This is a genomic window from Yoonia maricola (genome assembly GCF_002797915.1).
GTDB lineage: Bacteria > Pseudomonadota > Alphaproteobacteria > Rhodobacterales > Rhodobacteraceae > Yoonia > Yoonia maricola.
Genome location: NZ_PGTY01000001.1, coordinates 1,136,695 through 1,360,210, shown reverse-complemented (window position 1 = coordinate 1,360,210; position 223,516 = coordinate 1,136,695). Strand labels below are relative to the sequence as shown.

The 223,516-nt window shown below is 56.2% G+C and carries 242 protein-coding genes, 4 tRNA genes, 2 pseudogenes and 1 riboswitch (2 of these 249 running past the window's edge); of the genes and pseudogenes, 145 read left to right on the top strand and 103 right to left on the bottom strand.

The window, feature by feature from the left end; all coding sequences use genetic code 11:
• Both BC777_RS06990 and rimO read right to left on the bottom strand, forming a co-directional pair.
• Positions 1-138, bottom strand: partial view of a hypothetical protein gene (locus BC777_RS06990; protein ID WP_133122526.1) — the 5' portion only. The gene continues 1,017 nt to the left of window position 1, outside the view; only the first 138 of its 1,155 coding nucleotides appear in the window; its start codon is at positions 136-138; its stop codon lies beyond the left edge, outside the window.
• Positions 139-156: 18 nt separating this feature from the next.
• Positions 157-1,551, bottom strand: a complete 1,395-nt coding sequence (gene rimO, locus BC777_RS06985) for a 30S ribosomal protein S12 methylthiotransferase RimO (RefSeq protein WP_100368039.1) — start codon at positions 1,549-1,551, stop codon at positions 157-159.
• 140 nt (positions 1,552-1,691) lie between these two features.
• On the opposite strand from rimO, the gene BC777_RS06980 reads away from it, so the two are divergent.
• The 3 genes from BC777_RS06980 (at position 1,692) to BC777_RS06970 (ending at position 4,150) form a co-directional block, all read left to right on the top strand.
• The gene (locus BC777_RS06980; RefSeq protein ID WP_100367375.1) at positions 1,692-2,234 is read left to right on the top strand and encodes a TetR/AcrR family transcriptional regulator; all 543 of its coding nucleotides are present in this window, start codon (positions 1,692-1,694) and stop codon (positions 2,232-2,234) included.
• Positions 2,231-3,223 (top strand): SDR family oxidoreductase, encoded by a 993-nt coding sequence (locus tag BC777_RS06975; protein ID WP_100367374.1) that lies wholly within the window; start codon positions 2,231-2,233, stop codon positions 3,221-3,223. The genes BC777_RS06980 and BC777_RS06975 overlap by 4 nt, the downstream gene beginning before the upstream one ends.
• A 69-nt stretch (positions 3,224-3,292) precedes the next feature.
• Complete coding sequence (locus BC777_RS06970) at positions 3,293-4,150, top strand: SDR family oxidoreductase (protein ID WP_100368038.1); 858 nt, start codon at positions 3,293-3,295, stop codon at positions 4,148-4,150.
• A gap of 58 nt (positions 4,151-4,208) precedes the next feature.
• On the opposite strand, the gene BC777_RS06965 is transcribed toward BC777_RS06970, so the two are convergent.
• The gene (locus BC777_RS06965; protein ID WP_100367373.1) at positions 4,209-4,799 is read right to left on the bottom strand and encodes a GcrA family cell cycle regulator; all 591 of its coding nucleotides are present in this window, start codon (positions 4,797-4,799) and stop codon (positions 4,209-4,211) included.
• A gap of 257 nt (positions 4,800-5,056) precedes the next feature.
• Between BC777_RS06965 and BC777_RS06960 the strand changes: the two genes are divergently transcribed.
• Positions 5,057-5,860: an ABC transporter permease gene (locus BC777_RS06960; protein WP_100367372.1), complete on the top strand. Its 804-nt coding sequence runs from the start codon at positions 5,057-5,059 to the stop codon at positions 5,858-5,860.
• Here BC777_RS06960 and BC777_RS06955 read toward each other — a convergent pair.
• Both BC777_RS06955 and BC777_RS06950 read right to left on the bottom strand, forming a co-directional pair.
• Positions 5,857-6,270: a hypothetical protein gene (locus BC777_RS06955; protein WP_100367371.1), complete on the bottom strand. Its 414-nt coding sequence runs from the start codon at positions 6,268-6,270 to the stop codon at positions 5,857-5,859. The two genes, BC777_RS06960 and BC777_RS06955, sit on opposite strands and share 4 nt — an antisense overlap.
• Before the next feature lie 68 nt (positions 6,271-6,338).
• Positions 6,339-7,217: a DMT family transporter gene (locus BC777_RS06950; protein ID WP_100367370.1), complete on the bottom strand. Its 879-nt coding sequence runs from the start codon at positions 7,215-7,217 to the stop codon at positions 6,339-6,341.
• A gap of 267 nt (positions 7,218-7,484) precedes the next feature.
• Here BC777_RS06950 and BC777_RS06945 point away from each other — a divergent pair, with 267 nt between their 5' ends.
• From BC777_RS06945 to argF, 3 genes are read left to right on the top strand one after another with little or no spacing between them, the layout of a single operon-like run.
• The gene (locus BC777_RS06945) at positions 7,485-8,666 is read left to right on the top strand and encodes an aspartate aminotransferase family protein (protein WP_100367369.1); all 1,182 of its coding nucleotides are present in this window, start codon (positions 7,485-7,487) and stop codon (positions 8,664-8,666) included.
• On the top strand, positions 8,659-9,141 hold the full coding sequence (locus BC777_RS06940) for a GNAT family N-acetyltransferase (RefSeq protein WP_100367368.1): 483 nt from the start codon (positions 8,659-8,661) through the stop codon (positions 9,139-9,141). The genes BC777_RS06945 and BC777_RS06940 overlap by 8 nt, the downstream gene beginning before the upstream one ends.
• Before the next feature lie 38 nt (positions 9,142-9,179).
• A complete protein-coding gene (argF, locus tag BC777_RS06935) occupies positions 9,180-10,085 on the top strand; it encodes an ornithine carbamoyltransferase (protein ID WP_100367367.1) in 906 nt (301 codons plus the stop codon).
• A 66-nt stretch (positions 10,086-10,151) separates the two neighbouring features.
• On the opposite strand, the gene BC777_RS06930 is transcribed toward argF, so the two are convergent.
• The 4 genes from BC777_RS06930 to BC777_RS06915 form a co-directional block, all read right to left on the bottom strand.
• Positions 10,152-10,901, bottom strand: coding sequence for a YebC/PmpR family DNA-binding transcriptional regulator (locus tag BC777_RS06930; protein ID WP_100368037.1), 750 nt, complete (start codon positions 10,899-10,901; stop codon positions 10,152-10,154).
• Positions 10,902-10,975: 74 nt separating this feature from the next.
• Positions 10,976-12,757 carry an SLC13 family permease gene (locus BC777_RS06925; RefSeq protein ID WP_100367366.1) on the bottom strand — a complete coding sequence of 594 codons (1,782 nt, stop codon included), beginning with the start codon at positions 12,755-12,757 and terminating at the stop codon, positions 10,976-10,978.
• Positions 12,750-13,670 (bottom strand): DMT family transporter, encoded by a 921-nt coding sequence (locus BC777_RS06920; protein WP_100367365.1) that lies wholly within the window; start codon positions 13,668-13,670, stop codon positions 12,750-12,752. Before BC777_RS06920 ends, BC777_RS06925 begins: the two co-directional genes overlap by 8 nt.
• The gene (locus BC777_RS06915) at positions 13,667-14,482 is read right to left on the bottom strand and encodes a TIGR00282 family metallophosphoesterase (protein ID WP_100368036.1); all 816 of its coding nucleotides are present in this window, start codon (positions 14,480-14,482) and stop codon (positions 13,667-13,669) included. Before BC777_RS06915 ends, BC777_RS06920 begins: the two co-directional genes overlap by 4 nt.
• An 86-nt stretch (positions 14,483-14,568) precedes the next feature.
• Here BC777_RS06915 and BC777_RS06910 point away from each other — a divergent pair, with 86 nt between their 5' ends.
• Complete coding sequence (locus tag BC777_RS06910; protein WP_100367364.1) at positions 14,569-15,471, top strand: DMT family transporter; 903 nt, start codon at positions 14,569-14,571, stop codon at positions 15,469-15,471.
• Between the two features lie 96 nt (positions 15,472-15,567).
• On the opposite strand, the gene choV is transcribed toward BC777_RS06910, so the two are convergent.
• From choV to choX, 4 genes are read right to left on the bottom strand one after another with little or no spacing between them, the layout of a single operon-like run.
• A complete protein-coding gene (gene choV / locus BC777_RS06905) occupies positions 15,568-16,575 on the bottom strand; it encodes a choline ABC transporter ATP-binding protein (protein WP_100367363.1) in 1,008 nt (335 codons plus the stop codon).
• Positions 16,572-16,979 (bottom strand): GFA family protein, encoded by a 408-nt coding sequence (locus BC777_RS06900; RefSeq protein ID WP_211095359.1) that lies wholly within the window; start codon positions 16,977-16,979, stop codon positions 16,572-16,574. Before BC777_RS06900 ends, choV begins: the two co-directional genes overlap by 4 nt.
• Before the next feature lie 5 nt (positions 16,980-16,984).
• A complete protein-coding gene (gene choW, locus BC777_RS06895) occupies positions 16,985-17,818 on the bottom strand; it encodes a choline ABC transporter permease subunit (protein WP_100368035.1) in 834 nt (277 codons plus the stop codon).
• Positions 17,819-17,874: 56 nt separating this feature from the next.
• The gene (gene choX / locus BC777_RS06890; protein WP_100367361.1) at positions 17,875-18,798 is read right to left on the bottom strand and encodes a choline ABC transporter substrate-binding protein; all 924 of its coding nucleotides are present in this window, start codon (positions 18,796-18,798) and stop codon (positions 17,875-17,877) included.
• Positions 18,799-18,879: 81 nt separating this feature from the next.
• Here choX and betI point away from each other — a divergent pair, with 81 nt between their 5' ends.
• The 5 genes from betI (at position 18,880) to BC777_RS06865 (ending at position 23,752) form a co-directional block, all read left to right on the top strand.
• Positions 18,880-19,464, top strand: coding sequence for a choline-binding transcriptional repressor BetI (gene betI, locus BC777_RS06885; protein ID WP_168769131.1), 585 nt, complete (start codon positions 18,880-18,882; stop codon positions 19,462-19,464).
• Positions 19,461-20,969, top strand: a complete 1,509-nt coding sequence (gene betC / locus BC777_RS06880; protein ID WP_100367360.1) for a choline-sulfatase — start codon at positions 19,461-19,463, stop codon at positions 20,967-20,969. Before betI ends, betC begins: the two co-directional genes overlap by 4 nt.
• A gap of 77 nt (positions 20,970-21,046) precedes the next feature.
• Entirely contained in the window at positions 21,047-22,705 is a 1,659-nt protein-coding gene (gene betA, locus BC777_RS06875; protein ID WP_100367359.1) for a choline dehydrogenase, read from the top strand.
• Positions 22,706-22,788: 83 nt separating this feature from the next.
• Entirely contained in the window at positions 22,789-23,433 is a 645-nt protein-coding gene (locus BC777_RS06870) for a thermonuclease family protein (RefSeq protein WP_100367358.1), read from the top strand.
• Between the two features lie 82 nt (positions 23,434-23,515).
• A complete protein-coding gene (locus BC777_RS06865) occupies positions 23,516-23,752 on the top strand; it encodes an HP1242/YdcH family protein (protein ID WP_100367357.1) in 237 nt (78 codons plus the stop codon).
• On the opposite strand, the gene BC777_RS06860 is transcribed toward BC777_RS06865, so the two are convergent.
• Both BC777_RS06860 and BC777_RS06855 read right to left on the bottom strand, forming a co-directional pair.
• Positions 23,749-25,149 carry a helix-turn-helix domain-containing protein gene (locus BC777_RS06860; protein ID WP_100367356.1) on the bottom strand — a complete coding sequence of 467 codons (1,401 nt, stop codon included), beginning with the start codon at positions 25,147-25,149 and terminating at the stop codon, positions 23,749-23,751. The genes BC777_RS06865 and BC777_RS06860 overlap by 4 nt on opposite strands.
• A gap of 51 nt (positions 25,150-25,200) precedes the next feature.
• Positions 25,201-26,412, bottom strand: coding sequence for a multidrug effflux MFS transporter (locus BC777_RS06855; protein ID WP_100367355.1), 1,212 nt, complete (start codon positions 26,410-26,412; stop codon positions 25,201-25,203).
• A 166-nt stretch (positions 26,413-26,578) separates the two neighbouring features.
• On the opposite strand from BC777_RS06855, the gene BC777_RS06850 reads away from it, so the two are divergent.
• The 6 genes from BC777_RS06850 to BC777_RS06830 all read left to right on the top strand — a co-directional run bounded on the left by BC777_RS06850 (position 26,579) and on the right by BC777_RS06830 (position 32,183).
• Complete coding sequence (locus tag BC777_RS06850; protein ID WP_100367354.1) at positions 26,579-28,108, top strand: acyl-CoA carboxylase subunit beta; 1,530 nt, start codon at positions 26,579-26,581, stop codon at positions 28,106-28,108.
• 319 nt (positions 28,109-28,427) lie between these two features.
• A complete protein-coding gene (locus BC777_RS19355) occupies positions 28,428-28,571 on the top strand; it encodes a hypothetical protein (RefSeq protein ID WP_168769094.1) in 144 nt (47 codons plus the stop codon).
• 83 nt (positions 28,572-28,654) lie between these two features.
• The gene (locus BC777_RS06845) at positions 28,655-29,005 is read left to right on the top strand and encodes a hypothetical protein (protein WP_211095358.1); all 351 of its coding nucleotides are present in this window, start codon (positions 28,655-28,657) and stop codon (positions 29,003-29,005) included.
• A 328-nt stretch (positions 29,006-29,333) separates the two neighbouring features.
• Positions 29,334-29,540 (top strand): hypothetical protein, encoded by a 207-nt coding sequence (locus tag BC777_RS06840; RefSeq protein ID WP_100367352.1) that lies wholly within the window; start codon positions 29,334-29,336, stop codon positions 29,538-29,540.
• Between the two features lie 99 nt (positions 29,541-29,639).
• Entirely contained in the window at positions 29,640-31,637 is a 1,998-nt protein-coding gene (locus BC777_RS06835) for an acetyl-CoA carboxylase biotin carboxylase subunit (protein ID WP_100367351.1), read from the top strand.
• A complete protein-coding gene (locus tag BC777_RS06830) occupies positions 31,638-32,183 on the top strand; it encodes a hypothetical protein (protein ID WP_133122525.1) in 546 nt (181 codons plus the stop codon).
• 10 nt (positions 32,184-32,193) lie between these two features.
• Here BC777_RS06830 and BC777_RS06825 read toward each other — a convergent pair whose 3' ends face one another.
• Positions 32,194-32,655, bottom strand: coding sequence for a DUF4174 domain-containing protein (locus BC777_RS06825; protein WP_100367349.1), 462 nt, complete (start codon positions 32,653-32,655; stop codon positions 32,194-32,196).
• A 101-nt stretch (positions 32,656-32,756) separates the two neighbouring features.
• Here BC777_RS06825 and scpA point away from each other — a divergent pair, with 101 nt between their 5' ends.
• From scpA to BC777_RS06800, 6 genes are read left to right on the top strand one after another with little or no spacing between them, the layout of a single operon-like run.
• On the top strand, positions 32,757-34,883 hold the full coding sequence (gene scpA, locus BC777_RS06820) for a methylmalonyl-CoA mutase (RefSeq protein ID WP_100367348.1): 2,127 nt from the start codon (positions 32,757-32,759) through the stop codon (positions 34,881-34,883).
• A gap of 7 nt (positions 34,884-34,890) precedes the next feature.
• Entirely contained in the window at positions 34,891-35,514 is a 624-nt protein-coding gene (locus BC777_RS06815; RefSeq protein ID WP_100367347.1) for a VOC family protein, read from the top strand.
• Positions 35,511-35,978, top strand: a complete 468-nt coding sequence (locus BC777_RS19510) for a GNAT family N-acetyltransferase (protein WP_245834186.1) — start codon at positions 35,511-35,513, stop codon at positions 35,976-35,978. The genes BC777_RS06815 and BC777_RS19510 overlap by 4 nt, the downstream gene beginning before the upstream one ends.
• 12 nt (positions 35,979-35,990) lie before the next feature.
• The gene (locus BC777_RS19505; protein ID WP_245834185.1) at positions 35,991-36,671 is read left to right on the top strand and encodes a molecular chaperone DjiA; all 681 of its coding nucleotides are present in this window, start codon (positions 35,991-35,993) and stop codon (positions 36,669-36,671) included.
• Positions 36,668-37,666 (top strand): endonuclease/exonuclease/phosphatase family protein, encoded by a 999-nt coding sequence (locus tag BC777_RS06805; protein ID WP_100367346.1) that lies wholly within the window; start codon positions 36,668-36,670, stop codon positions 37,664-37,666. The genes BC777_RS19505 and BC777_RS06805 overlap by 4 nt, the downstream gene beginning before the upstream one ends.
• 50 nt (positions 37,667-37,716) lie before the next feature.
• Entirely contained in the window at positions 37,717-38,094 is a 378-nt protein-coding gene (locus BC777_RS06800) for an AAA+ family ATPase (protein ID WP_100367345.1), read from the top strand.
• A gap of 38 nt (positions 38,095-38,132) precedes the next feature.
• Here BC777_RS06800 and BC777_RS06795 read toward each other — a convergent pair whose 3' ends face one another.
• Both BC777_RS06795 and BC777_RS06790 read right to left on the bottom strand, forming a co-directional pair.
• Positions 38,133-39,194, bottom strand: coding sequence for a PP2C family protein-serine/threonine phosphatase (locus tag BC777_RS06795; RefSeq protein WP_245834183.1), 1,062 nt, complete (start codon positions 39,192-39,194; stop codon positions 38,133-38,135).
• Positions 39,195-39,573: 379 nt separating this feature from the next.
• A complete protein-coding gene (locus BC777_RS06790) occupies positions 39,574-41,160 on the bottom strand; it encodes a Ppx/GppA family phosphatase (RefSeq protein WP_100367344.1) in 1,587 nt (528 codons plus the stop codon).
• A 290-nt stretch (positions 41,161-41,450) separates the two neighbouring features.
• On the opposite strand from BC777_RS06790, the gene BC777_RS06785 reads away from it, so the two are divergent.
• Positions 41,451-42,473, top strand: coding sequence for a glycosyltransferase family 2 protein (locus BC777_RS06785; protein WP_168769093.1), 1,023 nt, complete (start codon positions 41,451-41,453; stop codon positions 42,471-42,473).
• Here BC777_RS06785 and BC777_RS06780 read toward each other — a convergent pair.
• The 4 genes from BC777_RS06780 to BC777_RS06765 all read right to left on the bottom strand — a co-directional run bounded on the left by BC777_RS06780 (position 42,470) and on the right by BC777_RS06765 (position 47,109).
• A complete protein-coding gene (locus tag BC777_RS06780; RefSeq protein ID WP_100367342.1) occupies positions 42,470-44,638 on the bottom strand; it encodes an RNA degradosome polyphosphate kinase in 2,169 nt (722 codons plus the stop codon). The two genes, BC777_RS06785 and BC777_RS06780, sit on opposite strands and share 4 nt — an antisense overlap.
• Before the next feature lie 49 nt (positions 44,639-44,687).
• The gene (locus BC777_RS06775) at positions 44,688-45,347 is read right to left on the bottom strand and encodes a P-loop NTPase family protein (protein ID WP_100367341.1); all 660 of its coding nucleotides are present in this window, start codon (positions 45,345-45,347) and stop codon (positions 44,688-44,690) included.
• Positions 45,348-46,451, bottom strand: coding sequence for an AI-2E family transporter (locus BC777_RS06770; protein ID WP_100367340.1), 1,104 nt, complete (start codon positions 46,449-46,451; stop codon positions 45,348-45,350).
• Between the two features lie 70 nt (positions 46,452-46,521).
• Positions 46,522-47,109 carry a YceI family protein gene (locus BC777_RS06765; protein ID WP_100367339.1) on the bottom strand — a complete coding sequence of 196 codons (588 nt, stop codon included), beginning with the start codon at positions 47,107-47,109 and terminating at the stop codon, positions 46,522-46,524.
• A 163-nt stretch (positions 47,110-47,272) separates the two neighbouring features.
• Here BC777_RS06765 and proS point away from each other — a divergent pair, with 163 nt between their 5' ends.
• From proS to BC777_RS06735, 6 genes are all read left to right on the top strand, one after another.
• Positions 47,273-48,613: a proline--tRNA ligase gene (proS, locus tag BC777_RS06760; RefSeq protein WP_100367338.1), complete on the top strand. Its 1,341-nt coding sequence runs from the start codon at positions 47,273-47,275 to the stop codon at positions 48,611-48,613.
• Entirely contained in the window at positions 48,610-49,182 is a 573-nt protein-coding gene (locus BC777_RS06755; protein WP_100367337.1) for a peroxiredoxin, read from the top strand. The genes proS and BC777_RS06755 overlap by 4 nt, the downstream gene beginning before the upstream one ends.
• A 103-nt stretch (positions 49,183-49,285) precedes the next feature.
• Complete coding sequence (locus BC777_RS06750) at positions 49,286-49,894, top strand: DUF2937 family protein (protein WP_100367336.1); 609 nt, start codon at positions 49,286-49,288, stop codon at positions 49,892-49,894.
• A gap of 125 nt (positions 49,895-50,019) precedes the next feature.
• A complete protein-coding gene (locus tag BC777_RS06745) occupies positions 50,020-51,285 on the top strand; it encodes an ABC transporter permease (RefSeq protein ID WP_100367335.1) in 1,266 nt (421 codons plus the stop codon).
• Positions 51,278-51,961 carry an ABC transporter ATP-binding protein gene (locus BC777_RS06740; protein WP_100367334.1) on the top strand — a complete coding sequence of 228 codons (684 nt, stop codon included), beginning with the start codon at positions 51,278-51,280 and terminating at the stop codon, positions 51,959-51,961. The genes BC777_RS06745 and BC777_RS06740 overlap by 8 nt, the downstream gene beginning before the upstream one ends.
• Positions 51,958-52,932 (top strand): Ldh family oxidoreductase, encoded by a 975-nt coding sequence (locus BC777_RS06735; RefSeq protein ID WP_100367333.1) that lies wholly within the window; start codon positions 51,958-51,960, stop codon positions 52,930-52,932. Before BC777_RS06740 ends, BC777_RS06735 begins: the two co-directional genes overlap by 4 nt.
• Here the strand turns inward: BC777_RS06735 and BC777_RS06730 are convergent.
• Positions 52,916-53,350, bottom strand: coding sequence for a DMT family transporter (locus tag BC777_RS06730; protein WP_100367332.1), 435 nt, complete (start codon positions 53,348-53,350; stop codon positions 52,916-52,918). The two genes, BC777_RS06735 and BC777_RS06730, sit on opposite strands and share 17 nt — an antisense overlap.
• A gap of 106 nt (positions 53,351-53,456) precedes the next feature.
• Here BC777_RS06730 and BC777_RS06725 point away from each other — a divergent pair, with 106 nt between their 5' ends.
• Positions 53,457-53,840, top strand: coding sequence for a c-type cytochrome (locus BC777_RS06725; protein WP_100367331.1), 384 nt, complete (start codon positions 53,457-53,459; stop codon positions 53,838-53,840).
• Positions 53,841-53,938: 98 nt separating this feature from the next.
• Positions 53,939-54,580 (top strand): DUF3047 domain-containing protein, encoded by a 642-nt coding sequence (locus BC777_RS06720; protein ID WP_100367330.1) that lies wholly within the window; start codon positions 53,939-53,941, stop codon positions 54,578-54,580.
• A 53-nt stretch (positions 54,581-54,633) separates the two neighbouring features.
• On the opposite strand, the gene BC777_RS06715 is transcribed toward BC777_RS06720, so the two are convergent.
• The 5 genes from BC777_RS06715 to BC777_RS19350 all read right to left on the bottom strand — a co-directional run bounded on the left by BC777_RS06715 (position 54,634) and on the right by BC777_RS19350 (position 59,398).
• Positions 54,634-55,350, bottom strand: coding sequence for a class I SAM-dependent methyltransferase (locus BC777_RS06715; RefSeq protein ID WP_245834181.1), 717 nt, complete (start codon positions 55,348-55,350; stop codon positions 54,634-54,636).
• Between the two features lie 174 nt (positions 55,351-55,524).
• A complete protein-coding gene (locus tag BC777_RS06710; RefSeq protein WP_100367328.1) occupies positions 55,525-56,259 on the bottom strand; it encodes a DUF1194 domain-containing protein in 735 nt (244 codons plus the stop codon).
• A 320-nt stretch (positions 56,260-56,579) separates the two neighbouring features.
• Positions 56,580-57,266 (bottom strand): hypothetical protein, encoded by a 687-nt coding sequence (locus tag BC777_RS06705; RefSeq protein ID WP_133122523.1) that lies wholly within the window; start codon positions 57,264-57,266, stop codon positions 56,580-56,582.
• A gap of 14 nt (positions 57,267-57,280) precedes the next feature.
• Entirely contained in the window at positions 57,281-59,239 is a 1,959-nt protein-coding gene (parE, locus tag BC777_RS06700; RefSeq protein WP_100367326.1) for a DNA topoisomerase IV subunit B, read from the bottom strand.
• A 12-nt stretch (positions 59,240-59,251) separates the two neighbouring features.
• Positions 59,252-59,398 (bottom strand): hypothetical protein, encoded by a 147-nt coding sequence (locus BC777_RS19350; protein ID WP_168769092.1) that lies wholly within the window; start codon positions 59,396-59,398, stop codon positions 59,252-59,254.
• A 217-nt stretch (positions 59,399-59,615) separates the two neighbouring features.
• Between BC777_RS19350 and BC777_RS06695 the strand changes: the two genes are divergently transcribed.
• Positions 59,616-60,590, top strand: a complete 975-nt coding sequence (locus BC777_RS06695; RefSeq protein WP_100367325.1) for a nuclear transport factor 2 family protein — start codon at positions 59,616-59,618, stop codon at positions 60,588-60,590.
• Between the two features lie 6 nt (positions 60,591-60,596).
• On the opposite strand, the gene BC777_RS06690 is transcribed toward BC777_RS06695, so the two are convergent.
• Entirely contained in the window at positions 60,597-61,880 is a 1,284-nt protein-coding gene (locus tag BC777_RS06690; protein ID WP_100367324.1) for an alpha/beta hydrolase family protein, read from the bottom strand.
• Between the two features lie 117 nt (positions 61,881-61,997).
• On the opposite strand from BC777_RS06690, the gene BC777_RS06685 reads away from it, so the two are divergent.
• The 7 genes from BC777_RS06685 (at position 61,998) to BC777_RS06655 (ending at position 68,826) form a co-directional block, all read left to right on the top strand.
• On the top strand, positions 61,998-62,882 hold the full coding sequence (locus tag BC777_RS06685) for an NAD-dependent epimerase/dehydratase family protein (RefSeq protein ID WP_100367323.1): 885 nt from the start codon (positions 61,998-62,000) through the stop codon (positions 62,880-62,882).
• Entirely contained in the window at positions 62,879-63,814 is a 936-nt protein-coding gene (locus BC777_RS06680) for an isopenicillin N synthase family dioxygenase (protein WP_100367322.1), read from the top strand. The genes BC777_RS06685 and BC777_RS06680 overlap by 4 nt, the downstream gene beginning before the upstream one ends.
• A gap of 1 nt (position 63,815) precedes the next feature.
• Positions 63,816-64,223 (top strand): thiol-disulfide oxidoreductase DCC family protein, encoded by a 408-nt coding sequence (locus BC777_RS06675; protein WP_100367321.1) that lies wholly within the window; start codon positions 63,816-63,818, stop codon positions 64,221-64,223.
• Entirely contained in the window at positions 64,220-65,830 is a 1,611-nt protein-coding gene (locus BC777_RS06670) for a saccharopine dehydrogenase family protein (RefSeq protein ID WP_100367320.1), read from the top strand. The genes BC777_RS06675 and BC777_RS06670 overlap by 4 nt, the downstream gene beginning before the upstream one ends.
• A gap of 63 nt (positions 65,831-65,893) precedes the next feature.
• Entirely contained in the window at positions 65,894-66,544 is a 651-nt protein-coding gene (locus tag BC777_RS06665; protein ID WP_100367319.1) for a DUF1007 family protein, read from the top strand.
• The gene (locus BC777_RS06660; RefSeq protein WP_100367318.1) at positions 66,526-67,407 is read left to right on the top strand and encodes a nickel/cobalt transporter; all 882 of its coding nucleotides are present in this window, start codon (positions 66,526-66,528) and stop codon (positions 67,405-67,407) included. The genes BC777_RS06665 and BC777_RS06660 overlap by 19 nt, the downstream gene beginning before the upstream one ends.
• A 42-nt stretch (positions 67,408-67,449) precedes the next feature.
• Positions 67,450-68,826, top strand: coding sequence for an MATE family efflux transporter (locus tag BC777_RS06655; RefSeq protein ID WP_100367317.1), 1,377 nt, complete (start codon positions 67,450-67,452; stop codon positions 68,824-68,826).
• On the opposite strand, the gene BC777_RS06650 is transcribed toward BC777_RS06655, so the two are convergent.
• The 5 genes from BC777_RS06650 to lgt form a co-directional block, all read right to left on the bottom strand.
• Complete coding sequence (locus BC777_RS06650) at positions 68,809-69,597, bottom strand: Hint domain-containing protein (RefSeq protein WP_100367316.1); 789 nt, start codon at positions 69,595-69,597, stop codon at positions 68,809-68,811. The two genes, BC777_RS06655 and BC777_RS06650, sit on opposite strands and share 18 nt — an antisense overlap.
• A 211-nt stretch (positions 69,598-69,808) precedes the next feature.
• Positions 69,809-69,970, bottom strand: coding sequence for a hypothetical protein (locus BC777_RS19345; RefSeq protein WP_168769091.1), 162 nt, complete (start codon positions 69,968-69,970; stop codon positions 69,809-69,811).
• Positions 69,971-70,208: 238 nt separating this feature from the next.
• Entirely contained in the window at positions 70,209-70,964 is a 756-nt protein-coding gene (pgeF, locus tag BC777_RS06645) for a peptidoglycan editing factor PgeF (RefSeq protein ID WP_100367315.1), read from the bottom strand.
• Positions 70,961-72,019 (bottom strand): class I SAM-dependent methyltransferase, encoded by a 1,059-nt coding sequence (locus BC777_RS06640; protein ID WP_100367314.1) that lies wholly within the window; start codon positions 72,017-72,019, stop codon positions 70,961-70,963. Before BC777_RS06640 ends, pgeF begins: the two co-directional genes overlap by 4 nt.
• Positions 72,016-72,894 carry a prolipoprotein diacylglyceryl transferase gene (gene lgt, locus BC777_RS06635; protein ID WP_100367313.1) on the bottom strand — a complete coding sequence of 293 codons (879 nt, stop codon included), beginning with the start codon at positions 72,892-72,894 and terminating at the stop codon, positions 72,016-72,018. The genes BC777_RS06640 and lgt overlap by 4 nt, the downstream gene beginning before the upstream one ends.
• 105 nt (positions 72,895-72,999) lie before the next feature.
• Between lgt and BC777_RS06630 the strand changes: the two genes are divergently transcribed.
• From BC777_RS06630 to BC777_RS06615, 3 genes are all read left to right on the top strand, one after another.
• On the top strand, positions 73,000-73,242 hold the full coding sequence (locus BC777_RS06630) for an accessory factor UbiK family protein (protein ID WP_100367312.1): 243 nt from the start codon (positions 73,000-73,002) through the stop codon (positions 73,240-73,242).
• A gap of 70 nt (positions 73,243-73,312) precedes the next feature.
• Positions 73,313-73,546, top strand: coding sequence for a hypothetical protein (locus BC777_RS06625; RefSeq protein ID WP_100367311.1), 234 nt, complete (start codon positions 73,313-73,315; stop codon positions 73,544-73,546).
• A 313-nt stretch (positions 73,547-73,859) separates the two neighbouring features.
• Positions 73,860-74,390: a hypothetical protein gene (locus BC777_RS06615; RefSeq protein ID WP_100367309.1), complete on the top strand. Its 531-nt coding sequence runs from the start codon at positions 73,860-73,862 to the stop codon at positions 74,388-74,390.
• Positions 74,391-74,468: 78 nt separating this feature from the next.
• On the opposite strand, the gene BC777_RS06610 is transcribed toward BC777_RS06615, so the two are convergent.
• Together BC777_RS06610 and BC777_RS19340 are read right to left on the bottom strand one after the other, a co-directional pair.
• Positions 74,469-75,500 (bottom strand): M42 family metallopeptidase, encoded by a 1,032-nt coding sequence (locus BC777_RS06610; RefSeq protein ID WP_100367308.1) that lies wholly within the window; start codon positions 75,498-75,500, stop codon positions 74,469-74,471.
• 128 nt (positions 75,501-75,628) lie between these two features.
• Complete coding sequence (locus BC777_RS19340) at positions 75,629-76,084, bottom strand: hypothetical protein (protein ID WP_100367307.1); 456 nt, start codon at positions 76,082-76,084, stop codon at positions 75,629-75,631.
• Between the two features lies 1 nt (position 76,085).
• On the opposite strand from BC777_RS19340, the gene BC777_RS06600 reads away from it, so the two are divergent.
• From BC777_RS06600 to BC777_RS06575, 6 genes are all read left to right on the top strand, one after another.
• Positions 76,086-76,457 carry a hypothetical protein gene (locus BC777_RS06600; RefSeq protein WP_100367306.1) on the top strand — a complete coding sequence of 124 codons (372 nt, stop codon included), beginning with the start codon at positions 76,086-76,088 and terminating at the stop codon, positions 76,455-76,457.
• 148 nt (positions 76,458-76,605) lie between these two features.
• Positions 76,606-77,442, top strand: coding sequence for a DUF5131 family protein (locus BC777_RS06595; protein WP_100367305.1), 837 nt, complete (start codon positions 76,606-76,608; stop codon positions 77,440-77,442).
• Between the two features lie 32 nt (positions 77,443-77,474).
• Entirely contained in the window at positions 77,475-78,614 is a 1,140-nt protein-coding gene (gene tcmP, locus BC777_RS06590; protein WP_100367304.1) for a three-Cys-motif partner protein TcmP, read from the top strand.
• 337 nt (positions 78,615-78,951) lie between these two features.
• Positions 78,952-79,455: a type III secretion system chaperone family protein gene (locus tag BC777_RS06585; protein ID WP_100368032.1), complete on the top strand. Its 504-nt coding sequence runs from the start codon at positions 78,952-78,954 to the stop codon at positions 79,453-79,455.
• 36 nt (positions 79,456-79,491) lie between these two features.
• A complete protein-coding gene (locus tag BC777_RS06580; RefSeq protein ID WP_311135472.1) occupies positions 79,492-80,253 on the top strand; it encodes a helix-turn-helix domain-containing protein in 762 nt (253 codons plus the stop codon).
• A 48-nt stretch (positions 80,254-80,301) separates the two neighbouring features.
• On the top strand, positions 80,302-80,697 hold the full coding sequence (locus tag BC777_RS06575; protein WP_100367302.1) for a VOC family protein: 396 nt from the start codon (positions 80,302-80,304) through the stop codon (positions 80,695-80,697).
• 105 nt (positions 80,698-80,802) lie between these two features.
• Here the strand turns inward: BC777_RS06575 and BC777_RS06570 are convergent, their stop codons facing one another.
• Positions 80,803-81,720, bottom strand: coding sequence for a type IV pili methyl-accepting chemotaxis transducer N-terminal domain-containing protein (locus BC777_RS06570; protein WP_168769089.1), 918 nt, complete (start codon positions 81,718-81,720; stop codon positions 80,803-80,805).
• Positions 81,721-82,050: 330 nt separating this feature from the next.
• Here BC777_RS06570 and proC point away from each other — a divergent pair, with 330 nt between their 5' ends.
• The 6 genes from proC to BC777_RS06540 all read left to right on the top strand — a co-directional run bounded on the left by proC (position 82,051) and on the right by BC777_RS06540 (position 85,975).
• Positions 82,051-82,866: a pyrroline-5-carboxylate reductase gene (gene proC / locus BC777_RS06565; protein ID WP_100367300.1), complete on the top strand. Its 816-nt coding sequence runs from the start codon at positions 82,051-82,053 to the stop codon at positions 82,864-82,866.
• A complete protein-coding gene (locus tag BC777_RS06560; protein WP_100367299.1) occupies positions 82,859-83,197 on the top strand; it encodes a tRNA-binding protein in 339 nt (112 codons plus the stop codon). The genes proC and BC777_RS06560 overlap by 8 nt, the downstream gene beginning before the upstream one ends.
• Complete coding sequence (locus BC777_RS06555; protein WP_100367298.1) at positions 83,194-84,141, top strand: 2-hydroxyacid dehydrogenase; 948 nt, start codon at positions 83,194-83,196, stop codon at positions 84,139-84,141. Before BC777_RS06560 ends, BC777_RS06555 begins: the two co-directional genes overlap by 4 nt.
• Before the next feature lie 97 nt (positions 84,142-84,238).
• A complete protein-coding gene (locus BC777_RS06550) occupies positions 84,239-84,979 on the top strand; it encodes a leishmanolysin-related zinc metalloendopeptidase (RefSeq protein WP_100367297.1) in 741 nt (246 codons plus the stop codon).
• 72 nt (positions 84,980-85,051) lie between these two features.
• On the top strand, positions 85,052-85,414 hold the full coding sequence (locus BC777_RS06545) for a hypothetical protein (protein WP_100367296.1): 363 nt from the start codon (positions 85,052-85,054) through the stop codon (positions 85,412-85,414).
• 63 nt (positions 85,415-85,477) lie between these two features.
• Positions 85,478-85,975 (top strand): copper chaperone PCu(A)C, encoded by a 498-nt coding sequence (locus tag BC777_RS06540; protein ID WP_100367295.1) that lies wholly within the window; start codon positions 85,478-85,480, stop codon positions 85,973-85,975.
• Between the two features lie 59 nt (positions 85,976-86,034).
• Here the strand turns inward: BC777_RS06540 and BC777_RS06535 are convergent, their stop codons facing one another.
• Positions 86,035-86,433 carry a hypothetical protein gene (locus tag BC777_RS06535; protein ID WP_100367294.1) on the bottom strand — a complete coding sequence of 133 codons (399 nt, stop codon included), beginning with the start codon at positions 86,431-86,433 and terminating at the stop codon, positions 86,035-86,037.
• Positions 86,430-87,632, bottom strand: a complete 1,203-nt coding sequence (locus BC777_RS06530) for a pyridoxal phosphate-dependent aminotransferase (protein ID WP_100367293.1) — start codon at positions 87,630-87,632, stop codon at positions 86,430-86,432. The genes BC777_RS06535 and BC777_RS06530 overlap by 4 nt, the downstream gene beginning before the upstream one ends.
• A gap of 82 nt (positions 87,633-87,714) precedes the next feature.
• Here BC777_RS06530 and BC777_RS06525 point away from each other — a divergent pair, with 82 nt between their 5' ends.
• The 3 genes from BC777_RS06525 (at position 87,715) to BC777_RS06515 (ending at position 88,980) form a co-directional block, all read left to right on the top strand.
• Positions 87,715-88,101: a helix-turn-helix domain-containing protein gene (locus BC777_RS06525; RefSeq protein WP_100367292.1), complete on the top strand. Its 387-nt coding sequence runs from the start codon at positions 87,715-87,717 to the stop codon at positions 88,099-88,101.
• 1 nt (position 88,102) lies between these two features.
• The gene (locus tag BC777_RS06520; protein ID WP_100367291.1) at positions 88,103-88,375 is read left to right on the top strand and encodes a succinate dehydrogenase assembly factor 2; all 273 of its coding nucleotides are present in this window, start codon (positions 88,103-88,105) and stop codon (positions 88,373-88,375) included.
• A gap of 83 nt (positions 88,376-88,458) precedes the next feature.
• Positions 88,459-88,980, top strand: coding sequence for a MarR family winged helix-turn-helix transcriptional regulator (locus BC777_RS06515; RefSeq protein ID WP_100367290.1), 522 nt, complete (start codon positions 88,459-88,461; stop codon positions 88,978-88,980).
• A gap of 267 nt (positions 88,981-89,247) precedes the next feature.
• Here the strand turns inward: BC777_RS06515 and BC777_RS06510 are convergent, their stop codons facing one another.
• The 8 genes from BC777_RS06510 to BC777_RS06475 all read right to left on the bottom strand — a co-directional run bounded on the left by BC777_RS06510 (position 89,248) and on the right by BC777_RS06475 (position 95,791).
• The gene (locus BC777_RS06510; protein WP_100367289.1) at positions 89,248-89,973 is read right to left on the bottom strand and encodes a DUF1194 domain-containing protein; all 726 of its coding nucleotides are present in this window, start codon (positions 89,971-89,973) and stop codon (positions 89,248-89,250) included.
• Positions 89,970-90,599, bottom strand: a complete 630-nt coding sequence (locus BC777_RS06505; protein ID WP_100368031.1) for a DUF1194 domain-containing protein — start codon at positions 90,597-90,599, stop codon at positions 89,970-89,972. The genes BC777_RS06510 and BC777_RS06505 overlap by 4 nt, the downstream gene beginning before the upstream one ends.
• 56 nt (positions 90,600-90,655) lie before the next feature.
• Positions 90,656-91,084, bottom strand: coding sequence for a VOC family protein (locus BC777_RS06500; RefSeq protein WP_100367288.1), 429 nt, complete (start codon positions 91,082-91,084; stop codon positions 90,656-90,658).
• Positions 91,085-91,184: 100 nt separating this feature from the next.
• Positions 91,185-91,259, bottom strand: a tRNA-Glu gene (locus BC777_RS06495).
• Between the two features lie 74 nt (positions 91,260-91,333).
• Positions 91,334-93,097 (bottom strand): single-stranded-DNA-specific exonuclease RecJ, encoded by a 1,764-nt coding sequence (recJ, locus tag BC777_RS06490; RefSeq protein WP_100367287.1) that lies wholly within the window; start codon positions 93,095-93,097, stop codon positions 91,334-91,336.
• A gap of 86 nt (positions 93,098-93,183) precedes the next feature.
• A complete protein-coding gene (gene glpX, locus BC777_RS06485; protein WP_100367286.1) occupies positions 93,184-94,149 on the bottom strand; it encodes a class II fructose-bisphosphatase in 966 nt (321 codons plus the stop codon).
• Positions 94,150-94,219: 70 nt separating this feature from the next.
• Complete coding sequence (locus BC777_RS06480) at positions 94,220-95,506, bottom strand: homoserine dehydrogenase (RefSeq protein WP_100367285.1); 1,287 nt, start codon at positions 95,504-95,506, stop codon at positions 94,220-94,222.
• A 54-nt stretch (positions 95,507-95,560) separates the two neighbouring features.
• Positions 95,561-95,791 carry a hypothetical protein gene (locus tag BC777_RS06475; RefSeq protein WP_100367284.1) on the bottom strand — a complete coding sequence of 77 codons (231 nt, stop codon included), beginning with the start codon at positions 95,789-95,791 and terminating at the stop codon, positions 95,561-95,563.
• 85 nt (positions 95,792-95,876) lie between these two features.
• Here BC777_RS06475 and BC777_RS06470 point away from each other — a divergent pair, with 85 nt between their 5' ends.
• Positions 95,877-96,464, top strand: coding sequence for a TetR/AcrR family transcriptional regulator (locus tag BC777_RS06470; RefSeq protein ID WP_100367283.1), 588 nt, complete (start codon positions 95,877-95,879; stop codon positions 96,462-96,464).
• A 49-nt stretch (positions 96,465-96,513) separates the two neighbouring features.
• Entirely contained in the window at positions 96,514-96,990 is a 477-nt protein-coding gene (locus BC777_RS06465) for a hypothetical protein (protein ID WP_100367282.1), read from the top strand.
• Here the strand turns inward: BC777_RS06465 and BC777_RS06460 are convergent.
• From BC777_RS06460 to BC777_RS06450, 3 genes are read right to left on the bottom strand one after another with little or no spacing between them, the layout of a single operon-like run.
• Positions 96,987-97,580, bottom strand: a complete 594-nt coding sequence (locus BC777_RS06460) for a TadE/TadG family type IV pilus assembly protein (RefSeq protein ID WP_100367281.1) — start codon at positions 97,578-97,580, stop codon at positions 96,987-96,989. The genes BC777_RS06465 and BC777_RS06460 overlap by 4 nt on opposite strands.
• Positions 97,577-98,149, bottom strand: a complete 573-nt coding sequence (locus BC777_RS06455; RefSeq protein ID WP_100367280.1) for a TadE/TadG family type IV pilus assembly protein — start codon at positions 98,147-98,149, stop codon at positions 97,577-97,579. The genes BC777_RS06460 and BC777_RS06455 overlap by 4 nt, the downstream gene beginning before the upstream one ends.
• Before the next feature lie 16 nt (positions 98,150-98,165).
• Positions 98,166-99,962, bottom strand: coding sequence for a TadE/TadG family type IV pilus assembly protein (locus tag BC777_RS06450; protein ID WP_100367279.1), 1,797 nt, complete (start codon positions 99,960-99,962; stop codon positions 98,166-98,168).
• Positions 99,963-100,458: 496 nt separating this feature from the next.
• Between BC777_RS06450 and BC777_RS06440 the strand changes: the two genes are divergently transcribed.
• The 6 genes from BC777_RS06440 (at position 100,459) to rpoD (ending at position 109,604) form a co-directional block, all read left to right on the top strand.
• Positions 100,459-101,712 carry a sarcosine oxidase subunit beta family protein gene (locus BC777_RS06440; protein ID WP_100367277.1) on the top strand — a complete coding sequence of 418 codons (1,254 nt, stop codon included), beginning with the start codon at positions 100,459-100,461 and terminating at the stop codon, positions 101,710-101,712.
• A gap of 49 nt (positions 101,713-101,761) precedes the next feature.
• Entirely contained in the window at positions 101,762-102,025 is a 264-nt protein-coding gene (locus tag BC777_RS06435) for a sarcosine oxidase subunit delta (protein WP_100367276.1), read from the top strand.
• Positions 102,022-104,919 carry a sarcosine oxidase subunit alpha family protein gene (locus BC777_RS06430; RefSeq protein WP_100367275.1) on the top strand — a complete coding sequence of 966 codons (2,898 nt, stop codon included), beginning with the start codon at positions 102,022-102,024 and terminating at the stop codon, positions 104,917-104,919. Before BC777_RS06435 ends, BC777_RS06430 begins: the two co-directional genes overlap by 4 nt.
• On the top strand, positions 104,912-105,433 hold the full coding sequence (locus tag BC777_RS06425) for a sarcosine oxidase subunit gamma (protein ID WP_100368030.1): 522 nt from the start codon (positions 104,912-104,914) through the stop codon (positions 105,431-105,433). Before BC777_RS06430 ends, BC777_RS06425 begins: the two co-directional genes overlap by 8 nt.
• Before the next feature lie 90 nt (positions 105,434-105,523).
• Positions 105,524-107,488, top strand: coding sequence for a DNA primase (gene dnaG, locus BC777_RS06420; protein ID WP_100367274.1), 1,965 nt, complete (start codon positions 105,524-105,526; stop codon positions 107,486-107,488).
• Between the two features lie 130 nt (positions 107,489-107,618).
• Positions 107,619-109,604: an RNA polymerase sigma factor RpoD gene (rpoD, locus tag BC777_RS06415; RefSeq protein ID WP_100367273.1), complete on the top strand. Its 1,986-nt coding sequence runs from the start codon at positions 107,619-107,621 to the stop codon at positions 109,602-109,604.
• 50 nt (positions 109,605-109,654) lie between these two features.
• On the opposite strand, the gene BC777_RS06410 is transcribed toward rpoD, so the two are convergent.
• Positions 109,655-110,083, bottom strand: coding sequence for a hypothetical protein (locus BC777_RS06410; RefSeq protein WP_133122519.1), 429 nt, complete (start codon positions 110,081-110,083; stop codon positions 109,655-109,657).
• 186 nt (positions 110,084-110,269) lie between these two features.
• On the opposite strand from BC777_RS06410, the gene BC777_RS06405 reads away from it, so the two are divergent.
• The 5 genes from BC777_RS06405 (at position 110,270) to ribD (ending at position 113,085) form a co-directional block, all read left to right on the top strand.
• Positions 110,270-110,530, top strand: coding sequence for an HlyU family transcriptional regulator (locus BC777_RS06405; protein ID WP_100367271.1), 261 nt, complete (start codon positions 110,270-110,272; stop codon positions 110,528-110,530).
• Positions 110,531-110,651: 121 nt separating this feature from the next.
• Positions 110,652-110,906, top strand: coding sequence for a hypothetical protein (locus BC777_RS06400; RefSeq protein ID WP_100367270.1), 255 nt, complete (start codon positions 110,652-110,654; stop codon positions 110,904-110,906).
• A gap of 55 nt (positions 110,907-110,961) precedes the next feature.
• The gene (locus BC777_RS06395; protein WP_100367269.1) at positions 110,962-111,366 is read left to right on the top strand and encodes a secondary thiamine-phosphate synthase enzyme YjbQ; all 405 of its coding nucleotides are present in this window, start codon (positions 110,962-110,964) and stop codon (positions 111,364-111,366) included.
• Between the two features lie 154 nt (positions 111,367-111,520).
• Positions 111,521-111,994, top strand: coding sequence for a transcriptional regulator NrdR (gene nrdR, locus BC777_RS06390; protein ID WP_100367268.1), 474 nt, complete (start codon positions 111,521-111,523; stop codon positions 111,992-111,994).
• Positions 111,991-113,085, top strand: a complete 1,095-nt coding sequence (ribD, locus tag BC777_RS06385) for a bifunctional diaminohydroxyphosphoribosylaminopyrimidine deaminase/5-amino-6-(5-phosphoribosylamino)uracil reductase RibD (RefSeq protein ID WP_100367267.1) — start codon at positions 111,991-111,993, stop codon at positions 113,083-113,085. The genes nrdR and ribD overlap by 4 nt, the downstream gene beginning before the upstream one ends.
• Here ribD and BC777_RS06380 read toward each other — a convergent pair whose 3' ends face one another.
• Both BC777_RS06380 and BC777_RS06375 read right to left on the bottom strand, forming a co-directional pair.
• A complete protein-coding gene (locus BC777_RS06380) occupies positions 113,086-115,080 on the bottom strand; it encodes a capsule polysaccharide biogenesis protein (protein WP_100367266.1) in 1,995 nt (664 codons plus the stop codon).
• A gap of 9 nt (positions 115,081-115,089) precedes the next feature.
• Positions 115,090-116,385 carry a capsule polysaccharide biogenesis protein gene (locus tag BC777_RS06375; protein WP_100367265.1) on the bottom strand — a complete coding sequence of 432 codons (1,296 nt, stop codon included), beginning with the start codon at positions 116,383-116,385 and terminating at the stop codon, positions 115,090-115,092.
• A gap of 124 nt (positions 116,386-116,509) precedes the next feature.
• Here BC777_RS06375 and BC777_RS06370 point away from each other — a divergent pair, with 124 nt between their 5' ends.
• From BC777_RS06370 to BC777_RS06345, 6 genes are all read left to right on the top strand, one after another.
• The gene (locus tag BC777_RS06370; protein WP_100367264.1) at positions 116,510-117,106 is read left to right on the top strand and encodes a riboflavin synthase; all 597 of its coding nucleotides are present in this window, start codon (positions 116,510-116,512) and stop codon (positions 117,104-117,106) included.
• Between the two features lie 61 nt (positions 117,107-117,167).
• A complete protein-coding gene (locus tag BC777_RS06365) occupies positions 117,168-117,728 on the top strand; it encodes a hypothetical protein (RefSeq protein ID WP_311135470.1) in 561 nt (186 codons plus the stop codon).
• Positions 117,729-117,829: 101 nt separating this feature from the next.
• Entirely contained in the window at positions 117,830-118,960 is a 1,131-nt protein-coding gene (gene ribB / locus BC777_RS06360) for a 3,4-dihydroxy-2-butanone-4-phosphate synthase (protein WP_100367262.1), read from the top strand.
• On the top strand, positions 118,960-119,499 hold the full coding sequence (locus BC777_RS06355) for a 6,7-dimethyl-8-ribityllumazine synthase (RefSeq protein WP_100367261.1): 540 nt from the start codon (positions 118,960-118,962) through the stop codon (positions 119,497-119,499). Before ribB ends, BC777_RS06355 begins: the two co-directional genes overlap by 1 nt.
• The gene (nusB, locus tag BC777_RS06350) at positions 119,496-119,969 is read left to right on the top strand and encodes a transcription antitermination factor NusB (RefSeq protein WP_100367260.1); all 474 of its coding nucleotides are present in this window, start codon (positions 119,496-119,498) and stop codon (positions 119,967-119,969) included. Before BC777_RS06355 ends, nusB begins: the two co-directional genes overlap by 4 nt.
• A gap of 41 nt (positions 119,970-120,010) precedes the next feature.
• On the top strand, positions 120,011-120,334 hold the full coding sequence (locus tag BC777_RS06345; RefSeq protein ID WP_100367259.1) for a hypothetical protein: 324 nt from the start codon (positions 120,011-120,013) through the stop codon (positions 120,332-120,334).
• 10 nt (positions 120,335-120,344) lie between these two features.
• Here the strand turns inward: BC777_RS06345 and BC777_RS06340 are convergent, their stop codons facing one another.
• Both BC777_RS06340 and BC777_RS19335 read right to left on the bottom strand, forming a co-directional pair.
• Positions 120,345-120,848, bottom strand: a complete 504-nt coding sequence (locus BC777_RS06340; protein WP_100367258.1) for an aggregation factor core — start codon at positions 120,846-120,848, stop codon at positions 120,345-120,347.
• 260 nt (positions 120,849-121,108) lie between these two features.
• On the bottom strand, positions 121,109-121,255 hold the full coding sequence (locus BC777_RS19335; protein WP_168769088.1) for a hypothetical protein: 147 nt from the start codon (positions 121,253-121,255) through the stop codon (positions 121,109-121,111).
• Between the two features lie 320 nt (positions 121,256-121,575).
• On the opposite strand from BC777_RS19335, the gene BC777_RS06335 reads away from it, so the two are divergent.
• The 3 genes from BC777_RS06335 to BC777_RS06325 are packed head-to-tail and all read left to right on the top strand — an operon-like array spanning position 121,576 to position 122,779.
• Complete coding sequence (locus BC777_RS06335; RefSeq protein WP_100367257.1) at positions 121,576-122,040, top strand: MmcB family DNA repair protein; 465 nt, start codon at positions 121,576-121,578, stop codon at positions 122,038-122,040.
• 59 nt (positions 122,041-122,099) lie between these two features.
• A complete protein-coding gene (locus tag BC777_RS06330; RefSeq protein WP_211095332.1) occupies positions 122,100-122,558 on the top strand; it encodes a hypothetical protein in 459 nt (152 codons plus the stop codon).
• Positions 122,555-122,779, top strand: coding sequence for a hypothetical protein (locus tag BC777_RS06325; RefSeq protein WP_100367256.1), 225 nt, complete (start codon positions 122,555-122,557; stop codon positions 122,777-122,779). The genes BC777_RS06330 and BC777_RS06325 overlap by 4 nt, the downstream gene beginning before the upstream one ends.
• Here the strand turns inward: BC777_RS06325 and BC777_RS06320 are convergent.
• Positions 122,776-122,967 (bottom strand): DUF6324 family protein, encoded by a 192-nt coding sequence (locus BC777_RS06320; protein ID WP_100367255.1) that lies wholly within the window; start codon positions 122,965-122,967, stop codon positions 122,776-122,778. The two genes, BC777_RS06325 and BC777_RS06320, sit on opposite strands and share 4 nt — an antisense overlap.
• Before the next feature lie 80 nt (positions 122,968-123,047).
• Between BC777_RS06320 and BC777_RS06315 the strand changes: the two genes are divergently transcribed.
• The 6 genes from BC777_RS06315 (at position 123,048) to BC777_RS06290 (ending at position 127,206) form a co-directional block, all read left to right on the top strand.
• Positions 123,048-123,527 carry a GNAT family N-acetyltransferase gene (locus BC777_RS06315; RefSeq protein ID WP_100367254.1) on the top strand — a complete coding sequence of 160 codons (480 nt, stop codon included), beginning with the start codon at positions 123,048-123,050 and terminating at the stop codon, positions 123,525-123,527.
• A 43-nt stretch (positions 123,528-123,570) separates the two neighbouring features.
• A tRNA-His gene (locus tag BC777_RS06310) sits at positions 123,571-123,647 on the top strand.
• Positions 123,648-123,726: 79 nt separating this feature from the next.
• Positions 123,727-124,755, top strand: a complete 1,029-nt coding sequence (locus tag BC777_RS06305) for an RluA family pseudouridine synthase (protein ID WP_100367253.1) — start codon at positions 123,727-123,729, stop codon at positions 124,753-124,755.
• 162 nt (positions 124,756-124,917) lie between these two features.
• A complete protein-coding gene (gene rpoH / locus BC777_RS06300; protein ID WP_100367252.1) occupies positions 124,918-125,814 on the top strand; it encodes an RNA polymerase sigma factor RpoH in 897 nt (298 codons plus the stop codon).
• Positions 125,815-125,934: 120 nt separating this feature from the next.
• Positions 125,935-126,909 (top strand): Gfo/Idh/MocA family protein, encoded by a 975-nt coding sequence (locus BC777_RS06295; protein WP_100367251.1) that lies wholly within the window; start codon positions 125,935-125,937, stop codon positions 126,907-126,909.
• Positions 126,910-126,918: 9 nt separating this feature from the next.
• A complete protein-coding gene (locus BC777_RS06290; protein ID WP_100367250.1) occupies positions 126,919-127,206 on the top strand; it encodes a DUF4389 domain-containing protein in 288 nt (95 codons plus the stop codon).
• A gap of 91 nt (positions 127,207-127,297) precedes the next feature.
• On the opposite strand, the gene BC777_RS06285 is transcribed toward BC777_RS06290, so the two are convergent.
• From BC777_RS06285 to BC777_RS06270, 4 genes are all read right to left on the bottom strand, one after another.
• Positions 127,298-127,798, bottom strand: a complete 501-nt coding sequence (locus BC777_RS06285) for a GNAT family N-acetyltransferase (RefSeq protein WP_168769087.1) — start codon at positions 127,796-127,798, stop codon at positions 127,298-127,300.
• Entirely contained in the window at positions 127,795-129,612 is a 1,818-nt protein-coding gene (locus tag BC777_RS06280) for a M3 family oligoendopeptidase (protein ID WP_100367248.1), read from the bottom strand. Before BC777_RS06280 ends, BC777_RS06285 begins: the two co-directional genes overlap by 4 nt.
• Positions 129,613-129,676: 64 nt before the next feature.
• The gene (locus BC777_RS06275; RefSeq protein WP_100367247.1) at positions 129,677-131,266 is read right to left on the bottom strand and encodes an ATP-dependent DNA ligase; all 1,590 of its coding nucleotides are present in this window, start codon (positions 131,264-131,266) and stop codon (positions 129,677-129,679) included.
• Positions 131,263-132,276, bottom strand: a complete 1,014-nt coding sequence (locus BC777_RS06270) for a ligase-associated DNA damage response exonuclease (RefSeq protein WP_100367246.1) — start codon at positions 132,274-132,276, stop codon at positions 131,263-131,265. Before BC777_RS06270 ends, BC777_RS06275 begins: the two co-directional genes overlap by 4 nt.
• Positions 132,277-132,379: 103 nt before the next feature.
• On the opposite strand from BC777_RS06270, the gene BC777_RS06265 reads away from it, so the two are divergent.
• Positions 132,380-133,594 carry a threonine ammonia-lyase gene (locus tag BC777_RS06265; RefSeq protein ID WP_100367245.1) on the top strand — a complete coding sequence of 405 codons (1,215 nt, stop codon included), beginning with the start codon at positions 132,380-132,382 and terminating at the stop codon, positions 133,592-133,594.
• On the opposite strand, the gene BC777_RS06260 is transcribed toward BC777_RS06265, so the two are convergent.
• Positions 133,591-134,541 carry an alpha/beta hydrolase gene (locus BC777_RS06260; protein ID WP_100367244.1) on the bottom strand — a complete coding sequence of 317 codons (951 nt, stop codon included), beginning with the start codon at positions 134,539-134,541 and terminating at the stop codon, positions 133,591-133,593. The two genes, BC777_RS06265 and BC777_RS06260, sit on opposite strands and share 4 nt — an antisense overlap.
• Positions 134,541-134,831, bottom strand: a complete 291-nt coding sequence (locus tag BC777_RS06255) for an SCP2 sterol-binding domain-containing protein (protein ID WP_100367243.1) — start codon at positions 134,829-134,831, stop codon at positions 134,541-134,543. Before BC777_RS06255 ends, BC777_RS06260 begins: the two co-directional genes overlap by 1 nt.
• Positions 134,832-134,910: 79 nt before the next feature.
• Here BC777_RS06255 and BC777_RS06250 point away from each other — a divergent pair, with 79 nt between their 5' ends.
• Genes BC777_RS06250 through BC777_RS06240 form a run of 3 tightly spaced genes read left to right on the top strand, consistent with a single transcriptional unit; the run spans position 134,911 to position 138,660 of the window.
• Entirely contained in the window at positions 134,911-135,465 is a 555-nt protein-coding gene (locus BC777_RS06250; protein WP_311135469.1) for a tetratricopeptide repeat protein, read from the top strand.
• A gap of 31 nt (positions 135,466-135,496) precedes the next feature.
• Positions 135,497-138,292, top strand: coding sequence for a helicase-related protein (locus tag BC777_RS06245; protein ID WP_100367241.1), 2,796 nt, complete (start codon positions 135,497-135,499; stop codon positions 138,290-138,292).
• A complete protein-coding gene (locus BC777_RS06240; protein WP_100367240.1) occupies positions 138,289-138,660 on the top strand; it encodes an Hsp15 family ribosome-associated heat shock protein in 372 nt (123 codons plus the stop codon). Before BC777_RS06245 ends, BC777_RS06240 begins: the two co-directional genes overlap by 4 nt.
• Here BC777_RS06240 and BC777_RS06235 read toward each other — a convergent pair.
• Positions 138,652-139,686 (bottom strand): permease, encoded by a 1,035-nt coding sequence (locus tag BC777_RS06235; protein ID WP_100367239.1) that lies wholly within the window; start codon positions 139,684-139,686, stop codon positions 138,652-138,654. The genes BC777_RS06240 and BC777_RS06235 overlap by 9 nt on opposite strands.
• Positions 139,679-139,981, bottom strand: coding sequence for an ArsR/SmtB family transcription factor (locus BC777_RS06230; RefSeq protein WP_100367238.1), 303 nt, complete (start codon positions 139,979-139,981; stop codon positions 139,679-139,681). The genes BC777_RS06235 and BC777_RS06230 overlap by 8 nt, the downstream gene beginning before the upstream one ends.
• A 183-nt stretch (positions 139,982-140,164) precedes the next feature.
• Between BC777_RS06230 and fdxA the strand changes: the two genes are divergently transcribed.
• From fdxA to BC777_RS06210, 4 genes are all read left to right on the top strand, one after another.
• The gene (fdxA, locus tag BC777_RS06225) at positions 140,165-140,500 is read left to right on the top strand and encodes a ferredoxin FdxA (protein ID WP_100367237.1); all 336 of its coding nucleotides are present in this window, start codon (positions 140,165-140,167) and stop codon (positions 140,498-140,500) included.
• A 212-nt stretch (positions 140,501-140,712) separates the two neighbouring features.
• On the top strand, positions 140,713-141,219 hold the full coding sequence (locus BC777_RS06220) for a CarD family transcriptional regulator (protein ID WP_100367236.1): 507 nt from the start codon (positions 140,713-140,715) through the stop codon (positions 141,217-141,219).
• 121 nt (positions 141,220-141,340) lie between these two features.
• Positions 141,341-141,925, top strand: coding sequence for a TetR/AcrR family transcriptional regulator (locus BC777_RS06215; protein ID WP_100367235.1), 585 nt, complete (start codon positions 141,341-141,343; stop codon positions 141,923-141,925).
• Positions 141,918-142,544, top strand: coding sequence for a hypothetical protein (locus BC777_RS06210; RefSeq protein WP_100367234.1), 627 nt, complete (start codon positions 141,918-141,920; stop codon positions 142,542-142,544). Before BC777_RS06215 ends, BC777_RS06210 begins: the two co-directional genes overlap by 8 nt.
• On the opposite strand, the gene purD is transcribed toward BC777_RS06210, so the two are convergent.
• Positions 142,541-143,803 carry a phosphoribosylamine--glycine ligase gene (gene purD, locus BC777_RS06205; protein WP_100368028.1) on the bottom strand — a complete coding sequence of 421 codons (1,263 nt, stop codon included), beginning with the start codon at positions 143,801-143,803 and terminating at the stop codon, positions 142,541-142,543. The two genes, BC777_RS06210 and purD, sit on opposite strands and share 4 nt — an antisense overlap.
• Before the next feature lie 160 nt (positions 143,804-143,963).
• Here purD and BC777_RS06200 point away from each other — a divergent pair, with 160 nt between their 5' ends.
• Positions 143,964-144,557 (top strand): glycine-rich domain-containing protein, encoded by a 594-nt coding sequence (locus tag BC777_RS06200; protein ID WP_100367233.1) that lies wholly within the window; start codon positions 143,964-143,966, stop codon positions 144,555-144,557.
• Entirely contained in the window at positions 144,554-146,041 is a 1,488-nt protein-coding gene (xseA, locus tag BC777_RS06195) for an exodeoxyribonuclease VII large subunit (RefSeq protein WP_100367232.1), read from the top strand. Before BC777_RS06200 ends, xseA begins: the two co-directional genes overlap by 4 nt.
• On the opposite strand, the gene BC777_RS06190 is transcribed toward xseA, so the two are convergent.
• Together BC777_RS06190 and BC777_RS06185 are read right to left on the bottom strand one after the other, a co-directional pair.
• Positions 146,038-146,424, bottom strand: coding sequence for a hypothetical protein (locus BC777_RS06190; protein ID WP_100367231.1), 387 nt, complete (start codon positions 146,422-146,424; stop codon positions 146,038-146,040). The two genes, xseA and BC777_RS06190, sit on opposite strands and share 4 nt — an antisense overlap.
• Complete coding sequence (locus BC777_RS06185) at positions 146,417-147,433, bottom strand: alkane 1-monooxygenase (protein ID WP_100367230.1); 1,017 nt, start codon at positions 147,431-147,433, stop codon at positions 146,417-146,419. Before BC777_RS06185 ends, BC777_RS06190 begins: the two co-directional genes overlap by 8 nt.
• A 141-nt stretch (positions 147,434-147,574) precedes the next feature.
• Here BC777_RS06185 and BC777_RS06180 point away from each other — a divergent pair, with 141 nt between their 5' ends.
• The 5 genes from BC777_RS06180 (at position 147,575) to BC777_RS06160 (ending at position 152,984) form a co-directional block, all read left to right on the top strand.
• Positions 147,575-149,266: an NAD(P)H-dependent oxidoreductase subunit E gene (locus BC777_RS06180; RefSeq protein WP_100368027.1), complete on the top strand. Its 1,692-nt coding sequence runs from the start codon at positions 147,575-147,577 to the stop codon at positions 149,264-149,266.
• 70 nt (positions 149,267-149,336) lie between these two features.
• A complete protein-coding gene (ftsY, locus tag BC777_RS06175; protein WP_100367229.1) occupies positions 149,337-150,644 on the top strand; it encodes a signal recognition particle-docking protein FtsY in 1,308 nt (435 codons plus the stop codon).
• Complete coding sequence (locus BC777_RS06170) at positions 150,641-151,453, top strand: hypothetical protein (protein ID WP_100367228.1); 813 nt, start codon at positions 150,641-150,643, stop codon at positions 151,451-151,453. The genes ftsY and BC777_RS06170 overlap by 4 nt, the downstream gene beginning before the upstream one ends.
• A gap of 5 nt (positions 151,454-151,458) precedes the next feature.
• On the top strand, positions 151,459-152,361 hold the full coding sequence (locus tag BC777_RS06165; protein ID WP_168769129.1) for an EamA family transporter: 903 nt from the start codon (positions 151,459-151,461) through the stop codon (positions 152,359-152,361).
• A gap of 11 nt (positions 152,362-152,372) precedes the next feature.
• On the top strand, positions 152,373-152,984 hold the full coding sequence (locus tag BC777_RS06160) for an inner membrane-spanning protein YciB (protein ID WP_100367227.1): 612 nt from the start codon (positions 152,373-152,375) through the stop codon (positions 152,982-152,984).
• Positions 152,985-152,997: 13 nt separating this feature from the next.
• Here the strand turns inward: BC777_RS06160 and BC777_RS19690 are convergent, their stop codons facing one another.
• Both BC777_RS19690 and BC777_RS06150 read right to left on the bottom strand, forming a co-directional pair.
• Positions 152,998-153,324, bottom strand: coding sequence for a PilZ domain-containing protein (locus BC777_RS19690; protein ID WP_100367226.1), 327 nt, complete (start codon positions 153,322-153,324; stop codon positions 152,998-153,000).
• A gap of 57 nt (positions 153,325-153,381) precedes the next feature.
• On the bottom strand, positions 153,382-154,089 hold the full coding sequence (locus BC777_RS06150) for a glutathione S-transferase N-terminal domain-containing protein (RefSeq protein ID WP_100367225.1): 708 nt from the start codon (positions 154,087-154,089) through the stop codon (positions 153,382-153,384).
• Positions 154,090-154,179: 90 nt separating this feature from the next.
• Positions 154,180-154,257: riboswitch (SAM riboswitch) on the top strand.
• Between the two features lie 88 nt (positions 154,258-154,345).
• Here BC777_RS06150 and metZ point away from each other — a divergent pair.
• Together metZ and folE2 are read left to right on the top strand one after the other, a co-directional pair.
• Complete coding sequence (metZ, locus tag BC777_RS06145; protein ID WP_100367224.1) at positions 154,346-155,521, top strand: O-succinylhomoserine sulfhydrylase; 1,176 nt, start codon at positions 154,346-154,348, stop codon at positions 155,519-155,521.
• Positions 155,522-155,695: 174 nt separating this feature from the next.
• Entirely contained in the window at positions 155,696-156,799 is a 1,104-nt protein-coding gene (gene folE2 / locus BC777_RS06140; RefSeq protein WP_100368025.1) for a GTP cyclohydrolase FolE2, read from the top strand.
• Here folE2 and BC777_RS06135 read toward each other — a convergent pair.
• The 3 genes from BC777_RS06135 to BC777_RS06125 form a co-directional block, all read right to left on the bottom strand.
• Complete coding sequence (locus BC777_RS06135; protein ID WP_100367223.1) at positions 156,796-157,569, bottom strand: fumarylacetoacetate hydrolase family protein; 774 nt, start codon at positions 157,567-157,569, stop codon at positions 156,796-156,798. The two genes, folE2 and BC777_RS06135, sit on opposite strands and share 4 nt — an antisense overlap.
• 76 nt (positions 157,570-157,645) lie before the next feature.
• The gene (locus BC777_RS06130) at positions 157,646-158,101 is read right to left on the bottom strand and encodes an SRPBCC family protein (protein WP_168769086.1); all 456 of its coding nucleotides are present in this window, start codon (positions 158,099-158,101) and stop codon (positions 157,646-157,648) included.
• Complete coding sequence (locus BC777_RS06125) at positions 158,094-158,414, bottom strand: ArsR/SmtB family transcription factor (RefSeq protein WP_100367221.1); 321 nt, start codon at positions 158,412-158,414, stop codon at positions 158,094-158,096. The genes BC777_RS06130 and BC777_RS06125 overlap by 8 nt, the downstream gene beginning before the upstream one ends.
• A gap of 131 nt (positions 158,415-158,545) precedes the next feature.
• Here BC777_RS06125 and BC777_RS06120 point away from each other — a divergent pair, with 131 nt between their 5' ends.
• The 5 genes from BC777_RS06120 (at position 158,546) to BC777_RS19640 (ending at position 161,977) form a co-directional block, all read left to right on the top strand.
• Positions 158,546-159,166 carry an ATP-dependent Clp protease proteolytic subunit gene (locus BC777_RS06120; protein WP_100367220.1) on the top strand — a complete coding sequence of 207 codons (621 nt, stop codon included), beginning with the start codon at positions 158,546-158,548 and terminating at the stop codon, positions 159,164-159,166.
• 223 nt (positions 159,167-159,389) lie between these two features.
• Positions 159,390-160,655: an ATP-dependent Clp protease ATP-binding subunit ClpX gene (clpX, locus tag BC777_RS06115; protein ID WP_100367219.1), complete on the top strand. Its 1,266-nt coding sequence runs from the start codon at positions 159,390-159,392 to the stop codon at positions 160,653-160,655.
• 4 nt (positions 160,656-160,659) lie between these two features.
• Complete coding sequence (locus BC777_RS06110; RefSeq protein WP_100367218.1) at positions 160,660-161,043, top strand: RidA family protein; 384 nt, start codon at positions 160,660-160,662, stop codon at positions 161,041-161,043.
• A gap of 61 nt (positions 161,044-161,104) precedes the next feature.
• Positions 161,105-161,488: an NADH:ubiquinone oxidoreductase subunit NDUFA12 gene (locus BC777_RS06105; protein WP_100367217.1), complete on the top strand. Its 384-nt coding sequence runs from the start codon at positions 161,105-161,107 to the stop codon at positions 161,486-161,488.
• A gap of 12 nt (positions 161,489-161,500) precedes the next feature.
• A complete protein-coding gene (locus BC777_RS19640) occupies positions 161,501-161,977 on the top strand; it encodes a DUF2155 domain-containing protein (RefSeq protein WP_311135468.1) in 477 nt (158 codons plus the stop codon).
• Here the strand turns inward: BC777_RS19640 and aat are convergent.
• The 10 genes and pseudogenes from aat to BC777_RS06055 form a co-directional block, all read right to left on the bottom strand.
• The gene (aat, locus tag BC777_RS06095) at positions 161,941-162,591 is read right to left on the bottom strand and encodes a leucyl/phenylalanyl-tRNA--protein transferase (RefSeq protein ID WP_100367216.1); all 651 of its coding nucleotides are present in this window, start codon (positions 162,589-162,591) and stop codon (positions 161,941-161,943) included. The genes BC777_RS19640 and aat overlap by 37 nt on opposite strands.
• Positions 162,592-162,595: 4 nt before the next feature.
• Positions 162,596-163,942 carry an acetyl-CoA carboxylase biotin carboxylase subunit gene (gene accC / locus BC777_RS06090; protein WP_100367215.1) on the bottom strand — a complete coding sequence of 449 codons (1,347 nt, stop codon included), beginning with the start codon at positions 163,940-163,942 and terminating at the stop codon, positions 162,596-162,598.
• Positions 163,943-163,952: 10 nt separating this feature from the next.
• A complete protein-coding gene (accB, locus tag BC777_RS06085; RefSeq protein WP_100367214.1) occupies positions 163,953-164,450 on the bottom strand; it encodes an acetyl-CoA carboxylase biotin carboxyl carrier protein in 498 nt (165 codons plus the stop codon).
• Positions 164,451-164,568: 118 nt separating this feature from the next.
• The gene (locus tag BC777_RS06080; RefSeq protein ID WP_211095330.1) at positions 164,569-164,904 is read right to left on the bottom strand and encodes a hypothetical protein; all 336 of its coding nucleotides are present in this window, start codon (positions 164,902-164,904) and stop codon (positions 164,569-164,571) included.
• A 115-nt stretch (positions 164,905-165,019) separates the two neighbouring features.
• Positions 165,020-165,769: an ABC transporter ATP-binding protein gene (locus BC777_RS06075; RefSeq protein WP_100367213.1), complete on the bottom strand. Its 750-nt coding sequence runs from the start codon at positions 165,767-165,769 to the stop codon at positions 165,020-165,022.
• 11 nt (positions 165,770-165,780) lie between these two features.
• On the bottom strand, positions 165,781-165,915 hold the full coding sequence (locus tag BC777_RS19750) for an ABC transporter ATP-binding protein C-terminal domain-containing protein (protein ID WP_373412707.1): 135 nt from the start codon (positions 165,913-165,915) through the stop codon (positions 165,781-165,783).
• A gap of 105 nt (positions 165,916-166,020) precedes the next feature.
• A pseudogene (locus BC777_RS06070) lies at positions 166,021-166,539 on the bottom strand (ABC transporter ATP-binding protein); the annotation flags it as partial.
• A gap of 12 nt (positions 166,540-166,551) precedes the next feature.
• A complete protein-coding gene (locus tag BC777_RS06065; protein ID WP_100367211.1) occupies positions 166,552-167,751 on the bottom strand; it encodes a branched-chain amino acid ABC transporter permease in 1,200 nt (399 codons plus the stop codon).
• A 4-nt stretch (positions 167,752-167,755) separates the two neighbouring features.
• Positions 167,756-168,787 (bottom strand): branched-chain amino acid ABC transporter permease, encoded by a 1,032-nt coding sequence (locus BC777_RS06060; RefSeq protein WP_100368023.1) that lies wholly within the window; start codon positions 168,785-168,787, stop codon positions 167,756-167,758.
• A 257-nt stretch (positions 168,788-169,044) separates the two neighbouring features.
• The gene (locus BC777_RS06055) at positions 169,045-170,388 is read right to left on the bottom strand and encodes a substrate-binding protein (RefSeq protein ID WP_100367210.1); all 1,344 of its coding nucleotides are present in this window, start codon (positions 170,386-170,388) and stop codon (positions 169,045-169,047) included.
• Positions 170,389-170,539: 151 nt separating this feature from the next.
• Here BC777_RS06055 and BC777_RS06050 point away from each other — a divergent pair, with 151 nt between their 5' ends.
• The 5 genes from BC777_RS06050 to BC777_RS06030 all read left to right on the top strand — a co-directional run bounded on the left by BC777_RS06050 (position 170,540) and on the right by BC777_RS06030 (position 176,489).
• A complete protein-coding gene (locus tag BC777_RS06050) occupies positions 170,540-171,907 on the top strand; it encodes a short-chain fatty acyl-CoA regulator family protein (protein WP_375342414.1) in 1,368 nt (455 codons plus the stop codon).
• A gap of 79 nt (positions 171,908-171,986) precedes the next feature.
• Positions 171,987-172,355 carry a response regulator transcription factor gene (locus BC777_RS06045; RefSeq protein ID WP_100367208.1) on the top strand — a complete coding sequence of 123 codons (369 nt, stop codon included), beginning with the start codon at positions 171,987-171,989 and terminating at the stop codon, positions 172,353-172,355.
• On the top strand, positions 172,352-172,627 hold the full coding sequence (locus BC777_RS06040) for a hypothetical protein (protein WP_100367207.1): 276 nt from the start codon (positions 172,352-172,354) through the stop codon (positions 172,625-172,627). The genes BC777_RS06045 and BC777_RS06040 overlap by 4 nt, the downstream gene beginning before the upstream one ends.
• The gene (locus tag BC777_RS06035; RefSeq protein ID WP_100367206.1) at positions 172,624-175,320 is read left to right on the top strand and encodes a sensor histidine kinase; all 2,697 of its coding nucleotides are present in this window, start codon (positions 172,624-172,626) and stop codon (positions 175,318-175,320) included. Before BC777_RS06040 ends, BC777_RS06035 begins: the two co-directional genes overlap by 4 nt.
• A gap of 44 nt (positions 175,321-175,364) precedes the next feature.
• Positions 175,365-176,489 (top strand): FliM/FliN family flagellar motor switch protein, encoded by a 1,125-nt coding sequence (locus BC777_RS06030; protein ID WP_100367205.1) that lies wholly within the window; start codon positions 175,365-175,367, stop codon positions 176,487-176,489.
• On the opposite strand, the gene BC777_RS06025 is transcribed toward BC777_RS06030, so the two are convergent.
• Genes BC777_RS06025 through BC777_RS06010 form a run of 4 tightly spaced genes read right to left on the bottom strand, consistent with a single transcriptional unit; the run spans position 176,486 to position 178,655 of the window.
• Positions 176,486-176,911 carry a protein tyrosine phosphatase family protein gene (locus tag BC777_RS06025; RefSeq protein ID WP_100367204.1) on the bottom strand — a complete coding sequence of 142 codons (426 nt, stop codon included), beginning with the start codon at positions 176,909-176,911 and terminating at the stop codon, positions 176,486-176,488. The genes BC777_RS06030 and BC777_RS06025 overlap by 4 nt on opposite strands.
• 8 nt (positions 176,912-176,919) lie before the next feature.
• On the bottom strand, positions 176,920-177,351 hold the full coding sequence (locus BC777_RS06020; RefSeq protein WP_100367203.1) for a DUF6691 family protein: 432 nt from the start codon (positions 177,349-177,351) through the stop codon (positions 176,920-176,922).
• Positions 177,351-177,776 carry a YeeE/YedE family protein gene (locus BC777_RS06015; protein ID WP_100367202.1) on the bottom strand — a complete coding sequence of 142 codons (426 nt, stop codon included), beginning with the start codon at positions 177,774-177,776 and terminating at the stop codon, positions 177,351-177,353. The genes BC777_RS06020 and BC777_RS06015 overlap by 1 nt, the downstream gene beginning before the upstream one ends.
• A gap of 15 nt (positions 177,777-177,791) precedes the next feature.
• Positions 177,792-178,655 (bottom strand): MBL fold metallo-hydrolase, encoded by an 864-nt coding sequence (locus BC777_RS06010; RefSeq protein ID WP_100367201.1) that lies wholly within the window; start codon positions 178,653-178,655, stop codon positions 177,792-177,794.
• Between the two features lie 86 nt (positions 178,656-178,741).
• On the opposite strand from BC777_RS06010, the gene BC777_RS06005 reads away from it, so the two are divergent.
• Positions 178,742-179,059 (top strand): ArsR/SmtB family transcription factor, encoded by a 318-nt coding sequence (locus BC777_RS06005; protein ID WP_100367200.1) that lies wholly within the window; start codon positions 178,742-178,744, stop codon positions 179,057-179,059.
• On the opposite strand, the gene BC777_RS06000 is transcribed toward BC777_RS06005, so the two are convergent.
• Positions 179,032-180,261, bottom strand: a complete 1,230-nt coding sequence (locus BC777_RS06000) for an acyl-CoA dehydrogenase family protein (RefSeq protein WP_100367199.1) — start codon at positions 180,259-180,261, stop codon at positions 179,032-179,034. The two genes, BC777_RS06005 and BC777_RS06000, sit on opposite strands and share 28 nt — an antisense overlap.
• 97 nt (positions 180,262-180,358) lie before the next feature.
• Between BC777_RS06000 and BC777_RS05995 the strand changes: the two genes are divergently transcribed.
• Positions 180,359-181,408 carry a phosphotransferase family protein gene (locus BC777_RS05995; RefSeq protein ID WP_100367198.1) on the top strand — a complete coding sequence of 350 codons (1,050 nt, stop codon included), beginning with the start codon at positions 180,359-180,361 and terminating at the stop codon, positions 181,406-181,408.
• On the opposite strand, the gene BC777_RS05990 is transcribed toward BC777_RS05995, so the two are convergent.
• The gene (locus BC777_RS05990) at positions 181,405-181,620 is read right to left on the bottom strand and encodes a hypothetical protein (RefSeq protein ID WP_100367197.1); all 216 of its coding nucleotides are present in this window, start codon (positions 181,618-181,620) and stop codon (positions 181,405-181,407) included. The two genes, BC777_RS05995 and BC777_RS05990, sit on opposite strands and share 4 nt — an antisense overlap.
• 107 nt (positions 181,621-181,727) lie before the next feature.
• On the opposite strand from BC777_RS05990, the gene BC777_RS05985 reads away from it, so the two are divergent.
• On the top strand, positions 181,728-181,985 hold the full coding sequence (locus BC777_RS05985; protein ID WP_100367196.1) for a DUF2312 domain-containing protein: 258 nt from the start codon (positions 181,728-181,730) through the stop codon (positions 181,983-181,985).
• A gap of 4 nt (positions 181,986-181,989) precedes the next feature.
• Here BC777_RS05985 and BC777_RS05980 read toward each other — a convergent pair whose 3' ends face one another.
• Positions 181,990-182,871 (bottom strand): alpha/beta hydrolase, encoded by an 882-nt coding sequence (locus tag BC777_RS05980; RefSeq protein WP_100367195.1) that lies wholly within the window; start codon positions 182,869-182,871, stop codon positions 181,990-181,992.
• Between the two features lie 208 nt (positions 182,872-183,079).
• Here BC777_RS05980 and BC777_RS05975 point away from each other — a divergent pair.
• The 11 genes from BC777_RS05975 to BC777_RS05920 all read left to right on the top strand — a co-directional run bounded on the left by BC777_RS05975 (position 183,080) and on the right by BC777_RS05920 (position 194,589).
• Positions 183,080-183,155: transfer RNA gene (locus BC777_RS05975), tRNA-Thr, on the top strand.
• 146 nt (positions 183,156-183,301) lie between these two features.
• A complete protein-coding gene (locus tag BC777_RS05970; RefSeq protein WP_100367194.1) occupies positions 183,302-186,172 on the top strand; it encodes a monovalent cation/H+ antiporter subunit A in 2,871 nt (956 codons plus the stop codon).
• A gap of 1 nt (position 186,173) precedes the next feature.
• On the top strand, positions 186,174-186,530 hold the full coding sequence (locus BC777_RS05965; protein ID WP_100367193.1) for a Na+/H+ antiporter subunit C: 357 nt from the start codon (positions 186,174-186,176) through the stop codon (positions 186,528-186,530).
• Positions 186,527-188,071, top strand: coding sequence for a monovalent cation/H+ antiporter subunit D (locus BC777_RS05960; protein ID WP_100367192.1), 1,545 nt, complete (start codon positions 186,527-186,529; stop codon positions 188,069-188,071). Before BC777_RS05965 ends, BC777_RS05960 begins: the two co-directional genes overlap by 4 nt.
• Before the next feature lies 1 nt (position 188,072).
• Positions 188,073-188,573, top strand: a complete 501-nt coding sequence (locus BC777_RS05955; protein WP_100367191.1) for a Na+/H+ antiporter subunit E — start codon at positions 188,073-188,075, stop codon at positions 188,571-188,573.
• Positions 188,570-188,857 carry a K+/H+ antiporter subunit F gene (locus BC777_RS05950; protein ID WP_100367190.1) on the top strand — a complete coding sequence of 96 codons (288 nt, stop codon included), beginning with the start codon at positions 188,570-188,572 and terminating at the stop codon, positions 188,855-188,857. The genes BC777_RS05955 and BC777_RS05950 overlap by 4 nt, the downstream gene beginning before the upstream one ends.
• Positions 188,854-189,225: a monovalent cation/H(+) antiporter subunit G gene (gene mnhG, locus BC777_RS05945; protein ID WP_100367189.1), complete on the top strand. Its 372-nt coding sequence runs from the start codon at positions 188,854-188,856 to the stop codon at positions 189,223-189,225. Before BC777_RS05950 ends, mnhG begins: the two co-directional genes overlap by 4 nt.
• A 188-nt stretch (positions 189,226-189,413) precedes the next feature.
• The gene (locus tag BC777_RS05935) at positions 189,414-191,153 is read left to right on the top strand and encodes a type I secretion system permease/ATPase (RefSeq protein WP_100367187.1); all 1,740 of its coding nucleotides are present in this window, start codon (positions 189,414-189,416) and stop codon (positions 191,151-191,153) included.
• A complete protein-coding gene (locus tag BC777_RS05930; RefSeq protein ID WP_100367186.1) occupies positions 191,150-192,454 on the top strand; it encodes an HlyD family type I secretion periplasmic adaptor subunit in 1,305 nt (434 codons plus the stop codon). Before BC777_RS05935 ends, BC777_RS05930 begins: the two co-directional genes overlap by 4 nt.
• A 118-nt stretch (positions 192,455-192,572) precedes the next feature.
• Positions 192,573-193,376: an HAD-IIB family hydrolase gene (locus tag BC777_RS05925; RefSeq protein ID WP_168769085.1), complete on the top strand. Its 804-nt coding sequence runs from the start codon at positions 192,573-192,575 to the stop codon at positions 193,374-193,376.
• Positions 193,369-194,589, top strand: coding sequence for a glycosyltransferase family protein (locus BC777_RS05920; RefSeq protein ID WP_100367185.1), 1,221 nt, complete (start codon positions 193,369-193,371; stop codon positions 194,587-194,589). The genes BC777_RS05925 and BC777_RS05920 overlap by 8 nt, the downstream gene beginning before the upstream one ends.
• On the opposite strand, the gene BC777_RS05915 is transcribed toward BC777_RS05920, so the two are convergent.
• The 6 genes from BC777_RS05915 to urtA form a co-directional block, all read right to left on the bottom strand.
• Positions 194,590-196,335, bottom strand: coding sequence for a sugar phosphorylase (locus BC777_RS05915; RefSeq protein ID WP_100367184.1), 1,746 nt, complete (start codon positions 196,333-196,335; stop codon positions 194,590-194,592).
• A 68-nt stretch (positions 196,336-196,403) separates the two neighbouring features.
• A complete protein-coding gene (gene urtE, locus BC777_RS05910; protein ID WP_100368021.1) occupies positions 196,404-197,099 on the bottom strand; it encodes an urea ABC transporter ATP-binding subunit UrtE in 696 nt (231 codons plus the stop codon).
• On the bottom strand, positions 197,092-197,841 hold the full coding sequence (urtD, locus tag BC777_RS05905) for an urea ABC transporter ATP-binding protein UrtD (protein WP_100367183.1): 750 nt from the start codon (positions 197,839-197,841) through the stop codon (positions 197,092-197,094). The genes urtE and urtD overlap by 8 nt, the downstream gene beginning before the upstream one ends.
• Complete coding sequence (gene urtC, locus BC777_RS05900) at positions 197,838-199,004, bottom strand: urea ABC transporter permease subunit UrtC (protein WP_100367182.1); 1,167 nt, start codon at positions 199,002-199,004, stop codon at positions 197,838-197,840. The genes urtD and urtC overlap by 4 nt, the downstream gene beginning before the upstream one ends.
• A 3-nt stretch (positions 199,005-199,007) precedes the next feature.
• Positions 199,008-200,948: an urea ABC transporter permease subunit UrtB gene (gene urtB / locus BC777_RS05895; RefSeq protein WP_100367181.1), complete on the bottom strand. Its 1,941-nt coding sequence runs from the start codon at positions 200,946-200,948 to the stop codon at positions 199,008-199,010.
• A gap of 71 nt (positions 200,949-201,019) precedes the next feature.
• Positions 201,020-202,300, bottom strand: coding sequence for an urea ABC transporter substrate-binding protein (gene urtA / locus BC777_RS05890; RefSeq protein ID WP_100367180.1), 1,281 nt, complete (start codon positions 202,298-202,300; stop codon positions 201,020-201,022).
• A gap of 653 nt (positions 202,301-202,953) precedes the next feature.
• On the opposite strand from urtA, the gene BC777_RS05885 reads away from it, so the two are divergent.
• Positions 202,954-203,595: a hypothetical protein gene (locus BC777_RS05885; RefSeq protein WP_100367179.1), complete on the top strand. Its 642-nt coding sequence runs from the start codon at positions 202,954-202,956 to the stop codon at positions 203,593-203,595.
• Between the two features lie 327 nt (positions 203,596-203,922).
• Here BC777_RS05885 and BC777_RS05875 read toward each other — a convergent pair whose 3' ends face one another.
• The 5 genes from BC777_RS05875 to BC777_RS05855 all read right to left on the bottom strand — a co-directional run bounded on the left by BC777_RS05875 (position 203,923) and on the right by BC777_RS05855 (position 208,911).
• Positions 203,923-205,287, bottom strand: coding sequence for a mannitol dehydrogenase family protein (locus BC777_RS05875; protein ID WP_100367178.1), 1,365 nt, complete (start codon positions 205,285-205,287; stop codon positions 203,923-203,925).
• Positions 205,284-206,111: a 5-dehydro-4-deoxy-D-glucuronate isomerase gene (gene kduI, locus BC777_RS05870; RefSeq protein WP_100367177.1), complete on the bottom strand. Its 828-nt coding sequence runs from the start codon at positions 206,109-206,111 to the stop codon at positions 205,284-205,286. Before kduI ends, BC777_RS05875 begins: the two co-directional genes overlap by 4 nt.
• Before the next feature lie 49 nt (positions 206,112-206,160).
• The gene (gene uxaC / locus BC777_RS05865) at positions 206,161-207,567 is read right to left on the bottom strand and encodes a glucuronate isomerase (RefSeq protein WP_100367176.1); all 1,407 of its coding nucleotides are present in this window, start codon (positions 207,565-207,567) and stop codon (positions 206,161-206,163) included.
• A 109-nt stretch (positions 207,568-207,676) separates the two neighbouring features.
• Complete coding sequence (locus BC777_RS05860) at positions 207,677-208,195, bottom strand: redoxin domain-containing protein (protein WP_100367175.1); 519 nt, start codon at positions 208,193-208,195, stop codon at positions 207,677-207,679.
• 35 nt (positions 208,196-208,230) lie between these two features.
• Positions 208,231-208,911, bottom strand: coding sequence for a GntR family transcriptional regulator (locus BC777_RS05855; RefSeq protein WP_168769084.1), 681 nt, complete (start codon positions 208,909-208,911; stop codon positions 208,231-208,233).
• 249 nt (positions 208,912-209,160) lie between these two features.
• On the opposite strand from BC777_RS05855, the gene BC777_RS05850 reads away from it, so the two are divergent.
• The 4 genes and pseudogenes from BC777_RS05850 to BC777_RS19745 form a co-directional block, all read left to right on the top strand.
• Complete coding sequence (locus BC777_RS05850) at positions 209,161-210,144, top strand: TRAP transporter substrate-binding protein (RefSeq protein ID WP_100367173.1); 984 nt, start codon at positions 209,161-209,163, stop codon at positions 210,142-210,144.
• 72 nt (positions 210,145-210,216) lie between these two features.
• Complete coding sequence (locus BC777_RS05845) at positions 210,217-210,744, top strand: TRAP transporter small permease (RefSeq protein WP_100367172.1); 528 nt, start codon at positions 210,217-210,219, stop codon at positions 210,742-210,744.
• Positions 210,745-210,754: 10 nt separating this feature from the next.
• Positions 210,755-212,038: a TRAP transporter large permease gene (locus BC777_RS05840; RefSeq protein ID WP_100367171.1), complete on the top strand. Its 1,284-nt coding sequence runs from the start codon at positions 210,755-210,757 to the stop codon at positions 212,036-212,038.
• A gap of 92 nt (positions 212,039-212,130) precedes the next feature.
• Positions 212,131-212,227, top strand: a pseudogene (locus BC777_RS19745) (IS6 family transposase); the annotation flags it as partial.
• A gap of 115 nt (positions 212,228-212,342) precedes the next feature.
• Here the strand turns inward: BC777_RS19745 and BC777_RS05830 are convergent.
• A tRNA-Ser gene (locus BC777_RS05830) sits at positions 212,343-212,432 on the bottom strand.
• Between the two features lie 249 nt (positions 212,433-212,681).
• Here BC777_RS05830 and BC777_RS05825 point away from each other — a divergent pair.
• From BC777_RS05825 to BC777_RS05795, 7 genes are read left to right on the top strand one after another with little or no spacing between them, the layout of a single operon-like run.
• Positions 212,682-213,632: an SPOR domain-containing protein gene (locus BC777_RS05825; protein ID WP_100367170.1), complete on the top strand. Its 951-nt coding sequence runs from the start codon at positions 212,682-212,684 to the stop codon at positions 213,630-213,632.
• Positions 213,633-213,657: 25 nt separating this feature from the next.
• Positions 213,658-214,842, top strand: coding sequence for a D-alanyl-D-alanine carboxypeptidase family protein (locus BC777_RS05820; RefSeq protein WP_100367169.1), 1,185 nt, complete (start codon positions 213,658-213,660; stop codon positions 214,840-214,842).
• The gene (tmk, locus tag BC777_RS05815; RefSeq protein WP_100367168.1) at positions 214,839-215,447 is read left to right on the top strand and encodes a dTMP kinase; all 609 of its coding nucleotides are present in this window, start codon (positions 214,839-214,841) and stop codon (positions 215,445-215,447) included. The genes BC777_RS05820 and tmk overlap by 4 nt, the downstream gene beginning before the upstream one ends.
• The gene (locus BC777_RS05810) at positions 215,444-216,550 is read left to right on the top strand and encodes a DNA polymerase III subunit delta' (protein ID WP_100367167.1); all 1,107 of its coding nucleotides are present in this window, start codon (positions 215,444-215,446) and stop codon (positions 216,548-216,550) included. The genes tmk and BC777_RS05810 overlap by 4 nt, the downstream gene beginning before the upstream one ends.
• 10 nt (positions 216,551-216,560) lie before the next feature.
• Positions 216,561-217,349 carry a TatD family hydrolase gene (locus BC777_RS05805; protein WP_100367166.1) on the top strand — a complete coding sequence of 263 codons (789 nt, stop codon included), beginning with the start codon at positions 216,561-216,563 and terminating at the stop codon, positions 217,347-217,349.
• On the top strand, positions 217,346-218,149 hold the full coding sequence (locus BC777_RS05800; RefSeq protein ID WP_100367165.1) for an MBL fold metallo-hydrolase: 804 nt from the start codon (positions 217,346-217,348) through the stop codon (positions 218,147-218,149). The genes BC777_RS05805 and BC777_RS05800 overlap by 4 nt, the downstream gene beginning before the upstream one ends.
• 19 nt (positions 218,150-218,168) lie before the next feature.
• Positions 218,169-219,098 (top strand): AEC family transporter, encoded by a 930-nt coding sequence (locus BC777_RS05795; protein ID WP_100367164.1) that lies wholly within the window; start codon positions 218,169-218,171, stop codon positions 219,096-219,098.
• Here BC777_RS05795 and BC777_RS05790 read toward each other — a convergent pair.
• Positions 219,095-219,382 carry a DUF1330 domain-containing protein gene (locus BC777_RS05790; RefSeq protein WP_100367163.1) on the bottom strand — a complete coding sequence of 96 codons (288 nt, stop codon included), beginning with the start codon at positions 219,380-219,382 and terminating at the stop codon, positions 219,095-219,097. The genes BC777_RS05795 and BC777_RS05790 overlap by 4 nt on opposite strands.
• A 253-nt stretch (positions 219,383-219,635) precedes the next feature.
• Between BC777_RS05790 and BC777_RS05785 the strand changes: the two genes are divergently transcribed.
• From BC777_RS05785 to BC777_RS05770, 4 genes are read left to right on the top strand one after another with little or no spacing between them, the layout of a single operon-like run.
• Complete coding sequence (locus BC777_RS05785) at positions 219,636-220,526, top strand: metal ABC transporter substrate-binding protein (RefSeq protein ID WP_211095329.1); 891 nt, start codon at positions 219,636-219,638, stop codon at positions 220,524-220,526.
• Positions 220,523-221,383, top strand: a complete 861-nt coding sequence (locus tag BC777_RS05780; protein WP_100367162.1) for a manganese/iron ABC transporter ATP-binding protein — start codon at positions 220,523-220,525, stop codon at positions 221,381-221,383. Before BC777_RS05785 ends, BC777_RS05780 begins: the two co-directional genes overlap by 4 nt.
• Complete coding sequence (locus BC777_RS05775) at positions 221,383-222,237, top strand: metal ABC transporter permease (protein WP_100367161.1); 855 nt, start codon at positions 221,383-221,385, stop codon at positions 222,235-222,237. The genes BC777_RS05780 and BC777_RS05775 overlap by 1 nt, the downstream gene beginning before the upstream one ends.
• Complete coding sequence (locus BC777_RS05770) at positions 222,234-223,058, top strand: metal ABC transporter permease (RefSeq protein WP_281251772.1); 825 nt, start codon at positions 222,234-222,236, stop codon at positions 223,056-223,058. Before BC777_RS05775 ends, BC777_RS05770 begins: the two co-directional genes overlap by 4 nt.
• Here the strand turns inward: BC777_RS05770 and BC777_RS05765 are convergent.
• A protein-coding gene (locus BC777_RS05765) for a PqiC family protein (protein WP_100367159.1) crosses the window boundary here: on the bottom strand, positions 223,055-223,516 show its 3' portion. Its footprint extends 96 nt past the window's final position; the window shows 462 of its 558 coding nt (coding positions 97-558); its start codon lies off the right edge, out of view; its stop codon occupies positions 223,055-223,057. The genes BC777_RS05770 and BC777_RS05765 overlap by 4 nt on opposite strands.

Genomic DNA, 223,516 nt, shown 5'->3' with positions numbered 1-223,516 from the left:
GCGGTGACTAACCCCCCAAACTGTCTGTGGGTATAATACGCCATGCTCCAGAAGCGCCTCTCGCGAGCGGTGAAACGTTCTTTGCAACGAAGAGCTTCCTGCTTTCGGTTGACCTATATGTAGGATGAGTTCTTTCATCTTGGTGCTACCCTGGTTTTATACGCATAATGCGCCCCACATATCATATTCACCAGCTTCTTCCACGTCGACGTTTACAACGTCGCCGACGACTAATCCCTTAGCACCTTCATCAATAAACAAATTCCCGTCAATTTCCGGCGCGTCCGCCCATGTCCTGCAAGTGGCGATCCCATCTTCATCAATGTCGTCCACGATCACCTCAAGGGTCTGCCCGACCTTGGCGGCTAGCTTCGCCTCTGAGATCGCTTGCGCTTTGGCCATGAACCTGTCCCAACGCTCTTGTTTGGCCTCGGCTGCAACATGATCGGGCAGCGCGTTTGATCGCGCCCCGGCCACGTTTTCATATTGAAAACAACCGACCCGGTCCAACTGCGCCTCATCCAGCCAGTCCAGCAGGTGCTGGAACTCAGCCTCTGTTTCGCCGGGGTAGCCTACGATGAAAGTCGACCGCAGGGTGATATCGGGGCATTGGGCGCGCCACGCGGCGATTTCATCCAGCGTTTTCGCCCCCGGAGCAGGCCGCGCCATACGCCGTAGCACATCAGGGTGGCTATGTTGGAACGGGATATCAAGGTAGGGCAGCACGCCATTGGCAGGGTCCGCCATGATCGGGATCAGGTCGCGCACATGAGGGTAGGGGTAGACGTAGTGCAGGCGCACCCAAGCGCCCAAGCTGCCCAGTTCGCGTGTCAGATCGGTGATGTGGCTGCGTACGTCGCCATCTTTCCACGGGTTCAGATCATATTTGCGGTCGAGCCCGTAGGCGGAGGTGTCCTGACTGATGACTAACAGTTCTTTCACGCCGGCCTGCACCAGTTTTTCCGCCTCGCGCAGGACCGCGTGTGCGGGGCGGGATACAAGGCGCCCGCGCATGTCAGGGATGATGCAAAACTTACATTTGTGGTTACAGCCCTCCGAGATTTTCAGATAGCTGTAATGGCGGGGTGTCAGGCTGACGCCGCTGGCAGGCAGCAGGTCGATAAACGGGTCAGGAGCAGGGGGCACGTTGGCATGGACGGCATCCAGCACCTGTTCGTATTGGTGCGGGCCCGTCACGGCAAGAATCTGAGGGTGATGTTCGCGGATGTAATCAGGCTCTGCCCCCAAACAGCCTGTGACGATAACCTTGCCGTTTTCCTGCAAAGCTTCGCCAATGGCATCAAGGCTTTCGGCTTTGGCACTGTCCAGAAACCCGCAGGTGTTGACGATCACTGCTTCAGCCCCCGCATAATCGGGCGAGATCGCGTAGCCCTCGGCGCGCAACCGCGTCAGGATACGCTCGCTATCAACCAGCGCTTTGGGGCATCCAAGGCTGACCATGCCGATGGTCGGCTGGCCGTCGCGCGGCGCGTCAGAGATTTTCGCCGCAGGGGCGAGGTCAGGGCGAAGGCTGGGCGGGTTTTGCGTCATGGCGCGCGTATAGCGTGATGCTGCGGCGTTTGGAATGGGTTTGCGGCGTTTCCAGGTCGTCTGCAGATTTGAATGCCCTCGAAGACAAAATAAACCCATTCACGTATTGACTGACTAGTCACTCTAATTATGTATTCCTTATGAATGACAGACAACTGCAAATCATTGATGCCGCAACCGTGTTGTTCCTCTCTGAAGGGGTTGGGGTTTCGACGGCGCGTATTGCCAAAGCAGCGGGCGTGTCGAATGGGACGCTCTTCAATGCATTTTCAACCAAGCAGGCGTTGATCGACGCGATTTATCAGCATGCCAAACTGGGCATGTTTGCCGCGATGCCCCATGCAGGTGATGCGCGTTTTGACCGCGCAAATCTGTATGAAAACTGGCAAGGGTATCTCGCGCGGGCCCGGGCGCATCCGCAAGAGCGTGAGATCATGCATCTGCTTTTGGACGCAGGGCTAGCCAGCGAACAGATGCAGGCAGAGATCGAGCAGCACCTCGCACCTTATGCGGTTTGGATTCAGAACGCCTTGGATCACAACATGATCAAGGGCCCAAATGCAGCATTCATCGGCCGGTTGATCCTGTTCCAGATCGACCTTGTCATCACCGAAAACCTGCACAGCAGCGACGCGGATCTGGCGTTTGATATGCTGTGCAAAGCCATAGGATTAACACAATGACCAAAGTTTTCGTCACCGGCGCGTCCGGTTTCATCGCCAAACACATCCTGCGAGAGCTGTTTGAGAAAGGTTATGACGTGCGGGCCTCGATCCGGTCGGAGGCGCGCAAAGTGGAGTTGGAGGCGCTTTTTCCTGATGCCGCGTTAGAGTTTGCCTATCTTGATCTGAGCAAGGATGAGGGCTGGGAGGATGCGATGCAAGGCTGCGATGTTCTGATGCATACCGCGTCACCTTTTCCGCTTGCAGAACCCAAGGACCCGCAAGAACTTATTCGCCCCGCTGTTGACGGAACGCTGCGCGCGATGAAAGCGGCCAAGTCTGCGGGCATCAAACGCGTAATCCTGACGTCGTCTTGTGTGGCTATCTATAAACAGGCCGACAAGCCGCCGATGCAGCCTTCTGATGAAACCAATTGGACAACAGCTGATGCGCCTTTTGTCGGTGCCTATGAGGCGTCCAAGACCCTTGCGGAAAGGGCAGCATGGGATTTCGTTGCCGATAACCCCGACATAACGCTGACCACAATTAATCCCGGTGCTGTCTTTGGCCCGCCGATGGATGCACGCTATGGCGCCTCGCTTGAGATTGTTGAGCAATTGATGGAAGGCAAGATTCCACTGGCGCCGCCGCTGGACCTGATCTTTGTCGATGTGCGTGATGTGGCGATGATGCATGTCGCTGCGATTGATCTGGAGGCCGCGAAGGGTGAACGCTTTGCCGCCGTTGCTGAAACCCTGCAATTCATCGATATTGCGCGCATGCTGAAGCAATGGGACCCCAGCACCAAGGCGCCGACACGCAAGGCACCGGTGTGGCTGATCAAACTGCTGGCTTTGTTTATGGCTGATATGAAAGCGATCCGCGGGAACCTTGGCCGGACCACAGCGGTATCTGGGGCCAAAGCCGAGAAAACATTTGGTTTCAAATTCATCCCTGCCCGCGATGCGCTTATCGCCTCGGCAGAGGCGGTAAAGTCATACCGATCGTGACCCGTTAAGGCGCTTGTGTCGAAACAAGTGCTGCTAAATCTGACGACACGCAAAGAAGAGGTTATCTCAATGTCGAAAGTTATCCTGATCACCGGGTGTTCGTCCGGTCTTGGTATCAGCCTTGCCGTCCAAAGCGCGCGCGCCGGGCATCGGGTCTACGCAACAATGCGGAACCTTGCCAAACGTGATGCGCTTGATACTGCGGCGTCGGATGCGGGTGTGAGCATTGATGTGCTGCAACTGGATGTCCAAGACACCGTTTCGGTTGACGTTTGCGTTGATGCGGTCCTGAACGATGCGGGGCGTATTGATGTTCTGATCAATAATGCGGGCGCTGGTTTTGTGCGCTCGACTGAACAGGCCAGCGAAGCGGATGTTCAGTGGGTCATGGATGTGAATTTCATGGGTGTGGTGCGTTGTGTGAAAGCGGTGATCCCGCATTTCCGAAAGCAACGCAGTGGGCATGTTGTGTCTATCTCGTCGGTTGGTGGCCTTGTCGGGCAGCCCTTTAACGAAATCTATTGCGGCGCAAAGTTTGCCGTTGAAGGCTATATGGAGGCCATGGCGTCCTATATCTCACCCTCCTTCGGGATCAACTTCACGGTGGTCGAACCTGGTGGCATCACGTCAGAGTTCGCATCAAGCGTCCTGAAACAAGTCGAAGAGACCGGAGGGATGCTTGAAGATGAATATCTGCCGATCTTGCAAAAGTATGTTGGCGGCTCGCAAAATCGTCAGAGTGGTGGTGATATCTATCAAACCGCTGATGAAGTTGCGCAAGTTGTGATGGGCTGCATTGCATCAGACACGCCGCCCATCCGCACACGCACGTCCCAATGGGGTGAGGCGTTTTGCGGTCTTAAGACCGATCTTGATCCTGATGGCAAGAAACTGCAGCACCACGTGATTGCACAATTTCTGAGCTGAGTGTGCGGGGCGAAGAGTAAGGTGGATCATGATCCACCTTACATGCCGGGGTAACCGGTTAGCGCCGCCGGTCGCGCCGCGATGACATTGGCTGGAATGCCACGCCCACATGCGCCTCGCAGTAGGGTTTTCCTTGTTGCACGGCCAGACCGCAGAACCAGAAATCATCCGTCGCCGGATCACCGACCGGCCATTTGCAGGTCTTTTCGGTCAATTCCATCAGGCTGATCCGTTTTGCGCTCTTTTCCACTTCGCTGACTTTCGCCAGCGCCTCTGGGCTGATTTCATTGGCCGAGGGCTGCGGGGGCAAGGGCTGACCGGCAGGAATAATCGCCCGGCGTGCTGCCGAAATCGGGATGCCGTTCTCGTCCAGCTCCTGCTCTTCCTTTGGTGGGGTAGAGGCGGGTGCGGCTTTTGGCTTGGGTGCAACTTTCACGGCAGGCTTCGCAGCAGCGGCCGGCTTTTCCTTGGGTGTCGCTTTTGCTGCAGATCCACCAGACCCAGCCCGGTTCGAAAGCCCCAAACGGTGCACTTTGCCGATCACTGCGTTACGAGTGACACCACCCAGCTCCTTGGCGATCTGGCTTGCCGATTGGCCTTCGCCCCACATCTTTTTGAGCGTCTCAACGCGCTCGTCTGTCCAGGACATATGAATTCCTTTGATTTTCTGGCCGGATCCGGTTTTCCAGGGATCGGGTCATTTTGTGCAAGTCCCCGGCATACTAATCACTGCGGCTGCTGATGTGAAGGTGGGCAAGGCGGTTTTACGCATCTTTTGGCGAACTGTCGCATGCAGCCCACCTTGTTGCATGGGCCGGATCAGGTCAGCCCCGCATCTGGCAAGGCGGGGGCTGGCCATTTCAGTTCAATCCGCTATGTCCGAACGTCTGAAAAGGGGATACCGCGATGACCAAGGCAAATCAGATGGGTGTGCGCCGTTTTGGCCGGGTCAACTGGCTGGGCACATGGACGTTGATCCGCCGTGAGGTCAAGCGTTTCATGAATGTCTGGTCGCAGACGGTTTTGGCCCCGCTGATCAATGCCGGCCTGTTTCTGTTGATCTTTACCATCGCCATCGGGTCCCAGCGCGGTGATGTGATGGGCGTGCCGTTCATGGTGTTTCTGGCCCCCGGCATTTTGACAATGACGGTGATCCAGAATGCCTTTGCCAATACGTCATCCAGCTTGGCCTCGGCCAAGGTGCAGGGCAATATTGTCGATACTTTGATGCCGCCCTTATCGGCGGCAGAGCTGGTTGTGGGCTATATCGGCGGTGCTGTCGCGCGCGGCGCTTTGGTGGCGGTCGTTATCGCAATCGGGTCTACCTTGTTTTTGGGTGTCGGGATGCAGGCCCCGTTGTGGGTGATGGTCTTTGTTTTGCTGGGCTCTGTCTTGATGGGTGGTTTGGGCATGATTGCAGGCATCTTTGCCAATAAGTTCGATCAGCTTTCAGCCATTTCAAACTTTCTGGTGACGCCATTGGCTTTCCTGTCAGGCACATTCTATTCGATTGAAGCATTGCCACCTGTCATGCAGGGTCTCAGCCATGCCAATCCATTCTTCTATATTATTGATGGGGTTCGTTTCGGGATGATCGGTGTCAGCGACAGCAGCCCGTGGATCGGCATGTTGGTGGTCAGTGCGGCTTGTGTGGTTGTTTTGGCCATCTGCTGGCGCTGGATGCATACAGGCTATCGATTGAAATCCTAGCTGACGTCGCGCACCGGGATGCCCCGGTTTGCCAGCACCGCAATCAACGTATCGATATCAGGCAGATCGCTGGCAAAGACCTCTTCCTGATCGCCGTCGCGGTAGACAATCGTGACCGTGTTTTCGATCCCGCTTTCCCAGATCCGCAGATGGGCAATGTCATCCAGCGCAATCGGGCGCGGTTTGCGCCATGCTGCCAAAACCAGATGGGTGTGGTCGATCCGGACGCCTGACACAAGACGTGGCAGCGGCATCCATGCGATTGTCACGGCTATGGCCGTCCATGTCAGCCACGCAAGCTGCGTTGCATCATAATACACCACGCCGATAAGCAGCATGATGGCCCCCATCAGGGCAAGCCAGAAAGGTCCGCGACTTGGCGCGCGCCGGTACTCGTAAACATCACTCATAAATTCTACCTAAAGTAGAAAAGGGGCAAGATTTTGGCCGCATAAGGTAAAGAGCCGGCTATCGCTCGTCAGGCATGTATACGGCGTTCGCGCCATGCCAAAAGTGATGCACCACTCAGAATAGTGATAGCGCCGATAATGCTGATCCCATCAGGCCAGACATCAAAGATCAGCAAATCATAGAGCGTTGCAAAAATCAGCGTCACATAGCTGAATGGGGTGACAAAACTCGCATCTGCCCGCGCCATGGCATTTACGAAACAAGCCTGCGCTGTGGCCATGAGTAAACCCAAACCCGCCAACGCGCCCCATTGTGCAGGGGTGGGCATGCTCCATACCGGCAAGACGGCCAGCGTGGCGATACACAGGCCGATGGCATTATTGATCAGCAGGATCTGGAACGCTGCTTCGCGGTTGGCCAGTTTTTTGATAAAGATCAACTCCATCCCCATGGTGACCGCCGCACCCAAGGCCAGCAACCCCGCAAGTTGAAAACTCTCTGGTCCGGGGCGCAGCAGGATGAGCGCGCCAAGCAAGGCCATGAAGGCTGCAAACCAGCGCCAGCGTCCGACACGTTCCCCCAAAAGCGGGATGGCAAGCAGCATCCCGAACACCGGGTTAAGAAAGCTGATCGCTGTGGCATCCGAGAGTGGAATAAACGATACGGCGGCGAACATCAGCGTAACGCCACCCCATCCAAAGAGGGTCCGTCCGATATGTAACCCAAGGTGGGGTTGTGCGATCTTCGGTCGTATCACCACTGCGGCTGAGGCAATGGCCAGAAAGGCGAATAGAAACCGCCCATGGCTGATTTGCAGCGGATGGAGTGGCGGCCCAAGCGCATCGGTGCCCAGCGATTTTGCCATCACCATGGTCCCTGCAATGAATGCAGTCGCTGTCAGCATAAAAGCAACGGCGAGGGGCGGGTTGGCGGTGCGCAGGGTCATGCGCCATCAGTGGACCTATCGGATTGGGCTTTCAAGCGCCGATGTCGAAGGCCAAAAGTGGTGCCTCATATGGTCGGTGCTTTCTGGGGGTTCCCTGCGTCATAAAACTGCGTTAACACGTCCCTATGATGAATTGTGCAACAATTGAAAGCCGACGCCGACGCTAATTCGCGCCGCCTTTTGCCACGTCCATCTTAAACCTCTATCATTATTGACACACAGCCGTTGGTCCTGCACCAATCGAGCCTACGTTTAAGGAAGATCGCTATGATCGCATCTATTCTGCCGACCTATTCACGTGCCCCCCTGACCTTTGTGTCGGGCGAAGGGTCCTGGTTGACGGAAGCCGACGGGCGACGTTTTCTTGATCTGGGGGCCGGGATCGCGGTGAACGCGCTGGGCCATGCGCATCCTGCATTGGTTGAGGCTTTGTCGGGACAGGCAAATGCGCTTTGGCATGTGTCCAATCTGTATAATATTCCTGCGCAACAGCAGTTGGCAGATGCTTTGGTTGATAAGACCTTTGCCGATACCGTGTTCTTCACCAACTCAGGCACCGAAGCCTGCGAACTGGCGATAAAGATGGCGCGCAAATACTGGTATGACAAAGAGCAGCCCGCGCGGACCGAGATCATTACTTTTTCAGGTTCATTTCATGGGCGCTCCAGCGCGGGCATTGCTGCCGCCGGGTCCGAGAAGATGACGAAAGGGTTCGGCCCGTTGTTGCCCGGTTTCACCCATCTGGAGTTTGGTGATCATGACGCGCTGCAAGCAGCCGTGTCTGACACCACTGCGGCGATCATGGTGGAGCCTGTACAGGGTGAGGGCGGTATCCGCCCGCTTCCTGATGCTTGCTTGAAAGGCTTGCGCGATCTGTGCGACCAACACGGCATCCTGATGATCCTTGATGAAGTACAATGCGGCATGGGCCGTACTGGCAAGCTTTTTGCCCATGAATGGGCAGGGATCACACCAGATATCATGATGGTCGCAAAGGGCATTGGCGGGGGCTTTCCTTTGGGGGCTGTGCTGGCCACTGAAAATGCGGCTTCTGGCATGACCACCGGTACGCATGGTTCAACCTATGGCGGCAATCCGTTGGCTTGTGCCGTTGGTGCAAAAGTGATGGAAATTGTCAGCGATGATGCATTCTTGGCTGAAGTGAACCGCAAGGCAGGCCTGATGCGGCAAAAGCTGGAAGGGGTTGTTGCGGCACACTCGGACGTTTTTGAGGCGGTACGCGGCTCTGGCCTGATGCTGGGTCTCAAATGCAAGGCGGCGAATACCGATGTGGTCAACGCAGGCTTTGCAGAAGGTGTGCTGACGGTGCCTGCCGCTGATAACGTCGTGCGGCTGCTGCCTGCACTGAACATCCCGGATGAGGATATCGGACTTGCCGCACAGAGGCTTGATGCCGCGGCGTCCCATGTGATGGGGGCCAATGCGTAACTACACGTTTCGTCCGGTAACCGAGGCTGACCTGCCCTTGATGCGCCGCTGGCTTGATACAGCGCATGTCAAGGTCTGGTGGCCCGATGCGGACAAGCAGATTACGTTGATTGAAAACGATATGGATAATCCAAAGATAAATATGCAGGTGGTCAGCCTGATCGGCCAGCCCTTTGCCTATCTCTATGATCATGACGTACGCGCCTTTAATCTTCCGCAATTCGCTGACCTGCCGCATGGCACGCGCGCCATGGGAACCTTTGTCGGAGATAATGACTTCGTGGGGCAGGGCCATTCGGTGGCATATATCGAAGCATACGTGCGCAACCTGCGGGTCAAACACCCCATGGTCGCCGCAGGGCCCGGCACCACAGACACCCGCACCATCACTATATACCGCCAAGCCCGTTTCATGAACAGGCGTCTGGCAACCACCCGCGAAGGACGCCTTGTCCAAGTGATGACTCACCTTTGATTTGACCGGCCCTTTGCGGCCCCCGAAAAGCGAAACACATGACCCATTTTCTTGATATTCACACCACCCCTACAGATGCGCTACGTGACATCATCGATAACGCGCAGGCGATGAAAATCGCGCGCGCGGGCAAGCCCAAGGGCACGCCTGATGCCGAACAACCCTTGGCGAACCATATGGTTGCACTGATCTTTGAAAAGCCATCGACCCGGACACGCGTATCTTTTGATGTGGGTGTACGCCAAATGGGCGGTCAGACCATGGTGCTGTCCGGGGCGGATATGCAGTTAGGCCATGGTGAAACGATTGCAGATACCGCGCGCGTGCTGTCGCGTTACGTCGATTTGATCATGATCCGAACCTTCGAAGAACAAACGCTGCTGGATATGGCAGAATACGCGACCGTCCCCGTCATAAACGGGCTGACAAACCGCACACATCCTTGCCAAATCATGGCCGATATCATGACGTTTGAAGAACACAACGGTCCCATCAAAGGCAAAAAGGTCGTTTGGTCCGGTGACGGTAACAACGTTTTTGCCAGCTTTGCCCATGCGGCCAAGCAGTTTGATTTTGATCTGGTCTTTACCGGTCCGCCACCATTGGACCCGGAGCCTGCGCTTGAAGGGCTTTACACTACCGTGCGCGATCCCGATGAGGCGGTCCGAGGTGCTGATTTGGTTGTCACCGATACATGGGTCAGCATGCATGACCCGCAATCCGCAAGGGAGAGGCGGCATAATCAGCTGCGTGGCTATCAGGTGAATGACGCGCTGATGGCAAAGGCCAAGGATGACGCGCTTTTCATGCATTGCCTGCCGGCGCACCGGGACGATGAGGCGACCAGCAGTGTGATGGACGGCCCACATTCGGTGATCTTTGACGAGGCCGAAAACCGGCTGCACGCGCAAAAGGCAATCATGCGGCATTGTTTAGGGGTATGAACGGCCTGACTTAACGCAGAACCGACACGCGATTATATCTCTGACCCAGCGTCAGAGATATCACTACTACCCTTCCGCAAAGGCCGCCATCACTTCGTCCGACGCTTCAAAGTTTGATGTCACGCGCTGGACGTCGTCATCTTCTTCGAGCGTATCCAGCAATTTCATCAATTTGGTCAGCCCATCGACATCCAGTTCGGTTGTCATGTTGGGCTTCCAAATCAGCTTGGTCGATTCAGATTCGCCCAATTCCGCCTCAAGCGCATTTGACACATCGTTAAGGTCGGTATCCGCGCAATAGATGACATGGTTCTCATCATCGCTTTGCACATCTTCGGCACCGGCCTCAATCGCGGCCATCATCACGGTATCCGCGTCGGCAACATCAGCTGGATAAACCACCTCGCCTTTGCGATCGAACATGAAGCCGACAGAACCTGTTTCGCCAAGGTTTCCGCCATTTTTTGAAAACGTCGACCGTACGGTTGACGCTGTCCGGTTCCGGTTATCCGTCATCGCCTCGACGATCACGGCCACACCATTGGGACCATAGCCTTCATAGCGGATTTCATCATAATTCTCTGCGTCGCCGCCCTGCGATTTCTTGATGGCGCGGTCGATGACATCCTTGGGGACAGAGTTTGATTTCGCTTCCTTCACCGCCAGACGCAAACGGGGGTTTTTATCAGGGTCGGGGTCGCCCATTTTTGCGGCGACCGTAATTTCCTTGGCCAGCTTGGAAAACAGTTTGGAGCGCAGCTTGTCCTGCCGCCCTTTGCGGTGCTGAATATTCGCCCATTTGGAGTGGCCAGCCATGGCAAAAACCTCGTCTTGTGTCGCCTCAATCTGCGTCTCTATACGGCAAGCCACCCGACCCCCGCAACCCCGGCCTAAAGCGGCCAGATAAAGGGGATCACAAAGGAAACGATGGGCGCAAGCGACAGGTTCAGCGGAACGCCGAACTTCAAAAAATCCGAGAAGCGATACCCCCCCGGACCATAGACCAGCGTATTGGTTTGATAACCGATGGGCGTGGCAAAACTGGCACTCGCCGCGATCATCACAGCCACCACCAAGGGGCGCGGGTCAACACCCAATGCAGACGCTAGCCCTATGGCAATCGGGGTCATGACGACCGCGACCGCGTTGTTTGAGATTAACTCGGTCAGGATGCTGGACAGGAGATAGACAGCCAGCACGACAAAGAAGGGCGGTAGTACCAGCATGACTGGCGACAGTGTATCGGCAATGATCCCGACCGCCCCCGAGGATTGCAATGCAGACCCCACCCCCAGCATGGCGAAAATCAATGCGAGCAGGCGGCCGTCGACGTAAGAAAACGCCTCTTCCGCATCAATGCATTTTGTCATCAGTACGATCGTTACGCCAATCATCGCCAGCATCAGGATTGGAGCCACACCCAAGGCTGCCAAAGTCACAACACCCAATAACACGCCAACCGCCACGGGTGCGTGGCCGCGTCTGTAAGCGCGCTGTGATGGCTCGGATACATCGCCAAGGTTCATATCTTCGGCCAGACGCTGGATATCTTCAGGTGCGCCTTCCAGTAGCAGCGTGTCGCCGACCTTCACGACGATATCATCGATCTGTGCGCTGATATTCGCATCGCGCCTGTGCACCGCCAACGGGTAAACCGCGTAGCGCCGCCGCAACCGCATTGACCCCATACGCCGCTCCACCATCCGGCAATTGGGCGTAATCAGCACCTCGACGGTTGTGGTCTCGACCGCCGATACCTGATCGACCCTGCGTAGTTCCTTGTTGGATTGCAAAGACAACAGTTCTGTCATCTCGGTGCGCAGGATCACCCTGTCACCCACTTGCAATGTCACATCTTTCATGGCGCGGCGCAGCGAGGTATCGCCGCGGACCACATCAATCAGGCGTACGCCGTCGCGCTTGAACAGCTGCACCCCTGTCACCTCGCGCCCAATCAGGTTGCTGTCGGGGGGAATGAGGGCCTCGGAGAAGAATTTTTTCTTTGATCTGTCCGACAACATCGTCGCCATACTTTGCCTGTCAGGTAGCAGGCGCGGCGCCATGAAATAGAGGTAGGTAAAGGTCCACAGGACCACCACAACGCCAATAGGAAAAATCTCAAGAATACCAAAGGGCTCCAACCCTGAGGCGCGCGCCACGCCATCGACGAGCAAGTTGGTCGAGGTGCCCAAAAGTGTCATTGTCCCACCCACAATCGCGGCATAACTCAGCGGGATCAACAGCTTGGATGCTGAAGTCCCCAGTGTCCGCGCTAATTGCACGAAGACCGGGATCATCACGACCACCAAGGGCGTATTGTTCATGATCGCACTTGCAAACGCCACAAACACCAACCCGCCCCCGATCGCCCGCGCAGGGCTGACTTTGGCTTGTCGCTCGGCAATCTGGGTCATGGCGTTGAGCGCGCCGGTCCGCACCAAAGCACCTACGATGATGAACATCGCGGCAATCGTCCAAGGGGCAGGATTGGCCAGCGCCATCACTGCGGCCTCATAGGGCAGCACGCCGGTGGCCAGCAAGATCGAGACGCCGATCATTGCCACCACCTCAGTCGGATAGACCTCGCGCAGGAACATCACGAACATGCCCAACACGACCGCCATGGTCAGGATCGCACTCTGCGTCTGGCTCAGGAAAAGATAATTACCCATGGGTTTGAGTTTCGCCCAGCGGTTCAGATTGGGCAAGCCGTGGTTGCACAAGGCTCAGCCCGGCCGCTAGGCAGACAAGTGCGGCCCATATCCACAGGCTATAGGTCTCACCCAACAGTAGCATCGCCCAAAACACGCCTGACCCTGTAACAATATAGCTGACTTGGCCTGCAAAAACCGACCCCGCCCGCGCGATCAGCCAGACATAACCGGAGTAGACGAGGACATGGATGATGGAACTCAGCAGCATCGTGGCGTCTGCAAGAATGAAGGGTGACTGCGGTACAAAGAACTGCCCAGTGCCAAGGGCCAGCGATAGCGCAATGATCGTTCCGATGGCGGATGCCCCAAAAAGCACCTGAAACGGATCCAGCCCCGCGGTGCCCCAGCGCGCTACGATATTTCCTTCGCAGGCATAGCAAAATGGCGCAATCAGCGCCAGAGGCAGAAAGGCGATCATGGCGCGTTCCAGCAAGCTAGCCTCGGGCAGGGCGATCAGGGCGACACCAATCATACCAAGGCAAAGTCCGCCTAAACGACGCAGCGAAAACCGGTCATTACCCAATGCCAAGGCAATCGGAAAGGCCATCATCGGGATTGTCGCGATGACAATTGACATGATGCCAGAGGGCAGATGAAAGGCCGCGCGAAAACTCGTGTAGCCAGGGATCAGCGTGCCAATGGTCGCGATCATCAGCCACACGCCCAGCGTTTTGATGGTGAACGGCATCCGCCCCATCTGTCGCCAGCGCAAAACGCCCAGCAACACAGCCCCAATCAACATTTGCCAAAAGACGATGCCAAACGGCTGATACCCTGCCGTCACCGTGATCTTGATCAGAGGCTGTGTCAGCCCCCAACCACATCCCAGCAGCAACAAAAACCCTGTCAGCTGCATCCGCACAGAGATCATACAGGCCCCGCTTGGGACAACCGGCCACCTTGGCGGATCATCGCGACCTTGGTCGCTTTGCCTGTCAGATTGTCAGTCTCGACATAGAGGCCGGACAAGGTTGCCTCCTCGGATGCAGGGGTAAAACGTGCCTTCGGCATGCCGGTGATGAAACGGCGCATTGGTTCTGCCTTCTCCATCCCGATGACTGAGTTGTAATCGCCGCACATGCCCGCGTCGGTCATATAGGCAGTGCCACCGGACAGTATCATCGCGTCGCCTGTTGGCACATGGGTATGGGTGCCGACGACGATACTTGCACGTCCGTCGCAGAAATGGCCGGTGGCCATTTTTTCGGACGTGGCTTCGCAATGGATATCAATAAGGCTGGCGGCGACTTGGCCGCCCATCGGGTATTGGCGCAGGACAGCATCGAGTGCTGAGAAAGGATCATCGAAGGGGCGCTTCATAAAGACCTGACCCAAAACCTGCGCCACCAAAACCTTGCGTCCGCCGGGTGCGTTGAACACGCGCGCGCCGACACCGGGGGCGGCCTTGGAATAGTTCATCGGACGAATGATGCGCTGTTCTTTCTCGATGAAGGTCAGCATATCCTTCTGATCAAACGCGTGGTCGCCAAGGGTGACGACATCAGCCCCTGCGTCCAGCAGAATGTTGGCGTGATCACCCGACAACCCCATCCCAGAGGTCGCGTTTTCGCCGTTCACAACGACAAAATCGAGCTTCCATTCAGCACGCAGCCGGGGAAGGTGGGTGGTAATCGCAGCACGTCCCGCGCGGCCCATGACGTCGCCAAGAAAGAGTATCTTCATGTTTGCGTTGTTACGGGCATCGTTGCCATTCATCCAGCGGTTTTTGTGCGCTTGTACTCAGGGGCGCTTGGTGTAACGGATAGGGCATGGAAGCCCAATCGCTATCGCGCCCAATCGTTGGCATCTTCTGGATGCTGTTTACCGGACTGATGTTTGTGGCCGTGACAGCGGTTGTCAAACATGTGGGCGATGACGTGCCGGCGGCGCAAGCTGCGTTCTTGCGCTACTTGCTGGGGCTGGTGTTTCTGTTGCCGATGATCAAGCCAATCATGGCAGCACATCTGACGGGGCGGCAGAAAAAGCTCTTTTGGGCGCGCGGGTTGGTGCATACGCTGGCGGTGATCCTGTGGTTTTTTGCGATGGCGCGGATACCTCTCGCAGAGGTAACGGCGATGAACTACCTCTCGCCGGTTTATGTGTCACTTGGTGCGGCCTTGTTCTTGGGCGAACGCTTGCCCCCACGCCGTTTGGCGGCGGTGATCATGGCGTTGACCGGGGCGATGATCATCCTTCGCCCCGGCGTGAAAGAAGTTGAACTGGGGCATATCGCGATGCTTGTTACGGCCGTTTGCTTTGCTGCCGGGTATTTGATTGCGAAGCAACTGTCGGGTGAGGTGTCGGCCCCTGTGGTGGTCGGCATGCTGTCGATTACGGTGACGGTTGGGCTGGCGCCATTTGCCTGGGCTGTGTGGGTGACACCCACCCTACCGCAGTTGGGGTGGTTGTTTTTGGTCGCCTGCTTTGCGACCGCCGGGCATTACTCCATGACGCTGGCCTTTGCCGCCGCACCGCTGACCGTAACGCAGCCGGTGACATTTTTGCAGCTGGTCTGGGCCGTGCTGCTGGGCGCCGTGGTCTTTGGCGAGGCGGTCGATGGTTGGGTGATCTTCGGTGGGGCGGTGATCATGGCGTCCGTCAGCTTTATCACATGGCGCGAAGCCGTCGCACGGCGCAAGATAATGCCAGCGGTGCCTGCAACAAAGGTTTGATACCTCCGGCGGACGTCGAAATGAAAAAGAAAAGCTTTGGGAGAGCTTTTCCATTAAGAACGGGTGAAGCCCGATTGGACGAAGAAAGATGAGGGGTTAACTGGGGCTGAGCCGTGCGAGCAGCGAGGCTTGCGTGACCACGCCGATGGCTTGGCCGTTTTCGGTGACTTGCAGGCCGGTGCCGTCGATGCTGTGGATGATATCTTGCACAGGTGTTTCGGCGTCGATTGTGGGGCCGTCTGATGCGCCGTTGGTCATCACATCGCGCGCAGTTAGGACACCCAGCGGGTTCATGTGCGCGACAAAATCTGCCACATAGTCGTTCGCCGGGTTTGTAAAGATATCGCGCGGCGTGCCGCATTGGACGATGCGTCCGCCCTCCATAATCGCGATGCGGTTGCCCAGTTTGAAAGCTTCGTCCAGGTCGTGGCTGACAAAGATAATCGTACGTCCGCGTTCCTTTTGCAGTTCCAGCAGCTCGTCTTGCAGCCGTGTACGGATAAGAGGATCGAGGGCTGAGAAAGGCTCATCCATTAACAGGATCGGCGCATCTGTGGCAAAGGCGCGCGCAAGACCTACGCGCTGTTGCATGCCGCCGGAAAGCTCGCCAACCAAGGCATCCGCGCGGTCGGCAAGGCCGACCATCTCCAATTCCTGATCCACACGTTTGATCCGCGCGGCCTTGTCCATCCCGCCCAGTTCCAGACCAAGCCCGACATTGTCGCGCACCGACCGCCATGGCAGCAGACCAAATTGCTGAAAAACCATCGAGACGCATTCGCGTCGTACCCGGCGCAGATCATTGGCCGAACTTTTGCCCACGCTGCACGACCAACCGCCGTCGTGGATACGCACTTCGCCACGGATCACTGGGTTCAGCCCGTTGACAGCCCGCAGCAGCGTGGATTTTCCGGAGCCTGAAAGGCCCATCAGCACAAGGATTTCGCCGACCTCGACGTTCAGTGAGCAGTTGTGCACGCCCAATATCTGGTCGGTCTTCTCGCGGATTTCAGGGCGCTCCAACCCTTCATCCATCAAGGGCAGCGCGGTTTTCGGTTTGCTTCCAAAGACAATTGAGACGTTATCAAATTCAACGGCGTTCATGTGTCGTCTTTCATTGGGGTAAAGCGCAAAATACCCGCATCACGGGCTTCGCCAATGTCATTGGGGTGGTTTTGGCCATCATGCACGAGGACTTCGGCCAGAAATGGGGTTTGCGCTTCAAGGCAGGCGAGGTTGACGCCGATTTCATCGGGGTCAGAACGGCGGCGGTGGTGCGTGTATATCCCACAGATCTTGCAAAAATAGTGCTCCGCGACCTTGGTATTGAACTGATATAGCGTCAGGCTCTCGCGCCCCGCCGTATAGGTGATGTCGTCTTTTGCAGCTGACACGGCCACCGCCCCGCGCCGCGCGCAAAGCGAACAATCGCAACGGCGTGCAGATGCGACCCCCTCTGACAAGGTCACTGTAAATTGCACCGTGCCGCAATGGCAGCTTCCACGCATCACAGTCATTTCTGTTTCACCCGCAGCATCCGGTCCAGCATGATGGCGACGGCCACGATGACCATTCCGGATTCAAACCCTAGCCCGGGATCGTTGCGTCCAAGCGCCTGTACAACGGGTTTGCCCAACCCATTTGCCCCCACATAGGCCGAGATCACGACCATCGACAGTGACAGCATGATGACCTGGTTCAGGCCCGCCATAATTTGCGGCACGGCATAAGGCAATTCGACTTTCCAAAGGCGTTGCGTGGGGGTCGCGCCAAAGGCGTCGGCGGCTTCAAGCAATGAGGTCGGCGTGTTGGATACCCCCAGATAGGTCAGTCTGATCGGCGCTGGCAGCACAAAAATCACCGTCGCGAATAAGCCGGGTACCATGCCAAGCCCGAAAAAGACGATCGCAGGAATAAGATACACGAAGGCAGGCAGGGTTTGCATAAGGTCAAGTACGGGACTGACGGCTTGATATGCGCGCGGACGATGCGCCAGAAAAATGCCAATGGGCACGCCAAGCCCCATGCATACGACGCAGGATGACAGAACCAACGCCAAGCTATCGGTTGTCTCATCCCAATACCCTTGGTTAAGGACAAACAAGAGGCAGGCAAAGACAAGCAAACAGACTTTCCATGAATTTTGCAAAAACCATGTGAGCAAGACAAAGGCTATGATGACCACAAGCTCTGGCGGCGTTTGCAGGCACCAGACGATGCCATCAATCATGAAATCCAATCCGTCGCTCACCGCATCAAAGGCTGGGCGGCCATTATCCTTCAACCAGTCAACGGCATTCTCGGACCAGTCACCGACTGGAATTTTATTGTCTGTCAGCCAACTCATACCCGTCCCCATCGCGCATAAAAAGAAGAGCGCAAGCTGCGCTCTTCCTTCATGGTTTACTCTGCCAACGCAGTGGTGACGGCTGCAACGGCATCACCGCCGTCTATAGTCGTCACACCGTCAAGCCAAGCAGTCCATGCCGTCGGATTGGCTGCGAGCCAAGCCTTCGCTGCGTCCTCAGGATCAACATCATCGTTCAGGATCGCGCCCATGATCTCGTTCTCCATCGCAAGAGAAAATTCAAGATTTTGCAAAAGCTTGCCTGTATTTGTGCATTCATCGACATAGCCTGCACGCGTGTTCGTCGCGACGGTTGCACCGCCAAGGTCCGGGCCAAAATAGTCATCGCCGCCGGGCAGGTAAGTCATATCAAAGTTGGCATTCATCGGATGCGGTTCCCAACCCAGAAAAACAATCGCCTCGTCGCGATCATCTGACCGTTCAACCTGCGCCAGCATGCCTTGCTCAGAGCTTTCGACCACCTCAAACCCGCTGAGGCCAAACGCATCGGCGTCGATCATGTCTTGGATCAGGCGGTTGCCGTCATTTCCAGCTTCGATGCCATAAATCTTGCCGTCCAAGGCGTCCGTCGCTCCGGCGATTGATGCAAAGTCAGTTATGCCAGCGGCAACACCGGCAGCATTGGTGGCAAGCGTGTATTTCGCGCCTTCAAGGTTCATGCGGACCGTATCGACGGTGCCCGCGTCGCGGTAGCTGGCAATGTCACCTTCCATCGTAGGCATCCAGTTGCCAAGGAATACATCGATGTTGCCCTCGGCCATTGACGCATAAGTGACGGGCACAGACAAAATGTCGGTTGTCGTTTCATATCCCAGCGCCTCCAGCACGATCGATGTCGCGGCAGTCGTCGCGGTGATATCCGTCCAGCCCACGTCAGAGAAGCGAACCGTGTCGCAGTCAGCAAAGGCAGGCACCGCGGCGCAAATGGCCAGGACGGATAGCGTTGATTTCAATTTCATTTCTTTCTCCCTGATTTTTCTTGATTGACGGATCAATAAAGAACGATTTATGTGCTCGAGACACCCCAGATTGAGGAAAACATGCCCAAGCTTGGAATGGAGCCTATCCGTCGCGCCGCATTAGTAAAAGCCACGATTGATGAAATCGGGGCCGTCGGCAATCTTGATGTAACTGTCAGCAATATAGCCAAGCGTGCGGGCATGTCGTCAGCGTTGGCGCATCACTACTTTGGCGGTAAGGAACAGATATTTCTGGCAGCGATGCGGCACACCCTTGCACTTTATGCGCAAGACGTGCGCACAGCACTCAAAGAGGCAAGTGGCCGTAAGGCCCGGTTGGAAGCCATTATCCGGGCCGGCTTTATCTCTTCCAATTTTCAGCCAGAGGTTATTGCGGCTTGGCTGAACTTTTACGTGCTGGCGCAAACCTCGACCGCGGCGCATGATCTGCTGCGCATCTACCAACGCCGCTTGCACAGCAACCTGATGTACGATCTGCGTCCTCTGATTGGCACGCGGGCCGAAGGTGCTGCGGCACGTATTGCGGCCCTGATTGACGGGCTCTATCTGCGCCAAGGGTTGTCGCGCGCCAGTTCCGACCAGTCGGATGCAACCACACAGACGCTGGCCTTGCTTCACATAGAGCTTGAAGGGCGGACCCAATGAAAAAGCCCAATATCCTGATCATCATGGTTGACCAGTTGAACGGCACGTTGTTCCCCGATGGTCCAGCAGACTGGCTGCATGCGCCAAACCTTAAAAAGCTGGCCGCGAAGTCGACACGTTTCGCCAACAGCTACACCGCATCCCCGCTTTGCGCACCGGGGCGGGCATCGTTTATGTCTGGCTTGCTGCCTTCCCGTACAGGTGTCTACGATAACGCTGCCGAATTCGCCTCATCCATCCCCACCTATGCGCACCATCTCCGCCGCGCAGGCTATCAAACCTGCCTTTCCGGCAAGATGCACTTTGTCGGCCCCGACCAGTTGCATGGGTTCGAAGAACGGCTGACCACCGACATCTATCCCCCCGATTTCGGCTGGACTCCTGATTACCGCAAACCGGGCGAGCGCATCGACTGGTGGTATCACAACATGGGGTCCGTGACCGGGGCAGGGGTAGCCGAGATCACAAACCAAATGGAGTATGATGACGAGGTTTGCTACAACGCCACACGCAAGCTGTACGACCTCTCACGCGGACACGATAACCGACCATGGTGTCTGACGGTCAGCTTCACGCATCCACATGACCCCTACGTGGCGCGCAAGAAGTACTGGGACCTCTATGAGGACTGCGAACATCTGATGCCTGAGGTCGGACCGATTCCATACGAAGATCAGGACTCCCATTCCCAACGCATCCTTGATGCCAACGACCGTGACAACTTCAACATCACGGACGATCACATCAAACGGGCCCGCCGCGCCTATTTTGCGAATATCTCCTACCTCGACGATAAAATCGGCGAAGTGCTGCAAACGTTGAAAGATACCCGGCAAGAGGCGACGGTCCTCTTCGTCTCTGACCACGGCGACATGCTGGGAGAACGCGGGCTTTGGTTCAAAATGTCTTTCTATGAAGGCTCCGCGCGCGTGCCATTGATGATCGCCAGCCCCACCATGGAACCCGGTCTCAACACGACCCCAGTGAGCAACATTGACGTCGCGCCCACGCTTTGCGATCTGGCCGGCATCGACATGTCCGAAGTGGCCCCATGGACGACCGGCGAAAGCCTTGTCCACCTCGGCCAGGGCGGTACCCGCGACACTCCCGTCGCGATGGAATATGCAGCCGAAGGCAGCTATGCCCCGCTGGTTTCACTGCGCTACGGCAAATGGAAATACAACCGCTGCGCGCTTGATCCCGACCAGCTCTTCGATCTCGAAGCTGACCCGCACGAGCTCAAAAACCTCGCCGCAGAACCGGCCCACCAAGGCACGCTCACCCAGCTGCGCGCCAAGTCAGAGGCCCGCTGGGACCTCGAAGGCTTCGACGCCGCTGTGCGCCAATCGCAGGCCTGCCGCTGGGTGGTGTATGAGGCGCTGCGCAACGGCAACTACTTCCCATGGGACTACCAACCGCTGCAAAAAGCATCCGAACGCTACATGCGCAACCACATGGATCTGAACGTCCTCGAAGCAAACCAACGCTTCCCCCGAGGCGAATAGTTGCTCCTTCATCTTGGCCCAAAAACTCCTGCCGGAGGCTCCGACCCCGGCCCGCAACCTCGAAAGCCGCAAGTAGAATGCAATCAGATTACGTCATCATAGGTGCCGGCTCTGCCGGTTGCGCTATCGCCTATCGTCTGGCTGAGGCCGGCAAACAAGTGCTGGTCATCGAACATGGCGGTACAGATGCCGGGCCGTTCATCCAAATGCCCGCAGCGCTGTCCTATCCAATGAACATGAAGCGTTATGATTGGGGCATGAAGTCCGAACCCGAACCACACCTTGGCGGGCGCGAGATGGTCACGCCACGCGGCAAAGTGATTGGCGGATCATCCTCAATCAACGGCATGATCTACGTGCGTGGCCACGCCTGCGACTACGACTATTGGGCCGAAAGTGGCGCGCACGGCTGGTCCTATGCCGATGTACTGCCCTACTTCAAACGGATGGAGCATTGGCACGATGGCGGCCATGGCGGGAACCCCGATTGGCGCGGCAAAGACGGCCCACTGCATGTCACACGCGGGCCTCGTAAAAACCCGCTGACGCGTGCCTTTGTCGAAGCAGGGCGTCAGGCAGGTTACCCCGTCACCGGCGATTATAATGGCGAGCAGCAAGAGGGCTTCGGCCCCTTTGACGCTACGATCTACAAAGGCAAACGCTGGTCTGCTGCGACCGCCTATTTGCGATCCGCGCTCAAGCGGCCCAACTGCACGATCACCCGCGCGCTGGCCCGTCGCATCGTGATTGAAGACGGACGGGCCACGGGCGTTGAGGTCAGCCGTGGCAACAAGATCGAGGTGATCACCGCCAATAAGGAGGTCATTGTTGCAGCCTCGTCGCTGAACTCACCCAAGCTTCTTATGCTTTCCGGCATTGGCCCTGCTGCCCACCTACAAGAACATGGGATCGACGTCATCGCCGACCGTCCCGGTGTTGGCCAAAACCTGCAAGACCACCTCGAACTTTACATCCAGCAATCGGCCACCAAACCGGTATCGCTTTTCTCGTATTGGAACATCCGCGGCAAAGCTAAAATCGGGCTTGAATGGCTGTTGTGGAAAACCGGCCTTGGCACTTCCAACCAATTCGAAAGTGCTGGCTTCATCCGGTCTAAGGCTGGCATCAAATACCCCGACATCCAATATCACTTCCTGCCCATTGCGGTCAGCTATGATGGCAAGATCATCCCGGAGGGCCACGGCTATCAAGCCCACGTCGGCCCTATGCGGTCTCAGTCGCGTGGCCAAGTCACGCTACGCTCTGCCGACCCCGAAGATCACCCTAAGATCGCATTCAACTATATGTCTCATCCGCAAGATTGGGAGGATTTCCGTACCTGCATTCGCTTGACCCGTGAAATCTTTGCCCAACCCGCCTTTGATGAGTTCCGGGGCAAGGAAATCCAACCCGGTGATGCGGCCCAAAGCGATGAAGAGCTTGATGCGGTGATCCGTGAACATGCCGAGAGCGCATATCACCCCTGTGGCACCTGCAAGATGGGCGACCCAAACGATCCGATGGCGGTGGTTGACCCTGAAACTCGCGTGATTGGCGTCGAAGGGCTGCGGGTCGCCGATAGCTCCATCTTCCCGCGGGTGACCAATGGCAATACAAACGGTCCGTCCATCATGGTGGGGGAAAAGGCGGCTGACCATATCCTGCAACGCAATCCGCTTGCGCCATCAAATGATGCGCCATGGATACATCCGGAATGGAAGACCAAACAACGCTAGGCCCTGTGACCCGGTTAACACTTTCTTAACCTTTATGAACGAATTGCCTTGAAGGTACCGGAGGCACGCCCCTACCTCAGGGCATGTTTCGTGCCATCGCTCTTTTCTTGATGTTCATCGCAGGGCCCGTATTCGCGGCGCCAAATGGCACCGTCCGGGTCATCGACGCCGACACAATAGATGTCGGCGGGACCCGTGTGCGGCTCTTCGGGATCGATGCACCCGAAATGGGTCAACCTTGCCGCGCAGACGGGCGCGAATGGGATTGTGGCGCGTGGACCCGGGACGCCGTGCGCAACCGTTTCGAAGGCAGCTACGCGCGATGCGAAAGTCGCGACACCGATCGGTATGGCCGGGTCGTCGCGCAATGTAGCGTGGATGGGCAGGACATGGGGCAGTTGATCGTCTATTCCGGCATGGCTTGGGCCTTCCGCCGCTATTCCGAGAGCTATGATCTGGATGAAAAAGCGGCAGCCGTCGCCGGGCGCGGGTTATGGGCTGTTGACGTGCAGATGCCGTCAGACTTTCGCGCGGCGCAAGTCGCAGACGACCCCGCCCCGGACCGAAATTGCGCGATCAAGGGCAATATCTCTTCTGGCGGGCGCATCTATCATGTACCGGGGCAGGAACACTACACCCGCACCCGGATCAACCCCGCAAATGGCGAACGCTGGTTCTGTTCGCGGGCCGAGGCCGAAGCTGCCGGATGGCGCGCGGCGCGGCGATAAGGCCCGCAATTTGATCCGTATCAATGTGTGGTCGCCAGTCGCGCGCTAGCTTTCTGAGAACAAACAGCAAAGGATCAATGTGATGTCGCATACGCCCCACGAACTGGCAGAAGAATTCCCCGATAAAGTTGATGCCATGCACGCCATGAAAGAAAGCGACGCCCATTTCGCGCGGTTGTTTGATGAGTATCACGAGATCAACCGCGCCGTTCACCGGGCCGAGACGGATGTAGAGCCAACGGATGATCTGCACATGAGCGAGATGCGCAAGCAACGGATGCGCCTGAAAGATCAGATCGCCGCGATGCTGAATAGCTAGTCCAACTGATAAGGAAGAATACCCCGACGGTCCGGGTCCACCCGCAGTTGCCGTTCAAGCGGTGGAACGGACCGTTGGTGACAGTTGCGTCGCTCGCAAATCCGGCAAGAGATGCCGATGGGGGCGTAGGCGTCTGCCGCGCCCAGATCCATGTGGTCTGCGTAAACCAGGGCGGGGGCGTGTTTCACCTCGCAGCCCAACCCGATCGCATAGCGGCGGGTTGGTACATTGTAGGCACCACCTGATTTGCTGACATCTCGCGCCAGGCAGAAATACCGCGCGCCGTCGGGCGTTTCGGCCAGTTGACGCAAGAATTGCCCCGGCAATTCGAAGGCCTGATGCACATTCCACAGCGGGCAGGCACCGCCATAACGCGCGAATTGAAGGGTCGTCGCCGAATGGCGTTTAGTAATCGTGCCTGCCTGATCCACGCGGACAAAGAAGAACGGAATACCCTTGGCACCGGGGCGTTGCAGCGTAGACAGACGATGCGCGACTTGTTCCAGCGAAGCACCAAAGCGGGCTGAAAGTACCTCCAGATCATGCCGGGTGGCTTGCGCCGCTGAAAGAAACGCGGCGTAAGGCATGAGTGCCGCACCGGCAAAGTAGTTAGCAAGGCCGACCTCGGCGATGCTGCGCGCCTCATCTGATTGAAAGCGGGCGAGGTCAAGGGTCGCTTCCAGCAACGGTTCCTGTCCGATCAGTGCCAGCTGCAACAAAAGCTGAAAGGTCTGTGTCGCGCTGCTGGCAAATTGCGAAATCACCAAGGTCTTACTGTCTGCATCGTAGCGGCGCACGTCCGCCGCATCCTTGAACACCACTTTGATTCCGTGACTGTCCAGCATGCGGACGGCGGCATCTGCCATCGCCTCTCCGGGGTTTGTGCGGCTGGCAAACCGCTCTGCTGAGCGATCCACGGCATCGATGTAGTTGTCGCAGTAGTGAAAGAAATCACGCACCTCTTCCCATGGGCTGGGCTGAAGGCGGGCGTCTTCGCGGCCCAAGGCTTCGTCCAGTGACGCCAGCCGTTCGTGCGTTTGGCGGTAGGCGGCGTGCAGATCAAGGAAGGCGCGGGCAAGGGCAGGGGCGTTTGCGGCAGCAAGGCGCATATCGGCCAGTGCCGGGGCAGGGCCGGTAAAAACCGGATCGGCAAGCGCTTCGCGCATGTCGCCGACCAATCGGGCCTCATCACCCGATTGCAACTCGGTCACGTCAAAGCCGAATTCCTGCGCGAGGCCCAGAACCACCGCTGTCGAAACGGGCCGGTTATTATTCTCCATTTGGTTGAGGTAAGGCAGCGACACCCCCAGCTTTTCGGCAAAGGCTTTTTGGGTCAGTTCGAGCCGCCCGCGCAATTCGCGCAGCTTCGCCCCGGCATAGAGTTTTTGAACAGCCATATCGCACCTTTGCAGATTTGCTAGCGCACATTAGCTACTGCAAAATAGGCGTCAAGCGATCCGCTTTTCCCGCCAGACAACGAAAAGCACTGCAAAAAGGGCAAGGATGGATGTGCCCAGCATGATCAATTGCAGTGGCAGTGTCCCTGTCTCGACCGTCAAAATGCCGCCAGCAAACTGCGATAATGCCGCCCCACCACCAATCATGATCGCCCCGCTCAGCCCGCTGGCCGTACCCGCAAGATGAGGGCGCACGGAAATAGAGCCCGCCATCACATTGGGCAGCATGACCCCATTGCCTAATCCCAAGAACACGCAAAATCCAAAGAAATTCAGTGGATGATCGACGCCTGCAAGGGTTAGCGCCGCCGAAAGGCCCAAGCCAAGAATAGTAATTGAGGTTCCGATGATTGCCATGCGGTTGACGCCAAGTTTGACCGAGAAGCGCCCGGACAGATAATTGCCAAACGCATAGCCGATCGCAGGCGCGCCGAGGGCGATGCCGCTCCATAAGGGCGAGAGCCCGAAGATATCGCTGGCAACAAAAGACGTGCCACCCAGAAGCGCGAAGAACCCGCCTGAGCCGAAGGCGGCGCAGAGGGCGTAGCCCCAGAAACGCGGTGAGCGGAATAATTCGGGATATGTCCGAAGCTGATCGCGAAAGCTGGTGCCTTCGCCTTTAACTGTTTCGCCAAGGTCAAGATAGACCAGAGCAAGCGTCGCAAGCCCCGCTGCCGATAGGAACACAAACGTTGCCTGCCAGCCGAACGCCTGTTCCAACCCGCCGCCGATCATCGGGCCGACCATGGGTACCAGCGCCATACCCATTGTCACGTAGCCAATCATAGACGCCGCTTCGTCTTGCGGCACGATATCGCGGACAATCGCACGCCCTAACGCCATAGAGGTCGCAACGGCGGCTTGCATGATGCGAAAAAACAGAAACACCTCAACTGTGGTTGCGAAAAGCGCCCCGATTGATGCCACGACAAAGATGGTGAGCGACCCAAGCACCATGACCCGCCGCCCATAGCGGTCAGAGATCGGTCCAATGAACACCTGCAACACCGCAGTCGCTGCCAGATAACCCGACAACGCAATCTGCATAATCGCATATTCAGTGTCGAAATACGTCGTCATGGCCGATAGCGACGGCAAAAAGATCGACATGCTGAGCGCGGACATGCCGGTGATCAACACGAGGGTCAGGATATGTGGTGGTGTGGTGCGATCCAGAAAACGGATCGTGGGGAGGGTAGCCATTACCCCGGTTTATGCCTCTGACAGGGGCTTGTCCATGCTTGTGTTATTTGCAGATTTGCAAAATTGATTATGTGCTAACTGAGATATTTGCAAATATTCCTATTGACCCTTCTCGCCAGATGCTGTGCGCGGTATGTATATCCGAAAGAATACGGGGGGTGATCCGATGGATGTATTACAGGAACTCGAAACGCGGCGGCAGGCGGCCCGCTTGGGTGGCGGTGAAAAGCGGATTGCTTCACAGCATAGCAAGGGCAAGCTGACCGCGCGCGAGCGGATTGAACTGCTGCTGGATGATGGATCGTTCGAAGAATTCGATATGTTCGTCGCCCATCGCTGCACTGACTTCGGGATGGAGAAAGATCGGCCTGCCGGTGACGGTGTCGTCACAGGATGGGGGACGATCAACGGGCGCTTGATCTATGTATTCAGTCAGGATTTTACCGTCATGGGTGGGTCCGTCTCTGAAACCCACGGTCAGAAAATCTGCAAGATCATGGATATGGCTGTGCAGAACGGCGCGCCGATCATTGGGATCAACGATTCCGGTGGTGCGCGCATTCAGGAAGGCGTCGCCAGCCTCGCTGCCTATGGTGAGGTGTTTCAGCGCAATATCACGGCCTCTGGTGTTGTCCCGCAGATCAGCCTGATCATGGGGCCGACAGCGGGTGGTGCGGTCTATTCGCCTGCAATGACCGATTTTATCTTCATGGTCAAAGACAGCTCTTATATGTTTGTCACCGGGCCCGACGTGGTCAAAACCGTGACAAATGAACAGGTCACAGCCGAGGAACTGGGAGGTGCGGGGACGCATACCAGAAAATCCTCGGTCGCCGATGCAGCCTTTGAAAACGATGTAGAGGCAATTGCAGAGGTGCGTCGCCTTGTGGATTTCCTGCCGCTGCATAACCGCGAAAAACCCCCGGTGCGTCCTTTCTTCGATGATGTGAATCGCGCCGAGGAAAGCCTGGATACGCTGATCCCTGATAACCCCAACATGCCTTACGACATGAAAGAGTTGATCACGAAGCTTGCGGATGAAGGTGATTTTTACGAAATTCAGGAAGAATTCGCCAAGAATATCCTGACCGGTTTCATCCGGCTTGAGGGGTCTACCGTTGGTGTTGTGGCCAACCAGCCCATGGTGTTGGCAGGATGTCTGGACATTGATGCTTCGCGCAAGGCGGCCCGTTTCGTGCGGTTCTGCGATGCCTTTGATATTCCGCTGCTGACATTGGTGGATGTGCCCGGTTTTCTGCCCGGCACCAGTCAGGAATACGGTGGGGTGATCAAACACGGGGCAAAGCTGCTTTATGCTTACGGTGAGGCGACGGTGCCCAAGGTGACTGTCATCACGCGTAAAGCCTATGGCGGCGCTTATGTGGTGATGGCATCCAAGCACCTGAATGGTGACTTCAACTATGCCTGGCCCACATCCGAAATTGCGGTCATGGGCGCCAAGGGCGCGACAGAGATTATTCACCGCGCGGACCTGAATGATCCTGAGAAGCTGGCCAAGCACACACAGGACTACGAAGACCGCTTTGCCAACCCATTTGTGGCGGCAGAAAAAGGCGTGATTGACGAAGTGATCATGCCGCAATCGACGCGCAAACGGGTATGTCGTGCATTTGCATCGTTGCGCACCAAGCAAGTATACATCCCTTGGAAAAAGCACGACAACATCCCGCTATGATCTGTGTCAGCTATCACAATCACGTATGTAACGTCGCTTTGCGTAGTGTCAGTGGCAAGATTGCGCTGCCAATCATTTCACAAATGGCACTATATTTGGCACCCATTCTCACATTTACACAAAATATAGGCAGGGTATCACGACGGTGGACGAAACCTGAGTCTTTGCGGCAACATCACGCGCAGTTCACCCCGGAGGTCTTTGAGAACAAAGGATTTTTAGATATTGTACCGTTACGCGAAGTGGATATCGCGCTCTCGTGGGGTCAAGGTGGCGAAGATCACCGGACACCCTGCACAAACAGAGGCAGGCAAATAAAATGGTACAAGGACTTATGGCTTTCACGGTTGCGGCGCTTATGGCGCTTGTTGCTGTGTCTGGTAGCCAAGACCGTCCGCCGCTGCATGTCACATCGGATGCAGCAGCACAGCAGCAGGTCGACTACGACCAGTTGGTTTACTAGCGCTTATTGTTTTGGGCGGGCTTTCAGGCCCGTCCAACCCGCCCTCCCACCGCGTGGAGGCGCATATGGCTAACCTTCCTTACATGGATAAACATCGCGGGTTTCCGGGCAGATTGCCGGGGACGGATTTTCAGTTCACGCTACGGCGCGCCAATAAAGCTGGTGCAACGCCGCTGACCGAACGGATCCGCTATCCAGATCGTCGCGCACCGGACAAACGTGCGGACGCCGGTTTCATGCAGGCCTTGTGGGAACATTTTGGAGATGAGCCCTTCGTACGCGGTAATCTGGATGCCGGGCGGCTTAGCTGGTTTTTCGGGCGCGAAGTGATCCCGGCAGAAGACCCGTTCGATCCAGCAAGTTATGAGGCGATGTTGCGTATCGATGTGAAGCTCGCCCAACAGTCATTCCCTGAAATTCTGGGAGGCAGCTAAAAGTGAGCGATCTGACAGCGAAACAATCTAAGCGAGAATTCGCTTATTTGGGACGATCTGCGCAACAATGCTATTCAGAGCGTTTTTCTTTCTACACAGTCAAAAGTGTAGTGGGATACTCCAGTTTTTGTTCTGCTGCAAATTCTCAATACCGTTACCCTTCCCCTGATCGGCCTGCTTACTCACCAAGCAGGCCGATAACGGAAATCCGCTTGCGCACGGCCAAAATGACGGGTGATATTGGATATCACGATGAAATTGCTATTCATCGTAGCGCAGATTGCACCAATTGTGGGGCGATCGACATAACAATGATAGGTTTAAGATTATGCAAAAGACATCCATCATCCTTGCGACAGTGGCAGTATTCGGTTTGGCAGGTTGCCTTGAAGGCGACGTGGAACGTGGCGTCGCGGGCGCTGCAGGTGGCCTCGTGGCCGCAGAAGTGCTGGGCACAGACCCAACAGGCACGGCAATTGCAGGTGCTGCCGCTGGCGTGCTTTGCGATGACGCAGGCATTAACGCCTGTAAATAACTCAGCTACCGGCGCCCAGATCGGGCGCACAACATATTCAGGCCGTCGTCGGGGTAATTCCCCGGCGGCGGTCTTTTCGTTTTTGGGGACGTAAAGACCATGTTCAAGAAAATCCTGATCGCCAACCGTGGTGAAATCGCGTGCCGAGTGATCAAGACCGCGCGCAAGATGGGCATTAAAACGGTCGCCATCTATTCGGATGCGGACCGCAATGCGCTGCATGTAAAGATGGCCGATGAGGCCGTGCATATTGGCCCGCCCCCAGCAAACCAGTCCTATATTGTCATCGACAAGGTGATGGATGCGATCAAGCAGACCGGCGCCGAAGCCGTACATCCCGGTTACGGTTTTCTGTCGGAAAATCCCAAATTCGCTGCCGCGCTAGATGCCGCTGGCGTCGCTTTTATTGGCCCCTTGAAAGGTGCGATTGAAAAGATGGGTGACAAAATCACCTCGAAGAAGATCGCGCAAGAGGCCAATGTTTCCACTGTCCCCGGATACATGGGGCTGATCGAGGATGCCGAAGAGGCTGTGAAAATATCGAACGAAGTTGGGTACCCTGTGATGATCAAAGCCTCTGCGGGTGGTGGCGGTAAGGGCATGCGCATTGCTTGGAACGACACCGAGGCGCGAGAGGGCTTCCAATCGTCTAAGAATGAGGCCGCCAACAGCTTTGGTGATGATCGCATATTTATCGAGAAATTCGTCACCCAGCCGCGTCACATTGAAATTCAGGTGCTCTGCGATGAGCACGGTAATGCTGTTTATTTGCACGAGCGGGAATGCTCGATCCAGCGCCGGAACCAGAAGGTTATTGAAGAAGCCCCAAGTCCCTTTTTGGATGAAACAACCCGCGAGGCGATGGGCGAACAGTCCGTCGCGCTGGCGAAGGCCGTTAGTTACAATAGTGCAGGCACAGTAGAATTTATCGTCGATGGTGACCGCAATTTTTATTTCCTAGAAATGAACACCCGTTTGCAGGTCGAACACCCTGTGACCGAATTGATCACCGGGATCGATCTCGTCGAACAAATGATCCGTGTGGCGGCTGGTGAAGAGCTGTCGATTACACAGGATGACCTCAAAATTAACGGCTGGGCCATGGAAAGCCGCCTTTACGCTGAAGACCCGTATCGCAACTTCCTGCCCTCCATCGGGCGTCTGACCCGGTATCGCCCACCAGCGGAAGAGGCGACCGAGACACGTGCCGTACGCAATGACACCGGCGTCTATGAAGGCGGCGAGATTAGCATGTATTACGATCCAATGATCGCCAAGCTATGTACTTGGGCACCCGACCGCGCGACCGCGATTGAAGAAATGCGTTTGGCGTTGGACGGGTTTGAGCTGGAAGGGATCGGGCATAACCTGCCGTTCTTGGCTGCCGTCTATGACCATCCTAAATTTACCAGCGGCAATATGACGACCGCCTTTATCGAGGAAGAATACCCCGATGGGTTTGAAGGTGTAACCTTAGACGACGAAACCTGCGAACGCATCGCCGCTGCCGCCGCTGCCATGCACCGTGTTGCCGAAATCCGGCGCACCCGCATTTCGGGTCGTATGGACAATCACGAGCGCCACGTTGGCAAGGATTGGGTGGTGAACCTGCAAGGTCATGCCCATGAGGTGAAGATCAACGCGGATAAAACAGGGGCTGACGTCGAAATTGCTGAGCGAACTTTGCGGGTCGAAAGCAATTGGACACCGGGCGATCCATTGGCGCGGCTGACTGTGGACGGGGCACCGCTGGTGTTGAAAATTGGCAAAATTTCGGGCGGCTTCCGTGTGCGCTATCGCGGTGCGGATGTGAAAGTACATGTGCGCACGCCGCGTCAGGCGGAGCTGGCAGCACTTATGCCTGAAAAACTGCCGCCTGATACATCGAAATATCTGCTTTGTCCGATGCCCGGCCTGATCGTGAAGGTCGATGTGACCGAGGGCGACGAGGTGCAGGAAGGTCAGGCGCTTTGCACGATTGAGGCGATGAAGATGGAGAACATCCTGCGCGCCGAAAAGAAGGGCATAGTGAAGAGGATCAATTCCGGCGCGGGCGATAGCCTTGCCGTTGATGAAGTGATCATGGAATTTGAATAGATGGGTCGCTCTTGCACCATAATGGCCTGTGCCGACGCGCATAAGGATACTTTTCTGCAAGCCGCTGGGCTGACCAATACAGGGCAACCTGACCCGGATCACAATGCAGAGTTTACGGGTGCCTCTGATGGCAGGCACTTTTTTCTATGGCGTAACCCGTTGGAAGGAAAACTGCTTCGGCGACTTGATCTTAAGAAGGTGTCGCAGGCCGTACCATTTTACCACATTGAGATCGTTGCAAGTGTGGATGGCGCTGCAACGCGACGCTTTGAAGATGGTCGGTGTGTCTGGTGGATCGAGGGCGGAAAAACAGGTTACGCAGAAATTGGCAAACCGCCATTCAGCAAAGATGAACTGATTGCGAGTTGGGAACGTCACGAGCAATCCTCAGGTTTGGTGTCAGAGGGCGAACCTGATGCATTCACGCTTGCTGCAGAAGCGTTTGTATTGGCAACAGGGTTGCGCCATGAAGAAGATGACGCACTGAACTTTACCTCGTTTGAGGGGCAGTTTCCCTATGCCAAACCATTTTGGAAGTTTTGGTAATGCGCCGTCTTTATTCGCTCACGCTCCGCCTGTCAGAAATCTCTTGCTGGCGCAGCGGCATCTTGTCGATGGAGCGTGACAACTCGCGGACGCTGTATGGGCTTGGCTTGCGCAGGGCCACGCGTCCGTCCTTGCCGATCAGCGCCATCATGTATCCGCGTGGGCGTAGCGTGGTGCGCAAGTCGGTCATGGCCGTGCGATCCGTATCCGTGATCACGATGACATCGCGCACCGCAAGCTGTTCCATATCGGCCAGCAACAAATCCATCTGCTGTTGGAAGCGCGGGTCGTTGGGCGTATCTGCGAAAACGACCAAAGGCCGGGCAACCCAGTTGAGCTCATCCAGCGTAATCTCGGCCCCGTCAAAGACCTGTGTGCGGTCTTCTTCCCAGCGTTCCAGAACGGTTTGTTCTTGTGCGACGGCGGGGAATGCGATGAGGGCAGCGAGTGCTATGTTCGTCAATAACTTCATGAAATTAGATATAGAGGCGCTTGCGCCAAAAGCTAAGGGTCAGATGCATTTTGCAGCAAACAAATGCGCGTTACCCCATCCAATACACGCCGGAGGCACCAATGTCTGATAAGAAAACATGGGAAGAGATCGCGCGCAAAGAGCTGCGTGGCAAGCCTTTGGAGGCGCTGACGTGGGATACGCTGGAGGGTATCCCCGTCCAGCCGCTGTATACTGCGGATGATACGGACGGATTGCCGCATATGGGCGGTATCCCCGGTGAGGCCCCGTTCACGCGCGGTGTGAAGGCCACGATGTATGCAGGCCGTCCTTGGACGATCCGCCAATATGCTGGGTTTTCGACCGCTGAAGAGTCCAATGCGTTCTATCGCAAAGCGCTTGAAGCCGGTCAGCAGGGCGTGTCTGTCGCTTTTGATCTGGCGACGCACCGCGGCTATGACAGTGATCACCCCCGTGTTGAGGGCGACGTTGGTAAGGCTGGTGTAGCCATCGATAGTGTTGAGGATATGAAGATCCTCTTTGATGGGATTCCACTCGATAAGGTGTCGGTTTCCATGACGATGAACGGCGCAGTTATTCCGATCCTCGCCAATTTCATCGTGGCCGGGGAAGAGCAGGGGCATCCCCGTAATGTGCTCTCAGGTACTATTCAGAACGATATTTTGAAGGAATTCATGGTGCGCAACACCTATGTGTATCCGCCGGAGCCGTCGATGCGTATCATTGCGGATATCATTGAATATACGACGAATGAGATGCCGAAGTTCAACTCCATCTCAATCTCTGGCTACCACATGCAAGAGGCAGGCGCGAACCTCGTCCAAGAACTGGCCTATACGCTGGCCGATGGGCGTGAATACGTGCGCACGGCGATTGCACGGGGCATGGATGTGGACCAGTTTGCGGGGCGTCTGTCATTCTTCTTTGCCATTGGTATGAATTTCTTCATGGAGGCCGCCAAGCTGCGCGCCGCCCGCCTGCTGTGGTCGCGGATCATGGCAGAGTTCGCACCGAAGAACCCCAAGTCGTCGATGCTGCGGACCCACTGCCAGACCTCTGGCGTGTCACTGCAGGAGCAGGACCCTTACAACAACGTCATTCGCACGGCCTATGAAGCTATGAGCGCGGTTTTGGGCGGCACACAGTCGCTGCACACCAATGCGCTGGATGAGGCGATTGCCCTGCCGACTGAGTTCAGTGCGCGCATCGCCCGAAATACCCAGTTGATCTTGCAGGAAGAGACCGGCGTGACCAATGTGGTCGATCCGCTGGCGGGCTCTTACTACGTCGAGAACCTGACGCATGAATTGGCTGAGGCGGCATGGAAGCTGATCGAAGAAGTCGAAGAAATGGGTGGGATGACGAAGGCCGTCGCTTCTGGCATGCCCAAGCTGCGGATCGAGGAAACGGCGGCCAAGCGCCAGGCGGGGATTGATCGCGGGACCGAAGTTGTTGTCGGGGTGAATAAATACCGCAAGGACAACGAAGACCCGATCGACATTCTGGACATTGACAATGATGCGGTGCGCTTGTCGCAAATCGCACGGATTGAGGCCACGAAGGCGGCCCGCGACGACGCCGCTTGCGAGGCGGCTCTGACCGAACTCACCCGCCGCGCAAACGAAGGCGGTAACCTGTTAGAGGCGGCGGTCGAGGCATCTCGCGCCCGCGCCACAGTCGGAGAGATCAGCATGGCAATGGAAAAAACATTCGGACGGCACCGCGCCGAGGTGAAGACTTTGGCGGGCGTTTACGGTGCGGCCTATGAGGGCGACGAAGGGTTCGTTGCCATCCAATCCTCGGTCGAGAAGTTCGCCGAAGATGAGGGCCGCCGCCCGCGTATGCTGGTGGTCAAGATGGGGCAGGATGGTCATGACCGGGGCGCGAAAGTGATCGCAACGGCTTTTGCCGATATCGGCTTTGACGTTGATGTCGGGCCGCTGTTCCAGACGCCTGCTGAGGCCGCACAGGATGCAATTGATAACGATGTACATGTGATCGGGATCAGCAGTCAGGCGGCGGGGCATAAGACGCTGGCCCCGAAACTGGTAGCGGCGCTGAAGGATGCAGGTGCCGAGGATATCATTGTGATCTGCGGTGGGGTTATTCCCCAACAGGACTATCAATTCCTTTATGATAGCGGCGTGAAGGCGATCTTTGGGCCTGGGACGAATATACCAAAGGCGGCGCAGGATATTCTGGGCATTATCCGCGAGACGCGAGGGTAGGGCGCACATGAATGCACGCCCGACAAAACTTGACCACCTCGCGGTCGCCTGTAGCAACCTCGCCGAAGGGACGGCATGGGTTGAGGCGCAACTGGGCGTACGGTTGCAACCGGGCGGACAACATGCGCGCTATGGGACGCATAACACGTTGTTAGGGCTGGCCGATGGGTTGTATTTCGAAGTGATTGCGAAAGACCCGGATGCTATACCAGAGGCGGGGCATGCTTGGTTTGGGTTGGATGACTTTGCCGGGCCGCCACGTTTGGCGAATTGGATTTGCCAGACCGATGATATCGCGCAAGCCGTGGCGAAGGCACCGCCTGAAGTTGGTGCGCCACGGGCCCTGACCCGCGCTGATCTGGCGTGGCATATCACGGTGCCCGACGATGGCTCTTTACCCTATCAAGGCGCGTTTCCGACGTTGATTGAATGGGCCAAGGGCACGTATCATCCGGCGGACAGGTTGCCCGATAGCGGGTGCCGATTGGTGCAGTTTCAGGTCTTGCACCCGCAGGCAGAGGCTATCAGCCAAATGCTGGATTTGGCCGATGATCGGGTGCGTTTGACCAAGGGGGCCTTTGCGATGAAAGCGACTTTTGAAACACCTGGTGGGATCAGAACATTGGCATGATCCGTGCGGCTGTTCCCACTGATGCCACACAGATTGCTGCGATCTGGAATAAGGTTATCCGTGAAACGACGATTACCTTCAATCCAGTTGAAAAATCAGACGAAGAGGTGGTCGGTCTAACCTCTAAGGATTGCCTTGTTTGGGAAGATGCCGGTCAGATCCTTGGCTTTGCACGTTATTTTCCTTTCCGCGGTGGTGAAGGGTATCGTTTCACTGTTGAACACACGATCATGCTGCATACAGATGGACGCGGGCAAGGCGGTGGTCGGCGGTTGATTGAGGCACTGTGCGCTCACGCAAAGGCCGCAGGCAAACATGTCATGATTGCCGGCTGCAGTGCGGAAATCACCGGTGCGATTGCGTTTCACGCCCGCCTTGGCTTTCAAGAGGTTGCAACGCTCCCCGAAGTGGGGTTCAAGTTTGGGCGTTGGATCGATCTCGTTTTGATGCAGAAACGCCTTTAAAGGACATATTTCATGTCGATTTGGTCACGCATGGCCGAAGCTATCGCCGCCCTTGCCAAAGGCGAGGGGCTATCGGCTGTCTTTGACAAGCTACGCGCATCCCCTGACAGAACCGTGGCCTTTGCCATTGCGGTTATTGCGCTAGGCGCGAAAATGGCCAAGGCCGATGGGCTGGTGACCAAGGATGAGGTCGTGGCTTTTCGCGAGGTGTTCCTGATCCCGCCTGATGAAGAGGCGAATGCGGCGCGGGTCTTTAACCTTGCCCGTCAGGATGTTGCGGGTTTTGATGTCTACGCCCGCCGCATCAAGGCGATGTATGGCGCGGATGACCGCCCTCTTTGTGATCTGCTGGAAGGGCTTTTCCATATTGCTGTGGCTGATGGGGTGTACCATCCCAAAGAAGATGATTTTTTGCATGCGGTCGCAGATATTTTCGGGTTCGACGAACGCCGCTTTCGCGGCATCCGTGCACAGTTTGTGGCCGAGGCTGATCGTGACCCTCACGATGTGCTGGGGGTCGACCCGGATGCCCCCATGGACGAGGTGCGCGCGGCTTGGCGCAAACTTGTCCGCGAAACGCACCCTGATCAGATGATGGCGCGTGGCGTCCCCGAAGAAGCGGTCAAACTGGCCGAGCGGCGCATGGTCGCCATCAACCGCGCCTGGGAAGAAATCCAAGGCACCCGCGCATGAGGATCGCCACCTATAATGTGGAATGGTTCAATAGTCTTTTTGATAATGACGGTGCGCTGATTGACGATGACAGTTGGTCATCGCGCTGGGATGTGACCAAGGCGCAGCAAACGGCAGGCCTGGGCGTTGTCTTTGAGGCCATGGACGCCGATGCGGTGATGGTCATTGAAGCCCCCGACACCAGCCCACACCGCAATACGCGGACAGCATTGGAAGCGTTTGCCGCGCGCTTTGGTCTGCGGGCGCGTGAGGTTGTGACAGGCTTTACCAACGAAACGCAGCAAGAGATCGCATTGCTTTATGATCCGGATGTGCTGGACGCGCATCATGATCCGCAGGGTGATACAGCGGCCCCACAGTTTGATGCCCAATTTCGTATGGATATTGACGTCGATGCGCATCCTGATCCGATCGTCTGGTCCAAACCACCGCTTGAGGTGGCACTGACAACGGGCAGCGGCCCGCTGCGCCTGATCGGGGTACACGCCAAATCGAAGGCACCCCATGGGGCGAGCAATGCGGCAGAGGCAACGCGCATTTCAATCCAGAACCGGCGCAAACAGTTGGCTCAATGTGTCTGGTTGCGCAAGCGGGTTGAACAGCATCTGGCCGCTGGCGAAGACCTGATTGTCTTGGGTGATTTCAACGATGGTCCGGGTCTGGACGAATATGAAAAGCTGTTTGGTCGGTCTGGGGTCGAGATTGTTTTGGGTGAAGGCACGCAAGAACGCTTGTTTGATCCACATGCGCATATGGTGCTGTCGCGCAGGATTGGTGCGACCCCTGTAACGGCGCGGTTTAAACGCAAGGGTCAGCCCTATCTGCAAGCCTTGCTCGACTATCTTATGGTGTCGCCGGGTCTGCGCGCAAAGTCACCCAAGTGGCAGATCTGGCATCCCTTTGATCATCCGGCATGCTATCGCGATCCTGTCTTGCGTGCGGGGCTTTTGGCCGCCTCTGATCACTTCCCTGTCGTGTTGGACATTGATGTGTGATTTGCGATTTGTGATTTGAAATTGCGTCCGGGCCTTCCTACATTTCGAATATGAGACTGATCATTTCACTCGCATTGGCCGCGAGCCTTTCATGGACGTCGGCGATGGCGCAAGACGGCCCTGACCCTCAGACGGAAGAAGGTTTCGACCTGATGGAGGAAGGGGCGCGAATGCTGATGCGCGGGTTGATGAATGAGATGGAACCAACCATCGACGCCTTGCGCGACAGTTTTCAAGAGATGGGACCGGCCTTTGCGGAATTCGCGCAATCGGTCGGCCCTGCTTTTGCAGAACTGCTCGATCAGATTGACGATCTAAGCAACTATGATGCGCCCGAACTTCTGCCAAACGGCGATATCATCATGCGCCGCCGCCCTGATGCACCTGTTTGGGAGCCAGAGTTTGATGGCTCGGAAATCGAACTTTAGCGTCATACAGTCGGTTCCTGACAAAGCGTGCAGGGTGCCTATTTGTTCTGCGACTGTACCTTTTTGACCGTTGGCACGTCTTGTTCGTCCTTCAGGGCAGGCTGATCAAAGCTAAGTGCTTGTGATGTTACAAGACGGATGATCCGCTTGGTCGGAATGTCAATTGGTTCGGGCGTGTTAACGGCCTCGGCTATCTGTTCTTCTACGCGGGCAGCAGGCAGTTCAGCATCTGTTGACAGGTTAAACTCGGAATCCGTAGGCAACTCGACAAGTACAGGTGCCGCGTCAACGGGTGTTGGCAGCGCTACGTTCCGACGCGCGCCCAGTTTAATGACCGTGAATGCGGTATTGTCCTGATCGGGATCGTCAAGATCGGCAATGGCGGACAACAAGGCCTCTGTAATCTCTGAACTGGATGCATTTTGCGTCTGTTGCAGAATTGCAGTGATCATGTCGTTTGATAGGAACTGTAATCCATCGCTGGCGGCAATCACGATATCGCACTCCAACACGGACATTGGCGTCTCAGGGCAATCAATCTTGGCGACATCTGCACCGGCAATTGCAGATGTGAGCGTATTGCGGTCCGGATGGTTCCGTCCGACTTCTGGGTCCATCGCACCAACTTTGACCATCATGTCAATTTGTGGGGCCAGAGAGTGATCTTGGTTCAGCTGGCGCAACGCGCCGTCACGGAACAAAAACAACGGCGAGTCACCAACGGACACCCAATAAAGATCATCATCGCGAATAATGCAGGCCAATAGGGTCGCACCCATGCCGTAGCTGTCTGGCCTTTCTGCAATATGCTGGGTCACGCCGGTGTTTGCGACCATCGCGGCGTTGTATAAAAACGCGGAGATGTCGGTGTATTTCGTGTTCAGCAGCATCTCTTTGCGTTTGATTTGGCTGAACACCTCGGACATTACGATGGCACTTGCCACATCACCTGACAGATGCCCGCCCATGCCGTCGGCCACTATCGTAAAACCTGTTTCTTGTCCCTGAGGGAAGCTGGCGACCAGACTATCCTCTTGATAGTCACGTCCACCTTTGATTGCTGCTGTCGCAACATCGAACCTTACTGCTTGTCTCAACACGTCCACCTTGAATTTAATCAGCACCCCAAAGGGCGAAACCGCATGCACATAACACCGATGCGGCGCGGACAACTTGTCTTAGAAAGAAACAAAAAGCGAGCCAAATGAGGCAAAAACCCGACTTTTTAGCGGCACAAAGTGAAAATATTCACCTTTGGTTCATTCTGGTGCCATTTTTGACGTAATTTTAGGAAACAGATATCACTATTGCGGGTCATTGTTGATCTATATGGAACTGCATTCACATTGCGCATTGGTCGTCAGTAAGGGTTTGCTTGCGACCAAACCTTCCTCGCATCGGGTCCATTGATAAAATGTCCCGTTGATTGGGGTAATTGGATGCGTGAAAAAGAGTATAACTTTGCGGCAAGGTGTTCTTCTACGCAGAGTCAACTTTTTCGGTAACGTTGCTTTTACGCATTTTCGTGAACTTAACCGTTCCGCTTGCATCCATTGCGGCAACAAGCCCGTCAAACCTGGATTGCGCGACCTCACCAAAAAGCGGACGCGCATGTTCATTCAGCTTTAAAGTCAGTTCGCGCTTTTGTGGTTTCCAGCGGAGCGTGCCCGGCTCCTCATCTGCGGTAAGCCACAGCATCGCGCCCAGACGCATCGCTTTGCCCAGCACCTCTGCCTCTTTGATCTGGGCGGCGTCCAGCATGTCAAAAAGTGTGTCAAAGCGGATGTTTGTATTCTTGCTGGTGTAGCGGTTCATCAACGCCAGCCCCAGCAGCACGCGTTCATAGTGCTTCAAACCACCCAGATTGGCGCGTGTGGCGTTATCAAATGTGACCTCTGCACGATAATCGGGATGCGCGCGCCAGCTGACGTCATGCAGCAGGCAGGCGGCTTTGATAATCCGCTTGCGTTGCCAATTGGCGCGCGGAAACAGCGGCTTGATGAATTCATACAGCACGCGGCCAAACCCAGGCAGGCGGGCATCCTTGGCTTCGGCAAAGCGACACGCCTCAATCAGCGGATCGCGTTCGCGCAGCGCCCGCGGCATCTGCTCGTAAAGCATGCCTTCGCGGATACCGTAAGAGGATATCGCCACATCCTTGGGTTTGAACGTGCGCATGAGTTCTTTGAGGACAATTGAGGCCAGCGGCACCAGCGACATCCGACTGTCCGAGATATTGCAGCGCCCGCGCAGCTGTTGCAGATCGGACTTGCGGATGTATTCGGCCGTCTTGGTGATTTGGCGCGAACTCATCCGGTATTCGTGCAGGACGGTCAGCGGATAATCCCGCCGCTCCATATCGACCCGCGCAATCGCACGCCATGACCCGCCGACCAGAAACAGGCGCATGCCGGTGACATTGCCCATTTCATCATGCAGCCTTTGCATGGTGTCGCGCACGTAAGCCTTGACCGCCTTGCGCCCGCCTTTGATTTCCCGCAGTTTCAGCGGCCCCAGTGCAGAGGTCAGGCGGCGCCCCACACGGCCATCGGCAAGGTCAGCCAGTTCCATGGAAGAGCCGCCAATATCGCACACCAACCCATAGCTGCCGGGCCATCCCAACAGAACACCTTGGGCGGAAAGCCGTGCCTCTTCCTTGCCATCGATGATCCACAGCTTGATGCCTGTTTCGCGCAGTACTTCTGCCTGAAAATCACTGCCGTCTGTGGCCTCGCGCACCGCCGCTGTTGCAACAGCCGTCAGGGGCGGGATACCCATCCCTTGGGCCAATGCGGCAAAACGGCGGATCGCCGATATCGCACGCACGCGGCCTTCGGGGTTCAGATGCCCGGTTTGGGACAGGCCCGCACCAAGGGCGCACATGATTTTTTCGTTGTAAAAATAGGCAGGCGACCGTGCTGCACCATCAAACACGACCAGACGCACCGAGTTTGAGCCCACATCAACGACACCAACCCGGCTGAGACGCTTGGCCGCGGCATCTTCAAAAAGGGGGCGCCCGAAAGGGCCCCAGTCAATCGTGTCGGCGTTTTGGGTTGCGGTCATGGATGAAAGAGCCTTGTTATGCGAAAGAACCCTGAGGGTGTTTCTGTCATTGCACAACTCCAAATCAGTACGCGCTTGTCAGCCAAGGCTGGTGGTTGGCATCTTCGATACAATAGATCGATTATATAAGCCAAGAACTTCGCGCCTTATGAGGCTCACCCCAGTCCGCTGAAAATAGAACAAAAGTCTTCGCTCGTCCCCTCTGGTCGCGTAGGGATAGGTAAGATACAGACAGACGACGTGCTGTTGTGCCACTGTCATCCTCTTAAGACTGAAAGAAAGTACATCTTTTGCATCAAGCACTGTCACAACTGGATGACCTTACTTTGGTCTCGAACGACCTATCGCAGGCGCGAGGGTTCACACTCACTGCAATCATACGTAATGAGATGTATTTCCTACCTGCGTTTCTGCGCCATTATCGCACACTTGGCGTGAAAAGGTTCATCTTTTTGGACGACCAGTCCGACGATGACAGCCGTGCTTTTTTGTGCGCTCAGGATGACGTCATGGTTGTTGAAAGCAAATACCGCTTTGGCGACCAGATACCGGAGGAAAGCGGGCACCAGCTTGGTCTGAGCGGTGAGCGCATGTGTTTGATGTGGCGGTCATTGCTTGTCGCCAAATATTGCGGTGGTGAATGGTCGCTTCATCTGGACGCGGATGAGTTTCTGTCTCTTCCGCAGGGCCAGACCATGGAGGCGCTGGTCGAAAGCTTTGCTAACACGGACGCCACCACGGGCTGGGCTGTTATGCTGGATATGTATCCGACGGCTATTTCCGATCTATCCAATAATCCGAACAAAAACAGCCTTGATCCTGATGCAGGCTGGTATTTTGACGGGCGCCCGCATCTGGCTTTGAACGGGTCAGATGAGCCGAAGATGGTCTACCCTGGCTGTCGCGCGCGGATTTTGCACACGTACCATCTGCACCCGCGGACAAAAAAAATCGAGCGTTACCTACCTTTCCTTAGGCCAAACCCGCGCGCCTTTAACGCAATTCGCAAACCAATTTTGTTGAAATGGAGCGCGGATAGCTTTTTTGAAACGAACCATCGGGTGACGCCTTCTGTGCCGCTGCCGATGATTTTGCCTTTGATGCATTTTAAATTCACGCCGCATATCCACGAAAAAATCCAAAAGGTTGTTGCCAGCGGTCAACATTTCCGTGGTGGTTGGGCCTATCGGCATCTTGATCAAGCCTTGGCCGCCATGGCCGAGCATGATGCGCGTTTTCTTGATGCATGTTCGGTCAAACACAGCGGCTTTGAGGATTTTCGCCGTACTGGAAACGCCATCGGTTTTGATTAATCTTCCGTGTGCGTCAGTTGCGGCACATCTGATGCGCCCGCTGAACCACGCCCTGACAGCGACGGGTTTTCCATAAAGAAGCGGTGGCAGTTGAATGCAAATGTACCATCCTCCACCGTCGCGCGGGTAAAGCTGCCGTCGGCGGACATCACCCAGCTTTGCGCGATATCGGCCATGTTGGCGGCCATGATCTGGCTGACGATCTGCGCTTTGACTGTCGCATTCTTGATCTCGACCAGCGTTTCGACCCGTCGATTCAGGTTGCGGCCCATCCAATCGGCGGAGCTGATATAGACCTTGGCTTTCTTCGAAGGCAGCCCGCTGCCATTGCCAAAACACACAATGCGCGAGTGTTCCAGAAAACGGCCCACCACAGATTTTACACGGATGTTTTCGGACAACCCCTGAACGCCCGGACGCAGCCCGCAAATGCCGCGTATAACAAGGCTGATTTTTACCCCTGCCTGACTGGCCGCATAAAGCGCGTCGATCACATCGCTTTCGATCAGCGAGTTCATTTTCGCCCAGATCACCGCAGGTTTGCCCGCACGCGCGTTATCCGCTTCTGCCGCGATGCGATCCAGCAATGTCTCTTTCAGGTTCAGCGGTGAAATCGCAAGGTTCTCAAGCCCGTCGGGCTGCGCGTAGCCGGAGATATAGTTAAAGACCTTGGTGGCGTCGCGCCCCAGCTTGGTGTCGCAGGTAAACAGGCTCAGGTCCGTATAAATACGCGCTGTGATGGGATGATAGTTACCGGTGCCGAAATGCGTATACGTCACCAGCTTATCGCCTTCGCGGCGCACGACCGTGCTGATCTTGGCGTGGGTTTTATAGTTCAGGAACCCGTAAACCACATGCGCGCCCGCCCGTTCCAACCGCCGCGATTGGCGGATGTTGGCAGCCTCGTCAAACCGCGCTTTCAACTCAACCAGGGCGGTGACTGATTTCCCGTCTTCTGCGGCTTCGCAAAGTGCCTCTACAATCGGTGACCGCTTGGACGTGCGATAGAGCGTCTGTTTGATCGCCACCACATTGGGGTCGCGCGCGGCCTGCGTGAGGAACCGCACCACCATATCGAATGTCTCGTAGGGGTGATGCAGTAGCATGTCCTTTTTGCGGATCGCGGCAAACATATCGCCTTCGTGGTCTTGCACCCGTTCTGGTACGCGCGGCGCAAAACCCGGCCACAGCAGGTCGGGGCGGCTCTCAAGTACCAATTCGCCCAAGTCAGCGATACCGATCAACCCATCGACCTCGACCACGGTTTCCTCGGTCACATGCAGTTCGGACATGATCAGGAACTTCAAGGCGCCGGGTGCACCGGCTGAAATTTTCAGGCGGACGACCTCACCACGTCGCCGTCGTTTGAGTGCTGTTTCAAATTCGCGTACCAGATCTTCGGCTTCGTCTTCCAGTTCCAGATCGCTGTCGCGCAAGATCTTGAAGGCGCAACTGCCTTTGATTTTATAGCCGGGGAACAGGCGGGCGATATGCAGCAAGAGCAGTTCTTCGAGCGGTAAAAACCGATCCCCCTGCTCAGCAGGTAGCGCCACAAACCGATCAATCTGTGCCGGGACCGGCAAAAGCGAGCGTAGCTGGCGTTTGTCGCTGGCCCGTTCCAGTTGCAGCGCCAGCGCAAAGCCTTCGTTGGGCAGGAACGGAAACGGGTGTGCGGGGTCAATCGCCAGTGGCGACAGGACCGGAAAGACCTGTTCGATGAACACATCCTCAAGATAGGCGATGTCATCTGCGCTGAGCGCGGTTCGATCCAGAATATGGATATCATTGTCTGCCATCCGGGCTTGCAGCTCAGTGAAAACGGCCTGCTGGCGCGTCATCAATGCGCGCGCATCCCGGTCAATGACCACCAGTTGTTCGGCAGGGGTGCGCCCGTCAAGACCGGGGGTTAAATTGCCTTCATTTGCCAACTCTCTCAGGCCCGCAACGCGCACCGTATAGAATTCATCCAGATTGGTCGCCGAAATCGACAAAAACCGCAGGCGTTCCAACAGTGGAACGCGCGGGTTTTCGGCCTCTTCCAGCACGCGCCAGTTAAAGCTGATCCAACTTAGTTCGCGGTTTACGAAACGCGCAGGGGTGGTCAGATCGATATCAAGTGTGGTCGGGGACGGATAATCCCCTTCTAAAAAGTTTGCGTCGGTCATGGGGCCTTTTGGTCCGCAGTATTGCGGTTCTATACCAAGTATCGCGGGGTCAGTCGGGCTTGTCCAGCAACTCCGCCGCAAGCCCCTTGTTGATCTTGCGCCCCTGCGCAAGGGCTGCGGCATCAAGCCGTGCAACGATATCGGCCGCCGCCGCGAACGAGCGTTCGATGTGCCGTGTCAGGTACTGCACCAGCGCGGGCTGCGGGTTGATCTGGCGATCCGCGAAAAGCTTCATAATCACGGCTGAAAGCAGCGCATCATCAGGATTGGCGATCCGCACGACGGATGTGGCTTGCATCCGGCTGGCCAGATCGGGCAGGGCGATGGACCAGCGGCTGGGCGGTTGCGCCGAGGTCAAAAGCAGCGTGCCACCCGCCGCCCGCAGGTTGTTGTGTAGGTGGAAAACCGCTTCTTCGGCGTATTGGGGCAGTGTTTCGACATCTTCGATGATGATAGTGGCTGCATCCGTCTGGAAATCAGCCGGGATTGTGCGTGTATCCAGCAATACCGCCCCGCTTTGCGCCTGAAACACGCGGGCGAGATGGCTTTTGCCGCTTCCCTTCGGGCCGATCAGCGCCAGCTTGCGTTCGGGCCAGGCGTCAGGCGTGCCGAGCATCGCGAAAGCTTCTTCGTTGGCCTCTGACACGAAGAAATCATCCGGCCCCAGCGCAACACCCGTTGGCCAGTCAAATGCAAGCTGATCTGGCATCTAATCGCCCTCGGACTGGCCGCGATAGAGCAGGCTGGCTTTGTATTGACCCACCCCCCAACGGGCCACAACGCCGATCATTGCCGCGATCGGCACGGCAACCAACATGCCGACAAACCCAAAAAGTGAGCCGAAAACGGATAGCGCAAACAGCAGCCAGACAGGGTGCAAGCCCACAGAACTGCCAACCAGTTTCGGGGTCAGAATGTTCCCTTCCAGAAATTGGCCCAAACCAAATATACCCGCGACAATGCCGATCCGCAGCCAATTGGTTGCGTATGACACGCTTTCGCCGTCCACGACTTCGACCGACCCCCAGAACTGAAACAGCGCCAATCCGACCGCTAAAACGCCGCCAACCAGGGCGCCAACGTAAGGGATGAAGGTGATCAGCCCGGCGATAAAGCCGACGATAAGTCCAAAGTTAAGCCCCGCAATCATCAATGCGACTGCATAATATGTGCCCAACACCAGACAGACGGTCCCTTGGCCGCGAATGAATGAGGCAAGTGTTGCGTCAATATCGCGGGCCAATGCGCGGATGGTTTCGATATGATCGCGTGGCAGCATGTCATCGACCCTGGCGGTCATATTGTCCCAATCCAGCAGCATATAAACCGCCACGACAGGCACGATCACCAGCAAAACAAGGATATTGATTAAGCCAAGGGCAGAGGACACAAGGCCGTTCACCAGTTCGCCGCCCTTGGATTGGATTGTTTCACCAATCGCCTGCAGTTGTTGATAGGCTACACTTTCATCGTCCAACAGTTGCGGAAAACGCTCGATCAACCATTTTCTTAACCTGTCGAACAGCTCCGGTGCCGTATCAATCAGCGAGGCGGTTTGCTGCACCAGCGTCGGGATCACCAGCAAGATCAACAGCACAAAGATCAGAACGGCGACCAGCGTAATAATCGCAACCGCCGCCACACGGCTGCACCCAGCGCGTTCCAGCCTGTCTGCGATGGGATCAAGACAATAGGCAATCGCCCCGCCCAACACAAAGGGCAGGATCACATCGCCCAGAAACCAAAGTGCGGCGAGGAACACTGCCGTGGCAACACCCCAGTATTTCGCTTGTTGTCCGACAGGAAGTGCCATGCATGATCCCAAAACTGCTTACCGCAATAGATGCGGTATGCAGCACGGTGGTGCAAGAGTGGCGGTGAAATTACTGCGCCTGGACGACACGGGCTGCGATATCAAGCGTAATGGTATCGCTGACGATATCGCCATAGCCTGTCGCCCCAAAAGCGGACCTGCTGACCTGGCCATTAATGCGGAAACTCAGCTGGCTTAAATCCCCTTGCGCGGTGCCTTGCTGACGAAACACGGCGGCATTCAAGGTCACCGGGCGGGTCACACCACGGATCGTGAGCAGGCCATCAATCGCGCCACCCTCTGACAGGTTGCGTGGGTTCTTGGCGCGGATGGCTGTGGATTGAAACCGGATTGTGGGGTGATTGTCGGCATCAAGCACACTGGCGGCTTTGAGTGCTTCGGTTGCAAAGATCATGCCGGCGCGTGCGTTTCTGACATCGACGGATACATCAACAGTGGAGGCTGAAAACTGCTGAAAATCAATCGCGATATCGGCGTTGACGACAGGCATCGTGCCACGGTTCTGTGCGCCAGAAAGCGTATAGATAAACCCCACCTCAGAGCGGTCTGCCTGCAAGGTATAGTTCACGGATGCCGCAGTGACAGCGGAGGGAATCCAAAAGAGTAAGAAAGCAATGGAATTGAGAATGCGGGTCATGGATCAGATGTCCTTTGCGTAAGAGGGTTATGTAGGCTCTACGCGTGGCGAAGACTTATTATTCTTATTCGTAGCCCTGATGGTTCTGCGATGACAGCGCTTGCGAGGGTTCGCTGTGCGGCTTAAACCAAAACCTAACAGTTGATCCTAGAAAGTGACCACTATGCGCCTAAGCCGCTATTTCCTACCCGTCCTTAAAGAAACGCCGCGCGAGGCACAGATCGTTAGCCACCGCTACATGCTGCAAGCGGGGATGATCAAACAGGCCACGGCTGGGATTTATTCATGGTTGCCGCTGGGCTTTAAGGTTTTGCGTAAGCTTGAAAATATCGTGCATGAAGAACAGCAGCGCGCGGGCCATTTACCAATGCTCATGCCAACATTGCAGCCAGGCGAGCTTTGGGAGGAATCTGGGCGCGACAACTCTTACGGTCCAGAAATGCTGCGTGTCGTGGACCGGCATGGCCGCAAGATGCTGTATGGACCGACCAACGAAGAAATGATCACCGATATATTCCGCAGCCATGTGGGCAGCTACAAGGAGCTGCCGCTGACCTTGTACCACATCCAATGGAAATTCCGAGATGAGGTGAGACCCCGTTTTGGCGTCATGAGGGGCCGCGAGTTCTTTATGAAAGATGGTTACAATTTTGACCTGACGAAAGACGATGCGTTACATGCCTACAATCGCCACTTGGTCAGTTATCTGCGCACCTACGAACGAATGGGCCTGAAGGCTATTCCAATGCGTGCCGATAGCGGTCCTATTGGTGGGGAAGATACCCACGAATTCCTTGTGCTTGCAGAAACAGGCGAATCGGAAGTGTTCTATGACAGCGCTGTCACCGATCTGCATCTGGGTGACCGTGAGGTGGATTACGACAGTGTTGAACAGTGTCAGGCCATTTTCGATGAATGGACGACACCCTATGCCAGAACTGACGAAACCCATGACGTCGGCGTTTTTGCGAACGTCCCAGAAGGCCGACGGCGTACCGCGCGCGGGATTGAGGTTGGGCAAATCTTCTACTTCGGCACTAAATACTCTGAAACGATGGGTGCGCTGGTTGATGATGGCAAAGGCGGTAAAGTGCCGGTCCACATGGGCAGCCACGGGATTGGTGTGTCGCGCCTACTGGGTGCGATTATTGAGGCGAGCCATGATGACAAGGGCATCATCTGGCCTGAGGGCGTGACACCGTTTCACTGCGGTATTTTGAACATGCGTCAAGGTGATGAAGCGGCTGATGCGGCCTGTGATGCGCTCTATGCTGCGCTGACGGCATTGGGGCTCGAGCCGCTTTATGATGACCGTGATGAGCGCGCGGGCGCCAAGTTCGGCACGATGGATATGATTGGCCTGCCATGGCGGATTACCGTAGGGCCACGCGGGCTCAAGAACGGTGTGGTTGAGCTGACATCGCGGCGCACGGGCGAGAGCGAAGAGCTGCCACCCGAAGAGGCCGTCGCTAAGATTGCCAAAATCTACGAAGGTATCGCATGAGCCTCACCGAAGTTGATTGGTCGCTGATCCCGGCCCCGGCTGACGATGGCAAAGCCGCGCATCTGGAAGGCCAGCCGCTGCCTGATGTGACTTTGCGGGCCACAACGGGTTCGGCTGTGACGTTGTCGGATCTGCGCGGGCTGACGGTGTTTTATGTCTACCCGATGACAGGTCGCCCTGATCGTGATCTGCCCGACGGATGGGACCAAATCCCCGGTGCGCGTGGCTGCACGCCGCAGTCCTGTGCGTTTCGTGATCACTTTGCGGAATTGCAGGAATGGGGCGTTGAGGGGCTTTATGGCATCTCGACCCAATCGCGGGATTATCAGGCGGAGGCGGCGGAGCGTCTCCATTTGCCATTTCCGCTTTTGTCAGATGCCGATCAGGCGTTGGGCAGAGCGCTTGATCTGCCGGGGATCGAGGTCGAAGGGCAGTATCTGCACAAGCGCCTGACGATGATCGCAAAGGACGGTGTGATCGCCAAAGTGTTCTACCCGGTGTTCCCGCCTGATCAGGATGCAGAAAATGTGATCGCGTGGCTACGCCGGGACGCGGAAGAACGCGCATAGGCGTCTAAGGCGTTAACAGCCCGGCGAAAACCTGCTAGTTTGTGACAAAACAAAACGTCACGAGGCAGCAGATGACGACATATTTCATTTTCAAGGCCCTGACATGATCAGGGTCCTTTGTTTGGTGGGCGGCTTGACCGGTGCAGCGGGCCTGTCGCAATTTCCCGAATTTTCACAGCAGTATCTGCAACGTTTGGCCGGGCAGGTGGATGAGCTAACACGGCAGGTCTTGGAGTTTGATCAGACCGCATTGGCCGATGGTATGGGCCGTGAAGAGATGTTGCAGGCGATGGCGCAGACGCCTTTGGTCGAGGGGCAAGAGGCGATGTGGCGCCGGACCTTTGCGCGTCATGCGCGGTTGCATGAAAACCTGATGATCTTGCGCGAGGCGACACCGATGGAGCGATTGGCGCTGCCCCACCGGATGACCGACGCTGAAACGGTGCAGGCGGTCTGGGCTGATTTCACCCCTGCGATGCCATTGAGCGTCGCGGGTGCCGCATCAGCGGGCACAGGTTTCTTGGGCGGCTGGTTTGGATTGGCTTTGCTTTGGTCGGTGTTTGCCTGGCCTTTCCGGCGGCTTGTGGCAAAGCAATCGGCACCTGAAAAACGCCGTCAGCCTGCGTTGAAAAAGGACCCTCCTGTGACCCGCCCCACACTTGTGGCGGATAATCTGGATGGCAGGCCGCGGCTTGCGGGTGTGCGACGGTAGTGAACGCTGCATCTGCAGGAGCCTCCGGCGGGAGTTTTTGGGCCAAGATGAAGCAAGGAGCTTGGGGGCCTTGACCATTCCGTATCCGCGCACCACCTTGCGCCAAACCCGACGCAGGAGCAGGCATGGCTGAGGTCAGGACAACAGGTCCTTTTGCAAAATTCGAATGGATGATCGCGTGGCGCTATATTCGCGCCAAACGCGCCGAGGGTGGCGTTAGCGTGATGACGTGGATCAGTTTGATTGGTGTCACGCTGGCGGTGTTTGCGCTGATCGCTACATTGGCCGTGCGGTCAGGGTTTCGGGCTGAATTTGTTGATACGATTGCAGGCGCGAATGCCCATGTGTCTGTTGTCATGCCACGCGGCGTGATCGAAGATTTTGAAGGGGTGGCCGAGAACGTCCGCGCCATTGAAGGCGTTCAGTCCGTAGCACCCTTGGTGCGCGGGCAGGCGATGGCCTCTGGTTCTGGCCGGATTGGGTTGGCAGATGTTTATGGCATCCGGCTGGAGGATCTGAAAGCCTCGGACGCCATTGTGCAAAGTGAACGTACCATCGGCAATCTTGATGATTTACCCAATGGCATCGCCATCGGATCTGCGCTGGCAGAAAATCTGGGGTTGACGATTGGCGACCGGATCGAATTGACCACCCGTTCCGGTGCTGCCACGCCCATGGGGCAAGCGACCCGGCGCAATACTTATGAGGTGGTCTATATTTTTTCGACCGGGCGCTTCCAGATTGATGAGGTGCGGGCCTATCTGCCGTTTGATGTGGCCCAGTTGATTTTCAACCGCGACGGTGTGGCGGATGAGTTGGAGATCAGGTTGGATGATCTCAACCAATCCGAAGAGTTGAAGCAAGACATCGCAAATGCCGCAGGCCCCGGTATGTGGGCCTATAGCTGGCAGGACCGTGTGGGCCGCTTCCTGCGTGCGCTGACGATCGAGGACAATGTGATGTTTATTATCCTGTCGATCCTTGTGCTGGTGGCATCAATGAACATCATCAGCGGGTTGATTATGCTGGTCAAAAACAAAGGCCGAGATGTGGGCATTTTGCGTACCATGGGGCTAAGCGAAGGGTCGATTCTGCGCATCTTTTTTATCTGCGGAGCGGGGATCGGGACGATTGGAACCGCGCTGGGCGTGCTTTTGGGGTGCTTATTCGCCATCTACATCGATACGATCTTTAGTTTTGTGAACTATGTTGCTGGTGGCGGTGTGTGGGACCCGTCGATCAGGGGGATTTATAATATTCCTGCAGAATTACGCCTGGTGGATGTGATCAAGGCGATGTCCTTGTCGCTGGGGCTATCATGGATCATCACGATCTTTCCCGCGCGCCGCGCGGCCCGCATGAACCCGGTTGAGGCGCTGCGTTATGAGTGAACACACGTTGCAGGTCACTGATCTGACCAAGTCCTACAACGCGGGTAAACCCAATGAAGTGCGGGTGCTGCAGGGTGTCTCACTCAATGTGAAACCGGGCGAGGTTGTGGCCTTGGTCGCACCTTCTGGGGCGGGGAAATCAACCTTGCTGCATATTGCGGGGCTACTTGATACGCCTGACAGCGGGACCGTGCAGATCGAAGGTACCGACATGAGCAGCCTGTCTGACCGCAAGCGCACCGCCGTGCGGCGTTCGACCGTTGGGTTTATCTATCAGTTTCATCACCTGCTGCCGGAGTTCACGGCGTTGGAAAACATCGTTCTGCCACAGCTGGCCAATGGTGTGGCTGACAAGACAGCCGGCACGCGCGCGTTATCATTACTCGACCGTGTGGGGATTGCCGAGCGCGCGACGCACCGCCCCGCTGCCCTGTCTGGTGGCGAACAACAGCGGGTCGCTTTTTGTCGTGCCCTTGCCAATGAGCCGTCACTGTTGTTGGCGGATGAGCCGACGGGGAACCTTGATCCTGATACGTCAGACCGCGTTTTTGATACACTGATGACATTGGTCCGCGATACCGGCCTTGCGGCAGTCATCGCGACCCATAACCTTGATCTTGCCGCCCGGATGGACCGGCAGGTGCGCCTGAATGCTGGCGTTTTGGAGACGTCATGAAAGTATCGGTGACAGAGATTGAGGCACGAAGCCGCGCAGCCCTGCTGGCGCATGGCGCAGGTGAGGTGCAGGCGGCAGCAGTAGCAAGGGCCGTCGCGCGGGCAGAGGCTTTGGGCAATGTCATCTGTGGGTTGTATTATCTGGAAAGCTATTGCACCCAGCTTCGATCGGGCCGGGTGGATGGTACAGTTGATCCGGTTGTCACGCGTCCGCGACCGGGCGCTGTGCTGGCAGATGCGAAATTCGGCTTTGCGCAACCAGCCTTTGCTGCCGCTTTGCCAGAAGCGATTGCAGCCGCTAAGGAAAACGGGGTGACCACACTGGCAGTGGCGCATGCGCATACCTGCACCTCGCTGGGTTTCTTTACCGAGCAGATCGCGCAAGCCGGGCTGATCGGGATCGGGATGACGAATGCATCCCCTGTTGTGGCCCCGCCGGGTGGAAATCAGCGGGTGATCGGCACAAACCCGATTGCGATGACCGTGCCCGGTGACGACGGGCCTGCAATGCACTTTGATTTCTCAACCTCCGCCGTGGCATTGGGCAAGATCACCATGGCCAAGGCGGCAGGCGAGAGTATCCCGCTGGGCTGGGCCGTGGACGAAAGCGGCGCGCCAACGACCGACCCTGAGGCCGCGCTGAAAGGTGCTTTGGTCAGTGCCGGTGGCTATAAGGGCTGGGGTTTTGGGTTGATGGTCGAACTGCTGGCGGCGGGGATGACCGGGTCGGTCAACTCGCTTGATGTGGCCGGGTTGAAGGTGCCCGAGGGTAAGCCGCATGATCTGGGACAATTCTATATCCTGATGGATCCGGGCACTTATCACGCTGACTTTGGCGCGCGTTTTGCGCGGGTGGCAGAGGCTGTCGCAGCACAAGAGGGTGGTCGCATTCCTGGTGCGGACAGGCATGTGATGACGCAGGTTGATGTGCCCGATGCGCTATGGAACCTAGTGCTTACGCTTTCTGCGTAACAAAAACACCGGCCGCCATAAGCGCGATCCCGGCCGCCCGCGTGGGTGTTAAGGGCGCGGCTTGTGCGCTGAACAAACCGAAATGGTCAATGGCTGCCGCCGAAATAAGTTGCCCCAACAACACAAGGAAAACCGCGTTCCCGACACCCATGCTGGGTGCAATCCAGGTGATCGACAGCACGTAGAACGCCACGAAAGTGCCGCCCAGAAACAGGTGTTTCGGGGCGGTGATCAGCTTGGTCACAGCCTGTGGATTGGTCATCATTGCGACCGATGCAGAGATAGCAAAAGCGACGACAAACAAAACGGTGGCGGCCACCGCTGGCGATCCGATGTGCCGACCCAAGGCTGCGTTCAGGGCGGCCAGCACAGGTATGCCAATCCCAGCTGCGAGCATGATCAGAATATGGTGTGGCATGGGCGGTCCTTTGCTGGTTTACAGCAATCCTAAAGTGGGAATGACATAGATCATAGTGGAGGGCGGGATGGATTTGTTACATTCCGACCAAAACAGGAGGCGAGACATGCGGCATTTGATCATTCTGGCAGTACTGGGCCTGACGGCTTGTGTTGATGAGCCCGTCGATGGGCGCACGGCCTATCTTGAAAACTGCGCAAGCTGTCATGGCTCAAGTGCGACGGGTGATGGACCAGCGGCGCGCGACCTTGCAGTAGCCCCCCCGGATTTGACAACAATCGCGGCCCGCAATGGCGGCGTTTTCCCGACAAATCAGGTGATGAGCACGATTGATGGGTTAGACCGTGGTGCGCATTTTAGCGTGGCCATGCCAGAGTTCGGTGCAGGCGATCTTGGCGAGACCGTGATCGTTGAAAACGATGGGCTTGGCACACCGGTGCCCATGAAATTGCTGGTACTGACCGAGTATCTGGAGAGCATTCAGCAGTAACCAAATCTGACATTCACGTGACATGAGCCCCTGACGGGTTTCTGGCAGTGCATCTTGCGGTAGGTCTTTTGTAATTGTCTACGAAGGATACCGTACCCATGCGTTTTTTACTTTCCACAGCTTTGGCCCTTGCCACTACCGTCAGCGCGACGGCGGGGCCTGTCAATTTCAGCACGGGTTGGCAGGAACAACGCCTGTCGCTCTTTAGTTCGAATGACTACAGCTTTGGGCAAAACTTGGGGCTCGTGTCAGATGGATCTGTCTCAATCGCGTGGAGCCGGGTGGCCCGTACTGATTGGGGGTCCAGCGGGGCAGCCTGGAGCTGGACAGTGGAGCAATCGGTGCCTGCAACCGACCTGAGCCGAAAAGGTGGGGATGATCGCAATATATCTCTGTATTTTGTGTTTGTGCCTGAAAGTATCGCGCCCAGTCTGGAAGGGGCCAACATTCGCAGCCTTTTAGGCAATGATGACGTGCGCATCATACAATATGCTTGGGGTGGGAACCATTCCCGCGGTCAAGTCATCCCATCGCCCTACGGTCCGCAGGGGCAGGGCGTGACCATTGCCTTGCGGCAGGCAGGTACTGGCGCTTTCAGCGAAAGCGTTGATCTTGCAGCAGATTATGCGCGCGCCTTCGGCGGCGAAAAAGGTGCGCTGGTCGGGTTGGCTGTGTCTGGCGACAGCGATGACACCGATACAATGATCCGTGCAGCGATTGGCAATCTAAGCTTGCGGTAAAAGTTGATATGCATCAACGGGCGGCGAGAGCGCGTTACGCGCGAGTCCGAAAATCAAATGTCTTTTGCTGTCAATAAGGTTGTTTTGTCAGGGTACGGCAGTGATGGTGTAAGACCGGGCAGCGGCTGCTCGTTCAGCGCACTCTCTGTGATAGCGCGCTGGTAACGCTGCCTTTTTGTGTTGTCAAAAACGATAATACCGTCAGGAGCCAAGAAATGTTTGGCCGTCTCCAGACAAGCGACGCGCGCGCGTCCGTCGATAACGATCACGTCGTAACGTTTCGCCTTTGCCATGATCTCTTTTGCATAAGCTTCGAAACTCTGCCCTGCGTAGCCTTCCTTTTGAGCATGATAAAGCGGATCCTGGCTCAAATCTGGATCAGCAGGGACATGGGTGATTTTTGCATTTTTAAGAGCGCCTATCCGGCTTTGCATGAGCAAGTACCATGCTTCATCATGTTCAACGCTTGCGACCGTCCCCGCGCGTTTTGCCAGCCAAACGGTACTTGCTCCGCTGCCATACTCAAAAACGGTTGCATCGGGATGATCCGTAAGGAATGCATCGACGGCGTCAATCGCATCATAGGTCCACCACGGGACATCAAGCGCAATCATCTGGTCCAGATCATAAATGGCAAAGAGCGAGCGGAACCAATGAAATATCCGGTTGTCTTGCCGCCGTTCAAGCCAGCGCAAGACGCCTATGCTGCTGAAAATGAAACCTAATATCCGCATTAGCTGGACATAGCTGCGTTTGATCAAAACCTTCATCATCGTCCCCGTTCATCCAATTGGATGACATTGTATCGTCATCAAGAACACGCAGGTGTTGCGTTTGAATGTCATAGTCGCCGGTTTCGCGTCCGGCAAGGGCGCAAGGGAGGATCAGTTCTTTTCGACTAAGGATTTGCCGTAAATGTCTAAACGGATTGATAAATTGTTAATTTACTCGCGCGCGTCGAGGCTATCCAACAGGAGTGAGGCGAACTCTGTCTGCGGGGTTGTGCCTGCGATCTCCAAGATCAGCTTGCGACGGACCGCATCGGTGAACTCTGGCCCCGATTGCGCGGGCATAACGAATGCATTGGGCCCGCCGATGATATTGGCCTCATAGGCGGCGGGCAGATCGAAGTTCTGGAAGCTCTCGTTGCGCAGGATCGGCAGGGCGTTGATGGTGATGCCCGCGGCGACGACCTCGTCCCGCGCCACCGTGATCGGCGGTCCATAGCTGTTGCCCATCGTGTCGCCGGAAAAGTCGATCACGCGGCGGAAGCCTCTGATATCATTGCCTTCTATCTGGTCTTTACCGTAAAGTAGCGCGGACCCAATGGCATTGCGCCCGCTGGCCTGACGCGGCGGGCCGATCAGTGCTTCGGCAAAGCGGACAGCGCTGTCCATATCCGCGATGATGGTCCAATCCACGACCGTGGCCTGGTTCTGCGCCCATTCCACATAGGTGACGGCGATAGAGCCATAAAGCGTGTTTTCGATCGCCGAAACAACCGCCGGATCGGTGATCGCGATGGCGTAGGATTGGCGTTGGAAGAGCAGTTCATCCGCGTCGATTGAGCCTGAGGCGTCGGCCAGCAGTACAAGTTCGAGATCGGTTTCGACCTCTTGCGCGGCGAGAGGGGAGGCGAGGAACAGGGCGAGGAACAGGGCGAGGATGACATGGCGCATGAGGGTGAGATAGGGCGGATTTGGCGCTGGGAAAGGGGCGTATGGATGGCGTACAGATGCTGTACATATGGTGTACGTACAGGGTGTGTGTCGGGGCAGGCCCCGACGTACGGCGCAGCACCCATAGGCCGGGGCTCTCCCCGGCAAGTCTGACACAGCCGCTCCCCAAGCATCCTGCCCGGCATCGCCGGGCATCGCCCCGGGAGTTCTTTTGCAATGGTGTGACTATCAGGAGAGTTTCGTGAGTTGCGGCAGAGAGGCGCGACTTAATGGGCTGATTTGTTGACAACGCGCATGAATGCTCACCGTACGGCTTGCCTTCAGATGCTCGCCGCCAATTCCGCCCTATCAAGGCTTACGTTCATGCTTGTCGGTTCTTTTTCTATCGGCGCAAAGTTGTAGTATAGGCTATGACTTTGTCCGTCTGTGTCGGTGTAGGAAATTCTCAATTCACGTTTTTCAGGTGGTCCCGTTGGCTCAAATTGTATGCTGAGACGGACGTCCTCGCCCTTGGACCAAAACGGCTTAAAGTTCAGACCACCGGCGTGAACTGGCGGCTGGAATACGAGGCTAACGTTTGAGGCACTTGAACGAGTATTTGTGACGGTGACTGTATTTGTTATCTTTCCGTTGTGGCCACCTTGCTGTGATCCTCCAGATGCAATGATGGAGAAGCTTGGCTGAATGCTTTTGATTCGTGCTTGTTCCTTCTCGCGCTGTAGCAACTGATCGTGGTCTAAGGCATCGCGGGTCACGCTAACTGACTCCTTTTGCTGTTCTACCGACAGCGCCAGTTCCTTTACCTGAAGACGTAATTCTTGCCCTTGTTGAAAAAAACCTAGTACCAGCCAGAAAATGGCCAAAGGACCGAAGCTTCCTGCAAGGAAATCACCCCACTCATTCGGCTTCAGGGACAGAAAGGACACCCAATTCAACATCATGAACAGCAGTATCGCGCCCAAATAAAGCAGTGTTAGCCCAACCCCAAACCATGAAAGCCGTGTCAATTAGCTACTCCCCCTCAAACATCCAACTCCTCCACAAACCGCGCGTTTTCCTGAATGTACTGGAACCGCAGCTCTGGCTTCTTCCCCATCAGACGCTCCACCAGATCCGCCGTATCCCCCGGCTCATCATCATGCACGGTCACGCGGATCAGTTTGCGCGTGGCGGGGTCCATTGTCGTTTCTTTCAGGTCCTTGGCGTCCATTTCGCCCAAGCCTTTGAAACGTTGGACGTCGATTTTACCCTTGCCGCCCAAGCCCTTGGCCATCACCGCGTCTTTTTCCGCGTCGTCCGCCACGTAGACCCGTTTGGCCCCTTGCGTCAGCCGGTAGAGCGGCGGGCAGGCGAGGTAGAGGTGCCCCTGGTCGATCAAGGGCCGCATCTGGGTGAAGAAGAACGTCATCAGGAGCGACGCGATATGTGCGCCGTCGACGTCCGCGTCGGTCATGATGATGATCTTGTCGTAGCGCAGGTCGTCGACGTTGAACCGCGTGCCCATGCCGACGCCGAGCGCTTCGCAGAGGTCGTTGATTTCGGCGTTTGTCGTGAGCTTCGATGACGCAGCGCCCAACACGTTGAGGATTTTACCCTTGAGCGGCAGCAGCGCTTGCGTCTTGCGGTCGCGCGCGCCTTTGCCAGAGCCGCCCGCACTATCGCCCTCGACGATGAAAAGCTCGGTCCCGACCCGGTCTTTGCTGGTGCAATCGGTCAGCTTGCCAGGCAGGCGCAGTTTTTTTGTCGCGGACTTGCGTGCGGTTTCTTTTTCCTGACGGCGGCGCAGCCGTTCTTCGGCGCGTAGCACAAGAAAATCAAGGATCGCACCTGCGGATTTCGTGTCATTCGCCAGCCAGTTGTCAAAGTGATCGCGCACCGCCCCTTCGGTCATTTTTGCCGCCGCTTCAGTCGAGAGCCGGTCTTTGGTTTGCCCCACAAAGGCAGGGTCGCGGATGAAGCAGGACACCAGCGCGCAGCCGCCCGACATCAGATCGTCGCGGGTGATCTGCCCGGCTTTTTTGTTGCCAGACAGTTCGCCGTAAGCCTTGATGCCCTTCAGGATTGCGGCCCAGAAGCCGCTGACGTGCGTCCCGCCTTCTGGTGTGGGCACGGTATTACAATAGGACTGGATGAAACCGTCGCGCACGGGCGTCCAGTTAATGGCCCATTCGACCTTGCCGGGCTCACCGAATTTTTCTTGGAAATCGACGGTGCCTGCGAAGGGTTTGTCGGCGTAGGTGGTGGCCGTGCCCAGTGTTTCTTTGAGGTAGTCGGACAGGCCGCCGGGGAAGTGGAAGGTGGCTTCGGTCGGGGTTTCGCCATCGTCGATCTCAGACTTCCAGCGGATTTCGACGCCGGAGAAGAGGTAGGCTTTCGACCGGATGGATTTGAACAGTCGCGCGGGTTTGAAGCGATGGCTGCCAAATATTTCGGGGTCTGCGTGGAAGGTAAAGGTTGTGCCGCGCCGGTTGGGGGCGCTGCCCACCTTTTCGACCGGGCCGAGGGGGATACCGCGCGAAAAACGTTGTTCGTAGATTTCTTTGTTGCGGGCGACTTGGACGACGAGGCTGTCGGATAGCGCGTTGACCACGGATGCGCCAACGCCGTGCAAACCGCCGGAGGTTTGGTAGGCCTTGCCGCTGAATTTGCCGCCGGCGTGCAGGGTACAGAGGATGACTTCGAGCGCTGATTTGTCTGGGAACTTGGGGTGCGGGTCGATCGGGATGCCGCGCCCGTTATCCTTGATTGTGACCGCGTAATCGGCGTGGAGTTCAACCTCGATCCGGTTTGCATGGCCTGCGACGGCTTCATCCATGGAGTTATCGAGCACTTCTGCCACAAGGTGATGCAGGGCCCGTTCATCCGTGCCGCCGATGTACATGCCGGGGCGTTTGCGCACAGGCTCCAGCCCCTCCAGCACCTCGATGCTGTCGGCGTTGTAGTCGTCGGGTCCCGTATTGGACAAAAGATCGCCTGTCATGGGCTGCTCACCTCAATTCTTGTTTGATGTAATATGACAGAGCGCGCGGGGTGGGGGAAGGCTGATCTGGTCCATTTCGATCTGCCGGATGGGCCATGTTTCGTGAAAAACCGGCGCTCCTGTGGTCACTTCGGGTGACACGCCGGCCCCGGTGTTCATGGCAGGATGTCCTTGATTGGACAGAATGGCAGGAGGGCCGCCTGATGGACCCGCTACACATGAAAGCGATTTTCGATCATACTCTATCAGCAAAGCCAGAGGCGTATGATGCGTTCTATGCCAGTCATAGTTGCGACTGGCTTCAGATCTTGAAGCGTCTCACACGCCGTGATCGCAAAACAGATGAAAGGCATAGATCGATCAGGATCAGAAACGCATGAACCACCCGTCACAGATACCCACCGACCATGCCGCGATCATGCAGGTGATCGCGCAGGAGACCGAGACCTTTGTGCGCGGCGATTTCGATGCATGGGCCGCCTGTTGGGTGCAGGATGATCGGACGCGCGAGTTATGCATTTCGTCCACGACCGGGGCAACCGTGCTGGAAGGGTGGCCAGCTATCGCGCAATACATGCATGAGGTTTTTGACAGCGGCGCGGTCTGCGGGATCACCGATTTTCAACGCGAGAATGTGTCGATCACCTGCCGTGATGATATGGCTTGGGTCGTGTTTGAGGGGCGATCTTTCCAAGCTGATGGGCGGGTGGAACAGACCTATGAGACGCGGGTTCTTGAACGCGATGATGGCAATTGGCGGATCGTTTATTCGTCGTTTTTGGTACGCGGGCATCAGCGTGAAGACGCGCACCGCTTGGCGGTCGATGCAAAGGGTATGGTTTTGTTCGCGCCACCTGCGGCGTTGGCGTCGCTCAAGGCCCACCCATGCCTGCAGATTTCAAACGGTCGCTTGCGGGCGCTCAGCCCCGCTTGGGACAAGTTGTTGCAAGCGGGTCTGAACTGTGCAGCCGAGCAGCATCGCTATTTTCAACAGTATTGCTATTCAACCCAGCGCGGGCAAACCTTTCGGTTGCCGATCGTGCTGGGCGAAACGGATGCAGGGGGCGTGGCCTTTTGCACCCTCTTCGTGCGCGATGAAATGACCTTTGTTGAGATGCAAAGCGATGGTGATCTGACCAACAGGCTGACCATGGCGCAGGCGATTTACGGCCTTTCGGATGGGCAACTTGCTTTGGCGGCCCGCATTGTCAGCGGTGATAGCCTGACCGCTGCCGCAGACAGCCTTGGCATCAGCATCAACACGGTCAGAACCCATCTGTCCCGGATCTATGCCAAAACCGGGGTGAATGCGCAGACCGCATTGGTGCGTATTTTGCTAAGCGTCGGGTAGGTTTTTCTACTCGCCTTTGTTTTTCGTCTCAAACAGCAAGCCGGCTGCCGTCCGGTTCGGAAAGCCTGTCCAATAACTGTGCTCTGGCGTTTTGTTCCCGTCTTCATCAACGGACCAGACACCATCCGTGGCGATGGGCGTCAGATCAAAATAGGCGGCCTTATCGGTATCGCCTTTCAGATGCAGATCCAGATACCCCGTCACAAAATGTTGGCTGACATTGTTCATGCGGACGCTGTCCCAGACCGGATCGGCGTAGTGGTCAAACGGAGCATAACCCAGCTCGTCTGACACGGCATAGCTTTCGGCGGGGGCGGGCATGGGCGCGCCTGCATTGTGGTTGGCTTGGGCGAAAGTCAGCAAATGGCGTGTTGTGTTCATCGTGTCATCAAAGATGCCGCGGATCGCTGCGTAGAGTGATACATCGTCAACTTCGCCGGCAATAAGCAGGAGCGGTTTTTCAATGCCCATCAAGCTTTCAGCATCCCAGAACCCGGTGTTATTGCCCCAAGGCCCGAATGCAACGATGGCTTTGATCCGGTCGTCTGCCAATGCGGCATGGCTTTCGGTGTCCATCAGGTTGCGTTCCAGCAATCCTTGCGGTGCGCCCCATTCGTAGGTGGTGCTCAGCAGGGTCACGCCTGCGCCGGCATAGACCAGCGCGCCGTAACCGCCCATGGAATAGCCAATGATGGCGACGTTGTCGTCTTGAATGATCGCGCCAAGATCGCCCTCGAGCGCTGTCATGCTGTCGATGACAAAGCGCTGATCCCACGGGCGGTTGACCAGTGTTGACCCAAAGGCGGTTTGATCATCATAGGTGCTGTCCGGGTGATCAATCGCGGCGACGACATAGCCCTTTGATGCAAGGTTTTCTGCCAAAGGTGACATTAAGAACCGGTTGCCGGGATAGCCATGTGAAATAATGATCAGAGGATAGGTTTCATCTGTCGCAGGGGTCGCATCGCGGGCGGCTTGGCCCGTCAGGGTGGCGTGTGTCACGCCGTCACGGATCAAAGTGGTATAAGTGCCGCCTGCCTGCGTGTTATCTGTTGCAGGGTACCAGATTTCGACTGTGATCTCACGGTCATAGCGGGGTGGTTCGCCCTTTTCGCGTGTGTTGACGATGTCGATTTGATCAGGGTTGGTGAACATCATCGTGGTCACGCCGATTTTATGATCCCCAAAAGCCGCCAGTTCCGGCGCGTCGGGACGCACCATATCAATATGGTTTTGGGCTTGAACAGCGGTTGCAGCCAATAGGCCAAGGGCTGCGGTCATCATGCGCATGGAATGCTCCTGAGGTGGTGAGTGAGTGGTCCGCTTAACGTATAGGTCAATGGCGGGAATGAATAGTCGTTGCAGTCCTCTGCGTGTGAATTAATCTGCGGCTTAAGGAGGAACAACATGCGTGTCTTTTTTACAGGTGGCAGCGGCAAAGCTGGCAAACATGCGATTGCCCATCTGCAAGCGCAGGGGCATCAGGTCGTGAATGCGGACCGGGTGCCATCAGGGCTGGATGTGTCGGAATTGCTGATTGATCTGTGCGATGCGGGCCAGGTCATTGGGGCCATGTCCCAATATGCCGATTTCCATGAGCTGGAGCCGGGCACGGGTGTGCCAAAGTATGACGCTGTGGTGCATTTTGCCGCTGTGCCGCGCGTAATGATCGGCACAGATGGCGAGTGTTTTCGCCAGAATACGCTGAGCACTTACAATGTCATTGAGGCCGCAGTGAAGCTGGGCATTCCCAAGGTGATCTTTGCCAGCTCTGAGACGACCTATGCGGTGTGTTTTGCTGATGGTGAGTTAAAGCCGGACTATGTGCCAATTGATGAAGCGCACCCAACGGTTCCCCATGACAGCTATGCGATGTCCAAGGTGTGTAATGAGGCGACAGCTCGGTCTTTTCAGGCGCGCACGGGGATTGATATTTACGGGTTGCGCATCAATAACGTTATAGAACCGCATGAATATGCAGAACAATTTCCTGCTTATATGGACGATCCTAGACTGCGTCGCCGCAACATCTTTGCTTATATCGACGCCCGCGATCTGGGCCATATGGTGGATTGCTGTCTGAGGACGGATGGGTTGGGATATGAGGTGTTTAACGTCGCCAATGACGATGCGTCGGTCGGGATTTCGTCAGATGAGGTGATTGCACGGTTTTATGAAGGCGTGCCGGTGAAGCGCGAGATGCGCCCGGATGAGACGTTCTATGCCAACGATAAGGCCAAGCGGATGGTGGGTTTTGCGCCCAAGCATTCATGGCGTGATGTGCTGGGATGACATTCCCGCGGTTCAATCTGGCAGCTTTTGAGACCGCGCATCAAGATGCACGCCACGATATGGCGCGCGCGCTGGATCATATCTGCCGTGACACCGGGTTTCTGGTGTTGGAAGGGCATGGCGTGGCGCCTGATGTGATTGCCGATATATGGCAGGCCGCAGAGGTGTTCTTTGCCCAAAATTCGCGAGCCAAGCACGCGGTGGCACCGCCTTATCAAGGCTATCCTTACGGCTATCTTGGCCCTGATACTGAGGCACTTGCGCGCTCAAAAGGGGAAGAGACCCCGCCGGATCTGAAGGAAAGTTTTAACGGTGGTCCGATAAAGGTGCCCGCCGATGCCTGTGCCGACGCAATGGGGTTTTGCTATCAGCCGACGCTGTGGCCTGATGTGCCGGGGTTTCGTGCAGCATGGGAGGCTTATTACGCCGCGATGGAGGATTTGGCGGCGCGGGTGATGCGGGCGTTTGCTGTCGCGTTGGCCTTGCCGGATGATCATTTTGATCCCTTCATTGCCAACCCGATCTCTGCCTTGCGGGCGCTGCATTATCCGGCCACCTTGGATGTTCCATTGGATAAGCAACAGCGCGCGGGGGCGCATACGGATTATGGCTCGCTCACCATTCTGTTGCCGCAGCCGGGCGGCGCTGGTTTACAGGTGCAGCAGGATGGGGCTTGGGTTGACGTGCCCACATTTGAGGGTGCTTTCGTGATCAACATTGGTGATCTGATGGCGCGCTGGACGGCTGACCGTTGGGTCAGCACCTTGCACCGCGTTGTCGCCAAGCCGGGCCAACCGGCGCGTCAATCGCTTGCCTTTTTTCATCAGCCAGACTGGGACGCCGAGATTGTGCCGCTGGATGGATCGAATGCCTATCCACCGGTGCGCTCTGGCCCTTATCTGATGGGCAAGTTTCAGGCGACCGGCGTTTAGGATGACCGCACCGCAAGCCCCCATCGCTGTCATGGACGCCACCTGCGCACTATGCAGTTGGGGTGCGCGGATGATCCACCGTTTGGACCAGTCGGGCGAGATCAGGATTGCGCCGATCCAGTCGGACACGGGTGCGGCGTTGATGCGCGAGAATGGGTTGAATGCTGCTGATCCGGACACGTGGCTGTTTATCGAAAATGGCACCGTTTGGCGTGATTTCGATGCGCTGATCCGGGTTGGCCAGCGATCTGGCGGCATGGGACGAATATTCGCCCTGCTGAAAATCCTGCCACGCCCGGTGCGCGATTGGCTCTATCAGCGGGTTGCGCGCAATCGCTATGCGATGTTTGGCCGTGGTGATATGTGCGCGCTGCCTGATCCTGCGTTCCGGGCGCGGTTATTGCCATGAAGGTTGTGGTGATTGGGGGCACCGGTGTTTTCGGGTCGCGCCTGGTCCTGTTACTGGCACGCGACGGGCATGAGGTGGTTGTGGCTGGACGTCGCGCCACTGCGGTAATGGCGCTGGCGGATGAGGTGGGGGCGCAGCCTTTGACGCTTGATCGCACGGGCGATTTGACAGCGCTTTGGGCGCTGGGACCTGAGGTTGTGGTGGATGCTGCCGGTCCGTTTCATGCCTATGGTGATACGCCTTTTCTTCTGGCTGAAGCCTGCATTCAAGCCGGCGTGCATTATATTGATCTTGCAGATAATTTGCGGTTTTGTGCAGGTATCCATGTGCTGGACGAGGCCGCGCAGGCTGCAGGTGTTTGTGTGCTGTCGGGTGTATCCAGTGTGCCTGCGCTGTCTTCTGCGGCGGTGACCGCATTGGGTAAGGATGCAGATGAGATCGACACGATCAGCAGCGCAATCCTGCCGGGCAATCGCGCGCCGCGTGGCCGGTCTGTGGTGCAAAGTATTCTGGCACAATGTGGCCAGCCGATGTGTGCGCCCGTGGATGGCACAATGATGACGCAGCGCAGTTGGTCGCAACCTGACAGCTTTGATCTGGGGCAGGGTATCCGGCGCAAGGGCTGGGTTATTGAGGTGCCTGATCAGGGGCTGTTTGCCTCTGCCTTTTGTGCGCGCACCGTTGCTTTTCGTGCGGGGCTGGAACTGGGGGTGATGAACCACGCCCTTGCCGCGTTTTCGTGGCTGCGCGGGCGGTTGGGGCTGGGTGCGCCGGAGTGGCTGGCCGGTCTGGTTTTGTGGCTGTCAAAGCGGCTTTGGCGGTTTGGCACGGATGTCGGGGGCATGTGCGTGGCAGTCACGGTGCGCAAAGGGGAACAATGGGAACGCCGGACGTGGCGTATGATCGCGCGCGCGGGTGATGGGCCGTTCATCCCGGCGGTTCCGGCACGGGCGGTTTTGCGTGCGCTAGACGATGTCGCACCCGGTGCGCGGCCTGCCGTGGGTGTGGTATCGCTGACGCAGATGGAAGAGGGGATGGCGGATTTGGCGGTCAAGACCGAGGTCGTGGTGGAAGACATAGTCCCGCTCTTTCCTGATTTTCTGGGTGCGGATTACGTGAAGCTTCCAAATAGCTTGCGTGATTTACATGATGTGCCTGCGCCGCGCCGGTGGGCGGGGCGGGCGAAGGTGACGCGGGGCGGGTCGCTTTGGGCGCGTTTTATTGCTGCTGTTTTTGGGTTTCCGCCTGCCCGTGATGACACGCCAGTGACCGTCACAATGACCCCGCGAAACGGGGGTGAATTGTGGGAAAGGCAGTTTGATGACAAGCACTTCTGGTCCTTTTTGAAGGTCAGCGAGGGGCGGATGACCGAACGCTTTGGCCTGCTGACCTTTACGCTGGGATTGCATGTGGCGGATGGGCAGTTGCATTTTCCCGTGACCTCTGGCCGATTGGGGCCGATCTCTTTTCCGAAAGCTTTGCTGCCCATCAGTATCGCGCGCGAGTACGAGGCCGACGGTCGCTTTCATTTCGACGTGGCGTTGAAGGCGCCGCTGACAGGCGCGTTGATGGTGCATTACCAAGGTTGGCTGACGCGTGATGAGTGAAGGCCCGCGCATGTTGGTGCGGGCTCCATTGCGCCTATTGGCAACCCGTCCTAGATAGATGGGATGCGTCTGACACTGCCCCTTCTTGCCGCGATGATCGCCCCGACGATGACCCCGGCGCATCCGCATGTTTTTGTGGAGGCGCAGGTCACTGTCGTCTTTGCCGAAGATGGCGGGATGGCGGTCAAGCTGGATTGGTTTTACGACGATTTCTTTTCGCTTTTGGTCACAACTGATCTGGGCATTGATATGGATGGTGATCTGGTCCTGACAGCGGCCGAACAACAGCTGTTGGACGCACAGATTGCGGCGTGGCCGCCAGAGTATAACGGTGATCTGGAAGTGTCTCAGGAAGGTGAGGTGCTGGCGCTTGCCGAAAAGCAGGGCCACCAGATGACCTATGAAGATGGCATATTTCACGAGGTGCATTTGCGGCCCGTGCCCGTGTTGCCCGACCCAGACGGGCCGGTACAAATCCGTGTTTACGACCCAACTTTTTACACCGCCTATGATATGCGCCGCCCGGTGTTGATAGAGGGGCGTGATGATTGCACCGTAGAGGTGATCGCGGCTGATCTTGATGCAGCATATGCGTTGGCGGCGCGTTTGACGGACGGACAGGACCCCAATGCCATCGGCCCTGATGAGTATTTCCCGGAAATTGGCGATGCTTTTGCCGATACGATTGTTGTGACATGCGCTGGCCCGCTTTGATCCTTGCCGGGTTAGGCGCGGTAGCGCTTTGGCTGTGGATCTTTGGCGGGGCGGATCAGGTCACGCAGTTTGCGACGGGGGCGCAACGCGATGTCCAAAATGCGATTGCGGCTGCCTTGCGCGGATTGCGCGCGGGTGAGCCGGGGGCGCTGGCGACCCTCTGGGGCTTATGCTTTGCTTACGGTTTTGTGCATGCAGCTGGGCCGGGCCACGGTAAGCTGGTGATTGGTGGCTATGGCGCAGGCACACGTGTGCCCGCAAGGCGTTTGGCCGGTTTGGCGCTTGGGGCGTCACTGGCGCAGGCGGTGACGGCCATCGCGCTTGTCTATGCAGCGGTTATTGTGTTCGGCTGGGGGCGCGCGCAGATGACGGGCGTTGCCGATGATGTGCTGGCGCCGCTGAGTTATGCGTTTATTGGGGCTGTTGGGGCTTGGCTGATCGTGCGTGGCATCCGGCATTTGCGCCCAAAGCACGCGCATGCGCATCATCATGGCGAGGTTTGCGGCTCTTGCGGTCACGCCCACGGCCCGACATTGGAGCAGGCCGAGACAGTGCGGTCATGGCGCGATGCATTGATCGTGGTTGGAACAATTGCGGTGCGGCCTTGCACCGGCGCGCTGTTTTTGCTGATCCTGACGTGGCGCCTGGAGATTGATTGGGCCGGTATCATCGGGGCGCTGATCATGGGGCTTGGCACCGCCAGCATCACCGTACTTGTGGCCTTTGCTGCCGTGGGCTTTCGCGAAAGCACCTTGCAACTGGTCAGTTACGCCGCTGTTGCCCGCACGCTGGCCTGGGCCGAGATTTTGGCGGGTGGTGTTGTGCTGATCCTTGCCAGCCAATTGGTGTTGCGCAGCATCTGATTACGCTGGACCGGGGCGCGGAACGGGCCTAAGCCTTTGTCTATGGAGCCTGTCGCACAAACATATCAAGACCACAGCCGTGCGATCTGGAAGCTAGGACTGCCGCTGATCTTAAGCAATCTGGCGCAGTTTGCGATCCATATCACCGATACCGTCATGTTGGGGTGGTACGATGTCACGGCACTTGCTGCGTCGACCATCGCGGGGACGCTGTTTTTTGTGATTTTCATCGTCGGTGCCGGATTTTCGCAGGCTGTCACCCCATTGGTCGCGGCAGCGGCTGAAGAAGATGATGATGTGCAGGTGCGTCGCGTGACACGCATGGGGCTGTGGCTATCGATCTTTTACGGGCTTGGTGTGACGATCCCGTTTTTCTGGGCCGAGGACATTTTGATCGCCATCGGGCAGGACCCTGATGTGGCGGCTTTGGCCCATATCTATCTGCAAATCATCATCTGGCAGATGATCCCGGCTCTGGTGGTCTGGACGCTAAAAGCATTCTTGGCCGCAATGGAGCACACGGCGATTATCCTGTGGGCGACGATTGGTACGGCTGTACTGAATGGTTTCATCAACTACGCGCTGATTTTCGGCAATTTCGGGATGCCAGAGCTGGGTATTCAAGGTGCCGCCATCGCATCGCTGAGCGTCAATGTGATTACGGTGCTGATCCTCGTCCTCTATATCAATCGGAAACTGCCGCAGTTTGAACTGTTCAAGAATTTCTGGCGCAGTGATGCCGAAATCCTGCGCCGCGTCTTCATGCTGGGTTGGCCGATTGGGTTGACCTCGCTTGCGGAAGGGGGACTTTTTAGTGCCTCAGCGGTCATGATGGGGTGGATTGGGGCGATTGAACTTGCCGCCCATGGTATCGCGATCCAATTGGCCAGTCTGACGTTCATGGTACATATCGGGTTCAGTCAGGCGGCCACTGTGCGAGCGGGCCGTGCGCTAGGCCGCCGTGATGAGCTGTCCTTGCGTCGGGGCGGGATCACGGCGATTGGGATGTCGGCGCTTTTTGCTGTTCTGACGTCGGTTGTTTTTCTGGCCTTGCCTGAAACGCTGGTATCGCTGTTCATCGATCCCAATGAACCTCAACGGGCCACGTTGCTGCGCATTGGCGCAAGCCTGATTATGGTAGCTGCCCTGTTCCAACTGGTTGATGGGTTGCAGGTACTTGCATTGGGTCTCTTGCGCGGGGTGCAAGATACAACAGTGCCAATGGTCATGGCCGCGGTCAGCTATTGGATGATTGGGCTGCCTGTGAGTTACCTGCTGGCCTTCAATCTTGGCTTTGGGGCGGTCGGCCTTTGGTCGGGCCTTGTGATTGGGCTGGCCGTCGCTGCGGTGCTGCTTTTGTGGCGATTCTGGGGGCGATCGGTGAAAATCGCCCCGGTAGATCTAGCTCAGCAGCTCTAGGTCGCGCATCCGCAGGCGTGGGTGGTGCATGAGGCCAAAGTCCTCGAACCCGCGCTTATGTGGGAAAAGCGAAAGATATTCGCGCAGCGCATCACCACGCAGTCCAAGGTTGAAAGCGGAACCGGGGTGCAGGGTTTCAATCTCTAGCCCGTTCACCATCAGGCTGCGCTGTGTGTCAAAGCCAAATTGGAACACACTGACCGGCGCCGCAGGCTGTAGACCCAGGACGGTATTGCCATCAATGAAATCTGCGGCAGGAATAAAGGCCGCATCAGCACCTGTGACCTTGCGAATGCCGGTGGCGCGGTGGAGCAGCCGTGCCGACGGCCCCAAGACCAAATCTTGCGCGGGGCGGCTATCACCAAGCGCATCGCCGGTAATGCGTGTCATCATCGGTTGTTTGGCGTTGGTCACACCGGCAGGGGTTGGTCCCAGCGTGATCCGGCCGCGCCATTGCAGCACTTCATAACTGCCATCAGAGAGGCGGATCTCATCTCCGGGAAGCACATCTTCGACGGACATATGCCCGTTTTGTGTTTGTACGATTGCGCTGTGTCCCAATGCGGCAAAAGCATCCTCAAAGGCGGGGTGCGCGCGGGCAATGGTGTTGAATTCGTTGAAGCGACCTTGCGCATCCAGATACATCACCTCGTATTTGCGCTGTGCGACATCGACGCTTTGCGTCTTGGCATGCTGGCGCTGGGCCGGGGTTTGTTTGATCTGTTGGCTATAGATATCAATTGCGTGTGGGGACGAAGGTGACGGTTCCATGCGAAAGCCTCTTTGGGTCTGACGTCGTTTGCTGTCCCACCAACAACAACTGCGCAATAATTACATTTACCTTGGATTACATAGCGTCACAGCTATGCGGATCGATGTGCCCAGATACTGACCCAACACAGACAGGTTCAGCCTTGATGTGTGGAAACACCTGCTTTGATCATGCGACCCTGCAATGGCGCAGGACAGCATCGAATATCGATCAGGCGCTGCGTATGATCGCAGCGCTTGGCTTTGCGTCATCATTCGCCTGCATTTCACGGCGTGCGATCATGGCTTTGCGAATGTCACCGCGTGCCCATGGCATCGGGGTGTCATATTCTGCGACGGCGGCTTCAAGCGATTTCTGCCAGCGGCTTTTCATTGTGATACCTCTTTTTTTGACTGCAACCGTTGTTGGCCGCGATTGAAATCAGATTGCTGGATCAAACTGGCGAGATTTTGGCGATTTCAAAAAAACACTGAGACAAGACCGTTAACCCTCAGGAAATGGAATAAGGCACTGATATAAAACATAAATGATATCGTTGTGGGGTGATTGGGGCCTGCATAGGTTAACAAACCGAGGCAGGACTTGCCTCATTTAGTTAAACAGCGCGCGATTAGAGCCTGATTGCCGCAATCAGCCGTCCGTAGTCAGCCTGCTTTTCGTGCACGGACCGACGATAGCTGAAGAATCGTTTTGGATCGGCATAGGTACAGTGATGCGTCCATGATGCTGATTTGATGCCACTTTGCTGTAGCTGGTAGAGGCCAAAACCCGGCAGATCAAAGTGGAATCTGTCATCATGCCCTTGCAGAAAGAACCGATCAAAGCTGGCGTCTGCGGCAACAAAGCTATCACGGAACTCTGGTCCGACTTCATAGTTGGGTTGGCTGATCGATGGTCCGATCACCGCCGCGATGTTGTCGCGGGATGCGCCCAGCCCCTCCATCTTGGCGACCGTGGCTTCCAGCACACCGTGCAATGCGCCTTTCCATCCCGCGTGCGCAGCCCCGATCACTCGCGCCTTGGTGTCGGCGAAAAGTACCGGTTGGCAATCCGCTGTCAGGATCGACAGGGCAATCCCTTCCTGGGCGGTGACCAGCGCATCGGCCTTTGGTGTTGACGTGGTGGGTGTGGTCACGGTGATCGCATCTGCGGAATGAACCTGATGCACGCCCACCAGATGATCTGTGGCAACATCCAGAATGCTTGCAACACGTGACCGGTTGATCGCAACGATGTCTTTCTGGTCGGAACTGCCGTAGCCGCAATTGAGCCCCGAAAACACGCCAGAGGATGCACCACCCAACCGGGTGAAGAACCCGTGTCGCATGCCTTCAAGAAGCGGGTCGGTGATAATGTCGAGCGTCATGGCTCTAGCCCCGGTGGCGGATTGGCGGTGGACGGATAGATACTGATCACTTTGAAAAGGTCGCCCATTTCCGCCGGATGGGTCAAGCGCCGATGTGCTGCGATATGGGACGTCAGCCCATCGCCGGACAGGCTCTGGGCAAGCGTTTGTGCACGTTGGGTGATGCCAAGCCGTTCAAGGAAAACGCCCTGCGGCGTTAGTCTGCTGAATTTCGCTGGGCCGGCGTTTGCAGCGATGGCGGCAAAATCGACATGTGCGGTCAGGTCTGCTTCACCTGGCGTTGCCAGCGGATTTATACGGTCTTGTGATTTCAGCGCTTGCAATGTGTCGCCTTGCGATTGCCAGTCACCATAGTCGATGATCACAGCACAGCCGCCATGGCTTTCGATCTTCGCGCCGATGGTTGATGTGATGGCGGGCAACCCTGCGCAATGTTCAACCAAATCGCCGTCTTTTGTATCGGCCAACCGGCCCTCCAACAGTGCGATTGGTGCCGCAGCGGAGAGGCCGAAGCTCAGCCGACCATCGGTCGTACCAATCATCTTTTCGCGCCAGTCGTCACCGTCACGCAGGAACTGTCGGATCGGCAAGGCGTCGAAGAATTCATTGGCGATCAGATAAAGCGGGGCGTCGGGCAAGGTTGCGATACTGTCATGCCACTGCGCATCCGCGATCCGCTTGGCCTGTTCAGCGCGCAAGATCGGCGAGGCTTCGACAAGGTGGACGGTAAGTGCTGCATGAAATCCTGGCACCGCTTTGGTGGCGCGCAAGGCATCGGCCATCAATGTGCCGCGGCCCGGCCCAAGCTCGGCTAGCGTAATGTGTTTGGGCTGACCTTGATCCATCCATGCTTGCGCGAGTGACAGGCCGATAAGTTCGCCGAACATTTGGCTGATTTCGGGTGCCGTCGTGAAATCACCCGCCGCGCCAAAGGGGTCGCGTGTTGCGTAATACCCATGCTCTGGATGCATCAGACAATCGGTCATGTAATCGGCAAGGCTGATCGGGCCGGTTCGGGCGATCCGTGCGGCCAGAAGATCACCCAATGCGGTCATCGGCGCGCGGCCATGACGACGACTGTAAGGCCAACAAGGATCATCGGCAGGGTCAAAGTTTGCCCCATGGTCAGGCCAAAGCCATCAATGTGGAATGCCAGGCCCAGCGGGTTGCCGGGGCTGACGAATTGCGCGTCAGGCTGGCGGACGAACTCAACAAGGAAGCGGGCGATGCCGTAGCCCATGAAGAAGACGCCGGACAGAAGCCACGGTTTCTTGAGTGCGCTAAAGCGGAAGGCGAGAAGTATAAGAATTGTACCGAGAAGTAACCCTTCAAGGCCTGCTTCATAGAGTTGCGAGGGGTGGCGCACGCAGGGTTCGAGGGCGGTCGCGCAGGCTTGTGCGGCTTGACCGGGGAAGATGACCCCCCAAGGTACATCGGTTTGACGCCCCCAAAGCTCTGCATTGATGAAATTCGCGACGCGCACCAACAGCACCGCAGGGGTTGCTGCGACGGCGATGATATCGGCCAGATCGGGCAGTGGAACTTTGTGGCGACGGCTGAACAGATAGACCGCGACGACGACACCGAGGAAACCACCGTGAAATGACAGCCCGCCTTCCCAGATTTTGAAGATATCAAACGGGGCGGCCAGGAAGTCGGCGGGTTTGTAAAAGAAGACATAGCCCAGACGCCCGCCACCGATGACGCCGACGACGATATAGGTCAGCAGGTCTTCCAACTGCGCCACCTTCATCGGCGGCCCATTGCCCCACAGATGCGGCCGGTTCAGCGCCAGTTTGATCAACTGCCAGCCAATCGCGATCCCCACGATATAGGCCATCGCATACCAACGCAGCGCGATCTCGCGTCCAAAGACGGTGAACGAGAAAATCTCGGGTGAGATATCGGGGAAGGGGATGGCTGCAAACATGGGTGCATTCCTTGTCTGCGGGTGCGGCAAAGTCAACCGGATGTGTCGGGTTGTGTGATGTGACGGCAAAGCCCATATATGTTATAAGCTATTTCGGAGAGACCCATGCAAGGCAACAACAAGATTTTCGATGACCTGAGCCAACTGATGACCAACGCGATGGGCGTGGCACAAGGGGCGCGGGACGAGGCGAACACCGCGATGAAATCCATGATGGACCGCTGGCTGGCCGACCGCGATTTCGTGACCCGCGAAGAGTTTGATGCCGTGCGCGCCATGGCGCAGAAAGCCCGTGAAGAAAACGAAGCGCTTGCGGCAAGGATCGCAGCGTTGGAAGGTAAGAAGTAGGTCGGGGCCTGCCCCGACACGGATAACAAATAGGCGGGGAAACCCCCGCCCCACAACAAGGAGAACGACAATGGGACTAGGTGATATGATGGGCAAAGCGGCGGGCCTGATGGGCGGCGCTGGTGGTGACTTTGACCTTGGTGCAAAGATGGAAGAACTGGGGATCGACCCCTCTATGCTGGAAAACCTCGATGTTGAGGGCGTGAAGGCGATGATCGAAGAAAAGGGTTTTGATCTGTCGATGCTGGATGGCCTTGGGATTGATCTGGATGAGATGATCGCGAAGTTTAAGGGCGAGGCTTAAGCCCTCCCTTGGCGCGAGGCGATCATTTAAACCTGAACAATATCATAAACGGTGCCGTGCTTGCGGTGCCGTTTTTGTTTTGCGCGGCATCATTGGCGACCGCGGCCCCATTTGATCAGTTCAAGGACTGCGATGTTTGTCCTGAGATGATCGAACTGCCTTTGGGTGAGTTTGTGATGGGTGCGCCTGAGAGCGAGTCGACACTAAATTTGCATTGGGACAATGCAGGCTGCTGTTTAGCGGCGCCCGACAATCCTCTAGTGAATGCTTTTGATACACGAAGCATTGGTACGAGCGTCGAGGATAGATCAATATGAAGCCGTTTTATTGGATATTAGTAACGGGCTGCATCGCGACCAGCCCTTTCATTCTGGCTCAAGGCAATGATGAAAACGTGATTTCGCTGGCTGATATTGTGGAGGCGCACGATGAGCCTGTACGCGTTGAAAACACCATGGTCGAAATGGAGATTGATCAATGCCTTTTGACGGTAATAGCACGACCGATGAATACCTGTAACAATCCGCACTTATCACCGAGCGTTGGTAATCGAAAGATTACAGTAACTTCCGACATCAGGGAAGTTCGGAAAATACATGCATTCAACCTCGATATGCGTGGCTTCGATAATCTGAACAACAATCAAAATATGATAACAGTGTATAGTATTGATCCTGATAACAGCGTTACCTTCTCAAGAACGTTCGAAAAGTGCGACGGGACAGTATCGCGCAGTGAGAATCTAACTAGCGTGGACTTCGGCATCACCGCCATCGCGCCTGGTTTCTTCCGTCGCCTGCCAATCGAGTTCGACATTGCAGGCTGTTTAGGAGAGGGGAGTTAACAGTAAGCTTAGGATTGGTGATCTCACCCAACTCTAATATCGCAAACGCCGCGATGGCTGAAATCACCAATCCTACCCCTAAAACTCCCCCAAATACGCCACTAAAATATCCAGCGCCGCTTGCAGGTCATCCTTTGCGATCATCTCGGTCACGGTATGGATATACCGTGTCCCCACCGTGATCCCCACCGCCCGCGCGCCTGCGGCGGCTTGTTGTGCGGCTGCCCCGTCTTGTCCGCCTGAGGCTAGCATCGTGCGCTGGTAGGGGATCTTGTGTTTGATGGCGAGCGCTTCGATATCCTGCACCAGCCCTTTGTCTGCGATGAAGGACGCATCGCGTACATGCAGCCCAAAGCCTTCGCCTTGCGTCGTCGTCACATCTTTGCCCGGTATCCCCGGCGTGTCGCAGGACAGGGTCACGTCGATCCCCAGCCCGATATCAGGCTGTATGGCGAAGGATGATGTGCGTGCGCCGCGCAAGCCGACCTCTTCCTGCGTCGTAAAGGCCACGTGGATTTCCGCGCCGCGCCCTTTGTCGCCCAAAGCCCGGATCGCCTCGATCCCCAGCCAGCAGGCGATGCGGTTGTCCAGCGCTTTGGATACCAACTTATCCCCCATCTCAAGGAAGGGTTCGTCCATCACCACATAGTCGCCAACCTTGACGACATCATGCGCGGCCTTGCCCATGCCAAGGTCGATGAAGAATTCACCGACCTCAGGGATTTTTTTGCGGTCCTCGGGGGAGGAAATATGCACGGGCTTGCCGCCGGGGTTCATCACCCCTTTGAAATCGCCGTCATCGGTGCAGACCAGCACGCGGCGGGAAAAGAGGTTCCGCGGATCAAAGCCACCCACAGGCAGGACGTAGAGAAAGCCGTTCTTGTCGATATGGCTGACCAGAAAGCCGATCTCATCCATATGGCAGAGGAGCATGATCTTGGGTGCGTCCTCCGTCTTCGCATCGCGGCGACAGAGGAGGGAGCCCATGGGATCGGTCTCAATCGCGTCGAATAGCCCTTTCACTTCGGATGTGATCAGATCACGCACCCGTTCTTCGTGGCCGGGCACGCCGGGCATTTCGCAAAGACGTTTCAGAAGGTCAGTGTTCATGTGGGATGCTCCTCTTTGCGTTAATTAATGCGACGCACAGCCGCCCAAAGCAATTCAACTTTATTGCATTTCATGCGTCAGTTGAGGCTTTGAACAAGGCCCATCTACTGGCATCCCAACTTCATGCCTTACCTTTGAATACGATATCGGCCTGTTGGCACATCAATCTGAACCGTCGCGAACTCTTCTCTGCTTGGCGACAGGCCAGTGTTGCGGCAGAACGCCGTTGTTCCGACAAGTTCGGCTTCACGGTTTGCATTTGATACGACGTTGAAGAAACCAACCCCTCGCATGATGGTGTCGCCATTCATTTTGACAGTGGAGCCGTTGACGGCCTGACGTCCTAGACGCGAGAAGATTGATCCCCCACGGTTGCTATATGCTCCGCAGATGTACATTTCGCCGTTTTCCATGACGGGACGGTACCGGATGAAAATTTCTGCGCCGTTGCTATTCCATTGGAGGCCAGTCGCAGCAAAGCTATCGTCTACGGTGACTTCTAAGCTCTGCGTCGATGCGCTGATCTGTTCTGCTTGCGGTGTCTCGGCGGCGGCTTGTACCGACGCCTCTGTTGGTGCTGCCAAGGTGTTTGACTATAACGTCGAGGCCACCATTCAGGCGCGTGTCGCAACCGCCGGAACGGTTGGCCAGCAACTGCGCGGCTCAGTGTCGATGTCCCTTCAGGACGGGGGCGGCGTTGAGCATCCCAAGCCCGCATCGAACTTCTACGGTCTAGCCGAAAACTCCGCCACCTTCTTCTTTTCGGATGCAAGCCAGACCTTCGGCCGGATGAACGACATCGTGCGATCCTGCATCTCGGTGCCAGAGCCGACCGAGGTCTTCATCCAGTTCGGCTTCCGAGTGCTGAACGACACCGATCCGAACCAACAAGTCACATTTGAGCTGATTTCCGCCCCGAAATTCACCCTAATCAAAGAACTGCCGGAAACCGTTTAACTACTCTTTAAATGGTGACTAAATATCCTTCGCGTTTCGGCATCTTCAATGGGAGCGACTGGTATGTGTGGCTTTGATCTGTCGGCTAACCAGACACTTTCAAACGTGTCGGAACTATGCGAGAACACTTCACAACCGGAGGTGCATCATGGGCGCGAATTCAAAAATCGAATGGACCACGCACACCTTTAACCCCTGGTGGGGATGCACCAAAGTCTCGGAAGCCTGCAAACACTGTTACGCTGAAGCATGGGCAAAGCGTGTTGGTCAGAAGGTTTGGGGACCGAGGCCTGAGCGCAGGTTGCTAAGCGACACCCATTGGAGACAGCCTCTCAAGTGGAACCGTGACGCAGCCAAATCAAACGAACGCCCGCGGGTGTTCTGTGCGTCGATGGCTGATGTCTTTGAGGATCGCGACGAGTTGATACCGCATCGGGATCGACTTTTTGATCTTATTGAGGCAACCCCAAACCTAGACTGGCTTTTGCTTACAAAGCGCCCGCAAAATGTCCGTCGGCTGGCACGGTGGGACACTGAATGGCCTGACAATGTTTGGCTGGGCACTACGGTCGAGTTGCAGAAGCGTGCTGAGGAGTTGCTGCCATATATAGAAGCGGTTCCCGCTAAGGTGCGCTTCATTTCGGCGGAGCCTCTGTTGGGGCCGCTTGAGATTGAGCCATGGTTAGAAACGACCATCGATTGGGTCATCACCGGCGGTGAGAGCGGGCCCAAGGCGCGACCTGCTTCACCCAAATGGTTTACCGATCTTCATGCACAGTGCATGCGAACAGAAACAGCATTTCACTTTAAGCAGTGGGGCGATTGGGCACCTGGGGATGGGATCAATCTGTTGACTAAGTCCAAACCTGCTGAGTCGGTGGTAGATGACGGCACGCCAATGTTTCGTGTCGGAAAGAAGACAGCTGGTCGAAGACTCAACGGAGAGTTGCATGATGGGTTGCCGAAGGTTGTTCGCTCTGCATAACATCTCTTCATTTATCCGATGGAGATAGTTTTTTGGACGAGCGGTACCAAGGCAGGGAGCAGAGCCTAGCCAAGCACGAGATACTGAAACGGTACATGGTGCCATTCGCAAACAAGATACTATCTCAGTGGGAAAGCATCGATTTCATAGATGGCTTCTCTGGTCCTTGGGAAAACCACGACACGGCCAATCTCACAGATACTTCAATAGGTGTCGCCATGAGCACGTTGTCCAAAGTCGCCCGTGCACGAAAGCATCAGCCCAACAACAGACGCATTCGCTGCATCTTCAATGAACGAAATGCAAAGTCGTTCGCTCTTCTGGAGGATTTTGTTCAGCGCACCAGAAGTCTCTATCCGTTGATCAAAGTGGAAACCTTCAACGGCGAGTTTGCCAACAATGCTGCTGATATTAGCCGTGCGGCGGACCACAAGTTTCAGCTCCTCTTTGTAGATCCCACAGGCTACACGGGTTTCCCACCATCGTCTTTGCAGCACTTCAAAGGCCGTTCCAGCGAAGTCATTGTCAACGTCATGCGGTCCTTTATCGAACGTTTTGTCTCTGGCGAACACAAAGACAGAGAGCGGGCACTCATCCAATTGGTCGGCCCGAAGAGGGCTCAATTTCTACTGGACACCGGGTTGTCGATTGAGACCGTCGAAAGCGAGTATCTCAGAATGCTCAGGGGCGATCTGGGCTATAAGTTCGCCGGGTACTCACCCATTCATAACCCGGACAAGAACGAGATTCACTTTAATTTGGCCTATGCCACGAACCATTTTGAAGGGATGGATGTCATGCGCACCGCGGAGTTTGGCGCACTGTCTGAGCACGACCGAACTCGTTTTGCCAAGAAAGCAAGAAAGGCTGGGCCAGATCTATTTGATGACATGATGGGGGAGTTGGAGATTGAAGGGCCCTACCTAAAGACTAGAAAGAAGCACCTCTTGATAGCCCGATCCGTTCTGCATGAAGTGCTTTCTGAGTCACCAGCTGGTCTGGCTTTTGGAAAGGTCGCCGCCAAAGCGCAACAACAACTCTTCCTAAAGCGATCTGAACTCGGTGATGTGATAGTAGAGATGGCTGATGAAGGTCTGGTCCAGCCAACTTGGCGGTACCGAGGTGGTCGGAAACCAATCGCTACTGACAAGATTGTCCGCATCGGAGAGTAATTGGATCGGGCGGCCTTCAGCCTTTTAAGGTCCATTTAAAGGCCTTTTAACCGTCCGTAACGTCTCTTAGATTTGAACGGTTTTTTGCGTGAGAACCGAAAAACGCTCTGCTGCAACTTTAACTGTTTCGCACTGCAAAACTTACTGTCGCGCTACAACAATCCACATGAAACTTTCCCGATCTGTCACTTATCCCCAAGAAATCGCTTTACAGATGCGCCTCTGTTGGGCCACGATATCTAGTAGGGGAGAACGGTGAACAACACCGCCCCTAGAGCAGGCACCTAGCGCTTGGGCACTGCCATGACCCATGCGCCAACGCAGTGAGGCCGAGCATATGGCATTGTCCGAACATTACCTTGAGGCTGATGATCTTCACCCCATTGATCTGGTGGAACACATCGCAGAACACCACGCGTGGGAGTTTGACCGCATCCACGACGACCAAATCGCAATGGCTGTTGAGGGCCAGTGGCGCACTTATTCCATCACGCTGGCCTGGTCGGCCTATGATGAGACATTGCGCCTGATCTGCACCTTCGACATGGAGCCACCCGCTGAGCGGATGCCGGCACTTTACGAGACGCTGAACGTGATCAACGACCGCTGTTGGGCGGGCGCATTCACTTGGTGGGATGAGCAACAGTTGATGGTGTATCGCTATGGTTTGATGCTGACGGGTGATCAGGTCGCGGGACCCAATCAGATTGATACAATGATCGGGGCGGCTGTGGCAGCCTGCGAGCAATATTACCCAGCGATCCAACTGGTCACTTGGGCTGATCGCAGTGCTGAAGAGGCGGTGCAGGTTGCAATTGGTGGCGCCTACGGGCGGGCGTAACGCCCCCCTGCGCGCCGTTCCGATCACGGACAGACCCTGATCCCCATACCTATCGGATATCACGAGGTCATTGTCACGCCACTGGCCACGCGCCGGGTTGAGGCGGTCTGGTCCTTTGCCGCTGATGCGCCGGGCCGCAGTATTGTCCTGCCTGATGGGCGTTGCGATGTGATTGTGCAGCACCATCGTGATACCCCCAAAACAGTCACGCCGATTATCACCGGGCCCGCAACGCGTGCCTATACTGTGTCTTATGATGCGGGTGATCAGTGGTTTGGACTGCGCTTGCGGCCTGAAAGTGGTGCTGCCCTTTGGAAAGGTGCCATGGCCCAGGCAACCGACACCGTTTTGCGCGGGCAAGAGGCGATTGATCTGGTCCCCCCGCTTGCCGAACTGGATGGGCGTCATCTGACGCTCAAAGAAATTGCGCCTCTGGTGCTGGACCATACCGCGCAGTCTGTCGATACCCGCCTGACCCGCGCGCTGGACGTTTTACATGCCTCTGGTGGACGCATTCGGATGACGACGCTTGCCGGGTTCCTGTCCTGTTCCACCCGTCAACTGAACCGCCTGTTTCGCGCCAATACGGGGCTTAGCACCAAAACATACGCCCAACTTATCCAGTTTCACCGCACGCTGGGTCTGATCACCCGCGCGCGGTTGCCGATCACAGCCGCGGCCTTTGAGGGGGGCTATGCAGATCATGCGCATATGACGCGTGCTTTTGGCCGGTTTGGCGGCTTTGCCCCGTCCAGAGTGCCGCCGGATCTGACGCTACCGCAGTTGTTTCCACAATAAGTCCGATTTGTTCAAGATTGCTGGTGGGTTCTGGTGTAAACAACAGCCATGAAACTTGGATACACAATCATATACGTCGCGGATGTTCCTAAAACGATTGCCTTTTATGAAGCCGCCTTTGGTCTGCAACAGCGCTTCATCCATGAAAGCAATCTATATGGAGAGATGGAGACCGGTGAAACCGTTCTTGCCTTTGCGGGCAATGAGGCGGCTGAAATGAACGGGCTGGCGATTTTGCCAAATGACCCCAAAGGACCTGCGGCTGGATGGGAGATTTGCTTTGTCACCGATGACGTTGCAGCGGCCTATGATCGTGCGTTGTCCAACGGTTGTCGTCCCGTCAGCGCCCCAAGTCTGAAGCCCTGGGGCCAGTCCGTATCCTATGTGCGTGATCTGGACGGGTGTATCGTTGAAATCGCATCACCAATCCAGAAACCGACCTAGCCACTAAGACCCATATGTCTGATTGCCCAAAGAGACTGATGGCGCAGGCCACATTGCGGCCTGCGTTTCTTTCTATTGGTTTTTTGCAAAAGCAATGCCCGCGTTTTAGGAATTTGGCCGCGCCGTGCCGGCGTATAACGCGACAACTGCATTCATATCGGCCATCGTCGCATTGAGTGAGGTAAACGTGATCGTCTGTTCTTGGGTGGTGAGAGTACCGCCATCAAGGACCTCCGTGATCAGTGGTTTGACGTTGGTCCAATCGTTTAGAACGGTCTCGAGGCCGTCCTCAATTTCTGGCGTTGGCGGTGACCCGATGCCGACGGCGGGCATGCCAAAGCGCAAGGCTTCCAACGACGTTTCAAAGAGAGTTGCTGTGTCTTCAAGTGTCGTCAGAGTATCAGGCGTTTCGTACACACTGCCGACGATGCAGGTATCTTTAGACATCTGTTGCGTCAGCGTCCGCTGACGGTCGGAGATATCGACCATCATCAAGCTGGCCTGTGTGGCTGCATTTGGGTTTGCGTATTGTTTGACAAGCTCTTCAACCAATAGCTGTGCCGCCGCCAGAAGCGCCATGTTTTCGGTCAGTAGATAGTTGATGTCGGCTTCTGTCGCGGTTCCAGCACTCACGGCGTCTGCAGCGGCTTTGAAAGGATCCCACTTCTGGCGCAGCTCATGAATGCGCACGAGCGATTTGCGCCGGGTTTCTGCCGCGTTGATGTTCAAATCTGCATCACCAAATTCAAGTGCCGCGAGGATTTGTTCGAAGGTCGTCGTCGCCTCTTCCAGAAGTGCATTTGCCGTCGCTATTTCGATGCCGCGATCTACGTGACATGCCGCTGCCGGGATGCGCTGTGACAGCATGCGCAACATACCAGAGAAGTTGATGCGTTCCGCGGCATTTTCCTCTTGCGTTGGTGAAAAGGGGATCACGCGCGTATCGTCTGCGTAGGCTGACGTGATTGGTGCCGCAAAGAGGGCCGCGATAAGCCCGGTGCTGAGACGAAGAGAGTGGTTCATCTGAGTTCCTCTGGTATGCATGCAAGCAACCCTTCTGCGTGGGCGTGGGTGTCATGCTTTATGTCTAGTGGGATGAAAAAACTGGAATAAACAGGGAATCATAACAGATTTCCTGATCGGTTTATGACGGGTGACCGGCGTCAATCATGTTCAAAATTTGTCAATTTATTGACTTTTGCTTAACTCAACGTCAGGCAGTATCCGCTGCCGCTAATCTGTCTGCATACAGATGCGGCTTTTAACCAGTTTCGGCCTGTATCCAGCAAAACGTATCTTCCAACTGGTCAGCCGTTTCGATACCCTTTCCTGAGTTTCAAGAGGTGAGTTTTCATGAATATGACCGATGTTGCAGAACGTGGATTGGTTTTGCTGGGATGTGGCAAAATGGGCTCTGCCATGCTGGGAGGGTGGCTGCGAACAGGCTTGCCGCCCTTGTCCGTTTTGGTGATTGACCCCAAGCCCTCGGCCTGGCTGAAAGAGCAAGGTGTGCAGATTGGTGGCAAGCTGCCCAAAAACCCTGCTGTTTTGATTGTCGCGGTCAAGCCTCAGATGATGCAAGATGCTTTGCCCGACGTGAAGGCACTGGGTGATGGCAAAACACTTGTGATTTCAATTGCCGCGGGTACACCGATTGCAACTTTTGCGGACGCTTTTGGTGAAAAGACCCCCATTGTGCGTGCCATGCCGAATACCCCTGCCGCCATTGGCCGTGGGGTGACGGCAATGATCGGAAATGATGTTGTCAGCGCTGATCAAATGAATCTGGCTGAAGCGCTGTTGCTTTCTGTGGGGGATGTTGCCCGTCTGGACAGTGAAGATCAGATGGATGTGGTCACGGCTGTTTCCGGCTCTGGTCCGGCTTATGTGTTTCACCTGATCGAAACGCTTGCGGCGGCGGGCATGGCCGAGGGACTGCCTGCTGATCTTGCCATGCAACTGGCGAAAACGACAGTCGCAGGTGCAGGCGAACTGGCGCAACATGAGGATGTGAACCCTGCTCAATTGCGCGCCAATGTGACCTCGCCCAATGGCACAACGCAGGCCGCACTTGAGGTCTTGATGGACTTTGAAACCGGGTTTCCACCGCTGTTGCGCCGTGCGGTCGCCGCTGCGGCAGATCGGTCGCGTGAGTTGGCCAATGAGTGAGATCAGCTTTGATGATTTTCTGAAGGTGGACGTCCGGGTCGGCACGGTGTTGCGCGCTGAACCCTATCCAGAGGCGCGCAAGCCAGCGATCAAGCTATGGATCGATTTTGGCGATGACATTGGCGAAAAGAAAACCTCGGCGCAGATTACGGCGTACTATCGGCCGGAAACTCTTGTGGGGCGTCAGGTGATGGCTGTGGTCAACTTTCCGCCCCGCCAGATCGGCAAGTTCATGTCCGAGGTACTGGTCCTTGGCATGCCAGATGAAAATGGCGAGGTTGTTTTGGTTGGACCCGACCAGCCAGTGCCTGTTGGAGGACGTTTGCATTGAAAAAGCTGTTGATCACGCGGGTTCTGCCCGATGCTAATTTGGACGTGGCACATGCGCGTTATGACGTAACCGTGCGCGACACCGCCGTGGGGTTGACCGTGGCAGAAGCTGCGGCTGCCTTGCGCGATTATGACGCGATCCTGCCCACTTTGGGTGATCAATTCGGGGCCGAGGCCTTTACCGGTGAAACGCGTTGTGGCGTACTGGCCAATTTTGGTGTCGGCTATAACCATATCGATGTCGATGCGGCAGCCAAAGCGGGCATCGCTGTTTCAAACACCCCGGATGTCGTCACCGATGCGACCGCCGATATTGGTTTGACCCTGATCCTGTCCACTTGCCGCCGCACTGGTGAGGGGGAGCGCCTCGTGCGTGCTGACAGATGGGGCGGTTGGGGACCGACCGCCATGCTGGGCACCCATGTGACAGGCAAGACCGTCGGTATCGTCGGCATGGGCCGGATCGGGCAGGCGGTTGCACGCCGTTGCCACTTTGGGTTTGAGATGCCGGTGAAGTATTTCAACCGCTCGCAAAAGAAGGTGGATTTCCCGGCAGAGCAGGTCGACACCATGGCGGAGCTTATGGGCGCCTGCGATATTATTGTTGTCACTGTGCCCGGCGGTGCTGCCAATACGCATCTGATCAACGCCGATGCTTTTGCCGCCATGAAGCCCACAGGTATTTTCGTTAATATCGCGCGTGGTGACGTGGTGGATGAGGATGCGCTGATCGCTGCCTTGCAGTCTGGCCAGATTGCTGGTGCGGGCCTTGATGTGTTTGCCAAGGAACCCATCGTACCAGACGCCTTTCGCGCCATGGAAAACGTCGTTCTTTTGCCCCATCTGGGCACTGCCGCGTTAGAGGTGCGTGTTGCCATGGGCCAGATGGCGCTGGACAACATTATTGCTTGGGATGAAGGCAGGCCCTTGCCGCAGGCAGTCTAGCTTTCCGGCAATATCTTGCACGATGCGGGCGACCGGCATTGGATAGGTGTGACTGGGGCCACGTTGCATCTAGTCTTGTAGTCAAAGGAGAAAGAGCATGATAACGCTTGAATTCACCGGCGATATGTCCGCCGCGCGTCGTGAGGTGTTTGAGACCTCAGCCCGGCGCTGGGATAATGTGTTGAACACTGCCTTTGATCCTTTGGATGTTGATGGCGAAACATTAACCGGACTGTTGATCGAAGCGAGTATCGAAACGATTGATGGACCCGCTGGTGTTCTTGGCCAAGCAGGGCCAACAGCACTGCGCGAAGACACCGGATTGCCTGTCACTGGGATCATGCAGTTTGATGACGCAGACATATCCAAGCTGGAGGCCGAGGGTAGCTTTGCCGATGTAATCCTACACGAGATGGCGCATGTTCTGGGCTTCGGCACTTTGTGGACGATGAACGGGTTGATCGCGGCCAGTGGTACAAACGACCCACGCTTTACTGGCCCTGCCGCTGCGCGTGAATTTGAGGCATTGATGTCTGATGACGGCCCCTTTGTGCCGATTGCCAATACCGGTGGGGAAGGGACACGCGAGGGGCATTGGCGCGAGCTGATTTTCGGGGATGAGCTGCTGACAGGCTTTTTGTCCGGCGCGGATCGCCCGCTCAGCCGGATGTCCATCGCGTCGTTCGAAGATCTTGGGTATCAGGTTGATTACAGCACCGCCGACCCCTTTGCTTTGCCAAGCTTTCAGCAACTGGCCTTGATGGGTATTACAGAGGCGGTGCGTATTTGCGATCTGTGCCGCGTTGACAGGCCCGAGCCACGCATGGTGCCTTGTTAGGGCGCAGCTGACAGACAGCCACGCATTTCGGGTCTGGCGCGGGTCAGGCACGCGGTCTATATCAAAGTTGTTATGCACCGTCTGATCATTCCATTCGCGCGTCTTTTTGTCATTCTGGCCATCGCTGTTGCGATGACGGGATCAGGCTTTGGGCATCGCGTTGCAGCCTCAGAGGCTGACGAAAGCCTGCTGGCCTATGTTGCAGCCGGTGGTGCACTTGATGATCTTTGTGGTCAGGGCGGATTTGGTGCTGGTGGCTATGACACCTGTGACGCTTGCCGTCTGATGGATGGGGCCGTGGTACCAGTCAGTGGAACTGCTGGTCTGCCGGCGATTAATGCCAGCCTTTTGCAAGGACAGATCATCGCGGCTGTCGCCCCCACTGCCCAAGTCATCAACCTGTCTTGCCCGGTTCGCGCACCCCCGGTGGTTTGATCCTTTCCAACCTGAATTGATCAAACACCTGTGGCCCGAAGTGGCCCACACCGGAGACCGAATATGAAACCGATGTCTTACGCAGCCATTGCTGCCCTTTGCGCCTTTGCAAGTACCGCAAGCGCGCATGAATACAAAGTTGGCGATCTTGTCGTCGATCATCCTATGGCTTTTGAAACCGCCCAGACCGCACAGACGGCGGGTGGCTTTATGACCATCACCAACGCGGGCGGCACGGATGATCGCCTTGTGGCGGTTGAGGCTGACTTCCCCCGTGTCGAAATCCACACCACAGAGATGGATGGTGACGTTGCCCGCATGATGCAATTGGAAGACGGCATTGTCGTTCCCGCAGGTGAAAGCATCACGCTGCAGCCGGGTGGCTTGCATGTGATGTTCATGGGTCTTGGCGGTGATCCGTTTGAAGTGGACGAGGAAGTGCCTGCAACATTGATCTTCGAAAATGCAGGCCGCCTTGATGTGACTTTCAATGTGGAAAAGCGCACGATGGAGGGCCATGGTGGTATGGACCATAGCGAGATGGACCACAGCAATCACTAGGTATACCTAAGATGTGAAACGGGCCGGACAGCGATACGCGCTGTCCTGCATTTTTTGACCTAGCCCCGCGCCGCCCGATCTGCCTTTTTGCGCACCAGCACGCTGCGCAGATCGTGCATCGCCATTAGTAAATCATCGGTGATCTGATCTAGCTGGGCATCACTCGCCTTGGCCTGCGCCCATTGGGCTGTTAGATTCAGGTGATCAATGGCGCGGTGAATGTCATCTACATCGCGCGCAGCCAACACTGCCAGCCGCGTCTGCATCCAGTCATTGATTGCGGCTTCTTCTGCAGCACTTAGCGTATTGTCGCCCTGCGCTTTGTAATCACCCCGGTTAGTGTTCACCACGGCGATCTGGTCCATCTCGATCCGCCGTTCGCGGTTTTCGGTGTTGATCCGAAAAACTGCCGCGCCATTGTCGCGAATGCGAAAGTAAAGCTCTGGCAGGTCCGTCATGTCAGCCCTTCACAGAACATGATGATCCGCTCGCAGGCTTCTTTGAGTGCGGCGTCCGAGGTGGCATAGCTGACGCGGAAATTGGGGCTGAGGCCGAAGGCCGCACCAAAGACGACGGCGACCCCGGTTTCTTCCAAAAGGGCGGTCGCGAAGACCTCGTCATTGTCGATGACAGTGCCCGCTGCTGAGGTTTTACCAATGCAGCCGGCAATCGAGGGGTAGACATAAAACGCGCCTTCGGGCTGCGGGCAGACGATGCCGGGCGCCTTGTTCAGCATGGACACGACCAAATCGCGGCGGCGTTCGAAAAGGGTGTTGTTGGGTGCAAGGAAATCCTGCGTGCCGTTCAGCGCCTCGACCGCCGCATGCTGGCTGACCGAACAGGGGTTTGAGGTTGACTGTGACTGCACCTTGCGCATTGCCTTGATCAGCCGTTCTGGCCCGGCGGCATAGCCGATCCGCCAACCTGTCATTGCATAGGCCTTGGATACACCGTTGACCGTTAATGTCCGGTCGTAAAGCTGCGGTTCGACCTGTGCGGGCGTACAGAACTTGAAGTTCCCATAGGCCAGATGTTCGTACATATCATCCGTCATGATCCACACATGAGGGTGGCGCAGCAGCACATCGGTTAGCTCTTTCAACTCTGACCAGCTATAGCCCGCCCCGGTTGGATTGGACGGAGAGTTGAACAGGAACCATTTGGTTTGGGGGGTAATCGCGGCCTCTAGCTGGGCTGCCGTGATCTTGAAGTTGGCCTCAAGCGAGGCCTCCACTGTCACAGGCGTGCCACCCGCCAGCAGCACCATATCTGGGTAGCTGACCCAATAGGGTGCAGGAATGATCACCTCATCACCGGCGTTCAATGTCGCCATGAAAGCGTTATAAAGCACCTGCTTGCCACCGGTGCCCACGGTGACTTGCGATGGTTCATAGGGTAGATCATTGTCGCGGCTGAACTTGGCGCAGATCGCCTCTTTCAGTTCTGGAATGCCATCGACGGCCGTATATTTCGTCTTGCCTGCCGCAATCGCGGCGACGGCGGCGTCTTTGATGTTCTGGGGCGTATCAAAATCAGGCTCGCCTGCGCCAAGGCCAATCACATCGCGGCCTGCGGCCTTGAGTTCTGCCGCTTTGGTTGTCACAGCGATGGTGGGGGACGGTTTGACGCGGTCGAGTGTCGCAGAAAGAAAGGTCATCAGGTCATCCAATGGTAAATACGCGGTGCCTGTGACATAGAACGCGCACAGGTTGAATGGCAAGCAATTGAAGGATGGCAAGATGGCACAGAATGAAGACTGGTACGGTGCAGAGACGGCAACCTTTGGTGATCGCTTGGCAGGTGCGCGTGATGCTGCGGGGTTGGATCAACAAAAACTGGCAGAAAAGCTGGGTGTTAAAGTGTCCCTTATTCGGGCGTGGGAAAATGACCTCAAAGAACCACGCGCCAATCGTTTGCAGATGCTATCCGGTATCATCGGCGTCTCGATGAGCTGGCTTTTGACGGGTGAAGGTGAGGGGCCAGAAGCGCCGGATGAAGGCAACATGATGAGCACTGATGTAAAGGATTTGCTGGTTGAAATGCGCGCGCTGCGCGGGCAGATCGCGCAATCGGGCGAAAAACTCGGTCGCCTTGAAAAACGGTTGCGCGCAGCCTTGAAGGATTGAGATGACAGAGACCCGTGAAATCATGATCAAACGCCTGCGCATGCGATCCATGCGGCGCGGCATCAAAGAGATGGATGTCATCCTGCAGGCCTTTGCGGATGCACATCTTGATGAGTTCTCGGATCAGGCCTTGTTGCTTTATGATCAGCTACTGTCAGAGAATGATCATGATATCTACGGTTGGATTGGCGGGCAGTTCTCAACGCCAGCGGTATATCTGGACCTTGTAACACAGATTGCCCGAGGGGCCGAAGGCGTCACGCGACCGGGATAATTAATCGCAAATGTTTCGTTTAACTGATTCTTCTTTGTTTCGCTTTATCTCCAAGTCGCAGACAAAGAATGGAGCAGTAAATCATGAGTATTCACCCGGATCTGGACCAGCCAGATGGTCGTGATATGTCGCCCGCACGCAGTGCGGCATTTATGGATAGCTACCTTGATGCGCTCAATCTGGTGGAACGGCTGCACCGATTGTTGCTTGATGTCATTAAGGACGAATTTGAACGCGTGGGATTACTTGAAATTAATGCCGTGCAAGCGCTTTTGCTTTTCAACGTCGGCGATAATGAGGTCACGGCCGGTGAGCTGAAATCGCGCGGCTACTATCAAGGTTCAAACGTGTCCTACAACCTCAAGAAACTGGTTGAATCCGGTTATATGCACCATGAACGCAGCGAAATTGACCGCCGATCTGTGCGGGTCCGCCTGACTGAAAAGGGGCGCGGTGTTCATGTTCTGATAACGCGATTGTTTCGGACACACTCTGAAGGGTTAATGGACCGTGGTGTGCTGGATCAAGAAGGTGTGGAAGACATCACCGTCGCCCTGCGCCGGGTTGAGCGGTATTGGACGGAACAAATCCGATACATCTACTGATTTACGATAAAGTAAGAAAAATTGTGTTTAGTTGGGTTGTCTGGTAGAAAATATCGCGTAAATTTTCATATACTACCAGAGTGAGTAACGAGGATAACGGTTTAATTGGGCTGGTACGCTGGAGTGCCAGCCCATTTCGTTTTCTGGCATTCAGATTTTCAACGATCAATATGCAACGCGACCGGGACCTACCGAAACAGCCACTCCGACAACGGCTTTCAGCTCTTTTCTGCTGACCCGTTCAAAAAAACACACAGCCAATGCACATCATCTATCCAGTCCACGCCTTTCCTCAGTTTGTCCAACGGTCAAGGCAGAAAGCTCGCGCAAGAGCTTGCGTTCCATGGTCGCAGCATAATCATCATAGCTTTGTGCCACCTCGACAAAGGCGACAGGTCCACGAATGACGTTTTCGCGATAGTAAACTTCTAGATCAACAAGGGCATCGCGGCTCACACGATCACCGAAAAAGTTACCAGAGCCCACAACAAGCCCGTTGACCGTCACACCGGTCGGGGTTTGCGCATCCGGAATGTCCTCAGGCAAGGGGCCGGTGTTGGTTTCGCCGTCACCAGATAAATCCAGCGTGCGGACCCAACAGTCCGACTGTTGCTCAAGGTAAGAAAACCCCGCCAAAAGAGCCGAGCCGACCGCGGTTGTCGGTGCCGGCACCCCGCGCTGATGCGCGCGCAAGCGCGCGGTGATCGCGGCGAGGTCTGACGGTGCGTTGATTGTCGTCCAGGGCACAATAACGGTTTGATTGACTGGCCCGCTCCACTCAAACACTTGAATGCGGACGGGTGCATCGGGTTGCAGGAACAGGATGTCAACGACGACGGGCGCGTTCAGGGCGGCGATCACGCCTTCCAATTGCAGGGTATATTCTGAGCGGTCGACCGAACTGGACACATCCAGCCCCAATGATAACGCCTGCCTGCACGCAGCCTGCGCCACCGCCGGTAGAAAAAGCATAAACAGGCAAAGCCGGATCATCCCGGCACCCTTTGCAAGGACGTATTGCGGCCAAGTACCTGCGTGAATACCTCACGCAGCAGCTTGCGTCGCATGGCATTTTCAAAGTCGGTAAATCCTTGCGCCACTTCAATAAATGCGGTGGGACCGCGGATCACATGCGTCTGAAAATAATCCTGTACGGCGCGGTCATCCCTTGCAATGACAAGCCCATTCACCACGACACCCTCAAAGGGAAAAGTTGCATAGGCACCGGCGGGGCCAAAGCTTTCATTGTTGATCCCGTCACCGGCCAGATCGATCGTCTGAGACAGGCAGACTGGCGCATCTTGCAGTTTGGTTGCCGCATACCCAAGCGCGTGTCCCATTGCCGTGGGCTGGCCACTTGCGCCGCGCTGACTGCGCGACAGCCCGTCAGCTGCTATCTCCAGATCAGCGGGTGTATTGATAAGCACCCAGTCCAGCAAATCGGTCTGATGCCCGCGCCCGCTCCATTCGAAAGCCATGAGCGCGACGGGATCCGCGCTGACAAAAAATGCAGCTTCCACCTCTGGTGCAAGCAAGGCTGCCGCAAGCCCATCACGCAGCAACTTGTCTTCGCGGGCATCAACCGAAGATGACACGTCAAGCGCCAGAACCAACGCCAAGCGGCAGGCCGCAGCGGGCGCCGCCGCAAGGCACAGGCATGATAAGAACGCAGCCCTTACCAATGCCCGGTGTTTTCCATGCTGGCCCAAGGTTCGGCAGGGGGTAGGTTATCGCCTTCCTGCAACAATTCGATCGAGACGTTGTCTGGCGACCGCACAAAGGCCATATGTCCATCGCGCGGCGGACGATTGATGGTCACACCGTTATCCATCAAATGCTGGCAGGTCTCGTAAATATTTGGCACGCGGTAGGCCAGATGTCCAAAATGACGGCTATCATCAGGCAACGCATCATCGCCATCCCAGTTATAAGTCAGCTCGACAGGGCAATCCTCTTGTCCGGGTGGGGCCATGAAAACAAGCGTGAAGCGACCGCCTTCGTGATCAAAACGCCGCGTCTCTTTGAGACCAAGCAGGGCGTAAAAGGCCATGGATTTCTCCAGATCTTTGACGCGGACCATCGTGTGTAGATACTTCAAGGACATCGGCTTCTCCCATCGTGATGATTTGGGACAAGCCTAACCGACCGGTCACAACAGTAAATGGCCAATGCGCAATTCTGATTATGGATGTCTGGAAAACCAATGGCAGTCCCTAGGGGAATCGAACCCCTCTTTCCAGGTTGAAAACCTGGCGTCCTAACCGATAGACGAAGGGACCGCAGTTGGTGCGCTGCTTTTAGGGAAACTGATTGCGGCGCGCAAGAGGGTTTTTTCGTTTTTTGCGTCGGATTGTCAGTGTGCTGGCGCGGCGTCCTCTAGCCGTAGCTGAACTGATTGCCGCCCTTGCCATGTATTGATTTCCAGCCGCCCGGCGAGATGAAATCGGGCCCCATTGTGGTTCATCAACATAGGTCCCATTGGGCCATCCATGGCGCCGAAACTGATTGCCTCGATCCGCCCGCCCAGCCCATCTCCAAAGCTGATCTTGAGGTGGTTAGCACCGACCTGTTTGGCGAAATGAATCTGGCAATCAGGAAAGGCAAAGCGCGGGGCAGGGGCGCCGGCACCAAAGGGACCTGCATTCTCGATTTGGTTGATGAGGTCGATGGTTGCAGCACCGGGCATCAGAATGCCGCTGATATTCAGGTCAGCAGGTCCGATATCGGCAGCTCCTTGTTTGGCCAGCAACTCCCCAAGCCGCGCCATCGCGTCATCCAGCTTGTCGCGCGCCACGGTCAGCCCCGCCGCCATTTTGTGACCACCGCCTTTAATCAGTAACCCTTCCTGCGCTGTCCGCTGGATCGCCGCGCCAAGGTCGATGCCCGAAACGGACCGCCCCGACCCTTTGCCCTCAACGCCTTCCAGCCCGATCACAATGGCGGGGCGGTTCGTTGCTTCCTTCAGACGCGCCGCTACGATGCCCACAACACCGGGATGCCAGCCTTCGCCCGCGGCCCAGACCAGCGGTCCATCCAGACCGCGCGCGGTCGCTTGCTCCAATGCCAGATCGCGCACCTGCGCTTCGACCGCGCGTCGGTCAGTGTTCAGTTCATCCAGCTTTGCGGCCATCGCCTCGGCTTCGCGTGGATCATCGGTGGACAGTAGCCGTGCGCCAAGGTCTGCCTTGCCGATCCGCCCGCCCGCGTTCACCCGTGGCCCCAGCAGAAAGCCCAGATGATAGCTTGTCGGGGCTTGATCAAGGCCCGCCACATCCGCCAGCGCTGTGAGCCCCACCCGGTGACGGCGCGCCATCACAGTCAGCCCCTGGCGCACAAAGGCCCGATTGACACCAACCAAAGGGGCCACATCTGCAACGGTCGCCAGCCCCACCAGATCAAGCATCGCCATCAGGTCAGGGCCTTTCTGTCCCGCCTCGCGCAACTGTCGGTTCACATCCACCAGCATGAGGAACACAACACCCGCGGCACAAAGATGTGCTAGATCGCCCGTTTCATCCTGCCGGTTCGGGTTTACGACAGCGACGGCATCGGGCAGGATTTCACCACCCAGGTGGTGATCCAGCACGATGACATCAGCCCCCACAGCCGCAGCAATGGCCCCGTGCGAAAGCGTGCCGCAATCAACGCAGATAATCAGATCGTGGTCCTTGGCCAAACCCGCCATTGCCGCGTCATTGGGCCCGTAACCTTCGTCAATCCGGTCCGGAACATAAAGCGTCGCCTCCCGCCCCATTTCCCGCAGCCAAGTGATCAGCAGCGCGGCAGAGGTGCCGCCATCAACATCGTAATCGGCGAAAACGGCGATGCGTTCAAGCTTACCTACAGCGTCCAAGAACCGCGCTGTAGCATGGTCCATGTCCTTCAAAACACGCGGATCAGGCAGTAAATCGCGCAGCGTTGGGGCCAGAAACGCAGACACATCCTGCGCTTCAACACCGCGGCGCACCAACACACGGCATAAGGCCGCAGGAAGGCCCGTCTCTTGGGTCATCGCCTCGGATAGACGGTCTTCTTCCCCGGTCGGACCGACCCATCGGCGGCCAGTTGCAGAGGTGTCGACGTTCAAGAACGCAGGTTTATCTAGTGGTGTGCTCATCGACGAACACAATATGCGCCAGCCATCCGTTTGACCACGGGTTCCGCTTCATCTTGGTCAAAAAACTCCCGCCGGAGGCTCCGACCCTATCCAACAGGGTTACGGTAAATCATCCGGCGCACCGATCCTGTCTTGGACCGCATCAGGATCGTCTCAGCCGTAACAAAGCCAACCTCGCGTTTGATCCCCGGAACCAGTGATCCGTCGGTCACACCTGTTGCCGCAAAAATCACGTCGCCTGTCACCATATCATCACGTGTATAGACCCGGTCAAAATTCGTGATGCCGGCCTTTTTCGCACGTCCGCGTTCGTCATCATTGCGGAACATCAGGCGACCAAAGATCTGTCCACCCATGCATTTGAGCGCAGCGGCGGCCAATACGCCTTCTGGTGCGCCGCCAGACCCCATATACATATCAATCCCCGTCAGATCAGGTTCTGCGCAATGCATCACACCGGCGACATCACCATCGGTGATCAGGCGGATGGCCGCACCTGTCTCGCGTAGTTCCGCGATCATATCTTCGTGGCGCGGGCGTTCCAGCACACAGACTGTGATGTCATTGGTGGAGCAGCCTTTGGCGGCAGCAAGGGCCGAGACACGTTCGGCAGGTGACATATCCAATGTCACCACGCCGGGGCGAAAGCCCGGACCAATCGCCAGCTTGTCCATATAGACATCTGGAGCGTGCAGCATTGATCCGCGCGGCCCCATCGCAATCACGGCCAATGCGTTTGGCATATCTTTCGCGGTCAGTGTTGTGCCTTCCAGCGGATCCAGCGCGATATCCACGCCGGGGCCTTTGCCGGTGCCAACCTCCTCACCAATAAATAGCATCGGCGCTTCGTCGCGTTCGCCTTCACCAATGACGACGACGCCCGCGATATCAAGCTTGTTGAGTTGGGTACGCATCGCGTCAACCGCCGCTTGATCGGCCGCTTTTTCATCGCCGCGCCCGATCAGTGGTGTGCAGGCGATCGCGGCGGCTTCTGAGACGCGGGCAAGGCCCAATGAAAGATTGCGGTCATTGAAGTCAGGTGCGCTGGGCATGATTATTGGTCCTTTATTGGCTCACCCACCCCTAAAGCCTGTCACTGCCGCGACGGCAAGCCTGTTTGCGCTAAACCGCCTCAATCCGGATCGCGACCGGGTCGCTGACGACAACACCTGTTGCTTTGAAATCGACCAATGCCTCTTCCAGTGCTGTGCGCGTGGTTTTATGCGTGACTATCAGCACAGGTGCTGATGTGTCTTCATGGCCGTATTGGCGCATCCGGTCGATGGATATACCTGCTTCGCCTAAGGCATGTGCGACTTTGGCCAAAGCACCGGGTTTGTCGATCAATTGCATCCGCAGGTAATAGGGGGCCGGCACGGCAGCCCGTGCTGCGCGGGCCTTGCGCAGGGTTTTTGCAGGCTGCCCAAAGGTCGAGACCCGCAAGCCGCGCGCGATATCCATCACGTCACCCATCACAGCGCTAGCCGTGGGGCCTTCGCCCGCACCGGGGCCGCGCAGCACGATTTGTGTGACAGAATCGCCTTCCAGCACGACCATGTTCGTGCCGCCCTGCAATTGCCCCAGAGGCGACGTGTCAGGCACCAGACAAGGTGACATGCGCTGTTCCAGCCCGCGTCCCGTCATCTGTGCCACGCCCAATAGCTTGATCTTATACCCCATATCAGCGGCCTGGTGGATGTCTTCAATGGTGACCGATCCGATGCCTTCCAGCTCTACCGCGTCGAAATCGACCTGCGTGCCAAAAGCGATGGATGACAAAAGCGCCAGCTTATGCCCCGCGTCAATGCCGCCCACATCCAGTTCCGGGTCCGCTTCAAGGAACCCCAACTGGTTCGCCTCATCGAATACCGCTTCATAGCTAAGTCCTGCGTCCTCCATCCGGGTCAGGATGTAGTTGCAGCTGCCGTTCATCACACCCATGACCCGGGTGATCTCATTGCCCGCCAAACCTTCGGTCAGCGATTTGACGACCGGAATACCGCCTGCAACAGCCGCTTCAAAACGGATCACACGACCTGCGTCTTCCGCCGCTTCGGCAAGCGCTTGGCCGTGGATCGCGAGCAAGGCTTTGTTGGCGCTGACTACATCTTTGCCAGCGGAGATTGCCGCTTCAGTTGCTTGTTTTGCGGGTCCTTCGTGACCGCCCATAACTTCAATGAATACGTCAATATCGGGGCGTTTTGCCAAGGTGACCGGATCGTCCTCCCATGCGTATGAGGACAAATCCACATCGCGGTTCTTGGTCTTGGAGCGGGCAGATACCGCTACAATTTCAACCGGGCGTCCGGCGCGGGTGGCCAACAGATCACCGTGTTTTTGCACGATCCGTATGATGCCCACACCCACGGTGCCAAGTCCCGCGATCCCAAGGCGAATAGGTGTTGTCATATGTCCGGGTCCATCGTTGTCATTTATCACGACGGGTCTAGCGAAAGCGCAAGGCTACTGCAACGTAGCGATGTCAGTCTGACGGATACGGGCAGCGCGGGCTTGCAGCGCATCAACGCGCGTTTGCAATGCCGCCTCGGGGTCGCCGGATGCGGCGGGCAGGGCCGGCAGTGGGGTCAGGTCCGGGTAGGGGGCCTCGCGGGCGGCATCACTGATCGTGCCTTCGAGTGCGGGGAAGGTCGCGCAGGCTGACAGAAGCAGAAGGGTGATGAGGGCATATCGCATGTCGGCACACTATCCGTGCTGTACGGGCCGGGGCAACCGCTGATCAGGGGTTTCCAAATGAACAAGCGTTCAGTTAAATGGCACCATGGCACGCAAGCAAGGCTCCCACTCTGATATCACTGGCCCGAAAGTGCGCGATGCTGCATTACGTTTGATCGCGCAGCATGGCTATGCAGCCGTTTCCATGCGCCAGATTGCGGCGGAGGTGGGGATACAGGCCGGCGCGCTTTATAACTATACCCCCGATAAGCAGACGCTGCTTTATGATCTGATGCGCGGGCATATGACTGATTTGCTGACGGCATGGTCTTTGGCGGATCAAAAGGGTGGTCCGATGGTGCGGCTTGAGGCCTTCACCCGCTTTCATATCCGGTTTCACTTGCCTCGGCCCGATCAGGTTTTTGTTTCTTACATGGAACTTCGTAACCTGTCGGAGCAGAATTTTGCAGCGGTCGAGGCGCAACGCCGGGAGTATGAGGATGCATTGGAAGGCATTCTACGGGCAGGCGAGGCCGCGGGTGTCTTTGCTGTGCCAGACCCGCGCATCACCACGATGGCGCTGATTGCGATGCTGACGGGCATCAGCAATTGGTATCGGGCCGGGGGACGTCTGGAGACCGACAAGATCGAAGCGATCTATTGGGATATGGTGCGGCGCAGTGTGACGGCCTAGGCAATCGGCGCGCTGTGCGGTAAGGCGTCTGGAACAGCGGAGGTGGATCATGTTCCAACCAGATGAAGACGGCATTTATGCGCGGATTGAAGCTTCGCCCGCGCGCCGGATTTTTGCCTATGTGGTACAGTTCGGTTTGGGCGCATTACTGATCTACGTCACGCTGGCGATGCCACCCTCGCTGCCCTGGATGATCTTTATGCTTAGTTTTGGCGTTCTGATGCTTTGGCAGGCGGAACGGATGCGACGCGCGACGACAGTTACGCTGACGCTGACCGAAACGGATTTGCGTGATAGCACCGGGACTGTTCTGGCCCGTATTGACGAAATCCGCAGCGTGGAGCGGGGTACGTTTGCTTTTAAACCTTCCAATGGGTTCAGCCTTGTCTTGCACAAGAGAAAGCCCCGCGCATGGCTGCCGGGGCTTTGGTGGCGTTTTGGGCGTCGTGTGGGGGTAGGGGGCGTGACGCATGCAGGTCAGTCAAAATTCATGGCCGAGCGGATCAGCATGATGATGAGCGACTAACTACATCTTTCGGTGCCATTATTCTGTTTGAAACAAAGCCGTATGCCGCGGGGACGAATGATCATGTCCTGCGTGAACGTAAGATCTTCCAGATCAGTGACCACAAACGGGCCGAGGCCAATGTTAAACGGCGCATCATATTGGGTGCGCGTCTCGATAAAAATATTCTGGTCCAGTTCATTCATTGGCGGCAAACGACCTGCGGCAGCGAGATCAGCGAGATCACTGTTGGTTAAATTTCCACCCATCCCACGATTGCGGGACCAAACCCGACGGTAGGTATTGTCGCTTTCCCGAAACCTGTAAACAGTTACACGAAGATCCGGATTGGCCTCTTCAAAGGTCAGTTCACGCAGCACTTCGCGGGCGCTATCGATATAGGTATTGTCTACCATATCTTCACGGCTGAACATTTCAGCAATTGTAATTGTCGCACGGACAGAGTTCGTCTCGACCCGGTACACATCGAAGTAAACGTAAGTCGACAAGAATACCCACACCAGAATGGGTACCACGAGAACGAGTTCGATTGATATGATCCCCCGCTCATCGTCACGGAACCGTCTTGCAAAGGCAGCTATGCTATTCATGAATCTTCTTCCGCTCTGAAAGGTTCGACAACGAAAGCACTGGTTGCAAATAACGCGTAAGAAGCCCCTGCAACATCATCGTTACCTTCAACCAATGCCTTACCCAGGTTTGATGAAGGCAAGAAGGGATCTATCCGAATGCAAGCACGCAAAAAGATCAATTCATTATTTGCGGTCTCATCAATTGTCGTGTCAGAGTCGCGATCAATGTCGCTTCGATCAACACACGCGATCTCATCATCCAGTGGAACCCAGTCAACGGTTGGGTCCCGCTGAATCATTTCAAGCTCGAGCTGTCTTTCGCAATCAGGCAAAATGCCAGCATTTTTGCAAATTTTAGTGCGCAACTCATCACGCATATCATCTGGATCGGCTTCGGCAATGATCCCAATACGAACCTGGCGGACCGTGACATCGACGCCATGTTCAAGCATCACCTGCCGCGCAGACAAAATGCCTGATTCGTAAGTCATTAGGAAAAAGCCGAAAAAAATGGGGAACACCAAAACGATTTCAATCGATGATGTGCCCTTTTGATCGTTCCAAAACTGATGCAATAGGTTTTTCATTGTCAAAAGCCCTTCGTTACTGGCTCAAACGCAAGGCAGTAATTTGGTCAGCGATTGCACCGAAAATTTCATTAAGTCCAACGCCATCTTCATCAGATGTAATTGACGATACAAAGGCATCAGCACCTTCTGTGGCACAATCCGTCATGGTGTCATTCACCAATCCCATAGAAATTGTGAAAACTTTGTAGCTACCATGATCATTGTACTCATCACGTACCAATTGGCAGAGTGAATCAAGCTTTTCATTAAGTTCCGTTGTACTACCAATAGATTCAATTACATAGTTCAGCCCAGCCGGGTCGTCGTCATCTGGCCAGCGTGTGCTGTTCAAACCATCGTCGTCGATATAGCGTTTTCCCGAAGACTCCGAAAAACCAAGCCTTTCGTCATAAGTGTCGTAGTAGTCTTCACCAGTATAATTTGGGTCATCGACAATTGCCTCTCGCTTAATGCGACTTGACGACACTGTCTGCCCATCTGTCATGATAACAACGTATTTCTGCGTTGTTCCGTCCCCGTATTCAACTGGTCGTATACCACGAAACGCGTCATCAACCGTTGGGATGCCATCAATCAGGTCACGCATAGTTGGATCGAGTAGCGAAACGCCCCACTTCATCCCGCGATGGATAGACGTGTTAACAGTTGGGGTATAATTATTGATCGCGTCCTGCAGTTCATCAACGTCTTGCGACATCACAATTATGCCATGGTCAGGGTCCACCGAACACGGTGCCCACCAAAAACTTGAACCGCTTCCGTAGAAGTCAACATATTCAACTTGCTGATAGACCCGCTCAGTATCAAACTCGAGCACGTCGTACTCGTCATCATGAAATGTCACACAACGGGAGGGGTTAGTGTAAACATCCTCACCGTCATCCCAACTCGCCGTGACAGGTGAAAAGTCAGGCGTCACCAAAGTTGCACCTTCCGTCCCCTCCTCCACCTCTTCTCCGGCGTCATTTACCCAAGTATATTCAAAGGGTTCAGCATAGGTATTTGTGATACCATAAGAACTGCCAACTTTATTGTTCACGTTGATAGAATCCGGTGTCGTACGCAGTGCTGTATAAAGATCATCGCCCAGTCGGACGTGCTGTGAATAGGCGATCAAATTAATAGATACACGGTCTTCATATTCTGGCTGCAGCAGGTCTTCGATGAACTGGTTCGCGGCTTGTTGTAGAAAAAACAAACGTGTTTCTGTACGCCATTCAGTAACGATATTCCCATCGTCATCAAATGTCTTGTTCCCGTCAGCGTCGAGCACATAGGCATCACCCTCCATGTCGCGGCCCATGGACCCGGAAATATCGAGGACCAGTGATATCTCAACATTACCCGTGCCTTCGATTGCGGATGCCGTTGCAGGCGCGGTCAGTGTATCGATGCCGATTAGGCGGAGGTAGAAAGTGTTGACGTCAACAGCAGATTCCAGCGTAATCGTACTGCCGTACCGGTCTTTATCAACGTTTGGCGTGCCGACGATCGCGTCAGCATATCCTTCCGCCGTGAAAAAATCTGTAATGATTTGTTCTCCGTCCCCTTCGTTGTTCAGGTTCGCAGCGGCAAGCACGGCGCGGTCGGATACGCTTTGCAGTTGGGTTCGTTCTGACTCAAAACGCATGAAATCAACGGCCATCCCGCCAACAACGAGCATCGAGATCAGCAAGAGCAAAGTGAGGACGATCAACCCCCCATCTTCATCCTTGCGGAACTGACGGATAAAGGCCAGCTGTTCAATATATGCGCGGCGCATATCCCGAAGCTTTTCCGCTTTGCTTTGATGACGTTTAAAATGCAGCATTTCTTCATATCCCCAATCGATGACGCGGAAAAAGCACGCCGAGACAATTTAATTTCACACGTTTTATCATAACGATCACAGCGATGTGGCAAAAAAATGGCCCTGTAAGGGGAGCTGCGTAAAACGTCGCACATCTGACGCCACACTCAATAAAATAAGCCTCTACTGTCTATTTTTTAGAAACAATTCCGCAACTTATCTGATGACGTTGCTGCGAGCGTTAATTTAGCGTTAACCATCTATCCGCCGGTTTGTGCCTCTTATGGCGAATCACTCATGATCAATGGCTTTGAAATCTGATGTTTTTAAGGGGGCACACACCCCTCCAAACGGGGTTTGCGCCGCTGGCCGCCACGGTGCTTTTGTTTGATTTGCATGTGCAAGTGTTTTTGGCTCGCGCCGGACAGGTCGCGCGTTGTCGCCGCAATGTCGAAAAGAAGACATGCATCCCGCGCCGCGCCTTGCTACGCTCGGTTCGGACCAAAGGGGATGCGGCATGGGATATTCCGGCCTTCGCGTGATCAAGGAAGGGTTTTTTGGCCAGAAGGGCTGGAAACCGGTTTGGCGCGATCCCGCGCCAAAAGCCGCGTATGATGCCATCATTATTGGTGGTGGTGGGCATGGTCTGTCGACGGCCTTTTACCTCGCCAAAGAGCATGGGATGACGAACATCGCCGTGCTTGAAAAAGGCTATATCGGTGGCGGCAATGTCGGGCGGAACACCACCATCGTGCGCGCCAACTACTTTCTGCCCGGCAACTCTGAATTCTATTCGCATTCGTTGAAGCTGTGGGAAGGGATGGAGCAGGAGTTGAATTACAACGTGATGCATTCGCAGCGTGGCTTGATCAACCTGTTTCATTCGGATGGGCAGCGCGATGCCTTTGCGCGGCGCGGCAATGCGATGATCAATCAGGGCGATGATGCGATTCTGCTGGACCGGGACGGGGTGCGGGATATCCTGCCATACCTTGATTTCGATAACGTACGGTTTCCGATCTACGGCGGCCTCTATCACCCACGCGGCGGGACGGCGCGGCATGATGCGGTGGCTTGGGGCTATGCGCGGGGTGCTGATCAGCGCGGCGTCGATATCATCCAGAACTGCGAAGTCACAGGGATTGATATCGAAGATGGTGTTGTGAAGGGCGTGCAGACCACACGTGGTGTGATCAATGCCAAGAAGGTGGGGATCGTGGTCGCCGGACGATCAGGTCAGGTTGCGGCCATGGCGGGGATGCGTCTGCCGATTGAAAGCCATGTGTTGCAAGCCTTTGTGACCGAGGGACTGAAGCCTGTCATCGACCATGTGGTGAGCTTTGGCATCGGGCATTTTTATATTAGTCAATCGGACAAAGGTGGTCTGGTCTTTGGCGGCGACATTGATTTCTACAGCTCTTACGCTGCGCGAGGGAACCTGCCAATGAAAGAGCATGTCATGGATGCCGCCATGACCCTGATGCCGATGATCGGCAAGGCCAAGGTGCTGCGATCCTGGGGCGGGATCATGGATATGACGCCGGATGGGTCACCGATTATCGACAAGACGCCGACCGAGGGGCTCTTTATCGACTGCGGCTGGTGCTATGGCGGGTTCAAAGCGGTGCCGGGGTCTGGGTTCAGCTTTGCGCATCTGATGGCGACCGGGAACCATCATGAACCGGCAGCCAAATACCGCTTGGATCGGTTTCGGACTGGTGTTGGTTTGATGGATGAAGAGGGCACCGGCTCTCAGCACAATCTGCACTAGGGACGGGCATCGGATTTGAGTTTTTTGGCCAAGATGAAGAGAGCATGACATGCGCATAACCTGCCCCAATTGCGGGACACGCGACCGGCGCGAATTCTATTATCTAGGCGATGCGCTGGCGTTGGACAGGCCTGCTGAGGATGCGGGTTTGGGTGCCTGGGATGACTATCTGCACAGTCGTGACAACCCTGCTGGAGAGACCCGTGATCTGTGGTGTCACGAGGCTGGGTGTGGTGCGTGGCTCATCGTGGAGCGCAACACGGTGACCCATGCCGTGCATAAGGCGACATTGGCTGAAAAGGTAAAGCGATGAGGCTGCAGGCCCCTGAAAACATGGTGACGTTCACCTTTGATGGTCGCAGAATCAAAGGCGTGCCGGGTGAACCTGTATCGGCGGCTCTTTTGGCAAATGGGATCAAGCTGGTGGCGCGCTCGTTCAAGTATCATCGCCCGCGCGGCGTGATGTCTGCGGGCGCGGAAGAGCAGAACGCATTGGTCACGGTCGGGCAGGGCGCGCAGGCGGAACCGAATGTGCGGGCCACGACTCTGGAGGTGTCCGAGGGGTTAGAGGTGTCGAGCCAGAACGCCTGGCCATCGCTGCGCTATGATATGATGGCGGTGAACGACCTTATCTCGCCGTTTCTGGCTGCCGGTTTTTATTACAAGACCTTCATGTGGCCGCGGAGTTTTTGGGAAAAGCTATATGAGCCGGTGATCCGCCGTGCTGCCGGATTGGGCGCGTTGAGTGGTCAGACAAACCCCGACACATATGAAAAGGCTTTTGCATTTTGCGATGTGCTGGTGATCGGCGCGGGGCCTGCGGGGCTGATGGCCGCTTTGACCGCCGGGCGGGCGGGGGCCGATGTGATCATCGCGGACGACGATACGGCGATGGGTGGCCGCCTGCTGCGCGAGTGCGAAGATATTGAGGGCAAGCCTGCGCGAGAATGGGTTTTAGATGCGCTGGCGGAACTTGATGCGATGCCCAATGTGCGCCGCATGACGCGCACGACTGTCACCGGCGCTTATGATCAGGGTACATATGGTGCGCTTGAGCGCGTGGCTGGTCGGTTTGCGCCTGACAAACCGTTGGAGTGTTTTTGGCGCATTGTGGCGCAGCGCGCGATCCTTTGTGCGGGCGCGTTGGAGCGGCCAATTGCCTTTCCCAATAATGACCGACCGGGCATTATGATGGCGAGTGCGGTGCGCGCCTACGTCAACCGTTGGGGGGTGACGCCCGGCAAGGCTGTGACCGTTTTTGGAAATAATGACGATGCGCATCGGACGGCACGCGATCTGGCCGCAGCCGGGATCAAGGTGGCGGCAGTCATCGACAGCCGCGATGATGCGAAGGTGGCCGGTGACTACCCCATCTATACTGGCGCACAAGTGATTGCGACCAAGGGGCGGCACGGGTTGCAAAGCATCACGATCCGTCACAACGGGGGCACGCGTATGGTCCAGACGGATTGTCTTGCCATGTCAGGCGGATGGAATCCGACCGTGCATCTGACCTGCCATATGAACGGGCGGCCGACATGGCGCGAGGATATTGCGTCGTTTGTGCCGACGCCACAGAGCATTCCGGGCATGGTCACAGCGGGGGCCTGCAACGGCAGCTTCACGACGGCGGCTTGTTTGGCAGAAGGCGCTGCCGTTGCCGCTGAGGTCGCGGCGGGCCTTGGGTTGAAACCCAAGGTGACGGTTCCTGATGCGGATGGTACGGCCTATGCTCTGGCGCCGCTTTGGGCCGTGCCGGGCAAGGGCCGCAAATGGATTGATTTTCAGAATGATGTCCATGTGAAGGATATCAAGCTGGCTGCGCAAGAAAACTTCCGGTCGGTCGAACATATGAAGCGCTATACCACCCAAGGGATGGCACCGGATCAGGGGAAGTCATCGAATGTAGTGGCTTTGGCCGTACTGGCCGATGCGACGGGGCGCGGTATTCCTGAGACGGGGACCACGACTTTCCGTCCGCCTTATGTGCCCGTGTCGATTGCTGCGATGGGGGCGGGCAGTCAGGGGAAGGGCTTCGCTCCGGAACGGTTCACGACCTCACATAAGGCGAGCGTCGCGCGTGATGCGCCGATGATCGAGGCGGGGCTGTGGTATCGCCCCAGCTATTTCCCGCAGATGGGAGAGACCCATTGGCAGCAATCCTGTGACCGTGAGGTGGGTTATGTCCGCAATGCGGTGGGTGTTTGTGATGTGTCGACCTTGGGCAAGATCGACATTCAGGGGCCGGATGCGGCGGCGCTGCTCGACTTTGTCTACACCAATATGTTCTCGACCCTGAAGGTGGGCCGCGTGCGTTATGGTTTGATGCTGCGCGAAGACGGGCATGTGATGGATGACGGGACCACGGCGCGATTGGGCGATACGCATTTCGTGATGACGACGACAACTGCGGCTGCTGGTCTGGTCATGCGCCATTTAGAGTTTGTGTTGCAGGTCTTGCGCTCTGATCTGGATGCAAAGGTGATTTCGGTGACTGAACAATGGGCGCAGTTTGCTGTGGCTGGCCCGCAGGCGCTGGCATTGTTGAATACGGTTTTGGATCAAGATCTTGATGATGAGATCTGGCCTTTCATGGCCTGTGGAGAGGTGGGTGTTTCTGGCGTGCCGGGGCGTTTGTTCCGCATCTCATTCTCAGGCGAACATGCCTATGAGGTTGCGGTTCCATCGCGTTATGGTGAAAGCCTGTTCCGTATGCTGACTGCACAGGCCGAGGTGATGGGCGGCGGGCCCTACGGGATGGAGGCGTTAAATGTACTCCGGATCGAGAAGGGCTTTGTCACCCATGCGGAGTTACATGGTCGGACCACCGCTTTCGATATTGGCATGGCACGGATGGTGTCGGCCAAGAAAGACTGTATCGGTAAGGCTGCGGCGGCCCGTCCGGGCCTATCCGATTGGGGGCGTCAGCAGTTGGTTGGGTTGCGCTCTACAAACGCGCTGACAGCAGGGGCGCATTTGTTCGAGAAAAATGCGGCTGAGACGCGGGGCAATAGCCTTGGGTATACGACTTCGGTTTGTTATTCGCCGACGCTTCAGATGCATTTGGCGCTGGGATTTCTTGAGAATGGTCGCGCGCGCCATGGCGAGGTGATCAAGCTGCGCGATCATCTGCGCGATGTGACCGAAGAGGTCGCGGTTTGTGATCCGGTCTTCTTTGATCCAACCGGAGGGCGCGCGCGTGGCTAAGCTGATTGCATTGACGCCTTGCGCCGGGCTGTTGCCGGTCTCTTCTGGCGGTGTGGAGGTGGCGGAAGTTGTCTTTGACCGGCTGATGTCGGTGTCGCCCTTTGCGGGACAAGAAAGGGCGGTATCGGCCAAGTTGAAAGAGCAGGTCGGTGCAGGGCTTTCGAAGATCAACCGCCGATCTGGTTTGGTGACGTGGTTTGGGCATGGCACTTGGATTGTGGCCGGTGATGTGGCGCTGGGCGGTATGGCAGCTGTGACCGATCAGTCGGATGCCTGGGCTGCCGTTTCTATTTCTGGTGCGCGTGCCACGGATGTGTTGGCCCGTTTGGTGCCTATCGATCTGGGCGCATCTGGTTTCAAGACCAACCATGTGGCGAAGACGATGCTGGGGCATATGTCTGTCACCATCACGCGCGTGGGGCCGGATGCCTTTGAGATTATCGTGATGCGATCAATGGCGCGGACTTTGGTGCATGATCTGGATGTCGCGATGCGTGGGGTTGCGGCGCGCTAGGCGGCGAAGGCGGGATTGCCTCCGGCGGAAGTTTGATGGGACGAAGAAAGAGCAGTGGCGAACCGCTTTGGCTTGCGCGATAATGCGAGAATGAGCTTGCCACCCGGATTCTTGGATGAACTGCGCAATCGACTGTCTTTGGGGCAGGTCGTGGGCCGGAAGGTTATTTGGGACACCCGTAAATCCAATCAAGGCAAGGGTGATCTTTGGGCGCCGTGCCCGTTTCATCAGGAAAAGACCGCCAGTTTCCACGTCGATGACCGCAAAGGTTATTATTACTGCTTTGGTTGTCACGCCAAAGGCGATGCCATCACATTTGTGCGCGAGACCGAGAATGTGGATTTCATGGAAGCGGTGAAGATCCTGGCCGGTGAGGCGGGGATGACTGTACCTGAGCGCGACCCGCGTGCGCAGGAAAAGGCTGATGCGCGGACTGTGTTGGTCGATGTGATGGAGCAGGCGGTGCAGTATCATCGGTTGCAGTTGCAGACGGGGGCTGCAGCAGAAGCGCGCGACTATCTTGAGCGTCGCGGTTTGAGTGCTGAGGCACAGGCCCGGTGGGAGATTGGCTTTGCGCCAGCGCATGGCGGTGTACTAGAGCAGTTGACCGGCAAAGGGGTTGATCAAAAGCTGATCATTGATGCCGGATTGGCTGCCGAGAGTGACCGTGGCAGTGGCCTTTATAATCGGTTCCGCGACCGTATCATGTTTCCGATCCGTGATGCGCGAGGCCGCGCCATTGGCTTTGGCGGCCGTGCGATGGACCCGAACCATCCCGCGAAATACTATAACTCGCCGGAAACACCGCTGTTTGATAAGGGCCGCAGTCTGTTCAACCACGGGCCTGCGCGCGAAGCGGCGGGCAAGGGTAAGCCCCTTGTCGTGGCCGAAGGTTATATGGATGTGATTGCTTTGTCGGAGGCCGGGTTCACGGCGACAGTTGCGCCGCTTGGCACGGCGATCACCGAGGATCAGCTGCGCCTGATGTGGCGGATGGCGCCAGAGCCGATCATTGCGCTTGATGGCGACACCGCGGGTTTGCGCGCGGCAATGCGGGTGATTGATATCGCGCTACCGCTTTTGGAAGCAGGGCAATCATTGCGCTTTGCATTGATGCCGGAAGGGCTTGATCCTGACGATTTGATCAAGACGCAGGGTGCGGGGGCCATGCAGCAACTGTTGGATCAGGCGATCCCGATGGTGCAGCTTTTGTGGCGGCGAGAGACAGAAGGGAAGACCTTCGATAGTCCAGAGCGTAAAGCGGCCCTCGACAAAGCGCTGCGTGAAAAGATCAAGTTGATCGCAGACCCATCGATCCGCAACCACTATGGCCAAGCGATTAAGGATATGCGCTGGACGCTCTTTTCCAATCGTAAAGCCGCACCGGTGCGCAAGCAGCGTGGCGCGTGGCAACCTCGCCAAGACGCTTGGAAACGTGATGTCAGCCCGGTGGCCACGTCACGCAGTTCGGCATTGGCATCGGGTGCCACTGATCAGGATCATTTGCGCGAAGCGGTCATCCTGGCCACCATGATCACTGCCCCGGCAGTCGCCCCCGAATTTGAGACGGCTTTGGAACAATTGGATAGCCGCGATCCGATGCACCGTGATTTGCAGGCCTGCCTGCTGCGTCATCTTGGCGCAGACGATCTGCGCGATGCGATAATCAGCGATCTGGGCGAGGCCCCCCTTGAAAAGCTTCTTGCGCAGAACCATGTCCGCATCAGTCCCGCTATACGGCGTGGCGGCGATGCAGAAATCGCGCGCCTTTGTCTGGCCGAAGAATTCGCCAAGCTGACCACCCGTCGGGGCCAGGCCCGCGAGATTGAAGACGCTGTTGAAGATCTCAGTGGCATTGCAGATGAAGGGCTTACATGGCGTTTGGCCGAAGCATCCAAAGCGGTGGATCAGGCCGGGCGTGGGGACGATGATGACAGTGCCGAATACGCTGTTGGCGAAAACGGAGCCTTGATGAAGAAAGATGAGCAGAGCGCATTTGATCAACTTCTTGAACAAATTGGCTTTGCTAAAGGCGATGAACGGCCTAAGTCGTAGTTTACGCAACAGATAACAAGAACAATCAGCGACCTGCTTGCGAATCACCTCAATGCGAGGTTGATTCGAAATTAACCGAATCAGCCGAATCACTTTGGCATGAAATACCGCATTCGAAAGGGCATTCCGAATGGCTGCGAAAGATAACGATGATCGCAAAGATGGCGACCAGGATGGTGATATCAGCCTTGATATGAGTCAGACCGCGGTCAAGAAGATGATCGCTGATGCACGGGAACGTGGCTATATCACTTACGATCAGTTGAATGCTGTATTACCGCCGGAACAGGTGTCTTCGGATCAGATCGAAGACGTGATGTCCATGCTTTCGGAAATGGGCATTCAGGTCACTGAGGAAGAAGAAAGCGAAGAGACCGAAGAGAACCAAGGCAACACCGCTGTCGCAACTGTTGCAGGGTCTCGTGAAGTCACGCTTGGTGGGGCCGAGGCTGAGAAGCTGGATCGCACGGATGACCCTGTGCGAATGTATCTGCGTGAAATGGGTTCGGTTGAACTGCTGTCGCGCGAAGGTGAGATCGCGATTGCCAAGCGGATCGAGGCTGGCCGCAACACGATGATCCTTGGGCTGTGCGAAAGCCCGCTGACCTTCCAGGCGATTACGATCTGGCGTGACGAATTACTGTCAGAAGACATTCTGCTGCGCGATGTGATCGATCTTGAAACCACCTTCGGCAATCAACTGGGTGAAGATGGTGAGGAAGAAACCGTTGTCGCCGCACCTGCCGCTGCTGGCACCGAAGAAAAGAAAGAGACCGTCCAAGAGTTGGACGCGGATGGCAACCCGATTGCCAAAGATGACGACGATGATGAGGACGATCAGGCCAACATGTCGCTTGCTGCGATGGAGGCGGCTCTGAAGCCACGCGTTCTGGATACGCTGGAAGTCATTGCCCGCGACTTTGCCGATCTGTCGGATATGCAAGATGCGCGGATGTCTGCGACGTTGAACGAGGATTCTTCGTTCACTGACAAGCAGGAAAAGAAGTACCAGAAACTGCGGTCCGAGATTGTGGAACTGGTGAACTCGCTTCACTTGCACAATAACCGGATTGAGGCGCTGATCGACCAGCTTTATGGGATTAACCGCCGGATCATGTCCATCGACAGCTCTATGGTGAAGCTGGCCGACCAAGCCCGCATCAATCGCCGTGAGTTTATCGAAGCATATCGCGGGCGCGAGCTGGACCCGAACTGGCTGGATGAAATGTCCGAAAAATCGGGGCGCGGTTGGCAGATGCTGATCGAGAAATCGACCGGCAAGATTGAAGAACTGCGCGGCGATATGGCTCAAGTCGGCCAATACGTGGGCGTCGATATCACCGAATTCCGCCGCATCGTGCAGCAAGTTCAGAAGGGCGAAAAAGAGGCGCGTCAGGCCAAGAAGGAAATGGTTGAGGCGAACCTGCGTCTGGTGATTTCCATCGCCAAGAAGTACACGAACCGCGGCCTGCAATTCCTTGATCTTATTCAAGAAGGTAATATCGGCCTGATGAAAGCGGTCGACAAGTTTGAGTACCGCCGCGGTTACAAATTTTCGACTTATGCGACATGGTGGATTCGTCAGGCGATCACCCGGTCGATTGCCGATCAGGCGCGCACGATCCGTATTCCTGTGCACATGATCGAGACGATCAACAAGCTGGTCCGCACGGGCCGCCAGATGCTGCACGAAATTGGCCGCGAACCGACACCAGAGGAATTGGCAGAGAAACTGCAGATGCCTTTGGAAAAGGTCCGCAAGGTGATGAAAATCGCCAAAGAGCCGATCAGCCTTGAGACACCGATTGGTGACGAGGAAGACAGCCAGCTGGGTGACTTTATTGAGGACAAGAATGCGATCCTGCCGTTGGACAGCGCCATTCAGGAAAACCTCAAGGAAACCACCACACGGGTTCTGGCGTCACTCACACCGCGCGAAGAACGCGTGCTGCGCATGCGTTTTGGCATTGGCATGAACACCGACCACACCCTTGAAGAGGTAGGTCAACAGTTCAGCGTGACACGCGAACGGATCCGTCAGATTGAAGCGAAGGCGTTGCGGAAGCTGAAGCACCCAAGCCGGTCACGGAAACTGCGATCGTTCTTGGATCAGTAGGCGCTGTCAGCACCTTTTAGCATCATGCAATGCGCCACCTAAGGCTTGTTTTAGGTGGCGCATTCTTTAACGGCGTCTCCCACATCATTCATGACCATGGCCATTTCACCTTCGGTCAGGTCATATGTCGCCATAGTTTCATGCAATGAGGCCAGCTTGCTCTCGCCTGATTGATCAGAGTGGGCAGTATTGAAAACCAGATTGGCCAACTCTGTACGATCAGGGTATCGGTTTTGGATTTGACTGGCTGCGCAGCTACACAGACGATGCATGGAGGCTTTGTATGCGAAAAGCACATATTGCACGGGGCTATCGTCCGGCGGCGATGACATCGCGACATTGCAATCATCTCGGAATACGGATGCGTCCTCAGTCAAATCGTATTGCGAAGCGGAAAAGTATTCTTTGCCGACTATAAAAGCGAAGAACATTGCGCTGGATACACACATTGCGCAGATAGTCGACAAAAGCGGCTTCATAGAGGGTACTCTAACAGGTTAGAGCAATAGCTATCAGACTAGTAAAGTAACTGCACTGCGCGTTCCGAAATCGATTGCGTATCGCGTTGCCGCCGCGTAGGCATTAGAGCCAACCACTGACGATAGCCGGCCTCTTCACTCTCTCTTTCGTTATGCTTAGACTATTCCCATAACAAGCGAGGTTCCATGGCACTTTTTTCCAAACTCTTCGGCGGTGGCAAGACCCCTGAGCCTGCCATGTCCGAAACCTACAAAGACTTTGCGATCACGCCTGTAGCTCAGAAAGAGAGCGGCGGCTGGCGGCTCACTGCGCGGATTGAAAAAGATGGCAAGGAACACATGCTGATCCGTTCTGATGTGCTGCAATCAAAAGATCAGGCGGATGAGGCTGCGGTGGCGAAGGCCAAGCAGATCATCGATGAACAGGGTGAGCGTCTGTTCGGCTAGTCCGCAGGTTACAGCCGTTCACGCCGCACGTCTGTGCATTTACGATCATGTGAGATAGCATTTCAGCAGATTGAAATAACCTTTGGTCGGACCACATCCCTCTTACAGAAAGGATGTCGTCATGACCAAATTCTCCACCTCCCTTGCGGCTGCTATGTCGTTGGTGATCTTCGCGCCCGCCGCACAAGCCTATAGTTTTGAGCCCGAGCCTGCCACAGCAACGCAAATAGCCGTATCCTCTGTGCAAACCGCTGAGGGTGAAGACGTGTGCGCCGTCCAGATCACCCACTTGATCGCCGATATCCTTGCGCTGCCCGGTGAGTGGGACACACATGGTGATACTACCGAAGCTGCGCTGGCCTGTGCCGAAGAGTAGGGCCTTTGGACATGCCTTGGTTGCGCTTTGCTAAGCGCCCGGCGATGTTGGTGAGATGCAAACACGTTTTGAAATCGCTACCTCTGGTCCCGGTCTTTATGAGTTCACCCATCAGGTGGCTGACTGGGTGACGGGCACGGGGCTTTTGACACTTTTTATCCAGCATACTTCGGCCAGCATTGTTATTCAGGAAAACGCAGATCCAGAGGTGCAGGCCGATCTGCAAAACTATTTCGCGCGGCTGGTGCCGCCGACAACAGACCCCAGCATGGCTTATCTGACCCATACCTATGAAGGTCCCGATGATATGCCTGCGCATATCAAGGCGGCTTTATTGCCGACGCACCTGAGTATCCCTGTCAATGATGGCAAGATGGTGCTGGGGACGTGGCAAGGCATTTATCTTTTCGAACATCGCGACAGGCCGCATCGGCGCAGCGTCATTGCCCATCTGGGATGAGTTGAAACCGAGTCCTATCGGCAACATCCGCCTCCCGCATCTTGCGGCTGCATTTCACCACTACCCAAAACCTGTGCACGCTCATATAGTGCCTGTGGATAAATGGGGCAGCAATACAAGCCATAGACCCCAGTATGACAAATGAGGACTGAACATGCGTTGCCCGTTTTGTGGAAATGTTGACACACAGGTCAAAGACAGCCGCCCCGCCGAAGACCATGTGGCGATCCGTCGTCGCCGTTTTTGCCCCGCCTGCGGGGGGCGCTTTACCACTTACGAACGTGTGCAACTGCGCGACCTTGTTGTAATTAAAACCAATGGGCGCCGCGAAGATTTCGACCGGCCCAAGCTGGAACGCTCGATCCGTATTGCCCTGCAGAAACGTCCGGTTGAGCCCGAACGCATTGATCAGATGATCAGTGGTATCGTCCGTCGCCTGGAAAGCATGGGCGAGACGGATATTCCCTCTGGCACGATCGGTGAGATCGTGATGGAAAGCCTGGCGCGCATCGATACGGTGGCCTATGTCCGATTTGCCAGCGTTTACAAGAATTTTCAGGCTGCGGATGACTTTGATAAGTTTGTGAGTGAGTTGCGCCCCGACAGCAAAGACGAAGAAGAGGCGTGACCCCCGAAACTGACGAACGCTTTATGGCGGTGGCCCTGATGCTGGGGCGGCGCGGTATGGGGCGTGTTTGGCCCAACCCTGCCGTCGGCTGTGTGATCGTCAAAGATGGTCAGATCGTCGGGCGCGCATGGACCGCCGATGGCGGGCGCCCGCATGCGGAGGCCTTGGCCTTGGCGCAAGCCGGTGATGCGGCGCATGGTGCCACGGTCTATGTCACGCTTGAACCTTGCGCCCATCACGGCAAAACGCCGCCCTGTGCGCATGCATTGGTGAAGGCCGGTGTTCAAAGGGTTGTCGTCGCGGCAGATGACCCTGATGAGCGTGTCGATGGACGCGGTATTGCGGCGCTACGCGATGCTGGTGTGCAGGTGGATTGCGGTGTGGGCCATAAAGAAGCCGCGCGCGATCACGCAGGTTTTTTATCGCGCATTACCCAAAGGCGGCCTTTCGTGACGCTGAAACTGGCCGGCACTCTGGACGGTCGTATCGCCACGGCGACGGGGGAAAGCCGCTGGATCACAGGCCCCGACGCCCGCCGTATGGTGCATATGATGCGCGCGCGCCATGACGCCGTCATGGTCGGTGCGGGGACAGTGCGCGCGGATAATCCTTCATTAACCGTACGCGGTTTGGGTATCGCCCACCAACCGGTGCGCGTTGTGGTGTCCCGTGCGATGAAAATTCCGGCGACACATCAGTTGGCTCAAACCGCCCACGCGACCCCTGTCTGGCTGTGCCATGGGCCCGACGCGGATGTCGCAGCGTGGGCCGCCAAAGGTGCTGTCAGTTTGCCATGTGCCCTGGCAGCAAACCAAGTGGACCCGCATGCAGTTATGACGACGCTGGCTGAGCAAGGCATCAGCCGCGTTTTTTGTGAAGGCGGCGGCATGCTGGCGGCCTCGTTTTTGAACGCAGGTCTGGTAGATCAGATTGTTGTCTTTTCAGCTGGGGCTGCAATTGGCGCAGAAGGCACGCCGATGCTGGCGGCAATGGGCATAGATCGGCTAACAGATGCGCCCCGGTTTAGGTTGGAAAGCGTCAGGCCGGTGGGGAATGATATTTGTCACATTTGGACCAAGTCGCGCAGCTGATCAACGCCATAGGAAAGCATAGCTGGCAAAAAGCCCCTGTAGTTTGGCCAGACTGCGGTTGAACATTCCCGGTCTTGGCAGATCATTATTCTCAATGCGATCTACGATCACCTCAACCGGGCAGGGCAGCCCGGTCACCGGATCACGGTAACGCGGATACGCGATCAATGCCGCATGCACCAGCGCGGGCAAATCCACCCGTGCTTGCCTGCGGTCAACCGGCATGGCCCGGTCATCGGTCAACCCCCAACCCGCATAGAATGGCGTGCCAAGGCAGGTGACTTTCTTGCCACGCAACAAGGCCTCGAACCCCAGCAAAGACGTCATGGTCCAGACCTCATCCACCGCCTCAATCGCGTCGATGGGGTCAGCTTTGGATAAGACAACATCGGCCAGCTCGGCGGCGTTGGGCACGTTGCCGGGGCGCAGCCCCGATTCGACATCAAGGTGGGGTTTATAGATAATTACAGCCGCCGGGTTGGCCTTGCGGGTGATTTCCAACAACGTCAGATTATCCGCAACGTCAGAGGTGCCAAGCTTGATAGATGCATCATCAGCGACCTGTCCGGGCACCAGAATACGGCGGCCCTTGGGAAGGGAGGGAAGCGGTTCAGCTTTGAGGTTATACTTCGACAATCGCGCATCGGTGATCCGGTCGATCAAGGCAGTGGCCCGCAGTCGCGCGTTTTCGTTCAGCTTGTCAGAGGCGTTGATCAGATTTTCCAAGAGGCTGGCGCGGGTCGCGTCATAGTAGATGCCCGTATCATCCAGAACGAGGCTGAGAGGTGGGATCAGATCCGCACCCAGACCACGCGACCGCAAGAACCCATCCTCGACCAGTATCGCATCATCTGCGGGCGCGCTGGCCCAGCGCATCAGGCGGCGTTCCTTTGCATCGGCACGCGCCTTGGCCTTTTGTCCGCGCGCAAAGGACACCGGATTTGGTGCGCCAAAGAATTGTTGTAGCGGCTTGCGTTTCCACATCCGCATATCCGCGGCGACCCAGCCCGCATAATCATCGCGCCAGGCGTTTGCGGCGACGGTCAGGGTTGCGGCGGCCTCTTCATAGCTGCACAGCCGGTCATGAAACGGGTCATACCATGTGGGGTACAGGATCATTGCCGCCGCAAAAAGCTGCGCGCGCGTCAGGTTGCGTTGGCGGCGTTGCAGGGGCGTACGGTCATCGGTCAGCCCCCAGCCGATGTAGAAGGGCTGCCCAAAGACCACAGGCTTATGCCCCGCGAGGATCGCCTCAAACCCCAGTTGTGAACTCACCGTATAAACCGCTATCGCCCCATCCAGCAGTTCCCAGGGCGAAACGTTGTGATCTGCAAATGAAATCTGCTTGCTAATGTCTTTCTGGCTAAAATACCCGCTGCGATGGCCTGCCACCATTTCGGGATGTGATTTGAGGATGATCGGCTTGCCGGGAAATTCGGTCTGAGCATAAAACAGCATTTCGCGGAATGTATTGCTATCGGCGCCGCAGGCTTTGATCGAGGCATCTTTGCGGGTCTGGTCGATCACCAGAACATAGCCCGGTTCGGGTGCCGCGATGGCCGGGTCAAAACGGTTGTATTTTGATATGTGATCGGATTTCAGCGCCGCAATCCCGGCGCGTGCGCGGTCCAAGAGCGCCGTGTTATCAAGAGGATCCTCGGATAGGATAATTTCAAGATCAGAGCGTGTTTTGGGGTCGTAATGCGCCCCACTATAGTCGATGTTCAACCCGATGGGCGGATCACCGTCGCGGCCTAGGCCCACAGACCGCAGAAAGCTGTCTTCAATACGCACGAGGGGGCTATTTTTAATCTCGGCAACCGCCTCACCCCGTGGTGATGTGGGGCTATGGCCCCAGACCCCAACCAGATCTCCATCACCGGGGGTGCCGATCTTGATGTTAAACCCCGCCAATTCCACAATGCGCCTGACGCGCCCTTTGGTCAGCAAACCGCCGTTGTAGACATAAAGGTTCTGGCGTGGATTTTGGGTCATGGCCGCAGGCTATTGCAGGGCAGTGCCTTGCACAACGCGCAATGGTGTCTGTGGGGTTGCATCTTTGGTCAGCAAGGCATCATAGGGATCGGCATCATCCAGCATCTTGTCGACTAATTCGCGCAAAAGCTGTTGACGGCCAGAGGCAGAGTAAAAGCCACCGGGCACCTGACTGGTTTCTAAAAGAAACTGGCGATATTCGCGGTAGGCCTGCGCGTCAGGTCGCCGGGCGGCGGCAAAGAACGCAGGCAGGGTTTGATCCGAGACGAACTCTGGCTTGCAAAACACGGCCGTGCCAAAAGCCTTGAGCGGGATACCCCGCCACAGCGCTTGTTGTCCGGAGGTGGAATTGACCGTCACCGCAGAGCGTGCGTCATTCAGGATATGCGCCAGCTTGCCGCCACGCAAATAATGTGTGCGGTCCGCGATGTGATGATCGGTTGCGATCTGCCTGATCATTTCGCGCAAAGGGGATTGGCCGCTTTCCAGCGGATGCGCCTTAAACACCAGATGATGATGCGCCGGAGCGCCCTTGGCGAAGCCAGTGATGACCTCGGCAATAAATGCTTCCATGTTGGCGAATGAAGAATGCGCCTGAAAGCTGGCGTCATGCTCCAACTGCAGCAGCGCGATATGATAGGGATAACCCCCTGCTTTGATCCGTTGTGTCGCCCAGTGCCGGTGCAGCGCTATAAACGGCATCAGGAGAAGGCGTTTGGTATACAGCAAAGCCTCGCGATGCACGGGCAGGGCACGATGAGGTTTGAAACCGGGGTAACCTGCGTTTCGAAACATCACAAACCAATGGTAGGCCGCGCCATAAAAGATATGTTGGCGCATGTCGCCCCAATGGGCCGGCGGGGTTGGCATGTCGATATCAGAGCGGGCGAGCCGATCACGCATCTCTGCCACCGAGAAATCCATCAGACGCGAATGCCCATTGCTGCCACCGCGTTCGTAGGTGACCCAATAGGGGCGTAGGTAACCTTCTTCGAACACATGCACGCGCAGACCACGCGCTTTGGCCTGTTTGACCGCTTCGGCATGGGTGGGGCGTGTGTCGCCGTAAAGCACGATATCGGTGATCCCGCGCTCTGCGACGATATCGGTAAGGGCGGTTGGCCACTGCGCTAAACCATCACGAAAAGGGATATACCCCGGCGCTCGTCCCCAAAAGGCCGCATCGCCTGCGTTAAATCCGACACGCCACACATCAACTCCGGTTTTGCGCAGCATTTGCCCCAACTGGCGAAAGAAGGGACCATGCGGGCCTTGCAAGAAGAGATAGGCTTGGGGGTGTGGCATCAGGACACTCTTGAACAACGGACTTCATCTTACTGCCTCGAAAGCGGCATTCTGGCAAGCCTGCGGCTTGTCTGGGCGCATCTGAAAGGCTAGGTCAGAGCGAGGCAAAGAAGAGGCAAGACGCATGTTCACAGGGATCATCACAGACATCGGCAAAGTGCTGGAGCTTGAACAGCGCGGCGACCTGCGTGCGCGGATTGGCACTGGTTACGATATTGATGGGATCGACATCGGGGCATCAATTGCCTGCAACGGGGTGTGTCTGACGGTGATCGCGCTGGGCCGCGATCCGCAGAACTGGTTTGATGTCGAAATATCGGCGGAAACGGTTGGTGCGACCAATGTCGGCGGCTGGGCGGTTGGCGGTCGGTTGAACCTCGAACGTGCGCTGAAAGTGGGCGATGAGCTGGGCGGCCATATCGTATCCGGTCATGTTGATGGCGTGGCCGAGGTTATCGCCATGCGCGACGATGGCGACAGCACACGCGTGACCTTCCGCGCACCTGCTGATCTGGCGCGCTTTATTGCGCCGAAAGGCTCGGTGGCGCTGGATGGCACGTCGTTGACAGTGAATAAGGTGGATGGCGTTGATTTTGGGATCAATTTTATCCCCCATACCAAATCAGAGACGACGTGGGGTGATACCGCTGTTGGGGATCGCATTAACCTCGAGATTGATACTATGGCGCGTTATGTTGCACGGTTGCAGGACTATAGCTGATGAAACCGCTGGTCCTTGTGCGGGTTGAAGATGCGAGGCCGGATAGGGGATTGATGTGTGCATGATGGCAGGTATTGGACATAACTCTGGTCAGGTAGAAGAGCCGGGCAAAAGCTGGCGCACCCATGTGTGGACCAAAGCACGCAAAGAGCTGATGCCGACACTGCCGTTGGAAGTGGTCCGCTTGCGGGTGAAGCGCGCGGCGGAGCTTGGTTTGCCTTATAAAACTTATGCGGGGATCAGGGCGAGTTCTGGTCACGATCTGATCGGATTTTTGTTTTCGAACAACGCATTGCAGGTATTGCGTGATGGGCAGTTACTGCCACAGGATCGCGCAGCAAAATTGGCAGGTTTAATGCGCTGCGTAAACGCTGGCGTTGCCCATCGGCCTGTCACACCGACCCATCTGAGCAGCTTGCCGGGATTGGCGGGTGCCTATGTTGCCCCCGGTTTCAGCGATAGCTGGTCGGATATGCGCGATCAGTTACGGGCGATGTTTGCCGCACAGGGCCGCCCTGCGGACCGGTATCTGATTGTCGGTGATACTGCGTTTGAACGTGAGTGGGCCGAGGCGGCACGCACTGCGGGATATTTGCAAGCAGACCAGTTTTTTGGCGGGTAAGGTGGATCATGATCCACCTTACGTCACGCCGCCCTTAGTGACTTTCCAAAGCCCTTTCACTGGGCTATCTGCCTGAGACAACACGCTTGGCGGAGACATCCATGAACAGCTCTTTCGAAACCCCCGGCCAGGTCGAACGCGACTGGTCTGATGCGATCAGCAAGATCGAGGACATCATCGAGGATGCCCGCAACGGCAAGATGTTCGTTCTGGTGGATCACGAGGATCGCGAAAACGAAGGCGACTTGGTGATCCCCGCACAAATGGCAACGCCTGATGCGATCAATTTCATGGCCAAGCATGGGCGTGGACTGATCTGTCTGACGCTGCCGGGCGAACGGATCGACGCGCTGGGCCTGCCGCTGATGGCGTCACACAACTCGTCCCGTCATGAGACGGCCTTCACTGTCAGCATCGAAGCCCGTGAAGGTGTCAGCACCGGTATTTCCGCCCATGACCGGGCACGCACCGTTGCGACGGCCATTGATGCCGCCAAGGGGGCCGCCGATATCGCGACGCCCGGCCATGTCTTTCCATTGCGTGCCCGCGATGGTGGTGTGCTTGTCCGTGCTGGCCATACCGAGGCCGCCGTTGATATTTCCCGCCTTGCGGGGCTAAACCCATCTGGTGTGATCTGTGAGATCATGAAGGAAGATGGCGAAATGGCGCGCCTGCCTGACCTGATTGCCTTTGCCCAGCTCCATAACCTCAAGATCGGCACGATCAGTGATCTGATCGCGTACCGTCGCCGCCACGACAATCTGGTGCGCGTCCGTGAGACGAGCACAATCACGTCGGAGTTTGGTGGCGCATGGGAAATGCGCATCTACACGGATGAAACCCAAGGGGCCGAACATATCGCATTGATTAAAGGGGACATCACGACCCCCGACCCGGTTTTGGTACGCATGCACGCGATGGATCCGATGCTGGATGTGCTGGGGACAGGTCCGCGTGGCCGTCGGAATGAATTTGGCGATGCCATGGAACTGATCGCAAAAGAAGGGCGCGGTGCGTTAGTCCTTTTGCGCGACGTGCATATGAAACTGGACTCTGTCGAAGAAGCCTCGCCTCAGACCTTGCGCCAATACGGGCTGGGCGCGCAAATCCTCAGTTCGCTTGGGTTACATAAGATCGAACTACTGACGAATTCGCCGCAGCCCAAAGTCGTGGGACTTGATGCCTATGGGCTTGAAATCGTGGGCACCCGCAAAATCTCGGAGATCGGATAATGGCAGGACCATCTCATTACATCATGCCGTTGCCAGCTTTCGATAAGCCGGTGAAGATACTGATCGTCGCCTCGCCTTACTACAAAGATATTTCGGACAACCAGATTGCGGGCGCCAAGGCAGAGATTGAGAAAGCCGGGGCGACTTGGGAGATTGTCGACGTGCCGGGCGCTTTGGAAATCCCCACCGCCATCGGCATTGCCGAACGGATGAGCAACTTTGACGGCTATGTTGCTCTTGGCTGTGTGATCCGGGGAGAGACGACGCACTATGACACTGTCTGCAATGACAGCAGCCGCGCGATCCAATTGTTGGGTCTGCAAGGCGTCTGCATTGGCAACGGTATTTTGACAGTAGAAACCCGCGCGCAGGCGGAGGTCCGCGCTGATCCGGCTGAGATGAACAAAGGGGGCGGAGCTGCGGCTGCGGCCTTGCACCTGATCGCGCTCGCCCGTAAGTGGGGCAAAGCCGATAAGACCGTGGGCTTCACCCGCGAGATTCTGATGGCAGGCGATACGGACAGCAAGACCACCACATGACCCTTTCAAATAACCAAAAGCGCAAGATGAAATCAGCCGCCCGGCTTTATGCCGTTCAGGCGCTGTTCCAGATGGAGGCCTCGGGCCAGACCGTTGATCAAGTTGTGCGCGAGTTCGAGGATCACCGCCTTGGGGCGGTCTATGATGAAGGCGAGATGACCGAAGGTGATGTGGACACATTCCGCGCGCTGATGGAAAAGGCTGTTGATGATCAGGCCGCAATTGACCAACTGACTGACCGCGCCTTGGTGGCCAAATGGCCAATTGCACGGATAGACCCGACATGGCGCGCATTGTTCCGCGCAGCGGGGGCAGAGATGACACTGAAACAGACGCCGCCCAAAGTCGTGATCAGCGAATTTGTCGGTGTGGCCGAGGCATTTTCCGCCGACGGCAAAGAACCCAAATTCGTCAATGCCGTGCTGGACCATATGGCGCGCGAAGTGCAGCCAGAGGCGTTTGGCGGATAGGTCGCATTTGCTATTGGCGCTGTTTGGATTATCTTTACAGAATGAGCGGAACACTGAACCAAAAGCCAGAACCCGACCTGATGCGGCTTTACCTGCGCCATTGCGCGGTCGGGTTTGTGCTGTCAGCGGTCTTTGTCGGGATGATCCTGTGGTTTGATATCGTTGGCCTGCGCGGCCTTGTAATGGGATCAGACGTGGGTTGGTTGGCCGTATTTTTGCTATGGTTCTTTAATGGAACAGTGTTTGGCAGTGTCCAATTTGCCATTGTGGTCATGTCTCAGGCAGATGATGACGATGAGGGGCCGAAGCGGGGCAAGATGATCCCGATCCGGGTGACCGCGCAAACGCCGTCACGCAAACTGTAGGGGCGGGACCCTAACTCAGACAGCTATGTGCCAAGACCAGCGTATTCGCACCTTCCGCGAAGACGGCGGTTTGGGTTTCGCCTGCAATTGTCATCTGAACCACAGCGCCATCCAACTCAGAACCGCCGACCCTAATTTGGCCAAGGCTACTGTTGGTCAGTACATCATCAAGGTCGGCAGAGATGACAATATCATCGCCTGCACGCAGGTCGTTGATCTGAAATGAAAGCTGTTGGTCGCCGTCAACCACGGGCTGCGCCGTTACAAGACCACTTTGCACCTCGACGGGTTGGAAAACTTCCACCCCAGCGCCGGCACCAGTGACATCAAAGATCAGCCCGCCGACCGATCCATCAAGATCAATCAGCACATCAACGTCTTGCAAAGGGCAGGTATCGCTGGAGATCACAAAGCGATCTTTGGGTGCGCTTTCGACGAATCGCACTGTGATGTCAGCAATAGCGGGCGGGGCAAGCAGCGCCAGAAGCGCCGTACAGAGAATGGCTTTTTTCATAATTCAGATTTAGCGCTGAACGGCGGCGGGTCAATTTTTTTGGGCGACAGTGACGGGGACCGCGGCAACCGTAGAGGTAGCTAATCCTGAGGACCTGTAAGTACAGGTGGGCGCCAGGTAATCAGACCAGGGTCAGAACAGAGCCAGCCCCCTAGGATTTGCGTAAGGCCGCTGGATTTGTACCTATGGTATACGAGAGGCGCAGAACCCGTCACCCAACAGGTAGGCGGGCAGTGGGTGAAGGGCAAGGCCCTGGCTATTTATTCTTCGATGTCGCCGCGGATGAGCCAGCCTTTGGCGCCGACCATTTCGGCAGGGGCGTAACCAAGCAGCAGGCGCTCGGCCAGACCGACAAAAACCAGGGCCATGGAGACTTCGAAAAACGTGATATTCGCAAACAGTGACATTGGCAGCTTTCCCTTAATACTTGCTTTAGTGTTTATTTAATGAAGCCGTCCAAAAAATGACGATCCTTGGGCTTTCTGGCTGGTGACGCGGGGTCAATCGTCCTGTTTGTGTCACAAAGCTGTCTCGATTAGGTGAACTAAATGTGACGGCTTTTTTGTAGTTTATTGATAATAAATAATAAAAATGGGGCGTCTTCATCAATGGTGGTTATTGGCGGTATTGTTTCGGTGGAAGAGAGAGGTGGGCTACGCCAACGCGTCGGTTCTACCCATCGCACGATTGCTTGCATTTTGTTCACGTATTGTTCATGTTGATATGTATGCGCGATGATAATCCCAACCCCAGCCTGATGCCCGGCCAATTGCTGGCCCGTGGCGTGTCACGCGCATTGCGCAGCCATGATTTTGTGAGCGTTGAAGAGCTGGTGCCCACGTCTGGCCTGCGCGTTGATGTGATGGCCCTGGGTCCGAAAGGCGAGGTTTGGATTGTCGAATGTAAATCCAGCCGTGCTGATTTTCAGTCCGACACCAAATGGCAAGACTATCTGGAATGGTGCGACCGGTTCTTTTGGGCCGTTGACGGTGATTTCCCGACTGAGCTTTTGCCAGATGAAACAGGTCTTATTATTGCCGATGCCTATGACGCCGAGATTATTCGTATGGGGCCAGAGGCCAAACTGGCAGCCGCGCGGCGCAAGGTGATGGTGCAGAAATTCGCGCGTCACGCGGCCATACGCGCACAAGCAGCGCGCGATCCGGGCGGCTTCATTGAAACGCCGTACTAATCCCATCGTCGGTTCCCTGGTCGGCGTGCCCCCCCGACATAAAGGAAATAGCAAGTCAAATGACAAGCTTGAGCAATTACCAAGCCAAATCAGGGAAATTCATTCCTGTGTGGACGCTAGAAATTCAAACAATTGCAGAAGATACCGATAAGATATTGGAAGCTGTGATGGAGGTGCACCCGCTAAGCTATGGGCGATATCAACGGACCGCGAGTATTTCCGCACAAGGCAAAGAGACCACGCAGCCCGAAACCGGGTCGACGACGACAACGCATGTTGACGGATTTGAGGCCGGAAACACCGAAACCTATCCAATGGTTGAATTGAAAATATCAATCGAACGGGACATGGCGGTGTTAGAACGTGTGATGGATGCTGTCATTTACGCACATCACTACGAGCAACCGGTTATTTTCTTGCGTGAGGATTGGGCAAGTCGTGCGACCTATAACCCCGATAGCGATAATCCAAACCGCTGGTGGAATGATGGTCGGGGACTGCCCAAGAAGATTGAATGACGCGAGATCACACGCGGCCAAGCGTCGTTTCAAGGAGACGATATGATCAATACATCTATCCTGACGGCACGCACTGCTATCGCGCATTGCATACAACGCATGCTGTATTCCGTAATGATATAGGCAAGCTGATCGCCCGGGCGCAAAAAGCGGATGGATCACTGTATGAATTCGAAATCGCGGGTTTTGAACTATTGGAGCCGGGTGTTGTCTATAGTTAAGGCCGCTTAACAGCTCGCGCCGCTATTGCCGCCGCTTTGATTTCTTCTGCGATCTCGTCTGCTTCCTCAGGGTCGAAATCCATCGGAATCTCTACGCCGTCAGCTTCGATGAATATCCGTACCATACCCAGATCGGTCGGCCCGATTTGCATGTTCGCTTCGATGTCGCGTTCGTTATTGATACCCATGGTGGTTCCTTTGGTCGGCTAGAGAATGTCCTACCGTGGGGTGGGCTTGATTGGCAAGGGCAACGCGGGCAAGTTGGGGCATGGATTTTGACGTACGCCCTTTCGAAGCTGCTGACGCCGATTGGCTGGTGAGCGAACATGCGACCCACTATGCGCAAGCTGAAGGCTTTGATGATAGTTTTGGGCCTTTGGTGCGCCGTATCGTCGATGATTTCCTAAGGGCGCATGATGAAACCTGTGAGGCCGGATGGATTGCGCATCACAAGGGTCAGCGCTTGGGCAGTATCTTTTGCGTGCGCAAAGATAACACCACAGCTAAGCTGCGCCTTTTCTACGTAGTGTCAGAGGCGAGGGGGACAGGCGTCGCGCAGGCGCTCATCGATCAGTGCCTGGGTTTTGCGCGCGCTGCCGGTTATGGGGGCCTGACCCTATGGACGCATGAAAGCCACGCTGCTGCAGGCCGCATCTACATGCGCAATGGGCTGACCCGCACCCATACCAAAGCTGTGCATTCTTTCGGTGTCGATCTGGTAGAAGAGACATGGCAGATTGCGTTTTAGAGGACTTGCAATCGTGATCCCATCCCGCTAGATCAACCGTGTTGCCGCCTTAGCTCAGTTGGTTAGAGCACTGGTTTGTGGAACCAGGGGTCCCCCGTTCAAGCCGGGGAGGCGGTACCACTCTCACCCACCTTTGCACCATTTGCGGTGGTCGGAGCCTCCGGCGGGAGTTTTTGGGCCAAGATGAAGGAACGGGCGTGTGACGGAGATCATTGAGTTTGTGATTTCGGCAGCGCCCCCGCCGCGTTTGGATAAGGCGTTGAGCCGTGATGTGCCTGCTGAGGTCGCGTTGAGCCGGTCGCGTCTGGCCAAGCTGATTGCTGAAGGTGCCGTAACGGTCGATGGCGCCGTTGTCACCGATGCGCGCCACCGGGTTGCCGAAGGTGCGGTTGTGACCGTCACCGTGGCGATGGCCGAAGAAAGCCATATCGTCGGCGAAGACATCCCACTTGATGTGGTTTTCGAGGATGATGATCTCATTGTCGTCAACAAACCCGCAGGTATGGTTGTGCATCCAGCCCCCGGCACGCCCGGTGGAACACTCGTCAATGCGCTGATCCACCACTGTGGGGATACCCTGTCGGGTGTGGGCGGGATGAAACGCCCCGGTATTGTGCACCGTATTGATAAAGAGACGACGGGTCTGCTGGTCGCTGCGAAATCGGACCGGGCGCATCATCATCTTGCGGATCAGTTTGCCGCGCATACGGTCGAACGGCGTTATCTTGCGATTTGTTATGGCCTGCCTGATCAGAATGATCCGCGACTGCGCGGGATCAAGGGAACATCCTTTGAGCCAGGCAATATCTTGAAAATCCAGACCTTCCTTGGTCGTCATCGTACCGACCGGCAGCGCCAAGCGGTGTCTTTCACCGCTGGGCGACATGCCGTCACGCGTTCGCGCATTGTGCAGGCGCTTGGCGTGCCCGCCTGTGCCGCTTTGATCGAATGCTGGCTGGAAACTGGTCGTACGCATCAAATTCGCGTTCATCTGGCCCATTGCGGTCATGCGCTGATTGGTGATCCGACCTATGGCGGGCGGCGCAAGTTATCGCCAAAGGCAATCGGAGAGGCGGGTGTCGCGGCAGTTGCCGCTTTCCCGCGTCAAGCGCTGCATGCGGCCACTTTGGGCTTTGAACACCCGGTTTCTGGCGCATTCCTGCAGTTTGAAGCGGAAATGCCCCAAGACATGCGCGGTTTGTTGCGCGTTCTTAGTCATCATGGCTGAAATATTCGATCCCATGTGCGTGAGCGCACGGAAACGTGCCTCGCAAAACTAAACCGAAGAGTTCATATTGCTTTTACGGAAATCGAATAGGGCTGCTCTTGAAACCCAAAACGATCATTCCCATATCCATGTTAAGCCTTTATACATAGGAGGGCAGAGACAGTGAGTAATTATAAAAATCTTCCAGCACCCACACCAGAGGGTGGTCTGAACCGTTATATGCAAGAAATCCGCAAATTCCCCATGCTGGAGCCTGAGCAGGAATATATGCTCGCCAAGCGTTGGGTGGATCACGAAGATACAGATGCAGCACATCAGATGGTCACATCGCACCTGCGATTAGCGGCCAAGATTGCAATGGGATACCGCGGTTATGGTCTGCCACAAGCCGAGGTGATTTCTGAAGCCAATGTCGGCTTGATGCAAGCCGTGAAACGCTTTGACCCTGAAAAGGGTTTCCGGTTGGCAACTTATGCAATGTGGTGGATCAGGGCGTCGATCCAGGAGTATATCCTGCGGTCCTGGTCACTGGTCAAGCTGGGCACGACATCTGCGCAGAAGAAGTTGTTCTTCAACTTGCGTAAGGCAAAGAACCGGATTGGCGCGTTGGAAGACGGTGATCTGCGTCCTGAAAACGTTGAACGCATCGCCAATGACCTTGGCGTGACCGAGCAGGAAGTTATTTCCATGAATCGGCGTTTATCGGGCGGTGATGCATCGCTGAACGCGACCGTCAGCGCCGACGGTGAAGGTGCCGCGCAATGGCAGGACTGGCTTGAGGATGAAAGCGCCAATACGGCTGCTGACTATGAGGCGAGTGATGAGCTGGATGCGCGACGTGAGCTTTTGGCTGAAGCGATGGGCGTGCTGAATGACCGTGAGAAAGATATTCTCATGCAGCGCCGATTGTCCGAAGAAACGGTGACGCTTGAAGACCTCAGCGGTCAGTATGACGTCAGCCGCGAGCGTATTCGCCAGATCGAGGTGCGCGCCTTCGAAAAGCTGCAAACGAAAATGCAAGAGTTGGCCCGCAAGAAGGGCATGCTTGCCGAAGCCTAAGGCGTTTCACAACCAAGATGGATGATCCCCGCCCGCACTGCTGGCGGGGATTTTCATTTGTGGGGTGTTTCCATTCGGGGAAGGTTGACGCTACCATTGTCAAAACAGGGGGATACAGCAATGACACCAATCCGATGGGGTATCTTGGGTGCCGCCCATTTTGCGAAAGAGCATATGGGGCCTGCGATCCATGCCGCAGCGGGCGCAGAGCTGGCAGCCCTTGCCACGTCGAGCGCAAGGAAGGCTACCGAATTTCAGGCCTTCGCGCCGCAGTTGCGGGTGCATGACAGTTATGATGCGCTCTTGGCTGATCCGCAGGTTGATGCCGTATACATTCCGCTGCCGAACCATCTGCATGTGGAATGGTCCTTGAAAGCGCTCGCAGCGGGCAAGCATGTATTGTGCGAAAAGCCAATAACGTTGCAGGAAGCCGATTTTGAACAACTGATTACGGCGCGTGATCAATCGGGCAAACTGGCCGCTGAAGCCTATATGATCGTCCATCACCCGCAATTCATTCGTGCCCGCGAACTGGTACAAGGCGGTGCAATTGGTGATCTGGTGCATGTCGATGCGACCTTCAGTTTCTTTAACGATGATACAAATAACATCCGTAACAAACCCGAGGCTGGTGGTGGGGGCTTGCGTGATATTGGCGTCTATACTTTTGGCGCGGCGCGTTTCGTGACGGGGCAAGAACCCATAGCAGTGCCTTATGCCAAGCTACGCCTTGAGAATGATGTTGATGTTTTTGCTCAGGTGGCGGCTGATTTCCCAAACTTTAGCTATGCTGCCACAGTCTCGATGCGGATGTTCCCGCGTCAGGAGATCACTTTTCATGGCGAAAAAGGCGTTCTGACACTGACTTGCCCATTCAACGCCAATGTGTTTGATGCGGCGACCCTGACGCTTGAGAATGCAGACAACACTGTCACGACCGAACGCTGGCCGGGTGTGAACCAATATGTGCTACAGGTGGAAAACTTCTGCAATTCAGTGCAGACTGGCGCGGATTATCCGTGCCCGCTTGAATTCTCGCGCGGCACGCAGCACATGATGGATATGGTTTTTGCGGCGGGTGGGCATCCCGCGTAGGAGAAGACGATGGCCAAAGATCAAGATACGGCTGAAACAAACGTCGAAGAAGATTTCGATAGCATCTGGGTACGCCTGCTGCATATGATTATCATCTCGTTCATGATGAGTATCACCAGCACGCTTTTGGGTTTGCTGACTGTGGCGCAGTTCCTGATCATGTTATTCAACAAGCGTGAACCGAACGAACAATTGGCTGAATTGGGCACAACAATGGGCGTCTGGATGGCTAAAGCGGCGCGGTATCAGACGGCGGCCAGCGAGGTGAAGCCTTGGCCATGGACCGAGTTGGATTGAGAAGCGTGCGCGACGTGACCGGCGTGTTCCCGGACTTGATCCGATGCTTTTTGAGGCCAGGTTGAAGTCCCGGATCAAATCCGGGACTGCGTCATCTGTCAGGTGCCTTTGGTTTGTCTAAATCCAGTCGCAGGACATTTTGCGGCCCTGCCTCACCAAGCAGCCATTGATCCCCGGTATCGACGAACCCGCTTGCAAGGTAGACCTTGCGCGCGGCCTGGTTTCGCAAGTTCACTGTAAGATAGACCGCCTTTGCATCGCCGTAGTGCTTTGAAAGATAGTCATGCAATTGCATGCAGCAGGCCTTGGCGATCCCGCGCCCCTGCATCTGTTGATCCACTAAAAACGTCCGTAGGCCCGGTGTGTCCGGCCCTGCAAAAGGGTAGGTGTGGTGAAACCCCGGATCAATGCGGAACATACCCACAACTTGGCCCTCGTTCAGGATCACATGGACATCAACACCCGGCTCTGGGTCGTCAATCACCTCATAGGGTTGCCCTGAAAACGCGACCTGATCTGCGGCAACGCGAATATCGCGCAGCGTGTCGGTCAGATCAGCGGTGAGCGGTGCAAGTGTGACCTTGACGGTCACGCTTCCATTGCTTCCAATTCGTCGATCATGCCGCTGATCATCGACAGCCCCTTGTCCCAGAATTGCGGATCAGAGGCATCAAGCCCAAAGGGTGCCAGCAGTTCTTTGTGGTGCTTGGACCCGCCGGCGCGCAGCATGTCAAAATACTTGGTGCGGAAGTCTGGGTCGCCCTCGGCATAGACCGCATAAAGCGCGTTCACGAGCCCGTCGCCAAAGGCGTAGGCGTAGACGTAGAATGGCGAGTGGACGAAGTGGGGGATGTAGGCCCAAAAGGTTTCGTAGCCTTCCGCGAAATCGAATACGGGGCCAAGGCTTTCGGCCTGCACGGACATCCATAGCGCATTGATGTCGTCTGGTGTCAGTTCGCCCTCGGCGCGGGCGGCGTGGAGTTTACATTCGAAGTCGTAGAACGCGATCTGGCGGACGACCGTGTTGATCATGTCTTCGACTTTGCCGGCCAGCAGTATCTTGCGTTCCTCTTTGGTTTTGGCACCGTCCAGCAGTTTCTGAAAAGTCAGCATTTCACCAAAGACCGAGGCAGTCTCGGCGAGCGTCAGTGGCGTAGAGGAAAGCAATTCGCCTTGCTCTGCGGCCAATACTTGGTGCACGCCGTGACCCAATTCATGTGCCAAAGTCATGACGTCGCGTGGTTTTCCCAGGTAGTTCAGCATCACATAGGGGTGCACGGGCGTGACGGTCGGATGCGCAAAAGCGCCCGGCGCTTTGCCTGGTTTCACGGCGGCGTCGATCCAGCCATCCGTAAAGAACGGTTTTGCGATTTCTGCCATTTGCGGGTCGAATTCCGCATAGGCATCCATCACCGTATTGGTCGCCTCGTCCCAATCAACGATCCGGTCGCTTTCCATTGGTAAGGGCGCGTTGCGGTCCCAGACCTGCATCCGCTCCAGCCCCATCCATTTGGCTTTCAGCGCGTAGTAGCGATGCGAAAGTTGCGGGTAGGCGGCAACAACGGCGTTGCGCAATGCCTCGACCACTTCGGCCTCAACATGATTTGACAGGTGCCGTCCGGTTTGGGGGGTCGGCATGTTGCGCCAGCGGTCCTCGATTTCTTTTTCTTTGGCCAGCGTGTTGTGGACGCGGGAGAAAATTTTGATGTTTTCCTGAAAGACAGCCGCCAACGCGTGGGTTGCCGCTTCGCGTTTGCTACGATCCTGTTCGGTCAGCAAATTCAACGTGGATTCGAGGTTGAGGGTTTCACCATCGACGGTGAATTCAAGTCCGGCCATCGTTTCATCAAAGAGCCGGTTCCACGCGGCAGAGCCGACAGTGGATTGATCGTGCAGGAATTTTTCCAGCTCATCTGACAGCTGATGCGGTTTCATCGCGCGCATGCGATCGAAGACGGGTTTATAGCGCGCAAGGTCGGCGTTGGCGGCGAGTAGGCCCATCAGATGGTCATCATCCAGCCGGTTGAACTCTAGCCCATAGAAGACCAGCGGTGTGGTGTAGGTGGTGATCTTGTCCTGACAATCGGCCATGAATTTGGCCCGGTCACTGTCGGTGGTGCATTGGTAATAACGTAGGCCAGCAAAAGACATGATGCGCCCGGCAATCACGTCGATCTGTTCGTAGCGTTGCACAGCAGCCAGAAGGCCGGGCGCATCCAGATCGGCCAGTTTGCCTTCGAAGTCAGCGGCAAAGGCAGCGCATTCCTTTTCTAGCCAGGCCATATCCCGTTCCAATTGAGCGCTGTCAGTTGAAGGGTAAAGATCGCTCAGGTCCCATTCGGGTAGATTGCCAAGGTCCTTTCCACCGCTTGTGTTGGCGTCAAAAACGGGCTGGGGCGTATGCATGGGAGAAACCTTTCATGATCTGTTGCGACCAACATAAGTATTGATTGAAACGGTGGAAAGGCCATCAGCCATAGGTCGCCAACATCTCTTTGAGATCATCCAATGTATTGGCCTCATCCACCGGCTTGTCACGCCGCCAACGCAGCATGCGCGGAAAGCGTAATGCGACGCCGGATTTATGGCGAGGGCTGGCCTGAATGCCTTCGAAAGCGATCTCGAACACATGCTCTGGCGGGACGTGCCGGACGGGGCCGAACCGTTGCAGTGTGTTCTTGCGGACCCACGCTGTGATCTCGCGGAATTCTTTGTCGGTCAGGCCGGAGTAGGCTTTGGTAAAGGGCACCAGTTCGTTGCCGCTGCGCACGGCGAAGGTGTAGTCGGTAAATAGGTTTGCGCGCCGCCCGTGCCCCGCTTGCGCATAGATCATCACCGCATCAATAGTGAGCGGGTCGATCTTCCACTTCCACCAGTCACCGCGTTTGCGGCCCGCAAGGTATGGGCTGTCGCGGCGTTTGAGCATCAGACCTTCTGCGTTGAGGTCGCGGGACTGGGCGCGGGCGGTGCCGAGATCGTCCCATGTGGTGAAAGGGACCGAGGCAGAGAGGCGGAGGGGGGCTGTTTGAGGGACGTCTGCGATGAGCGTTTCCAACATATTGCGTCGTTCTTGCAGGGGCATGGCGCGTATGTCTTTGCCTTGATGCTCCAGAAGGTCGTAACCCATGAGGATCACCGGGGCCTCTGTCAGCAACTTCTTGGGCACCGTTTTGCGCCCGATCCGTTTTTGCAGGGCGTTGAATGACAGTGGCTTTTCGTCTGCGAACGCCAGCACTTCGCCGTCGATCACCGTGCCGTCGGGCAGGTAGTCGCGTAGTTGCGCGAATTCGGGGAAACGGTCGGTCATCAGGTCTTCACCGCGTGACCATAGGTGATGTTCGCCACCGCGCACGATCAGTTGCCCGCGGATACCGTCCCATTTGCGTTCGGCGTTCCAGTCGGCGGGTGCGCCCAGATCATCGAAACCGTCCAGTTGGTAGGCCAGATAAAACGGGTAGGGGCGTGACAGGTCGGCGGTTGGGTCATCCGCCTCGATAAGGGCTTCCCATGTTGTCGTATCAGGGGTCCAGTTACCCATCAGCTTGTGGGTCAGTTGTGGTTCGGGCTGGCCAGTCGCTTGTGCCAACGCCCGTGTGATCAATTTCGCGCTGACACCGATACGAAAGCCGCCCGTCAGCAGCTTGGTGAACAGAAAGCGTTCTGTGCTGGGCAAGCTGTTCCATGCGGTCAGAATACCTGCTTTGCGGTCGTCATCTTCCAAGGTGGAGAGCGTTTTGATGTAGCCTATCCAATGGGTCAGCGTCTTGTCTTCGCTTTCCGTCGCGGGTGGCAGCACCAATGCAATCGTCTCTGCCAGGTCGCCGACGATGCTGTAACTTTCCTCAAACAGCCAATCGGGAAGCCTTGCGACTTCTGCCGCCCATTCACGCAGGCGGGTGGCCGTGATTGTGCGTTTAGGACGGCGTCCGGTGAAAAGGGCGATGGTCCACAGCCGGTCTTCGGGTGAGGCAGTTTGGAAATAATCGGCGAGGGCTGCGGTTTTGACTGTCGTTTTCGTGCTTTCGTCGATGCGGGTGAAGAGGGTGGCGAAGTCTTTCATGCCTCTGCCTCTTCCGTCTGATCGAAACCTTCCCCTTGGTACTCGGTGCTGACGATATGCGCATCATAGCCGCGGCTGGTCAGCCACTTCTGGAAGGCCGAAGTGTAACCATGAGTGGCAAAAACTTTTGTGGCTCCTGTGGCTTTGATGGCATCGTTCAACCCTTCCCAATCGGCATGGTCGGATACGATGAAACCGCGGTCTGCAGCGCGTCTGCGGCGGACACCGCGCAGGGCCATCCAGCCGCTGGCAAAAGCGGTTGATGACGGCCCAAAACGTCGCGCCCATGTGGTGCCAAGCGCGCCGGGCGTGGCAAGCACCAGCGCGCCGGGATGCGTTTTGTGGTTGATGTCGGGGGTGACAAGGGTGGTTTCTGGCAGGTTAAATCCTTGGCCGCGCAGTACTGCGTTGGTGTTTTCAATGGCGCCATGGGTCAGGATTGGGCCGATGTCAGGGTCCACAGTTGTGAGCAAGCGTTGCGCTTTGCCTAAGGCATAGGCCCCGAGGATCGACGTGCGCCCGGCGGCAGCGTTAGCGGCCCACCAATCGTTGATTTGGCGTGTGAGAATGTCTTGCGGCGTCCATTTGAAGATGGGCAGGCCGAACGTGCATTCGGTAATAAAGGCGTGACATTTGACTGGCTCAAATGGTTCTGAGAGCCCGTCTGCCACAGTTTTGTAGTCTCCAGAGACGACCCAGACTTCGCCTTTGACTGCGACCCGGATTTGGGCAGAGCCGGGAACATGGCCTGCGGGGTGAAAGGAAACGCGGGCGTCTCCGATCTTTGTTTCCGTGCCGTATTCGACCGTTTCTAGTGTGATCTCGCCCAATCGGTGCCGCATCACCGGCGCGGTCCCGGCGGTGGCCAGATAGCGCCCCATACCATAGCGGGCGTGGTCGCTATGCCCGTGGGTGATCAGCGCACGGTCCACGGGTTTCCACGGATCAATGTAGAAATCGCCTGCTGGGCAATAGATGCCCCGGTCGGTGAAGGTGAGAACGTCAGCCATGAAGTGAGTATAGTGCGCGTCCTGTGGTCTCCAATGGCGGGGGTGGGTTTCACCCACCTTACAGTGTAGGTCCGTGGGTGATTATGATTGAACGAGGTGGTTCATGGCCCTTGATCCCGCGCTGATTACAAAGACCTATGAGGCGATCAAACCCGCTACGATGCGGACGCCCACGGTGCATGCTGCGCGTCTGTCGCTGCATCTGGGCATTGATTTGTATTTGAAGTTGGAGAACCTGCAACACACCAACGCTTTTAAGGCGCGGGGCGCTTTGGCGAAACTATTGACGCTCAGCGAAGGTGAACGCGCCGCAGGTGTGATTGCCTGCAGTGCTGGCAATCATGCGCAAGGTGTAGCCTATCATGCCAGCCGCCTTGGTATTCCGGCTGTGATCGTCATGCCAGAAGGAACACCATTTAATAAGATCAAACGCACCAAGGATTTCGGGGCCGAGGTTGTGCTGCATGGTACGGGCTTTGACGAGGGGGTGCAGTTCACCCATGAAATGGCTGCAAAAAAGGGGATGACCTTTGTGCACCCTTTTGATGATCCGGTGGTCGCTGCAGGGCAGGGAACCGTGGCGTTGGAGATGCTTGAACAGGCGCCTGATCTGGATGTGATTGTGGTGCCCATCGGTGGGGGCGGGCTGATTGCGGGCATGGCGGTTGCCGCAAAATCTGTGAAACCAGAGGTGCAGATAATCGGCGCGCAGGCGGCGAATTTCGATGCGGTCAAGGCGGCGTTTGACCAAGTGAGGCCAAATTTTGGTGGCGCCACTTTGGCCGAAGGAATTGCGGTGCGCGCACCCGCGCCGGCGAATTTGGCGGTGATCAAATCACATGTGGACCGGGTAGAGACCGCGACAGAGGCCGAGATTGAGGCGGCTGTGTTTGATCTGCTGTCCTACGAAAAGATCGTTGCAGAAGGGGCCGCTGGGGCAGGGTTGGCTGTGATTGAAAAACACGCCAAGGATTTGCGCGGCAAGAAGGTCGGGCTGGTTGTCTGCGGGGGCAACATCGACTCGCGCCTGCTCTCAACCCTCATTTTGCGTGGGCTGGTCCGCGATGGCCGGATCACACGTTTGACGTTTGAAATTGATGATACGCCGGGCCAGCTGTCGGATATTTCGCGCATTATCGGTGCTGCGGGCGCGAATGTGATCGAGGTGATCCACCAACGCATGATGCAAAGTGTATCGCTCAAGCAGGCCGAACTCGAGATCGTGATTGAGGCGCGTGATCAAAGCCATGTCGCCGAAACGGTTAGTCAACTGCGCGATGCCGGATTTAAAGTCCGCGCGGATAGCGATCTGGATTAAGCGGCTTGCGCCAACTGTGCATCAAAAAAAGAAGCCGTTTCGTCAAAGATCATGGTGCGCAGGTCCGGCCTGTCCATCAGCATCTCGTGTTTGCCGCCTTTGATGACGCGCAGCACGCTATCCGGCCAGTTCTTCATGCGGGCGCGGATGCGGAACGGGTCAACGATTGCCTCTTCAGTGCCCAGATATGTCATGCAAGGCACGCGTGGTGACGGCAGGGTGCTGAGCCTGTGCATTTCGCGTAAGGATGTGTTGAGCCAGCGCAGTGACGGGCCGCCGAGCCCCAGATCAGGGTGCTTGCGTAGCTGTTCCCCAAACATTGCCCACATGTCCGGGTCGTTTGTCAGTGTGTTCTCCTCGAAACTGGCGCGTAGGGCGTAGCTTTCTTCGAATTGTCCGGGTGCCAGTGCTTGGTCAAAGCCCAAAGGCGTGCTCACTGCTGAGAGCCCCCATGCGACAGGGCGCAAGGCCGCTGCCATCTGCACACCCCACATCGGAGCCGAGAACACCGCTGCTTGCACGTCTAGGCCTTCTATCAAGGATCGCAAACCGATACAGCCGCCCATGGAATGCCCAAGCAAGAAATAGGGGCGTGGCAGACCCACTTGTTTGGCATAGGCGAGTGTTGCTGCAACATCATGTTGATAGTCGGTAAAGTCGCCGACATGCCCAATGGCCCGGTTCGGGGACATCCGCTGGGCGATGCCTTGCCCGCGCCAGTCGATAGCAAGGCTGGCAAAGCCGCGTGCCTGCAGCGCTTGCGCTGTCATCCCGTATTTTTCGACAAACTCGGTGCGGCCTGGAAAAATCAAGACTGTGCCCTTGGCGTTTTCCATCGGCCAATGGGCGACGCGGATGCGCAACCCATCGGATGTGGTCAGCCAATGGGCAGCCCCCCCCGCGGGACCATCCGCGATCTCTTCGAAAAGGGGGGCTGTTTCCATCATTATGAAAGGACGCTCGACAGCTTCATCGCCTGACCCATATCGCCATCAACGGTTAGTTTGCCAGTCATGAAAGCGGTGGTCGGATTCATTTCACCGTCAAGGATGGCTTTAAAAACCTCTGTCGTGGCGGTGAGCGTGACATCAGTATCATCGTCACCTGCACGTGCGCCGTTTTGGTCGATGATGATGCTGCCTTCACCTTCGATATCGAATTTGGCAGAGCCGTCAAAACCTGCCCCATCCATCTTTGCATTCAACTGGGCGACGGCCTCTGTCACGACTTCACTCATTTTTTCGTCCTCTATTCATTGATGTGACTGCGCGGGCTCTGGTGTTGGCCGCGTAGTGCGCTACATTAGTGTTATGGTTATGCAAACACAGCGCTTCAAATGTATCGTTACGGCACTTTGTGTGGCAGTAGGGTTTTCCTTACCAGTTTACGCACAGCAGGCGACATTGGATGAACTTTATCAAGACCTCGCAGAGGCCGATGAAGGCACTTATGAGCGTATTGAAGGGCAGATCGTTTCTCAATGGGAGAAGAGCGGGTCAGCAGCTATGGATTTGTTGCTGCGCCGTGGAAAAGAGGCGTTGGAGGAAGGTCAGCCCGACGTTGCGGTTGAGCATTTCACCGCGCTGGTCGATCATGCGCCGGATTTCGCCGAAGGATATTACGGCCGTGCGTCGTCTTACTATCTGCTTGGGCTGACGGGTCCTGCGCTGGATGACATTCGCCAAACGCTGATCCTGAATCCCCGCCATTTTGAAGCGATGCGCGGTTTGGCTATCGTTATGGAAGAGCTTGAGCGCCGCGACGATGCGCTTGAGCTTTACGAGATGGTCCTCGCGATGAACCCAAATTCCGTAGAGGCGCAAGTCGCAGTGGATCGTTTGAAATTGCAGCTAGAGGGTCAGTCGCTCTAGGCGGCAGCCCCTCGACGTTTCGGGGAAAATCATGACGGGTTCCCGGATCACGGCCGTGCTTGGGCCGACAAATACTGGCAAAACGCATTATGCGATTGAACGGATGCTGTCGTATCGCACTGGCGTGATCGGCCTGCCGCTGCGTCTGCTGGCGCGTGAGGTCTATGACCGAATTGTTGCCGTGCGCGGTCCGGGGGTTGTGGCCTTGGTAACGGGCGAAGAACGGATCGTGCCGCCGCGTGCGGCCTATTGGGTCTGCACGGTTGAGGCCATGCCAGAAGGGATGGGATGCGATTTTCTAGCCGTTGATGAGATCCAACTATGCGGTGATCCGGAACGGGGGCATGTGTTTACCGACCGCCTGCTGAATGCCCGTGGCTTGCATGAGACGCTGTTTCTGGGTGCGGAAACGATGCGCGACGCGATCTCGGCGATGGTACCAGACGTGAATTTCATGCGCCGCGAGCGGATGTCGCAGCTGACCTACTCAGGTTCGAAAAAGATAAGCCGTATGCCCAGCAGAGCTGCAATTGTGGGGTTTTCGGTTGAAAACGTCTATGCCATTGCAGAACTTCTACGTCGCACCAAAGGGGGTGCAGCGGTTGTCATGGGTGCGCTGTCACCCCGCACCCGCAATGCGCAGGTCGCGATGTATCAAAACGGCGACGTCGATTATCTGGTGGCCACAGATGCCATCGGAATGGGGTTGAATTTGGATATCAGCCATGTCGCTTTTTCGTCGCTGACCAAATTTGATGGCCGCCGGATGCGGCATTTGCAGCCAGAGGAACTGGCGCAGATTGCCGGGCGCGCCGGACGGCATATCGAGAACGGAACTTTTGGTGTCACGGGCGAAGCGCCTCCTTTGGATGAAGGTGTCGCGCAGGCCATTTGCGATCACAGGTTTCAGCCGGTCAAGAAACTGCAATGGCGCAACAGCCGGTTGCAGTTCGGGTCGGTTAAACGCCTGATTGCCACGCTAGAAGAACGCACCGACGATTTCTGGCTGACCCGTGTGCGCGAAAGCGATGACCTTGCAGCACTCAAGGCACTGGCGATGGATGATGAGGTCGCAGCGCGCGCCACGGATGGCCCATCGATCAAGCTGTTGTGGGATGTCTGCCGCATCCCTGATTTCCGTGGTATCAGTAAAGGCGAACATGCGGGGCTGTTGACGCATATTTACAACGACCTGCACCAGCTTGGGCATGTGTCCGCCAATTGGTTTGGTCTGCAGGTCCGGCGCATTGACCGCACGGACGGCGACATTGATACGCTATCCAAACGGTTGGCCTATATCCGCACGTGGACTTATGTGGCACAACGCAACGGTTGGTTGCATGACGAATCCCATTGGCGGGATGAGACGCGCGCTGTAGAAGACCGACTATCAGATGCGCTGCACGGCGCATTGACACAAAGATTCGTGGACCGGCGGACCAGCATTTTGCTTCGCCGGCTCAAACAGAAGGAGAGCCTTTTGGCTGACGTGAATGAAAAAGGTGAAGTAACCGTCGAGGGCGAATTCGTCGGACGGTTAGAGGGGTTCCGCTTCCGTATGGATAAGGCGGGCAGCCCTGATGAGGCCAAGACGCTGCGCCAAGCTTCGGTGCAGGCGTTGGTGCCGCAATTTCATTTGCTGGCGGATCGGTTCTACAACGCACCGGACCCCGAAATTGATTTCACAGAACAAGGTGGCCTGATGTGGGGCGATCAGGCTGTGGGCAAGCTGGTCAAAGGCGATGATCCTTTGAAACCGGGGATCGAGGCTTTTGTCGATGATGAAGCAGGTGCCGATGTTGCCGCCAAAGTGCAGCGCCGGTTGCAGCATTTCATCGACCGCAAAGTCGCGGCCGGGTTTGAGCCGCTCTTGGCGCTGAAAAATGATGAAACCCTGACAGGCACGGCCAAAGGCTTTGCCTTTCGGATGGCTGAAGGTTTTGGCATCATCCCGCGTGGTGAAGTGGCTGATGAAGTGAAAGCGCTTGATCAGGACGCCCGCGGTGCGTTGCGCAAACATGGCTTGCGCTTTGGGCAGTTCACGATCTTTATGCCGCTTTTGCTGAAACCTGCGCCGACACGCCTGCGGTTGGTACTCTGGTCGTTGTCCAAAGGGTTGAGTGAGTTTCCCGAAAGCCCGCCACCCGGTTTGGTTACCGTCCCGTCATCGAAAGATGCGACGCCGGGCTATTACGCAATGGCAGGGTATCGCGCAGCTGGCGAGCGTGCGATCCGCATTGATATGTTGGAACGCCTTGCCGACATGCTGCGTGATCAGGACAGCCGGGGTGGGTTCGAAGCCAACCCCGATATGCTTTCAATCACAGGTATGACGCTGGAACAGTTTGCCGACCTGATGGGTGGGCTGGGCTATAAAGCCGAGAAGGGTGAGCGCGAGAAGATCAAGGCAGGCAAGCCGCCGGAAACACCCGACGCGCCGCCTACAGAAGTGCCCGGGACGCCACCAGATGAAACGCCTGCCGACGCGCCGCAGGAAACACCTGTTGATCCACCTCTGGAAACGCCCGCCAATGCCCCGCAAGAGATACCGGCCGATATGCCCGCTGACACCCCTCCTGCGTCTGATGCCGCGGAAGAGGTCGAAAAGGAGGTGTTCTACACCTTCACATGGGGTGGTCGCGCGCAACGCCAGGCCCGCCCGCAAGGAGACAGCCGTCCACGCGGCAAGGGCAAGCCAAAAGGCAAAGGCAAGCCGCAAGGCGGCGGTAACAAGCCGCAGTCTTATCAGGCCAAGCCCAAGCGTGAAAAGCAGATTGATCCGGATAACCCCTTTGCCGCCGCATTGGCTGGCTTCAAGAAGGAGTGACCGACCCCCGTCCGACGATCCGGCTGGACAAATGGCTCTGGCATGCGCGGTTTTTCAAATCGCGCAGCTTGGCTGCGGGCGTTGTGACAGGGGGCAAGGTGCGTGTAGACAGCCAGCCTGTCAGCAAACCGGCTCGTGCTGTTGGACCGGGCAATGTGCTGACCTTTGTGCAGGCCGATGACACCAAAGTTGTGCGCATTTTGGCTTGCGGCGAACGGCGCGGGCCCGCGCCCGAGGCACAGGCGCTGTATGAAGATCTGACACCCGCGCCCAAAGAACGCCACGTAGCGGCGAAGGGTGCGAACCCCCGATATGAGAAGGGCGGACGCCCAACAAAGAAAGACCGCCGAGATATGGGGTTAGACTAGCGCCCCGAAAGCAACGCCCGACAGGATAGCACCGAACACGCCCAGCCCGATATAGGCCGCAAAGACCCGTCCTTTGACCAATGACCACACGGCGGCCATTGCGGGAATTGAACTGACGGACCCTGCAATCATAAAGGCCATGGCAGCCCCGTTGCTCATCCCTTGTGTGATTAGCCCCGCTAGTAAAGGTGGAGCTACGTAGCCGTTCAGGTAAGCGGGCATGCCGACGAGGGCTGCGATGCCGATGGGCAGGATACCTTCGCCGCCGACAATCCCTGCGATCAGTTCTGCGGGGACATATGTGACCAGCAGTGATTCAAGCGCATAGGCAAGAGCGAGCCATTTGATCAGGAAGGCCGCGTTCTGCACGAATTCCTGCCCGAATACGGTCCGGCGCGCAGGTTCGTTCCAGAAGGTCCAGACCGGTTTGCCGTCAAACGGGTTTGGCCCGCAGCCGCAGCCTTTGGCCCGTTGGGGTTTGAGGGGATCGGTAAAAAGACCCGCACGGGTCATTGCTTTGATCGCGAACCCGCCTGCCAATCCAAGTGCGACTGCTGCCACTGCCTTGCCGATGGCGAAGGGCCAACCGAGTGCTGCAGCCGTGATCAGCAGTGTTGGTGGATCGATCAGTGGTGACGACAGCCAAAACGCCATGACTGCTGCAAGTGGTGCACCAAGGGCAAGCAGACCCGCGATGAAGGGGATAACCTCGCAGGAACAGAAGGGGGCAAGGCCGCCAAAGAGGGCTGCGAGCACAATCATCCGGTTTTCGCGGCCTTGAAAGGCCTTGGCGATCATCGCTTCTGCACCTGCGGCCTTGAGCCCTGCGATCAAGAAGACTGCGAAGGCGATGTAGGGCAGCGTGCCGATCAGCGCGTTGATTGCAAAAGTAATGATCGTCCCGAAATTGGGTGTATCGAGCAAGGCAACGACTACCGGGATCAGAAATGTGATGGTCCAGGGTGTGGCAAGCAACGACCGGGCGCGCTCGCTGAATGATGGGGCAGCGCGGGTTGCGTCAGTCATTTGTTGTCTCCACATCAGCGCAGCATTCTTCAAGAATGAAGGCGGCGAGGTCTTTCAGATGGTCGAAATTTGCGCGGTTGGTGATCGTACGTCCCTTTTTGTCGGCCCGTACCAAACCGGCACTGGCCAGAAACTTAAGGTGATGGGCCAAAGTCGACGCGGGGATGCCAGTGCGCTGCTGGATGTCACCAACAAGCAGCCCGTTTTCCCCAGCTTTGACCAGCGTTTGAAGGACCTCCATCCGCGGTTCGGATCCTATTGCGGAAAACCCTTGGGTTGCTGTGACGATATCCATTTCAGTTTGCCTTTTTAATTCTATATTTCTAGTTATATCAAATATTACAGCGAGTCAATGTCGGAATTGCACGGCGCATTTCACGTTTTCGCAGGTTCCCTGCGTCACCGCGTCGGTTGGACCTTGAATGCTTTGACCGTCTATTCTAGCTAGGCATCGTTAGATAAGCGGAACCCGAGCCTCATGACATATATCGTCAATGACAACTGCATCGCCTGCAAATACACCGACTGCGTCGAAGTCTGCCCTGTGGACTGCTTTTATGAGGGCGAAAACATGCTGGTGATCCACCCTGACGAATGTATTGATTGTGGTGTGTGTGAACCCGAATGCCCGGCGGACGCCATCCGCCCCGACACGGAACCTGATATGGAAAAATGGGTTGAATTCAATCGCAAGTATTCCGAGATGTGGCCGGTGATCATTACCAAGAAAGACCCGTTGCCGACCGCCGATGATATGGACGGCAAAGAAGGCAAAATCGAGCTGTTTTCCGAAGCGGCTGGCGAAGGCGGCTGATTCGGGCATTTCAGACCCATCAGACCCCTTAATTCGTTGGACTTCGTGGTGCTGCGATGCAGCGCTTTCAGAAGTGTCATATTTGTGATATAATGGAAATAATGCTGCGAACGAGTTAACCAAGTTTCGTGACCGACAGACCCGGCGGAGGCGGATTGCCCCCGGCGGTTTTTTTGTCGCTTATCAGTCTGTATCGCCATGGAAGGACGATCATGAGCAAGAAAAAGTATGATTTCAGCCCCAACGAATTTGTTGTTTATCCTGCGCATGGCGTAGGCAAAATTGTTTCGATTGAAACACAAGAGGTTGCCGGGTTTGAATTGGAGATGTTCGTCATCTCTTTCGAAAAAGACAAGATGACCCTGCGGGTGCCAACCGACAAGGCCACCGACGTGGGCATGCGCGCCTTGGCGACGCCTGATGTGGTTAGTCATGCGATGAAAACACTGCGCGGAAAAGCCAAGGTGAAAAAAGCCATGTGGTCGCGCCGTGCGCAAGAGTACGAGCAAAAGATCAACTCTGGCGATCTGATTGCGATTGCAGAGGTCGTGCGCGACCTGCATCGCCAGGATGACCAGCGCGAGCAGAGCTATTCAGAGCGTCAGCTTTATGAAGCCGCGCTTGAGCGCCTTACACGCGAGATTGCTGCCGTTGCAGGCAATGATGAAAACGCCGCTGCCGCTGAGATTGACTCGGTTCTGGTAAGTCGCGCCGCTTAAGACGTAACCACCATTTCAGTTTGATTGAGCCGCACCTGTGAAAAGGTGCGGCTTTGTTGTTTTCTTGATCATCAGCCTCGCTCACTATATTTCAATACATATGTATTGATTCGAGGATACGATGCCACGCCCAAAGTCCTATGACCATGATGAAGCGATCGCCTGCGCTTGCCGCGCCTTTTGGGAACACGGCTATGGTGCGCTGGGCGTGCGCGCGCTGGAACAGCAGACAGGCCTGAACAAATTCGCAATACGTGCGAAGTTCGGCGGGAAAGAAGGGCTCTATCTTGCTGCGCTGACATATTATCACCAAGCGGCGCGTAAGACTGTTCTGGCACCCATGCGACAGGGCGGTTTGGAAATGATCTATGCGTTCCTTGAAGGCCTTGTGACCAAGGGCAGTATCAATTCGAGCGCCTGGGGCTGTTTGATGGTCAATACCGGAGTCGAGAACGCCGAGATCAAAAGCCCTGCGTTGAAAAAGGCCGCGGATGCGTATTGGACCGAACTTGCTGCATGTTTTGAAATGGCGCTCGCGCGATCTGACAAGCCGCCGGTTGATGCCGCGGATGTTGCGCGTGGCTTGGTCACGGCCACGATGGGTGTTCACACGATGAACCGGGCTTGCGGCGCACATGACGCCGGTCGCCCTTTGGTCCGCCTGTTGCAACACTCATTGGAACAATGGGGACCGCGTCATGCCTGACCTGCCAGCGTTTGAACAAATTGCCGGGCTGGACGGCGTCTATTCGACGTCGAACGGCAAACTACGCTGTGTCGCCATACGTCTGAATTCGGGCGGCTTATGTTTGTATAGTCCGGTTTTGGGTTTGGGGCAGACAGCACGGAATAGTCTGGATCACTTGGGTTCGGTTGAAGTGTTGCCGGCCCCCAATCAGTATCACAATAAAGGACTTGCGCAGTACCACGCAGCGTTTCCGCAGGCCGCATTGGTTGCGCCCGCAGATGTATGCGCACGGCTGAAGAAAGTAACAGGCCTGACGTTTGATCCGTTGCAGACGGTGGGTCTGGAGCTTCCAGAGCCCGCACGTCTGGTTTTCCCTGAAGGCCTGAAAACGGGCGAGGTGTGGATTGCTGTGGGTGCGGCTCTGATCGTTGTGGATGCGTTTGCCGGTGCGGGTGCGCCTGAATTGCTTAAGACGTTTCCACGCTATGGGGTCGGCAATGCGTCCGTGTACACGACTTGGGTACAGAGATTTTTGACGCAGCAATCACCAAACATGCTTGTGCCCTGCCATGGGTCTATTGTGCGCGATGATGCGTTGTCAGACCAACTTGTCGCGTTACTGCGGCAGATCAGTTAAAGCGCCCGCCAGCCAATGTCAGACCGGTAGAACCCGTCGTCCCAGTCGATGCCCTGCGCCATGGCATAGGCTTTTTCATGCGCTTCGGCCAAACTGTTGCCGCGTGCGGTGATGTTCAGAACCCGGCCGCCATTGGCCGTGATTTGCCCGTCAACCGCGGCGGTGCCTGCGTGAAAGACCATGTGAAAACTGTCCTCGGGCTGGCTGTCCAGCCCTTTGATCACTGTGCCTTTGGCGTAGCTGCCGGGATAGCCATTGGCTGCCATCACGATGGTCAGCGCGTGATCATTGGACCAATTAGCCTGAACCTGATCCAGCCGTCCTTCGGCGCAAGCCTGTAGCAGATCAAGGATCTGACCGCCCAGACGCATCATCAGGCATTGGCATTCGGGATCGCCGAAACGCACGTTGTATTCCACCAATCGCGGCTGCCCGTTCTGGATCATCAGCCCGCAAAACAGCACCCCCTGAAACGGCGTGCCGCGTTTGCGCATCTCATTCATGGTGGGTGTGATGATTTCATCCAGCGCTTTCCGGGTGATCTCATCAGTCATCACCGGGGCAGGAGAATAAGCGCCCATGCCGCCTGTGTTCGGCCCGGTGTCGCCGTCATAGGCGCGTTTGTGGTCTTGGGCGGTGCCAACAGGAAGGATGGTTTTGCCGTCGCACAGCACAAAGAAGGATGCTTCTTCGCCATCCATGAACTCTTCGATTACGACCTCGGCCCCGGCATCACCAAAGCTGCCGTCGAACATATCATCAATGGCAGCTAGTGCTTCAGCCTCGGTCATCGCGACGATAACCCCTTTGCCAGCGGCAAGGCCATCAGCCTTCACAACGATGGGCGCGCCTTGGGCACGGATATAGGAGCGGGCAGCGTCGGCATCCGTGAAATGGGCATAAGCGGCGGTGGGGGCATTTGCGGCGTCGCAGATCGCTTTGGTGAAGGATTTTGAGGCTTCCAGCTGGGCCGCTTCCTCGCTGGGACCAAAGACCAGCAGCCCGGCTTTGCGCAGCCGATCAGCAACACCTGCTGCCAAAGGTGCCTCTGGTCCGATGATGATGAAATCAATGGCGTTTTCCTCGGCGAAGGTCGCAACTGCGCCACCGTCGAGAATGTTGATATCGGCGCATTCGGCAATTGCCGTAATACCGGCATTTCCGGGGGCGACAATCAGACGGTCACATTTGGGGTTCTGTTTGACGGCCCATGCAAGGCTATGCTCACGCCCGCCGCTGCCCAAAATGAGAATGTTCATATCTGCCTCTGCCATTGCGCTGCGCGTCCGGTTCTACGGTGCAGATCACGCGACCACAAGTGGGCTGTGCTGTGTATATTTTCGCAGCACGACGCTTGGCCAATCGCTTGCATCAGACTACTGTTGCGGCGGGATAGAAGACGGTAAGCGAACAGCGAAAATGAGACCAATCAAAAAGGACCGGCAGCTTTGGCATCGCCTTGAGGGTTATAGCTTTCATGAGCGCCCCCTATCGCAGTCTTTGATTGATCTGCTGGAAGAGGAAACGGGTCATTCGATTGACGTGTGCTACATCCTGATAGAGGAATACCGACGCTTTATGTATTTGGTTGGCAGCACTGGCGAAACACTGGCACCGTCGCCTATCGTCAATTTGGTCTGGCGGGTGCATGCCAGCGATAAGAAAGCATATTTTGATGATTTTTGCCCGCGCATCATGGGCCGCACAATTCATCACCCCGATGATTTACCGCCCTTTCAAGACGATCCGGCATATTTACGGACGTTGGACTATTATGCTGAAGAATTTGGACGCGCAGGTGTGGAATTCTGGCCTGATCCTGATTTGGCAACTGTGCGCATGTCGCGGGTACTGTTCCTGATCAGCGGGTTTCTTGCGATCATTCTGTCGCTGCTCTTCAGCTCGCTGTTGTTCGCCGGGCTTGGTATCGGGTTGTTTATCGCGACGCTGTTTTTGAAATGGAAGTTTTCTTCGCTGCCACTGCATGCGGAAACCAAGAGGGACGCGACATGAATGACCTGTTTGAGGATGACCTGGCGGATAACACGCCGGAGTTTTCGGTGTCTGAAATATCGGGGGCGGTCAAAAAGGCCATCGAAGGCGGTTTTTCCCACGTTCGTGTGAAAGGCGAGATCGGGCGCGTCTCCCGGCCTGGATCCGGTCATATCTATATGGATCTGAAAGACGACCGGGCCGTGCTGGCAGGCGTGATCTGGAAAGGCCGCGCGCAGGGCCTGGCGCATCGGCCCGAAGAAGGGATGGAGGTTGTGGCGACCGGCAAGCTGACCACTTTTCCCGGCCAATCCAAATATCAGATGGTGATTGAAGATATCGCACCTGCGGGTGCGGGTGCCTTGATGGCCATGCTGGAAAAGCGCAAGGCAGCTTTGGCGGCGGAAGGCCTTTTTGCGCCAGAGCGCAAGAAGGAGCTACCATATCTGCCAGAGATTATCGGCGTTGTGACCTCGCCTTCTGGGGCGGTGATCCGCGATATTCTGCACCGGTTGCGCGACCGGTTTCCGCGCAAGGTTCTAGTCTGGCCAGTCGCTGTGCAGGGGGCCAAATGCGCACCAGAGGTGGCAGCGGCCATCGAAGGGTTCAACAGGCTGACACCGGGGGGCGCTTTGCCACGTCCGGAATTATTGATCGTCGCGCGGGGCGGCGGCTCGTTAGAGGATCTTTGGGGGTTTAATGAAGAGGTCGTCGCGCGAGCGGCTGCAGCCTCTGAGATTCCGTTGATCTCTGCCGTAGGGCATGAAACGGACACGACATTGATCGACTTCGTTTCGGACATGCGCGCGCCGACCCCTACGGCTGCGGCTGAACTAGCCGTGCCTGTGCGGATGGAATTGCTGGCTTGGGCGGATCAACAGGGCGCGCGGCTGAGCCGGGCGCTCACCGCTGGGTTAACTCAGCGCCAGCAACGGGTTCGTGATCTGGGACGGGCCTTGCCGCAGGTGGATGCGTTGGTCGAAGGGCCGCGCCAGCGGCTGGACTATCTGGGCGAGCGGTTGCCAGCGGCGTTGCGCGGTGCAGCGGCGAAAAAGCGGTTGCAAATGAGCGAGGCGGCGCTGCGTCCCGCCATCCTGTCGCGTCGCGTGGCTGAAGACCGGCGACGGTTGGATGGTTTGACCGCGCGGCTGGCGCCTGCGTTAAAACGCAGGTCACGGGATGGACGCATAGCACTTGAACAAACCAGCCGTGGTTTGCGTGTGGGGGTTTTGCACGACAGGGTGGCGCGACAATCGGAGTGCTTCGAAACTGTGTTGCGCCGTCTGTCAGATCGGGCCACCCGGCAGCAGGCAGAGCGGGTGTCACGGCTCGACGCGCTGGACCGTTTGCGCGAAACACTGGGTTATGTCGAAACGCTCAAACGTGGCTACGCGGTTGTGCGCGGTGATGGGGCCGTGGTGACGACAAAGCAGGCTGCTGAGATGGCCAAGGCGCTGGAAATCGAATTTGCAGATGGCCGTCTGGATGTCAGTAAGGGTGCTTAGGACGACAGATCGTTGCAGATCAGTGCATCATCGCTATCGGGCACTTCGAAGATGACCGTCGTATTGGGCACATTTGTAAAAACCCCGCGCAGCCCGTTCGGGTCGTCATAGATGGTCCAGCACTGGCTGACCGGGTTCCCATCGTAGCGAAAACAGATGTCACCTTTGCTTTCATACCACACCCCATATTGGCAGGTCCCATCAAATGCAGACCACATCACGCGGCGTCCGGGCAGGTAACGTTCAATCCCATAAGCGGGGTTCAGGGCTGTGCTGAATGTGATCGTACGGCCTGTGACGTATGTATCGAATTCCTCTGCCGTCATCGCATCCTGGGCGGCGGCGGGGGTGGCGAGCATCAGACAAAACAGTAAGTTACGCATTACGCCACCTCTCAACACGAGGGTCCATAATGCGCCGCCATAACGGTGGGATCAGCGCGATACTTGCCATCAGCGGCAGGGGACGAGGGAGCATGGGGGCATCCTTTGGTAGCGTGAGTGAGCGATAGTGGCGCCCCGGATGGGCGTGGTGGTCGGAATGGCGGGTGGCGTTCAGCATAAGGGCAGAGGAAAACCAATGCGGGCTGTTCCAGCTGTGTTTGGCGGCCACAGGTTCTGGCTTGCCGTCTTCGCGCGTGGCGCGCAGCAAGCCGTAGTGCTGCACGTAGTCGGACATCAAAAGTTGTGATTGGGCGTATCCGCACAGGCCGACGTAGGCCAACGTGGCCGGCCAGCTACCCAGCAAAGCAGCCATGCTGAGGCAGAGTGCGGCACCGCCCACATACATGACATACGGATTGCGCCATGCAGGGCGCCCGATCCGGGCCAGCCGCGCGCGCTCGGCCATGTAGCCTTGCCAGAATGATCCGATCCACGCCCGCGCCATGTAACGATAAAGGCTTTCACCTTGGCGCGATGTATTGGGATCGGCCCGTGTCGCGACGTGCCGGTGGTGGACAAGCACGTGCGCAGAGGTGTGATGACCAAAGAGCAGAGTGATATAGGACCACATGCCCAAGCGATGCAGCACGCGGCTTTGGCGGTGGATCAACTCATGTGCATTTGCATTGCTGACTTGCCCGAACCACAGGCCGGCCGCAAAGAAAAGCCCTGCTTTTTCCAGTGTGCCCAATGCGGAGCCAACGAGCGCCCAAACAATGATGGGCAGCAAGGCGAAATGTGCCAAGGCAATGATGACTGAGAGAGATGTATCGCTTTGATCCGGCGCGGCTGTCGTATTCGGTTTGATCAGCCTGTCGAGCGCGCTTGTCATCGCAGTCAGATAAACCACAGCGGTCAAAACCCACAAACCGCCCAAAAATGCACCCGCCACAAGCAATGCTGCAGGTGTCAGCGTCGCAAATCCAAAATGCCAAAGCCGGGGTGTCATGTTTCGCATTGTTAGCATGTGTTTCCCGCAGGTGCAGGGGAAAATGTTATGCTGCGCGTATTGGTCCGCTCTGGTGTCGCTTTTGCGTGGTTTGCGCAGGATGCGCTGGCTATGTTGGCAGAGATCAAAAAGGAAAGTGCGATGGCTTTGGACAACCGCAAAGGTGTTTGGAAATCCGGCAAGGGCAAGGGGCGGCATCGCCCAAAGGGCCGGCAGTTGGACGATACCGCCTGGGCGGAGGTGCAGGGGCTTTTGGGTGATCGTCCGCGTCGCCGCGATTTGCTGATTGAGTTTTTGCATTTGATTCAGGATGCGCATGGCTGCCTATCCGCGCCTCATATGCGTGCCTTGGCGGAAGAGATGCGCCTTAGTCAGGCTGAGGTGTATGAGGTCGCGACCTTCTACGCCCATTTCGATGTGGTGAAAGAAGGCGAACCTGCGCCGCCTGCGCTGACGATTCGCGTTTGTGATTCCCTGTCATGCGAATTGGCGGGTGCGCAGCAGTTGAAAGCGGCGTTGGAGGACGGGTTGGACGCTTCCCAAGTGCGGGTTCTACGCGCACCCTGCATGGGGCGTTGCGATACAGCACCGGTGTTGGAACTGGGCCATAACCATATTGATCACGCGAGTGTAGATAAGGTTGAGGCGGCGATTGCAGCAGGTGACACCCATGCGCATGTGCCGGACTACGAAGATTACGCGGCCTATATCGCGTCGGGCGGTTATGCCGAACTCAAAGCACTGCGCGATCACGGCGATTGGGAGGCAGTACAGGACAAGGTACTGGCCTCTGGTTTGCGCGGATTGGGTGGTGCTGGCTTCCCCTCTGGCAAGAAATGGGGCTTTGTGCACGGCAATACCGGCCCGCGCTATCTGGCTGTGAATGGGGATGAGGGCGAGCCGGGGACATTCAAAGACCGCTACTACCTAGAGCGCACACCGCATTTGTTCCTGGAAGGCATGTTGATCGCCGCATGGGCCGTTGAGGCCGAAACATGCTATATCTACATGCGCGATGAATACCCCGCAGTGCTTGAGATTTTAGCGCGCGAGATCAAAGCGTTGGAAGATGCAGGTCTAGTGGCCGAAGGCTATATCGATCTACGGCGCGGCGCGGGTGCGTATATTTGTGGCGAAGAATCCGCGATGATTGAAAGCATCGAAGGCAAACGTGGTTTGCCGCGCCACCGTCCGCCTTTTGTGGCACAGGTTGGTATCTTTGATCGCCCGACACTGGTGCACAATGTCGAAACGCTGCTTTGGGTCGCGCGGGTGTGCCGTGAGGGGCCAGATGTATTAAGCAATACCCAAAAAAACGGGCGGATTGGGCTGCGGTCCTATTCCGTTTCTGGCCGCGTTGCAGAACCCGGTGTTTATCTTTTGCCTGCTGGGTCAACGATCACTGATATCATTGCGGCTGCGGGTGGCATGGCGGATGGCCATGTATTTAAGGCTTACCAGCCGGGCGGCCCGTCGTCGGGGTTGTTGCCTGCCTCAATCAACGATGTACCGCTTGATTTTGACACGTTGCAGCCGCTGGGTACGTTCATTGGCTCTGCCGCCGTGGTCGTTCTGTCGGATCAAGACCGCGCCCGTGATGCCGCACTGAACATGTTACGGTTCTTTGAGGACGAAAGCTGTGGGCAATGCACGCCATGCCGGGTGGGCTGTGAAAAAGCGGTCAAATTGATGCAGGCGGACACGTGGGATCAGCCCCTGCTGGAGGACCTTTGTACGGCAATGGCGGATGCGTCGATTTGTGGTTTGGGGCAGGCGGCGCCAAACCCGATCAAGCTAGTCATGCAGCATTTCAAGGATGAGGTTGGCGGTTAAATAGCATGCGGCCTTTCCAAATCTTCTGATCATCATTAGGTGATATGCAACGCAGAAATGGTTGAATGGCATGTCATTTTTCAAAAAGCTCAAAGACCGGATGTTCAAATCTTCGTCCAAGATTGACGAAGGGCTGGACGCCATCGTGCAAGATGGCGGTGAGGCTGAAGAAATCGTCGAAGAAGAGGTTGCCACGGCCCCGCCGGTAGCGGACCCAATTCCTGAGCCTGAGCCTGAGCCTGAGCCTGAGCCTGAGCCTGAGCCTGAGCCTGAGCCTGAGCCTGAGCCTGAGCCTGAGCCTGAGCCTGAGCCTGAGCCTGAGCCTGAGCCTGAGCCTGAGATTTATGTACCGGATCCTGACGAAAGACTGGCGGCTGATGAAGCCTCAGAACCAGTGCCTGAAGTGGTGGCCGTGGCCCCACCTGCGCCGATGCGGTTTGATGTCGATCTGACCGCGCCTTTGACGGATGACCAAGCGCCCGAACCCGAAAAGAAAAGCCTTTTGGGCCGCTTCTTCGGCGCAACAGAAGCCAAAACAGTCGTCAAGCGGACGCTTGATGACGACATGCTGGAACAGTTGGAAGAATTGCTAATCACCGCCGACATGGGCGTTGATACTGCCCTGCGCGTCACGGCGAACATGGCCGAAGGGCGGCTGGGCCGCAAACTCTCGGTGCCGGAAATCAAAGAGTTGATGGCCCAAGAGGTCAGCCGGATCATGGACCCGGTGGCGCGGCCTATGCCACTTTATGCCAAGACGCCGCAGGTGGTGTTGGTGGTTGGTGTGAACGGATCAGGCAAGACCACCACAATTGGTAAACTGGCCAGTCAGTTCCGGGCGGCGGGCAAGAAGGTTGTGATCGCGGCAGGCGACACATTCCGCGCTGCTGCGGTCGAACAACTACAGGTCTGGGGTGAGCGCGCAGGCGTACCGGTATTGACGGCACCAGAAGGGTCAGACCCGGCCAGCCTTGCATTTGATGCGATGACTCAGGCGCAGGCGGATGGAGCCGATTTGTTGATGATCGATACGGCGGGGCGGCTTCAGAACCGGGCGGATCTGATGGAAGAACTGGCCAAGATCGTACGTGTGATCCGTAAGAAAGACCCCGATGCGCCGCATAATACGCTGTTGGTCCTGGATGCAACGACAGGGCAGAACGCTGTGCAGCAGGTGAAAGTGTTTCAGGAATTGGCCGATGTGTCGGGCCTCGTGATGACCAAGCTGGACGGCACGGCAAAGGGCGGGGTTTTGGTGGCCTTGGCCGACAAGTTTGGTCTGCCGATCCATGCGATTGGTGTGGGGGAACAGATTGATGATCTGGCGCCCTTTGACCCCGATGATTTTGCTGCAGCTTTGGTTGGGTTGGACAGATGAAACATATCATTGCCATGGCCGCGCTGGCGTTCTGCCCAACGGATGTTGTCGCACAGGATGCGCAAACGGCCTGCGCTGAGACATGGGAAGACATCGTGGTCTTCGCAGGTGATTTCGGCGAACAAATCGCCGCAGCCACTGTCGAAAGCGGTGCAGATGGTTGGTGCATGGTGGCGGCGTCTTTGGACGATGACGATATCGAAGCTGCATTTCGGACGGACCAACTGGTTCAAGCGCCACAAAATGCCCGATCTTTTGAAGTGACCATCGAGGCTTTTTCGACGTGCATTGGCGTTTTTGATATTGCCGCAATGCTGAGCTATCAGCCCGAAACCGGAGCGTTGCGCCTGCATCAAATGACCGCGCGTGCGGATGATGGGCGTGGTGTGCGCATTGATGCAAACATGCGGCTTGATGATTTTGAGGCCGGGTTGGACTTTCTGGCCACCTTGCCTGCAGTGATCGCGCAGGACGCTGCGATTTCGGTTTTTGTGACCCCGGGGCTGTTGCAAGAGGCAGAGGTTGATTTATCTAGTCTTTCGCGCGTCGCTCTTGATGATGCGTTGCGTGATGTTAGCCCTCGCCAGGTTGATCGGCGCGCCCGGAGCGAATTTTTGCGGTTTGCGGGGGCGACACCGAACGCGCAGGGCACGTTGGACCTGATCGTTGAAATTTCCGGCGGTAAAACTGTGCTGCAAATTGCGCCTGCCTTAGATGCGCTGCGCAGTAATGCCGAGATTGCCGATGCGCTGGCGACCGTCCTGATGGACGCGACAGTGGGTCTAGTGTGGAAACCGGGGCGTATGTGAATGAATTGGGCGCATGGTTGGTGGCGATCGCAGGCACGCCCGCAGGCGCCCAGCTGGCCACGATCCTTGCTTTGGTTTCAGCCTTGGCCCACGCTATTTTCGGCGCGCTGCAGAAAGGGCGCTATGACCCTTGGCTGACGCGTGGGGCGATTGATGGCTGGCTTTGTGTACTATCCGCGCCCGTTGCGCTTTTTGTGGTGCCATGGCCGAATGTGACAACAGCCCTGATCCTTGTTGGCGCGATCATTGTGCATTTTGCCTATAAGGTGACTATGGCGCTGGCCTATGAGCGCGCGGCATATACGGTTGTATATCCGGTGGTGCGCGGCACGGGGCCTTTGGTTACTGTCATTGCTGCATCGCTGTTTTTTGGCGAACATTTTACGGCCGTGCAGTGGGTAGGGGTAGCCTGTTTATCAGGCGGTATCCTGTTGCTGGCCGTGCGCAATATCGCGGAAGAGTTGATCGACCCACATACGCTGAAACTAGGGCTTTTGTGGGCGCTGATTGGTGGCTGCCTTGTTGCGATCTACACCACCTATGATGCTTATGGTATCCGGCAAACGCCTGATCCTTTTACCTTTTTGGCATGGTTCTTTTTCGTGACTGCGATTGATTTCCCGTTGCTTGCGACATGGCGTTACAAACGGCTTGCTATACAGCCAGCCTTGGGTCCGCTGGTCTGGCGCGGGTTTGTGGGTGCGCTGATTGCCTGGATCAGCTTCGGCGGCGTGATGTTGGCCACCCGTTTGGACAAAGTCGGTGAGGCAGCGGTGCTGCGTGAGACTTCGGTCGTTTTCGCGGCCTTGATTGGCTGGTTCATCATGGGTGAAAAAGTTGGGTCACGTCGTCTGTTTTTGATGTGCTTGGTTGCACTTGGTGCCGTCATCGTGGAAATGGGTGGGTGAGGGAGATATCTATGGCCGAAAAAGCGATTAATCCGGTGGTGAAACAGGTCTTGGAATTGGGACCGACGCTTGCGTTTTTCCTGATTTACCTGCGTATCCGGGACGAAAGCTTTACGATTGCTGGCACGGAGTACACCGGCTTTATTGTGGCCGCCTTGATCTTTATTCCCATTTTGCTGGCCGCAATGGGCATCCTGTGGGTGCTGACGGGCAAGCTGAGCCGGATGCAGGTTTTTACCGCCTTTATGGTCATCTTCTTTGGTGGTCTGACCGCCTATTTCAACGATGAGCGGTTCTTCAAAATGAAGACGACAATCGTTTATGGCGTGATGGCAGGGCTGTTGGGCATTGGCCTGTTGCGTGGCCAAAGTTATCTTCAATATGTGATGGAAGAATTCCTGCCGATGGAAAAAGAGGGCTGGATGATCTTCACCCGCCGCCTGTGTTATATGTTTGCGGCACTTGGTATCGCGAATGAAGTGATTTGGCGTACCCAGACGACCGATCTGTGGGTCAAGCTAGAGACATTTGCCTTCCCGGCAGTGTTGATGGTGTTCCTTTGGGTGCAAATCTATCGTTTGCAGGACTATTTCATCGAAGGGCCGGAAGCGTCAGAGGAATAGCCGAGCAACCCAATCACATCTGGGCGTAGCCAAACCCTACCGATCCGCGTAACTGATTGTGTGCCCTGTCTCTGCGGTAGCGTAGCATGTCCACTTGGTTTGATGAAATCTGCGGCCGGAATAAGATGCCTGCACTCTCCTGAGAACACCAGCAGACAACTGCGGATATTTCGTCGTTCAGTACCTTGAATTTCACCTTATCTCCGCGCCGCAGGGTGCAATGGCCCAGAATGCGGGCACCTGTGTTGTTAATATCGGTGATACGGCACTGTTGAAGCCCAGCAGGCGTCGAGAGTTGGATCGGATATTGCGTTTGATAGCGATGTGAACGGAACTGCATAGCGTGGACCAATTTAACTGAACGGGTCTACGCTACCCGGGTATACCTAAGAATTCGTTACTCTGGTTTAGTAAAAAGCGTTTTCTGCGCCTGCGCATCCTTGCGAAAGTCACCGCGCTTTTCTGCCGCGACCGCCCGTCCGCGTTGCACACCGGGACGTGCCCCCACCGTTTCCAACCATCGCGCCATATGTGGTTTGTCATCCAACGTTTGCTGCTGCCCTTCCCAAAGTGATGCCCAACCCCAGATCGACATATCTGCGATGGAAAAGAAATCGCCTGCTACAAATTCATGCTTGGCCAGTTGGCCATCCAACACCCCATATAGCCGCGCCGTTTCCTTGCGATAGCGGTCCTTGGCGTAGGGCAGGTCATTGGGCGGGTCCATCGCGGGGGCATATTTCAGGAAATGATGCGCTTGCCCTGCCATTGGCCCAAGGCCACCCATTTGCCACATCAACCATTGATCCACGCTGATCCGGTCCCTTTCGGTTGTCCCGTAAAACTGACCCGTTTTGCGTGCCAAATATTGCAGGATCGCCCCGGATTCAAAGATTGAGATTGGGGTGCCATCTGGCCCTTCATGATCAACAATTGCCGGCATCCGGTTGTTGGGGGATATCTTGAGAAACGCGGGTTTAAACTGATCACCCGCGCCGATATCAATCAAATGCAAGGTGTAAGGCAGTTCCATTTCTTCGAGCGCGATAGAGGCCTTCCAGCCATTGGGTGTCGGCCAGAAGTAAAGATCAAAGGGTTGGGTCATGCATTATCCTTTCGCTTGACGCTTACCATCGCATGATCGCCCCAAAGGGCAAGTCGAGGGCGGCTTGACGCAGACCCGGCGCGGGCGTATGCAACCGGTTGTGGCGATTTGTTACCGGATTGCGGGCCACGTTAAATATGCCGCTAAAGAGGGTTGCAGGTTTTTATGCCTCGATACCTTTTCCCGGTGTCGGGGTTTTTTATTGCGCGAAGGACGCGCATGAAATGAAAGCGCAACAGAGGCGCGAGGACGGACAATGAAAACGTGGAAGAAACGTACCAAAGCGGTGCACACAGGCACCAGACGCAGCCAGTATAATGAGGTCAGCGAAGCCATCTATATGACGCAAGGCTTTGTCTATGACAGCGCCGAGGACGCGGAAGCGCGGTTCATCAAGGCAGGCGAGGATGAGTTCATCTATGCCCGCTATGGCAACCCCACAGTGGCGATGTTCGAAGACAGGATTGCCGCGCTGGAAGGGGCCGAGGATGGGTTTGCGACAGCCTCTGGCATGGCGGCTGTCAATGGTGCGTTGATGTCGATGTTGCGTGCTGGCGATCATGTGGTTTCGGCGCGTGCGCTCTTTGGGTCTTGTTTGTATATCCTTGAGGAAATTCTAACCCGCTATGGCGTCGAAGTGACCTTTGTGGATGGCACTGATTTGGCCGCATGGCAGGCTGCGATCCGGCCTGAAACGAAGGTTGTTTTCTTCGAAAGCATTTCGAACCCGACGCTGGAAGTGATTGATATCGTGGCAGTATCCAAGCTGGCACATGCTGTTGATGCTACTGTGGTCATAGATAATGTCTTTGCCACGCCGGTTTATTCAGACGCGATTGCGCAAGGTGCTGATGTGGTCATTTATTCCGCAACCAAACATATCGACGGGCAAGGGCGCGCGCTGGGCGGTGTGATCCTTGGCACGCGCGAGTTTATCCGCGGCACGGTGGAACCTTACATGAAGCATACCGGTGGTTCGATGTCGCCGTTCACCGCATGGGTGATGCTCAAAGGTTTGGAAACCATTGATTTGCGGGTGCGCGCACAGACTGAGAGCGCACAGTATCTGGCCGAGGCGCTGGAGGCAGACGGGCGATTGGCTGAAGTGATTTATCCCGGTCTGGCCAGCCATCCACAAAGCGCTCTGACCAAGGTGCAGATGGAGGCAGGCGGTACGGTGCTGGCGATTGATGCCGGTTCGCAAGCCGCAGCGTTCAAAGTGTTGAATGCGTTGGAGATCTGGACGATTTCAAACAACCTTGGCGATGCGAAGTCCATTGTAACTCATCCGGCTACGACGACACACCAGCGGTTGTCAGATGACACCAAGGCGGTATTGGGCATCACACCGGGCCTGCTGCGGTTGAGCGTGGGGCTTGAGGATGCGGATGATCTGCTGTCAGACCTTCGGGCCGCTATGGCGCAAATTTGAAGAGGTGACGGCGCGCCGGAAAATTGGTTAACTTTGGTATGTTTAGCCCCGGAAAGGCCAACTGAAATGAACGATCCGCGTGCGGAACTTCAGCGTATCTATAAAGAAATCATTGGAAATTCCGATGCGCGGCCCCATGTTGCGGTGTCTAACGCACTGATGGGGGGACCTGACATGAATATCCACTCACCTGATATGGATCGCGAACCAAGCCGCGAAGAGGCCGAAGCAGCCCTTGCATTGCTGCGGCGCTGGGCTGGCGATGTCACAGCAGAGGAAGTCGCAACGCTTGACCCGCTTGTCTCGCGTTTGATCCCCGGACAAGAGGTGTCGAACTACCCCGCTTTGGCCCGTGCATACCCCGAAGAGTTCGAAGTCGATGACGCTTACAAAGCGTCGATGCCTGATTTGCAGAACGGTCCGGCCAGCCTGATCCGCGGTGCAAAGCAGCAAATTCAGCACGTGGGTATCTCAAACTTTCGCCTCCCGATCCGCTTTCATACCCGCGACAATGGCGATCTGACGCTTGAAACCTCTGTCACTGGTACGGTGTCACTTGAAGCGGAAAAGAAGGGCATCAACATGTCCCGCATCATGCGGACATTTTACAAACATGCGGAAGAGACCTTCAGCTTTGAGGTGATTGAGCAGGCGCTGGATGCCTATAAGACCGATCTGGAAAGCTTTGACGCCCGCATTCAGATGCGCTTCAGCTTTCCGATGAAGGTGGACAGCCTGCGCTCGGGCCTGGCTGGCTATCAGTATTATGACATTGCGCTGGAACTGGTCGAAAGTGCCGGTGTGCGCAAGAAGATCGTGCATCTGGATTACGTCTATTCGTCCACATGCCCCTGTTCACTGGAATTGTCCGAACATGCCCGCCAATTCCGGGGCCAGCTTGCCACACCGCATTCGCAACGTTCGGTGGCCCGCATCTCGGTACTGCTGGAAGAGGGCGCTGAGGTGCTATGGTTCGAAGACCTGATTGATCGCGCCCGCGCGGCGGTGCCGACCGAAACGCAAGTGATGGTCAAGCGTGAGGATGAGCAGGCGTTTGCAGAGTTGAACGCGGCGAACCCGATCTTTGTAGAGGACGCCGCCCGCTTGTTTACCGAGCAACTACAAATGGACACCCGCATCTCTGATTTCCGAGTGATTGCCAGCCATCAGGAAAGCCTGCACAGCCATGATGCCGTATCAGTGCTGACTGAAGGCGAGACCTTCGCGGCAGAGAGCATTGATCCCCGCCTGTTCCAGTCGCTTTTCCATATTGGCTAATCTGTGTCGGTCGCCGCAATGGTGACCGGCAGTTCGCCAATCCCGTCGATCACAACGACGACCTCCATCCCCGCCTTGATAGGCCGCGCACCAATGGATGTGCCGCAAGCGATCACATCACCTGCTTCGAGCGTCATGTCGGCGGACAGTTGGCTAACGATTTCAGCCGGGTTCCTGATCATGTCTGATGCTGGATAGGATTGCCGCTCGCGCCCGCCCACCATGACCTTCACCGTCAAATCGCGCCAGTCAACATCGGTTTGAATGACAGGGCCGATGACGCCAAACCCGTCAAAACCCTTGGCCCGTGTCCACTGCGGAAAAGAGGGATCCTCAAAAAGGATATCCAAGGCGGTGATGTCGTTGACGCAGGTATAACCAAGGATGGCATCCTCGGCCTCTTCTACGCTCGTGTTGGCGCAGGTCCGCCCAATCACGACACCCAACTCGCCTTCAAAAATCACCCGACCGATGTCGGCAGGAAGGGTAACTGTCACCCCCGGTCCGGCCAGTGATGACAGGGGTTTAAGAAAGAAAAGGGGGTGTTCGGGGATGTCGAGCTTGTTACGTTCGGCCGCCGCATGGAAGTTGTTCCACAGCCCGATGAACTTGCCTGGCACGCAGGGTGACAGCATCGTGCTGCTCTCTAGCGCAACCGGATCACCGGCAACTTCGTCAGAGCCAAGCGATGTACGAGGGTGCAATTTGCCATCTGCGATCACACCAGTAAGGATTTGATCGTCAGCCGTTTTGATGCGCGCCCATTCCATTGCACGTCTCCTGCGTTAGGGAAATTCCTGCGCAGGATGCAACTTTAACGAAACCCCCGCAAGGGCTTGTATCCTATCAGTTTTCGCTCAGAACAGGGGTCATTACTGCGCTTGCATAGCAGCCCAGTACCATGTCCCAGCCGTGCAGATAGCTGGTGCTGACGGCATCGGCTGTGTCTCCCAGAATGTCAAAGCCGCCATGCGTCAGATCGCAGCGGGTGCCTTTGGACGTTTTGGTGAAGGTAAGGGTGACAACGGTGGCTTCCTTCTCGGTCCGCCCTGGATGCCATGTGAAGGCAAGATAGGTATCCGGTTCATAGGCAATCAGCTTGCCCCAAATGGCGCGGGTCCCATCGGCCCCTTCTTCAATGATGTCGCCGTCCTTATGGTCTGGAAAGGTTATCTTGGCCTTGGCACCCGTCACCGAATGTGTGGCTTTCGGCCACCATGTGTCGATGTCAGTGGTAAACAACGCAAAGGCGTCTGCCGGGGAAAGTGGCACAGTCAAAGTTTTCTCGATCGGGTCATTCATCGTTGTTTTCCTTTGCTTTTTCCTCTGCCGCACGGGCGAAAGCGGCAAATGCATCATCCCATAGGCTGTCCAAATACGCGCGTAATCCGGCAACCCCTTCTGGGGCGATGGCATAGAGCCTGCGGTTGCCCGCGGGGGTCACCGTCAAAAGTCCTGCATCGGACAGCACACGCAGGTGCTGGCTAACCGCGGGTCTGCTGATGGTCATGCCTTGCGCGATAGCCCCAACAGGCAGCGCGCCTGACCGCAGACGATCAATGATCACGCGTCGTGTGGGGTCGGCAAGGGCGGCGATTGCATCTTCGTAATCCATGACTTACCGTAAGCCATTGCTTACGATTCGTCAAACCTGTCGTGCGCCCTTGAAGCCCCTGACCCCGAACACTAAGACTCTGTCAGGATATTTGAACTAGGACGGACCCGTCCAAACATGAGGCAGTAAATATGCAAGACCCCACAGAGACTTATATGAACCTTGTCCCAATGGTGGTCGAACAGACCGCCCGGGGTGAACGCGCCTACGACATTTTCTCTCGTTTGCTCAAAGAACGGATCATTTTTGTGAATGGCCCTGTGCACGACGGTATGAGCCAGCTGATCGTGGCGCAGTTGCTGCACCTCGAATCCGAGAACCCTAAGAAAGAAATCAGCATGTATATCAACAGCCCGGGTGGCGTTGTGACATCCGGTTTGTCGATCTATGACACGATGCAATACATCCGCCCCAAGGTCAGCACGCTGGTGATCGGGCAGGCGGCGTCGATGGGGTCTTTGCTGTTGACCGCAGGATCCGAAGGCATGCGGTTCTCGTTGCCCAATAGCCGTGTGATGGTGCACCAGCCCTCTGGCGGCTATCAGGGGCAGGCAACAGACATTATGATCCACGCTGCTGAAACCCAAAAGCTGAAGACACGTTTGAACGAGATTTACGTTAAACATACAGGCAACACGCTCAAGAAGGTTGAAGCCGCGCTTGAGCGCGACAACTTCATGTCGCCAGAAGAGGCAAAAGACTGGGGATTGATCGACGAGATTGTCGAAAATCGGACCAAAGCCGAAGATTAAGTCATTCGTTAAAGAAATCAGCCACAAACGCGGCCTTGGCCGCGTTTGTCATTTTTCTGACGAAATGTCCGATTAGTTGCCCTTTGCCGGGGCCATTAGCGGAATGTTAACGACAAACTGCGTAAGTTCATTTTGACATTGTGGACCTCGGCGGGCTGTCCTAGTGTTGCAGAAAGCGCAGTCCGATTTTTATTTGAGCGGCCTATGGGCTAAGAGGTTTGAGATGGCGAATACAAGCGGCACCGACAGTAAAAACACCCTCTACTGCAGCTTCTGCGGAAAAAGTCAGCACGAAGTGCGCAAGCTCATCGCCGGGCCGACTGTTTTCATTTGTGATGAATGCGTTGAACTCTGCATGGATATCATCCGTGAAGAGACGAAAACAGCAGGGCTCAAAGCGGGCGAGGGCGTGCCGACACCGTCCGAGATTTGTGGCGTATTGGACGATTATGTGATCGGGCAGCTGCACGCAAAGCGCGTGCTGTCGGTTGCTGTACATAACCACTACAAACGCCTGAACCACGCCGAGAAATCAGATATTGAATTGGCGAAATCCAACATCATGCTGATCGGGCCGACTGGCTGTGGTAAGACATTGCTTGCACAGACGCTGGCACGCATTCTCGATGTACCTTTCACGATGGCCGATGCCACGACGCTGACCGAAGCAGGTTACGTGGGTGAGGATGTGGAAAATATCATTCTCAAGCTGTTGCAAGCCTCTGAGTACAACGTCGAACGCGCACAGCGCGGCATCGTCTATATCGACGAGGTCGATAAGATTACACGCAAGTCTGATAACCCGTCCATCACACGTGACGTGTCGGGCGAGGGTGTGCAGCAGGCGCTGTTGAAAATCATGGAAGGCACGGTTGCCTCCGTGCCGCCGCAGGGCGGGCGCAAGCATCCGCAGCAGGAATTCCTGCAGGTGGATACAACGAACATCCTCTTTATTTGTGGCGGTGCATTTGCGGGCCTTGATAAAATTATCGCACAGCGCGGCAAGGGGTCTGCGATGGGCTTTGGCGCTGATGTGCGCGAAGATGATGACCGCGGCATTGGCGAGATTTTTACAGATCTGGAACCAGAGGATCTGTTGAAGTTCGGTCTGATCCCGGAATTTGTTGGCCGTCTGCCTGTGATCGCGACGCTCACCGATCTGGATGAAGATGCGCTGATCACCATCCTGACCAAGCCCAAGAACGCGCTAGTCAAGCAGTATCAGCGTTTGTTTGACTTGGAAGACACCAAGTTGACCTTCACTGAGGATGCGCTGGGTGCCATCGCCAAACGCGCGATTGAGCGGAAAACCGGTGCGCGTGGTCTACGGTCAATCATGGAAGATATCCTGCTGGATACAATGTTTGATCTACCTGGCATGGATACGGTGACAGAGGTCGTGGTCAATGAAGAGGCTGTCACATCTGACGTCGCGCCCCTGATGATCCATGACGAAGGCAAAAAGAAAGAGCCCGCAACCGCGAGCTAGGTCTTTGAGCGTGCGTCACATCTCGACCGGGTCTCCTTTTGAGGAACAGATCGGCTATAGCCGTGCGGTTGTTGCCGATGGCTGGGTGTTTGTTGCTGGCACAACGGGTTATGATTACGCCAGCATGGTGATGCCCGACAGTATTGAAGAACAGTGCCGCAACGCGCTGACCACCATTGGCAAGGCATTGGAAGAGGCTGGTAGCGGGCTCGACCATGTGGTGCGGGTAACTTATATCGTGCCTAATAAGGATGAGTGGGCCGCGTGCTGGCCGATCACCTCGACCATTTTCGCGACGGCAAAACCGGCAGCTACGATGCTTTCGGCGGGGTTACAGACCCCTGAAATGAAGATCGAGATTGAGGTCACCGCGCGGGTTCCCGCCTGAACCCACTGGACCTTTTGCAACCATTCGTGCATGGATAAGCAACGCAATCCGGAGACGCGACATGGGCCTTGGTCATAACATCAAACGCATTTTCACATGGTGGGATGGGCAGTCATTTGGCACCCAGCTTTGGACGAGCCGCAATGGCACCAAGGTCGGCGAAGATGCGCAAGGTAACGTATTTTATCGCAATAGCGACGACAGCCGCCGGTGGGTAATCTACAGCGGCGAAAACGAAGCGTCGCGTGTGGCCCCGGAATGGCATGGCTGGCTGCACCGCACATGGGATGAGCCACCTACCGAGGTTGCTTTGCCACGCAAAGATTGGGAAAAGCCGCATCAGGAAAACCTGACGGGGACAATGGCGGCATATGCGCCAGCCGGTTCGATCCGCCACAAAGCACCTGCAGAGCGGTCCGATTATGAGGCTTGGACACCGGAATAAGGGGCGCTTTATATGCGATCGCTTTTTACTGCACTCATGACCGCATCACTGATCGCGCAACCTTTAGCGGCGCAAGAAATCGTGACGACTCCTATTGAAGAAATCCCCTTGGATGAGCTCATCGGTCAGCTGACAACAACGCCAGTTGAAGAGGAAGATGGCTCCCTCACAACATCGAACGAGGCGGTAACGCAAGAGGTGGAACAGGGGCCGGGCGGTGAGTTGAGGATTTTGGACAAGCTGACCGGTAAGGTGACTGATGTCTCGCTGAATACTGGCGAAACGGCGACCTTCGGCTTTCTTTCTGTTAAGCTGAACGAGTGCCGGTATCCTGTTGAAAACCCAGCGGGGGATGCATTTACGCAGATCATCGTGCGCAACAATGAAGGCACGTTGTTTTCGGGCTGGATGCTTGCATCGGCACCTGCGTTAAACGCGATGGACCACCCGCGTTATGACGTCTGGGCGTTGCGCTGTATGACGTCCTGAGCGGATGGTATGGGGCCGGGGCGCCCAAAGGATGCTTCTTTCGATAAGGCATCCACTAGCATAGCCCTGTAATGGTCGCGTGGGATTTCAACCGCACCAAGGCGTGCCAGATGCGGTGTGATGAACTGGGTATCAAAAAGTTGGTAACCGCCCAGACGTAGATGATCGATCAGATAGGCGAGTGCAACTTTGGACGCATCCGTGGCCCGGCTGAACATGCTCTCACCAAAGAACGCCGCACCGATTGCTACACCGTAGACACCGCCGACAAGGCGTGGACCCTCCCAAACTTCAACCGCATGGCCGAAACCGGCATGGTGCAATTCCTCATAAAGCTGGAAAATCGTATCGTTGATCCAGGTTTCTTCGCGGTCCGCACAGCCACGCACGACATCGGCAAAGGCGTGATCGACGGTCACGGTGAAATGGCCCCGTCGCATCGTGCGCGCCAAGCTACGTGAAATGCGAAACCCGTCTAGTGGAAATACACCCCGCATACGTGGATCAACCCAGAACACGTCCGGGTCGTTACGCCCTTCGGACATCGGAAAAACGCCTATCTGATAGGCCTGCAAAAGCAGGTCCGCAGTTAGGGTGTGGCCGCCGTCTTTCACCGCCCTAATTCAGGTTTTCATCAAGCCAGTGCTCAAGCCAGTGGATATTATAGTCACCGGTTTGCACGGCTGGATCAGCCAAGAGCGCATGAAAGAGTGGCACGGTTGTATCAACACCATCGACGATCAGCTCCCCCAAGGCACGTTCAAGCCGCGCAAGCGCCTCTGGGCGGTCGCGCCCATGGACGATGAGTTTACCAATGAGGCTGTCGTAGTAAGGCGGGATCCGATAGCCGTCATAGAGGGCCGAATCCATCCGCACGCCCAAGCCGCCAGGCGCGTGATACTGCGTGATTGTACCGGGGCAGGGCGCGAAGTTGGGCAGCTTTTCGGCGTTGATCCGCACCTCAATGGCATGGCCGTTGATCTTAAGATCATCCTGCCCGAACGACATTGGCATGCCAGATGCAACTCGCAACTGTTCGCGCACCAGATCAACGCCAAAGATACCTTCGGTGACCGGGTGTTCGACCTGCAACCGCGTGTTCATTTCGATGAAGTAGAACTCATCGTTCTCGAACAGGAATTCGATCGTACCTGCGCCGATGTAATTGATCTTGGCGACAGCATCCGCGCAGACCTTGCCGATCCGGTCGCGCAGTTCTGGTGTGATGCAAGGGCCTGGTGCTTCTTCGAACACCTTTTGATGACGTCGCTGCAACGAACAATCCCGTTCGCCCAAATGTACCGCGTTGCCCTTGCCATCGCCGAACACCTGAATTTCGATGTGGCGCGGGGTGGTGAGGTATTTTTCGATATAGACTTCGTCGTTGCCGAAAGCAGCCTTGCCTTCGGCGCGTGCGGAATGGAACGCCTGTTCCATATCATCAGACGTCTGCGCCACTTTCATACCGCGCCCACCGCCACCGGCGGTTGCTTTGATAATCACGGGATAGCCGATTTCGGCGCCAACACGCTGCGCTTCTGCCAAGGTGGGTACGCCGCCGTCAGAACCGGGCACGCATGGCACGCCAAGCTCTTTCATCGTGTCCTTGGCGGTGATTTTGTCACCCATCACACGGATATGTTCAGCTGTCGGGCCGATGAATGTCAGGTCATGATCCTGAACCGCCTGCACAAAAGCTGCGTTTTCGGACAAGAAGCCATAGCCGGGATGGATGGCCTGCGCGCCCGTGATTTCACAGGCGGAAATGATGGCAGGAAACGACAGATAGCTTTGCGCGGATGAGGGCGGGCCGATGCAGACAGCCTCATCCGCCATGCGCACATGCATGGCATCTGCGTCAGCGGTGGAATGGACCGCCACGGATTTGACGCCCATTTCGCGGCAGGCGCGCACGACGCGCAGGGCGATTTCGCCTCGGTTCGCGATAAGAATTTTATCGAACATGGGTCAGCCCTTATTCGATGATCACAAGAGGTGCGCCGAATTCGACGGCTCCGCCGTCTTCGACCAATATGCGCTTGATGGTGCCTGCGCGCGGGGCAGGGATGTGGTTCATCGTCTTCATCGCTTCGATGATGAGGATCGTATCGCCTTCTTTGACTGTTGCACCGACTGTGGCGAAGGGGGCCGCGCCGGGTTCAGGTGCCATATAGACCGTACCGACCATTGGTGAGGTCACGGCCCCAGGATCACTGGCAGGATCAGAGGCTGGTGGGGCCGCAGCAGGGCCAGCGGGGGCGGCTGGCGTTGCCGATGGTAATGCGGGCGCTGCTGCCGCCGGTACGCTGGCTTGCACAACGGTTTGGGTTTGGCGGCTGACGCGTACATTCAGGCTGTCGTTTTCGCCATAGTCCCGTTTGACCTGCAATTCCGTCAAATCATTGTCGCGCAGCAGTTCGGCCAAAGCCGCAATAAAGCTGACGTCGCTATCGTGAGAGGTTTTGTTGCCCATGTTTTCCTCGGCCCGTTGCCCATATTATTGGCGCTATCGCGACGTTACGTCACGAAGCATCAAAATGCTTATAGGGCAAGCCAGCGAAGGTGGAAAGTATAGGTGCTTGGAAAAACACTCATGCTTCTTTGGCGGTCGCCTCTTCGGATGGGGCAGGCTGATCTGTATCAGGTACGTTATTCGCCGTTTCGCCGCCATCATAGGGCAGCATCGGCACATCATAGGGCCGCAAAGTCCGCTCTGGAGGCGCAATTTCGGACGGGTTTTCAGGAAACTCTGATCCAGAAAGGCGTGCGGTGACGACTTGTGCGACGAAGGGTTTGTTTGACGGCAGCGTTGCGCTGTTGTCAGCACTGTCGATGGCCTGCACCTTGGTGGTCACCGCGCGGGGCAATGTGGGTGCGGCAGTGCTTGCAACAGCCGCAGGCTGGGGAAGTGTCAGTGATGTATCCATTTGTATGGCTCCGAAAAGCGAGGGCTTATTACCTCAATTTCCCTTTTGCGGATTACCAAAAGATTAATCGCAGCGGGTCGTTTCGCTGCGATTTTAGATTAACGGCCGGTTCTGATCAGATCGCCAGATACTGCGCGCGCAGTTCTTCGTTTTCGAGAACTTCTTTGGCAGAGCCGTCAAAGACGACCTTGCCGATATCAAGAATCACAGCGCGGTCGGCAAGCTTCAGCGCAGCCACCGCGTTTTGCTCAACGATCACTGTTGTGATGCCCTGATCACGGATCACGCCAAGTGTTTTGGCGATTTCCTGAACGATAACAGGGGCAAGCCCCTCATACGGTTCATCCAGCAAAAGGACCTTGATGTCACGTGCCAACGCCCGCGCAATCGATAGCATCTGTTGTTCACCACCTGAAAGCGTCACACCCTCTTGCTTCCGACGTTCGCCCAATCGTGGGAAAAGGTCGTAGATCCGATCGAGCGACCAGCCGTGTGGCGGCGCGATCTGAGCCAGTTGTAGGTTTTCCTCAACCGTCAGACCGGGAATGATCCGGCGGTCTTCGGGCACCAAGGAGATACCGTTGGTAGCCGCTTCGTGGCTTTTCATTTCATGCAGTGGTTTGTGGTCGAGCCAAATTTCACCGTGGGTCAATGTTGGTTCATCCAGCCGCGCGATGGTGCGTAGGGTTGAGGTCTTGCCCGCACCGTTGCGCCCCAGAAGGGCGAGGATTTCGCCCTCATGAATGTTGAAGCTCACATTTTGTACGATGTAGCTTTCACCGTAATAGGCTTCGATTTCCCAAACGCTGAGGTAGGCGGGGTGCGTCGCTGCGTTGTTGGCGTGCTTGTTGAAAGGTGCGTTCATTATATCTTCTCCTAAACCTGCGCTTCGCCAAGATAGGCTTCACGCACCTTGGGGTGGCCCTTGATGTTGTCTGGCGTGTCTTCGACCAGTGGCGTGCCTTGGGCCAGAACAGTGATCCGCTCTGCCAGTGAGAAGACGACGTTCATGTCATGCTCGATGATGGCCATGGTAATCCCGCGCTTTTCGCGGATTTCTTTGAGCAGGCTGATCGTGTTTTGCGTATCCGCCCGTGCCATGCCCGCCGTGGGTTCGTCCAACAGCAAAAGCTTGGGGTCCTGGACCAGACACATTGCCATTTCCAAACGCCGTTTGTCACCGCGTGACAGGCTGGAGGCGATCATGTCTTTTTTCTCAAGCATGTTCACATCATCCAGAATGGCATCCGCCTGTTCCTGAATGCCGCGTTCCGCAAAGATGCTTTCAATTGCATGCATCCGAAACGCGCCATCGCGTTTTGCAAAGCAGGGGATCATGACGTTTTCAAAAACGGTCAGGTCGCTGAAAATCTCGGGCGTTTGAAACACCCGGCTGATCCCCATCTGGTTGATCTCATGCGGCTTGCGCCCCAGCACGGATTGCCCATCAAACATGACCGACCCGCTGTCAGGGATCAGTTTGCCCACCAGCACGTTCAGCAAGGTTGATTTGCCCGCACCGTTGGGACCGATGATCGCATGTGTGGTGTTTTCTTCAATGCTCAGGTTCACGTCACCCAGCGCTTGCAACCCACCAAACCGCTTGTTGATGCCTTTAACTTCTAACAAACCCATCTGTCTGTCTCCTTATTCGGCCGGTTCAGTGGCGTTTGGCTTGGCATCTTCCGGCTTTTTGCGCCGGAAGGCCGCAGCGATTTTCTGACCACCTTGGACCAGACCACCGGGCAGAAAGATCACGACCAGCATGAACACGATACCAAGTGTGAGGTGCCAGCCCTTACCAATGAACGGATAGATCATGGCGACCACGACGTTTTCCAACCCGTCGGGCAGGAAGGCGAACCAACCATGCAGGATCGTTTCATTGATCTTGGAAAAGATGTTCTCAAAATACTTGATCATCCCCGCACCCAGCACAGGGCCAATCAGTGTGCCTGCTCCACCAAGGATGGTCATCAGCACAACTTCACCAGATGCCGTCCACTGCATGCGTTCCGCACCAGCGAGCGGATCCATTGACGCCATCAGACCGCCCGCCAGACCAGCATACATGCCAGAGATCACGAAAGCCGCCAGCGTGTAGGGCCGTGCGTTCAGGCCAGTATAGCTCATCCGTGTCTGGTTGGATTTGATCGCGCGCAGCATCATACCGAAAGGTGACCGGAAAATGCGGATCGACATATAGAAGGCAAAGATCATGAAGACCGCGGCAAGGTAGTAGCCTGCGTTGAACGTGAAGAGCCACGATCCAACCCCAAGCTCATAGCTTGATCGCATCTCAAGCCCAAAGAGGGCAGGGACAGGAATGTTGCCCGTTGCTGTCTGCGATGCACCAAAAATCCGTGGATCATCAAGCGCAAGCTGCAAACCTGTTTCGCCACCCGTGATCGGTGTCAGCACAGAGTAGGCCAGCGCGAATGACATTTGCGCAAAGGCAAGCGTCAGGATCGAAAAGTAGATGCCAGAGCGCCGCAGCGAGATAAACCCGATCAGCAGTGAAAAGAGGCCAGCAATGATCACGCTGATCGCGATGGCTGGCAGCACGTTCATGCTGAGCAGTTTGAACATCCAAACCGCGCCGTAGGATCCTGCACCCAAGAAGGCTGCGTGACCAAAGGAGAGGTATCCAGTGAGGCCAAACAGGATGTTAAAGCCAATGGCGAAGATCCCAAAGATCACAAAGCGTTGCATCAGGTCAGGATAGCCAGCGTTGAATTGCGCCATTTCTGACCCCGCAGGGAAGGGGTTCAGGATGAAGGGGGCCAGCATTGTCAGACCAATTACGATCAGCAACAGCCGGAAGTCTTTTTTCTCTAATCCGAGCATTGGCTTATTCCTCCATCACGCCTTTGCGGCCCATCAGGCCACGCGGACGCGTCAACAGAATGATGATTGCGACTAGGTAGATGATGATCTGGTTGATGCCGGGGATCATGTCGATCACTTGGCTGATGGACGCAAAGCTTTCCAAAATACCAAGTAGAAATCCGGCAGCGACGGCCCCAGGTAGTGAACCCATGCCACCTACAACAACCACAACAAAGCTGAGGACCAAGAAATCCATACCCATGTGGTAATTCGGCGAATTGATGGGCGCATACATCACGCCCGCTAGCCCCGCGACAGCGGCGGCAATCCCGAACATGATTGTGAAGCGTTTGTCGATGTTGATGCCCAAGATACCGACAGTTTCGCGGTCTGCCATACCAGCCCGCACAACCATGCCGAAGGTGGTGAATTGCAAGAAGGCAAAGACGGCACCAATGATCACGACTGAGAAGAAGAAGTAGACCAAGCGCCAGTATGGATAGATAATCTCATTGGCTTGAAAGCCTAGGGCGATGCCAAAATCAAAGCTGCCAACGAATGCGTCCGGGGCGGGTGTTGGAATTGGGTTCGCACCGTAGAAGTACTTGACGATCTCTTGGATCACGATAGCGAGGCCAAAGGTCACAAGGATTTGGTCCGCATGCGGCCGCTTATAGAAGTACTTAATCAGGCCACGCTCCATGATAAAGCCGATAGCAACCATGATTGGGATGGCGATGATGATTGAGATCGGGACGGCCCAGTCGATAATGACGTCACCGGCAGCTTGTCCAAAAAGGTCGTACATGTAGGGGACTTCGACCTGCAATGGATTGCCCAGAAAGTCGGTCCGCGTTTCGTCGACGACCTTATGGCTGAGTGACAGCAAGTTGCTGACGGTCACCGCCACAAAGGCGCCCAGCATAAACAAAGCGCCATGCGCAAAATTCACAACACCCAAGGTGCCAAAGATAAGCGTAAGACCCAACGCGATCAGCGCATAGGCCGAGCCTTTATCAAGGCCGTTAAGAATTTGTAGAATGTATTGCTGTATCGAGAAATTGTCGCCGGAAGAAAACCCAATGACCGTACGAAGGATCAGGAAACTTCCCCAGAACGCCGCGAACAGAAACGCAAGCGTCAGGAAAGTACTTTTGAGTGTGCCGGATGGATTTTCCACATACGTGCTCATGTGTTGGCCTCCTGGTTCAAATACAGCTCCGCAAGGCATTCGCAATTGAATGCCTCTGACTGTGAACGAAATTACGAAGTATCAAAGAGGGCCACCGCGAAAGCGGTGGCCCTAAGGCATTATGCGCCTGGGTTACATGTCCCCAGAGCACCACCAGCGAACTGTGGGTGATCTGCAGGGTATGTCACTTGTGCAGCAGGCGTAACTTCAACGATCTCAAGAAGGTCGAACTCGTTGTCTGGGTTCTCTTTACCCTTCACAACCAGCACGTCTTTGAAGCACTGGTGATCTTCGCCACGGTACAGTGTTGGGCCGTTGCCCAGACCGTCGAATTCGAAATCTTCGAGAGCTTCGGCAACTGCGCATGGGTTGAACGAACCGGCGCGTGTAACCGCATCCGCATACAGCAGTGTCTGCACGTAGCATGTGTGCGCAGCCTGTGACGGCGGGAAGCCGTACTTTGTACCGAACGAACGGACAAATGCTTGGCTACCTGCGTCCTGCAAAGACCAGTGCCAGTTTGTGGAACCAAAGATGCCCTTCACGTTGGCGCCCGCACCTTTCGCCATCAGACGAGAGTACAGTGGAACAACGATTTCAAAGTTCTGACCGTTGGCTTGGGCTTCACGCAGACCAAACTGAACCGCGTTGGTCAGCGAGTTCACCATGTTACCACCGTAGTGGTTCAGAACCAGAACGTCAGCACCAGAGTTCAGAACAGGCGCGATGTAGGAGGAGAAGTCAGTTTGCGTCAGCGGTGTCAGCACTGTGTTCACAGTTTCCCAACCCATAGCTTCTGTCGAAGACTGCACGGCTTCCTGTGTGGTGTAACCCCAGTTGTAGTCTGCTGTCAGGTGGTATGCTTTCCGGTTGTTGCCGTAAGCCGCTTCAAGCACAGGTGCCAGCGCCGCACCAGACATGTACGAGTTAAAGAAGTGACGGAAACCATTGGCCCGCTTGTCTTTACCTGTTGTGTCGTTGGAGTGTGTCAGACCAGCCATAAAGATGATGCCGGCCTCTTGGCAAAGCGCCTGCACAGCAACAGCCACACCAGAGGAAGACCCACCGGTGATCATGATTGCGCCGTCTTTTTCGATCATCGAACGTGCAGACGCGCGCGCTGCGTCGGACTTTGTCTGCGTATCACCAGTAACATACTTCACTTCGCGACCCAGGATACCTGTGCCTTCCAGCGCGTCAGACGAGAATGTCGACATCATGCCGCCATCGCCGCCACCGTTCAGGTGCTCAACCGCCAGTTCATAAGCGCGCAGTTCGTCTGCACCCTCATCAGCGTATGGACCCGTCTGCGGTACGTTGAAGCCCAGAACGACGTCACTGTCGCCAGGCGCATTCGTAAACCCGCCGTCTTGCGCGCGCAGATACTGCGGCAGCGCCATGCCCGCACTGGCAACCATACCAGTTTTGAGCACACCACGACGTGAGAAATTTGATTTGGACATTATTATCCTCCCTAAAGATTAAACTGCTTGTGCACAAACGCCCCAATGGCCGCACGATCCAGTACACAACACTGTCAGTTAAAGTTGTGCAGTTCACCAACAAGCCATTGAGAGTGCTGGACTTATTTGTAAAATTATGAACAGATCGTAGGTGATTATCGTAAAGGTATTCTCTCGCACTCGCAGAAAGCCACTGAAACCAATAGGGGAATTCATAGTGTCCAATCAAAGACTCGTTGGATCGCGTATTCGCGAAAAGCGACTCGACCTCGGGTTGAAGCAAGCATCTGTTGCGGAAACAGTGGGCATATCACCGTCTTATTTGAATTTGATTGAGCATAATCGGCGCAGAATCGGTGGAAAATTGCTGACTGACCTCGCCCGTGTTCTAGAGGTTGACACATCTTTGCTGGCCGATGGTGTTGGCCGTGACACACTTGATCAGATGCGCAATGCCGCGGCCAATATCGGCAGCAACGTTGAGGTTGACCGCACCGAAGAACTAGCCGCGCGGTTTCCAGGATGGGCCGCATTGATCGCAGCACAAGCGGCCAAGATTGCCGCATTGGAAGAGCGCGGTCGGGTTTTGACAGATCGCATCGCCTATGATCCACAACTGGCTGCATCGTTGCACGAGGTTATTTCGGCGGTGAGCGCAATCCGGTCGTCGGCCTCTATTCTGGTTGGGCCAGAGGATCTGGATCAGGACTGGCAGCGCCGCTTTCACGAAAATATCCACGGCGATAGCGTGAGGCTCGCCGATAGCAGTGCAGCGCTCATCGCCTATCTTGAAGCCCCAGATGGCGTGCTGGAGCAGTCTGGATCCCCTTTCGAAGCGGTGGAAAGCTATTTGGAATCCAGCGGGTTTCATATCGCGGCCATCGAAAAAGGTGCCGCGCCATCACAGGTACTGAAAGAGGCCGGATTGGAGGGTCCTGCCAAAAGCGTGTTGCGGGATGTGTTAAACAGCTATGCGGCAGATGTTGAAAAACTACCGCTGGCCCGGTTTGAAAAGGCGTGCCGCAAACACAGCTATGATCCGCCCGCACTTGCGCAGGCGTTTGGGCTGCCTTTGACGTTGATTATGCGTCGTCTGGCCCAATTGCCGCCTGACAAAGGGCATCCTCCGATGGGGCTGGTGATCTGCGATGCAGCAGGTGCTTTGACCTTTGTGAAACCTGCCCCCGGTTTCACAATGCCCCGATCAGTCGGGGCTTGTCCGTTGTGGCCGCTTTATGGCGCACTCAGCCGACCCTACCAACCAGTGCGTATGGACGTGGCAATGCCAGGGCGGGCTGCAACACGGGCCTTGTGCTTTGCTGTGGCAGAACCGCATGGCCCGACACAGTTTGATGCGCCACCTGCGTTAAAAAGCATGATGCTGGTGATACCTGATCCGCCAGAGCCCGCGACGGCGCCGCATCCCGTTGGTGTGTCTTGCCGTATTTGCCCGCGGACCGATTGCGCCAGCCGCCGCGAACCGGCCTTGAAGGGGATGCATGCCCAAACAGTGCTTTGACAGCCCCAAGGTTTGGCGTGATAGTTGCGTCTCAGGGGGCACCATCCTTGGGATGGGAAGATGAAAGGGAGGCGATGAAATGGGCAAACGTGTCCTTTTGATCGAAGACGAGCCGAATATTATTGAGGCGATTAGCTTTATTCTTTCCCGCGACGGGTGGACTGTACACACCCATGAAGATGGCACCTCGGCGATGGATAAGGTGCTGGCCTTGCCACCTGATATGATCATCCTTGATGTAATGCTGCCGGGACGCAGTGGTTTTGATATTCTGCGTGATTTGCGCAGCCATGAAATGACCCAGCAAACACCAGTGATGATGCTGACCGCGCGCGGTCAGGATAAAGACCGCGATCTGGCGATGCGTCTTGGGGCGAACCTGTTTATGACCAAGCCGTTTTCCAACACCGAAGTGCGTGATCAGGTCCGCCACCTGATGGAGACATGAGCCGCAAACCGAAACCGCCGGTATTTTTGCAGCGCGACAGTTACCGCCAGCGCCGGGTGCGGGATGCGGTCAAGCTGTTGCCCTTTGCCGGTGTGGTCCTGCTGGCCATTCCATTGGCATGGAAAAGTGGCACGTCTGAGGATCAGATTGGTGCCAATGGTTTGCTTTATATATTTGGTGTCTGGGTTTTGCTGATCGTTTTGAGTGCCCTCCTCTCCGCCTTCATCCGAGCGGACCCATCGCTGTCATCACAGGACAGGCCAGAGGAATGACATCCTTCAACGCCCTTATCGTGGTGGCAGTTGGCTATGTGGTTTTTTTGTTCGCCATCGCCTTTATTGCCGAACGTCGGGCGGCGAATGGACATGCCAACTGGCTCAAATCACCGTGGATTTATACACTGTCGCTCAGCATCTATTGCACAGCATGGACCTTTTACGGGGCGGTTGGATATGCCGCCAGATCAGGGTTGGAATTTGTGACAATCTACCTCGGCCCGACGCTGGTGATGGTAGGGTGGTGGTGGATATTGCGGCGGTTGGTGCGAATTGGACGTGCGCAGCGGATCACCTCAATCGCCGATCTTGTATCATCGCGCTTTGGTAAATCAACGCAGTTGGGCATGATCGTAACGGTTATTTCCGTGATTGCGGGTACGCCTTATATCGCGCTGCAGTTGCAGTCCGTCACGCTGTCATTTGCGGTTTTTGCGCAAAATGGAGGGGTGAACTGGGATCAGCCTGATTTTGTTGTCACAGCCATGTGGGTTGCTGTCGGGCTAGCTGTCTTTACGGTGATTTTTGGCACACGAAACCTAGACGCCAATGAACGCCACCACGGCGTTGTCATTGCCGTCGCGGTTGAGGCTGTGGTCAAGCTTCTTGCGCTAGTTGCGGTGGGCGTTTTTGTCGTCTGGGGTGTCGCGGGTGGCCCCGGAGAGATGCTGGAACGCATCGACCAATCGCAGATTGTTTTGTGGAATGCAGACAGCAGCCGTTGGATTAGCCTGATCTTTCTGTCCGGTGCTGCGTTTCTGTGCCTGCCACGGATGTTTCAGGTCCTCGTGGTCGAAAACGCGGATGAACGCCACCTGCACATCGCAAGCTGGGCATTTCCGCTTTACCTTTTCATGATGAGCCTCTTCGTGGTGCCCATCGCTGTTATCGGCCTTGATCTGCTGCCGGCGGGCAGCAACCCGGATCTGTTCGTTGTAACTGTCCCGCTTGCCGAAGGGCGCGACGGGTTGGCTGTGCTGTCATTCCTTGGTGGGTTTTCATCCGCGACATCCATGGTCATTGTGGCGACCATTGCCTTGGCGACGATGGTATCTAACCACATCGTTGTGCCGATCTGGCTGAGCAGGCAAACCAATCAGCAGGCCGTCATGTCGGGGGATGTACGGCATGTGATCCTCTTGGCGCGGCGCCTGTCGGTGGCTGGCATCATTGCCTTGGGGTTTTTGTATTACCGTATATCGGGTGGTGGTACGGCTTTGGCCGCAATCGGTTTGATTTCCTTTACAGGGGCTGTGCAAATTCTGCCCGCGATGATTGGCGGTATGTTTTGGCGCGGCGCCACAGGCGTGGGTGCGGCGGCGGGATTGATCACCGGGCTAGTGGTCTGGATGTGGACATTGTTCCTGCCCAGCTTTGGTGTGGATGCCGTCATCAGTCAGGCGATTGTGGATGATGGGCTTTGGGGCTTGTCCTGGTTGCGGCCGCAGGCGCTTTTTGGGGTCGGCGGGCTTGATCCGCTGGTGCATGGTATCTTGTGGTCGATGTTGCTGAATACGGCGATGTTCGTGATCTGCTCTTTGGTGACCTTTCCAGCCCCGCTTGAGCGTCTGCAAGGCGCGCAGTTTGTGAATGTCTTTGCCCATTCCACAGCGGCACCTGCATGGTCTGGGGCAGCGACCGGGGCCGAGGACCTGTTGATCATGTCGCAGCGGATTATGGGGTCAAAAGAGGCGCAGGCGCTTTTCACGCAAGAGGCCGCACGACAGGGCAAGGCGGGATATCTGCCTGAGGTGACACCGGATTTCATTGAGCGACTTGAACGGGTGCTGGCCGGGTCCGTGGGGGCAGCAACAGCGCATGCGATGATCGGACAATTGATCGGCGGGAGCAGCGTTTCGGTCGAGGATCTGATCGCCGTGGCGGATGAGGCGGCGCAAATCCTTGAATACTCGAACGAGTTGGAAGCCAAGTCGCAGGAACAGGAACGCACGGCACGCGCCCTGCGTGCGGCCAATGACAAGCTAACAGCACTATCGATCCAGAAGGATGCGTTTCTCAGCCAGATCAGCCATGAATTGCGCACGCCTATGACCTCGATCCGGTCGTTCTCGGATATCCTGCGCGATGGGGAGATGAGCGAGGAAGAGCAGGGGCGTTATGCTGGTATCATCCATGACGAAGCGGTGCGTTTGACGCGGCTTTTGGATGATTTGCTGGACTTGTCGGTGCTTGAGAACGGGCAGGTCGAGTTGCGCGAACAAACGGGCCACTTGTCAGACCTGCTGGACCGCGCCGTGCGCGCGGCTGGTACGCATGATGGTGTATTGGACATCCGCCGCGACCTGCATCAAGAGCAACTGCAATTGCTGACTGATCTGGATCGTTTAACGCAGGTGTTTATCAACCTGATCGTGAATGCACGTAAATATTGCGATGCACAGAACCCAATACTTGAAATCAAGGTGCATCAGCATGAAGGCCGCTACATCGTTGATTTCATCGACAATGGCAGCGGGATCGCACCCGAGGACCAAGACCTGATCTTTGAAAAATTCTCGCGCGTGGCGGATGGTTCAAAGGCTGGTGGCGCCGGGTTGGGCTTGGCTATTTGTCGTGAGGTGATGCACAGGCTTGGTGGCGAAGTGTCCTATCTGCCGCAGGCCACAGGCGCTGCGTTTCGTGTCCAGTTACCCCAGGTGACGACTGCGGCGGCGTTAGAAGAAACGTAACGAGTTTTCGCTATCAAGGTAGCCAGAATATCTGTGACAGGCCTATGACTGATAGCACACAAGTAACATTGCTGCGGCGGATGACCCGTCCGCATGGGCAGGAGGTTGCGGATAACCCGTTGACCTCTTCGCGTGCTGTGCGTCTGGCGCTGACCAAGGCGGCCAACGACACGGTCGGGCTGGTACTGACCGTGCAAAGCGTCGCCGAAGAGGTGACAGGCCTTGATGACATGCTGGGGACCTTGCCGGATGACATGATGTTGGTGGGGCTTGATCGGGATGACAGCCTGATGGGCCTTATGGCGCTGGACATGGAAATGCGCGCCGCCGTGCTTGAGATGGAAACAATGGGTGCCCTGCTGGCGCATCCTGCAGAACCACGCAGCCCCACACTGACCGATAAAACGCTGTGCGATCCGTTGTTGCACGCGTTCTTATCCGCATTCCCACATGCCGTGCTCGACACCCCGTTGGAAGGATGGATGGATGGTGTCACACCCGGCGCTAAGGTTGATAGCACGCGCGCGGCCGGGCTTGTTCTAGAGGATTGCGACTACCGCATCGTCCGGTTGACCGTGGACCTCAGCGTGGCAGATCGGCAGGCGCAACTTGTCCTCGTGTTGCCGATCCAGCAGGAGGTTGCAGAACAGGAAATTGTACCGGCGGCAGCGGTCGACTGGGACGGTACGTTTCAGGGCCGCGTGTCCGATGCACCTGCCTGCCTTGATGCCTTGTTGCATCGCTTTCCGATATCGCTGGCGACGGCACAAGCCTTGCAAGTCGGGTCTGTATTACCCTTGCCGGGTTGTACCGTCAGTTCGGTGCGCCTGCTTTCGGCGGATGGCAAAGAGGTCGCGCAAGCAAAGCTGGGTCAGATCGGCGGTTACCGCGCGGTCCGACTTGAAACCGCATCACACCCACAATTGACAGAACTGCCCGGCACGCCCCCGCCCCCGGATATCGCCACGCCGTTGCCTGACGCGATAGACATTAACGTGCCGGACATCGACTTGATGGGCGAGGGGGCTGCATTGGATGATGGGCTGACGTTGGACGATGCGCCGACACCGATGTTGGATGAACCCGCAGAGGCGGCATTGGATATGGATTTCATGGCAGATGGTATGGCCAAAATGGGCGATCTGCCATTTGATCCGGACGCGCTTTAGCCGTCTTTCAACGCCTCAAGCTGCGGGCGCATGCCGCCCAGATCATACCCAACGCCAGCAGCGGCTGTGATAATATCGTCAGCGGGCATCTCGGTTGCTTGGCCGTAAGCCCAAACGATGGATGACCGTGTGCCTGACGCGCAATAGGCTAGCGTGGGCCCGTCAGAGGCGTCCATCGCGTCTTTTTGTGCCGTGATCATCTGTGTGTTCAGGCCTTGATGGGTCACGGGAATGATCACAAAACGCAGCCCTGCCGCTTTGGCAGCCGCCTCTATCGCTGCGGCCTGATGGCTGGGCGGGACTTCTGCATCCGGCCTGTTGCAGATGATGGTTTTAAAACCCGCCTCAGCGATGGCTGGAATGTCAGCGGCATCAATCTGGGGTGAGACGGCATAAGAGGGGCTGAGGTGTCGAATATCCATGTCACCTCCTAAACTGCGACGGCAGTTTGGTCCAGTCGGTTGCGCAGCTTTGGTGCGATCATCATGCCACCCAGCATGGCCGCGACGAACAGCACGCCGCCCATGCCACCAAAACTCAGCGATGCAACGGCCGGGCCGGGGCACAGACCCGCAAGGCCCCAGCCCACCCCAAAAAGCGTCGATCCCAACACAAGGTTGCGTCCCAGCTTTGGCTCTGGCGGCGCCGGGAAGGTATCCGCAAGAACCGGTTTGCGCCCGACCGTGACACGCCATGCGACCGCCATAGGGATGATGGCACCGCCCATGACAAAGGCGAGTGTCGGGTCCCAAGCCCCAAAGATGTCAAGCCAGCCTTGCACTTTCGTCGTGTCAGTCATGCCTGATACCAACAGACCCAACCCAAAAAGCGATCCGACGAGAAATGAAACCAATATCCGCATCAGATCACCCCCAATAGATGTTTGAAGATCACAACAGTCAGACCCCCCGCACCAATGTAGAAGGCAGTAGCGACAATGCCGCGCAACGACAGACGGGAAATGCCGCAAACGCCATGTCCGGATGTACAGCCATTGGCCAGGCGCGTGCCAATACCAACAAGCAAACCGGCAATGATAATTACCGCCCAATTGCCCGTCAGCTGCGTTTGCGCGCCACCCATAACAAGTGCCGCAATACCCGGCACGGCCAGCAACCCTGCAACAAGCGCTGTCCGCTCGCCCCGGTCATGCCGGCCACTGCCGTCCACCAGCCCGCCGATAATACCAGAGGCCCCCATGATCCGCCCATTTACCAGCAAATAAATGGCCGCAGCTATTCCGATGAGCGCGCCACCGGCGAGCCCCATGATCCAATCCATTGGCATGATTTTGTCCTGATCCTACAACGTGTTGATGGGCACTTTGAAATAGCTTTGGCCGTTATCTTCTGGTTCCGGAAGATGCCCTGCACGCATATTCGTTTGCAGTGACGGCAAGATCAGACGCGGCATGCCGAGATTGGCATCGCGTTCTTGCCGCATGGCGACAAATGCGTCCAGCGGTCGGCCCTCACCGATATGCACGTTCAGTGCCTTTTGTTCGCCCACTGTGGTTTCCCACGCAAAATCATCACGCCCTGGCGCTTTGTAATCGTGGCCCACGAAAATGCGGGTGTTGTCGGGTAGGGCAAGAATTTTCTGGATCGAGGCGTAAAGATCTTCGGCCGATCCACCCGGAAAATCACAACGTGCAGTGCCAAAGTCCGGCATAAAGAGCGTATCACCAACAAAAGCCGCGTCGCCGATCACATAAGTCAGGCAAGCAGGCGTATGGCCCGGCGTGTGCATGACATCGGCGCGCATTTGTCCGATGTGGAAACTGTCACCATCCTCAAACAGCGCATCAAATTGCGATCCGTCACGTTGGAACGCTGTGCCTTCATTAAAGATTTTGCCAAAGGTATTTTGGACGACCGTGATATTCGCCCCAATCCCGATCTGACCGCCCAGATGCTCTTGTAGATAGGGGGCTGCAGAAAGGTGATCAGCATGCACATGGCTTTCAAGGATCCATGCAACCTGAAGCCCCTCTGATTTGACCCAAGCGATAATATCGTCAGCGGATTGTGTATCTGTCCGCCCGGCAGCCTGATCATAATCCAGAACACTGTCGATGATCGCGCAGTTGCTGCCCTGTGGTTCGCGCAACACATAGGATACGGTGTTGGTGGCGGTATCGAAGAAAGCTTTTACATCAGGTGTCATATCGAATCTCCTATCAGGCTATAAGATAATCAGATTCTTATACATTTCAATGTTGAAATGTATAGGGTGGGACGGTAGGTGGAGATATGGAACACGGAAATACCCTGACAGATGACCCTATGGATGCAGCGGCGGCGGATGCGGCTGACCTGCTCAAGGCCCTGTCAAACGCCGGACGTCTGCGGATTTTATGCGCCCTTGTCCCCGGTGATCTGACGGTGGGAGAGTTGGAAAAAGCCTTAGGTGCCAGCCAATCCTATGTTTCAGGACAGCTTTTGCGATTACGCAGCGAAGGGCTTGTTGCCTGCGAACGCAATGGGCGCAGCATGCGTTATCGATTATCTGACCCGCGCGTCAGGCCGCTGTTAGAGCGGATTTACGAGCTGTTCTGCCCAGAAACATAAACCGCCAGTTCTGCTCTTGCCACTTGCCTGCGGTGCACCGCGTCTGGCCCATCGGCCAGTCTGAGGGTCCGCAGCCCGGTCCATTGTCGGGCCAATGGTGTGTCTTGCGAAACCCCCGCCGCACCATGCATCTGGATCGCCTTGTCGGTGATATCGAGTGCGACTTGCGGTGCGATCACTTTGATCTGGCTGATCCACGGGGCTGCGGCTTTCTTATCGCCCTGGTCCATCATCCACGCCGCTTTCAAACACAGCAGGCGCGCCTGTTCGATATCCATCCGCGCCTTGGCGATAATGTCAAAATTCTCGCCCAGCTGCGCCAGCGGTTTGCCAAAGGCCTGCCTCGCGACGGATCTTTCGCAGAGTAGTTCCAGCGCCTTCTCCGCCTGCCCAATCGCGCGCATGCAATGATGAATACGTCCCGGCCCAAGACGGCCCTGTGCGATCTCAAATCCGCGCCCTTCGCCCAGCAACAGGTTCTTGGCAGGTACCCGCACGTTATCATAGCGGAAATGCATATGCCCATGTGGTGCATCATCATGCCCATAGACCTCCATCGCGCGCAGTTTTTCGATGCCGGGGGTGTCGGTGGGCACGACAATCATGGAATGCTGTTGATGCTTCGGCCCGTCAAACCGCGTGCGCACCATCACGATATGCACCGCACAGCGCGGATCACCCGCACCAGTTGCCCACCATTTCTGGCCGTTCAGTACGTAGTCATCACCATCGCGTTCACAGCGCATTGCGATATTCGTCGCGTCCGAGCTTGCCACATCAGGTTCGGTCATCAGATAAGCCGAGCGAATGGTGCCTGCCATCAAGGGCTTAAGCCACTGCTCTTTCATCGCTTCGGTGCCGTAGCGGGCGAAGACCTCCATATTGCCCGTATCGGGTGCGTTGCAGTTAAAGACCTCTGCGGCCAGATGGCACTTGCCCATCTCCTCGGCCAGATAGGCATATTCAACTGTGTTGAGTTGCGGCCCCTCGCGAAACGTATCCCAGAAATTCCAAAGTTCGCGGTTTTTCGCTTTGGCCTTGAGCCCTTCAAGTATCTCGGTCTGGCGTGGTGTGAAGGCCCAGCGGTCGCCCACGTCCACCTCGGCCAGAAACGCGGCATCCATCGGCGCGATCTCATCTGTGATCATCGCTTTGACTGCCGCCAGTACCGGTTTTAGTCGTTCGGTTTGTCCCAGATCCATCGCTGCGCCTCATGTTATCTTGTCGCCATCGTGCATCGCAGGGTCGGTGTGTCAATCAATGGTTGCACATGGGTGGGCAGGCGGCCCTAATGGGGCCATGAAAGAAGCCGCGCAAAACCTAGGGATCAGCCTGCCTGATCTGGACGCTTACCTCACGCAGTCCATCGCCGAATTTGAAGGGCTGAAGGAGGTCACCAAATTCGGCACGGGCCAATCAAACCCGACCTATCAGCTCAACGCTGAAAGCGGGACTTACGTGTTGCGCAGCAAACCCCCTGGCCGGTTACTGCCGTCAGCCCATGCTGTTGATCGTGAGTTCCGTGTGATGGACGCCTTGGCTGGCACCAATGTGCCGGTCCCTGAGGTGCTGCATTTGGCAGACACCGAAACCTCGCCCAGCGGGCGGGCTTTCTTTGTTATGCGCTATCTGCCGGGGCGCATCTTCTGGGATCCCGCGCTGCCTGATTGCGAAAAGGTGGAACGGTCGGCGATCTATGACGCGATGAACGCCGCCTTGGCTGCGATGCATGACGTGGATGTCGATGCGGTGGGCCTTGGCGATTATGGCAGGCCGGGCAATTATTTTGCCCGTCAGTTGGACCGTTGGAGCAGCCAATATCTTGCCTCGGTTGATGCACCGACCGAAGCGATGTCCGAGATCATCGCGTGGCTTGGCGCGCAAATGCCTGCTGATGATGGACAGGTTGCGCTGGTGCATGGCGATTGGCGTCTTGATAACATGATCTTTCGCTCGGAAACTGCTGAAATTGCGGGCATTTTGGACTGGGAGCTATCCACACTTGGGCACCCCATGGCCGATTTGGCCTATCAATGCATGCAATGGCGGCTACCTAACCAAGGCGATATGCGCGGATTGGCGGGCGTGGACCGGGCGGCCTTGGGGCTACCAAGCGAGGCCCAATATGTGGCGGATTATGCGGCGCGCCGGGGTCTTGAACGGATCGACGGTTGGCCATTCTATCTGGTGTTTGCCTTCTTCAGGCTGGCAGCGATATTGGCGGGTGTCGCCGCGCGGGCTGTGGCTGGGAACGCTTCAAATCCGACAATGGCGCGAAAATATGGTGCCGCAGTTCCGGCTTTGGCGGCGATGGCCACAATTGTCATGCATGAGGGGGCCGAGCTTTAACCCAGCATCACCCCGACGATCACGGCCATCAGGCCAATCATTGATACAAAAAGCGCGCCCAGATTGATTGGCAAAATCTTGGAGATGCGCGCGCGTAGTTCCTCATCGGCCAAGTTTGCACGTTTGGCGCGCGTGACCGCAACAATGCTGTAGACGATCCCACACAGGCCTATGACCGACAGTGCCGCGCCGCTCCAAACGATGATTTCCATGGTCACTCCTGCGTTTTGGCCGACCTAACGCGCGCCGGGATGCGGCGCAAGGGTTGCAGGCCAAAGGGGCAGGGGCTAGTCAATGGCAAGTTTTCAGGAGAGCATGAATGAACGATACCGTGACCGAGACCGCCAGCACCGTTGCCGGACAAGAACTGCGCCAGTTCGTGGAACGCTATGAGCGGCTGGAGGCCGAAAAGAAAGACATTGCGGATGCGCAAAAAGAAGTGATGGCCGAAGCGAAAGGCCGCGGCTATGACACCAAAGTGCTGCGCAAGATCGTGGCAATCCGCAAGCGCGATGCGAATGATCTGGCCGAGGAAGAGGCGGTCATGGATATGTATAAAGCCGCACTGGGCATGTAATCCCTTAATCGAAGGGGAGGATCAGTTCCACCCCTTCCATATCTGCAATAATCTCAAGATCGGCCTCATATGCCGCGCTCATTGCGTCCACGACCGCGTCATCAAGCTCCGGCAAGGTGATGCTGTCTTCGACGAGGTCGGGCAGAGCATGTGCCTCTAGTATGTCGGCAATCAACGTCTGGCGCGCGTCGATATCCTCCGGACCAATATCTGCGATACGCGTTTGCAGAGCCTGCATGCCAGCGGGGCTGATAATATTTGACAATACATCAAACTGCCCGGTGATCGGCGTGTCCGCCGCCACACCAGCAAAAAGCCGGATCAGTTCTTCCCAGATCAGTGGCGTATCTTCGTTGCACCAGACATAAAGTGGTGTTGCGGGGGCGGCCAGTTTGATGCGCTGGATCACATCGGACCACAGCACCTCAAGCGGAGACAAGACGCCAAGATAATGTCGCAGGCTTTGCATACCGGCGCGGGTCGCTGTTTCCTGCAGAAAACTGGCCGGGTGACGCAGACCCAGAAACAAGCTGATATCATCGTCAGGAAACAGGCTGTGCAAACCGCGCAGTTTCTTTTCGGCCTGATGATAAAAGACACTATGATCGAAGATCCGCTTGGGGATGGTGATAAAGTTGTCATTGCTCAACACCAGACGGGTCACATCATCATCTTCGACAATCGCATCCAACAACACATCACGGGCGCCTGTGGCTGGCGCACCCTCTGCCACGGTCTCAATCGCCTCGCGGATTAGCTTGCGGTATTTGCCGGGGCCGGGGACAGCGATACCATGCTGCAACAGGGTGTCAGCGTTCTTGAGCGTTGATTTCAGCAGTCGATCTTCATCCGTACAATTTGCGCCAATATGAAATGCGATCTGCATGAAACCCCCTTTGGGACGTGTATTTGGCAAGCATCATAGAATGATTTCCCAGACACGAAAGCAGGATCGCGAGCAGGGTCTGACAATAGGAAAAGAGCACGCATCTTTTTTGCGTAAGCAATGCGAAAACACCATTGCACATCCGTGTTTTCCCCTGCTATACGCCGCGCAGTCGGTCAAACCGGCACGCCGCATGCGGCGCACCAGTGCCCCTATAGCTCAGCTGGTAGAGCAACTGATTTGTAATCAGTAGGTCCGCGGTTCGAGTCCGTGTGGGGGCACCATTATACCAAATGCCTTTGTTCTCAGGTGCTTGCAAGGCATATTTCACAGGTTTCTACGCCTGAATTCATGACTTTCTTGCATTTCTCTCTTTTCAAGACCGCTCGCATTGGTCACACATTTATCAGCCAAAATATCGGGAGTTATCGTGTCCCTCTTTTTCATTGTTGCATTGCCGTTCTTCGGTGCACTTCTGCCAGGGTTGATGAATCCCGCTGGGCGGTCCGCCTGTGCGGGGGTGACCTTTACTGTGACTTTGGCCGCTTTTGTGGGGCTATTGACCAATCTGCCCGCCATCATTGCTGGTGATATCGTCACTGCTCGCGTCGATTGGATGCCTGCGCTGGGGCTGAATTTCACGCTGATGCTGGACAGCCTTGGCTTTTTCTTTGCGTTGTTGATCCTTGGCATTGGCCTGTTGATCATCGCCTATGCCCGCCAATACCTGAGCCGCAACGACAATATGGGCGAGTTTTTTACCTACCTGCTGCTCTTCCAAGGCGCGATGGTGGGCATCGTTCTGAGCGATAACATCCTGCTTTTGCTAATTTTCTGGGAGCTGACCTCTCTATCGTCCTTTCTGCTGATTGGCTATTGGAAACATCTGCCGGAAGGGCGTCAGGGTGCGCGTATGGCGCTGACTGTGACGGGTATGGGCGGGTTGGCCATGATCGGTGGCATGCTGATCCTTGGGCAGATTGTCGGCAGCTATGATCTGAGCGTCATCTTACAGAACCGTGAATTGATTCAGGCAGATCCACTTTATTTGCCCGCCCTCATTTTGATCTTGTTGGGTTGTTTCACAAAATCGGCCCAGTTCCCGTTCCATTTCTGGCTGCCGCACGCCATGGCAGCGCCCACGCCCGTGTCGGCCTACCTGCACTCTGCGACCATGGTAAAGGCTGGAATATTCTTGATGGCGCGGATGTGGCCAGTGCTGTCCGGCACGACGGAATGGTTTGTGATCGTGACTACCGCTGGGTTGATCACAATGGTTCTGGGCGCGGTGATTGCGCTCTTCAAGCATGATCTCAAAGCGCTACTCGCTTTTTCCACTGTCAGCCATTTGGGCTTGATCACGATGCTCTTGGGCACAGGGACCGCTTTTGGTGCAATGGCTGCGGTGTTTCACATCCTTAACCATGCGACGTTCAAGGCCGCATTGTTTATGTCCGCAGGTATCGTCGATCACGAAGCCCACACCCGCGATATCAGGCGATTAGGGGGCTTACGCCGGTTGATGCCTGTGACTTTCATGATCGTGATGCTTGCCGCCTTGTCGATGGCAGGTATCCCGCTGCTCAACGGGTTCCTGTCCAAGGAAATGATGCTGGAAGAAGCCCATCATACCGTGCTTTTCGGCAGCCATTGGCTTGTCCCTGTTCTGGCAACTGTTGGGTCGCTTTTTTCTGCGGCCTATTGCTTCCGCCTGATCAGTCATGTGTTCTTCGGCCCGGTCCGCGATGATTACCCCGCCAAACCACACGACCCGCCTGCGGGCATGTGGTTGCCGCCTGCATTGCTGATCATCCCTGTCGTTGTGATCGGTGTGGCGCCTTTTGTGGCAGAGCCTTTCGTCAAACTGGTTACGGCCTCTGTGCTTGGCAATGCCGCAGAGATGCCGTCGGCGCATTTGAAAATCTGGCACGGTTTGGTGCCTGCGCTTTATATGTCGATCATTGCAGTTCTTGGCGGCTTGGCGATGTTGTTTGTGTTTCGACCAGCCTTGCGCCTGTGGGACGCTGTTCCACGGCCTGAAGCAAAGGTAATTTTTGAAGCGATTATCACGATGGCCGTCAAGCTATCGCAGGTCTTGGTTCTGCCGTTACATAACGGTGCCTTCACACGCTACGCTGCCATTGGAACAGTGACCATCGTGGTTGCAGGTTACTACGCTTGGACCACAGGCACCGTTGGCGCGCCCATGCATGATATGCAGACCGCTGACCCTGTTCTGATCTCTGGATGGGGCATGTTGGTGGCTGCGACCATTGGTATGGTCTTTCTGCACCGCAACCGGTTCTTGTCGCTTATTCTGATGGGGATTGTGGGGTTGATGGTATCGATCGGCTTTGTCTTCCTAAGCGCGCCCGACCTCGCGATGACACAGTTCACGGTTGAGGTGGTGACGATCATTCTGTTGCTGCTCGCGTTGAATTTCCTGCCCAACAACACCCCGATTGAAAGCACCGTGCTGCGGCGTATGCGCGATGTGGCCGTCGCGGTGGCAGGTGGTTTGGCCAGCTTCGCGCTCGCCTATTATTATATGCTGCGCGATCCTGTTGCGACGTCGATTTCGGAATTCCATCTGGCCAATTCTTACAAAGGCGGCGGCGGCACCAATGTGGTCAACGTCATTCTGGTTGATTTCCGTGGCTTTGATACCTTCGGCGAGATTATCGTGCTCAGTATCGCGGCCTTGCTGATCTATGCGCTGACAGAGGCCTTGCTGAGTGGCCCGGTCCGCACCCGTTTGTTGAACCGCAAACCTGACCAGCCGCAAGCCGGTGGTGTCCACCCCATGATGATGGTGGTTCTGACCCGTGGGATGATGCCCGTTGTGATGATGGTTGGTTTCTACATTTTCCTCAGCGGTCACAATGAGCCGGGTGGCGGCTTTATCGCCGGTCTGATCGTATCGATTGGTGTTGTGATGCAATATATGGCGAGCGGTTTTTCATGGACGTCTGCCCGGTTGAAGTATCCCTACCACGGTGTGATCGGGGCAGGGGTGCTGGTCGCGGGGTTCACGGGTATCGGCTCTTGGTTTGTCGATAAACCGTTCCTGACCTCTGACTTTACCTATGTGCGTATCCCGCCGTTTCAGGAATTCGAACTGGCAACGGCGGCGCTTTTTGATGTCGGCGTTTTTCTGTCGGTTGTAGGCGCCGTGATGCTTTCGCTCGAAAGCTTCTCGCGCCTTGCGCGCCGCAAGGATGCCGTTGATAGCGAGCATCCGATGGACATCGATCCGTCACGCAGTGATCCGGTGCCCCGAACCGCAGGGGAGGGCGTGTAGCATGGAATTTCTGATTGCCTCTGCCATTGGTGTCATGACCGCCGCGGGTATTTATTTGGTTCTGCGTTTGCGGACGTTCCCCGTGATTTTGGGCATCTCACTGCTGACCTATGCCGTGAACGTCTTTCTGTTCACCTCTGGCCGTGTGGTGGCCGGTGCGCCGCCTGTGCTGCGCGACGATGTAACGACATATACTGACCCGCTGCCTCAGGCGCTGGTGCTGACCGCGATTGTGATCTCTTTCGGGATGACGGCTGTTGTTGTGATGATCGGTTTGGGCGCATTCCTAGGGTCTGATGACGATCATGTGGACGATCAGCCTGACACCCTTGAGAATGAGCCGGAGGGCAAAGTATGACCCATTGGCTGATTGCACCTGTTGTGTTGCCCGCCATGTTGGCACCCTTCATCGTTCTGGCGGCGCGTTACCACATCGGCATTCAGCGCGTGTTCTCAATGACCGGTGTTTTGATGCTGGTCGCGATTTCCGCTGGTTTGGCGTGGGCGACCGCCGATGGCACGATCATGCTGTATCAATTGGGTGATTGGGCTGCCCCTTTTGGGATTGTCGTGGTGGGCGACAGATTGTCGACGATGATGATCCTGCTGACCACGGTACTTGCGCTTTTTGTGCTGATCTATGCGATCAGTTCAGGCTGGGATGACCGAGGGCGGCATTTTCATGCCTTGTTCCAGTTTCAGCTGATGGGGATCTTGGGGGCGTTTCTGACAGGTGATCTCTTTAACCTCTTCGTTTTCTTCGAAGTACTGTTAATCGCGTCCTATGGGCTGATGATACACGCAGGCGGGACAGTGCGATTGCGGGCGGGCGTGCAATACGTGCTGTTTAATCTCATTGGATCGACCCTGTTTCTTTTCGCGCTGGGCGCGCTTTATGCGGAAACAGGCACGCTGAACATGGCCGATCTGGCCAACCGTGTCACCTTGATCAGCGCCGACGAAACCGTGGGTATCCGCGTCGCGGCGGTTCTGTTGCTGCTTGTCTTTGCGATCAAAGCCGCCCTCGTGCCACTACACTTCTGGCTGCCCTCCAGCTATGCCGAGGCCCCGGCACCGGTTGCGGCGCTTTTTGCGATCATGACCAAAGTAGGGGCCTATGCAATCATCCGGGTTTATACGCTGATCTTCCCTCCTGATCTGGCGATCACAGCTGGGCTGCACGACACATGGTTGCTACCCGCTGCGCTAGTGTCGCTCGCGGTAGGAATGGTGGGCGTTTTGGCAGCTAAAAGGTTCGACCGGTTGGTGGCGTTTTCGATTATCGGGTCTATGGGGATGGTGCTGTTATCCATTGCACTCTTGTCGCCGGAAGGGATTGCAGCAGCGCTGTACTATATCGTGCATTCAACCTTTGCAGGCGCTGCACTGTTCTTGATTGTTGATTTGGTACGGTCTGGCCGGGCGAACCTTGCGTTGACAGCACAGGCACCCGTGGCGGGGGCGACATTAACGGCAAGCCTGTTTTTCGTTGCAGCCATCGCTATGGCCGGTTTGCCTCCGTTGTCAGGTTTCCTTGGTAAGTTGTTGGTGCTGGACGCGGCCTTTGACAGCGATCTGATGGTCTGGATCTGGGCCGTTGTGCTGGGGTCCAGCCTGATCAGCGTTGTGGGGTTTGCGCGGGCAGGCAGCGTCTTGTTCTGGAAGGCACAAAGCGTGGCGCCATCTGCTGATGCAGATCCGGTCACCCCGCCTGCGACGATGTCTTACGTGGCGATTGGTGGGCTTGTCACGCTGCTGGCTTTGCACACAATCTTTGCGGGTCATATGCATGGATATACAACCGCTACCGCGGCCCAATTGTTCAGCCCCGAACCCTATATCACGACGGTCGTGGATACACCGGGTAAGCTGAGCGATGGAAAGACGGAGGATCACTGATATGACACGCGCATTTTACTGGCTGATCCCACACCCGCTTTTGACGCTTATTCTGGCGATTGTCTGGATGTTCCTGCAGAATGAACTCTCGGCGGGGATGATCGTTTTTGGGTTCATTCTGGGAATTATCATTCCGTGGGGAACCTCTGTCTGGTGGCCAGATACGCCCAAAAGCTTTCGGCTGCGCAAGATGATCCGCTACAGCTTTGTCGTGATCTGGGACATCATTGTGGCCAACATTGAGGTGGCATGGATCGTTCTGACGGTCCCGACATCCAAGTTGAAACCCGCATGGATCATCGTGCCTCTGCGGCTCAAGGAACCCGAAGCGATTACCTTGTTGGCCGGCACAATCACGCTGACACCTGGGACGGTTTCTGCTGATTTGTCTGATCAGGGGCACAGCTTGCTTGTACATGTCCTGCATACGCATGATGCAGATGCGGTACGCGAAGATATTATCACCCGCTACGAGGCCCGATTGTTGGAGATTTTTTCATGATACTGGCAACGCAGTTTTTGAACGTCGCACTGGCGATCACCTTTCTGGCGCTGGCGCTAGGGCAGGTGATGTCGATGGTGCGGTTGGTGCTGGGGCCGACTTCGGGGGACAGGGTGCTTGCATTGGACACAATGGTGATCAATGCGCTGGGGCTGGTGATCGTTCTGGGCATCCACCAAGGCGTGCAGATCTATTTCGAGGTGGCTTTGCTGATCGCCATGTTGGGCTTTGTCTCAACAGTTGCGATGGCGCGGTTTATTCTACGGGGGGATATCATCGAATGACGCCACAAATCATCGGAACATATTTCGTCTGTCTGTTTTTGATTATCGGATCAGGGTTCGTGCTGGTCGGTGCAATCGGGTTGTTGAAATTCAACGATCCCATGACGCGGCTGCACGCACCCACCAAGGTCGGGACTGTTGGGATCGGTATGCTTCTTCTAGCCTCGGTCGTCCATTCTTTTGATATTGGAGAGCCGTCGACGCATGAGTTGCTGATCATGGCATTCCTTTTTGTCACCGCCCCGATTTCAGCGAATTTCATCGGCAAGGTAAACATCCATCGCCGGGCCTGCGACACGCCACCCGATCCGCCGCTGGATGATACCTGGTCAACCCTGAGCGTGCCTGAAAGCGACCGCGATGGATAAAACTACGGGGCTTGGGCCTCGGGTGTATGGTGGTATTTCCATCGCACTTGTCGCGGTGCAGCGTGCGCTGACGGTGGTGTTTCATGCCGGAATTGGGGTAGTCAGGCGCCTAATCGCATATTTCGTAAAAGTCACAGAGCCTGACGCAGGCGCAATCGATACAGAAAAAAACAGGCCAAACGATACCCATGTCTGACCAAGACCTACCAAGAGGCGAAGCCGAACTGATCGCAGCCCGCAAACAAAGCCGCAGGCTTTATTGGGTGGTTGGGCTCTTCAGTTTCTTTGTAAACCTACTGATGCTGACAGGGCCGCTATACATGCTCAACGTCTACGACCGGGTGCTGAGCTCGCGGTCGTTTGAGACATTGCTGGCGCTGTCTTTTTTGGTTGGCTTTCTTTACGCGATGATGGGCATATTGGATTTTGTGCGCGGCCGGGTCATGGGCCGGGTTGGCGCCCGGTTTCAAGCCGGTCTGGACCGGCGGGTCTTTGGCGCAGTCCTCAAAGCTACGACATTGCAACGCGCCCCGCGTCAGGCGGCAACGGGCCTGCGTGATCTGGAAGCAGTGCAGCGCCTGATCACTTCGCCTGCGCTGATGGCTTTGTTTGATTTACCTTGGGCGCCGCTATTCTTTTTGGGCATCTTTATCTTTCACCCTCTGATGGGGCTATTGGCGATTTTCGGCGCGGCGGTCTTGCTTGTGGTGGCCTTGCTTAATCAATTCACCACACGCAAACCACTTGAAGCGGCCAATGCGGCCAGCTTTGCTTCTGAACGGTTGGGTGCGCATATTCGCGAAGAAAGTGAAATGGTGCATTCGCTGGGTATGCGCGGGTCGGCGTTTGACCGCTGGCAGATGGCACGCGGCAAATCACTGGATACCACGATTGAGGCGGCAGACGCATCAGGGACATTCACCGCGCTGACCAAAGCGTTCCGGCTGTTCCTGCAATCCGCGATGCTGGGTCTAGGCGCGTATCTGGTCTTGATCAACGAGCTTTCACCGGGGGCGATGATTGCTGGGTCAATCCTGCTGGGCCGGGCATTGGCGCCGATTGAATTGCTGGTCGGGCAATGGGCGCTCTTTCAGCGCGGGCGTGACGGATGGCGCAATCTGGCGGTGCTGCTGGAACAAATCCCATATGAAAAGGAACGCACAGTCCTGCCCAAACCCAAAGCCCGGATTGTGGCTGATCAGGTCACCGTCGTGCCCCCGGGTGAGGCGCAATCGGCATTGCGCATGCTCAGCTTTGCTGCATCGCCGGGGCAGGCCATCGGTGTCATTGGCGCATCGGGGGCGGGTAAATCATCACTGGCGCGTGTCTTGACCGGGGTGTGGCAACCTGCGGGCGGCAAGATCAGGTTGGATGGTGCGGCGCTTGATCAATACGACCCGGATGTTCTGGGCCAGCATGTCGGCTATTTGCCACAACGCGTGCAGCTTTTTGATGGAACCATCAAGGAAAACATCGCGCGCATGTCCATGATGCCAGATGACGCCAAGGTGATTGCGGCGGCCAAAACTGCCGACGCGCATGAAATGATCCTGCGGTTTCCGGACGGCTATGACACAAAGGTATCGGGGACCACGGGCCGTTTGTCGGGCGGGCAAATTCAGCGAATTGGTCTGGCCCGCGCGCTTTATGGCGATCCGGTGATTGTGGTGCTGGATGAGCCGAACTCTAACCTCGACAATGACGGATCGGTCGCATTGAACAAGGCGATCAAACAGATGAAGGCTGAAGGCAAGGTTGTGTTCATCATGGCGCATAGACCGTCCGCCATTCAGGAATGCGATATGTTGCTGGTGATCGAAAACGGCACCCGCCGCGCGTTTGGCCCCAAGGATGAAGTGCTGGCCGAAATAGTGAAGAACCATAGTGATATCAAACGCAGTGAAGGCAAGGCCGGGGGCGTATCATGACGAATGGAACCGATGAGCGGTGGTCGGTACGTCGGCATTTGACGATAGGTGCCACGACATTACTGATCCTTGTAGGTGGTTTTGGCACCTGGGCAGTGATGGCGCAGATATCAGGCGCATTGATCACCAGCGGTCAGATCGAAGTAGATCGCAACCGACAAGTTGTGCAACACCCTGATGGCGGTGTGGTCGAAGAAATCATCGTTGATGAAGGCGATACCGTTGAGGCAGGCGATCTGCTTTTACGGCTTGACCCCACGATCCTGCAATCAGAGCTTGCCATTGTCGAAGGACAGTTGTTCGAAATCCTTGCCCGTCGCGCCCGGTTAGAGGCTGAGCGGGATGATATGCCCGCGCTTACCTTCAGCGACGTGTTGCACGAGGTTGGCACATCTGAGGTTCAAACACTGATGGACGGCCAGGAGCGGCTGTTTCAGGCACGGCTTGAAACCAACCGAAGTGCTGTTGAACAGCTGACCCAGCAGCGCGCACAAATCTCCAGTCAGGTCACCGGTATCATCGCCCAGCAAGAGGCGCTTTCGACCCAACAGCAATTGATTGCACGAGAGCTGATCGATCAGCAAAGCTTGCTGGACCGTGGATTGGCGCAGGCCAGCCGCGTGTTGGCCTTGCAACGCGAGGAGGCCAGCTTGCTAGGTACCCTTGGTGATCTGACGGCACAGGCGGCACAAGCCGCCGAACGCATGACTGAGATCGAGTTGCAAATCCTCGGTTTGTCATCCACGCGTCGTGAAGATGCCATCACGCAACTGCGTGATTTGCAATTCAATGAACTGGAACTGTCAGAGCGGCGCCGCACTCTGCGTCGCCAGCTTGAGCGGTTGGATATCCGCGCGCCCGTATCAGGCGTGGTCTATGGCCTGCAGGTCTTTGCGCCGCAATCGGTTATTCGTGCCGCCGATCCGGTGCTATACCTTATCCCCCAAGACCGCCCCCTTATCATTGCGACGCAGGTGCAGGTGGTTGATATCGATCAGGTGTATGTCGGGCAGGATGTGACGTTGCGGTTTTCGGCCTTCGACCAAAACCGGACGCCGGAACTGCGTGGCAAAGTCACCCTTGTGTCAGCCGACGCATTTGAGAATGAAACGTCGGGGCTGTCTTACTACCGTGCCGAAGTGCAGGTCGAAGAAGGGCAGATGGACCGGCTGCCGGATGATATGACATTGATCCCCGGCATGCCGGTTGAGGCCTTTGTGCGGACCGCAGATCGCACGCCTTTGAACTTCCTGATCAAGCCACTTGCGGATTACTTTAACAAAGCCTTCCGTGAGACGTGATTGTGCCTTCCTGCCGGTTTGAGGGCACCCACAATCCGCGTTTGGTCGGGGCAGGTATGAGGCAACAAATGTCGATTGACGGCTTGTGGTGGTCCGCGCCTTCCGCCATAAATTTTCTATGCCCGACCCATGTCACTTGTTGGTTTTCACCGATCTCGATGGAACGCTGATCGATCACGACACTTATGATTGGGCGGCTGCAAAACCCGGGTTGAATGCGCTAAATGCTTTGTCTGCCGGCATTATTCTGGCCAGCAGTAAAACCGCCGCTGAAATGGCTATCTTGCGTGAAAAAATCGGAGTCGCGCAGTGGCCTGCGATTGTTGAAAACGGGGCCGGTTTTTTACCCCCCTTTAACACAACATGCCCATCAGCTGCCGACTATGAAACGATACGATCTGCCTTGGACAGGGTGACACCGGACTTGCGTCAACTTTTTACCGGTTTTGGCGACGTCACTGCGGCGCAAGTGGCAGACATGACAGGGCTGCTGGTCAGGGATGCTGCCTTGGCCCAGATGCGCTGTTTTTCAGAGCCGGGACAGTGGTCTGGCACAGTGCCCCAGAAGAACGCATTTTTGGCTGCTTTGGCCGAACAGGGTGTTCGTTCACAACAGGGGGGGCGGTTTCTGACCCTCTCTTTGGGACGTAACAAAGTTGATCAGATGCGCAGCATCATCGACACCTACCAGCCGCGTCACACGATTGCCCTTGGCGATGCGCCCAATGATATTGCGATGCTGGAACACGCAGACATCGGCATTGTGGTCGCCAACCCGGCGCGCCCGCCGCTTCCACCGCTCAAGACCGAAGCAGCGGGCCGTATCATACGCACAAAAGAAGCAGGTCCGGTCGGCTGGAACTGGGCCATACACACCGTAATTGACCGCCTTGAAAAGAATAGGACACCAACGCATGGCTGATTTCCATCAGAACGGAAACATCACAACACTGCACAACCTGCGCACCCGCGACGTGGCGGAAATGGAGGCGGAGCTGAACGCCTTTGCCGCGACCCGCAAGATTTCCTTGATCTTGCCATGCCTCTATTCAGAACTTGAGGGCGATGCGATGCCCCATATCCTGACGGAACTGTCGAAGGTGAATTACCTGCACCGTATCATTATCGGTCTGGATGCCGCCGACGAGGCCCAGTTCCGCCATGCCAAGGCGTTTTTCAAGGATCTCAACCAAAACCACATCGTGATCTGGAACGACAGCCCGCGCATGCTGGCGCTGGGTGCACGGCTGCATGAACTGGGGCTGGCCCCGAACGAACAGGGCAAAGGCAAGAATGTCTGGTCCTCGCTGGGCTATCTGATGAGCTGCGCTGACAGTTCGGTCATGGCGATCCACGATTGCGATATCTTGACCTATAACAAAGAGATGTTGGCGCGCCTGGTCTATCCGGTCGCCAATCCGACCTTCCCGTATCAGGTGGCCAAAGGCTATTACGCGCGCATCGGCGGTGGCAAGCTGAATGGGCGGGTGACGCGGCTCTTGGTCAGCCCGCTGTTGATCGCGCTGAACCGGGTGATCGGATCGCGCGACTATATCGATTACCTGCGTAGTTTCCGTTACCCGCTGTCGGGTGAATTTGCCATGCGCACGGCGATATTGCCCGATCTGCGCATCCCATCCGATTGGGGGCTCGAGATCGGGGTGCTGTCAGAAGCATGGCGCAACCTTGCCCCCAAAGCGGTTTGTCAGGTCGAAATTTCAGACGCCTATGATCACAAGCATCAGGATCTGGCCGCAGATACGGCAGGATCAGGTCTGAACCGTATGTCCACAGACATTTGCAAGGCCATCTTTCGCAAACTGGCTGCGGATGGCACGGTTTTCACGCCCAATATTTTCCGCACGCTGAAGGCCACATATTATCGTTGCGCACTGGATCTGTTGGACGGGTATTATAGCGACGCCAAGATGAACGGGCTGGCCATTGATCGCCATACAGAAGAAAACTCGATCGAGATGTTTGCCGAAAACATCATGCGCGCCGGGCAGGTGTTTTTGGAAAACCCCCATGAGACGCCGTTTATTCCGACATGGAACCGGGTCCATGCTGCCGATCCGACGTTTCTGACCGATATGCATGCAGCGGCGCAGGCGGATGAGGCCGCTTATCAGTAACTACCGCCCCCGGTTGGTAATCCAGCGGCATTGATAGGGGGCAAGGGTCACGGCCTCTTGATCCATATCGAGGTCATGACCGGTCAGCAGGTCAAACCATGTTTCATCTTCAATCAGGTTCATCGAAAGTTGCGACAGCACGACCGTCTGATCGCTGACATTGTGCAGCGCAAAGATGGATTGGCGCCGGTCAAGGCTTTGCCGCCAGACGCCAAAGACACGATCCCCTAAAGGCATGGTGAATTGGGTGGCATTGGGGTGAAAGGCCGGTTGCTTGGCCCTGATGCGCAACCGATCAGAAAGTGCGGTCAGTATCCGCGCTTGGTCAGAGGTCGGATCATCCAGCAGCGCATTCAGCGTCGGATAATCCCAGCGATGTCGGTTGATCGCACGGTTCATGCCGCGGTGTTCCACCTGTCCATGATCATTGGGCGTGGCCAGCATGGAATGGATATAGAACGCCGGGATGCCTTCCAGTGACATGACGATGGTTTGGGTGCAGATGAACCGGTCAAAATGGTGATCATCCTTGCCTGCGAAGGTTTGCGCGGTTGCCTCAAAGTAAGTCGTGTTGATCTCATACGGAGCCTCGCCGCCGTCAGGCAGGGCGCGCATCGACACAAGGCCGCCAATGTTTTTGATCGTCTCGATCATGCGGGCCTGTTCTTCAGTGGGCAAAATCCCCTCGGCAGGTCGCATCCCGATCCCGTCATGACTGGCGGTGAAGTTCAGATAAGCACATCCCATCTGCGCAGGTGGCATCCCGCTTTGCCAATGGCGCAGGTAATGGGCCGAACCGGACATAACCGCATGCAGGATCAAGGGCGGTAGAGGGAAGTTGTAAATCGCATGGGCTTCGTCGTGTTGCCCAAAATAGCTCAGGTTCTCAGCCTTGGGCACGTTGGTTTCAGTCAGCAGAATGATCGTCTCAACCGAATAATCACACAAGAGCCGCATCAGTTTCACGATAGCATGTGTCTGGGGCAGGTGGATCGAGGAGGTGCCGGGTTCCTTCCACAAAAACGCAACAGCATCCAGCCGGATGATCTGAACCCCATTGTCGACATGCAGTCGGATGATCCGCAGGAATTCCAGCAGGACCTCGGGATTGCGGAAATCCAGATCAATCTGGTCATGGCTGAAAGTGCACCAGACATGGCGCGGGCCGTTTGATGTTTCCACCTTTTGTAGCAGGGGCGTGGTACGGGGGCGTACCACATTGCTCAGGTCGTCATCGGGACTGGCCTCGAAGAAGTACCTGTCATAGGGCATTTGCCCTTGCCGGTAGCCATTGAACCAAGTGCCTTGGCTGGACACATGGTTCAGCACCAGATCGGACATCAGGTGAAAGTCCTCACTGATCCGGTTGATATCAGGCCAATCGCCCAGTTGCGGGTTGACGCTGCGAAAATCGGATACGGCAAAGCCGTCGTCCGAGGTGAAAGGAAAGAAAGGTAGGATATGCACGCCGTTCAGAACACCCTTCATCCGGCGCAGCAGGAAATCATGTAGCAGATCAAGCGGCTTATGCGCGCCATCGATAATTGAATTGCCATAGGTGATCAGCAAGGCGTCCTGTTCGGTCCAAAGATCATTGCTGGGCGCGCGCCCGCGCTTGCGCCGTCGCTTGCCGTCGGGCCAGAACGCGTCTTGAATTGCGTCCACAAGCAACTTGGTATCCTGATCAGGGTAGACCTGCCTGATCAGTGACGTGAGCCGCTTTTGGAACGATTGTGTCTTCGTCATCTACAGGTCACCTGTTACCCTAATACACAGCTGACCAAATGGCTTGGGCAAGGTCAATCGTCTTGCAGCTATAGCGCCAGATCGGCCATCAACCTGTCTTTGGAATAGCTGTCTTTCGCGGCAGTTTGTTTGATCTTGCCTTGTTCAACGACAGTGAATGTATCTGCGATGCGATATGCAAAATCTGCATTTTGTTCGACCAGCACAATCGCCATCTGCCCCTGGTCGCGGAGTGTTTCCAATGCGTCGCCGATTTGCTGGATGACATTGGGCTGAATACCCTCGGTCGGTTCATCCAGCAGCAAAACCTGTGGTTTGGTGATCAAAGCGCGGGCGATGGCCAACTGCTGTTGCTGTCCGCCAGAGAGATCACCACCACGGCGGGTTTGCATTTCACGCAGGACCGGGAACAGATCAAAGATGAAGTCCGGCACCTGATGTTCCGCTTTTGGTAAGCAGGCAAACCCGGTTTCAAGGTTTTCGCGCACGGTCATCATTGGGAAGACTTCGCGCCCCTGCGGGACGTAAGCGATCCCGGCGCGGGCGGAATGAAAGGCCGACGCCAGCGATACCGCTGTGCCGCCAACCAATACTTCACCACTGGCCACCGGATGCCGCCCTGACACCGCCTTCAGCAGGCTTGTTTTCCCCACACCGTTGTTGCCCATCACGGCTGTGATTTGCCCGACTGCGGCAATCAGCGAGATATCGAACAGGATCTGGCTTTGCCCGTATTTGAGATCGATGTGTTTGACTTCAAGCATGCGCACGCCCCAGATAAACATCGATAACAGTTTGGTTCGAGGTCACATGATCAAGGCTACCCTCGGCCAGAACAGACCCTTCATGCAGGACCGTCACCTTACAATCGAGGCGGCGCACAAATTCCATGTCATGCTCCACAACGACAACGGCACGGGTTTTGGCGGCTTCCTTGAGAATATCAGTCGTTTTTTCGCGCTCTTCCGGTGTCATGCCTGCGGCGGGTTCATCGACTAGCATCAGGCGCGGTTCTTGTGCCAGCAGCATGCCGATTTCCAACCACTGTTTTTGCCCGTGGCTCAGCTCGCCCGCAACGCGGGTGAGGCTGTCACTCAGGCCGATGCGGGCGGCGACATCTTCGATGCGCTCTGCGTTGGGCTTGGTTTTCTTATGCATCAGCACCGCAAATGGCCCGCGCGGTGTTTTCAGCGCCATGGCCAGGTTTTGGCGCACAGTCTGCGCCTCGAACACAGTCGGCTTTTGAAACTTCCGGCCAATCCCTTCACGCGCGATCTGGCTTTCTGACATTCCAAGCAAAGAGATGTTTTTCTCGCCCCAGATCACCTGGCCTTCATCCGGTTTGGTCTTGCCCGTGACGATATCCATAAACGTGGTTTTCCCAGCCCCATTGGGCCCGATAATCGCCCGCAACTCGGTCGTTGCAAAGTTGATCGACAGGTTGTTGATCGCCCGGAACCCGTCAAATGTGACGCTGACGCCAGATACCTCTAGCAGCATGCTCATGATGGCTTCCTCACCAGATAATCAAACAATCCGCCGATGCCTTTAGGGAAAAACAGCGTAACCGCAACGAAAGAGAAGCCGAGCAAGACAAGCCACCAGTCGGTCCATTGGATCACATAGAAGCCCAGATCGATATTGGGTGCGCCACCGCCAGTGAACCAGCTTGAAAGAAGCGAAACGAAGGCCGCTCCGATGACCGCGCCATACAGCCGCCCGCGCCCGCCAATGGCGACCCAGACGGCAAGGTAAATGGACGCGATGGGGGCAATTTCGCCGGGGTTGATGATGCCCGCTTGGGGGTAGTAAAGCGCCCCTGCAATGCCCGCGACAACAGCGGTCGTCGTGAAGATGAACAGTTTGTAGCTTTCCACATGATAGCCCAGGAACCGCACGCGCGCCTCATTATCGCGGATACCTTTTACCACGCTGCCCATCTTGCCTGATACGATCCACGCAAAGAAAACATAGCCCGCGGCTAGTGCTAGGGCCGATGCGATGAAGAATATGATCGAGACGGTCGCTTGTGAAACGTCCTGATAGCCGGGAATGTTTTGCAGGCCCGACAGGCCATTGTTCCCCCGCAAACCGCTATCATTCTGAAACAGGTAGAGGGCGAGAGCCAGTGTCATCGCTTGCGTCAGGATCGACAGGTAGACGCCTGTGACCCGGCTGCGGAACGCCAGCCAACCGAACACCAGCGCCAGCAGGCCCGGTACAAGCACGACCATCAGCAATTGAAGCGCCAAACTGTCCGCAAAGGCCCAGATCATCGGGAATTCGGAACTGCCCACGACCCCGAAAATCTGGTTGCCTATCGCATCTGATATCTCTGCCGGTGTCGGTGGGATAGGCTGACCTGCAAGGCTTGTCATCACGATCCCTTCGGTGCGCGCATACATCAGCCACATGCCGATGGCATAACCGCCGATCCCGAAGAAGGCAAAATGCCCCAAGGACAAGATCCCGCAGTAACCCCAAACGACATCCATCGCGATTGCGACAAGGCAGAGGCATAGTGTTTTGCCCAGTGTCTTGACGAATGAGGTTGAGATCAGGCCAACACCTGTCACCTCGGACATCAGTGTCACCACGACAGTAAAGACCGCCAGAATGGCAATGAACCACAGAACGGACGGGTTTTGGGCGAGGAATGATCGTTGCATGGTTTAATCCGCCGCCGCACGGCCTTTGAGGGCAACAATACCCTTGGGCCGGAATTGAATGAACAGGATGATAAACAGGATCATATAGGTCTGCGCCGCCAAGGTGTTCGAGGGGTTCAACCACTCGATCCCTTTTTGCAGGAAACCGATCAGCGACGCCCCTGCAAGCGTACCCCAGACGTTGCCGACACCGCCGACAACGACCGTCATGAAGCTTTGCACGATGTAGGATGCGCCCATTTCAGAGGTCACTTGTGCATAAAGCCCGATAGCGACCCCGGCGATCCCCGCGATTCCTGATCCCAGCCCGAAGGTCAGCATGTTGATCCGGTCAGTGTTGATCCCCATGGATGCCGCCATGCCGGGGTTCTGTGTTACGGCGCGGACTTCCAGCCCAAGACGAGTACGTTTGAGAATAAACAGGATGATGCATAGGAAAACCAGCGCCAGCACAAAAATCGCAACTCGGATATAACTGATGGCCACAACATCGTTAAACACCAGCGCCCCGTCCAGCCATTCCGGAGAGGTCAGTGGGCGCGCTTGGGTGCCAAAGATGTTTTTCGCCAGCTGCTGAAGCGCGATGGAAATGCCGAAGGTGGCGAGCAGCGTTTCCAGCGGGCGATGGTATAGGTGACGAATGACCGCCCGTTCCATCAAGACGCCTGCGCCAAAGGTGATCGCAAAGGCCAAGGGCAGGGCGATGATGATCGACAACGTATAATCAGGCACGAATTGCTGCACCACAAAGCCGGTATAGGCACCCATCATGATGAATTCGCCGTGGGCCATATTGATCACGCCCATGACGCCAAAAGTAATGGCAAGGCCGATGGCAGCCAGAAAGTAGATCGAGGCAAGCGACAGTGCATCAAGGCCAAGATCGACACTTTGGTTAAGCGCGACGTTTCTCTCGATATTATCAAGTGCTGCGCGTGCGGCATCGGTGATGGCGGGATCAGTCTCTGCGTATTGTACAAAGAAACGATGGGCGGCGACGGCTTCGGTCTGTGTGGTTTCATCGACGCGGGGAGGTACCGTCCCATCGGCCGCAAGCAGATCATAGGCAAGGGCGCGGGCGGCATCTGTATTCAATGTGGCGACGGGAACACCGCTGACGGCATCACCGTCAATATTGGCAACCAGCGCCTCGCGGATTTGTAATTTGGTGATCAATGCAGGGGCAAGCTCGGCTTCAACAAGCCGGGTGTAGGCATCCGTTGCGGTCAAATCCTCACCTACGACAAGCATCCGCGCGATATTGGCGTCTTCTGGTACTGATGCGGCCACAGCCTCAGAGTTTGATAGGATTCTGTTCAGTACGGCACGCACATCAACGGACAGATCACCGGACAGAGCTTCAATCGCGCTGACCCGTGCATCCGTTGTCTCAGCAAACAGCGCACCCAACATACCAACAAGGCGGGTCTTGGTTTCTTTCAGCTCCGCGTCAGGTTCATCGTCGATGGATGCCGCAAGTGGCCCCAATTGGCTGGCGTCCATACTGCGAGCGATGGCTTCAACCGCCGCTTTGCGTTTGGCGATATCAGGGTCGGACAGTTGGAATTGGACCAGCGCATCGCCAATCGCGCGGCGGACACCGCCGTTAGGTCGGGATTCAGTAAGGTCGTCTTCACTGGCGGTCAGGGTGTCCCCGGTGTCGAGGTCCTGCAAGGTTACCGTGTCGCCATCTTCGGTCACCCGAAAGAACAACCCGTCGCTGTCACGCTGCACAATCTCGCGGTCGCGCCAGCTTTCGAGAAAGGGCAGGGCTTGCGGCAACCCGCTGGCCACCAGATCATCCAGCACTACGCCAACACTGCGGCGTCCGGGGCTAAGCACTTCGTCTTGGTGGGTCTGCAGTATGTCTTGCAAGGATTGGGCCGCAGCAGCCACGGGCATAGTAAACCAAAGCGCAAGCGCCAAATAAAGCAGTCGTAGCATGGGGTATTCAGGCCGATCTGTCAGGCAGGTTCAGGACGGGGCATAGTCAACTGCGCCCCGTCCCAGAAGGTTTAGTAGTTAGAAGTCAGCTGCACACAAGTCTCGGTTTCGGTGTTGTACATGCCGCAGCCTAGTGTTTCCCAGTCTGATGTCAGGACGGCCGATTCGGGCAGAAAATCTGTCCATGCATCGCCAGGAACTTCCTCGGTCTGGCTGATGATATCAAACTGACCATCGGCTGCGATTTCTCCGATCAGAACCGGCTTGGCGAGGTGATGATTGGGCAACATGACCGCAGTCCCGCCAGTCAGGTTCGGGAATTCCTGTCCGTACATCGCTTCGCGCACGGCATCGACGTCTGTCGTGCCTACTTCAGTCACCGCATTCACCCACATGTTGAAGCCAATGTAGTGCGCTTCCATAGGATCGTTTGTCACACGGTCTTCGCCCATTTTGGCCTTCCATGCTGTGACCCACTCGTCGTTGAGATCAGATTCAGCGGATTGGAAATAGTTCCAGGCGGCGAGGTGACCCACAAGGTCGGATGTATCGAGACCCGACAGTTCTTCCTCACCAACTGAGAAAGCAACAACCGGAATGTCATCGGCAGAGATGCCAGCGGCAGCCAATTCTTTGTAGAACCCGATGTTCGCGTCACCGTTGATGGTCGAGATGACACCAACCTGCTTGCCGTCAGCACCCAGCGCCACAACGTCAGCCACGATTGTTGCCCAGTCTGAATGGCCGAAAGGTGTGTAGTTCACAAAGATATCTTCAGCCGGGATGCCGTTATCCTGAAGATAGGCTTCCAGAATGTTGTTCGTTGTCCGTGGGTAGACATAATCAGTGCCCAGCAGCGCGAATTTTTCAACGCCTAATTCTTCGAGGAAGTAATCAGTCGCAGGGATAGCCTGCTGGTTTGGCGCAGCACCCGTGTAAAACACATTGCGCGAACTTTCTTCGCCTTCATACTGAACCGGGTAGAACATCAAACCGTTCAGTTCTTCCAGCACAGGCAGCGCGGATTTGCGGCTCACGGATGTCCAGCTGCCAAAGATCACGTCAACTTCGCTGACGGTCAGCAGCTCGCGTGCTTTTTCAGCAAACAGCGGCCAGTCAGAGGCCGGATCAACAACAACAGCTTCGATTTCACAATCCAAAAGACCACCGGCGGCATTCTGATTTTCAATCAGCAGCTCCATTGTGTCTTTCAGTGTTGTCTCGGAAATCGCCATTGTGCCGGACAAGGAGTGCAGCACACCCACTTTGATCGGGTCGGCGCATTCGGCAGCGGCCATAGCAGTGGTGCCCAGCAGGGCGGTCAATGCAAGAGCAGAGGTTTTGAATTTCATAGGTCTTAAGTCCCCGTTGTCGTCGCGGACCGTTGGCAGGGATATGCGCCCTGTTTGAACGGTAGACCAACCCAAAAGGCAGGACCCGCGACAGTTTTGTTGTCGTCATCTGCATCAACGCAAACCGGCTAATTTGCGGCATAAACATTGTGCATGCTCGATTGAGCATCCGCAGTTGGTGTTGCGCCGCAGAAATAAGCCAGAAATTTTTCATCAAGTGAGTTTCGGTCGGGCAGGCTGCGCAATAATTGTGCGAAAAATGTGTGTATGCTTACTTTGCTGGCATATCTTGTGCCGATTGTGGGGTCTCGATCATGTTGAATGTATCAAACGCACAACAACTCATCGCAGCCTGTCTGTCATGGCGTGCTTTTGCGCCGTTCCCGGTTGCGCACTCATCATTAAAGCACAGTCCGACAGGCATCTTGCGGCAGGAACTTGCCCGATGAAACCAGTGTTTTCGCCGAAATAACGCTGGCGTCTGTGTCTGTGTTGACGGCCGTATGTGGCGACTGTCACACCGCAAGCCGATGGCTTTCAGCAAGCACATACGTGGGCATCCAAGCCATCTGATACCAGTTGTTCACCAGTTTTCTTTCCCGTGGCTTTAGCAAGTCGACCATATGTCCGCGTCAATACAATTGGAGAGAAAGATGACAGAGACGACCTTAGTAACAGGCACCGATGAGGCCGAGACGTTCACATTCACCCCAACCGCAGATGACGGTATCGTCACCATTGATAATTTCGGCGCTGATGACAGCGTTGTGATTGGCGATGACACCTATGATGCCGAATATCTCTATCATTTCGCTTCCGCGCAGCGCGCGTTAAGTATGGACGTTGACAGCGACCTGATCGGCGAGGGCGATACCCAACAGATCGTCCTTTATGCAAACTCTGCCGAAGATGGCGAAGTGGCGTCCTATGATGAGGTCTTTGCTGTTATAAATGTGGCTTCTGATACTGGCGCAAGTCCGATTTTTGCCGGTACTGATGATGCCGATACGTTTGAGTTTACAGCCTCGTCGGATGATGGGATCGCAGCTGTCAGTGATTTCGGTGCTGAAGACACGGTCGTGATCGGTGATCAGACCTATAGCGCTGACGATCTTTATGCGGCTGCCTATTCCCAGCGAAGCCTGAGTGCCGATGTAGACACTGATTTGATTGATGCGGGCGATACGCAACAGATTGTGCTCTATGCAAACTCCGCAGAAGAGGGCGATATTGCATCCTACGATGAGTTATTTGCTGTCATTGATATCACGGTAGACGACGGCTGGATTGCCTAACCCGATCACATGAAGGCCAGGCGCGCGTTGCTGATCAAGGGACGCGCGCCTTTTTCTACGTGCGCGCTTACGGAGCACTCAGGTGATCAGTGCTGACCAATTGGGATTGTTGCATTAACTGGTTGATGGCAGTTTCAGTGCGTGCTGCTACGCTCGGCCAGCGGACCCACGACATCCCGATATGACAGCGGATACCGCAGGTCCCACCGCACAGCGCAAAGGATGATCTCACGCGGACAACGGTGGTGCTAAGACGGAAATTAGCGTGCCATGTTGGAGATCACAGCTGGCCGATGCCCCGGATGAATGCAGCAGTCCCCATTCCGTTCAGTGCGCCACAGTCGCGAGCATAGCGCGCGCACTTTTCTTGGTCAGATCCGTGTATACATCCGATAGAGGGGCTGTGATCTGGGCCGATAGCGGATCCTTGAAGATCGCTGACAGTGACAGGATGTTGTGCACGGTTTGTCGTGGGTCACTGGCATGACAGCCCCGCAGCTTAGCCGCCATCGGGTCTGCGTCATCGCTTTGGTTGGCGGTGTAGGCAATCCATCCTGCGAGGGCGAGTAGGAGAGCATCGATCCTACCGCCGTGCGCTAACCTGTCTTCAATCGTGCCAAGTAAGCGCTGTGGTAGCTTCTGGCTGCCGTCCATAGCGATCTGGGATAGCCGGTGTTGGATGCCGGGATTGGCAAAGCGGGACATCAGCGCAGCAGCATAGTCTTCAAGGCTGGTATCGGGTGGCACCTTGAGTGTGGGGATGATTTCCTCGTGCCAGAGCACCTGCAAATAGGCGGCGACGGTTTCATCCGCGACTGCGTCGGCCACCGTTGCGAAACCGGCCAAGCTGCCAAGATAGGCCAGCGCTGAATGTGCGCCGTTGAGCATGCGCAACTTCATCCGTTCGAACGGTGCAATGTCAGGTACGATCTGCGCTCCTGCGGTGGCAAGGTCTGGCAAATCGCCCACAAAATCATCGGTAATGACCCATTGTGTGAACGGTTCATGTACGACCGGTGCAGCATCCATATTGCCAGAGAGCCTTGCAATCCGTGCGATGTCTTCTGCTGTTGTGGCAGGTACGATGCGATCGACCATCGCAGAGGGGAAGGTGACCTCTGCCGCAATCCAGGCGGCGAGATCTGGGTCGACGTGATTGGCAAGGTCCAGCGTCACGCGACGGGTCACGGCACCGTTTGCGGGTAGGTTATCACAGGACAGAACCGTGAAAGGCGGCAGTCCAGCGGCCCGCCGCGCCTGCAGTCCGCGCGCCAGAAAGCCCGGTGCGGTTTGCGGCAGCGCATGTGCAATGTCAGATTTCACGACCGGATGATTGGTGTTGAGTGTGCCAGTCGCGGGATCGTGGCAATAGCCCTTTTCCGTGACGGTTAGTGTGACAAGCGATACGGCAGGCTCCGCTAAGGCGTTGATGACGGCGGCGGGGTCTTCAGGCGCGACAAGCATGTCCTGCACAACATCGATCTGCTGCAGGTCCATACCATCGGGCGTCAACGCAGCCGCCGTATAACGGTAACCGCGTTGCCGCATTCTATCCCGGACAGCGGCAGAGCGGAGACTGACGCCCAGAACGCCCCAACCCTCCAGCTTTTGCAGATAGGTGCAGGCATGGGCACGATAGAAAGCGCCCAAGCCAAGATGCACGATCCGGATCGGTCTTTTGGCTTTGGTCATCGCAGGTCGGACATCGCGACCATATCCATATCGGTAAAGTCAACATTATCGCCAGCCATGGTCCAGCAGAATGTGTAGGCCGCCGTACCAGCCCCGCAATGGATTGACCAAGGCGGTGAAATCACGACCTCTTCATTGGCCATGACGAGGTGGCGGGTTTCATCCGGGGTTCCCATAAAGTGAAACACGCGGGCATCCTCAGGCACGTCGAAGTAGAGATATGCCTCCATCCGGCGGTCATGCACATGTGCTGGCATCGTATTCCACAATGATCCCGGGGCGAACTGCGTATAACCCATGAGCAGTTGACAGGTGTCGCACACTTCGGGATGCAGGAACTGAATGATCACGCGTTCGTTTGCAGCTTCACGCGTGCCCATTTCCACCCTGCGGGCATCCTTCAGCTTGATCAGTTTTGTTGGGCAATGACGATGGGCCGGTGAGGACGTGATGTAGAAACGTCCGCCACCCGCGAATGTGACCGGTCCGCCGCCCATCCCGATATAAAGGAGTTCACCGGCCTCTAGGGTGTGGGTGTCGCCATCCACCTCGACCGTGCCGGTCTCTCCGATATTGAGGATGCCCATCTCGCGGCGGTCCAGAAACCCCGGCGTGCCGGTTTCGTCCATGTGATCAAGCACAAGGCTGCCATCGCCAGGTACGGCAGAGCCCAGGATCAGCCGGTCATAGTGTGTGTAGACCAGATTGATTTCGCCTTCGGCAAATAATCCATCCTTGTGGAAATGGCGCCGTAGGCCGTCGGTATCAAGTGTTTTGGCCGTTTCAGGGTCAATCCCGTAGCGGGTTTCGGTCTTGAGGGGCATGAGATGTCCTTTGAACAGATGGATCGGAAAGAGAGTGTTGGTACAGCGGTCAGAGTCTGTAGGCCTGTTTGGCCAGCCGATAGGCAAGATCATGGGCAACTTCAGTAGCATCTACGCGGCTGAGCCGCCCTGTCGCGACAAGGGTGGCGAGATAGGCGCAATCGACGCGCCGCGCGACGTCGTGACGGGCGGGGATCGAACAGAAGGCACGGGTATCGTCGTTGAAACCGACCGTGTTGTAGAAACCAGCGGTTTCGGTCGTGGCTTCGCGATACCGGCGCATACCTTCGGGGCTGTCGAAAAACCACCAGGCAGGCCCAAGTTTCAAGGCCGGATATACGCCAGCAAGAGGCGCGAGTTCGCGAGCATAGGTCGCTTCATCAAGAGTAAAGACAATCAGCGAAAAGTTAGGGTTCAGCCCGTGTTTGTTCAGCAGCGGCTTCAGTGCCGTGGTGTAGTCAATTGCTTTGGGAATATCGAAACCTTTATCTGGTCCGAAGGTGTTGAATATCTCCGCTGCATGATTGCGGTGCGATCCAGGGTGAAGCTGCATAACCAGCCCATCCTCGACGCTCATCCCCGCCATTTCAGTGAGCATCTGGGCGCGGAAAAGTGCCTGGTCGTCCTGTGACGCGCCACCAGCTATAATCTTGTCAAAAAGAGTGGCTGCATTTGCTGGATCAAGGTCGGCGGCCACCGCATCCGCATACCCATGATCAGTTGCAGTGGCCCCGCGTGCTTTGAAGAATAATCGTCTCGCCCGATGCGCTGCAAGATAGCCATGCCAGGTTTGCGTATCATGACCAGTTACTTTTCCCAGCGCCGCGATATTGGCGGCAAATCCGGGTGCAATCGGATCAGTTGTAGCGTCCGGTCGATAGGTGGGTATAACGCGCCCGGCCCAGTCCGATTGTGCAATGCTTTGATGATGCTCAAGAGGATCAAGAGCGGCGTCGGTGGTGGCCAGAACCTCTATCTTGAAGCGGTCAAACAGGGCGCGTGGGCGATAAGCCGGATCTGAGAGGCAGGCGTCGATATGGTCATAGATTGCATCCGCAGTGTCCGCGTTCAGCGGCTCGGTCACGCCGAAAACACCCGCAAGCGCATGATCCATCCAAAGCCGCGAAGGCGTGCCTCGGAAAAGGTAGTAATGCGCAGCAAATCTGCGCCAGATGGCGCGGCTGTCAGTCTCCACCATCGCGCCATCAGTACGGGCGATGCCCAGATGTTCCAGCGGCACACCCTGCGAATACAACATCCGAAGCATGTAATGATCGGGGATGACAAAGAGCTGCGCAGGATCAGCAAAGGGGTTATTCACGGCAAACCATGCAGGATCAGTGTGACCATGCGGGCTGACGATTGGCAGATCTGAGATGCCTTCGTAAAGATCGCGCGCAAGCATCCGTGCTGCTTTATCCAGCGGAAACAGGCGATCACTGTCAAGTTCTGGCATCTTGTCCCCCAGTTTGCCCAAATTTGCTGAGAGACACGGTCAGAGCATACCACTCCCAGCTCAAGATGTTCTAGTATACTAGCTCTGTCAAACCCTGTGATTGCTGGTCTTACAAAGTTCCGCGAACCGGCCTGTCGTTCTTGATGTTAAAGATCATTCCATCCAAAAGTTCGTCCAGATCTGGGCGGGCTACGGGGCCGTTCGAGATATCGACCAGCATCAATGTGCCATCAGGGCGCATTGCGAAAGCGCCGGGTTCAGCAAAGTTGTTTTCGGTTTCTGCCTCAGACAAAGGCGCCGATACATAGAGCCCAAGCGCCCGCATCTGATCTTCTGTCATGCCGTAGCAAAGATCGAACGCCCAGCCATGCTCTTGCTGATCGGCGGCAGCCTTATCTGCAGTATCTGCAGAGGCCACTACCACATCCATATGTGCGGTCCAATCGGCCAGAACTGTATTCAGTTTGTTCAGAAACCGTTTGCAGCGGGGGCAGTGGCGACCGCGATAGACAAAAAGCATTGTCCAGCGGTCTTTGGCCTCACCAATCACATACTCTTTTGTGTGGCCAACCATAGGGAAGGTGAACGGGCCAACCGGTGCGCCTACGCGAGGTTTTTCATGTGTCATGTACGTTTGTTCCCTTGGTCTTTGGCGTCTTATTCCTATTGGAAAAAATCTGCGTTTCTCTGGTGAATATCAGCGATTGTTGTGTCCAGCCGGTTGATGTGGTGGCGTATGCGATCGCGCGCATCGGTTACACAGCGGCGGTTAAGTGCGTCTGCAATGGCGCGATGATCTTCCAAGACGTCAGCAATATTTTCGCCATCTGAAAGGCTCAGGAGACAAAGGCGATCTATTTTTTGCTTACAATTGCTGATCACCTGAAATGCCATAGGCAGACCGCTGAGGTCGCAGATACCTTCATGAAAGTTGTAGTCAAGTTTGTGGAACAGGGCCAAATCACCTGCCGTCAAGGCGCTTGATTGCGCTTTAAGGTTCTCGGCCAAAACCTCGGTGCGGGTCTGATCCCAAATCTGGCAGGCGCGTTCAATGACCTCTAATTCGACAGCCAGTCGGACGAAGCGCGTGTTCTCGATCTCTGGGCGCGAAAACCGCTTGACGACCGTCGCGCGTTGCGGGCGAATTTCAAGCAGGTTGAGATTATGCAGCCTGCGAAAGGCATCACGAACTGGTTGCCGCGAGACACCGTACTGGCGCGCGACATCCGCCTCGGAAATCTTTGCACCCGGAAGAATTGTCAGCGCAACAATGTCAGCATGCAGCTGCTCGAACACCACGTCAGCGGTCGATTTTGAGTCGCTGACGTGCGCAGCGTCGTACATCTTTCTTCCCCTCCTTGATGTCGCGTTAGCGTATTTTCGCATTTGCAACGTGTTTCGCATCTTGCTGGTGACATCATCAAAACACGTTGCCGGCAACTCACTTGACAATTCTGGGATACTAGTCTCCAGTCCGCTTAGGTCAAGTGCGCCTGTCTGCGTGCTTTCCGGCCTGTAAGATGCTGCAAAAGACCATGGAGGTAAGGTTGGATGCACAGTCAAGCATCGCGTTATGAACTAAGGGAGAGAACAATGTACAATAGTTTTTCAAAGGCACTTCTGGGCACCGCAGCAGCGTTGTCTTTTGTCGCCTCTGCAGCAGTCGCAGAGGAGTGGCGCGCGTGGAATATTCATTCTGACGGTCATCCCAACACTGCGGCGATGGACCGGTTTGCAGAATTGGTTGCCGACAAAACCGGCGGTGAGGTCAGTGTGGAGGTGTTCCATGGCGGCGTTCTAGGAACGCAACCGGACGCCATTGAACAGGTACAACTGGGCGCCATCGATGTCGGCAATTTCAACCTTGGGCCGCTCGGCTCCATCGTGAATGAAGCCAATCTCGTATCGCTACCGTTCATTTTCCGTGACGTTGACCACATGTTCCGCGTGATGGATGGCCCCGCTGGTGAGCAAGTGAGCGCCGCGATGGGTGAGGCTGGCCTGCTGCCGATTGGGTGGTTCGACGCGGGTGCGCGATCATTCTACAACAACACCGGCCCGATCAATACGCCTGATGACGTTGCGGGGATGAAGATCCGGGTAATGAACAATGACCTGTTCACTGGTATGGTCAACGCGATGGGCGGCAATGGTACGCCAATGGCGTTCTCTGAGGTGTATCAATCGCTAAGTACCGGCGTTGTTGACGGTGCGGAAAATAACCTGCCGTCGTTCCAGTCTGTCGGACACTTTGAGGTTGCCGGTTTCTATTCCTTGTCAGAGCACCTGATCATTCCTGAATGCATCTGTGTGAACACGGCAGCTTTCGAGGGTCTGTCGGCAGATATGCAGGCGGCTGTTGTTGCCGCTGCGGAAGAAGCCGCCGCCTATCAACGTGAATTGTGGAGCGAACAGACGGAAGCCAGCCGCGAGGCTGTGACAGCTGCCGGTGTCCAGATCAATGAGATTGCGGACAAAACACCATTTCAGGAAGCGATGGTCCCGGTCTATGAAGACTACCTCGCCGCCAATCCAAGCATGGCCGAACTGGTTGAGCTGGCTCAGTCAACCGAGTGATTCTGGGATAAAATGTTGATTTGACGCCCGGCCTGAAGGTCGGGCGTCATCTCGCACAAAGGACGACCAGAGATGAGCGATATGCCGAACAAACATAACGGGCTTGGTCCCGTCGATAGCGTCTTTCGCGGGATCGTTTTCCTGTGCCGCGTTGTAGCGGGGGGCGCATTGGTCGCGATGACACTCTTGCTGGGCTATCAAGTGTTTGGCCGATACGTGCTGAACGATACGCCTACATGGGTTGATCCGCTTTCGTTGCTTTTGGTGATGCTGATCGCTTTTCTGGGGGCCGGGATTGGTGTCTATGAACACACCCATCTATCCGTTGTCGTCTTCCGCAAGATGGTCGCTAGCAAGGTCCGGTCTTTGATGGTCATCTTGACCGATGTGCTGATGACAATTTTTGGCGGATTGATGCTGTGGTATGGCGGTCAACTGACCTTGTTCAAATGGAACTCGCTCATCCCGCTGATCCAATGGCCCGAAGGCCTGCGGTCTTTGCCGTTGACGATCTGCGGGGGCATGATTCTCGTCTTTTCACTTGGACATCTCGCGCGGCATCTTTTGGGGCGCGACACACGCACTGATAGCATTGAATAGGGCCTGACAGATGGGACTTGCATTACTTCTGGGCCTTTTCGCCTTGTGCGTGATAATCGGAACACCTGTGGCCTTTGCCTTGGGTATTTCAGCAATAGCCGCATTCTGGTTCGAAGGCCTGCCCCTGATGGTCGGATTTCAGCGGATCATGGCGGGGATCAACGTCTTTTCGCTGCTGGCAATCCCCTTCTTTATTTTTGCGGGCGAACTGATGTTTCACGGCGGTATCGCCGTTCGCCTTGTCAGGTTCGCGCAGGCTGCTGTAGGTGCCGTGCGTGGCGGGCTTGGCATTGTGAATGTCTTGTCGTCTATGCTGTTCGGGGGGATCTCCGGCTCTGCCATCGCTGACATTTCGGCGTTAGGGTCGATCCTGATCCCGGTAATGAAAGACAAAGGCTATGACGCCGACTACGCAGTAAACGTGACAGTCACGTCGTCGATTGCTGGCATTATCATTCCTCCCAGTCACAACATGATTATCTACGCAATCGCGGCCGGCGGGGCTGTGTCGATCTCAAAGCTGTTTCTGGCTGGTGTTGTCCCAGGGATTTTGATGTGCATCTGTTTGGCCGCAGCCGCATACATCGTTGCCATCAAACGGGGTTATCAGGCCGAACAATTCCCGGGCTGGTCAGCGCTGATGTTTGCCTTCATTGGTGCGATACCGGGCTTGCTGACGGCGGTGATCATCGTGGGCGGCGTGCTGTCGGGCGTGTTTACGGTCACTGAATCCGGTGCCTTTGGCGTTATATATGCGTTTCTTGTCACCCTGCTGGTTTACCGGTCGATCACATGGGAAAATTTCAAGGTTGCAGTAAACCAATCGGTTAAAACCACGGCGATGGTGATGATCCTCATCGCCTGTGCGGCGGCCTTTGCCTACATGCTGACCTACTACCGTGTGCCGACGAAAATGGTCACGCTGCTGACGGGGATCAGCGACAATCCGATACTGATCTTGCTGATGATCAACGTCGTTCTGCTGCTATTGGGCATGATCATGGACATGGCCGCGCTGATCCTCATCTGTACGCCAATCTTTCTACCGGTGGCGCAGGCGCTTGGCATTGACCCTGTTCAGTTCGGGATGATCCTTTTGGTGAACCTTGGACTGGGGCTTTGCACACCGCCGGTGGGCTCGTGCCTTTTCGTGGGATGTGCCGTAGGCAAATTGCCGATGGAAAAAGCCATTCGCACGATCTGGCCATTTTATCTGGCGATTTTTGTCGCGCTGATGTTGATCACTTTTGTTCCGGCCATTTCCATGACCTTGCCAAACCTAGTGGGTGTTTAGGGGACCGTTGCACTAATCTGGGGCATCGGCCAGCGTTGAGCGTCAGCATGGCACGCCAATTTCCGTCTTAGCACCACCGCTTTCCGCGTGAGATCATTCTTTGCGCTGTGCGGTGGGACCTGCGGTATCCGCTGTCATAACAGGATGCCATATCTGCTGGCCGAACGTGGCATCACCGCTGACCAATCACCCCAGATTGGATTGCGCAAGAACATCGGCTCAGCGTAATCAGGCGTCGCTAAATGCCCGAAACGAAGCGGTGATTTGGCGGCGCACCGCATGGGCAATACCTAGGCCAGAGCGATGGCGGAGGAGGTGGGATTCGAACCCACGGTAGACTTTCACCTACGTCGGTTTTCAAGACCGGTGCATTCAACCACTCTGCCACTCCTCCGACCTCGCCCTGTTAGCTGTTCATTTCTGATTCGAAAAGCAGCTTCGTAATTTGGGGAAATCCGCCGACAAAATGGGGCAAAGCCTTTCAAATTGGCAGATCGAACGCTATCATTCGGCGCAAGATCGTATGGGACACAAATTGGGTTGTGCGATCACGCCTGTGCGAAGGGTGTTGAGCGGCAATAAACAGGGCCAAAAAACGGCTGGGGCTTGCGCGAATGCGAGTGGACTATGAGGGGCGAAATAAATGACAGGCTTTACGATTTTCAACGTCAAGAGGTGGCCACTCTCGGTCGCGCTGGTCAGTGTGGTCGGATTGGCTGCATGTGATGACAACGGCGAGTTTGCCTTTCCATCCTCCTCTGAGGCACAGGCTCAGATACCACCGCCCGCCAATGCATTGAACCAACGGCCTCAGCGCGATGTTGATGTGGAGCGTCCTGATATCTTTTCCATCACCGATAATGGCCTTTGGGATGGTCGTCCGTCGCTGGGTGGTGTCTGGGTGGCGCACCCTGAAGTGCGCGATCCTGACCGTGTCGTGATCCGCAACACCGAAAGCGGGCAGGAAATTGTCGGTGCCTTGTTCCGCCGTGAACGTGAAAACCCCGGTCCATTGTTGCAAGTGTCGTCTGATGCCGCCGAAGCGCTGGGGCTTTTGCCTGGTGCACCGGCCCGGCTTGAGGTCGTTGTCTTACGCCGCGAAGAGGTCGAGGTTGAAGAGCCTGCAAACCCTGTTGTCGCCGGGCTTGAAACGCCGGTCGCAATAGAAGAAGCGCCTCTTGATCCTGTTACTGAAGACAGTGATGCGGCTGGAACGGCCGCTGCAGCAAGTGCTGTGGTTCTGCCCGCCGCTCTTGAAGCTGCGACTGCGGCTGCCGAGCAAACTGCCACCACCGCAACAGATGTCGCAACGGAGGCAGCCGACACCGTTGATGTATCGTCTGTTCTTGCGGTTGCAGCGCCGTTGCCCGATGGGTCCAACGCCCAGATCGGTGTGTATAGTGTAGAGGCCAACGCCAATGAGGCCGCGGGCACAATCACCGCAGCTGGCATTGATGCCCGCGTCACCCCGCAAGAGGCAGGCGGGCGTACCGTCTGGCGTGTCACCGCAGGACCGCTAAGTGACGAAAGTGATGTCGCCCGGCTTAACGAACTGGGCTTTGTCGATGCCTTTGTGATCGAAGACGCAGAATAGCCATCAGGCCAAAAGGAGAGCCCTCATGTTGCGATTTGCACGACTGCGCCGGTTGAGCTTGATTGCCGCGCTTGCGCTGGTGCCAGCATGGGCCACCGCATTTGAGACGAGTGCGACCGCCGCCTATATCTTTGATCAGTCAACAGGCACGGTCCTTTTGTCCAAGAATGCGGACACACCTTTGCCGCCTGCATCCATGTCCAAACTCATGACGATCTACATGGCGTTCGAAGCCGTGGCAGATGGGCGTCTGGACATCAACGAAGAGCTTGCCGTCTCAAGCCACGCGGCCAGCTATGGCGGCTCGTCGATGTTTTTGGACACCACGGATCGTGTTTCGGTCGAAGATTTGCTGCGCGGCGTCATCGTCGTTTCTGGCAATGATGCCAGCGCCGTGCTGGCCGAAGCATTATCGCCTGATGGCACCGAAGCCGGGTTCGCGCGCATGATGACAGATCGTGCGCAACAGATGGGCATGATGAATTCGACATTCGTCAACTCGAACGGCTGGCCTGCGGTTGGGCATCGCATGTCGATGGAAGACTTAGGCATATTGGCAAACCGCCTGATCATTGATTTCCCGACCTTCTATCCGCTTTTTGCGGAAACCGAGTTTGCCTTTGATGGACGCGTGCCCTCCAATTCGCGCAATCGCAATCCCGTTTTAGCGCTGGGGATTGGGGCTGATGGTCTCAAGACTGGCCATACCGAGGAAGCAGGCTTTGGTCTGGTCGGGTCAGCCAAACAGGGTGATCGTCGCGTGATCTTTGTCATCACCGGGCTGGAAACCCGTGAACAGCGGGCCGAAGAATCCACAAAAATCATCAATTGGGCCTTCCGTCAGTTTGCCGAGAAAGAGGTCGCAGATGCAGGCACGCGCATTGCATCCGCTGATGTCTGGATGGGAGAATTGCCAACGGTTGGCCTTACTGTTGCGCAAGACTTTTCACTGCTTGTGCCTGTCCTTAATCAAGAAAATATTGCAGCAGAGGTCGTCTACACCGGCCCGATTGAGGCTCCGATTTCAGCGGGTCAACAGCTGGGCGAACTTGTCATCAACCTTGATGAGCTTCCCGAAAAACGCATTCCTCTTGTGGCCGAAACGGATGTTGCGCGTGGTGGCTTTGGCACACGGATGCGCACCGCCGCATTGGTCTTGTGGCAGAAATTCGGCCCCGGCAGTTCGGATGAGGTCGCCGAGGAGGCATGAATAAGCCCCGTTTTATTACCTTCGAGGGCATCGACGGGTCTGGTAAATCCACGCAATCACGCCGCTTTGCCGATCAATTACGCGCGCAAGGTCAAGATGTCGTCCTGACGCGTGAACCGGGGGGCAGCCCCGGTGCAGAGGAAATTCGCCAGTTGGTTTTGACCGGTGATCCTGAGCGCTGGTCGCCTGAAACTGAGATTTTGCTTTTTACCGCCTCGCGCCGCGACCATCTGGAAAAGACAATTGAGCCTGCATTGGCAGCCGGCAAGACCGTGATCTCTGACCGTTTTGCGGATAGCACCCGTGTTTATCAGGGCGCGACGCGCGGTGATTTGCGGGCGATGGTCGATAACCTGCATAAGCTGATGATCGGACGCGAGCCTGATCTGACATTCATCATTGATATGGACCCGGCGACAGCGCTTGAACGCGGTCTTGCGCGCAAATCCGGTGAAGATCGGTTTGAAGACTTCGGTTTGGGTTTTCAGGAAACCCTGCGCCATGGCTTTCTTGCGCTTGCGCATGCCAACCCTGACCGCTGCATCCTGATCGACGGCAACCGCACACCCGATCAGATCGCCAGCGAAATCGCAGCCTACGCATGAGCGACGAAGACATCCCTCAGCCCGACCAGATCGCAGGTGCGCCGCATCCGCGCGAAACACGCGTGCTTTATGGGCAGGCCAAGGCCGAGGCCGATTTTCTCGATGCTTTCGGGGCAGGGCGCCTGCATTCGGGCTGGCTGATCACCGGGCCGCGTGGCGTGGGTAAGGCAACACTGGCGTGGAAGATCGCGACATTTTTGTTGTCTGACCCGGATGGGGGACTTTTTGGTGATCCTTCACTGCAGATTGACCCCGAACATCCCGATGCGCGCTTGATCCAAGCAGGTGCACATCCGCGCCTGTCGCTGATCCGTCGCCCTTGGGATGAGAAAACGAAGAAATTGAAGACCGAGATCACTGTCGATGCGGTCCGCAGCCTCAAACGCTTTTTCCAGATGTCTGCCGCCGACGGTGGACGACGGGTGGTGATCGTCGATGCGGCGGATGAGTTGAACCGTAACGCGGCCAATGCGATCCTCAAGGAACTGGAAGAACCCCCCGCGAACTGCACTATCTTGCTGATCGCGCATCAACCATCGCGGCTCTTGCCGACGATCCGATCACGTTGCCGCGAATTACGTTGCGCGCGCCTGAATGCCGACGATCTGCAAAAGGCCTTGGCGCAGGCGGGTCACCCGTCTGAACAATCCGAAAGCCTCGCGGCTTTGGCTGGTGGTTCAGCGGGTGATGCGATCCGGCTTTTGAACCATGATGGGTTGGCGCTATATGCCGAATTGATCAAGACATTTGATAAACTGCCCCGCATCGACAGGCCATCCGCTCTGCGTTTGGCCGATGCCTGTGTCGGCAAGGCGGCTGAGGTTCGCTTTGGTATTACCCTCGATTTGATCGATCTGTTTCTGGCACGCGCTGCCCGTGCCGGGCTGATAGGTGAACCTGCCGCCCAAGGTGCGCCGGGCGAGGCCCGGCTTTTGGCGCGTATTGCGCCCAATGATCACGCGGCCCGCAACTGGGCGCAGCTGCAACAGGATTTGACGGATCGGTCCCGGCATGGGCGCGCGGTGAACCTTGACCCTGCCGCGCTGATCCTTGATATGATTTTCAAGATTGAAGAGACGGCACAAGGGACCGCCGTAGCCTGAAAGCCGCGTGATGACCCAAGCAACCATTGTTGACAGCCACTGCCATCTGGATTTCCCGGATTTTGATGGTGAGCGTGACGCCCTGATCGGACGCGCAATTGAGGCAGGGGTTACCCGCATGGTCACGATCTGCACCAAGCTGCGGTTGGAGCCGCAGGTGCGGGCAATCGCGGAAGAATATACCCCAATTTTCTACGCCGCTGGCACCCATCCGATGAGCGCGGCGGACGAGCCGCTAGCGACGATTGAGGAACTGCTGGCCCTTGCCGAACACCCCAAATTTGTGGGGATCGGTGAGACAGGGTTGGACTATCACTACACTGCAGAAAGCGCTGAAATTCAAAAACAATCCCTGCGGGTGCATATTGCGGCTGCACGCGAATCCAAGCTTCCGCTGATCATCCACGCGCGTGCGGCGGATGATGATATGGCGCGTATCCTGCGCGAGGAATTCGACAAGGGTGCGTATACCTGCGTCATGCATTGCTTCTCCAGCAGCGCTGCACTGGCGAAAGCAGCTTTGGAGATGGATTTCTACCTGTCGATGTCCGGCATCGCGGCTTTTCCAAAAAGTCAGGAATTGCGCGATATCTTTGCCGCCGCCCCGGTTGACCGGGTGCTGGTGGAAACCGATAGTCCGTATCTTGCACCACCCCCATTTAGGGGCAAGCGCAACGAGCCTGCCTATACCGCACATACGGCCAAAGTCGGGGCCGATGTGTTCGGACTGTCGTATGAAGACTTTGCCAAGCAAACGACGGCCAATTTCGACCGCCTGTTCTGGAAGGCCGCCGGATGAGTGACAAGATCCACTTTCGGATCCTGGGCTGTGGCTCCTCGGGGGGCGTGCCGCGGTTAGGTGGGCTGTGGGGGGCTTGCGATCCAACTAACCCCAAGAATATGCGCCGCCGCTGTTCATTGCTGGTCACGCGCACCAGCGGCGATCGGGTCACACGCGTTCTGATCGATACCTCGCCCGATATGCGCGCCCAGCTTTTGGATGCAGAGGTCGGCACGTTGGATGCGGTCGTCTATACACACGCGCATGCAGACCACGTACATGGGCTTGATGATCTGCGGATGATTGTTTTCAACATGCGGCAGCGTTTGCAGGTTTGGGCCGATGGTGACACGAGCAACGACCTACTCGGTCGTTTCGGCTATGCTTTTGTGCAGCCCAAGGGCTCTTCTTATCCGCCGATTTGCGAGTTGAATACGATCAAGGGTGACGTCACAATCAGTGGGGCCGGGGGTGATATCGTCTTGCAGCCCTTTGAAGTGGAGCACGGTAATATCGAAGCCTTGGGCTTTCGGATTGGCGATGTCGCTTATCTGCCCGATGTTTCGGATATCCCGGACGCGGCTTGGCCGGTGCTGGAAGGTCTGGACCTGTGGATCGTTGACGCGCTGCGCCGCGATCCCCATCCAACCCATGCGCATTTGGCCAAAACACTGGAATGGATTGTAAAAGTCGCCCCGAAACGGGCGATACTGACCAATATGCATAATGATCTGGACTATGCGACGGTTGCGGCAGAAACGCCTGATCATATCGACCCGGCCTATGATGGTATGACGGTCACAGTAGCAGCGCCTTAGGGCCAAAGAAGGAGCCGCAATGGCTGCGCTCATCGACGTCATTTTGCCGGTCTTTCTTGTCATCGGATTTGGCTATATCGCTGTTTGGAAAGGGTATTTCAGCGACGCGGGCGTTGATGGGCTGATGAAATTCACCCAAGGGTTCGCCATTCCTTGCTTGCTGTTCCGTGCGATTTCAACGCTTGATCTGGAACAGAATTTTGATGTTGCACTGTTGGGCAGTTATTACATCTCAGCCTTCGCCTGTTTTGTCGTGGGCCTTTTGGGGGCCCGCTACATCTTTGCCCGCGATTGGGAAGACAGCGTCGCCATCGGGTTCTGCTGCCTCTTCGCCAACTCATTGCTGCTAGGGTTGCCTATCACCGAACGGGCTTATGGGATCAGCGCGCTGGAAGCAAACTATGCCATCATCGCAATCCATTCACCGTTTTGCTATGCGGTTGGCATCACCGCGATGGAGATCGTGCGCAATCGCGGCGGCAGCATCGCGACGCTGCCGGGCAAGGTGCTGAACGCGATGTTCCATAATGCGCTGATTGTGGGGATCAGCCTTGGATTTGTCGTTAATCTGGGGGGTATTCCGCTGCCAGCGGTATTGACCGATGCGGTTGATCTGATGGTGCGTGCCGCACTGCCCGCCGCACTCTTTGGGTTGGGCGGTGTGCTGTACCGCTACCGGCCAGAGGGCGATATGCGCACGATCCTCTTTGTCGTTGCGGTCTCGTTGATCCTGCAACCGCTATTGGTCTGGGGGCTTGCGCGCGCGGTTGATCTGTCAGATGCGGCCCTACGTTCAGCGATCCTGACATCAGCGATGGCGCCCGGGATCAATGCTTATGTCTTCGCGAACATGTATGGCAAAGCGCGCCGGGTCGCGGCCTCATCGGTGCTGATGGCGACGGGGCTGTCTATCCTGACGGTCTGGCTTTGGTTGGCGGTGCTGCCTTAGACGCCTTCCACCAGAACGATCATACTGCTTGCATTGTCACGGCGGATTTGGGCAACCCTTTGATACTCTGGATCATTGTAAAGCGCCTTGGCCTGTTCAAAATCGTCGAACTCAAAGACAACATGGCGGTCAAACTGCGGGCCTTCAGGTTCTTCTGATGTGCCGCCCCGGACGAGGGGACGCCCGCCATAGCTTTCGATGATTGGCGTGTCACGGACGATATACTCTTGATAGGCTTCGGGGTCGGTCACAGTGATGTGGCCGATGATATAACCTTTGGGCATCGCACTATTCCTTCATTGACAGTCTCTTGGGCGCAAAACTCCTGTGATGCCGCACAAATGGCAAGAGGTATTACCTGTCGGGCATTGTATATGGTGGTCGCTTCGCGGTGATTTATGACCGAATGACGAAAAATATCTCGATATATCATATCTTTGTGAGAATATGAGAATCATTCTCATATTTGTTTACACTTGCGAATAAGTCGCATAAGCAAGTTTTTAATTGACACCTTGCTTTCGAAAGGACACTTGAATGATCATGATAAAACATCTCTCCATTGCCTTTTGCGTCGCAGCGCTCTCTACCTCTGCGATGGCCGATGAAGACAAGTTCAAAGCCATCACCACATTTACCGTGATCGCCGATATGGCCCAGAACGTCGCCGGAGACACCGCCATCGTTGAAAGCATCACGAAGGCCGGGGCAGAGATCCACGGCTACCAGCCGACACCGGGCGACATTATTCGCGCACAGGATGCGGACCTGATCTTGTGGAACGGGCTGAACTTGGAGCTCTGGTTCGAACAGTTCTTTGGCAACCTGTCCGATGTACCAAGTGCAACGCTCAGTGACGGTATTGAACCCATGAGCATCTCATCAGGTGAATATGACGGTAAACCCAACCCGCATGCATGGATGAGCCTCGAGAGCGCACTGATCTACGTCGATAACATCCGCGACGCATTTGTTGCACACGATCCCGAAAATGCCGCGACCTATGAAGCGAATGCCGAAACCTACAAGGCCGAAATCACGGCCACGATTGCCCCGTTGCGTGAAGAAATCCTTGCGCTGCCAGCAGAACAGCGCTGGCTGGTCAGCTGCGAAGGTGCTTTTAGCTATCTCGCCCGTGATTTTCAGATGCAGGAGCTTTATCTCTGGCCCATCAACGCTGATAGCCAAGGCACCCCACAACAGGTGCGCCGTGTGATTGATACAGTGCGCGAGAACGATATCCCTGCGGTATTTTGCGAAAGCACCGTCAGCCAAGCCCCCGCCGAACAGGTCGCGCGCGAGACCGATGCAGAATACGCAGGTGTCCTCTACGTCGATAGCCTGACCGGGGCGGACGGTCCTGTGCCAACCTATCTGGATCTGTTGCGCGTCACCACACAAACGATCGCTGAAGGCCTGACTGAATGACCGAAACCCCCGGCATCATATCGCAAGACCTGACCGTGACTTATCGTAACGGTCACACGGCGTTGCACAACGCGAGCTTTGAGATACCAACAGGGACCATCACCGCCCTTGTGGGTGTCAACGGTGCCGGGAAATCCACACTGTTCAAGGCAATAATGGGCTTTGTGCCCGCCGCTAAGGGTGAGATTTCGGTGCTGGGGATGCCGGTCAGCGAAGCGCTGCGCCTCAATATCGTGGCGTATGTCCCGCAATCGGAGGAGGTTGATTGGACCTTTCCGGTGCTGGTTGAAGATGTCGTGATGATGGGCCGCTACGGCCATATGGGGTTCTTTCGTCGCCCGAAGCAGACCGATCACGATGCTGTAACGGATGCATTAGCCCGCGTGAATATGACAGAGTTCCGCACCCGCCAGATTGGCGAACTTTCAGGCGGGCAGCGTAAGCGTGTTTTCCTTGCGCGTGCTTTGGCGCAAGAGGGACAGATCATCTTGCTGGATGAGCCTTTCACCGGTGTCGATGTACAGACCGAGGATGCCATCGTCGCTTTGCTGCGTGATCTGCGGGATGAGGGGCGGGTGATCCTTGTCTCTACCCATAATCTTGGGTCGGTGCCTGAATTCTGTGACCGCACCGTTTTGGTCAAGGAAACCGTGCTGGCATACGGCTTGACCGAGGATACGTTCACCCGCGAAAACCTAGAACTGGCCTTTGGGGGTGTTTTGCGTCACTTCGTGCTGGGTGGGTCCGATTTGCATGACGATGATGATAGCCGGCAAATCCGGGTCATTACCGATGATGAACGGCCTTTCGTGGTCTACGGTAAAGACACCAAAGAAGACACGAAGGAACCGACCTGATGGCGTGGCTGCTGGATCCCTTCGGTTATGCTTATATGTTCAACGCCATGTGGGTTAGCGCGCTGGTAGGTGGCGTCTGCGCGTTCCTGTCAGCTTACCTGATGCTCAAAGGTTGGTCGCTGATCGGTGACGCACTAAGCCACTCTATCGTGCCCGGCGTGGCGGGGGCCTATATGCTGGGGCTGCCCTTTGCCTTGGGCGCTTTTGCAGCAGGCGGATTGGCGGCGGGAGCGATGTTGTTTCTCAATCAACGCTCGGGGCTGAAAGAGGATACAATCATCGGGCTGATCTTCACCTCATTCTTTGGCCTTGGCCTTTTTATGGTGTCACTGTCGCCCACATCCGTCAGCGTTCAGACGATCACCTTGGGCAACATCCTTGCCATCTCCCCGTCTGACACGGTGCAATTGGCAATCATCGGATTTGTGACCTTGGCCGTTCTGCTGGCCAAATGGAAAGACCTGATGGTGACCTTTTTTGATGAAAACCATGCGCGGTCCATCGGGTTACGGCCAGACATTCTGCGCATCGTGTTCTTCACCTTGCTTTCAGCGTCCTGCGTGGCAGCCTTGCAGACCGTTGGCGCTTTCCTTGTGATCGCAATGGTGGTCACACCGGGGGCCACTGCCTATTTGTTGACGGATCGTTTTCCCAAGCTTTTGGTGCTGAGCGTCACGATTGGGGCGACCACCAGCTTTGTCGGGGCCTATCTGAGCTATTTTGCCGATGGCGCGACCGGCGGCATTATTGTGTCATTGCAGACGCTGATTTTTCTTGCGGCCTTCTTTTTCGCACCCAAGCATGGCTATCTTGCGGCCCGGCGCCGCGCAGCAGCAGTGTTGGAGGCACAGTGATGGAAACGCTGCTTTTCCCTTTCCAGTTTGCCTTCATGAACAAAGCCTTCCTGATGATGGCGATCATTGCCGTGCCCACCAGCCTGCTGTCGTGCTATCTTGTGCTTAAGGGATGGTCCCTGATGGGCGATGCGATCAGCCACGCCGTTCTGCCGGGGATTGTACTGGCGTTCCTGCTGAACATCCCGCTGATTATCGGGGCCTTTGTCGCTGGTATGGTCTGTGCATTAAGCACCGGGTTTTTATCGGCCAATAGCCGGGTAAAGCAGGACACGATCATGGGGATCGTCTTTTCAGGAATGTTTGGGTTTGGCATCGTGCTGTACACCAAGATCACCACGGACATGCATCTTGATCACATCCTGTTTGGCAACATGCTGGGCGTGGGCGCAGCCGATCTGCTGACTGCAGGTGCTATTGCGGTATTGGTCGCCAGCATTGTCTTGTTCAAACGACGCGATTTCATGTTGCATGCCTTTGATCCTGTGCAGGCGCAGGCCGTCGGGCTGCGGGTGGGGTGGCTGCATTACGGATTGCTGGCGCTGATCTCGCTCACGATTGTGGCAACTTTGGCCGCTGTGGGGATTATCCTTGCCATTGGCCTGCTGATCGCGCCGGGCGCGATTGCGTTCTTGCTCACCAAACGTTTCGCACTGATGTTGCCGATTGCGGTGGGGGTAACGATGGCGGCGGGGTTGGCCGGCGTCTACCTTAGCTTTTTTATCGATAGCGCGCCCGCACCGACGGTTATTCTGATGCTCACAACGGTTTTCATCGCCGCGTTCATCCGCGCTAACCTACGGATGCGCCGAACGGCTTAACGCCCCAGTGTTGCGGCAATCTGTTCGGCCAGTTTCAGCAAAGCCGCCGATTGCGCAGCCGAGATGCTGGCGACGGTGGCGTCCGTCATCGGCTCGGAAATCTCAAAACTATGGGTGCTATCGCGAAACGCAGCTGCTTCGCTGGCGACAAAGAACTGGCCGGTCAACTGAAACGTCCCATCAACGCCACCTAACATACGTTCAACCCGCACATCGACAGACACGTCAGGCAGCCCCACAAAAGGCCAGGGGTCGGGGCCGACGTCTGTGTTCAGGATATCGCCCACTGTGCGCGTCAGGATCAAGGTGACCGCGCGCTCTGGCTCATCGGCCCAAAGCACATCTTCGCGCAGGGTGATCAGGTTATCTGCTGTCTTGAACGCGATCTCTTCGCCTGCGGCGTAAGTCGGCAAAGATACGGTGCGGATCATCGCACTGCCAACCAAGGGGCGCAATTC

Coding starts and splice junctions, on each gene's coding strand:
- rimO (WP_100368039.1), bottom strand. CDS start 1,551: ATGACGCAAAACCCGCCCAGCCTTCGCCCTGACCTCGCCCCTGCGGCG.
- BC777_RS06980 (WP_100367375.1), top strand. CDS start 1,692: ATGAATGACAGACAACTGCAAATCATTGATGCCGCAACCGTGTTGTTC.
- BC777_RS06975 (WP_100367374.1), top strand. CDS start 2,231: ATGACCAAAGTTTTCGTCACCGGCGCGTCCGGTTTCATCGCCAAACAC.
- BC777_RS06970 (WP_100368038.1), top strand. CDS start 3,293: ATGTCGAAAGTTATCCTGATCACCGGGTGTTCGTCCGGTCTTGGTATC.
- BC777_RS06965 (WP_100367373.1), bottom strand. CDS start 4,799: ATGTCCTGGACAGACGAGCGCGTTGAGACGCTCAAAAAGATGTGGGGC.
- BC777_RS06960 (WP_100367372.1), top strand. CDS start 5,057: ATGACCAAGGCAAATCAGATGGGTGTGCGCCGTTTTGGCCGGGTCAAC.
- BC777_RS06955 (WP_100367371.1), bottom strand. CDS start 6,270: ATGAGTGATGTTTACGAGTACCGGCGCGCGCCAAGTCGCGGACCTTTC.
- BC777_RS06950 (WP_100367370.1), bottom strand. CDS start 7,217: ATGACCCTGCGCACCGCCAACCCGCCCCTCGCCGTTGCTTTTATGCTG.
- BC777_RS06945 (WP_100367369.1), top strand. CDS start 7,485: ATGATCGCATCTATTCTGCCGACCTATTCACGTGCCCCCCTGACCTTT.
- BC777_RS06940 (WP_100367368.1), top strand. CDS start 8,659: ATGCGTAACTACACGTTTCGTCCGGTAACCGAGGCTGACCTGCCCTTG.
- argF (WP_100367367.1), top strand. CDS start 9,180: ATGACCCATTTTCTTGATATTCACACCACCCCTACAGATGCGCTACGT.
- BC777_RS06930 (WP_100368037.1), bottom strand. CDS start 10,901: ATGGCTGGCCACTCCAAATGGGCGAATATTCAGCACCGCAAAGGGCGG.
- BC777_RS06925 (WP_100367366.1), bottom strand. CDS start 12,757: ATGGGTAATTATCTTTTCCTGAGCCAGACGCAGAGTGCGATCCTGACC.
- BC777_RS06920 (WP_100367365.1), bottom strand. CDS start 13,670: ATGATCTCTGTGCGGATGCAGCTGACAGGGTTTTTGTTGCTGCTGGGA.
- BC777_RS06915 (WP_100368036.1), bottom strand. CDS start 14,482: ATGAAGATACTCTTTCTTGGCGACGTCATGGGCCGCGCGGGACGTGCT.
- BC777_RS06910 (WP_100367364.1), top strand. CDS start 14,569: ATGGAAGCCCAATCGCTATCGCGCCCAATCGTTGGCATCTTCTGGATG.
- choV (WP_100367363.1), bottom strand. CDS start 16,575: ATGAACGCCGTTGAATTTGATAACGTCTCAATTGTCTTTGGAAGCAAA.
- BC777_RS06900 (WP_211095359.1), bottom strand. CDS start 16,979: ATGCGTGGAAGCTGCCATTGCGGCACGGTGCAATTTACAGTGACCTTG.
- choW (WP_100368035.1), bottom strand. CDS start 17,818: ATGAGTTGGCTGACAGACAATAAAATTCCAGTCGGTGACTGGTCCGAG.
- choX (WP_100367361.1), bottom strand. CDS start 18,798: ATGAAATTGAAATCAACGCTATCCGTCCTGGCCATTTGCGCCGCGGTG.
- betI (WP_168769131.1), top strand. CDS start 18,880: ATGCCCAAGCTTGGAATGGAGCCTATCCGTCGCGCCGCATTAGTAAAA.
- betC (WP_100367360.1), top strand. CDS start 19,461: ATGAAAAAGCCCAATATCCTGATCATCATGGTTGACCAGTTGAACGGC.
- betA (WP_100367359.1), top strand. CDS start 21,047: ATGCAATCAGATTACGTCATCATAGGTGCCGGCTCTGCCGGTTGCGCT.
- BC777_RS06870 (WP_100367358.1), top strand. CDS start 22,789: ATGTTTCGTGCCATCGCTCTTTTCTTGATGTTCATCGCAGGGCCCGTA.
- BC777_RS06865 (WP_100367357.1), top strand. CDS start 23,516: ATGTCGCATACGCCCCACGAACTGGCAGAAGAATTCCCCGATAAAGTT.
- BC777_RS06860 (WP_100367356.1), bottom strand. CDS start 25,149: ATGGCTGTTCAAAAACTCTATGCCGGGGCGAAGCTGCGCGAATTGCGC.
- BC777_RS06855 (WP_100367355.1), bottom strand. CDS start 26,412: ATGGCTACCCTCCCCACGATCCGTTTTCTGGATCGCACCACACCACCA.
- BC777_RS06850 (WP_100367354.1), top strand. CDS start 26,579: ATGGATGTATTACAGGAACTCGAAACGCGGCGGCAGGCGGCCCGCTTG.
- BC777_RS19355 (WP_168769094.1), top strand. CDS start 28,428: ATGGTACAAGGACTTATGGCTTTCACGGTTGCGGCGCTTATGGCGCTT.
- BC777_RS06845 (WP_211095358.1), top strand. CDS start 28,655: ATGGATAAACATCGCGGGTTTCCGGGCAGATTGCCGGGGACGGATTTT.
- BC777_RS06840 (WP_100367352.1), top strand. CDS start 29,334: ATGCAAAAGACATCCATCATCCTTGCGACAGTGGCAGTATTCGGTTTG.
- BC777_RS06835 (WP_100367351.1), top strand. CDS start 29,640: ATGTTCAAGAAAATCCTGATCGCCAACCGTGGTGAAATCGCGTGCCGA.
- BC777_RS06830 (WP_133122525.1), top strand. CDS start 31,638: ATGGGTCGCTCTTGCACCATAATGGCCTGTGCCGACGCGCATAAGGAT.
- BC777_RS06825 (WP_100367349.1), bottom strand. CDS start 32,655: ATGAAGTTATTGACGAACATAGCACTCGCTGCCCTCATCGCATTCCCC.
- scpA (WP_100367348.1), top strand. CDS start 32,757: ATGTCTGATAAGAAAACATGGGAAGAGATCGCGCGCAAAGAGCTGCGT.
- BC777_RS06815 (WP_100367347.1), top strand. CDS start 34,891: ATGAATGCACGCCCGACAAAACTTGACCACCTCGCGGTCGCCTGTAGC.
- BC777_RS19510 (WP_245834186.1), top strand. CDS start 35,511: ATGATCCGTGCGGCTGTTCCCACTGATGCCACACAGATTGCTGCGATC.
- BC777_RS19505 (WP_245834185.1), top strand. CDS start 35,991: ATGTCGATTTGGTCACGCATGGCCGAAGCTATCGCCGCCCTTGCCAAA.
- BC777_RS06805 (WP_100367346.1), top strand. CDS start 36,668: ATGAGGATCGCCACCTATAATGTGGAATGGTTCAATAGTCTTTTTGAT.
- BC777_RS06800 (WP_100367345.1), top strand. CDS start 37,717: ATGAGACTGATCATTTCACTCGCATTGGCCGCGAGCCTTTCATGGACG.
- BC777_RS06790 (WP_100367344.1), bottom strand. CDS start 41,160: ATGACCGCAACCCAAAACGCCGACACGATTGACTGGGGCCCTTTCGGG.
- BC777_RS06780 (WP_100367342.1), bottom strand. CDS start 44,638: ATGACCGACGCAAACTTTTTAGAAGGGGATTATCCGTCCCCGACCACA.
- BC777_RS06775 (WP_100367341.1), bottom strand. CDS start 45,347: ATGCCAGATCAGCTTGCATTTGACTGGCCAACGGGTGTTGCGCTGGGG.
- BC777_RS06770 (WP_100367340.1), bottom strand. CDS start 46,451: ATGGCACTTCCTGTCGGACAACAAGCGAAATACTGGGGTGTTGCCACG.
- BC777_RS06765 (WP_100367339.1), bottom strand. CDS start 47,109: ATGACCCGCATTCTCAATTCCATTGCTTTCTTACTCTTTTGGATTCCC.
- proS (WP_100367338.1), top strand. CDS start 47,273: ATGCGCCTAAGCCGCTATTTCCTACCCGTCCTTAAAGAAACGCCGCGC.
- BC777_RS06755 (WP_100367337.1), top strand. CDS start 48,610: ATGAGCCTCACCGAAGTTGATTGGTCGCTGATCCCGGCCCCGGCTGAC.
- BC777_RS06750 (WP_100367336.1), top strand. CDS start 49,286: ATGATCAGGGTCCTTTGTTTGGTGGGCGGCTTGACCGGTGCAGCGGGC.
- BC777_RS06745 (WP_100367335.1), top strand. CDS start 50,020: ATGGCTGAGGTCAGGACAACAGGTCCTTTTGCAAAATTCGAATGGATG.
- BC777_RS06740 (WP_100367334.1), top strand. CDS start 51,278: ATGAGTGAACACACGTTGCAGGTCACTGATCTGACCAAGTCCTACAAC.
- BC777_RS06735 (WP_100367333.1), top strand. CDS start 51,958: ATGAAAGTATCGGTGACAGAGATTGAGGCACGAAGCCGCGCAGCCCTG.
- BC777_RS06730 (WP_100367332.1), bottom strand. CDS start 53,350: ATGCCACACCATATTCTGATCATGCTCGCAGCTGGGATTGGCATACCT.
- BC777_RS06725 (WP_100367331.1), top strand. CDS start 53,457: ATGCGGCATTTGATCATTCTGGCAGTACTGGGCCTGACGGCTTGTGTT.
- BC777_RS06720 (WP_100367330.1), top strand. CDS start 53,939: ATGCGTTTTTTACTTTCCACAGCTTTGGCCCTTGCCACTACCGTCAGC.
- BC777_RS06715 (WP_245834181.1), bottom strand. CDS start 55,350: ATGAAGGTTTTGATCAAACGCAGCTATGTCCAGCTAATGCGGATATTA.
- BC777_RS06710 (WP_100367328.1), bottom strand. CDS start 56,259: ATGCGCCATGTCATCCTCGCCCTGTTCCTCGCCCTGTTCCTCGCCTCC.
- parE (WP_100367326.1), bottom strand. CDS start 59,239: ATGACAGGCGATCTTTTGTCCAATACGGGACCCGACGACTACAACGCC.
- BC777_RS19350 (WP_168769092.1), bottom strand. CDS start 59,398: ATGAACACCGGGGCCGGCGTGTCACCCGAAGTGACCACAGGAGCGCCG.
- BC777_RS06695 (WP_100367325.1), top strand. CDS start 59,616: ATGAACCACCCGTCACAGATACCCACCGACCATGCCGCGATCATGCAG.
- BC777_RS06690 (WP_100367324.1), bottom strand. CDS start 61,880: ATGCGCATGATGACCGCAGCCCTTGGCCTATTGGCTGCAACCGCTGTT.
- BC777_RS06685 (WP_100367323.1), top strand. CDS start 61,998: ATGCGTGTCTTTTTTACAGGTGGCAGCGGCAAAGCTGGCAAACATGCG.
- BC777_RS06680 (WP_100367322.1), top strand. CDS start 62,879: ATGACATTCCCGCGGTTCAATCTGGCAGCTTTTGAGACCGCGCATCAA.
- BC777_RS06675 (WP_100367321.1), top strand. CDS start 63,816: ATGACCGCACCGCAAGCCCCCATCGCTGTCATGGACGCCACCTGCGCA.
- BC777_RS06670 (WP_100367320.1), top strand. CDS start 64,220: ATGAAGGTTGTGGTGATTGGGGGCACCGGTGTTTTCGGGTCGCGCCTG.
- BC777_RS06665 (WP_100367319.1), top strand. CDS start 65,894: ATGCGTCTGACACTGCCCCTTCTTGCCGCGATGATCGCCCCGACGATG.
- BC777_RS06660 (WP_100367318.1), top strand. CDS start 66,526: ATGCGCTGGCCCGCTTTGATCCTTGCCGGGTTAGGCGCGGTAGCGCTT.
- BC777_RS06655 (WP_100367317.1), top strand. CDS start 67,450: ATGGAGCCTGTCGCACAAACATATCAAGACCACAGCCGTGCGATCTGG.
- BC777_RS06650 (WP_100367316.1), bottom strand. CDS start 69,597: ATGGAACCGTCACCTTCGTCCCCACACGCAATTGATATCTATAGCCAA.
- BC777_RS19345 (WP_168769091.1), bottom strand. CDS start 69,970: ATGAAAAGCCGCTGGCAGAAATCGCTTGAAGCCGCCGTCGCAGAATAT.
- pgeF (WP_100367315.1), bottom strand. CDS start 70,964: ATGACGCTCGACATTATCACCGACCCGCTTCTTGAAGGCATGCGACAC.
- BC777_RS06640 (WP_100367314.1), bottom strand. CDS start 72,019: ATGACCGCATTGGGTGATCTTCTGGCCGCACGGATCGCCCGAACCGGC.
- lgt (WP_100367313.1), bottom strand. CDS start 72,894: ATGTTTGCAGCCATCCCCTTCCCCGATATCTCACCCGAGATTTTCTCG.
- BC777_RS06630 (WP_100367312.1), top strand. CDS start 73,000: ATGCAAGGCAACAACAAGATTTTCGATGACCTGAGCCAACTGATGACC.
- BC777_RS06625 (WP_100367311.1), top strand. CDS start 73,313: ATGGGACTAGGTGATATGATGGGCAAAGCGGCGGGCCTGATGGGCGGC.
- BC777_RS06615 (WP_100367309.1), top strand. CDS start 73,860: ATGAAGCCGTTTTATTGGATATTAGTAACGGGCTGCATCGCGACCAGC.
- BC777_RS06610 (WP_100367308.1), bottom strand. CDS start 75,500: ATGAACACTGACCTTCTGAAACGTCTTTGCGAAATGCCCGGCGTGCCC.
- BC777_RS06595 (WP_100367305.1), top strand. CDS start 76,606: ATGGGCGCGAATTCAAAAATCGAATGGACCACGCACACCTTTAACCCC.
- BC777_RS06585 (WP_100368032.1), top strand. CDS start 78,952: ATGGCATTGTCCGAACATTACCTTGAGGCTGATGATCTTCACCCCATT.
- BC777_RS06575 (WP_100367302.1), top strand. CDS start 80,302: ATGAAACTTGGATACACAATCATATACGTCGCGGATGTTCCTAAAACG.
- BC777_RS06570 (WP_168769089.1), bottom strand. CDS start 81,720: ATGAACCACTCTCTTCGTCTCAGCACCGGGCTTATCGCGGCCCTCTTT.
- proC (WP_100367300.1), top strand. CDS start 82,051: ATGAATATGACCGATGTTGCAGAACGTGGATTGGTTTTGCTGGGATGT.
- BC777_RS06560 (WP_100367299.1), top strand. CDS start 82,859: ATGAGTGAGATCAGCTTTGATGATTTTCTGAAGGTGGACGTCCGGGTC.
- BC777_RS06550 (WP_100367297.1), top strand. CDS start 84,239: ATGATAACGCTTGAATTCACCGGCGATATGTCCGCCGCGCGTCGTGAG.
- BC777_RS06545 (WP_100367296.1), top strand. CDS start 85,052: ATGCACCGTCTGATCATTCCATTCGCGCGTCTTTTTGTCATTCTGGCC.
- BC777_RS06540 (WP_100367295.1), top strand. CDS start 85,478: ATGAAACCGATGTCTTACGCAGCCATTGCTGCCCTTTGCGCCTTTGCA.
- BC777_RS06535 (WP_100367294.1), bottom strand. CDS start 86,433: ATGACGGACCTGCCAGAGCTTTACTTTCGCATTCGCGACAATGGCGCG.
- BC777_RS06530 (WP_100367293.1), bottom strand. CDS start 87,632: ATGACCTTTCTTTCTGCGACACTCGACCGCGTCAAACCGTCCCCCACC.
- BC777_RS06525 (WP_100367292.1), top strand. CDS start 87,715: ATGGCACAGAATGAAGACTGGTACGGTGCAGAGACGGCAACCTTTGGT.
- BC777_RS06520 (WP_100367291.1), top strand. CDS start 88,103: ATGACAGAGACCCGTGAAATCATGATCAAACGCCTGCGCATGCGATCC.
- BC777_RS06515 (WP_100367290.1), top strand. CDS start 88,459: ATGAGTATTCACCCGGATCTGGACCAGCCAGATGGTCGTGATATGTCG.
- BC777_RS06510 (WP_100367289.1), bottom strand. CDS start 89,973: ATGATCCGGCTTTGCCTGTTTATGCTTTTTCTACCGGCGGTGGCGCAG.
- BC777_RS06500 (WP_100367288.1), bottom strand. CDS start 91,084: ATGTCCTTGAAGTATCTACACACGATGGTCCGCGTCAAAGATCTGGAG.
- recJ (WP_100367287.1), bottom strand. CDS start 93,097: ATGAGCACACCACTAGATAAACCTGCGTTCTTGAACGTCGACACCTCT.
- glpX (WP_100367286.1), bottom strand. CDS start 94,149: ATGCCCAGCGCACCTGACTTCAATGACCGCAATCTTTCATTGGGCCTT.
- BC777_RS06480 (WP_100367285.1), bottom strand. CDS start 95,506: ATGACAACACCTATTCGCCTTGGGATCGCGGGACTTGGCACCGTGGGT.
- BC777_RS06475 (WP_100367284.1), bottom strand. CDS start 95,791: ATGCGATATGCCCTCATCACCCTTCTGCTTCTGTCAGCCTGCGCGACC.
- BC777_RS06470 (WP_100367283.1), top strand. CDS start 95,877: ATGGCACGCAAGCAAGGCTCCCACTCTGATATCACTGGCCCGAAAGTG.
- BC777_RS06465 (WP_100367282.1), top strand. CDS start 96,514: ATGTTCCAACCAGATGAAGACGGCATTTATGCGCGGATTGAAGCTTCG.
- BC777_RS06460 (WP_100367281.1), bottom strand. CDS start 97,580: ATGAATAGCATAGCTGCCTTTGCAAGACGGTTCCGTGACGATGAGCGG.
- BC777_RS06455 (WP_100367280.1), bottom strand. CDS start 98,149: ATGAAAAACCTATTGCATCAGTTTTGGAACGATCAAAAGGGCACATCA.
- BC777_RS06450 (WP_100367279.1), bottom strand. CDS start 99,962: ATGCTGCATTTTAAACGTCATCAAAGCAAAGCGGAAAAGCTTCGGGAT.
- BC777_RS06440 (WP_100367277.1), top strand. CDS start 100,459: ATGGGATATTCCGGCCTTCGCGTGATCAAGGAAGGGTTTTTTGGCCAG.
- BC777_RS06435 (WP_100367276.1), top strand. CDS start 101,762: ATGCGCATAACCTGCCCCAATTGCGGGACACGCGACCGGCGCGAATTC.
- BC777_RS06430 (WP_100367275.1), top strand. CDS start 102,022: ATGAGGCTGCAGGCCCCTGAAAACATGGTGACGTTCACCTTTGATGGT.
- dnaG (WP_100367274.1), top strand. CDS start 105,524: ATGAGCTTGCCACCCGGATTCTTGGATGAACTGCGCAATCGACTGTCT.
- rpoD (WP_100367273.1), top strand. CDS start 107,619: ATGGCTGCGAAAGATAACGATGATCGCAAAGATGGCGACCAGGATGGT.
- BC777_RS06410 (WP_133122519.1), bottom strand. CDS start 110,083: ATGAAGCCGCTTTTGTCGACTATCTGCGCAATGTGTGTATCCAGCGCA.
- BC777_RS06405 (WP_100367271.1), top strand. CDS start 110,270: ATGGCACTTTTTTCCAAACTCTTCGGCGGTGGCAAGACCCCTGAGCCT.
- BC777_RS06400 (WP_100367270.1), top strand. CDS start 110,652: ATGACCAAATTCTCCACCTCCCTTGCGGCTGCTATGTCGTTGGTGATC.
- BC777_RS06395 (WP_100367269.1), top strand. CDS start 110,962: ATGCAAACACGTTTTGAAATCGCTACCTCTGGTCCCGGTCTTTATGAG.
- nrdR (WP_100367268.1), top strand. CDS start 111,521: ATGCGTTGCCCGTTTTGTGGAAATGTTGACACACAGGTCAAAGACAGC.
- BC777_RS06380 (WP_100367266.1), bottom strand. CDS start 115,080: ATGACCCAAAATCCACGCCAGAACCTTTATGTCTACAACGGCGGTTTG.
- BC777_RS06375 (WP_100367265.1), bottom strand. CDS start 116,385: ATGCCACACCCCCAAGCCTATCTCTTCTTGCAAGGCCCGCATGGTCCC.
- BC777_RS06370 (WP_100367264.1), top strand. CDS start 116,510: ATGTTCACAGGGATCATCACAGACATCGGCAAAGTGCTGGAGCTTGAA.
- BC777_RS06365 (WP_311135470.1), top strand. CDS start 117,168: ATGATGGCAGGTATTGGACATAACTCTGGTCAGGTAGAAGAGCCGGGC.
- ribB (WP_100367262.1), top strand. CDS start 117,830: ATGAACAGCTCTTTCGAAACCCCCGGCCAGGTCGAACGCGACTGGTCT.
- BC777_RS06355 (WP_100367261.1), top strand. CDS start 118,960: ATGGCAGGACCATCTCATTACATCATGCCGTTGCCAGCTTTCGATAAG.
- nusB (WP_100367260.1), top strand. CDS start 119,496: ATGACCCTTTCAAATAACCAAAAGCGCAAGATGAAATCAGCCGCCCGG.
- BC777_RS06345 (WP_100367259.1), top strand. CDS start 120,011: ATGAGCGGAACACTGAACCAAAAGCCAGAACCCGACCTGATGCGGCTT.
- BC777_RS06340 (WP_100367258.1), bottom strand. CDS start 120,848: ATGAAAAAAGCCATTCTCTGTACGGCGCTTCTGGCGCTGCTTGCCCCG.
- BC777_RS19335 (WP_168769088.1), bottom strand. CDS start 121,255: ATGTCACTGTTTGCGAATATCACGTTTTTCGAAGTCTCCATGGCCCTG.
- BC777_RS06335 (WP_100367257.1), top strand. CDS start 121,576: ATGCGCGATGATAATCCCAACCCCAGCCTGATGCCCGGCCAATTGCTG.
- BC777_RS06330 (WP_211095332.1), top strand. CDS start 122,100: ATGACAAGCTTGAGCAATTACCAAGCCAAATCAGGGAAATTCATTCCT.
- BC777_RS06325 (WP_100367256.1), top strand. CDS start 122,555: ATGACGCGAGATCACACGCGGCCAAGCGTCGTTTCAAGGAGACGATAT.
- BC777_RS06320 (WP_100367255.1), bottom strand. CDS start 122,967: ATGGGTATCAATAACGAACGCGACATCGAAGCGAACATGCAAATCGGG.
- BC777_RS06315 (WP_100367254.1), top strand. CDS start 123,048: ATGGATTTTGACGTACGCCCTTTCGAAGCTGCTGACGCCGATTGGCTG.
- BC777_RS06295 (WP_100367251.1), top strand. CDS start 125,935: ATGACACCAATCCGATGGGGTATCTTGGGTGCCGCCCATTTTGCGAAA.
- BC777_RS06290 (WP_100367250.1), top strand. CDS start 126,919: ATGGCCAAAGATCAAGATACGGCTGAAACAAACGTCGAAGAAGATTTC.
- BC777_RS06280 (WP_100367248.1), bottom strand. CDS start 129,612: ATGCATACGCCCCAGCCCGTTTTTGACGCCAACACAAGCGGTGGAAAG.
- BC777_RS06275 (WP_100367247.1), bottom strand. CDS start 131,266: ATGAAAGACTTCGCCACCCTCTTCACCCGCATCGACGAAAGCACGAAA.
- BC777_RS06270 (WP_100367246.1), bottom strand. CDS start 132,276: ATGGCTGACGTTCTCACCTTCACCGACCGGGGCATCTATTGCCCAGCA.
- BC777_RS06265 (WP_100367245.1), top strand. CDS start 132,380: ATGGCCCTTGATCCCGCGCTGATTACAAAGACCTATGAGGCGATCAAA.
- BC777_RS06260 (WP_100367244.1), bottom strand. CDS start 134,541: ATGATGGAAACAGCCCCCCTTTTCGAAGAGATCGCGGATGGTCCCGCG.
- BC777_RS06255 (WP_100367243.1), bottom strand. CDS start 134,831: ATGAGTGAAGTCGTGACAGAGGCCGTCGCCCAGTTGAATGCAAAGATG.
- BC777_RS06250 (WP_311135469.1), top strand. CDS start 134,911: ATGCAAACACAGCGCTTCAAATGTATCGTTACGGCACTTTGTGTGGCA.
- BC777_RS06245 (WP_100367241.1), top strand. CDS start 135,497: ATGACGGGTTCCCGGATCACGGCCGTGCTTGGGCCGACAAATACTGGC.
- BC777_RS06235 (WP_100367239.1), bottom strand. CDS start 139,686: ATGACTGACGCAACCCGCGCTGCCCCATCATTCAGCGAGCGCGCCCGG.
- BC777_RS06230 (WP_100367238.1), bottom strand. CDS start 139,981: ATGGATATCGTCACAGCAACCCAAGGGTTTTCCGCAATAGGATCCGAA.
- fdxA (WP_100367237.1), top strand. CDS start 140,165: ATGACATATATCGTCAATGACAACTGCATCGCCTGCAAATACACCGAC.
- BC777_RS06220 (WP_100367236.1), top strand. CDS start 140,713: ATGAGCAAGAAAAAGTATGATTTCAGCCCCAACGAATTTGTTGTTTAT.
- BC777_RS06215 (WP_100367235.1), top strand. CDS start 141,341: ATGCCACGCCCAAAGTCCTATGACCATGATGAAGCGATCGCCTGCGCT.
- BC777_RS06210 (WP_100367234.1), top strand. CDS start 141,918: ATGCCTGACCTGCCAGCGTTTGAACAAATTGCCGGGCTGGACGGCGTC.
- purD (WP_100368028.1), bottom strand. CDS start 143,803: ATGAACATTCTCATTTTGGGCAGCGGCGGGCGTGAGCATAGCCTTGCA.
- BC777_RS06200 (WP_100367233.1), top strand. CDS start 143,964: ATGAGACCAATCAAAAAGGACCGGCAGCTTTGGCATCGCCTTGAGGGT.
- xseA (WP_100367232.1), top strand. CDS start 144,554: ATGAATGACCTGTTTGAGGATGACCTGGCGGATAACACGCCGGAGTTT.
- BC777_RS06190 (WP_100367231.1), bottom strand. CDS start 146,424: ATGCGTAACTTACTGTTTTGTCTGATGCTCGCCACCCCCGCCGCCGCC.
- BC777_RS06185 (WP_100367230.1), bottom strand. CDS start 147,433: ATGACACCCCGGCTTTGGCATTTTGGATTTGCGACGCTGACACCTGCA.
- BC777_RS06180 (WP_100368027.1), top strand. CDS start 147,575: ATGGCTTTGGACAACCGCAAAGGTGTTTGGAAATCCGGCAAGGGCAAG.
- ftsY (WP_100367229.1), top strand. CDS start 149,337: ATGTCATTTTTCAAAAAGCTCAAAGACCGGATGTTCAAATCTTCGTCC.
- BC777_RS06170 (WP_100367228.1), top strand. CDS start 150,641: ATGAAACATATCATTGCCATGGCCGCGCTGGCGTTCTGCCCAACGGAT.
- BC777_RS06160 (WP_100367227.1), top strand. CDS start 152,373: ATGGCCGAAAAAGCGATTAATCCGGTGGTGAAACAGGTCTTGGAATTG.
- BC777_RS19690 (WP_100367226.1), bottom strand. CDS start 153,324: ATGCAGTTCCGTTCACATCGCTATCAAACGCAATATCCGATCCAACTC.
- BC777_RS06150 (WP_100367225.1), bottom strand. CDS start 154,089: ATGACCCAACCCTTTGATCTTTACTTCTGGCCGACACCCAATGGCTGG.
- metZ (WP_100367224.1), top strand. CDS start 154,346: ATGAAAACGTGGAAGAAACGTACCAAAGCGGTGCACACAGGCACCAGA.
- folE2 (WP_100368025.1), top strand. CDS start 155,696: ATGAATATCCACTCACCTGATATGGATCGCGAACCAAGCCGCGAAGAG.
- BC777_RS06135 (WP_100367223.1), bottom strand. CDS start 157,569: ATGGAATGGGCGCGCATCAAAACGGCTGACGATCAAATCCTTACTGGT.
- BC777_RS06130 (WP_168769086.1), bottom strand. CDS start 158,101: ATGAATGACCCGATCGAGAAAACTTTGACTGTGCCACTTTCCCCGGCA.
- BC777_RS06125 (WP_100367221.1), bottom strand. CDS start 158,414: ATGGATTACGAAGATGCAATCGCCGCCCTTGCCGACCCCACACGACGC.
- BC777_RS06120 (WP_100367220.1), top strand. CDS start 158,546: ATGCAAGACCCCACAGAGACTTATATGAACCTTGTCCCAATGGTGGTC.
- clpX (WP_100367219.1), top strand. CDS start 159,390: ATGGCGAATACAAGCGGCACCGACAGTAAAAACACCCTCTACTGCAGC.
- BC777_RS06105 (WP_100367217.1), top strand. CDS start 161,105: ATGGGCCTTGGTCATAACATCAAACGCATTTTCACATGGTGGGATGGG.
- BC777_RS19640 (WP_311135468.1), top strand. CDS start 161,501: ATGCGATCGCTTTTTACTGCACTCATGACCGCATCACTGATCGCGCAA.
- accC (WP_100367215.1), bottom strand. CDS start 163,942: ATGTTCGATAAAATTCTTATCGCGAACCGAGGCGAAATCGCCCTGCGC.
- accB (WP_100367214.1), bottom strand. CDS start 164,450: ATGGGCAACAAAACCTCTCACGATAGCGACGTCAGCTTTATTGCGGCT.
- BC777_RS06080 (WP_211095330.1), bottom strand. CDS start 164,904: ATGGATACATCACTGACACTTCCCCAGCCTGCGGCTGTTGCAAGCACT.
- BC777_RS06075 (WP_100367213.1), bottom strand. CDS start 165,769: ATGAACGCACCTTTCAACAAGCACGCCAACAACGCAGCGACGCACCCC.
- BC777_RS19750 (WP_373412707.1), bottom strand. CDS start 165,915: ATGAACGTCGTCTTCTCACTGGCAGAGCGGATCACTGTTCTGGCCCAA.
- BC777_RS06065 (WP_100367211.1), bottom strand. CDS start 167,751: ATGCTCGGATTAGAGAAAAAAGACTTCCGGCTGTTGCTGATCGTAATT.
- BC777_RS06055 (WP_100367210.1), bottom strand. CDS start 170,388: ATGTCCAAATCAAATTTCTCACGTCGTGGTGTGCTCAAAACTGGTATG.
- BC777_RS06045 (WP_100367208.1), top strand. CDS start 171,987: ATGGGCAAACGTGTCCTTTTGATCGAAGACGAGCCGAATATTATTGAG.
- BC777_RS06040 (WP_100367207.1), top strand. CDS start 172,352: ATGAGCCGCAAACCGAAACCGCCGGTATTTTTGCAGCGCGACAGTTAC.
- BC777_RS06035 (WP_100367206.1), top strand. CDS start 172,624: ATGACATCCTTCAACGCCCTTATCGTGGTGGCAGTTGGCTATGTGGTT.
- BC777_RS06030 (WP_100367205.1), top strand. CDS start 175,365: ATGACTGATAGCACACAAGTAACATTGCTGCGGCGGATGACCCGTCCG.
- BC777_RS06025 (WP_100367204.1), bottom strand. CDS start 176,911: ATGGATATTCGACACCTCAGCCCCTCTTATGCCGTCTCACCCCAGATT.
- BC777_RS06020 (WP_100367203.1), bottom strand. CDS start 177,351: ATGCGGATATTGGTTTCATTTCTCGTCGGATCGCTTTTTGGGTTGGGT.
- BC777_RS06015 (WP_100367202.1), bottom strand. CDS start 177,776: ATGCCAATGGATTGGATCATGGGGCTCGCCGGTGGCGCGCTCATCGGA.
- BC777_RS06010 (WP_100367201.1), bottom strand. CDS start 178,655: ATGACACCTGATGTAAAAGCTTTCTTCGATACCGCCACCAACACCGTA.
- BC777_RS06005 (WP_100367200.1), top strand. CDS start 178,742: ATGGAACACGGAAATACCCTGACAGATGACCCTATGGATGCAGCGGCG.
- BC777_RS06000 (WP_100367199.1), bottom strand. CDS start 180,261: ATGGATCTGGGACAAACCGAACGACTAAAACCGGTACTGGCGGCAGTC.
- BC777_RS05995 (WP_100367198.1), top strand. CDS start 180,359: ATGAAAGAAGCCGCGCAAAACCTAGGGATCAGCCTGCCTGATCTGGAC.
- BC777_RS05990 (WP_100367197.1), bottom strand. CDS start 181,620: ATGGAAATCATCGTTTGGAGCGGCGCGGCACTGTCGGTCATAGGCCTG.
- BC777_RS05985 (WP_100367196.1), top strand. CDS start 181,728: ATGAACGATACCGTGACCGAGACCGCCAGCACCGTTGCCGGACAAGAA.
- BC777_RS05980 (WP_100367195.1), bottom strand. CDS start 182,871: ATGCAGATCGCATTTCATATTGGCGCAAATTGTACGGATGAAGATCGA.
- BC777_RS05965 (WP_100367193.1), top strand. CDS start 186,174: ATGGAATTTCTGATTGCCTCTGCCATTGGTGTCATGACCGCCGCGGGT.
- BC777_RS05960 (WP_100367192.1), top strand. CDS start 186,527: ATGACCCATTGGCTGATTGCACCTGTTGTGTTGCCCGCCATGTTGGCA.
- BC777_RS05955 (WP_100367191.1), top strand. CDS start 188,073: ATGACACGCGCATTTTACTGGCTGATCCCACACCCGCTTTTGACGCTT.
- BC777_RS05950 (WP_100367190.1), top strand. CDS start 188,570: ATGATACTGGCAACGCAGTTTTTGAACGTCGCACTGGCGATCACCTTT.
- mnhG (WP_100367189.1), top strand. CDS start 188,854: ATGACGCCACAAATCATCGGAACATATTTCGTCTGTCTGTTTTTGATT.
- BC777_RS05935 (WP_100367187.1), top strand. CDS start 189,414: ATGTCTGACCAAGACCTACCAAGAGGCGAAGCCGAACTGATCGCAGCC.
- BC777_RS05930 (WP_100367186.1), top strand. CDS start 191,150: ATGACGAATGGAACCGATGAGCGGTGGTCGGTACGTCGGCATTTGACG.
- BC777_RS05925 (WP_168769085.1), top strand. CDS start 192,573: ATGCCCGACCCATGTCACTTGTTGGTTTTCACCGATCTCGATGGAACG.
- BC777_RS05920 (WP_100367185.1), top strand. CDS start 193,369: ATGGCTGATTTCCATCAGAACGGAAACATCACAACACTGCACAACCTG.
- BC777_RS05915 (WP_100367184.1), bottom strand. CDS start 196,335: ATGACGAAGACACAATCGTTCCAAAAGCGGCTCACGTCACTGATCAGG.
- urtE (WP_100368021.1), bottom strand. CDS start 197,099: ATGCTTGAAGTCAAACACATCGATCTCAAATACGGGCAAAGCCAGATC.
- urtD (WP_100367183.1), bottom strand. CDS start 197,841: ATGAGCATGCTGCTAGAGGTATCTGGCGTCAGCGTCACATTTGACGGG.
- urtC (WP_100367182.1), bottom strand. CDS start 199,004: ATGCAACGATCATTCCTCGCCCAAAACCCGTCCGTTCTGTGGTTCATT.
- urtB (WP_100367181.1), bottom strand. CDS start 200,948: ATGCTACGACTGCTTTATTTGGCGCTTGCGCTTTGGTTTACTATGCCC.
- urtA (WP_100367180.1), bottom strand. CDS start 202,300: ATGAAATTCAAAACCTCTGCTCTTGCATTGACCGCCCTGCTGGGCACC.
- BC777_RS05885 (WP_100367179.1), top strand. CDS start 202,954: ATGACAGAGACGACCTTAGTAACAGGCACCGATGAGGCCGAGACGTTC.
- BC777_RS05875 (WP_100367178.1), bottom strand. CDS start 205,287: ATGACCAAAGCCAAAAGACCGATCCGGATCGTGCATCTTGGCTTGGGC.
- kduI (WP_100367177.1), bottom strand. CDS start 206,111: ATGCCCCTCAAGACCGAAACCCGCTACGGGATTGACCCTGAAACGGCC.
- uxaC (WP_100367176.1), bottom strand. CDS start 207,567: ATGCCAGAACTTGACAGTGATCGCCTGTTTCCGCTGGATAAAGCAGCA.
- BC777_RS05860 (WP_100367175.1), bottom strand. CDS start 208,195: ATGACACATGAAAAACCTCGCGTAGGCGCACCGGTTGGCCCGTTCACC.
- BC777_RS05855 (WP_168769084.1), bottom strand. CDS start 208,911: ATGTACGACGCTGCGCACGTCAGCGACTCAAAATCGACCGCTGACGTG.
- BC777_RS05850 (WP_100367173.1), top strand. CDS start 209,161: ATGTACAATAGTTTTTCAAAGGCACTTCTGGGCACCGCAGCAGCGTTG.
- BC777_RS05845 (WP_100367172.1), top strand. CDS start 210,217: ATGAGCGATATGCCGAACAAACATAACGGGCTTGGTCCCGTCGATAGC.
- BC777_RS05840 (WP_100367171.1), top strand. CDS start 210,755: ATGGGACTTGCATTACTTCTGGGCCTTTTCGCCTTGTGCGTGATAATC.
- BC777_RS05825 (WP_100367170.1), top strand. CDS start 212,682: ATGACAGGCTTTACGATTTTCAACGTCAAGAGGTGGCCACTCTCGGTC.
- BC777_RS05820 (WP_100367169.1), top strand. CDS start 213,658: ATGTTGCGATTTGCACGACTGCGCCGGTTGAGCTTGATTGCCGCGCTT.
- tmk (WP_100367168.1), top strand. CDS start 214,839: ATGAATAAGCCCCGTTTTATTACCTTCGAGGGCATCGACGGGTCTGGT.
- BC777_RS05810 (WP_100367167.1), top strand. CDS start 215,444: ATGAGCGACGAAGACATCCCTCAGCCCGACCAGATCGCAGGTGCGCCG.
- BC777_RS05805 (WP_100367166.1), top strand. CDS start 216,561: ATGACCCAAGCAACCATTGTTGACAGCCACTGCCATCTGGATTTCCCG.
- BC777_RS05800 (WP_100367165.1), top strand. CDS start 217,346: ATGAGTGACAAGATCCACTTTCGGATCCTGGGCTGTGGCTCCTCGGGG.
- BC777_RS05795 (WP_100367164.1), top strand. CDS start 218,169: ATGGCTGCGCTCATCGACGTCATTTTGCCGGTCTTTCTTGTCATCGGA.
- BC777_RS05790 (WP_100367163.1), bottom strand. CDS start 219,382: ATGCCCAAAGGTTATATCATCGGCCACATCACTGTGACCGACCCCGAA.
- BC777_RS05785 (WP_211095329.1), top strand. CDS start 219,636: ATGATCATGATAAAACATCTCTCCATTGCCTTTTGCGTCGCAGCGCTC.
- BC777_RS05780 (WP_100367162.1), top strand. CDS start 220,523: ATGACCGAAACCCCCGGCATCATATCGCAAGACCTGACCGTGACTTAT.
- BC777_RS05775 (WP_100367161.1), top strand. CDS start 221,383: ATGGCGTGGCTGCTGGATCCCTTCGGTTATGCTTATATGTTCAACGCC.